210 protein-coding genes, 5 tRNA genes, 3 rRNA genes, 1 pseudogene and 2 riboswitches (2 of these 221 running past the window's edge) are annotated in these 230,686 nt (G+C 49.6%); of the genes and pseudogenes, 91 read left to right on the top strand and 128 right to left on the bottom strand.

What is annotated here, in order from left to right:
* Positions 1–322, bottom strand: partial view of a malate:quinone oxidoreductase gene (locus tag AKG35_RS01350; protein WP_011129634.1) — the beginning only. Its footprint begins 1,169 nt before the window's first position; 322 of the gene's 1,491 nt are visible here — the first part of the coding sequence; the start codon lies at positions 320–322; its stop codon lies off the left edge, out of view.
* Between the two features lie 76 nt (positions 323–398).
* On the opposite strand from AKG35_RS01350, the gene AKG35_RS01345 reads away from it, so the two are divergent.
* Positions 399–644 (top strand): NifU family protein, encoded by a 246-nt coding sequence (locus AKG35_RS01345; protein WP_011129633.1) that lies wholly within the window; start codon positions 399–401, stop codon positions 642–644.
* 52 nt (positions 645–696) lie between these two features.
* Here AKG35_RS01345 and AKG35_RS01340 read toward each other — a convergent pair whose 3' ends face one another.
* Positions 697–1,686: a DUF3137 domain-containing protein gene (locus tag AKG35_RS01340; RefSeq protein WP_011129632.1), complete on the bottom strand. Its 990-nt coding sequence runs from the start codon at positions 1,684–1,686 to the stop codon at positions 697–699.
* On the bottom strand, positions 1,686–2,192 hold the full coding sequence (locus tag AKG35_RS01335) for a LemA family protein (RefSeq protein WP_236069617.1): 507 nt from the start codon (positions 2,190–2,192) through the stop codon (positions 1,686–1,688). Before AKG35_RS01335 ends, AKG35_RS01340 begins: the two co-directional genes overlap by 1 nt.
* Positions 2,193–2,767: 575 nt before the next feature.
* Here AKG35_RS01335 and AKG35_RS01330 point away from each other — a divergent pair.
* From AKG35_RS01330 to AKG35_RS01295, 9 genes are all read left to right on the top strand, one after another.
* Positions 2,768–3,001, top strand: a complete 234-nt coding sequence (locus tag AKG35_RS01330; protein ID WP_041384253.1) for a hypothetical protein — start codon at positions 2,768–2,770, stop codon at positions 2,999–3,001.
* A 293-nt stretch (positions 3,002–3,294) separates the two neighbouring features.
* On the top strand, positions 3,295–3,699 hold the full coding sequence (locus tag AKG35_RS01325; RefSeq protein ID WP_011129630.1) for a hypothetical protein: 405 nt from the start codon (positions 3,295–3,297) through the stop codon (positions 3,697–3,699).
* A gap of 631 nt (positions 3,700–4,330) precedes the next feature.
* The gene (lanM, locus tag AKG35_RS01320) at positions 4,331–7,537 is read left to right on the top strand and encodes a lanthipeptide-modifying enzyme LanM (RefSeq protein ID WP_011129629.1); all 3,207 of its coding nucleotides are present in this window, start codon (positions 4,331–4,333) and stop codon (positions 7,535–7,537) included.
* Positions 7,538–7,988: 451 nt separating this feature from the next.
* Positions 7,989–9,128, top strand: coding sequence for a fatty acid desaturase (locus AKG35_RS01315; RefSeq protein ID WP_011129628.1), 1,140 nt, complete (start codon positions 7,989–7,991; stop codon positions 9,126–9,128).
* 518 nt (positions 9,129–9,646) lie between these two features.
* On the top strand, positions 9,647–9,892 hold the full coding sequence (locus AKG35_RS01310; RefSeq protein WP_052646211.1) for a Nif11-like leader peptide family natural product precursor: 246 nt from the start codon (positions 9,647–9,649) through the stop codon (positions 9,890–9,892).
* A 283-nt stretch (positions 9,893–10,175) separates the two neighbouring features.
* A complete protein-coding gene (locus AKG35_RS01305) occupies positions 10,176–10,367 on the top strand; it encodes a CCRG-2 family RiPP (protein WP_157859774.1) in 192 nt (63 codons plus the stop codon).
* A 50-nt stretch (positions 10,368–10,417) separates the two neighbouring features.
* Positions 10,418–10,645 carry a CCRG-2 family RiPP gene (locus AKG35_RS12665; protein ID WP_157859773.1) on the top strand — a complete coding sequence of 76 codons (228 nt, stop codon included), beginning with the start codon at positions 10,418–10,420 and terminating at the stop codon, positions 10,643–10,645.
* Between the two features lie 103 nt (positions 10,646–10,748).
* Positions 10,749–10,985, top strand: a complete 237-nt coding sequence (locus tag AKG35_RS01300) for a CCRG-2 family RiPP (RefSeq protein WP_041384252.1) — start codon at positions 10,749–10,751, stop codon at positions 10,983–10,985.
* Between the two features lie 239 nt (positions 10,986–11,224).
* Complete coding sequence (locus tag AKG35_RS01295) at positions 11,225–11,512, top strand: Nif11-like leader peptide family natural product precursor (RefSeq protein WP_011129624.1); 288 nt, start codon at positions 11,225–11,227, stop codon at positions 11,510–11,512.
* A 247-nt stretch (positions 11,513–11,759) separates the two neighbouring features.
* Here the strand turns inward: AKG35_RS01295 and AKG35_RS01290 are convergent, their stop codons facing one another.
* A complete protein-coding gene (locus AKG35_RS01290; RefSeq protein WP_236069616.1) occupies positions 11,760–12,035 on the bottom strand; it encodes a hypothetical protein in 276 nt (91 codons plus the stop codon).
* Positions 12,036–12,188: 153 nt separating this feature from the next.
* Between AKG35_RS01290 and AKG35_RS01285 the strand changes: the two genes are divergently transcribed.
* The 4 genes from AKG35_RS01285 to AKG35_RS01270 all read left to right on the top strand — a co-directional run bounded on the left by AKG35_RS01285 (position 12,189) and on the right by AKG35_RS01270 (position 14,316).
* Complete coding sequence (locus AKG35_RS01285; protein WP_011129623.1) at positions 12,189–12,452, top strand: Nif11-like leader peptide family natural product precursor; 264 nt, start codon at positions 12,189–12,191, stop codon at positions 12,450–12,452.
* Positions 12,453–12,675: 223 nt separating this feature from the next.
* Positions 12,676–12,921, top strand: a complete 246-nt coding sequence (locus AKG35_RS01280) for a Nif11-like leader peptide family natural product precursor (RefSeq protein ID WP_011129622.1) — start codon at positions 12,676–12,678, stop codon at positions 12,919–12,921.
* 197 nt (positions 12,922–13,118) lie between these two features.
* Complete coding sequence (locus AKG35_RS01275) at positions 13,119–13,382, top strand: Nif11-like leader peptide family natural product precursor (RefSeq protein ID WP_011129621.1); 264 nt, start codon at positions 13,119–13,121, stop codon at positions 13,380–13,382.
* Between the two features lie 658 nt (positions 13,383–14,040).
* Positions 14,041–14,316, top strand: a complete 276-nt coding sequence (locus AKG35_RS01270) for a Nif11-like leader peptide family natural product precursor (protein WP_011129620.1) — start codon at positions 14,041–14,043, stop codon at positions 14,314–14,316.
* A 232-nt stretch (positions 14,317–14,548) separates the two neighbouring features.
* On the opposite strand, the gene AKG35_RS12175 is transcribed toward AKG35_RS01270, so the two are convergent.
* On the bottom strand, positions 14,549–14,887 hold the full coding sequence (locus AKG35_RS12175) for a hypothetical protein (RefSeq protein ID WP_011129619.1): 339 nt from the start codon (positions 14,885–14,887) through the stop codon (positions 14,549–14,551).
* Positions 14,888–14,980: 93 nt separating this feature from the next.
* On the opposite strand from AKG35_RS12175, the gene AKG35_RS01265 reads away from it, so the two are divergent.
* Complete coding sequence (locus AKG35_RS01265; RefSeq protein ID WP_041384871.1) at positions 14,981–15,253, top strand: Nif11-like leader peptide family natural product precursor; 273 nt, start codon at positions 14,981–14,983, stop codon at positions 15,251–15,253.
* Between the two features lie 213 nt (positions 15,254–15,466).
* Positions 15,467–15,769, top strand: coding sequence for a CCRG-2 family protein (locus tag AKG35_RS01260; RefSeq protein WP_011129617.1), 303 nt, complete (start codon positions 15,467–15,469; stop codon positions 15,767–15,769).
* Between the two features lie 8 nt (positions 15,770–15,777).
* Here AKG35_RS01260 and AKG35_RS01255 read toward each other — a convergent pair whose 3' ends face one another.
* The 5 genes from AKG35_RS01255 to AKG35_RS01240 form a co-directional block, all read right to left on the bottom strand.
* Positions 15,778–16,107 carry a hypothetical protein gene (locus AKG35_RS01255; RefSeq protein ID WP_011129616.1) on the bottom strand — a complete coding sequence of 110 codons (330 nt, stop codon included), beginning with the start codon at positions 16,105–16,107 and terminating at the stop codon, positions 15,778–15,780.
* 138 nt (positions 16,108–16,245) lie between these two features.
* Entirely contained in the window at positions 16,246–16,422 is a 177-nt protein-coding gene (locus AKG35_RS12660; protein WP_157859772.1) for a hypothetical protein, read from the bottom strand.
* Between the two features lie 185 nt (positions 16,423–16,607).
* Positions 16,608–17,165, bottom strand: coding sequence for a hypothetical protein (locus AKG35_RS01250; RefSeq protein WP_157859771.1), 558 nt, complete (start codon positions 17,163–17,165; stop codon positions 16,608–16,610).
* Positions 17,166–17,200: 35 nt separating this feature from the next.
* Positions 17,201–17,404 carry a hypothetical protein gene (locus AKG35_RS12655; RefSeq protein WP_157859770.1) on the bottom strand — a complete coding sequence of 68 codons (204 nt, stop codon included), beginning with the start codon at positions 17,402–17,404 and terminating at the stop codon, positions 17,201–17,203.
* Positions 17,405–17,574: 170 nt separating this feature from the next.
* Complete coding sequence (locus AKG35_RS01240) at positions 17,575–18,798, bottom strand: site-specific integrase (protein WP_157859769.1); 1,224 nt, start codon at positions 18,796–18,798, stop codon at positions 17,575–17,577.
* 34 nt (positions 18,799–18,832) lie between these two features.
* Between AKG35_RS01240 and AKG35_RS01235 the strand changes: the two genes are divergently transcribed.
* The 3 genes from AKG35_RS01235 to AKG35_RS01225 all read left to right on the top strand — a co-directional run bounded on the left by AKG35_RS01235 (position 18,833) and on the right by AKG35_RS01225 (position 22,152).
* Positions 18,833–20,035 (top strand): aminotransferase class V-fold PLP-dependent enzyme, encoded by a 1,203-nt coding sequence (locus tag AKG35_RS01235; RefSeq protein ID WP_011129612.1) that lies wholly within the window; start codon positions 18,833–18,835, stop codon positions 20,033–20,035.
* Positions 20,036–20,314: 279 nt separating this feature from the next.
* A riboswitch (cobalamin riboswitch) is annotated at positions 20,315–20,473 on the top strand.
* 104 nt (positions 20,474–20,577) lie between these two features.
* Positions 20,578–21,141: a HupE/UreJ family protein gene (locus AKG35_RS01230; protein WP_080502875.1), complete on the top strand. Its 564-nt coding sequence runs from the start codon at positions 20,578–20,580 to the stop codon at positions 21,139–21,141.
* Between the two features lie 165 nt (positions 21,142–21,306).
* Positions 21,307–22,152 carry an alpha/beta fold hydrolase gene (locus tag AKG35_RS01225; protein ID WP_011129610.1) on the top strand — a complete coding sequence of 282 codons (846 nt, stop codon included), beginning with the start codon at positions 21,307–21,309 and terminating at the stop codon, positions 22,150–22,152.
* A 120-nt stretch (positions 22,153–22,272) separates the two neighbouring features.
* Here AKG35_RS01225 and AKG35_RS01220 read toward each other — a convergent pair whose 3' ends face one another.
* Genes AKG35_RS01220 through yidD form a run of 3 tightly spaced genes read right to left on the bottom strand, consistent with a single transcriptional unit; the run spans position 22,273 to position 24,402 of the window.
* Positions 22,273–23,796, bottom strand: coding sequence for a UDP-N-acetylmuramoyl-L-alanyl-D-glutamate--2,6-diaminopimelate ligase (locus AKG35_RS01220; RefSeq protein ID WP_011129609.1), 1,524 nt, complete (start codon positions 23,794–23,796; stop codon positions 22,273–22,275).
* 28 nt (positions 23,797–23,824) lie between these two features.
* Positions 23,825–24,136, bottom strand: a complete 312-nt coding sequence (locus AKG35_RS01215; protein ID WP_011129608.1) for a glutaredoxin family protein — start codon at positions 24,134–24,136, stop codon at positions 23,825–23,827.
* On the bottom strand, positions 24,136–24,402 hold the full coding sequence (gene yidD / locus AKG35_RS01210; protein WP_011129607.1) for a membrane protein insertion efficiency factor YidD: 267 nt from the start codon (positions 24,400–24,402) through the stop codon (positions 24,136–24,138). Before yidD ends, AKG35_RS01215 begins: the two co-directional genes overlap by 1 nt.
* Before the next feature lie 79 nt (positions 24,403–24,481).
* Between yidD and rpsD the strand changes: the two genes are divergently transcribed.
* From rpsD to cysK, 4 genes are all read left to right on the top strand, one after another.
* Positions 24,482–25,090 (top strand): 30S ribosomal protein S4, encoded by a 609-nt coding sequence (rpsD, locus tag AKG35_RS01205; RefSeq protein ID WP_011129606.1) that lies wholly within the window; start codon positions 24,482–24,484, stop codon positions 25,088–25,090.
* A gap of 92 nt (positions 25,091–25,182) precedes the next feature.
* A complete protein-coding gene (locus AKG35_RS01200; RefSeq protein WP_011129605.1) occupies positions 25,183–26,352 on the top strand; it encodes a trans-sulfuration enzyme family protein in 1,170 nt (389 codons plus the stop codon).
* Positions 26,352–27,824 (top strand): PLP-dependent transferase, encoded by a 1,473-nt coding sequence (locus tag AKG35_RS01195; protein ID WP_011129604.1) that lies wholly within the window; start codon positions 26,352–26,354, stop codon positions 27,822–27,824. Before AKG35_RS01200 ends, AKG35_RS01195 begins: the two co-directional genes overlap by 1 nt.
* Before the next feature lie 96 nt (positions 27,825–27,920).
* Positions 27,921–28,907, top strand: a complete 987-nt coding sequence (gene cysK / locus AKG35_RS01190; RefSeq protein WP_011129603.1) for a cysteine synthase A — start codon at positions 27,921–27,923, stop codon at positions 28,905–28,907.
* Positions 28,908–28,936: 29 nt separating this feature from the next.
* On the opposite strand, the gene queA is transcribed toward cysK, so the two are convergent.
* A complete protein-coding gene (gene queA, locus AKG35_RS01185; protein WP_011129602.1) occupies positions 28,937–30,052 on the bottom strand; it encodes a tRNA preQ1(34) S-adenosylmethionine ribosyltransferase-isomerase QueA in 1,116 nt (371 codons plus the stop codon).
* Between the two features lie 795 nt (positions 30,053–30,847).
* On the opposite strand from queA, the gene AKG35_RS01175 reads away from it, so the two are divergent.
* Positions 30,848–31,075, top strand: a complete 228-nt coding sequence (locus tag AKG35_RS01175; RefSeq protein WP_157859768.1) for a hypothetical protein — start codon at positions 30,848–30,850, stop codon at positions 31,073–31,075.
* 410 nt (positions 31,076–31,485) lie between these two features.
* Here the strand turns inward: AKG35_RS01175 and AKG35_RS01170 are convergent, their stop codons facing one another.
* Both AKG35_RS01170 and AKG35_RS13425 read right to left on the bottom strand, forming a co-directional pair.
* On the bottom strand, positions 31,486–33,333 hold the full coding sequence (locus AKG35_RS01170; RefSeq protein WP_011129601.1) for an APC family permease: 1,848 nt from the start codon (positions 33,331–33,333) through the stop codon (positions 31,486–31,488).
* A gap of 99 nt (positions 33,334–33,432) precedes the next feature.
* Positions 33,433–33,717 (bottom strand): hypothetical protein, encoded by a 285-nt coding sequence (locus tag AKG35_RS13425; RefSeq protein ID WP_236069615.1) that lies wholly within the window; start codon positions 33,715–33,717, stop codon positions 33,433–33,435.
* Between the two features lie 79 nt (positions 33,718–33,796).
* Here AKG35_RS13425 and AKG35_RS01165 point away from each other — a divergent pair, with 79 nt between their 5' ends.
* On the top strand, positions 33,797–35,476 hold the full coding sequence (locus AKG35_RS01165) for a Vgb family protein (RefSeq protein WP_236069614.1): 1,680 nt from the start codon (positions 33,797–33,799) through the stop codon (positions 35,474–35,476).
* A gap of 69 nt (positions 35,477–35,545) precedes the next feature.
* On the opposite strand, the gene AKG35_RS01160 is transcribed toward AKG35_RS01165, so the two are convergent.
* The gene (locus AKG35_RS01160; protein WP_011129599.1) at positions 35,546–36,865 is read right to left on the bottom strand and encodes a dihydrolipoamide acetyltransferase family protein; all 1,320 of its coding nucleotides are present in this window, start codon (positions 36,863–36,865) and stop codon (positions 35,546–35,548) included.
* Between the two features lie 217 nt (positions 36,866–37,082).
* Between AKG35_RS01160 and AKG35_RS01155 the strand changes: the two genes are divergently transcribed.
* Positions 37,083–37,442 (top strand): hypothetical protein, encoded by a 360-nt coding sequence (locus tag AKG35_RS01155; RefSeq protein ID WP_011129598.1) that lies wholly within the window; start codon positions 37,083–37,085, stop codon positions 37,440–37,442.
* A gap of 1,070 nt (positions 37,443–38,512) precedes the next feature.
* Positions 38,513–38,827 carry a hypothetical protein gene (locus AKG35_RS01145; protein ID WP_011129597.1) on the top strand — a complete coding sequence of 105 codons (315 nt, stop codon included), beginning with the start codon at positions 38,513–38,515 and terminating at the stop codon, positions 38,825–38,827.
* 49 nt (positions 38,828–38,876) lie between these two features.
* On the opposite strand, the gene AKG35_RS01140 is transcribed toward AKG35_RS01145, so the two are convergent.
* From AKG35_RS01140 to lipB, 4 genes are all read right to left on the bottom strand, one after another.
* Positions 38,877–39,665: an ion transporter gene (locus AKG35_RS01140; protein ID WP_011129596.1), complete on the bottom strand. Its 789-nt coding sequence runs from the start codon at positions 39,663–39,665 to the stop codon at positions 38,877–38,879.
* A gap of 518 nt (positions 39,666–40,183) precedes the next feature.
* Positions 40,184–40,627 carry a YlqD family protein gene (locus tag AKG35_RS01135; protein ID WP_011129595.1) on the bottom strand — a complete coding sequence of 148 codons (444 nt, stop codon included), beginning with the start codon at positions 40,625–40,627 and terminating at the stop codon, positions 40,184–40,186.
* A gap of 69 nt (positions 40,628–40,696) precedes the next feature.
* Entirely contained in the window at positions 40,697–42,691 is a 1,995-nt protein-coding gene (locus AKG35_RS01130; RefSeq protein ID WP_011129594.1) for an AMP-binding protein, read from the bottom strand.
* Between the two features lie 26 nt (positions 42,692–42,717).
* Positions 42,718–43,449: a lipoyl(octanoyl) transferase LipB gene (gene lipB / locus AKG35_RS01125; RefSeq protein WP_011129593.1), complete on the bottom strand. Its 732-nt coding sequence runs from the start codon at positions 43,447–43,449 to the stop codon at positions 42,718–42,720.
* Between the two features lie 12 nt (positions 43,450–43,461).
* On the opposite strand from lipB, the gene hpf reads away from it, so the two are divergent.
* The 5 genes from hpf to AKG35_RS01100 are packed head-to-tail and all read left to right on the top strand — an operon-like array spanning position 43,462 to position 48,159.
* A complete protein-coding gene (gene hpf / locus AKG35_RS01120) occupies positions 43,462–44,049 on the top strand; it encodes a ribosome hibernation-promoting factor, HPF/YfiA family (RefSeq protein ID WP_011129592.1) in 588 nt (195 codons plus the stop codon).
* Positions 44,050–44,064: 15 nt separating this feature from the next.
* Positions 44,065–44,748 (top strand): deoxyribose-phosphate aldolase, encoded by a 684-nt coding sequence (deoC, locus tag AKG35_RS01115; protein WP_011129591.1) that lies wholly within the window; start codon positions 44,065–44,067, stop codon positions 44,746–44,748.
* The gene (recO, locus tag AKG35_RS01110; protein WP_011129590.1) at positions 44,745–45,548 is read left to right on the top strand and encodes a DNA repair protein RecO; all 804 of its coding nucleotides are present in this window, start codon (positions 44,745–44,747) and stop codon (positions 45,546–45,548) included. Before deoC ends, recO begins: the two co-directional genes overlap by 4 nt.
* On the top strand, positions 45,535–46,950 hold the full coding sequence (locus tag AKG35_RS01105) for an MFS transporter (protein WP_011129589.1): 1,416 nt from the start codon (positions 45,535–45,537) through the stop codon (positions 46,948–46,950). The genes recO and AKG35_RS01105 overlap by 14 nt, the downstream gene beginning before the upstream one ends.
* 30 nt (positions 46,951–46,980) lie before the next feature.
* Complete coding sequence (locus AKG35_RS01100) at positions 46,981–48,159, top strand: glycosyltransferase family 4 protein (RefSeq protein WP_011129588.1); 1,179 nt, start codon at positions 46,981–46,983, stop codon at positions 48,157–48,159.
* A gap of 1 nt (position 48,160) precedes the next feature.
* Here AKG35_RS01100 and proC read toward each other — a convergent pair whose 3' ends face one another.
* The 7 genes from proC to AKG35_RS01065 all read right to left on the bottom strand — a co-directional run bounded on the left by proC (position 48,161) and on the right by AKG35_RS01065 (position 53,531).
* The gene (gene proC / locus AKG35_RS01095) at positions 48,161–48,985 is read right to left on the bottom strand and encodes a pyrroline-5-carboxylate reductase (protein WP_236069613.1); all 825 of its coding nucleotides are present in this window, start codon (positions 48,983–48,985) and stop codon (positions 48,161–48,163) included.
* Between the two features lie 7 nt (positions 48,986–48,992).
* The gene (locus AKG35_RS01090) at positions 48,993–49,577 is read right to left on the bottom strand and encodes a cell division protein SepF (RefSeq protein WP_011129586.1); all 585 of its coding nucleotides are present in this window, start codon (positions 49,575–49,577) and stop codon (positions 48,993–48,995) included.
* A 127-nt stretch (positions 49,578–49,704) separates the two neighbouring features.
* Positions 49,705–50,382: a YggS family pyridoxal phosphate-dependent enzyme gene (locus tag AKG35_RS01085; RefSeq protein ID WP_011129585.1), complete on the bottom strand. Its 678-nt coding sequence runs from the start codon at positions 50,380–50,382 to the stop codon at positions 49,705–49,707.
* A gap of 7 nt (positions 50,383–50,389) precedes the next feature.
* Positions 50,390–50,656: a PipX family protein gene (locus AKG35_RS01080; protein ID WP_011129584.1), complete on the bottom strand. Its 267-nt coding sequence runs from the start codon at positions 50,654–50,656 to the stop codon at positions 50,390–50,392.
* A 17-nt stretch (positions 50,657–50,673) separates the two neighbouring features.
* The gene (locus AKG35_RS01075; RefSeq protein ID WP_011129583.1) at positions 50,674–51,588 is read right to left on the bottom strand and encodes a CbiQ family ECF transporter T component; all 915 of its coding nucleotides are present in this window, start codon (positions 51,586–51,588) and stop codon (positions 50,674–50,676) included.
* A 3-nt stretch (positions 51,589–51,591) separates the two neighbouring features.
* Entirely contained in the window at positions 51,592–52,959 is a 1,368-nt protein-coding gene (gene der, locus AKG35_RS01070; protein WP_011129582.1) for a ribosome biogenesis GTPase Der, read from the bottom strand.
* Positions 52,960–53,039: 80 nt separating this feature from the next.
* On the bottom strand, positions 53,040–53,531 hold the full coding sequence (locus AKG35_RS01065; RefSeq protein ID WP_011129581.1) for a DUF1823 family protein: 492 nt from the start codon (positions 53,529–53,531) through the stop codon (positions 53,040–53,042).
* A gap of 647 nt (positions 53,532–54,178) precedes the next feature.
* Between AKG35_RS01065 and AKG35_RS01060 the strand changes: the two genes are divergently transcribed.
* Positions 54,179–54,409 carry a Nif11-like leader peptide family natural product precursor gene (locus tag AKG35_RS01060; RefSeq protein ID WP_041384242.1) on the top strand — a complete coding sequence of 77 codons (231 nt, stop codon included), beginning with the start codon at positions 54,179–54,181 and terminating at the stop codon, positions 54,407–54,409.
* Between the two features lie 297 nt (positions 54,410–54,706).
* Here the strand turns inward: AKG35_RS01060 and AKG35_RS01055 are convergent, their stop codons facing one another.
* Positions 54,707–55,111: a DUF1824 family protein gene (locus AKG35_RS01055; RefSeq protein WP_011129580.1), complete on the bottom strand. Its 405-nt coding sequence runs from the start codon at positions 55,109–55,111 to the stop codon at positions 54,707–54,709.
* 302 nt (positions 55,112–55,413) lie between these two features.
* Between AKG35_RS01055 and dusB the strand changes: the two genes are divergently transcribed.
* A complete protein-coding gene (gene dusB / locus AKG35_RS01050) occupies positions 55,414–56,424 on the top strand; it encodes a tRNA dihydrouridine synthase DusB (protein ID WP_011129579.1) in 1,011 nt (336 codons plus the stop codon).
* Positions 56,425–56,544: 120 nt separating this feature from the next.
* Here the strand turns inward: dusB and AKG35_RS01045 are convergent, their stop codons facing one another.
* Together AKG35_RS01045 and cobI are read right to left on the bottom strand one after the other, a co-directional pair.
* Entirely contained in the window at positions 56,545–57,195 is a 651-nt protein-coding gene (locus AKG35_RS01045) for a DUF4079 domain-containing protein (RefSeq protein WP_011129578.1), read from the bottom strand.
* Entirely contained in the window at positions 57,195–57,959 is a 765-nt protein-coding gene (cobI, locus tag AKG35_RS01040; protein ID WP_011129577.1) for a precorrin-2 C(20)-methyltransferase, read from the bottom strand. The genes AKG35_RS01045 and cobI overlap by 1 nt, the downstream gene beginning before the upstream one ends.
* A 62-nt stretch (positions 57,960–58,021) precedes the next feature.
* Between cobI and AKG35_RS01035 the strand changes: the two genes are divergently transcribed.
* Positions 58,022–58,579 carry a 1,2-dihydroxy-3-keto-5-methylthiopentene dioxygenase gene (locus tag AKG35_RS01035; protein WP_011129576.1) on the top strand — a complete coding sequence of 186 codons (558 nt, stop codon included), beginning with the start codon at positions 58,022–58,024 and terminating at the stop codon, positions 58,577–58,579.
* A 14-nt stretch (positions 58,580–58,593) separates the two neighbouring features.
* On the opposite strand, the gene AKG35_RS01030 is transcribed toward AKG35_RS01035, so the two are convergent.
* The gene (locus AKG35_RS01030; RefSeq protein ID WP_011129575.1) at positions 58,594–59,208 is read right to left on the bottom strand and encodes a tRNA-(ms[2]io[6]A)-hydroxylase; all 615 of its coding nucleotides are present in this window, start codon (positions 59,206–59,208) and stop codon (positions 58,594–58,596) included.
* Positions 59,205–59,654, bottom strand: a complete 450-nt coding sequence (aroQ, locus tag AKG35_RS01025; RefSeq protein ID WP_011129574.1) for a type II 3-dehydroquinate dehydratase — start codon at positions 59,652–59,654, stop codon at positions 59,205–59,207. Before aroQ ends, AKG35_RS01030 begins: the two co-directional genes overlap by 4 nt.
* A 24-nt stretch (positions 59,655–59,678) precedes the next feature.
* Here aroQ and AKG35_RS13600 point away from each other — a divergent pair, with 24 nt between their 5' ends.
* From AKG35_RS13600 to AKG35_RS01015, 3 genes are all read left to right on the top strand, one after another.
* Positions 59,679–59,801 carry a hypothetical protein gene (locus AKG35_RS13600; RefSeq protein ID WP_255327626.1) on the top strand — a complete coding sequence of 41 codons (123 nt, stop codon included), beginning with the start codon at positions 59,679–59,681 and terminating at the stop codon, positions 59,799–59,801.
* Positions 59,764–59,845, top strand: a tRNA-Tyr gene (locus tag AKG35_RS01020). The genes AKG35_RS13600 and AKG35_RS01020 overlap by 38 nt, the downstream gene beginning before the upstream one ends.
* Positions 59,846–59,855: 10 nt before the next feature.
* Positions 59,856–59,927 (top strand) — tRNA-Thr (locus AKG35_RS01015).
* Between the two features lie 168 nt (positions 59,928–60,095).
* Here AKG35_RS01015 and AKG35_RS01010 read toward each other — a convergent pair.
* The 3 genes from AKG35_RS01010 to AKG35_RS01000 all read right to left on the bottom strand — a co-directional run bounded on the left by AKG35_RS01010 (position 60,096) and on the right by AKG35_RS01000 (position 61,104).
* The gene (locus AKG35_RS01010; RefSeq protein WP_011129573.1) at positions 60,096–60,365 is read right to left on the bottom strand and encodes a DUF1651 domain-containing protein; all 270 of its coding nucleotides are present in this window, start codon (positions 60,363–60,365) and stop codon (positions 60,096–60,098) included.
* A gap of 48 nt (positions 60,366–60,413) precedes the next feature.
* A complete protein-coding gene (locus tag AKG35_RS01005) occupies positions 60,414–60,593 on the bottom strand; it encodes a hypothetical protein (protein ID WP_041374894.1) in 180 nt (59 codons plus the stop codon).
* 283 nt (positions 60,594–60,876) lie between these two features.
* Positions 60,877–61,104 carry a hypothetical protein gene (locus AKG35_RS01000; protein WP_011826774.1) on the bottom strand — a complete coding sequence of 76 codons (228 nt, stop codon included), beginning with the start codon at positions 61,102–61,104 and terminating at the stop codon, positions 60,877–60,879.
* Positions 61,105–61,517: 413 nt separating this feature from the next.
* On the opposite strand from AKG35_RS01000, the gene AKG35_RS12645 reads away from it, so the two are divergent.
* Both AKG35_RS12645 and AKG35_RS00995 read left to right on the top strand, forming a co-directional pair.
* Positions 61,518–61,682 carry a hypothetical protein gene (locus tag AKG35_RS12645; protein ID WP_157859766.1) on the top strand — a complete coding sequence of 55 codons (165 nt, stop codon included), beginning with the start codon at positions 61,518–61,520 and terminating at the stop codon, positions 61,680–61,682.
* 424 nt (positions 61,683–62,106) lie between these two features.
* On the top strand, positions 62,107–63,501 hold the full coding sequence (locus AKG35_RS00995) for an alanine/glycine:cation symporter family protein (protein ID WP_011129572.1): 1,395 nt from the start codon (positions 62,107–62,109) through the stop codon (positions 63,499–63,501).
* 18 nt (positions 63,502–63,519) lie between these two features.
* On the opposite strand, the gene AKG35_RS00990 is transcribed toward AKG35_RS00995, so the two are convergent.
* A complete protein-coding gene (locus AKG35_RS00990; RefSeq protein WP_011129571.1) occupies positions 63,520–64,971 on the bottom strand; it encodes a glycoside hydrolase family 13 protein in 1,452 nt (483 codons plus the stop codon).
* Between the two features lie 40 nt (positions 64,972–65,011).
* Here AKG35_RS00990 and AKG35_RS12640 point away from each other — a divergent pair, with 40 nt between their 5' ends.
* The 3 genes from AKG35_RS12640 to AKG35_RS00980 all read left to right on the top strand — a co-directional run bounded on the left by AKG35_RS12640 (position 65,012) and on the right by AKG35_RS00980 (position 68,103).
* On the top strand, positions 65,012–65,152 hold the full coding sequence (locus tag AKG35_RS12640) for a hypothetical protein (protein ID WP_157859765.1): 141 nt from the start codon (positions 65,012–65,014) through the stop codon (positions 65,150–65,152).
* A 25-nt stretch (positions 65,153–65,177) separates the two neighbouring features.
* Positions 65,178–66,557, top strand: a complete 1,380-nt coding sequence (locus AKG35_RS00985) for an aldehyde dehydrogenase family protein (protein ID WP_011129570.1) — start codon at positions 65,178–65,180, stop codon at positions 66,555–66,557.
* A 100-nt stretch (positions 66,558–66,657) separates the two neighbouring features.
* Entirely contained in the window at positions 66,658–68,103 is a 1,446-nt protein-coding gene (locus AKG35_RS00980) for a LysM peptidoglycan-binding domain-containing protein (RefSeq protein WP_011129569.1), read from the top strand.
* Between the two features lie 18 nt (positions 68,104–68,121).
* Here AKG35_RS00980 and AKG35_RS00975 read toward each other — a convergent pair whose 3' ends face one another.
* Together AKG35_RS00975 and AKG35_RS00970 are read right to left on the bottom strand one after the other, a co-directional pair.
* Positions 68,122–69,606, bottom strand: coding sequence for a RecQ family ATP-dependent DNA helicase (locus AKG35_RS00975; protein ID WP_011129568.1), 1,485 nt, complete (start codon positions 69,604–69,606; stop codon positions 68,122–68,124).
* 71 nt (positions 69,607–69,677) lie between these two features.
* A complete protein-coding gene (locus AKG35_RS00970; protein WP_011129567.1) occupies positions 69,678–70,718 on the bottom strand; it encodes a hypothetical protein in 1,041 nt (346 codons plus the stop codon).
* A 130-nt stretch (positions 70,719–70,848) separates the two neighbouring features.
* Here AKG35_RS00970 and AKG35_RS00965 point away from each other — a divergent pair, with 130 nt between their 5' ends.
* From AKG35_RS00965 to mtnC, 4 genes are read left to right on the top strand one after another with little or no spacing between them, the layout of a single operon-like run.
* Positions 70,849–71,055 (top strand): photosystem I reaction center subunit IV, encoded by a 207-nt coding sequence (locus AKG35_RS00965; RefSeq protein ID WP_011129566.1) that lies wholly within the window; start codon positions 70,849–70,851, stop codon positions 71,053–71,055.
* Positions 71,056–71,060: 5 nt separating this feature from the next.
* Positions 71,061–71,936: a DNA-formamidopyrimidine glycosylase gene (locus AKG35_RS00960; protein ID WP_011129565.1), complete on the top strand. Its 876-nt coding sequence runs from the start codon at positions 71,061–71,063 to the stop codon at positions 71,934–71,936.
* Positions 71,937–71,948: 12 nt separating this feature from the next.
* Positions 71,949–72,572: a methylthioribulose 1-phosphate dehydratase gene (gene mtnB / locus AKG35_RS00955; protein WP_011129564.1), complete on the top strand. Its 624-nt coding sequence runs from the start codon at positions 71,949–71,951 to the stop codon at positions 72,570–72,572.
* A gap of 11 nt (positions 72,573–72,583) precedes the next feature.
* A complete protein-coding gene (gene mtnC, locus AKG35_RS00950) occupies positions 72,584–73,306 on the top strand; it encodes an acireductone synthase (RefSeq protein WP_236069611.1) in 723 nt (240 codons plus the stop codon).
* A gap of 107 nt (positions 73,307–73,413) precedes the next feature.
* Here mtnC and rrf read toward each other — a convergent pair.
* From rrf to AKG35_RS00900, 9 genes are all read right to left on the bottom strand, one after another.
* Positions 73,414–73,530: ribosomal RNA gene (gene rrf, locus AKG35_RS00945) — 5S ribosomal RNA — on the bottom strand.
* Positions 73,531–73,637: 107 nt separating this feature from the next.
* Positions 73,638–76,514, bottom strand: a 23S ribosomal RNA gene (locus AKG35_RS00940).
* Positions 76,515–77,005: 491 nt separating this feature from the next.
* Positions 77,006–77,078 (bottom strand) — tRNA-Ala (locus tag AKG35_RS00930).
* Between the two features lie 9 nt (positions 77,079–77,087).
* Positions 77,088–77,161: transfer RNA gene (locus AKG35_RS00925), tRNA-Ile, on the bottom strand.
* Between the two features lie 182 nt (positions 77,162–77,343).
* A 16S ribosomal RNA gene (locus AKG35_RS00920) occupies positions 77,344–78,828 on the bottom strand.
* Together the 16S, 23S and 5S rRNA genes with 2 tRNA genes alongside form the textbook arrangement of a ribosomal RNA operon.
* A 624-nt stretch (positions 78,829–79,452) precedes the next feature.
* Positions 79,453–80,265, bottom strand: a complete 813-nt coding sequence (locus AKG35_RS00915; protein ID WP_011129562.1) for an inositol monophosphatase family protein — start codon at positions 80,263–80,265, stop codon at positions 79,453–79,455.
* Complete coding sequence (locus AKG35_RS00910) at positions 80,265–81,749, bottom strand: TolC family protein (protein ID WP_328284562.1); 1,485 nt, start codon at positions 81,747–81,749, stop codon at positions 80,265–80,267. The genes AKG35_RS00915 and AKG35_RS00910 overlap by 1 nt, the downstream gene beginning before the upstream one ends.
* Before the next feature lie 279 nt (positions 81,750–82,028).
* The gene (locus AKG35_RS00905) at positions 82,029–83,426 is read right to left on the bottom strand and encodes a TIGR03279 family radical SAM protein (RefSeq protein WP_041384240.1); all 1,398 of its coding nucleotides are present in this window, start codon (positions 83,424–83,426) and stop codon (positions 82,029–82,031) included.
* A gap of 21 nt (positions 83,427–83,447) precedes the next feature.
* Positions 83,448–84,329 (bottom strand): undecaprenyl-diphosphate phosphatase, encoded by an 882-nt coding sequence (locus AKG35_RS00900; protein ID WP_157859763.1) that lies wholly within the window; start codon positions 84,327–84,329, stop codon positions 83,448–83,450.
* A gap of 95 nt (positions 84,330–84,424) precedes the next feature.
* Here AKG35_RS00900 and AKG35_RS00895 point away from each other — a divergent pair, with 95 nt between their 5' ends.
* The 3 genes from AKG35_RS00895 (at position 84,425) to nadB (ending at position 87,431) form a co-directional block, all read left to right on the top strand.
* Complete coding sequence (locus AKG35_RS00895) at positions 84,425–85,216, top strand: DUF3120 domain-containing protein (RefSeq protein ID WP_011129558.1); 792 nt, start codon at positions 84,425–84,427, stop codon at positions 85,214–85,216.
* Between the two features lie 111 nt (positions 85,217–85,327).
* Complete coding sequence (gene psbU / locus AKG35_RS00890) at positions 85,328–85,690, top strand: photosystem II complex extrinsic protein PsbU (RefSeq protein ID WP_011129557.1); 363 nt, start codon at positions 85,328–85,330, stop codon at positions 85,688–85,690.
* 70 nt (positions 85,691–85,760) lie between these two features.
* Positions 85,761–87,431, top strand: coding sequence for an L-aspartate oxidase (gene nadB, locus AKG35_RS00885; protein WP_011129556.1), 1,671 nt, complete (start codon positions 85,761–85,763; stop codon positions 87,429–87,431).
* Between the two features lie 10 nt (positions 87,432–87,441).
* On the opposite strand, the gene AKG35_RS00880 is transcribed toward nadB, so the two are convergent.
* Positions 87,442–88,383, bottom strand: a complete 942-nt coding sequence (locus AKG35_RS00880) for a vitamin K epoxide reductase family protein (RefSeq protein ID WP_011129555.1) — start codon at positions 88,381–88,383, stop codon at positions 87,442–87,444.
* Positions 88,384–88,491: 108 nt separating this feature from the next.
* On the opposite strand from AKG35_RS00880, the gene rimO reads away from it, so the two are divergent.
* On the top strand, positions 88,492–89,910 hold the full coding sequence (rimO, locus tag AKG35_RS00875) for a 30S ribosomal protein S12 methylthiotransferase RimO (protein ID WP_011129554.1): 1,419 nt from the start codon (positions 88,492–88,494) through the stop codon (positions 89,908–89,910).
* Positions 89,907–91,142 carry an MFS transporter gene (locus AKG35_RS00870; RefSeq protein ID WP_011129553.1) on the top strand — a complete coding sequence of 412 codons (1,236 nt, stop codon included), beginning with the start codon at positions 89,907–89,909 and terminating at the stop codon, positions 91,140–91,142. The genes rimO and AKG35_RS00870 overlap by 4 nt, the downstream gene beginning before the upstream one ends.
* Here the strand turns inward: AKG35_RS00870 and AKG35_RS00865 are convergent.
* On the bottom strand, positions 91,129–91,221 hold the full coding sequence (locus AKG35_RS00865; protein ID WP_041384239.1) for a cytochrome b6-f complex subunit PetL: 93 nt from the start codon (positions 91,219–91,221) through the stop codon (positions 91,129–91,131). The genes AKG35_RS00870 and AKG35_RS00865 overlap by 14 nt on opposite strands.
* A gap of 151 nt (positions 91,222–91,372) precedes the next feature.
* Here AKG35_RS00865 and AKG35_RS00860 point away from each other — a divergent pair, with 151 nt between their 5' ends.
* The gene (locus AKG35_RS00860; RefSeq protein ID WP_011129551.1) at positions 91,373–92,947 is read left to right on the top strand and encodes a B12-binding domain-containing radical SAM protein; all 1,575 of its coding nucleotides are present in this window, start codon (positions 91,373–91,375) and stop codon (positions 92,945–92,947) included.
* A 15-nt stretch (positions 92,948–92,962) separates the two neighbouring features.
* On the opposite strand, the gene AKG35_RS00855 is transcribed toward AKG35_RS00860, so the two are convergent.
* From AKG35_RS00855 to AKG35_RS00825, 8 genes are all read right to left on the bottom strand, one after another.
* Positions 92,963–93,334, bottom strand: coding sequence for a DUF4346 domain-containing protein (locus tag AKG35_RS00855; protein WP_041384238.1), 372 nt, complete (start codon positions 93,332–93,334; stop codon positions 92,963–92,965).
* Positions 93,335–93,703: 369 nt separating this feature from the next.
* Positions 93,704–94,048, bottom strand: a complete 345-nt coding sequence (locus AKG35_RS00850) for a hypothetical protein (RefSeq protein ID WP_011129549.1) — start codon at positions 94,046–94,048, stop codon at positions 93,704–93,706.
* Between the two features lie 114 nt (positions 94,049–94,162).
* Positions 94,163–95,299 carry a GNAT family N-acetyltransferase gene (locus AKG35_RS00845; RefSeq protein ID WP_011129548.1) on the bottom strand — a complete coding sequence of 379 codons (1,137 nt, stop codon included), beginning with the start codon at positions 95,297–95,299 and terminating at the stop codon, positions 94,163–94,165.
* 681 nt (positions 95,300–95,980) lie between these two features.
* Positions 95,981–96,808, bottom strand: coding sequence for a hypothetical protein (locus AKG35_RS00835; protein WP_011129546.1), 828 nt, complete (start codon positions 96,806–96,808; stop codon positions 95,981–95,983).
* Between the two features lie 429 nt (positions 96,809–97,237).
* Entirely contained in the window at positions 97,238–97,378 is a 141-nt protein-coding gene (locus AKG35_RS13730) for a hypothetical protein (protein WP_419177148.1), read from the bottom strand.
* A complete protein-coding gene (locus AKG35_RS13725) occupies positions 97,379–97,528 on the bottom strand; it encodes a peptidogalycan biosysnthesis protein (protein WP_011129544.1) in 150 nt (49 codons plus the stop codon). It abuts the gene before it with no gap.
* 20 nt (positions 97,529–97,548) lie between these two features.
* Positions 97,549–98,265 carry a RibD family protein gene (locus AKG35_RS00830; RefSeq protein WP_011129543.1) on the bottom strand — a complete coding sequence of 239 codons (717 nt, stop codon included), beginning with the start codon at positions 98,263–98,265 and terminating at the stop codon, positions 97,549–97,551.
* Positions 98,266–98,273: 8 nt separating this feature from the next.
* Entirely contained in the window at positions 98,274–99,194 is a 921-nt protein-coding gene (locus AKG35_RS00825) for a 6-carboxytetrahydropterin synthase (protein WP_011129542.1), read from the bottom strand.
* A gap of 52 nt (positions 99,195–99,246) precedes the next feature.
* On the opposite strand from AKG35_RS00825, the gene AKG35_RS00820 reads away from it, so the two are divergent.
* The 3 genes from AKG35_RS00820 (at position 99,247) to AKG35_RS12160 (ending at position 104,592) form a co-directional block, all read left to right on the top strand.
* Positions 99,247–99,825: a shikimate kinase gene (locus AKG35_RS00820; protein ID WP_011129541.1), complete on the top strand. Its 579-nt coding sequence runs from the start codon at positions 99,247–99,249 to the stop codon at positions 99,823–99,825.
* A 2,200-nt stretch (positions 99,826–102,025) separates the two neighbouring features.
* The gene (locus tag AKG35_RS00815) at positions 102,026–102,643 is read left to right on the top strand and encodes a hypothetical protein (protein ID WP_011129540.1); all 618 of its coding nucleotides are present in this window, start codon (positions 102,026–102,028) and stop codon (positions 102,641–102,643) included.
* A 1,622-nt stretch (positions 102,644–104,265) separates the two neighbouring features.
* Complete coding sequence (locus AKG35_RS12160) at positions 104,266–104,592, top strand: DUF1499 domain-containing protein (RefSeq protein ID WP_011129539.1); 327 nt, start codon at positions 104,266–104,268, stop codon at positions 104,590–104,592.
* Positions 104,593–105,372: 780 nt separating this feature from the next.
* On the opposite strand, the gene AKG35_RS00805 is transcribed toward AKG35_RS12160, so the two are convergent.
* The 6 genes from AKG35_RS00805 to ruvB form a co-directional block, all read right to left on the bottom strand.
* Positions 105,373–105,555, bottom strand: coding sequence for a Nif11-like leader peptide family RiPP precursor (locus AKG35_RS00805; protein WP_041384236.1), 183 nt, complete (start codon positions 105,553–105,555; stop codon positions 105,373–105,375).
* 2,233 nt (positions 105,556–107,788) lie between these two features.
* A complete protein-coding gene (thiC, locus tag AKG35_RS00800; protein ID WP_011129538.1) occupies positions 107,789–109,168 on the bottom strand; it encodes a phosphomethylpyrimidine synthase ThiC in 1,380 nt (459 codons plus the stop codon).
* Positions 109,169–109,212: 44 nt separating this feature from the next.
* Positions 109,213–109,316: riboswitch (TPP riboswitch) on the bottom strand.
* 128 nt (positions 109,317–109,444) lie between these two features.
* Positions 109,445–109,669, bottom strand: coding sequence for a DUF3188 domain-containing protein (locus tag AKG35_RS00795; RefSeq protein ID WP_011129537.1), 225 nt, complete (start codon positions 109,667–109,669; stop codon positions 109,445–109,447).
* Complete coding sequence (locus AKG35_RS00790) at positions 109,666–110,862, bottom strand: amidohydrolase (protein WP_011129536.1); 1,197 nt, start codon at positions 110,860–110,862, stop codon at positions 109,666–109,668. Before AKG35_RS00790 ends, AKG35_RS00795 begins: the two co-directional genes overlap by 4 nt.
* Positions 110,859–111,671 carry a tetratricopeptide repeat protein gene (locus tag AKG35_RS00785; RefSeq protein ID WP_011129535.1) on the bottom strand — a complete coding sequence of 271 codons (813 nt, stop codon included), beginning with the start codon at positions 111,669–111,671 and terminating at the stop codon, positions 110,859–110,861. Before AKG35_RS00785 ends, AKG35_RS00790 begins: the two co-directional genes overlap by 4 nt.
* Positions 111,668–112,726: a Holliday junction branch migration DNA helicase RuvB gene (gene ruvB / locus AKG35_RS00780; protein WP_011129534.1), complete on the bottom strand. Its 1,059-nt coding sequence runs from the start codon at positions 112,724–112,726 to the stop codon at positions 111,668–111,670. Before ruvB ends, AKG35_RS00785 begins: the two co-directional genes overlap by 4 nt.
* 51 nt (positions 112,727–112,777) lie before the next feature.
* On the opposite strand from ruvB, the gene smpB reads away from it, so the two are divergent.
* Positions 112,778–113,275 (top strand): SsrA-binding protein SmpB, encoded by a 498-nt coding sequence (smpB, locus tag AKG35_RS00775; protein ID WP_011129533.1) that lies wholly within the window; start codon positions 112,778–112,780, stop codon positions 113,273–113,275.
* A gap of 143 nt (positions 113,276–113,418) precedes the next feature.
* On the opposite strand, the gene AKG35_RS00770 is transcribed toward smpB, so the two are convergent.
* Both AKG35_RS00770 and AKG35_RS13135 read right to left on the bottom strand, forming a co-directional pair.
* Positions 113,419–115,293 carry a protein kinase domain-containing protein gene (locus AKG35_RS00770; protein ID WP_236069609.1) on the bottom strand — a complete coding sequence of 625 codons (1,875 nt, stop codon included), beginning with the start codon at positions 115,291–115,293 and terminating at the stop codon, positions 113,419–113,421.
* 107 nt (positions 115,294–115,400) lie between these two features.
* Complete coding sequence (locus AKG35_RS13135; protein WP_011129531.1) at positions 115,401–115,646, bottom strand: hypothetical protein; 246 nt, start codon at positions 115,644–115,646, stop codon at positions 115,401–115,403.
* A gap of 1,129 nt (positions 115,647–116,775) precedes the next feature.
* Here AKG35_RS13135 and egtB point away from each other — a divergent pair.
* From egtB to AKG35_RS00745, 4 genes are read left to right on the top strand one after another with little or no spacing between them, the layout of a single operon-like run.
* Positions 116,776–117,957: an ergothioneine biosynthesis protein EgtB gene (gene egtB, locus AKG35_RS00760; protein ID WP_011129530.1), complete on the top strand. Its 1,182-nt coding sequence runs from the start codon at positions 116,776–116,778 to the stop codon at positions 117,955–117,957.
* Complete coding sequence (egtD, locus tag AKG35_RS00755) at positions 117,954–118,907, top strand: L-histidine N(alpha)-methyltransferase (protein ID WP_011129529.1); 954 nt, start codon at positions 117,954–117,956, stop codon at positions 118,905–118,907. Before egtB ends, egtD begins: the two co-directional genes overlap by 4 nt.
* A 25-nt stretch (positions 118,908–118,932) precedes the next feature.
* Positions 118,933–119,163 carry a hercynine metabolism small protein gene (locus AKG35_RS00750; RefSeq protein WP_011129528.1) on the top strand — a complete coding sequence of 77 codons (231 nt, stop codon included), beginning with the start codon at positions 118,933–118,935 and terminating at the stop codon, positions 119,161–119,163.
* Positions 119,160–119,642 carry a hercynine metabolism protein gene (locus AKG35_RS00745; RefSeq protein ID WP_011129527.1) on the top strand — a complete coding sequence of 161 codons (483 nt, stop codon included), beginning with the start codon at positions 119,160–119,162 and terminating at the stop codon, positions 119,640–119,642. Before AKG35_RS00750 ends, AKG35_RS00745 begins: the two co-directional genes overlap by 4 nt.
* A 1-nt stretch (position 119,643) precedes the next feature.
* On the opposite strand, the gene AKG35_RS00740 is transcribed toward AKG35_RS00745, so the two are convergent.
* The 7 genes from AKG35_RS00740 to AKG35_RS00710 form a co-directional block, all read right to left on the bottom strand.
* Positions 119,644–119,907, bottom strand: a complete 264-nt coding sequence (locus tag AKG35_RS00740) for a hypothetical protein (protein ID WP_006042532.1) — start codon at positions 119,905–119,907, stop codon at positions 119,644–119,646.
* 59 nt (positions 119,908–119,966) lie between these two features.
* Positions 119,967–121,493, bottom strand: coding sequence for a lysine--tRNA ligase (lysS, locus tag AKG35_RS00735; protein ID WP_011129526.1), 1,527 nt, complete (start codon positions 121,491–121,493; stop codon positions 119,967–119,969).
* Between the two features lie 46 nt (positions 121,494–121,539).
* Positions 121,540–122,412, bottom strand: coding sequence for a response regulator transcription factor RpaB (gene rpaB / locus AKG35_RS00730; protein ID WP_011129525.1), 873 nt, complete (start codon positions 122,410–122,412; stop codon positions 121,540–121,542).
* Positions 122,413–122,558: 146 nt separating this feature from the next.
* Positions 122,559–123,863, bottom strand: a complete 1,305-nt coding sequence (locus AKG35_RS00725) for an ABC transporter substrate-binding protein (RefSeq protein WP_011129524.1) — start codon at positions 123,861–123,863, stop codon at positions 122,559–122,561.
* Between the two features lie 13 nt (positions 123,864–123,876).
* Positions 123,877–124,386: a hypothetical protein gene (locus AKG35_RS00720; RefSeq protein ID WP_011129523.1), complete on the bottom strand. Its 510-nt coding sequence runs from the start codon at positions 124,384–124,386 to the stop codon at positions 123,877–123,879.
* Entirely contained in the window at positions 124,386–125,129 is a 744-nt protein-coding gene (mreC, locus tag AKG35_RS00715; protein ID WP_011129522.1) for a rod shape-determining protein MreC, read from the bottom strand. The genes AKG35_RS00720 and mreC overlap by 1 nt, the downstream gene beginning before the upstream one ends.
* Before the next feature lie 4 nt (positions 125,130–125,133).
* On the bottom strand, positions 125,134–126,186 hold the full coding sequence (locus AKG35_RS00710; RefSeq protein ID WP_011129521.1) for a rod shape-determining protein: 1,053 nt from the start codon (positions 126,184–126,186) through the stop codon (positions 125,134–125,136).
* A 143-nt stretch (positions 126,187–126,329) separates the two neighbouring features.
* On the opposite strand from AKG35_RS00710, the gene AKG35_RS00705 reads away from it, so the two are divergent.
* Positions 126,330–126,716 carry a single-stranded DNA-binding protein gene (locus AKG35_RS00705; RefSeq protein ID WP_011129520.1) on the top strand — a complete coding sequence of 129 codons (387 nt, stop codon included), beginning with the start codon at positions 126,330–126,332 and terminating at the stop codon, positions 126,714–126,716.
* Positions 126,717–126,726: 10 nt separating this feature from the next.
* On the opposite strand, the gene AKG35_RS00700 is transcribed toward AKG35_RS00705, so the two are convergent.
* From AKG35_RS00700 to ahcY, 3 genes are all read right to left on the bottom strand, one after another.
* The gene (locus tag AKG35_RS00700) at positions 126,727–127,386 is read right to left on the bottom strand and encodes a DedA family protein (protein ID WP_011129519.1); all 660 of its coding nucleotides are present in this window, start codon (positions 127,384–127,386) and stop codon (positions 126,727–126,729) included.
* Between the two features lie 39 nt (positions 127,387–127,425).
* A complete protein-coding gene (locus AKG35_RS00695; RefSeq protein ID WP_236069607.1) occupies positions 127,426–128,940 on the bottom strand; it encodes a glucosyltransferase domain-containing protein in 1,515 nt (504 codons plus the stop codon).
* Positions 128,941–129,047: 107 nt separating this feature from the next.
* On the bottom strand, positions 129,048–130,478 hold the full coding sequence (gene ahcY / locus AKG35_RS00690) for an adenosylhomocysteinase (RefSeq protein ID WP_011129517.1): 1,431 nt from the start codon (positions 130,476–130,478) through the stop codon (positions 129,048–129,050).
* 70 nt (positions 130,479–130,548) lie between these two features.
* Here ahcY and tsaE point away from each other — a divergent pair, with 70 nt between their 5' ends.
* A complete protein-coding gene (tsaE, locus tag AKG35_RS00685) occupies positions 130,549–131,022 on the top strand; it encodes a tRNA (adenosine(37)-N6)-threonylcarbamoyltransferase complex ATPase subunit type 1 TsaE (protein ID WP_011129516.1) in 474 nt (157 codons plus the stop codon).
* Here the strand turns inward: tsaE and AKG35_RS00680 are convergent.
* On the bottom strand, positions 130,971–132,011 hold the full coding sequence (locus AKG35_RS00680) for a carbohydrate kinase family protein (protein WP_011129515.1): 1,041 nt from the start codon (positions 132,009–132,011) through the stop codon (positions 130,971–130,973). The genes tsaE and AKG35_RS00680 overlap by 52 nt on opposite strands.
* Positions 132,012–132,035: 24 nt before the next feature.
* The gene (gene mutT / locus AKG35_RS00675; RefSeq protein WP_011129514.1) at positions 132,036–133,148 is read right to left on the bottom strand and encodes an 8-oxo-dGTP diphosphatase MutT; all 1,113 of its coding nucleotides are present in this window, start codon (positions 133,146–133,148) and stop codon (positions 132,036–132,038) included.
* A gap of 174 nt (positions 133,149–133,322) precedes the next feature.
* On the opposite strand from mutT, the gene AKG35_RS00670 reads away from it, so the two are divergent.
* Positions 133,323–134,276 carry an isopenicillin N synthase family dioxygenase gene (locus AKG35_RS00670; protein ID WP_011129513.1) on the top strand — a complete coding sequence of 318 codons (954 nt, stop codon included), beginning with the start codon at positions 133,323–133,325 and terminating at the stop codon, positions 134,274–134,276.
* A gap of 30 nt (positions 134,277–134,306) precedes the next feature.
* Here AKG35_RS00670 and AKG35_RS00665 read toward each other — a convergent pair whose 3' ends face one another.
* Genes AKG35_RS00665 through AKG35_RS00655 form a run of 3 tightly spaced genes read right to left on the bottom strand, consistent with a single transcriptional unit; the run spans position 134,307 to position 137,589 of the window.
* Positions 134,307–135,044, bottom strand: coding sequence for a succinate dehydrogenase/fumarate reductase iron-sulfur subunit (locus AKG35_RS00665; protein ID WP_011129512.1), 738 nt, complete (start codon positions 135,042–135,044; stop codon positions 134,307–134,309).
* A complete protein-coding gene (locus tag AKG35_RS00660; RefSeq protein ID WP_011129511.1) occupies positions 135,041–136,957 on the bottom strand; it encodes a fumarate reductase/succinate dehydrogenase flavoprotein subunit in 1,917 nt (638 codons plus the stop codon). Before AKG35_RS00660 ends, AKG35_RS00665 begins: the two co-directional genes overlap by 4 nt.
* Entirely contained in the window at positions 136,957–137,589 is a 633-nt protein-coding gene (locus AKG35_RS00655; protein ID WP_041384855.1) for a succinate dehydrogenase cytochrome b subunit, read from the bottom strand. The genes AKG35_RS00660 and AKG35_RS00655 overlap by 1 nt, the downstream gene beginning before the upstream one ends.
* Before the next feature lie 141 nt (positions 137,590–137,730).
* Between AKG35_RS00655 and AKG35_RS00650 the strand changes: the two genes are divergently transcribed.
* From AKG35_RS00650 to AKG35_RS00640, 3 genes are read left to right on the top strand one after another with little or no spacing between them, the layout of a single operon-like run.
* A complete protein-coding gene (locus AKG35_RS00650) occupies positions 137,731–138,882 on the top strand; it encodes an efflux RND transporter periplasmic adaptor subunit (protein WP_419177147.1) in 1,152 nt (383 codons plus the stop codon).
* Between the two features lie 7 nt (positions 138,883–138,889).
* A complete protein-coding gene (locus AKG35_RS00645; protein ID WP_011129508.1) occupies positions 138,890–142,150 on the top strand; it encodes an efflux RND transporter permease subunit in 3,261 nt (1,086 codons plus the stop codon).
* Positions 142,147–143,058: an alpha/beta fold hydrolase gene (locus tag AKG35_RS00640; protein WP_011129507.1), complete on the top strand. Its 912-nt coding sequence runs from the start codon at positions 142,147–142,149 to the stop codon at positions 143,056–143,058. Before AKG35_RS00645 ends, AKG35_RS00640 begins: the two co-directional genes overlap by 4 nt.
* On the opposite strand, the gene AKG35_RS00635 is transcribed toward AKG35_RS00640, so the two are convergent.
* Complete coding sequence (locus AKG35_RS00635; protein ID WP_011129506.1) at positions 143,043–144,050, bottom strand: RpoD/SigA family RNA polymerase sigma factor; 1,008 nt, start codon at positions 144,048–144,050, stop codon at positions 143,043–143,045. The genes AKG35_RS00640 and AKG35_RS00635 overlap by 16 nt on opposite strands.
* Before the next feature lie 94 nt (positions 144,051–144,144).
* Positions 144,145–145,566, bottom strand: a complete 1,422-nt coding sequence (mgtE, locus tag AKG35_RS00630; protein ID WP_011129505.1) for a magnesium transporter — start codon at positions 145,564–145,566, stop codon at positions 144,145–144,147.
* Positions 145,567–145,641: 75 nt separating this feature from the next.
* Here mgtE and AKG35_RS00625 point away from each other — a divergent pair, with 75 nt between their 5' ends.
* Positions 145,642–146,121 (top strand): glutathione peroxidase, encoded by a 480-nt coding sequence (locus AKG35_RS00625; protein WP_041384234.1) that lies wholly within the window; start codon positions 145,642–145,644, stop codon positions 146,119–146,121.
* Here AKG35_RS00625 and AKG35_RS00620 read toward each other — a convergent pair.
* From AKG35_RS00620 to gyrB, 4 genes are read right to left on the bottom strand one after another with little or no spacing between them, the layout of a single operon-like run.
* A complete protein-coding gene (locus AKG35_RS00620; protein ID WP_011129503.1) occupies positions 146,096–146,470 on the bottom strand; it encodes a fluoride efflux transporter FluC in 375 nt (124 codons plus the stop codon). The genes AKG35_RS00625 and AKG35_RS00620 overlap by 26 nt on opposite strands.
* Complete coding sequence (locus tag AKG35_RS00615) at positions 146,463–146,849, bottom strand: fluoride efflux transporter FluC (RefSeq protein WP_197524602.1); 387 nt, start codon at positions 146,847–146,849, stop codon at positions 146,463–146,465. Before AKG35_RS00615 ends, AKG35_RS00620 begins: the two co-directional genes overlap by 8 nt.
* Before the next feature lies 1 nt (position 146,850).
* Positions 146,851–147,177, bottom strand: coding sequence for a hypothetical protein (locus AKG35_RS00610; RefSeq protein WP_011129501.1), 327 nt, complete (start codon positions 147,175–147,177; stop codon positions 146,851–146,853).
* Positions 147,177–149,144, bottom strand: coding sequence for a DNA topoisomerase (ATP-hydrolyzing) subunit B (gyrB, locus tag AKG35_RS00605; RefSeq protein WP_011129500.1), 1,968 nt, complete (start codon positions 149,142–149,144; stop codon positions 147,177–147,179). Before gyrB ends, AKG35_RS00610 begins: the two co-directional genes overlap by 1 nt.
* A 178-nt stretch (positions 149,145–149,322) precedes the next feature.
* Between gyrB and miaA the strand changes: the two genes are divergently transcribed.
* From miaA to cysE, 4 genes are all read left to right on the top strand, one after another.
* Entirely contained in the window at positions 149,323–150,222 is a 900-nt protein-coding gene (miaA, locus tag AKG35_RS00600) for a tRNA (adenosine(37)-N6)-dimethylallyltransferase MiaA (protein WP_011129499.1), read from the top strand.
* A gap of 62 nt (positions 150,223–150,284) precedes the next feature.
* Entirely contained in the window at positions 150,285–150,944 is a 660-nt protein-coding gene (gene infC, locus AKG35_RS00595) for a translation initiation factor IF-3 (RefSeq protein ID WP_011129498.1), read from the top strand.
* A gap of 431 nt (positions 150,945–151,375) precedes the next feature.
* Positions 151,376–152,365 carry a GntR family transcriptional regulator gene (locus AKG35_RS00590; protein ID WP_011129497.1) on the top strand — a complete coding sequence of 330 codons (990 nt, stop codon included), beginning with the start codon at positions 151,376–151,378 and terminating at the stop codon, positions 152,363–152,365.
* Positions 152,366–152,579: 214 nt separating this feature from the next.
* Positions 152,580–153,335, top strand: a complete 756-nt coding sequence (gene cysE, locus AKG35_RS00585) for a serine O-acetyltransferase (protein WP_011129496.1) — start codon at positions 152,580–152,582, stop codon at positions 153,333–153,335.
* 715 nt (positions 153,336–154,050) lie between these two features.
* Here cysE and AKG35_RS12630 read toward each other — a convergent pair.
* From AKG35_RS12630 to rfbA, 5 genes are all read right to left on the bottom strand, one after another.
* A complete protein-coding gene (locus AKG35_RS12630) occupies positions 154,051–154,629 on the bottom strand; it encodes a hypothetical protein (RefSeq protein ID WP_157859761.1) in 579 nt (192 codons plus the stop codon).
* Between the two features lie 1,165 nt (positions 154,630–155,794).
* The gene (rfbB, locus tag AKG35_RS00580; protein WP_011129494.1) at positions 155,795–156,907 is read right to left on the bottom strand and encodes a dTDP-glucose 4,6-dehydratase; all 1,113 of its coding nucleotides are present in this window, start codon (positions 156,905–156,907) and stop codon (positions 155,795–155,797) included.
* Between the two features lie 1,480 nt (positions 156,908–158,387).
* Entirely contained in the window at positions 158,388–159,293 is a 906-nt protein-coding gene (rfbD, locus tag AKG35_RS00575; RefSeq protein WP_011129493.1) for a dTDP-4-dehydrorhamnose reductase, read from the bottom strand.
* The gene (gene rfbC, locus AKG35_RS00570) at positions 159,290–159,907 is read right to left on the bottom strand and encodes a dTDP-4-dehydrorhamnose 3,5-epimerase (RefSeq protein ID WP_011129492.1); all 618 of its coding nucleotides are present in this window, start codon (positions 159,905–159,907) and stop codon (positions 159,290–159,292) included. The genes rfbD and rfbC overlap by 4 nt, the downstream gene beginning before the upstream one ends.
* The gene (gene rfbA, locus AKG35_RS00565) at positions 159,897–160,823 is read right to left on the bottom strand and encodes a glucose-1-phosphate thymidylyltransferase RfbA (RefSeq protein WP_011129491.1); all 927 of its coding nucleotides are present in this window, start codon (positions 160,821–160,823) and stop codon (positions 159,897–159,899) included. Before rfbA ends, rfbC begins: the two co-directional genes overlap by 11 nt.
* A 753-nt stretch (positions 160,824–161,576) precedes the next feature.
* On the opposite strand from rfbA, the gene AKG35_RS00560 reads away from it, so the two are divergent.
* Genes AKG35_RS00560 through AKG35_RS00545 form a run of 4 tightly spaced genes read left to right on the top strand, consistent with a single transcriptional unit; the run spans position 161,577 to position 165,478 of the window.
* A complete protein-coding gene (locus AKG35_RS00560; protein WP_162009605.1) occupies positions 161,577–162,332 on the top strand; it encodes a methyltransferase domain-containing protein in 756 nt (251 codons plus the stop codon).
* 31 nt (positions 162,333–162,363) lie between these two features.
* Positions 162,364–163,176: an ABC transporter permease gene (locus AKG35_RS00555; RefSeq protein WP_011129488.1), complete on the top strand. Its 813-nt coding sequence runs from the start codon at positions 162,364–162,366 to the stop codon at positions 163,174–163,176.
* A complete protein-coding gene (locus AKG35_RS00550) occupies positions 163,176–164,609 on the top strand; it encodes an ABC transporter ATP-binding protein (protein WP_011129487.1) in 1,434 nt (477 codons plus the stop codon). Before AKG35_RS00555 ends, AKG35_RS00550 begins: the two co-directional genes overlap by 1 nt.
* Positions 164,606–165,478 (top strand): class I SAM-dependent methyltransferase, encoded by an 873-nt coding sequence (locus tag AKG35_RS00545; RefSeq protein WP_011129486.1) that lies wholly within the window; start codon positions 164,606–164,608, stop codon positions 165,476–165,478. The genes AKG35_RS00550 and AKG35_RS00545 overlap by 4 nt, the downstream gene beginning before the upstream one ends.
* Positions 165,479–165,690: 212 nt before the next feature.
* On the opposite strand, the gene pseI is transcribed toward AKG35_RS00545, so the two are convergent.
* The 19 genes from pseI to AKG35_RS00460 form a co-directional block, all read right to left on the bottom strand.
* Entirely contained in the window at positions 165,691–166,755 is a 1,065-nt protein-coding gene (pseI, locus tag AKG35_RS00540) for a pseudaminic acid synthase (protein ID WP_011129485.1), read from the bottom strand.
* Positions 166,755–168,152, bottom strand: coding sequence for a hypothetical protein (locus tag AKG35_RS12625; RefSeq protein WP_157859760.1), 1,398 nt, complete (start codon positions 168,150–168,152; stop codon positions 166,755–166,757). The genes pseI and AKG35_RS12625 overlap by 1 nt, the downstream gene beginning before the upstream one ends.
* 13 nt (positions 168,153–168,165) lie before the next feature.
* The gene (pseG, locus tag AKG35_RS12150) at positions 168,166–169,764 is read right to left on the bottom strand and encodes a UDP-2,4-diacetamido-2,4,6-trideoxy-beta-L-altropyranose hydrolase (protein WP_011129483.1); all 1,599 of its coding nucleotides are present in this window, start codon (positions 169,762–169,764) and stop codon (positions 168,166–168,168) included.
* Between the two features lie 3 nt (positions 169,765–169,767).
* A complete protein-coding gene (locus tag AKG35_RS00530; RefSeq protein WP_197524590.1) occupies positions 169,768–171,027 on the bottom strand; it encodes an aminotransferase class III-fold pyridoxal phosphate-dependent enzyme in 1,260 nt (419 codons plus the stop codon).
* 149 nt (positions 171,028–171,176) lie between these two features.
* On the bottom strand, positions 171,177–171,995 hold the full coding sequence (locus AKG35_RS00525) for a cytidylyltransferase domain-containing protein (protein WP_011129481.1): 819 nt from the start codon (positions 171,993–171,995) through the stop codon (positions 171,177–171,179).
* A gap of 131 nt (positions 171,996–172,126) precedes the next feature.
* Positions 172,127–172,666 (bottom strand): GNAT family N-acetyltransferase, encoded by a 540-nt coding sequence (locus AKG35_RS12145; protein ID WP_011129480.1) that lies wholly within the window; start codon positions 172,664–172,666, stop codon positions 172,127–172,129.
* Complete coding sequence (locus tag AKG35_RS00520; protein WP_011129479.1) at positions 172,663–173,448, bottom strand: HisA/HisF-related TIM barrel protein; 786 nt, start codon at positions 173,446–173,448, stop codon at positions 172,663–172,665. The genes AKG35_RS12145 and AKG35_RS00520 overlap by 4 nt, the downstream gene beginning before the upstream one ends.
* Positions 173,442–174,092, bottom strand: coding sequence for an imidazole glycerol phosphate synthase subunit HisH (hisH, locus tag AKG35_RS00515; RefSeq protein ID WP_011129478.1), 651 nt, complete (start codon positions 174,090–174,092; stop codon positions 173,442–173,444). The genes AKG35_RS00520 and hisH overlap by 7 nt, the downstream gene beginning before the upstream one ends.
* A gap of 2 nt (positions 174,093–174,094) precedes the next feature.
* A complete protein-coding gene (locus AKG35_RS00510) occupies positions 174,095–175,342 on the bottom strand; it encodes an N-acetyl sugar amidotransferase (RefSeq protein ID WP_011129477.1) in 1,248 nt (415 codons plus the stop codon).
* Between the two features lie 6 nt (positions 175,343–175,348).
* Entirely contained in the window at positions 175,349–176,245 is an 897-nt protein-coding gene (locus AKG35_RS00505) for an aldo/keto reductase (protein WP_011129476.1), read from the bottom strand.
* Positions 176,242–177,408 (bottom strand): UDP-4-amino-4,6-dideoxy-N-acetyl-beta-L-altrosamine transaminase, encoded by a 1,167-nt coding sequence (gene pseC / locus AKG35_RS00500; RefSeq protein ID WP_011129475.1) that lies wholly within the window; start codon positions 177,406–177,408, stop codon positions 176,242–176,244. The genes AKG35_RS00505 and pseC overlap by 4 nt, the downstream gene beginning before the upstream one ends.
* Positions 177,405–178,424 (bottom strand): UDP-N-acetylglucosamine 4,6-dehydratase (inverting), encoded by a 1,020-nt coding sequence (gene pseB, locus AKG35_RS00495; protein ID WP_011129474.1) that lies wholly within the window; start codon positions 178,422–178,424, stop codon positions 177,405–177,407. Before pseB ends, pseC begins: the two co-directional genes overlap by 4 nt.
* A 28-nt stretch (positions 178,425–178,452) precedes the next feature.
* On the bottom strand, positions 178,453–179,838 hold the full coding sequence (locus tag AKG35_RS00490) for an HlyD family efflux transporter periplasmic adaptor subunit (protein WP_011129473.1): 1,386 nt from the start codon (positions 179,836–179,838) through the stop codon (positions 178,453–178,455).
* The gene (locus AKG35_RS00485) at positions 179,835–182,780 is read right to left on the bottom strand and encodes a peptidase domain-containing ABC transporter (RefSeq protein WP_011129472.1); all 2,946 of its coding nucleotides are present in this window, start codon (positions 182,778–182,780) and stop codon (positions 179,835–179,837) included. The genes AKG35_RS00490 and AKG35_RS00485 overlap by 4 nt, the downstream gene beginning before the upstream one ends.
* Complete coding sequence (locus tag AKG35_RS00480; protein WP_157859759.1) at positions 182,780–183,517, bottom strand: peptidylprolyl isomerase; 738 nt, start codon at positions 183,515–183,517, stop codon at positions 182,780–182,782. Before AKG35_RS00480 ends, AKG35_RS00485 begins: the two co-directional genes overlap by 1 nt.
* 14 nt (positions 183,518–183,531) lie before the next feature.
* Positions 183,532–185,613, bottom strand: coding sequence for a motility associated factor glycosyltransferase family protein (locus AKG35_RS00475; protein WP_011129470.1), 2,082 nt, complete (start codon positions 185,611–185,613; stop codon positions 183,532–183,534).
* 127 nt (positions 185,614–185,740) lie between these two features.
* Positions 185,741–188,137, bottom strand: a complete 2,397-nt coding sequence (locus AKG35_RS00470; RefSeq protein ID WP_011129469.1) for a beta strand repeat-containing protein — start codon at positions 188,135–188,137, stop codon at positions 185,741–185,743.
* Positions 188,138–188,455: 318 nt separating this feature from the next.
* The gene (locus AKG35_RS12140; protein ID WP_011129468.1) at positions 188,456–189,661 is read right to left on the bottom strand and encodes an acyltransferase family protein; all 1,206 of its coding nucleotides are present in this window, start codon (positions 189,659–189,661) and stop codon (positions 188,456–188,458) included.
* Positions 189,654–190,706: a reprolysin-like metallopeptidase gene (locus AKG35_RS00460; protein ID WP_157859758.1), complete on the bottom strand. Its 1,053-nt coding sequence runs from the start codon at positions 190,704–190,706 to the stop codon at positions 189,654–189,656. The genes AKG35_RS12140 and AKG35_RS00460 overlap by 8 nt, the downstream gene beginning before the upstream one ends.
* Positions 190,707–190,813: 107 nt before the next feature.
* Here AKG35_RS00460 and AKG35_RS00455 point away from each other — a divergent pair, with 107 nt between their 5' ends.
* Positions 190,814–193,150 carry a rhamnan synthesis F family protein gene (locus AKG35_RS00455; RefSeq protein WP_157859757.1) on the top strand — a complete coding sequence of 779 codons (2,337 nt, stop codon included), beginning with the start codon at positions 190,814–190,816 and terminating at the stop codon, positions 193,148–193,150.
* Here the strand turns inward: AKG35_RS00455 and AKG35_RS00450 are convergent.
* From AKG35_RS00450 to secA, 4 genes are all read right to left on the bottom strand, one after another.
* Entirely contained in the window at positions 193,147–194,073 is a 927-nt protein-coding gene (locus AKG35_RS00450) for an NAD-dependent epimerase/dehydratase family protein (protein ID WP_011129465.1), read from the bottom strand. The genes AKG35_RS00455 and AKG35_RS00450 overlap by 4 nt on opposite strands.
* An 853-nt stretch (positions 194,074–194,926) precedes the next feature.
* Entirely contained in the window at positions 194,927–195,709 is a 783-nt protein-coding gene (locus tag AKG35_RS00445) for a glycosyltransferase family 2 protein (RefSeq protein ID WP_011129464.1), read from the bottom strand.
* Positions 195,710–195,765: 56 nt separating this feature from the next.
* Positions 195,766–195,885: a sugar phosphate nucleotidyltransferase gene (locus AKG35_RS12620; protein WP_157859909.1), complete on the bottom strand. Its 120-nt coding sequence runs from the start codon at positions 195,883–195,885 to the stop codon at positions 195,766–195,768.
* Between the two features lie 314 nt (positions 195,886–196,199).
* The gene (gene secA / locus AKG35_RS00440) at positions 196,200–199,046 is read right to left on the bottom strand and encodes a preprotein translocase subunit SecA (RefSeq protein WP_011129462.1); all 2,847 of its coding nucleotides are present in this window, start codon (positions 199,044–199,046) and stop codon (positions 196,200–196,202) included.
* Positions 199,047–199,300: 254 nt separating this feature from the next.
* Between secA and AKG35_RS00435 the strand changes: the two genes are divergently transcribed.
* Positions 199,301–199,765: a GNAT family N-acetyltransferase gene (locus AKG35_RS00435; RefSeq protein WP_011129461.1), complete on the top strand. Its 465-nt coding sequence runs from the start codon at positions 199,301–199,303 to the stop codon at positions 199,763–199,765.
* A gap of 15 nt (positions 199,766–199,780) precedes the next feature.
* Here the strand turns inward: AKG35_RS00435 and AKG35_RS00430 are convergent.
* The 3 genes from AKG35_RS00430 to psbZ form a co-directional block, all read right to left on the bottom strand.
* Positions 199,781–199,852: transfer RNA gene (locus AKG35_RS00430), tRNA-Gly, on the bottom strand.
* A 78-nt stretch (positions 199,853–199,930) separates the two neighbouring features.
* Positions 199,931–200,425 (bottom strand): 6,7-dimethyl-8-ribityllumazine synthase, encoded by a 495-nt coding sequence (gene ribH, locus AKG35_RS00425; RefSeq protein WP_041384834.1) that lies wholly within the window; start codon positions 200,423–200,425, stop codon positions 199,931–199,933.
* A 55-nt stretch (positions 200,426–200,480) separates the two neighbouring features.
* Positions 200,481–200,681 carry a photosystem II reaction center protein PsbZ gene (gene psbZ, locus AKG35_RS00420; RefSeq protein WP_011129459.1) on the bottom strand — a complete coding sequence of 67 codons (201 nt, stop codon included), beginning with the start codon at positions 200,679–200,681 and terminating at the stop codon, positions 200,481–200,483.
* Between the two features lie 156 nt (positions 200,682–200,837).
* On the opposite strand from psbZ, the gene mutS reads away from it, so the two are divergent.
* From mutS to AKG35_RS00400, 4 genes are read left to right on the top strand one after another with little or no spacing between them, the layout of a single operon-like run.
* Entirely contained in the window at positions 200,838–203,621 is a 2,784-nt protein-coding gene (mutS, locus tag AKG35_RS00415; RefSeq protein WP_011129458.1) for a DNA mismatch repair protein MutS, read from the top strand.
* 53 nt (positions 203,622–203,674) lie between these two features.
* Complete coding sequence (locus tag AKG35_RS00410) at positions 203,675–204,436, top strand: peptidylprolyl isomerase (protein ID WP_011129457.1); 762 nt, start codon at positions 203,675–203,677, stop codon at positions 204,434–204,436.
* On the top strand, positions 204,433–207,360 hold the full coding sequence (locus AKG35_RS00405; RefSeq protein ID WP_011129456.1) for a peptidase domain-containing ABC transporter: 2,928 nt from the start codon (positions 204,433–204,435) through the stop codon (positions 207,358–207,360). Before AKG35_RS00410 ends, AKG35_RS00405 begins: the two co-directional genes overlap by 4 nt.
* 1 nt (position 207,361) lies before the next feature.
* Positions 207,362–208,537 (top strand): HlyD family secretion protein, encoded by a 1,176-nt coding sequence (locus AKG35_RS00400; protein WP_011129455.1) that lies wholly within the window; start codon positions 207,362–207,364, stop codon positions 208,535–208,537.
* Here the strand turns inward: AKG35_RS00400 and AKG35_RS00395 are convergent.
* The gene (locus AKG35_RS00395; protein WP_011129454.1) at positions 208,532–209,155 is read right to left on the bottom strand and encodes a precorrin-8X methylmutase; all 624 of its coding nucleotides are present in this window, start codon (positions 209,153–209,155) and stop codon (positions 208,532–208,534) included. The two genes, AKG35_RS00400 and AKG35_RS00395, sit on opposite strands and share 6 nt — an antisense overlap.
* Positions 209,156–209,220: 65 nt before the next feature.
* On the opposite strand from AKG35_RS00395, the gene holA reads away from it, so the two are divergent.
* Together holA and AKG35_RS00385 are read left to right on the top strand one after the other, a co-directional pair.
* Positions 209,221–210,231: a DNA polymerase III subunit delta gene (gene holA, locus AKG35_RS00390; protein ID WP_011129453.1), complete on the top strand. Its 1,011-nt coding sequence runs from the start codon at positions 209,221–209,223 to the stop codon at positions 210,229–210,231.
* Positions 210,232–210,279: 48 nt separating this feature from the next.
* On the top strand, positions 210,280–212,067 hold the full coding sequence (locus AKG35_RS00385; RefSeq protein ID WP_011129452.1) for an aspartate kinase: 1,788 nt from the start codon (positions 210,280–210,282) through the stop codon (positions 212,065–212,067).
* Positions 212,068–212,095: 28 nt separating this feature from the next.
* Here AKG35_RS00385 and AKG35_RS00380 read toward each other — a convergent pair whose 3' ends face one another.
* The 4 genes from AKG35_RS00380 to AKG35_RS00365 form a co-directional block, all read right to left on the bottom strand.
* Positions 212,096–212,335 (bottom strand): hypothetical protein, encoded by a 240-nt coding sequence (locus AKG35_RS00380; protein WP_011129451.1) that lies wholly within the window; start codon positions 212,333–212,335, stop codon positions 212,096–212,098.
* A 349-nt stretch (positions 212,336–212,684) separates the two neighbouring features.
* Complete coding sequence (gene uvrB / locus AKG35_RS00375; protein WP_011129450.1) at positions 212,685–214,724, bottom strand: excinuclease ABC subunit UvrB; 2,040 nt, start codon at positions 214,722–214,724, stop codon at positions 212,685–212,687.
* Between the two features lie 104 nt (positions 214,725–214,828).
* The gene (locus AKG35_RS00370; protein WP_011129449.1) at positions 214,829–215,248 is read right to left on the bottom strand and encodes a phage holin family protein; all 420 of its coding nucleotides are present in this window, start codon (positions 215,246–215,248) and stop codon (positions 214,829–214,831) included.
* 44 nt (positions 215,249–215,292) lie between these two features.
* Complete coding sequence (locus AKG35_RS00365; protein ID WP_011129448.1) at positions 215,293–216,069, bottom strand: DUF561 domain-containing protein; 777 nt, start codon at positions 216,067–216,069, stop codon at positions 215,293–215,295.
* 83 nt (positions 216,070–216,152) lie between these two features.
* Here AKG35_RS00365 and tilS point away from each other — a divergent pair, with 83 nt between their 5' ends.
* Complete coding sequence (tilS, locus tag AKG35_RS00360; protein ID WP_011129447.1) at positions 216,153–217,184, top strand: tRNA lysidine(34) synthetase TilS; 1,032 nt, start codon at positions 216,153–216,155, stop codon at positions 217,182–217,184.
* Between the two features lie 143 nt (positions 217,185–217,327).
* Positions 217,328–218,254, top strand: coding sequence for a hypothetical protein (locus AKG35_RS00355; protein WP_236069604.1), 927 nt, complete (start codon positions 217,328–217,330; stop codon positions 218,252–218,254).
* Here AKG35_RS00355 and AKG35_RS00350 read toward each other — a convergent pair.
* From AKG35_RS00350 to AKG35_RS00340, 3 genes and pseudogenes are all read right to left on the bottom strand, one after another.
* A complete protein-coding gene (locus tag AKG35_RS00350) occupies positions 218,240–220,243 on the bottom strand; it encodes a ribonuclease J (RefSeq protein ID WP_011129445.1) in 2,004 nt (667 codons plus the stop codon). The genes AKG35_RS00355 and AKG35_RS00350 overlap by 15 nt on opposite strands.
* 100 nt (positions 220,244–220,343) lie before the next feature.
* On the bottom strand, positions 220,344–221,252 hold the full coding sequence (dapA, locus tag AKG35_RS00345; RefSeq protein WP_011129444.1) for a 4-hydroxy-tetrahydrodipicolinate synthase: 909 nt from the start codon (positions 221,250–221,252) through the stop codon (positions 220,344–220,346).
* Positions 221,249–222,281 (bottom strand): annotated as a pseudogene (locus AKG35_RS00340) (aspartate-semialdehyde dehydrogenase). The gene dapA and the pseudogene AKG35_RS00340 overlap by 4 nt, the downstream one beginning before the upstream one ends.
* A gap of 173 nt (positions 222,282–222,454) precedes the next feature.
* Between AKG35_RS00340 and tig the strand changes: the two are divergent.
* The 5 genes from tig to AKG35_RS00315 all read left to right on the top strand — a co-directional run bounded on the left by tig (position 222,455) and on the right by AKG35_RS00315 (position 228,594).
* Complete coding sequence (gene tig, locus AKG35_RS00335; protein ID WP_011129442.1) at positions 222,455–223,894, top strand: trigger factor; 1,440 nt, start codon at positions 222,455–222,457, stop codon at positions 223,892–223,894.
* Between the two features lie 46 nt (positions 223,895–223,940).
* Positions 223,941–224,615 carry an ATP-dependent Clp endopeptidase proteolytic subunit ClpP gene (gene clpP, locus AKG35_RS00330; RefSeq protein ID WP_011129441.1) on the top strand — a complete coding sequence of 225 codons (675 nt, stop codon included), beginning with the start codon at positions 223,941–223,943 and terminating at the stop codon, positions 224,613–224,615.
* Between the two features lie 88 nt (positions 224,616–224,703).
* Complete coding sequence (gene clpX / locus AKG35_RS00325) at positions 224,704–226,062, top strand: ATP-dependent protease ATP-binding subunit ClpX (protein WP_011129440.1); 1,359 nt, start codon at positions 224,704–224,706, stop codon at positions 226,060–226,062.
* Between the two features lie 4 nt (positions 226,063–226,066).
* Complete coding sequence (locus AKG35_RS00320) at positions 226,067–226,750, top strand: lecithin retinol acyltransferase family protein (protein WP_011129439.1); 684 nt, start codon at positions 226,067–226,069, stop codon at positions 226,748–226,750.
* Positions 226,751–226,773: 23 nt separating this feature from the next.
* Entirely contained in the window at positions 226,774–228,594 is a 1,821-nt protein-coding gene (locus tag AKG35_RS00315; protein ID WP_011129438.1) for a DNA polymerase III subunit gamma/tau, read from the top strand.
* Between the two features lie 4 nt (positions 228,595–228,598).
* Here AKG35_RS00315 and AKG35_RS00310 read toward each other — a convergent pair whose 3' ends face one another.
* Positions 228,599–229,930, bottom strand: a complete 1,332-nt coding sequence (locus AKG35_RS00310; RefSeq protein WP_011129437.1) for a glycosyltransferase — start codon at positions 229,928–229,930, stop codon at positions 228,599–228,601.
* Positions 229,931–229,954: 24 nt separating this feature from the next.
* On the bottom strand, positions 229,955–230,686 hold the 3' portion of the coding sequence (locus AKG35_RS00305; protein ID WP_011129436.1) for a SpoIID/LytB domain-containing protein. The gene runs 879 nt beyond the window's last position; only the last 732 of its 1,611 coding nucleotides appear in the window; the start codon falls outside the window, past its right edge — the gene reads right to left on this strand; the stop codon is at positions 229,955–229,957.

The raw sequence follows: 230,686 nt of genomic DNA, 5'->3' as shown, positions 1-230,686 counted from the left end.
TGCCCTTTTCCGTCAACGAAGCCCAGAACTCCAAAGAGCGCTCAAAGGCGGTATTAATGGCCAAAGCCTTAGCAGTAGCCACGCTGCCATCAGGCTGAAGCGGTGTGTAATTCAGTTCGCAATTAGCCGCATGACCAGTGCCTGCATTGTTTTCTGCCGCACTGCTCTCAAGACCCGGCGCCTGCAAACGCTCGACCATCAACAAACTCAGTTCAGGATCGAGCTCATGCAGCAGGGCCGCCAAAGTGGCACTCATAATTCCAGCCCCGACAAGCACCGCGTCGTAGCGAGATTGGGATCCAGCAACATCAGAGACGACCACAACTTGAAAGCACCCCTGCTGGCAAGGTTATGAGCGAACCCCCTAGGCTGGATAGATCCAAACGTGCAGAGCATCCATGAGTACAGAAGCCATGGCCCTCACCAACGAGAACGTGGAAACCGTTCTCGATGAACTAAGGCCCTTTCTTATGGCAGACGGCGGCAATGTAGAAATCGTCGAAATTGATGGTCCTGTGGTGAAAGTGCGTCTTCAAGGAGCCTGTGGCAGCTGCCCTAGTAGCACCATGACCCTAAAAATGGGTATCGAACGCAAGTTGCGCGAAATGATCCCCGAAGTCAGTGAAGTGGTGCAGGTGCTTTAAAGGCTGTAACCAGAACAACTCTTCCGCATGAGAATTTTTAGCATTTAAAAATTCATGGCTTCGTCCAAACACGACGGTTGAGATTGAGCTCTTCAACCACACCTATCGCCATCGCCATGTCGTCCACATAGCTCTTGATCAGTGTCTTGCTCCAAAGGGTGCGAAAAACTCTGGCCTCGAACATGTCATGGTCGCTCGGGATGGCCACATAAACGTTCTCTCCACAAAAAGAAAGACGAAGTTTTTGTCCGGTTCGCTGCCGAAATGAAACAATCCGCTCCATAAGGTTCGGGGTAAGGATATATCTCGCTTCATTTTGATCATCCCCGTAAACAACAAAGTACTTCTCGAAAACAGGATCTTCCAGAGTGATCAGTTCGGGATGTCGGCCAATCTTTTGAATGTTTTGAAAAAATTTTCCAACACCCCCAAAAAGACGTTCGGCTACATCTGGAAGCACAACAGTGGTGCCTTTAATTTGCTTATTGAAGTCTGCGACGAAAAACAAACCCTTGAAAATCGTGTGCCATGAGGTGTGCGTGGCTCCATCAGAATCGGTGCTCTGAGACTGATATTCCGCATGAACCTCGCTAAACTCGATACGGGTCTTTCCCAAAGTACCAAAAACCCGATCCTCGCCACGGTAACGATCAGGAGATGTATTAAATAACCCACTTTGCACAAACTGAGACTTAGACACCCGACCGTGTGGATCATATTGAAGAGTTGAATCAAAGAAGTTGACGATCGCTGTAATAATCTGCAGCTTGAACTGCATCTTATATTGCTTGGTTAGTTGCCTGTAGACGATGCCAAAGACAACCGCCACTACGGGAAGCAAAATAAAAGCTGCGATCTGCGAGATTAACTGAAAAGCTAGCAGAATGACAACAGCAATTATCAACAAGGCGATTAAGAATATAATCTTCAATATTTTCTGCAGAATGAGCTTTCGTTTGCCTTCAAATATCCGTAAAACTGGCATAATCTCCTGGCGGAAATAAGAAGGATGACCAGCAAAAAAGGATCGTTGATTCACCATTAGCCAGCAAATAGTTTAGCCGCGTTAGGGTTCTCTCTTTCGATAGCAGGCATTTCAAAAAGAGGGCGGAGTCGATAGCCGATCAGCCCAGCCAAAAGATTACTAGGAAACATTTCAATGGCATCATTGTAGTCAGTGGTTACGGCATTAAAGGTACGCCGGGCGGCAGAAAGCTGCTCCTCGATCTCATTCAAGGATCCCTGAAGAGCAAGAAAATTTTGGCTAGCCTTAAGATCTGGATAATTCTCAACTGAAACCATGATTGACTCCATGGCCTGGGAGAATTGATTCTCCAACTCAACCCTGCCACGCGTGCCTAGCCTGCCACTCTGAGCCATCCCTCGAAGCTCGGTTAGCTTGGCGAGGGTTCCTTGCTCATGCTGCATATACTGATTAACCGTCGCAATCAGGTTTGGCACGAGGTCATAACGCTTCTTGAGCTGAACATCAACTGATGCAAAAGCATTTTCAACTCGGTTCTTTTTTGCAACTAACGAATTAAACACCACTACAAATGAAACAAATATTAGGAGGATTGCGGTCAGGAAGAAGACAGAGCCAGGTAAAGACAAAAGGAAAAGACAACTTTTTTTGTATTAACATACTTAGTCCAGGAGGGCAAGAAAAAGAAGTGAGAAGTTAGAAGAATTGTAAGAAGTCATCGAGCTCATGCTTGGATTGGCTAAGATAAATGATTAACTGTCAGAGACAAACATTCCATGCCCAGCGAAGAAGAGGATCCCCGTGATCAAATGCCCAACCTCTCTCCTCTACCTACCTCGAAAGAGCTGCTGCAGCTTCCTCTGCAAATCGTAGTTTCTTTTATAATTTTGGCCGCATTATCCTATCTAATTGGCATGGGAGGAATAGTGCCCAAATTCGGTTTATAAAGCAACCGGAGAAGATTTCTGTCTAAATAAAAATTGTTGCTATTCAGCTTTTGACAAGTATATCTATTGTCAGAAGACCTGCTAAAGGTTAAATGGACACTTCTAAACAAGATGCTTGCCTTCAAGCATTTTTCTATTTTTCTCAGGAGATACGTGCGAAGCACTAGAATATCTTCGAAGTACAAGCACCTATGAGCAAGGATCAATCAAGAAGCAAGGTCATTTCCTTGGATTGTGAATCTTGGGTAAAAGTGAAATGTGATGGTGGTTATGAATATCTAAAAGGTGATGAGCTACATCATCTGAGAGATGAACTTAAATTACCCCCACAATCAACACAACATAATTTAATGAACAAAAACCCTCAAGGGTCAGGTTCTGGTTTAACGAAAGAGGATTATGAAAAGTGCTGTGAGGTCAACTAGGATCTATATCCCTGGATGGAAGCATGTAGCCCGATCAGGCTAGCTTTCGATTAGCTTTAGACTGATAACTAACTATAAAGAAACTAACGAAAAGCAATGTATCGAAGATGGCGGGTTGGAGACTATTGCTAGTGGTGACAACCACCCCACCCCTAAGACGAATCACACTCAGCTACACTTGGGTGAATCATTAACTGATGATCTCCTAGAAGGTGTTGGTTATGATGGTCAAAAGGTTGACATCCTGAGAAGCTCCTTAAAACAACCGTTTTTATTCTCCCGCTTAGAGAGTCATGACTAAGGACAAAACTGACTTAGCAATCCTTTTGTCTAAGAATGAAGACATTAAACCTCCTGATGAGGATAATGGTAGCTGGAGATTTGACTATATGGATGATGAGGTTATCGAAGAATTAATGAGGGTTGGTATAACCAAAAACACCTATGAGATTTTTCTGATCGACGTCTTCGAAGACAAACAGACCTTCATAGAGGAACACCTAAATGGTGACACTTCAATCGTAGATATTTATTCAGATCATAACGAAATGTTTAGGAATAACTATCAGATAGGTTGTTACTGGGTGAACAAACACTTGAACGACACTCATTATAAGTTCAATTTTCCCTTTGTTGTTTTCTACCATCAACAACATAGAAAGGAGGAATGGACACGTTACGTTTCTGTAGACGATTGATTACCGCTACATCTGAATACAATCAAATCTTTATGCTGGGAACTACTAATATTTCATCCAGCCATACTCATTACTTGGACTACTGAACCAATCCATAGTCTTAATGTGATGCTTAGAAATCTCTTTCCAGCACTCGCTAACAAGACCTATTTCAACTAGAAAGATGAGATGCGCCGCTCTAATGAAGAGCTTGGCAGCTCTTGGGTTTGTAGATAGGCAACCGAAGGTTCGCTGAAGGGGTATAACAACAACAATGCCAACACTTGCAGGCAGACAAGACATTACAATCCCTTACGAACAAATGCTGAAATAAGCCAGTAAGAATCAGAAATCACACATAGTCTTGTTTTTTCAGGCACTTTCCAGCTTTTCATTCACACCCTTTAGTCTTATCAAAGATATGGCTAGATGTTAGCAAAATACTCAAAAAAGTTTTCTCAAATTTGCGCTAGCTTTTAAAGCAACTCCTTAATCAAGGGCAATGAAAAATGAATCATTGGTTGCTCGTAGTCTTGCCACCTGCTTTAACGAGAGTAAAGCCTTGGACTGAAAACATTATTCTGATTCCCAATTCACTGTTTAATGTGACCATAGTTTTGATTCACAACCATCAATGGGAGCTGCCGAGCCTTTGGAAAGTCCATCATCTTGGAAAACCAGTTGGTTAGCAGCTATTGCTCCCGATGAGCCCCACAAATTCGATCGACGCCTTGAATGGGATGAGCTATCGGAGGAAAACTTCTTTGCTGCACTGAACAGTGAGCCAGCTTCCCTCGAGGAGGATGACCCTTGTTTTGAAGAGGCTCTACAAGATGCTCTTGAAGCTTTAAAGGCCGCCTGGGACTTACCCCTGTTACCAGTCGACAACAATCTTAATAGACCTTTTGTTGATGTTTGGTGGCCGATTCGTTGCCACTCAGCAGAGAGTCTTAGACAAAGCTTCGTTTCTGATAGCGCTGGCCTTGCTGATGAGATTTTTGATCAATTGGCAGACAGTCTGCTTGATCGGCTCTGTGCGCTTGGCGATCAAGTGTTATGGGAAGCCTTCAATAAGGAACGCACACCCGGCACGATGCTGCTTGCACATCTGGGTGCTGCTGGAGATGGATCAGGGCCACCAGTGCGTGAACACTACGAGCGATTCATCCAATCCCATCGCCGCAATGGATTAGCACCATTGCTTAAAGAATTTCCTGTGCTTGGGCGCCTAATCGGCACCGTTCTTTCACTTTGGTTTCAAGGCAGTGTGGAGATGTTGCAACGCATCTGTGCCGATCGCACAGTCCTTCAGCAATGCTTTGCGATTCCCTGCGGCCATCATCTCAAAACCGTCAAGCAGGGCTTGAGTGATCCCCACCGCGGTGGCCGTGCAGTCGCTGTTTTGGAATTTGCTGATCCCAATTCGACTGCCAACTCCTCCATGCATGTGGTCTACAAGCCCAAAGACATGGCTGTAGACGCGGCTTATCAGGCCACCTTGGCTGATCTCAATACCCACAGTGATCTCTCACCGTTGCGCACTCTTGCCATCCACAACGGCAACGGCTATGGCTATATGGAGCATGTCGTCCATCACCTATGCGCTAATGACAAAGAACTAACCAATTTCTATTTCAATGCCGGTCGACTAACAGCCTTATTGCATCTACTCGGTTGCACTGACTGCCATCACGAAAATCTAATTGCCTGCGGTGATCAGTTACTTCTGATCGATACCGAAACATTATTGGAAGCTGATCTTCCTGATCACATCAGCGACGCTTCCTCTACGACAGCTCAACCCAAACCTTCCAGTCTGCAAAAACAGTTTCAGCGTTCTGTTTTGCGTTCCGGTTTACTCCCGCAATGGATGTTTCTTGGAGAATCCAAACTGGCAATTGACATCAGCGCTCTTGGCATGTCGCCACCGAATAAACCCGAAAGAATTGCTCTTGGCTGGCTTGGATTTAACAGTGATGGAATGATGCCAGGTCGTGTTAGCCAGCCTGTTGAAATTCCAACCAGTTTGCCAGTTGGAATTGGTGAGGTTAATCCTTTTGATCGTTTTCTTGAAGACTTCTGCGATGGCTTCTCAATGCAAAGTGAAGCGCTCATCAAGCTCCGCAATCGCTGGTTGGATGTAAATGGAGTATTGGCTCACTTTGCAGGATTGCCACGCCGGATTGTGTTGCGAGCCACGCGTGTGTATTTCACCATTCAACGTCAGCAGTTAGAGCCAACTGCTTTGCGTTCTCCGCTAGCGCAGGCGCTCAAACTCGAGCAGCTAACACGTAGTTTTCTGCTCGCCGAATCCAAACCTCTTCACTGGCCAATTTTTGCAGCAGAAGTCAAGCAGATGCAGCACTTGGATATTCCTTTCTTCACTCATCTCATTGATGCTGATGCCCTCCAGCTCGGCGGATTGGAGCAAGAATTACCAGGCTTTATCCAAACCAGCGGTTTAGCGGCGGCTTATGAGCGATTGCGAAATCTAGATACCGATGAGATTGCTTTTCAACTGCGCCTAATTCGTGGAGCCGTAGAAGCGCGTGAGCTGCACACAACCCCTGAGAGTTCACCAACCCTTCCCCCCCCCGCGACACCAGAAGCGCTGATGTCATCATCGGCTGAGACGAGTCTGGAGGCAGCAAAGCGGATCGCCCATCGCCTTTTGGAATTGGCGATTCGCGACTCGCAGGGGCAGGTGGAGTGGCTGGGTATGGACCTGGGCGCTGATGGCGAGAGCTTTTCCTTTGGGCCCGTTGGTCTATCGCTTTATGGTGGATCCATAGGAATTGCCCACTTGCTGCAGCGCTTGCAAGCACAGCAGGTTTCATTGATGGATGCTGATGCCATTCAGACTGCAATCCTGCAACCCCTGGTTGGTCTTGTTGATCAACCCAGCGACGATGGCCGTCGGCGCTGGTGGCGTGATCAGCCACTGGGATTAAGTGGCTGTGGTGGAACCTTGTTGGCTCTTACTCTGCAAGGCGAGCAGGCGATGGCCAATAGTCTGCTCGCGGCGGCTCTACCGCGTTTCATCGAGGCTGATCAGCAATTGGATTTGATTGGTGGTTGCGCAGGCTTGATCGGATCGCTGGTGCAGCTGGGAACGGAATCAGCTCTGCAGTTGGCTTTGCGTGCTGGTGACCATCTCATTGCTCAACAAAATGAAGAAGGTGCCTGGAGCTCATCATCAAGCCAGCCAGGACTTTTGGGCTTCTCCCATGGAACAGCTGGTTATGCGGCAGCTCTTGCTCACCTACATGCTTTCTCCGCTGACGAGCGCTACCGCACAGCTGCCGCAGCTGCACTGGCTTATGAGCGGGCTCGATTCAATAAAGACGCGGGCAATTGGCCTGATTACCGCAGCATTGGTAGAGACTCAGATTCTGATGAGCCAAGCTTCATGGCTAGCTGGTGCCATGGTGCCCCGGGTATTGCCCTTGGCCGAGCCTGTCTGTGGGGTACGGCTCTTTGGGATGAAGAATGCACCAAGGAGATAGGGATTGGCTTGCAAACCACAGCAGCTGTCAGTTCTGTTTCGACGGATCATCTTTGCTGCGGATCACTGGGTTTGATGGTCTTGCTTGAGATGCTTTCTGCAGGCCCTTGGCCGATTGACAACCAGCTCAGATCTCATTGCCAAGACGTGGCTTTTCAGTACCGCCTGCAAGCTTTACAACGCTGCTCAGCTGAACCGATCAAGCTGCGATGCTTCGGCACAAAAGAAGGATTACTTGTACTGCCTGGCTTCTTCACAGGCTTAAGCGGGATGGGATTAGCGCTGCTCGAGGATGATCCATCAAGAGCTGTCGTATCTCAACTGATCAGCGCTGGTCTCTGGCCTACTGAATAAATCACCAGATTGTGCCCAATTAGCGATGCACTCCAAGTGACTAGCACCCAGCCTTTTTCAAACCATCGACAATACTTAGTGGATGTACCAAGCACTATTCGGACAAAAGCAGAACCGCTACGAAATCACAATGGCTTAACCACATTCTCAAAAGGCTGGTGAAAAGTTCAAAGGCATAAGCAAGAAAAAACAAGATGTCACCATGCCAATAACAACTACTTTGAAATTGGCATGCTCGACTTAACCAAATCCCAGAAGACTAGTATCAAATTGATGCAATATTTAAAAAAGCTAATGGCATTCAAGATGGTTGCATTCTGTTCAGCCTGTACTCAAGGTAGCTCATCTATTATTATATCCAATGAGCCCTTGCCAAGCATAGTCATTGAAAGATCATTCAGAAAGCCATGAAAAAACATTTTTTAGACAAAACCCTGCCAAAGGCATCATCATGTCTGGCCTCAATGGAAAGGCGCTCAAGGTTTCCAAAGCGGATATCCCTGATCTAGCTGCAATCAAGGCTATTTTGCCTCATCAATGCTTGAATTGCAGCACCAACACTTCCCTTGCTTATCTAGCGCAATCTCTGACGATACAGGCCATTGTAATTTCCATAGGGATGCACATCCCTCTAAATCTGGAAATATTACCTGTTTGGGTTTTCTACTGGCTTGTATCTGGCACAACAGCAATGGGCTTATGGGTTATCGCACATGAATGCGGACACGGTGCTTTTTCGAAAAACAGGAAACTAGAAACATTCGTTGGCTATGTATTGCATTCGATGCTTCTTGTTCCATATTTCTCATGGCAGCGTTCACATTTAGTTCACCATACTTATACAAACCATATCGCCAATGGTGAGACTCACGTGCCTTTAGTCATTCGTGGCAACGGAATTGATGAGCAGGCTGGTGGAGAAAAAGATATTGCCATAGCAGGCAGATTAGGAAAAGTTCAATATGGTGTATTTCAGCTTGTGCTTCATCTGGTTTTTGGCTGGCCAGCCTATTTGCTGACTGGGAAGACGGGAGGCCCAAAATATGGCCTATCGAATCACTTCTGGCCGATAGCACCTTTCTCTAAAAAATTGTGGACAGAAAAATGGATAAATAAAGTCTGGCTTTCCGATTGGGGGATATGTCTGGCTCTGTTTGGATTGATTGCCTGGAGCCTACATGATGGCTTTATTACTGTTTTTACAATTTACATAGCCCCTCTGTTAGTAGTCAATATCTGGCTAGTGACCTATACGTGGCTGCATCATACTGATACCGATGTTCCCCACCTTAGCAGTTCAGACTTCTCCCAATTGCGAGGTGCGTTCTTATCGATTGATAGGCCATATGGAAAAGTAATTGATTTCCTCCATCACAAGATAGGCTCTACTCATGCCATTCATCACATAGCACCTTGGATGCCTCATTACCATGCGGGCGAAGCAACTATTGCTCTAAAGAATGCTTTCCCAAAGGTATATCTTTACAGTCAAACACCAATTCTTCAGGCTCTCTGGCTTATTTCTACTAACTGCATAGCTGTCACTCGGGAAGAGAACAGTGGGCGCTATGTCTGGAAAAATCCTTGGTGAGATGACGACTATCGAGGAAGCTATATTAACTGGCTCAATATCTATCTAGTCAATTATTTAATCATCATTTACAACCAATACCTATATTCACTCCATTAAATGCTCTTGGGTTTAAAGCGATCTAAAATAATTTACGCTCTCTACACAAGCCCTTTTACCCACTACAAAAGTCCCCCTATGACGCAAATGTATCAACGGTCAGCTTGGGGAAAAGTTGTGACAGCGATGAATTGGTTGTTTTGACCAGAGTCGTAAGGTTTACCGGCACCAGCATGAAATACATCGAGGATCAGTATTTCCAATACCGAGCTGATCAAGCAACACAAGTTCTAAGTAAAAGTAGGGAAACAATCAAAGCAGCAAAAGATCATCTTTATAAGGCCTATACATTCCTGATCGAGATTTACACGCCACCCTCAATCTGTTGTAGTGGAAGTTTCATACAATTCAATCGATGCTTGAACTCATCAGCATTAGACTAGGCTATACATATGAAAAAGCGACTCAACAATCAATCAATGTCAGAAGAACAACTCAAGGCATTCATTGCCAAAGTTCAAGCCGATACCTCATTGCAGGAACAGCTAAAAGCAGAAGGAGCTGATGTTGTTGCTATTGCCAAAGCTGCTGGGTTCTCGATTACCACAGAAGACTTAGAAAAAGAGCATCGCCAAACCCTGTCTGATGATGATCTGGAAGGTGTGGCTGGGGGTTTTTTCTGTGTGCAGGGTACTGCTAACCGTTTTACTATCAATGTGTGCTGATCCAATTTTAACCTGTGACTGGAAAGGCTGTATTTACACACTCAAAGCCCATAATGGTGCTTTTTATTTCTTCAACGACCTCCCTATTCGCTTAAAACGGCATCCGATACCTGGCACGACCTTAAAGAGTAGAAGCTAGGTAATCTCAGGTAGGTTCCTAAAATATTCTAGTTCTAGTAATTCCTCTCAGGACCTGTGACCAAGATCACAACTAGCAATGATTCGGATCAATGACGTAGTAGAGGAATTGGCAGATGATGTGTTCATTCGACAATCCAAATCAATGTCTAACAACGAACTATCAATTGAACAGCTACAGGCCATCAACGGTGGTGTCACTTCTGGTGGTAACGGGGTCTTGTGTTTCACAGGCACAGAAGAAATCGATGCTATTACTGATGGTAGAAAAAAGACTGATTTTATGAAAGCAAAAAGAATAAGCTTGACTGACGGTAGTTTCTATTATTGGCGATGAAGGGTAAATAGCCCTAGCTAATCCTCACATTATTCAACCAATCCAAACCAATGGCTAACAACGAACTCACTATTGATCAACTCAAAACAATTACTGGTAGCGGGCCCTTGCGTGGTCTTGGAGGTGTTGTTGCAGAAGGCTCGAGAGATAGGTACATGAGGGACACTGTAGACAGCTGCAATGCGGGAAGGGCTTCGTGGAATAATATCTCTAACCCATGGAATCATCGTCGTTACAACATTCGAGGCAGGCTCGATTTCGACGGCCTTTGGATTTAGGAACCATATGCATCTAGGTAAACTCTGGCAAGTTTCTCAAATCATCTATTTCTGGTAATTCCTTCAAAGTTAGCTATACTAACTATTAGAGTATTTATGCCTAATGGCTGACCCAAAAGAAAACGAAGAAATCAACGAGGAACTATCAACTGACGAGTTGAAAAGTGTTAGTGGTGGAACTATGGCTAATCCAGCTTATGAGGGACTTGGGGTCGTCATTCGTGATAACGACACGATGTTGAAAGGAAATGGTCCAGAAGGTTCTGGTTCTGGCAAGACACTCAAAGACTGGAAGAGAGAGAATCTAAACTATGATGGAAATGTAGGCATGAAAGACTGAACTTGGTTTTTCCATAATTCTATTTGTAGTGAGTGACTAACTACTATGGTTATAGTTCTCGTTATGGATTTTAGTAGTTTTGAGATTAGTCATGCCAAGGGTTCTCAAGACCTCAGGATGAGTAATTTAGTGGATATGGTGTAATCTAACTAAATCAGAAACCTTAGCCCGATCTTAAATTATTTTTTCTGGGATTTTCTTCCAGGGATAGCTATACTTAACGAAGAGTATTTACACCAATGTCAGAAGAACAACTGAAGGCATTCATTGCCAAGGTTCAAGCCGATCCTTCACTGCAGGAACAACTCAAAGCAGAAGGAGCTGATGTTGTTTCTATTGCCAAAGCTGCAGGCTTCTCCATCACCACAGAAGACCTGAACTCTCATATTACCACAAAACTCAACCTGTCTGAAGAGGAGCTGGAAGGTGTGGCTGGTGCGATGGACTGTGTATCGAGCACGGCGCAACAAACTGAATGCCGGCCAGGAGGGCCAAGAGCCAGCTATTGCTGGGATGACTTACGGTGACTTACAAAGGACATGCGGGCCGTGCTGCTAGTGCAGCCTAAACACTCAAAGCCCTCAGGGGGCTTTTTATTTCTTCAATGACTTCCCTATTCACTTAAAACGCCATCCGATACCTGGCACCATTGACTTGCAAAAAGTTACCTTGATGTCTTATTCAGCAGGCAACAATCACCAATAGTTTTTCGTATTCATCACAAATTTACCTTCGAACCCTTTTGCACTAAAACTACTTATATTCCTAACTTAATTACCACAGCAACAGACGTGAATCGCCATCACGGATGCCATTGGCTCGTCTAAATCTCACCGCAACTTGATGCCAATCCTCTGGGATTTGATTGAGGCGAATATCAAACGCAAATGGGAGTTGCTGTTGCCCTGGTGAGATCCTCTTCTTCTTGCTTCTAGTTCTTGAATGAATGACTAGCCGTTTAAGCATGCGACTACCCCAGTGGCATTTAGGAGCGCCTTTACTCTTATGGCGATAGTGCTGGCAGAAACGCTCATAGCGCTTGGCACCCATCAAGTGTTGCCGAGAGCTTTAAAAAGGCTGGGCTCCATTCACTGATGCCGTCTGATTGCACCCTGCGGTAGTGGAAGTTTCAAACAATTGAATCGATGCTTGCACTCTTCAAGCTTGGATTGGCTATACATGAAGCATTGACAACTATCTCTCGTGTCAGAAGAACAACTCAAGGGATTCCTCTCCAAGGTTCAATCAGACGCCTCATTGCAGGAACAGCTCAAAGTAGAAGGAGCTGATGTTGTAGCCATTGCCAAAGCTGCTGGGTTCTCGATTACCACAGAAGACCTAAACTCTCATCGCCAAAATCTGTCTGAAGATGAGCTGGAAGGTGTGGCTGGGGGGGGATTATGTACGCTGACGAGCAACCTGGCTGCTGTTTGCTGTGGGGGGTGCCGAAGAGCAACCTCAGAGTAAACCCTGTCTGGTGGATCAACCCAACCTGGAACCTGGTCAAGATCGAAGATCCATAACAACTAACGCTGCAGAGTAAACCCTGAAGGATAACTAAACGGCCACAGCCTACACACTCAAAGCCCTCAGGGGGCTTTTTATTTCATCAACGACTTCAATATTCACTTAAAACGGTATCCAATACCTGGCACCTTAAACTTATAAACAAGAACTAATTTCTAATCCAATGTCAGAAGAACAACTGAAGGCATTCCTCACCAAAGTTCAAGCCGATACTTCACTGCAGGAACAGTTAAAAGCAGAAGGCGCTGACCCTGTTGCTATTGCAAAGGCTGCTGGGTTCGCAATTACCACAGAAGACCTAAACTCTCATCGCCAAAACCTGTCTGATGATGAGCTTGAAGGTGTGGCTGGGGGGGGAAGCTCGTACAGAAACGGCAAATGTACCTTCGGTCCTGCCTGTCCGAGCTAGAGGTAGCTCTGACCTGCCCGATTGGCTGCGGAAAACCAAACCTAAAAACTTGACTTGGACAATCTGCATGAACTAAACACTGAAAGCCCTTTTTATTGCAGAGGCTTTTTATTTCTTCAACGACCTCCCTATTCGCTTAAAACGGCATCCGATACCTGGCACCTTAAACTTATAAACAACACCCAATTTCTAATCCAATGTCAGAAGAACAACTCAAGGCATTCATCGCCAAAGTTCAAGCAGACACTTCACTGCAGGAACAGCTCAAAGTAGAAGGAGCTGATGTTGTTGCTATTGCCAAAGCTGCTGGGTTCTCGATTACCACAGAAGACCTAAACACTCATCGCCAAAATCTGTCTGATGATGAGCTGGAAGGCCTTCATGGTGCGGGCCCTGGGTGTACGGGGGGATGGTGGGCGTTTACGGACTGTACGGCTGGAGGTGGAAGCTGTGAGGGATGATAAGCCAAATACACACTCAAAGCCCTTGCATTAGCAGGGGCTTTTTACTTCTTAGGCCACTCGTCTAATTACGCCTAAATGCCATCCGATACCTGGCACCATTGACTTGCAGAAAGTTACCTTGATGTCTTATTCAGTAGGTGACAATCAGCAATAGTTCTTCGCATTTATGACAAATCTAACGTCAACTTTATCTGCCAGAAAACTACTTATATTGCCCAACTAATCACCACAGTCTGAGAGTTTGATCTCCATCTCTGATTCCATTTGTTTTTCTAAATCTCACCGCAACCTGATGCCAATCCTCAGGGATTTGATTGAGGCGAACATCCCAATCCCATGGCAGTCGTTGTTGACCTGGAGAAACCCTCTTCTTCTTACTTCTAGTTCTTGCACTGCTCACCAGCCGTTTAAGTATGCGACTACCCCAGTGGTATTGGGAGCCGCTTTACTCTTATGGCGGTAGTGCTTACAAAAACGCTCATAGCGCATGGCACAACAATCCGGTGTTGCCGAGAGCTTTAAAAAGGCTTGCGGCCATTCACTGATGCCGTCTGCTTGCACCCTGCTGTAGTGGAAGTTTCATACAATTACATCGATGTTTGCAGTCTTCAAGCTTGGGTTGGGCTACAAATAAGAAAAAGCGACCCTGCAATTAATGTCAGAAGAACAACTCAAGGCATTCATCGCCAAGGTTCAAGCAGACACTTCGCTGCAGGAACAGCTCAAAGTAGAAGGAGCTGATGTTGTAGCCATTGCCAAAGCTGCTGGGTTCTCGATTACCACAGACGATTTCGAGCGAAACACTCATCGCCAAACCCTGTCTGATGATGAGCTGGAAGGTGTAGCTGGCGGTAAATCTACTAATGGATGTGGCTGCAAACCTGGACATACACTCTCCAGTTTTTTGTGTACACTAGAGTGTTGGCTGTGATTGATGAGCTGTGAGTGAAATGGAGGCCACCAGCCTACACACTCAACAACAGGGGCTTTTTCAATCACCTCACTATTCACTTAAAACGGTATCCGATACCTGGCACCATTGACTTGCAAAAGTTGCCTTGATGTCTTCATTGGCAGGTAAAAATCAGCAATAGTTTTTCGCATTCATGACAAATCTAACGTCAACTTTATCTGCTAGAAAACTACTTATATTGCCCAACTAATCACCACATCCTGAGAGATTGATCTCCATCTCTGATTCCATTTGCACGCCTAAATCTCACCGCAACTTGATGCCAATCCTCAGGGATTTGATTAAGCCTTACATCCCAGTCCCATGGCAATCGTTGTTGGCCTGATGAGATCCTCTTCTTCTTGCTTCTAGTTCTTGAATAACTGACTAGCCGTTTAAGCATGCGGCTGCCCCAGTGGCACTTAGGCGCCTCTTTGCTGTGATGGCGATACTTCTGGCAAAACCGCTCATAACGCCTGGCACAACCATCCAGCGTTGCCGAGAGCTTTAAAAAGGCAGGGCTCCATTCACTGATGCCGTCTGCTTGCAACCTGAGGTAGTAGAAATTTCATACAATTCAATCGATGCTTGAACTCAACATCCTTAGATTGGGCTATGCATGAAGCATAGACAACTAAATCTGATGTCAGAAGAACAACTCAAGGCATTCATTGCCAAGGTTCAAGCAGACACTTCACTGCAGGAACAGCTCAAAGTAGAAGGTGCTGATGTTGTTGCTATTGCTAAAGCCTCAGGGTTCGCGATTACCACAGAAGACTTAAAAGCACATCAAGCCAACTCACAAAAGAACCTGTCTGATGCTGAGCTGGAAGGTGTGGCTGGGGGAACCATTGGGGGAACCATTGTGTCGATAACCTGTGAGACTTGCGATCTGCTTGTGGGGAAAATGTGCTGATAACCACGGCCACAGCCTACACACTCAAAGCCCTTGCATTAGCAGGGGCTTTTTATTTCTTCAACGACTGCCCTATTTGCTTAAAACGCCATCCGATACCTGGCACGACCTTAAGGAGTAGAAGCTAGGTAATCTCCGGCAGGTTCTTCCAATATTCCAGTCCTGGCAATTCCCCTGAGGTTAGCTATACTTAGCAAAGAGTATTTACGCCTAATGACTGACCCAAAAGAAAACGAAGAAATCAACGAGGAACTATCAACTGACGAGTTAAAGAGGGTTAGTGGTGGTTTCGGCGAAAATGATCCAGGTGTGGCGGTTGAGCAAACGACTTTCACTAATAATAGAAATAGCAATACGCTGCCAGAAGGCTCTGGTTATGCGGCGGGAGCGAGTAACCCTTACTTGTCACAAGGTTCTGGTTCAGGACTGACAAAAGCTGATTTTGAGAGAGCTAATAAGAGACACGGTGTTGTCGCGGACGAAAACGGCAAGCCCTGCACCGGGTTGGTAACTTAGGCATATGGCTAACCAATCCTCACGTTATTCAACCAGTTCAACATCTCCTGCTTTTGCTTTTTAAGTTCAGCTGGTGATGGCTTACCAGGTTTAGTTGGATTAGCTTTGGCATACGGAGCTTCCAATCGGTTAGCTCCTTTTTTATGTGTTGGTTTAGGACTTGGCTTTACAGTCTTCTTTGATGTCTGTTTGATTGGTTTACTAATGCTAAGTGGTTTTTGGGTATTTAGTTCTTGTTGCTGTAGCTGTTCTATTCCAGGTATGAGTAGTTGATGAACTTTGAGTTGTTGTTTTGCGTTGGGTTGGGCTTGCTTGGGGCGTAATGATTGAGTAGGCATGTATTGATCAGTTTAAGCAGTGAAGGAAGTTGTATTAAAGATGGAGGTTCACTCGCTCGCTTTGCTCGCTCGTTCACCGCACGATCAGCAATAGGGAGCTAAAGAGCGGTTGTTTCTTGCGTAAATAGTGTGTGGTCCTTATGAGCAGAGCAACCTCTCAAGCCTGTTCATTAGATGAGTGTGATGTAGGTAGAGGTGCTTGATTGTCTCTGTGTCTTTCTCTTCTTGTGCTTCTAACAGCATCTTCTCGTAGATGCCGACTTTGCTGAGCATGGAGCGGCAAAGCTTTTCTTTGGCTGTCGTGAGTGTGGTCATGGTGTTGGTATGTCTATGTTTTCTTTCCTCTTAGAGTAGGGGGGTAGGTGTCTTTTTCTAGTGCTTGCAAGGGTTTTCAGTCAAGAGCATCAAAGAAGCGCCTGATGATTAGCTCTTCTGGTGTGAGGCTCTCTCGAGGTTGTTGAGGAATCAGCTGTACGGGAGTAGTCGTTGGTTGATCCTCTCTACCTGCTTTTAATCCCCTTGAGCCATTCATCGAGCATCTCATCTGTCATTTCAGGTTCTAAGGCTTCTGCTTGTTTTCGTTGTTGCTCTTGTTGCCAGATCTCAGTTGCGAGCTGCTCATCCCAAATCTGGTAAGAGATCATGATGCGGAAGATCTCCTCTTCTTTTTGATTGAGAGCTTCTGTGTCTTTGAAGTCATTGATGATCTGATCGATAAGATCGTCTGCGTCTAGCTGCAGCATGGCGTCGATAGTCGTTAGCTGTGCTTGATCGCCAAGCTGCTGCATCATCAAGCCTCGTTGCTCGTAGAGCTGCTTGTCTTTGTCTTGGCCCAATGCTTCTGCTTTTTGGTAAGCAGCTTTGGCTGATGCTTTGAGCCTTGTGAGTTTGGATGGCTCGCCTTTGTGGGTTTGGCTCCATTGCTTAGCCAATGAATCTTGAGAGAGCTTGGGAGTGTCTTGCAGCTTGGTGATGGTTTCATCTTTGATGGCTTTAGCTAGCCAGATGATTGCAAGCCTGATGATTTCTTTGTCTGTAAGTTCGAGTTGATCGGCCAAGCAGATTGCCTGATGCTTTTCTGCTTTAGGAAGACTCACCCAGAGAGGCCTAGAGCGTCCCGCATGGCCCTTGCTTGTTGTTGACGCTCTTGCGATCTAGAGGTGCTTTGTAAAGCCTTAAGACCGCTTCTGGAAGCCTCGTACAAGGCGATGCGAATGGCTTCCCTTTGATTGCATTGAAGAGAATTAGTAAGACCTTCTAGCATTTGCTCTTCTTGCGCAGATAGCATCGTTGTCATGCGTGCTGCACACTTTTGAGTGGATTGAATGATTGGATGCTTTGAAGAGTCAAAGCGATGCTGCTTGATGGGAAAGAAGGACTTGGACTTTGATGTTGTATTGAACTTGTTTCGGTTATTGTTGCCCATAGTTAATCTTTAAATATTTTTAGTAAATCGACTGTCTCTTTTCAAGACAACGAATGAACTGCCTCAACAACCTTTTTCCATACCGAACCTCCATACATTTGTGTCGTAGATCGAGGGCTATGGCCTAGAAGCAAACCTATGACCTTTTCTGAATAGTCCAGCTCAACGAGCTGGGCAGTTACTCGATCTCTGAAATCCTTGGGTGATAGACCTGTTATTTGTTTGCATGGCTTTGAAAGATTATGCCCCCAACGAATTTCATTTGTTTTGCGATCAATCGTTTTTAGACTTGGCCATATCAGACCAGTAATTCTACGCAGTTCCTGCATTAATTCATAGATCTCTGGATGCAAAGGGATTTGACGTTGTGAATAATGGGTCTTTAAACTTCTCTCATCAGACCAAGTCACATTGAAGCGATCATCATTGATATCTTCTCCTTTTAAACCACATACTTCAGAAAGACGGCAACCACTGTAATAAAGGATTTGAAAGATCGGGAGATATTGACTGTTGCTTTGACCCCACTCATTAATGGGCCGACAAATAAACGAGCCTTTCTTTTGCAACTGCCTAGCAACCTCTCCAGGAGTCAATCGCACTGAAGCTGGCAAACCCTTAAAAATATGCGCTACACCTCGTGCTTCACTCAAGCTGGTCCATAGGCCTGAGAGATAAGCCAGCTGCACTTTTACAGTGTTCTTACTTAATCCCCTACCTAACAACTTTTGCTTGTAGGCCTCAGCCATTTCGCGCGTACACGAAAGAGGGCTCGCTACTTTGCAAAAACTCATGAACGCTTCTAGAACCTTGACCCACTGCACGTAGGTTCTTGAGGCAGGTTCTTTTTGTTGACGTCGTAACTCAAGCAAGTCTTCTGGCATCAACAAGCTTTCAGACTTTTCGATGCCTTGGAGCAGATCAAAACCTCTTTTGGCCTGTTCACTAGTTAAGAGGCCTTGAACTCTCAACATCTCAAGGCCGACTGCCATATCACCCTTCTCAACATGAGGAGTCAGCCCAGGCAGAGCCTCTAACAGCTCATCAGTAGTCAGGGCAGCTTGACCCCGTGCCTCCGCAATCAGCGTATCAGTTCTATGCAAGAAAGCCTTCTGGCGGGCTCTTGCCTCATGCAGAGTCTTCCCACCTGGCTCTTTAAACACTGCTTTGCCGATCACGCTCCTCAAATCCATAGGAACTGCCCGTTGCAGCACGTAGCTTTGACGAGCCTTAGTGATGTAGTTCGGGACCTTTCTGAACGGCACCTATACCAACAGCTATACCAACGCTATTCTAGTGATGCTTAGAGATCTCTGCCCAGCACTCGCTAACAAGACCTACTTCAACTACGGCGGCCAAGGCCCCCTGCCAACGCCATCACTAGAAGCAATCACCTGCAGCTGGAAACGTATTCAGGAACTAGGGCCGTTTACCAACGATGTGTGGCCCTATGTGGCCAAAGAAATCCAGGCCACTCGTTCACAATTAGCCAAGCTCTGCGGCGTTACCCCCCATCGCATCGCCCTCACTGAAAATGTCACTACTGGCTGTGTCTTGCCGCTCTGGGGCCTGCCTTTCTCAGAAGGCGATCGCTTGCTCATTAGCGACTGTGAACATCCAGGAGTTGTTGCTGCATGCATTGAACTGACCCGCCGACAACACCTAGCAATAGACACGCTGCCTGTAAAAAACTTGCGTCATGGTGCTAACGATCAAGCGACTAGCGACAGCCTTGTGCTGGAAAGACTTGAGCAACACCTCAAACCAAGCACAAGGCTGGTGGTGCTCTCCCACCTGCTTTGGAATACAGGCCAATTGATGCCGATCTCAGCTGTTGCTAAAGCCCTCAGCCATCATCCACAACAGCCTTTCTTGCTCGTCGATGCGGCACAAAGCTTCGCCCAAGTTCCGGTACAGGAAGCCGCTGTCGCTTCAGATATCTATGCCTTTACGGGGCACAAATGGGCCTGCGGGCCTGAAGGTCTTGGTGGAGTCGCCCTCTCAGAACGGGTGCTAGTCGAAGCGAATCCCACCCTGATTGGCTGGCGCAGCTTGCAGAACGAAGGCCATCTTCAAAACAACCAGGCCGAACTCTTCCATCACGACAGTCGCCGCTTTGAGGTAGCAACCTCCTGCGTGCCACTGATGGCAGGCCTGCGCTGTTCGTTGGAGCTGCTCGAAACCGCAGGCTCGCAACAGGAACGACTGAGCCAGATTCGCCAAGGCAGCCAAAAACTATGGAATCAACTACAACAGCTCACAGGCGTTGAAACTCTGCTCAACAGTGCCCCAGCCGCTGGTCTTGTCAGCTTTGAGTTACCCCAAGGCCCCCCAGCTCCTGATGTGGTTCAACAATTAGGCAACGATCAGCTCTGGATTCGGCATCTCGAAGATCCAATCTGCCTACGTGCCTGCGTGCACATCACCACTGAAGAGCAAGAACTCAACACACTCACAACCGCACTCAAGCAGCTAGCTTGCAAAGGAGAGCCAAGCAATTAACCGTTAGCTGAGTTATCTTATTTGCCAAAAGCAGATATATAATCGATCTCAAAAGTTCCATTATCGACAACAAAGCAAGTCTACGAATCAAAAGCAAAGTCACATCCAGCCTCTAAGAGCATGCCTGATGTGCACCAAATCATAAAGCCCTTAATTAAATAGATTTAAAAGGAAAAACAGCCGATACTTAGACATAAGAGGTGAATTTATTCAGCAATTAATTAGCACTTAGCCAAGCCGGCAAAGTGCTACATCGGCGATGATCTCACAAAATAGCTATGATTGAATCCATCAATCGGTTTCAGCAGGGATCAGCTGCTGAAGGAAACGGGGAAAGTTCGGCGAAAATCCGGCACTGTCCCGCAGCTGTAAAGCGCAACCACCCTTCTTAGAGCACTTGCGCGAGTCAGAATACCCGCCGAATTTCCATCGACGAGGATCGAATCATTCCTACCAAGCTTGCCCATCGGCACCCTTCCACACTATTGCGCAGCTACAGCTGGCTCATTGCAGCCATCATGGCCACTCCAGCATTACTAGCGATGCTGGTGAGGCCAGCTTTCGCCCATCACCCCTTCGCAATGCAAGAGGCGGGAACTCTCAATGCCCTGCAGGGTTTAATCAGTGGGGTTGGCCATCCACTACTGGGGCCAGACCACCTCTTGTTTCTGTTGGCGATTGGTTTCGTGGGCTTGAACAGACCACGCCAATGGCTGGCACCATTACTCGCAGCTGGTCTTCTCGGTAGTGCGATCTCCCAGCTCATCCCCCTGCCAGAAACCCTCTCTGTTTATGCAGAAGCACTCCTCTCACTGAGCCTTGTTGTTACTGGCCTTGTGGCTTTAGGCAAAGCATCTCCCTTGCTTTTACTCCCTTTCATTTCCCTACATGGATATCTATTAGGTGGAGTAATCATAGGAGCAGAGCCAACGCCACTAACAGCTTATTTCCTAGGCTTGATCATTAGTCAAGGAAGTATGCTTTTGATTGTCACAACCTATTCAAAACGTCTTCTTGATAGCATCGGCAACGGCGGGCAACGCATTGCCGCAGGCATTTGGATCGGCATTGGAGCCGCTTTTAGCTGGTCACTATTAATCCCTTAAACAGCAAAATAAACCCGGAGACGATCATTAATATACTGTTAGCTCTTAATTGCAATCATTGACTATTTTAGCCTGCCGCAGAATGAAGCAAGCTTTAAATTAAGACAACCGTAAAAGCCATGAAAAGCATGCTGCAAAAAAGTAATAATTTTATCTTCATCTTGCTTGCCGTTCCATGCTTTTGCTCAAGTTAATTTCACGGAAATCGATGGATCCATTTTACATTCCCAATATTACCCAATCCCTAATGCAAAATTCAAAGGCACTATTATTTTTCAAAATGGGGCAACAACGTCTCTAGAAGAATGGACTGAAAATAAAACCTTCTTTGAGTGTATTAAGCAACACGGCAATTTATTTATGTACGACAGAAGTGGTTTAGGGGAAAGCTCACCAGATTTCAGCATCTCATTGAGAAGGCCCATAACAGCGCAGCTCGTTAATTCAAAATTAATTAGGTTGTTAAAAAGAAACCACATAAAATCGCCATATATTCTAGTTTCACACTCCTATGGTGGAATGCATGCAGGATATTTTGCACGCAAATACCCTGATTTAGTTGTTAGCATACTAATGGTCGATCCTGTGCCTAGCAATTATCAGTACTCAGATAAGTTTCGGAAGCAATTTGAATTCAATATTGCAAAAATGGAAAGAATGTCTAGCCGGGAAGCATATAAGTTATACAGTTTCTCAAGATCAAGCAAAGACAATAAGATGACAGCTGATTCATTTTATCAATTAAAGGGATTTGAAAAAACTATAGAGCAAGTCGCCAAACAGCCCAGCATGAGTAGCAAATTTCCAATCATAATAGCTTCTTCTACTTACATGGATAAAAAAGCTCCAATCAAAGGGAGTTGGTGTAATTTGCAAAAACATTGGTTAAATCAGAATCCTAATAGCATTATTTTTAGAGTTAATAGTGGTCACTTCATGCAGATCGATCGCCCCAAGCTGATTTGTGAACAACTTAATAAACTTGCAAAAATATCAACACAGTCTTCATAACCAAAACTGTAGATTTTTAAAAAAGACTTGAGGATTAAAACTGCTCAACACAGCCATAGCCATGCTGGCAACTGCTAAACAACCAGCCTGATCAAAACCAGCTCTTACCAACACAACTTGTCAGCCATCTAAGCGTTGCTTAAGCGCCCGCTCAGCTTCCTCGCGATCATCAAAATGCACCTTGCTGGTTCCGAGGATCTGGTAATCCTCATGGCCCTTGCCTGCCACCAACACCACATCACCAGGGGCTGCCTCGGCAATCGCAAGCGCAATCGCCACCGCCCTGTCAACCTCCACAGTGCAGGTTGTTCCTTCTGGAATTCCAGCCACCACATCAGCCAGTATTTGCTGGGGATCTTCTGTGCGGGGATTGTCTGAAGTCACCACCACTCGATCGGCCAACCGCGCTGCAATCGCAGCCATCTGAGAGCGCTTGCCACGGTCTCGATCTCCTCCACAACCAAACACGCAACACAAGTTTTTACTAGTGAACGGCCTGGAAGCCTTCAAGGCATTCTCCAGACCATCAGGGGTGTGGGCGTAATCCACCAACACAGTGGGCACCTGAGTGGCATCAGCTGCAGGGATCAACACACGCTCCATCCGCCCAGGTACGCCGCGGAAGTCTGCGATCGCTTTCAACAACAACGGCAAGGGCAAGCCCTGTTGCAACAAGACCCCAACCGCCTGAAGCAGGTTCATCAAGTTGAAGCGGCCCATTAATGGAGAGTCAAACCAGCCCTCACCACAAGGGCTGATCAGGCGACCTTGAACCCCATCCGAGCTCATTGTCAGCTCGGTCATTTTCAGTTCAGCGTCAGCTTGCTGCAAAACACCCTCGGCAAGAGAGCTGCGCCAACAGGTATCGCCGAGACGCTGCGCCAATCTTGCGCCCCAGGGGCTATCAATATTCACCACCGCCTTGGCTGAGCCAGATTCCAGCAACGGTGGTGCAAACAGCTGCGCCTTGGCCTCGAAGTAAGCCTCCATCGAACAGTGATAGTCAAGATGATCTTGAGTGAGGTTGGTAAAAACGGCACCAGCAAAACGACATCCCGCCACCCGTTGTTGTTCAAGGGCATGAGAGCTCACCTCCATCACTCCCAACTCAGCACCGGCCTCAACCGCTTGCGCTAACTGAGCCTGAAGGCGATCAGCAAAGGCCGTGGTATGCGTTGCGGGAACGCTGTAGTTAGGCCAGCGATTCACGAGGGTGCCGAACAAGGCAGTTGATCTGCCCACAGCCACACTGAGATGCTCAATCAGATGGGTGGTGGTGGTTTTGCCATTCGTCCCCGTTACCCCGATCAGAGCAAATCTCGAGGAGGGCTGCTGCCAAAAGGCCGCTGCCAGCTGTCCAACCCATGCTGCAACCGGCTCCGGTACCACCACTACCGCATCTGTAGGCCCAGGCGGCTGCAAGGCTGCTGCTGCGGGTCCAATCACCGCCGCCTCTGCACCAGCGGCCAAAGCCTGACGCCAAAAACTGCCGCCATCAACTTGTTCACCAGGTAAGCCCAGGAATAAACAGCCTTGAGCAACCGAACGGGAATCACAGCTAACCATTGCAAGAGAGGGATTCGCCAATCCCTCCGGAACAGGGAGTCCTACAGCCCGCAACAATGAATGGAGCATCTGGGTCATTCCAGGCCCGCCCATGAATGGAGCCGTTCTAGTCCGATCCAAGCGCCTTGGTGCAGGCCTGTTGCAACCAGCGGAACAGTCCTTCCCCCCCAAGCCGCGGCGACACCCGCGGCAGCTCTAGCGAAAACTGTTGCTCCAGTTCAACCAACACCAAAACAGGAACCTGCAAGTCGTAATGGTCGCGGATAGTGGCGGGTGTCGCACCATCATCGATATCGATCACACGCAGCGTCAAAGGTGGTTGGAGTTGATCCAAAGCCAGCTCGCGCAGGCGTTGTTCAAGCCCCTCACAGAGACAACAACCATTGCGGCTGTAAAGCAATAACTTCAAGGCCTGCATTAATCAGGCACTGGGTCGCAACCACAGGGGGTAAAAGGATGGCAACGAGACAGGCGCCGCAGGGTGAGCCAACCACCGCGCCAGGGTCCATGACGCTGGATCGCTTCAAGCCCGTAAGCACTGCAACTTGGGATGAAGCGGCAATGGGGCCCAAGTAAAGGGGAAAGCCAGGTTCGATAAAAGCCAATCAAGGCCAGCAGCACTGAACCAATGGCTCGGTTAAGCAGTGCAAAGATGCCGCCAGATAGAGTATTTGATTCGCGCATGGCGAGCCGAAGGCTGGGCCTTGAGGTCCAGCATGACGTATCGGGAGCGCGAACTATTCTATCCAACCTGCCTTAACTCATGTCTCGATACCGCGGCCCTCGACTGAGGATCACGCGGCGCTTGGGAGATCTACCAGGTCTCACCCGGAAGGCCGCTAAGCGGTCCCATCCCCCCGGTCAGCACGGCCAAGCCCGTCGCAAGCGCTCCGAATACGCAATCCGCCTCGAAGAGAAACAGAAGCTCCGCTTCAACTACGGGATTTCCGAACGGCAGCTTGTGCGCTACGTGAAGAAAGCCCGTGCCCAAGATGGCTCTACAGGAACCAACCTGCTCAAGCTGTTGGAGAACAGACTCGATAACGTCTGCTTCCGCCTCGGTTTTGGGCCCACAGTTCCAGGTGCTCGTCAACTGGTGAACCATGGCCATGTGACCGTGAACGGCCGTGTTCTCGACATTGCTAGTTACCAATGCAAAGCCGGTGATGTGGTTGCCATTAGAGAGCGCAAAGGCAGCAAAAAGCTGGCCGAAGCGAACCTAGAGTTCCCCGGATTGGCAAATGTGCCGCCACACATTGAGCTCGATAAAGCAAAAATGAGCGCCAAGATCATTAGCAAGTGCGAACGCGAATGGGTCGCACTTGAGATCAACGAACTACTGGTGGTGGAGTACTACTCCAGAAAGGTTTGAATCAAAATCAGCCAAGCGTTCTTCAACAGGCCCCTGCTTTGCAGGGGTTTTTTGTTGCTGTTGCCTACCCTGCTCAAAGCCCTCTCTAGATCGTGGCCCCAGCTCAAAACGATCAACAGCAGGAGGTTGCAGGGATCAGTACCCGCGCCATCCACCACGGCGAAAGCTTTGCAGCAGAGACCGGTGCCGTGATGCCACCGATCTTTACCAGTTCAACCTTTGCCCACGGCAATCCTCAGGGCTTCGACTACACCCGTTCAGGCAATCCCAATTTCCGCATCCTCGAATCAGTGTTGGCAGCCGTAGAAAGCTGTCAATTCGCCACTGTCTTCGCTTCAGGGGTGAGCGCCATCACAGCCATCGCCTCAACACTGCAAGCCGGAGATCTGGTGCTCTGTGAGGAAAATCTTTACGGCTGCACCGTGCGCTTATTCGAGCAGGTTTTTAGTCGTTTTGGTGTACAAACAGCCTGGTTGGATTTCACCAATCCATCAGCGCTTGATGCCATTGCAGTTCAAAAACCCGCAATGATCTGGCTGGAGAGTCCAACCAATCCCCTGCTCAAAGTGATCGATCTAGCAGCCGTCTGTGATGCCGCTGCAGCAGAAAAAATCCCAGTTGTAGTCGACAACACGTTTGCCACAGCCCTACTGCAACAACCACTGCAGCTGGGCGCCACCCTCTCACTCACCAGCACCACCAAATACATCAACGGCCATTCCGATGCCCTTGGCGGTGTGGTCTGCAGCGACGACCCGCAATGGCAGCAAAAGATGGTGTTCGCACAAAAGGCCTTGGGATTACAACCCTCCCCATTTGACGCCTGGTTGATTACGCGCGGCATCAAAACCCTGCCACTCAGGCTGGAACGCCACATCGCTAATGCTGCCGCCATCGCTGATCAACTGGCCAGCCATCCACGCATGCACTGGGTGCGCTATCCATTGCGTTCAGACCATCCCCAGCAGGCTGTAGCCCGCAAGCAGATGAGTGGTGGTGGTGCCATTGTCACGGTCAGTCTCGACGCTGACCAAAGCCAGACTTACGCCTTCTGCAAGAGCCTGCGCTATTTCACCATGGCCGAAAGCCTGGGCGGTGTTGAAAGCCTCGTTTGTCATCCCGCCACCATGACCCATGCCTCAGTCGATCCAGATGTCAAGCGAAAACTTGGCATCGATGATGGTCTGGTGCGCTTCTCCGTGGGCTGCGAAGACCTCGCTGATCTCAGCAGAGATTTAGATCAAGCCCTCAAACAGCTGTAGTGAGCCCACGCGACCTACTGCAGGATCCCTGCTGGCACGCTGATGAGCTCGGCAAAGCTCTACCAGATAGTCCCCATGCCGTTTCGGTAGCCCTACCCCGCTGGCAAGACGTGGTCGCCTATGAGGAGAAAGACCCTGCTTGTCTTAAAGCCCTGCAGGCCATCTACCCCCGTTTCGGCTTCCATCCACTGGTAGCCGAGATCGCCCAAAAAGCACGAAAAGAGCATGGCTGTGCAGATGATGGCAGTGCCTGGCCCTATCCCACTGCTGCTGCCGCTGAGCGAGCCAGATTTCATTGCCAACGCAGTGAGCCGATGGCAAAAACAAGCATCAAAACCGTACTGGGCCTGCCATGTTTGCTCACCGACGCAAAAGGCTGCAGCGCTGCCAAGGCCTTCTGGCAACACAGCGGCCTTGGTGCATCCTCACGTCAGGCTGCTAGCGCACTTGGGCAGGAACCATTCCCCTCACTGCAAGCCAGTGCAGCCGCCCAGACGTTGCTAAAACAACGACTCGCAGAGATCTATGGCTGCGACCCAGAGCTCGTGCAGCTGCATCCCTCCGGGATGGCTGCTCTCACCAAAGCCCTGCAAGCGATTACGGCTCTACGCCCCGGCAAACCCTGCTTGCAGCTTGGCTTCCCCTATGTGGATGTGCTCAAGCTGCCTGAGGTGGTGTTTGGAGGTTGCGACCTTCTACTGACAACAGATCTGAACCGATTGGCCCTGGAACTTGATCGCAGACAACCAGCCGCTGTGATCGTTGAGCTCCCTAGCAACCCCATGCTGCAGTGCGTCGATCTGCCAGCGGTAGCCCGCCTAGCAAAGGCTCGAGGTATCCCCGTGATCGCTGATGACACCATCGGCTCACCACTCAATCTTGATGCGCTGCCCCATGCAGATCTGGTGTTTAGCTCCCTCACCAAAAGCTTCGCCGGCCGTGGTGACATCCTGGCGGGTTCTCTCGTCGTCAGCCCTAGCTCCCCCTGGCGAGAGGAACTCTCCAGAGAGCTCTCGACTGCCCTTGCTCCCCTGGGGGATGCTGATGCCATCGCCTTAGAACAAGCCAGCCGAGATGTGGCCCAGCGGCTGCCGCAGCTCAACAACGCCTGCCAAAGATTGGCAGACAAGCTGGCCTGTCATCCCTCTATTGCTCGAGTACACCACCCAGGCCAATGCACCAACTTCCAAGCCCTGATGCGCCCTGGCGCCGGCCACGGCTGCCTGCTCTCGTTTGAGCTATGGGGGGGGATAGAGCAAGCCAAGCGGGTGTATGACGCCCTGCAGGTCTGCAAAGGTCCAAGCCTCGGCACAAGCTTCACGCTGGTGTGCCCCTATGTACTGCTCGCCCATTACAACGAACTGAGCTGGGCAGAATCCTGTGGAGTACCCAGCCATCTGCTGCGCGTATCCGTAGGGCTTGAAGATCCCGATAATCTTTGGCGCCGCTTTGAGATGGCGTTGAAGGCCTAACCGTAAGCAACCCATCACATGGTCGTCACAACAGATCATCGTCCTCACCAATAGAGCCAAATTCCAGCTAATGATGTGGTCGATTCATATGCACGCATGTCCCGCATTTACGAAGACAACAGCCAGGCAATCGGCAACACTCCACTGGTCAAACTGCACGCCGTCAGCAAAAACGCCAAGGCAACTGTTCTCGCAAAGATTGAAGGCCGCAATCCCGCCTACAGCGTGAAATGCCGCATTGGCGCCAACATGATCTGGGATGCCGAAAAGCGCGGTTTACTGAGCAAAGAGCGCACGATCATTGAGCCCACCTCTGGTAACACCGGCATTGCACTGGCCTACACAGCAGCAGCCCGCGGCTACAAACTGATCCTCACCATGCCCGAATCAATGTCGCTAGAACGGCGGCGGGTGATGGCAGTGCTTGGTGCAGAACTCATTCTCACAGAAGCAGCCAAGGGAATGCCAGGCGCCATTGCCAAGGCAAAAGAGATCGCCGAAAGCGATCCCCAGAAATACTTCATGCCCGGTCAGTTTGAGAATCCGGCCAATCCCGACATCCACAGCAAAACAACCGGTCCAGAAATCTGGAACGACTGTGATGGCGCCATTGATGTGCTCGTGTCTGGCGTAGGCACCGGCGGCACGATCACAGGTGTCTCCCGTTACATCAAGCAGGAGAAAGGCAAAGCCATCATTTCTGTAGCCGTCGAACCAACCCATAGCCCGGTTATCAGCCAAACCCTCAACGGGGAAGAGGTCAAACCTGGTCCTCACAAAATCCAGGGCATTGGAGCCGGCTTCATTCCCAAAAACCTCGATCTTTCTTTAGTGGATCGTGTGGAGCAGGTCAGCAATGATGAATCCATCGCCATGGCCCTGCGCTTGGCAAATGAAGAAGGTCTACTGGTGGGCATCTCCAGTGGTGCGGCAGTTGCAGCGGCTATTCGTCTGGCAGAACAACCCGAATTTGCGGGCAAAACCATCGTGGTCGTGCTGCCAGACATGGCCGAGCGTTATCTCTCTTCAGTGATGTTTGAGAGTGTGCCCACAGGCATCATTCAGGCCCCTGTAGCTGCCTAAATCGCCTCCAGCTAGAAACTGATAACTGATCAACAGGGGCGGGCCGCTGGCAACACCGCCTCTGGATCAATCCACATCGCATCGCCATAAGAGAAAAAGCGATATTGGTGCTCAATGGCCTCGGCATAGAGCGCCAGCAGCCGTTCACGACCAACCATGGCACTCACCAACAGCAATAGAGAGCTTTTGGGCAAATGGAAGTTGGTGAGCAGTCCATCCACCACAGCAAAGCGATAACCCGGCTGAATCACCAAATCCACTGGTCCACAAAACGACTGCAGGAATCCGCCACCTGCCAAAGCAGCACCTTCAAGGGCCCTGACGCTGGTGGTTCCCACAGCAATCACCCGGCCTGCTCGTGCTCGACAAGCCATCACCGCCTCAACAACGTCGTCGCGCACCTCCACCCACTCGCTGTGAAGCTGCAAATGGCTCAGATCCTCAGTTTCAACAGGTCGAAACGTGCCTAAGCCCACATGCAAGGTGACACTGGTCAGCATCACTCCCCGCTGCTTGAGAGCCTCCAATAACTCATCACTGAGATGAAGCCCCGCCGTTGGCGCCGCAACGGCGCCGGGGCGAGATGCATAACGGGTCTGATAACGCTCGCTATCACTTGGATCATGACGTTGGATATAAGGCGGCAATGGCACTTCGCCGTAGCGCTCAAGCAGCAACTCAAGCTGCTCGGCATTGGCGTAATGGCTCGGGAACTGCACAACCCGTCCGCCACTAGCGCTGTCTTTGCTGATCACCTGCAAAGCAATGGGCTCCTCGCCTAGAGCCTCGAGCCAAAGCTGATCACCTGGACGCAAACGTTTAGCAGGCCGGCCCAAACACAGCCAGCAACCCTCACCACGCGGCTCAAGCACCAACAACTCAGCCAATCCACCACCTGATCGCCGCACCCGCAGCCGAGCCTTAAGAACGCGAGTGTCATTGATGACAAGCAGGTCACCAGCGCGCAATTCCTCCTGCCAATCCCAAACCTCGGCATGTCGAGCGATGGGAGGCTTCATCCCCAATGGCTGCACAATCAAAAGCCGCGCCGAATGTCTTGGCTCCACCGGCAGCTGAGCTATGCGCTCAGGATCAAGCGGATAGTCATAAGAACTGAGCAGAGAATCTCTTGGGTCTAGAACCATTCGTGAAGTCTTGCTTTATGAGTGACGTTCAAAAAACCGTTCAGAAAGTTCTGGGTTCACAAACCACCAATTTTTTGGTCCGCTGTTCATTCATATCCATTTTAATGCTCGAGCAGGGAAGAGCATCCACCAGAGCAAAGCGTCAGATCAGCAGCCCTTGCCAAAAGGGTGGGAGGAAACCAAAGCAAATCTCCAGGAAATCAGCATAGGTTTTCAATCTTCTCTGCTGAGAGCGTTCAGCATCATCCTCATCGCACATTGCGGCACCATGCACTTGATGCTGGCAGATTAAAGTGAATAGGGTGAAAACTATTGATTGAAAGCTCGAAGTTTTCTCTCGCAAAAATCATGCAAAAGCCTGCCTCTGTTGGGTTTAAGCAAAAACATGTGCGTCCCAAGACGCAATTCATGGGTGTATTCAACTATTTCTGGAGGACTACATCTGAATATCAATTCAAAATCATGATCTTGATGAAATTAATCTTTACCTATGACCCTGACAGGAAATGACATTTTGTCATTAATTGCATCAGATCGCTTGTAGAAACAAACCGTCAAGTTGAATATTGCACACTCAACTCTTTCCCATCTGCGCTCACTATTGATAGGCAATACAATTGTGGGCGGCAATACAGAGTTTAAAATTTTTGCATAGACATGGGCATTGACAGGATCAATTGCATCGCCTGACTAGTTACACCCTTTAATCTAGTATTTTTTAATAGCACACCATGAAAAATGACTAAAGGCATAAATCTCTTCACTGCTTGTTTTCTTTTCATTCTCGCTGCATCCTTGCCTCAATCAATTAAATCACAGCCCAGCAAAGGTATCACCAATAACTATGATTACTACTCTCCATGGAGTCCTGGGGATGCTGGGGTTTATGTTGACAAGGATGGCTATGCATTTGATCCCTGCATGTCAAGATTCCCTGAAGATTGCGAGAAGAAAACCTACATCAATCTTGGCAAGTGGCAACGGATTAGTGATGAAGTCATGCAAACACCAAAGGGGACTTAGGGGACTTTTTTCTGCAGGAATGAATCTCTCAAGAGAGAAACATCAACCAATGGCCTATTCAGTTGCACAAAAGAGGGATCGTTGAAGAAGAGTTGTATGCAAGGGAGATGTGTAATGGGTCGAATGAGAGATCTTTAATGCTTGCTTGAGTGTGTTGCTCTACGTCAACTCAATTCTGACATTTAGAACACCTCAGTCGCCCATCCAACTCTAGTTGCCTTCTCATGATCCATGGATGGCAAGTGCAATTGTGGTGCCCTCATTTGAGCCTCAGGCCTGCTACAGGAGCGAATAGATAGCAGCAATGTGATGATGTTTTGCCAAAAGAAAAGCCCCCTACGCCCTCTCTCAAGCTGAAACGTCAAAGTGTGTAGAGAAAGGTTGTCAACCCAAACGAAGTCGCTGATCGACTATCCCGCTAGGTAATACCGCACCACGCAAAAGACTCGGCTGTAGTCGCCAGACAGGGCCTTAAACAAATAGACAGCCCTCTGATTGAGAAGCGTCTGATCGAGCCAATCGCGAGTGATCACTAGCGCCATCACCACAGTGGTCGTGCGCTCCGGATGAAGCTCTTCCTGCTCTACGACATAATCACAAAAAGGATCAATCACCGAACTAAAGTGACTCTCCAAAAGGCGGAGCTCGAGTTCACCGGGATGATCGCCAACAAGTCTGTCCCAGGCGGTACGAATTGCGTCTGGATCATCATCATCGCCGAGCACAAAGACAGCCGTCACGGAATCAGCAATGGAACATCCATAACGCAACGCTTCCATGGAGGCACGCCACAAACCCGGAATCCAAACGATGCAGTGATTCCCCAAAGGAGGTTGGCGAGGCTCCACCTGCAATGGGCCAAAGTCAGGCTCCAAAGCGAGCGCTGCATAAGCCTTTCGATAGCGGCGTCGAATCTGCGCCAGACCCCATACCAATGCAGGGATGGCAATCACCACAGTCCAGGCACCCTCCTGGAATTTGCTCACCACGATCACCACAAGCACCACAAAAGTGGTGACTGCACCAAGAGCATTCATCAACAGTCGGCCCTGCCAACCATTCCCCCGCAAACGCCACCAACGACGGACCAATCCCAGCTGAGAAAGTGTGAAGGCAGTGAAGACCCCCAGGGCATAAAGGTTCACAGCAACAGTGGTATCGCCTTTGCAGATCACGATGATCAGCGCCGTGACCAGCAAAAGAACGCCAATACCGTTCTGGTAGACCAAGCGATCACCAATCCAGCTCAACTGCCGTGGCAGGCAATGATCTTCTGCCAACATCGCCGCTAAACGAGGGAAACCTGCAAAGGCGGTGTTGGCCGCCAAAACAAGGATCAAGAGAGTGGAAAGCTGCAGAGCCCAAAGCAGAACACTGCCCGAACCAAAAGCCCGCGAACCGATTTGAGCCAACACAGTGACCCGATCATTCGGAGCGATGCCATACATGTAACCCAGCCCACTAACCGCCAAAAACATGGCTGCGAGCAACACACCCATCACCAACAACGTGCGTCGGGCATTGACCACCGCAGGTTCCTGAAAAACCTTCACGCCATTGGCAATGGACTCAATACCAGTCATCGCTGAACAACCTGAGCTGAAGGCCCGCAGGATCAAAAACCACCCCAACGGCTGAACGGCTTGCACAGCTGGTGGCATATCCGGCACGAAGCCATGCTCAAAAATCAGATCCTTCAAGCCGGCAAGGATCAACAAAGCCACCATCACCACAAAGGCATAGGTGGGCAAAGAAAAAAGACGTCCAGTCTCTTTGAGGCCCCGCAGATTGGCCCAGCCAATCAAAGCCAACAAAAGCAAGGCGAGCGAAACCTCGTGATCGAGCATCGATGGCACTAGGGAGGAGAGAGCCTGAGTGCCAGCCATGAGACTCACCCCCGCGGTAAGGGTGTAATCGATCAGCAATGCCGCCGCGGCAATCAAACCAACGTTGCGGCCAAGGTTGTCGCGTGCCACGACGTAGGAGCCGCCCCCTTTCGGATAAGCCTCAATCGCCTGGCGGTAGGAGAGCACAACGATGGCAACCAGAGCAATAATCGCCAGGGTGATCGGCACAGAAAGGCCAAGGGCACCGCTGCCGCCAAGAATCAGAACACCAAGTGCAGCTTCAGTGGCATAAGCCACTGACGACAAGGCGTCCGAAGAAAGGATCGGCAAAGCCTGAACACTGGGCAGCCGCTCATCGTCAACCTTTTTGCGGAGGAGTGGATGCCCAAGAAGTTTCTGGAAAAAGCTCAAGTCGTCTTGGAATCGTTTTCTTCAGGATGCACGCAAGGAAGCAAACGGCACTTTCACAGGTCTATGACGTAACACCGAGAACTGAAGAGCTTGCACTACTTACGTACTACAACTAGAAGAACCAACAGAACGATCTGTAGCGATGAAACCCATTTCCTTTCCCATCCTTGGAGGTGCATTGCTGGGCTCGCTGTCGGTCTTGCTTGCCTCCTGCGATGTCTCCAGCATCACGGGTAATGCGTCAAGCTTCTCAGGGAGGGTTTCAGTATTAGGAAAGCCCGTCAGTGAAGCCAAGGTTTTGCTCTGGCAGTCTTCCGCCAAGGATGGAGCGAAGAAAATCGTTGAGACCAAAACTTCTAAAGATGGGGCGTTCAAATTGTCCATACCCAGCAATAAGGATAAGGTTAGTTATTTAATTTCCGAAGGAGGAAGTATCGATGGACAAGATACTGACAACTTGAAAATGCTCAGTGTTCTTGACTCCAATTCCAACAAGTCTGTCGTCATCAACGAACTGACATCCGTGGGATCAGTGTGGCCCAATGCTCAACTGATCAACGGAAATAAGATCAGTGGCAGCAAAACAGCTTTAGCCATTGGTTCGGGGCATGTAAGGCACCTAGTCAATACAAGCAATGGCAAATATGGCGAAACACTTCTGAATGGCTTAAACCTGCCCAACTCCGAGACGATGGTTCGTCTCAACGTTCTTTCCAACCTATTGGCCCTTTGTGGCAATAGCAATACAGCCGATGGCTGTAGTCAGTTACTCAATCTAACCAATTCAGATAACAGCCTCAACGCACTGATTTCTATCGCCAAAGAGCCGTGGGCAAAAGCCAGTGAGCTCTACAAACTGTTCACTCACCAATATCCACTCAACAAGGCAGAACAAATTCGAGAAGGCGCAACCCTTCCCTACCTGTTATTTGAACCGGAGAGTTTTTCACTCTCGATCCGTCTAGAGGGTGGCGGCGCCATGGCACTCGGGAAAATGATGTTTGACGACAACGCCAATATGTGGAGTGGTGCCAACTGGATGCCTGGTTCCCAATCTGGTGTCATCAACTCCATTGGAGGAGGGCTCACCAAGTTCAACTCCAGCGGAGAAGCGCTCTCCCCATCACCTCAGGGATATAACGGACAAGGGCTAAATGGCGTGGGCTGGGGAACAGGAGTCTCGAAAAATTATGCCTGGGTAGGCACTTTTAACAACAAGATCGGGGTCTTTGATCTTGAAGATGGCAAACCAGTTGGACCGGCGACTGTTGATGGCGAGATCGGCCAACTGCAAGCAGTAACAACCGCCGCGAATGGAGATGTATGGATTGCAGATAACACCAAGGATCACATGATTCGTTTCCCCGATGGTGACTATAAGAATGGCGAGCGATTAACAATCAAAGGATTACAAGCTCCTTTCGGCATTGCTGTTGACCAGCAAAATAGAGTCTGGGTAACCAGCAGCTACAACAATAAACTCACCATCTTCCCTGGAGAAAACCCTGAGGCAGTGAAAACAATTGATATCGCTTTAGGAGCAAGAGGTGTGGCAATCGATTCCAAAGGCAATGCTTGGGTCGCCCAGCAAACTGATTCAGCAACGCTAGTTTTACCTCCTGGGGTCAGCAAGGCACCTCCACGCCCAACAACAATCATGCAGGAATTCATGCAAGGGCTTGAATATGCAAAAGCAAATCCGCAGCAAACAAGCTCTGGAATGATTGCACTGATCTCACCTGATTTGAAGATGATCAAATCAGACATTGCAAAAGGAGATGTCTATATTCCCTGGGGTGTAAGCATCGATGGCAATGACAATGTATGGGTTGCAAATCTTTTTGGTAGCAGTTTGATGCATATCTGTGGAGCCAATACATCAAATTGCCCTGAAGGTAAAACGACAGGTGATGTGATTCATGATTATCAGAGTGGTGTTATTCAAATGAACACCGATGTAATTATCGATGATGCCGGCAATATCTGGAGTGCGAACAACTGGTACGACGAAAATGCCGTCATCAACAAGAGCTATTTAGGTCGAACATCGACCTTTGCTGGTGGTCAAGGATTCGTGGTGACCTACGGGGTCGCCGGTCCAGTCAAGAACCCTCTACTTGGTGTGGTTAGGCGTCCTGAATGAAATCAAGGCCGCTCGCTATCACTTTTTGGCGAGCGGCAAAAGATTGTCAAACCTGGATCTGAATCCTGTTTAGAGCGCCAAACTCTCTACCCGCGTCTCAATCAGCTCTGCCAGATCCTTGAGGAAGGCGGCCCCATCGGCGCCATAAATCACGCGATGGTCGGCAGTGAGGTTCACCTGCATCTGGCGCTTGACCGCAATCGAGCCATCCTTTCCAGCCACCACAGCAGGCCGCGATGCAGCTACCGCCAAAATTGCGCCAGTGCCAGGGGGCAAGATTGCATCAAAGCGGTCCACGCCAAACATGCCCAGATTGGAAAGGGTGAAAGTACCAGTGCTGTATTCCTCGGGTTGCAACTGCTTGCTGCGTGACCGCTTCACAAGATCTGCCCACTGCCGCGACATCTCATAGAGATCGGTGCGATCAGCATTCTGCAAAACCGGTGTAATCAGACCGCCATCGTCCATCGCCACTGCAACAGCAACATTCACCTGCTCTGGATACACCATCCCAGCGGTGCTGTAAGCAGCATTCACCTGGGGATGACGCACTAGCGTCAAGGCCACGGCTTTGGCCAGAAGGGCTGTCATCGTGACGCCCTTAGGCTTCACCTGCTTGTAAAAAGCATCCAACTGATCAGTCGTGATCGTGTAGCCAACCCTGAAGCAGGGGAAGGCCAAACTGGCCTCCATATTGCGGTTGACCGCTTGTTGGAGGTTGTTGAAGGCTGCGGTTTCTCCCGGGGCCCCAAAGCTCTGACCTACAGGAGATGACACTGCATGAGCAACGCCTGCAGAAGTTGCATGCGTCGTTGCGAAAGAAGCGTTTCCTTCAGCAAGCTGAGGCACACTGATCGGCTGACCTGCAGCCAGCTGCACGTCTTCAGCCTGGATACGGCCATGGGGTCCGCTACCCCTCAACTTGGCCAGATCAACACCCATCTGCGCAGCAAGTTTTTTAGCCCGCGGTGAAGCAACGATGCGTTTGTCAGTGTCTACTGCTTGGCTGGCAACAGGCGGCGGAGCAGCAACGGGGGGACTCTCCACGACGGGCGCTGGAGTAGATGCTGGGGCAGGGTCATCGACAACTTTTGCAGCAGTCTTGAGAGGGGCAGGATCAGACGCTGGCGCAGCAGGGGCATTGGCCTGAACAGCCGCGATTTCGGCCTCACTTTCAACGATCAAACCAATCGTTTCGCCCACTGGAGCCGAACAACCAGCAGGCATCAAGACCGCGGCCAAGTAGCCATCTTGAAATGACTCCACATCCATATCCGCTTTATCTGACTCCACCACAAGCACCGACTCACCACGCCCAACCTTGTCGCCAGGTTGCTTAAGCCACTCAACGATCTTGCCCTCCGTCATCGTTGAGCTCAGAGCAGGCATGAAAATGTCGTGAGTTGCGATAGTCCTGTCCTCGACTTGAATTTTGAGGGGTGCTCAAACCTCGTTGCAACGTTCCTAAGGCAAATATCAGGAGTTGGCTGAGGTTGATCAATCAAAATTTTAAAGCGAAGGATCCCTCGCGGCAGCCTCGCCTATACAAAAGAGCCGCTATGTATAGGCAAGCCTGTTAAATTTGCCCATACAGAGTAAGTCGATCGTGAGAGCAGGGCAATTCTCGGCAAACTTTCATCCCGATTTGCTGGATGCATTCAGATCACGCTGTAAGCAGAAGGGTGAAAAATACACAAAGGTTCTGGAACAATTGGCAACGTTATATCTGCAATCAGATGGATCGATCCTTTTCAATCATGCTGCCTTAGAGCCTGAAGCCAAAAGTCATGGCCTCACTGAAAGCATCAAGGCGCAAAACCCTCTGCTTGAACTAGAGAAAAAAATCAAGAAACTGGAAGAGCAGGGCGAGAAAACTGATTACGCTATCGGTGATGCATTCGACAGAATCATGGATTGCGAACGAGCATTAGGGATAGGCAAATACTCAAAAGCCATGCAAGAATGAACACATCATTCTCCAAAAGCTGATTGATTCAGAAAGGCTGCAGGGATTTCTAGTATTATATTAATGCAATGTTTCAGCGCCACCGCTGGGGGCGAAGTTTTTATTTGTCAACCTAATAGAATTATGCTCCTGGATCGCCGGAGATGTACTGCATAAGTTGACTGCTGGAGATAGCCAACAATCATCATCTCAAGCCAATCGCGCAAGAATCTATGCAATCAGATGTAAAATTAGTGGCCATATGAAAGCTGTCACAAATCTACCTTTTAATGCTACTAGCTATATTTTTAAAAGCTCTAGAACCTGTTTGCTCAGTTAGATTAGACACAAGAATAAGTCGTTAATGCACAGCATGATAGAAATGCTAGAGTGTAACGGCGAGGATCGCAAGAGTCTAGCTTGCTAAGCTCAAAAACAATTGGTCATTCTTGCCAAAGCTTAAATGCTGATAAGACTGATTCGCCACTTAACCAGAAGACACCCCTGGGCACTTAGCTTATGGGAGAAAAAATATAGCTGGAACTCAGTTCTCATCTCAGGCTTTCTGATTGCCGTAATATTAGTTACTTTATTTTTAAATTCAGAAGAACAAGTGATTGGGCAAAGATCAAAGGTGGGGGATCCATTCTAAGCAACTTATGGATATTGCTATTTGAAACTTCTCCGTTTAAGAGGCTATCTATCTCTGATGCACGGTCTTCTTTTAATTGATATTTTCTAGACAATCTCCAGCTGCGGCCTTCTTCGAGATTATTTGTTCTATTCATCACCCACGGAGCTGAAACAACTACGCAGCATAAAAATAGCAAGTAAAGAATAGTCGCCTTCCGATTTTTCAGGAGCATCAGTTTCCTGGCAAGACCAAGCATACTCAATATAAGCTCTCCTATTTAAGAAAAGAGGCTTGATTAAGACAAGCAAAAAAGAACCTATAAAGCCAATACTTAAGCGATAGCAACCTTACCTAAAAGGAAGCTTGGAATTTGATCATAAAGTACATTTAAAATACAGACTTTCAAAAAACACCCCTATCATGCATCTACTGAGCCCAAGGAGTACAAAATGCTTCATTGTGCAAACCAAATCACATAGCTGCATCGCAAATATGCCTGTTATTAGCTGTAGAGTTACAAACCTTCCCCAACTTGTTTATTTTCAACCTTGAAGACAAGTCTCTTCTTTATGAATCTCCTTTTATCGCCATCATAGTTGTTCGCTCAGCAGGGGAATTAGCGGGCTCTATATCCCCTAGAGAGAATAATCAAGCTGTCAATCTTTATAAGCCAAAACAAGCTTATTTTCACAATAAATCCAATGATCTTGCGAGCATTAAGCAAAGAGATAAGGTATTAAATGCTGGCAATGATGAAGTCATATGCAAGTAATTTATGCACATTCTTAGCATCATTGACCTGCGGAATCAACTAAATCCTGTTACTGAACTGTCTGCTCATTCTCAATTCTCTTCTTCCTGAATGATTCGCTAAAACCAGCAGCAAGAATTCCTACTGGTATCGCGATGACACCGATACCCATCAATGCTGTTGCAGACGCAATCACCTTGCCAAGCCCAGTCACAGGGATGGCATCTCCATAACCAACTGTTGTCACTGTCATTATCGCCCACCAGATGCATCGAGGTATTGATCCAAATAATTCAGGCTGTACCTTTGACTCAGTCAGATACATAAAGGTACTACTTAATAGCACCAACATGAGGGTATAGGTTGCTGATATCTGTAGTTCTTGAGTCTTTGACTTGATTGCCTGATTAAAATAATACAAACCTTCTTTAAACCTCCTAGACCTCCCTATCTTGCCAATTCTTACAAGTCGAAAAACTCTTAAGGTATAGAGCTCTGGACTGATTATTCCTAGGAAAGTAGGCAATATAGCGATCACATCAATCATTGCCAATGGCGACAACACATAATTAACAATTCCCCTAATTCCTTTCCCATACCTGCCATCTAGAGGCGAAACCCATAGCCTAATGCAATATTCAATACAGAATAGAATTGCGATTATCCAGTCTAATCGGATCAAATGGTCTCCATACTTTGCCTGAATAGCCTCCTCAGTAGCAACAATGGAAAAGAAGATTGATATTATAATTGCAGCAGCTATAATTCTATTAAACGCAGACGTCCTTTGCTTAGGGCCAGTGTCGACAACCTGTCTGTAAAGCCTCTGACGTATCCTTCTCATGGCATCAACAATCAACTGCTAGTTGCTAACAATAAACTACTCATGCATACATTGAGAACCTAGCCAAGCTGCCGAGCTTGTAAACCACATTGGCTAAGCATTAGCATGTTCTCCAGATCTCTATCTGAGAGTCCTCAGTATTTCCTGCAACATACTTGCACTGTACCCAGACGCCAAATGATATGAAATGTGTAGCCAGCACGGAGCAAAATTCGACGCATTTCCTAAAATATACTTCGCAAAAATAACATCCGCCCATCATCAGATATGCCCGAAGGCATCAATAATTTTATCAGACTTTTAATCCTTAGATTAATATATTGCCGATGCGCATTAGCAATTAATGAACGCCTCTCAATTATGAGGCGTTCATTGAAGTAGCTCTTAGGCATTAAATCATCAGAATTCAGACAAGACGTATCTAAAAAAAATCCAATCCAAAGACCTATGGCCTAAGGCAAAGGGGGCTTGCGTTAACTCCAAAGTTTGTATCTAACATTATTTTCAACACCTAAGCCCAATTTCAAAGGAGGTCAGGCCCCCTCTATCTCCTCCACAACACCGTCGCGTACAACCACAGACACCTGCATCTTCTTCACCAGGTTGTCACCCACGCTCAGGTCACAAAAGCTTTCAATCTGACCCTGCTCAACAATCTGCTCCATCTCTAGTTCGCGCACCTGCGCCTGCTGCTGAAGCAGGTTGCGCTTCTGTTCCTCCAACTCACTGCGCTTGCCAGCTACCTGTTGCTGCACCTGGGCCACCTGCTCCTGCACGCGTGAGTCGAGGGGATTAGCACTCTGGCGACGCACCTCATCAACCACCTGCTGACCTTCCTGCTCCAACTGGGCCAACTGCTGATCGGTGGTGGCAATGGCGTTGCTGAGCTCACGCTCAGCCTCCTCCTTCCAATTTGGTGTAACTACCGCGCGAACGGTAATCGAGCGCTTAATCGACAGGGTCGTGCCTTCGGACATGAAAGTGATGAGTAAGGGCTAAGGGTCTCAGCCTGTGACCATGAGGTCAACTGCCGGCTGAAAACAAAATCAACTGCGACCATAAAGGGCGGCAATCAATGCCCCATCTCGGAGCGTGATCCGATCGCGCCGCTGCTTGAGAGTCTGAGTCAGCAAACCGTTCTCGATCGTGAACGCCTCCACCAGGGCGACACCCGCCAAGCGTTCATCCGCCCGAGACCCTGAGCGCTGAGCCAGCAATCGATTGAGTTCGCCGCGCAGCAAGCGCCGCAACGCCTCATCCCCAGGAGATCCACTCAGGCCAGTCTGCATCAACAATCCCTGATCCTCTGCCCAAGCCAGCATTTCCTCCTCCCTGGGCACCACCAGTGCAGCAAGCTGCCGCTCGTCCTGGCCCACAAGCATCACCTGTTCCAACAGTGGACTCGCCACCAATGCCGCCTCCAACGGACCAGGCTCGATGTTCTCGCCACTACTGAGCACGATCGTGTCTTTAGCGCGACCAGTCAGCACCAAGGAGCCATCGGGCAACAGCATTCCCAAATCACCGGTATCGAACCAACCCTGCCCATCAAGCACCTTGGCTGTGGCCTCTGGTTTCCTCAAGTAACCCGCCATCACTTGAGGCCCCCGTACCAACACACGGCCACGTTGACGGAACATCAAGTCCACGCCGCTTTCAGGGTCCACGATCCGAAACTCAGTCTCAGGAAGAGGCGGTCCTGAACTGCCACGAATGTTGCGCCAAGGCCTTCGGCAACTGACGACTGGGCTTGTCTCAGTGAGGCCGTAGCCCACCAACAGCTCCAGCCCAACCGCCTCAAAGAAGGCATCCACATGGGGGGCAATCGCTCCACCACCATTAATGGGAAAACGTAGCCGCCCCCCACAGAGCTGATTCAGCACCTTGGGCCAGAGCAGAGCACCCGCCAGACCATGCAAAGGCCAGCGCAGCGTTGCCTCCAGCAAAGCCAGCGTACGGGTGGTCAAAGGCAGCGGCTCCAGCAGCAGATTTCGAGACCGACGCCAAGCCTTTCGTTGTGAGCCACTGTTGGCAAGGGCCATCCGCAGCAAGCGTTGCCGTCCTGTTGGCATACCCTTAACCGCTTCATCAAAGCCCGCCTGAATCGCCTCCCAAAGCCGCGGCACCGTCGCCATCACGATCGGTCTAACCCGCGGCAGATCCCGCTTCAATTGCTTGATCGTGGTGTAGCTCTGGGTACATGCACACGAAAAGAAGTAATACTCCGCGCTGCGTTCGTAGGCATGCCAAATCGGCAACACACTCAACACCGGCGCACCCGGAGAGGGGAAAGCGACACAAGCCAAGCACCTCATCTGATGGAGGAGGTTGGCGTGGCTAAGGGGCACACCCTTTGGCTGCCCTGTTGTTCCAGAGGTGTAGAGAATCGTGGCCGTCACTGTTGCCGCTGAGCCGGAATCGCGATCCTTCAACGGATCTGGTGCAGGCTGACCCGCTCCTGCAGCAAGCAGTTCCTGCCACCCCATCACGCCATCAGCGGGCTCACCTTCAAGCTGTAAAACCAAGCGCAAAGGCCTGCGCTGCTCATCGGTAAGGGCAAGCTTGTGCCACAACTCGGCGTTCTGTACAACCAAGGCAACAGCTCTTGAATCCGCGAGGATGTAGCGCAGCTCTTCCAATGGAGCAGTCGCTCCTCGTACCGCATTAGCAGCACCAGTGCGCATCAAACCTTGATCCGCAATCAACCAACGGGGGCTGTTTTCAGCAAAAAACGCCACCACATCTCCAGCGCCGATGCCGAGATGGCTGAACGCAGCAGCAGCCAAAGCGATCTGCTCAGCAAGCTCTCCATAGCGAAAGCGTTCAGGATGAGTCGCATGAGGAGCATCAACCGCCAGGATTTGGCCATGCTTCTGCGCCAACCAAAGCCAGATCTGATCCACGCGGCCCATCTGGGCGACATGACCCTGATGTGCTAATCCATCTTCTTCATGTGGAGAAGGGCGCCAAACCGCCTTAGCGAGAGAACCCTCATGGTTGTGGTCTTTCAACCTTCTACCTGCTGCTACCTCATCTGACATCTTCAATGCAAACAGGGCTAAGAGCGCTATGCATCGGACGCAAATGCCCCTGGCTTGGCTAGAGGCTCTGGGATCTGCCATACCAAACCGAAACGGTCACTCAGGCTCTGACGCATCAGAGGTTGCACCTCCGCCATCGTGAGCCCAGGGATCCATTGATTCAGCCGACCCACCGGGTGACCGACCAGGCCGCAGGGGACAACGGCGGAAAAGCTCTCAAGATCACAATCCACGTTGAGAGCCAATCCATGTTGAGTAATCCAGCGACGACACCCCACGCCAATCGCAGCCACCTTGCGACCTTCCAGCCATAGCCCGGTGAGACCCTGCAAGCGCTCACCTGCCAATCCCAAAACAGCCAAAACATCAATCAATACCTGCTCAAGCTGACGCAGATACCAATGCAGATCCGTTTGATAGCGCCGAAGATCCAACACGGGATAGACCACCAACTGCCCAGGTAAATGGTGAGTCACCTCACCACCCCGATCAATGCGATGCAACGCAGCAGGTGGATTGTTGACATCAAAAAGCAGATTGGCCTCGCTTGCACCGCGACCGAGGGTGTAGCAAGCCTGATGCTGCAACAGCCAAACCGCCTGCGGAGCAAGGGGGTTGGCAAACAACTGTTGCTGCCACTGCTGCTGCCAAAGCCAAGCCATCTCGAAGGGCACTGGCTCACTGCACTCAAACAGAAAAGTCGATTGGGATTGTGCCGATGTAGAGGTAGTACCTAACTTGCCGATATCAATCGGCACCGGAGGGATGCCATGAAGCTGCTGATCCATGGTCGCAATCTTGAACTAACGCCTGCCCTACGCGAATACACACAATCGAAACTGGAACGGGCGATTCAACATTTCGAAGACATGGTGAAGGAAGCTGATGTGCACCTTTCAGTCGCCCGAAACCCGAGCGTGCCTCAACAAACTGCCGAGGTCACCGTTTTTGCTAACGGCACGGTGATCCGCGCTCAAGAACGCAGTGAAAACCTTTACGCCAGCATTGATCTGGTAGCCAGCAAACTCTGCCGTCAACTACGCCGCTACAAGGAACGCCACAGCGATCACCACCACAGCCCCGGGCATCGAGCCTCGTCAACGCCAACCACTGAAGCGGTGATCGATGAAGCCCCGATCGACGGTTCACTACTCGATGGCAAGGAGGCCCACCTCCCCAGCCCAGGCGTTAGGCGCAAATACTTCGCCATGCCGCCAATGAGCGTCGAACAAGCCCGGTATCAACTAGACCTGATCGACCACGACTTCTACCTTTTCCGCGAACAAGAAAGTGGCCAATTGCAGGTGATCTACCGACGTAACCATGGCGGCTACGGGGTTATACAGGCTCGCGATTAAGCGTGGGCAATCTTGATGCCTGGACCCTCCCAGCAGCGTGAATTACCGGATCTAGCACCACTGATCAATCAGGCACTGCTCGATCCTCACCTTGATCAAGACGTCCTGCAGCAGACCTGTGATGCCGCACGCCACTTCGGCTTTGCAGGTGTATGCACCAACCTCAATCGCCTGCAGGCGGCGCGCGAACGACTCGGTCCACCAGGTCCAACGCGGCTGATTGCCGTAATCGCTTTTCCCTTCGGTGCCATACCAAGCACGCTCAAACAAGCCGAAGCGGAATGGGCCGCCGATCATGGAGCTGAAGAGCTCGATGTGGTTCCAGACTTCTGGACCCTCAGCCAAGGAAGAGCAGAACTCTTTGCCGAAGAACTCGCCGAGATCTGTGCACTAGGGCTGCCTGTCCACGTCATCCTCAACATGGCCCGCCTGCCGGCGGATCGCCTGAACTTGGCCGTCGACGCCGCCATCGATGCTGACGTCAGCGGTCTGCAAAGTGGGAATGGTTTCGGCCCAGCAGTAACGGCAGCTGATATTCGTCTGCTAACAAACCTGGCTCGTGGCCGTTGCGGAATCAAAGCAGCCGGGGGGTTACACACTCTCGATCAAGCCCTCGACATGGTGGAAGCAGGCGCAACCCGTCTTGGCACCAGCCAAGGCCCAGCTCTCATGCAGGCACTACGCCGTGGCCAAACGTGAGTGGAGAACGACGCCTCAACGGCCTCTCTTTGAAGGTGGGACCGCTCGGGGAACATGATCGACTTCTCACTCTGCTCAGCGATCAAGAAGGAGTGACCCGTCTTGCCGTACCTGGGGCGCGACGACCACGCAGCAGCCTTGCGGCAGCAGTGCCACTCAGCTTGCTGGAGCTGCAAGTCGCAGGACGCCGAGGTCTAGCAAGGGTGCGGCAACTCAAGGTATTGCGCAGCTTTAACAGTGTGGGGAAGCAGCTAGAGACACTGGCAGCTGCCCAGGCCCTTGCAGAACTCAGCCTGATGTTGGTAGCAGGCAACGATCCTCTACCTGGACTGCTCAACACACTGCTGATGCATCTCGAACGACTCGAGGCCCTCAGCCAAGCCCAGCCAGCGCAGCCAAACACAACCCTGGCCTGCAGCGTGCAGGCGTGCGTGCATTTGCTTGCTCTAGGCGGCTATGGCCTACCAGTACAGGAATGCTGTCGCAACGGCACAGCGCTGGAGCCACCCCTGGGCCAATGGGAATGGCGCTGCAGTTTGATGCCAGAAGAGGGTTTTGCAATCGGCGCCCTACCCGGCGCAGCACTGCAACTGAATCCCTCAGAGCTAGCCCTATTGCAGCGGCTGCTTCGCCCTGACCTGCCCATGCGACGCGATGGAGAGCTGATGGGTCCGCCAGAGGTGTGGCTGCGCTTGCTCGCGGTAGTGGAGTGCTGGACCCGCACCCATCTGCCACATCATATGCGAGCTCTAGGGATGTTGCGCAAGGCCATCATCAGCTCAGGCGATGGGCGAACATAACCGCGGCACCACAAGCATCTTGAGCGGTCCAACTCTAAACAGCCCCGAACCGGCCCTCCCAACCGGCTCGAATCCAGAAGGACGCCGCGGATTGGCAGCGGTGATCAAGCTGGATGGCTTTCGCCGGCTGTGGATCGGTCAGATCTTCTCCCAACTGGCCGACAAGTTCTACATCGTTTTGATGGTGTACCTGATTGCCCAGTACTGGGTGAGCAGTACCCCTCAAAGCAATGAAGCGCTTGCAGAGGTGGCGGCGGCGATTCGGATGGATTTCGAAACCCGCGCCCAAAAGATCACCCTGCTTGCTACAGGCATTTATGTCGCCAACACCATTCCAGCAATGTTGCTGGGAACCGTGGCGGGTGTCTGGGCTGATCGCTGGCCGAAACGTCGCGTGATGGTGGCCTCCAACGCGCTGCGTGCTCTGCTGGTGCTCTTGGCCCCAGTTTGTCTCTTGCCAGGTCCGCATTGGCTGGGTCTGAGCTGGGGGTACTGGGCACTGCTGGTGATGACCTTTCTGGAGTCAGTTCTCACCCAATTCTTCGCGCCAGCCGAGCAAGCAACAATCCCTCAACTGGTGCCAAAGGAACATCTCCTGGCTGCCAATTCCCTGTATCAAGCAACCAGCATGGGCGCCACGATTGTGGGCTTTGCCCTTGGAGATCCAATCCTGCGTCTACTCAAACAAGCCTTCTTCTCCCTAGGACTGAATGGAGGGGAATTTCTGCTCCTACCGTTCTGCTACGGGATGGCAGCGATCAGCCTCAGCACGATCCAGATGCAGGAGCAGCCCCGCGAAAGCTCTAGAGAAAGTGTCTGGCAGGAAATCGGCGATGGTCTGCAGGTGCTTCGTCAACAGGCTGCTGTACGAGGGGCCATGCTCCACCTTGTTGTGATCTATAGCCTGCTAGCCGCCATGTACGTGCTGGCGATCACCTTGGCAGGTTCGATCAAAGGTTTGGGGCCAACTGGTTTCGGCATGATCTTGGCGATGAGTGGGATTGGGATGGCCCTGGGGGCTGTGGTGATGGCCCAAACCGGCCACCGCTTCAACCGCCGCAACTTGTGCGCAACCGGCCTGGGCACAATCGCCTGCACCCTTGTGCTGCTTGGGGGAGTGCTTGGTTCTCTGGGACCAACTCTTTTGCTATGCGGCTTGCTGGGCGTGGGAGCAGCCCTTGTAGCGATTCCAGCCCAGACCACCATCCAGGAAGACACGCCAGAAGCACAGCGCGGCAAGGTGTTTGGTCTACAAAACAACCTCATCAACATCACCCTTAGTCTGCCTCTTGTGCTGGCTGGCGCTCTGGTGAGCAGCTATGGGCTCGTGCCAGTGCTGTGGTTGCTTGCTGCACTGGCCCTAGTAGCAGCTTTATTAGAGCGCCCTTGGCAGCGCTGCTAGCTTTCACATTCGGCAGGAGGATTGCAGCAGGTGGCTCACATTGCCTGGCTAGGCAAAAAAACACCGTTCTGCGGCAACGTCACCTACGGTCTCAATACGACTGAGGCCCTAAGACAACGCGGCCATCAGACCAGTTTTATTCACTTCGACACTCCAGGCGGCCTTAGCAACGGCGAGAGCGCACTGTTGGCCAATGACCCAGAAGTGAGCCTTCCATACCTAGTGAAGTCACAGGTTTACACCATTCCCTTCCCTGGAGCGCAGCGAGAACTCAGAGAATCATTAGAAAGGCTGCAACCCGATCTCGTCCACGCCAGCCTCACCCTTTCCCCCCTCGACTTCCGGCTGCCAGAACTCTGCGAGCAAATCGGTGTGCCATTAGTGGCAACTTTCCACCCACCATTTGATAGCGGCATGCGCCACCTCACGGCTGGCACACAACAGCTCACGTATCAGCTCTACGCCCCTGCCCTGGCTCGCTATGACAAGGTAATCGTCTTCTCCGAGCTGCAAGCTGAGGTTCTTACCAAACTTGGAGTACAGGAACAACGACTCGCCGTGATCCCCAACGGAGTCGATCCTGAATGTTGGGCACCAACAAGTCCCCAATGCAGCAACCCAATGCAGCAAGAGGTGCTTGGACGTGTGGGGAATGAACGAATTTTCCTCTACATGGGACGCATCGCAGCAGAAAAAAATGTGGAGGCACTGCTGCGCGCTTGGCGGCTGGTAGAGACCAAGGGCTGCCGACTGGTCATCGTTGGCGATGGCCCTCTGCGTTCGACCCTGCAAAACAACTCAACCCCAACAAAAGAAAACGACGTGCTCTGGTGGGGCTATGAGTCAGATCTCAATACCAAGGTGGCCCTACTGCAATGCGCTGAAGTCTTCATGCTGCCAAGCCTGGTCGAAGGTCTATCTCTGGCACTACTAGAGGCGATGGCAACAGGTACAGCCTGCGTGGCCACAGACGCCGGGGCTGATGGGGAAGTGTTGGATGGCGGTGCAGGCATCGTCTTAAGCACACAGGGTGTCACCAGCCAATTACGCACCCTGCTGCCGGTGCTCCGCGATCAGCCCGTACTAACAGCCGAACTGGGCCGCCGCGCCCGTATGCGCGTGCTGGAGCGATACACCATCACCCGCAACATCGATGACCTGGAAACGCTCTACCGCGGCTTATTAGGAGCGACAAAGATGGCGGCCTAACTCAAGCCAGTTCACGGCTACGTTGAGCAGCTGCAACAACCGCCTCAATCAAAGCAGAACGAACCCCTGCCCGCTCAAGCTTGCGCAGTGCGGCAATCGTGGTGCCACCCGGAGAGGTCACCATGTCTTTAAGCTCCGCAGGATGCAGTTTCTGCTGCTTAAGCAAGGCGGCTGTGCCAGCAAGGGTGCGATGGGCAAGATGATGGGCCAAGGATCTCGGCAGGCCTGCCGCTACTGCACCATCAGCCATCGCCTCAGCCACCAGTGCCACATAGGCAGGGCCGGATGACGTCAACGCCAAAAAAGCATCCAGCTGCGACTCCGGCAATTCCAGCACCTCGCTCACCGGCAAAAACAATCGCTCAACCGCTAGGCGTTGCTCTGGCGTGACGCCCTCTCCCCAAGACAATCCAGTAAGCCCAGCGCCAACCAAGGCAGGGGTATTTGGAACGGCACGCACACAGGCATGAGCGGGGAAAGCCTGCTGCAAACGCGCCAAGCTCACGCCAGCAAGCACAGAAATCAACAGGTGCGGCCCATCTGCAGTTTTCTTAAGACGAGCTGCTGAAGCCGCTATCTGGTCAAGCTGCTGCGGTTTCACCGCTAGCAATTGAATGGGCGCCATCCATGCCTCTGCCGCAGTGGGATCATCTGCAGCTTTCAAACGCAGACCGATTGGCAACTGATCTGCGAGACGTTCAACACTTGCGCCACAGCCCACAACCGCAACAAGCTGCTGCGGAGCAAGCTCTCCCTGCTTCAACAACGGCAAAACAAGAGCCTGGGCCATTCGACCCAGGCCGATTACCCCCAAAGAGCAGGGCATGGAGTGATTAGAGGCCACCAGCGCTGGTGGCCTCCCAGGCCGGAACAGGCGCCGCACCAGTTTGTTGAGACGATGACGGTACTGAATCGTGATCCTGGCTCACCATCGATGGCGCAGAAGCCTCGTCATAACTGGTATTGGAAACCGTGACACAACTAGGAGCAAAGAGAAAAATGCTCTCTCCTACCCGCTCTTGGTGACCATCAATAGCAAAGGTGCCACCAGCAACAAAATCCACCGCACGCTGCGCCTGATCAGGTTCCATCATCGTGAGATTGAGGATCACAGTCTTGCGTTCTCGCAGGGCCTGAATGGCACGAGGCATTTCATCAAAACTCCTTGGTTCCATCAGGTTCACCTCAGCAGAAGTCGAACCAACCCCTGGCATACCAATCACATTGGAACCGGAGAAACCCCCGCCGAGATCAAAAGGGCTGGAGTCTGATGGCGTCGCCAAAGCACCGCCACTGGCATGATCACTTCTGTGATCAGCATCCATATGGTCATCGGTGTCGTAATCGAGGTCGTCGTAATCGCTGTCGAGATAGTCATCACCAGCGACGACAGCACGAAGACGGGAAATAAGCGACACCGGTGGAATCCTCTCGCGATGATGTGAACGTAAATCGGCTTAAAACCGACTGAAGGCAAGTTCCCCTTAGAGGAAGACTGCTTAACCTGACACCTAAATAGCGCTCTAATCAGGCCGGGGCAAGGGTTTAGACAGCATTAATGTCATCTACGGAAGAAGACTTAGCCATTGAACGCGCGCCAAAGAGAAGTGACCCCAACCGTAACCAGGTAGCCCCTGCATGCATAGCTTCAAGCCAATCACCGCTCATTCCCATCGAGCAATCAGGCAAGCCAAGCTGATCAGCAAGTTCACGACACTGCCCAAAAAGCTCCTGACGTTGCTCGAGTGAAAGCCCTATAGGAGCCATTGTCATCAGACCAATCAACTGCAAATGAGACAACTGGATCAGATCGGGCCAGGCCTGCTTGAGCTGCTCTTGAGAGAAACCACCCTTAGAGGGATCATCGCGAAATTTGACCTGCAACATCACCTGCGGGCAGCACTGCTCTTCAACAGCAATTCTTGAAATGCGTTCTGCTAAAGCCAGAGAATCCACGGAATGGATCACGGCAAAGGATCTCACCACTCCCCGCACCTTGTTCGCCTGTAGACGTCCAATGAAATGCCAACGCAGACCTTTGAGATCAGCCAAGGCCTCCAACTTGGGCAAAGCCTCCTGCAAGCGACTCTCGCCAAAATCCTGCTGACCAAGCTCGGCAAGTTGACGGATCAAAGTTGCGGGATGCCCCTTACTCACAGCCAAAAGATGAACTCCATCAGCAAGCCGATCAACCAGATCGTGCCAACGAGCAGACAACGTCACATCAACCTCAGATAAAGGTCTGAGCAAACAACTGCTGCCAACTCTCGTACTCAGGGGAGCGATCACGCCGACAATGGGTCAGATGAAGTTCGGCGTAATGGCGCGCGTCTTGATAGGGAATCACCTCAAACTGTGCCCCTCGAGGTTGCAGGGTGACGAGAAAAAACATCCTCTGGGCATAGAGCGTGGCGTAAACGTCTCGACCATCGCCGGCGGGGGCCACGAGATAGAGCATTCCGAACGTGGGGTGATTGAGATAGCGCTCGGCGCTCACCTGCAACAGTTCATCATCTACAAAGCACCGTACTTCCCACGCAAGCCAAGCACAAATAGCAGCAACATTGCCGAAGCGATGTTGAGCCAAAGGGACGCTCCAGTCAATAACACCTGAGGGCGGAACTGATCGGGCGGCAACAAAAGACCTCCACGAGCAAGCAAAGCTTCTGCTCCTTGTTCAGCTCGCAAGAGGATGTTGGCTAAAAGGCGTTCGCCCACTGAGAGAATCAAAGCAAAGGAGGCCTTGAAACCCAACTGCCGCAAGTTCACGGCTCGGCTAGCGAGAGACCGTAAAAGGTTCTGTAACTCCTCCTGCACCAGGGGTAGAAAGCGCAAGGCAAGCAGTAACTGAAAGCTAAGCCGATCGACAGGTACACCAATCAAGGCCAGCGGTGCCAGGCACCAGCTCAGAGCCCAAACCAAATCTTCCGGCTGGGTGGTGAGCAACATCAAGTTGACGCTATGCACCACAGTGAAGATGAGAGTGGAGGTGTTTAATCCCAACTCAGCAGAACGACGACTAACCACAAAGGGCCCCAATGCCAAAGGACCAAGGCGCAGGGGGCCAAGCCGCAGCAACTCCCAAGACAGACTGGTCACACTCGCCCCCGGCAGTTCTTGCGGCGAGCGCACAGCAAGGGTGGCAGCGGTTTCCCCCGTCGGCAACATCATGGCGAACAAGCCCACAAGAGCGCCAAGAAACAGCAACAGCAGCAACGATCGCCACCAGATCCGCACCGGCAGACCACTGGCCAAGGTGATCAAGAGAAGCGCAACAACCAAACCAATCCGCCACAACGAGCCAGCCAGTACTGGCGTGAGCAGGAACATCAACACCCAGGCCAGCTTCAAACGGGGATCAAGACGACGCAACCAACCAGAGTTGCCAGCCACGTACTGCCCGATCGGAAGCTGACGCAACCAGTCCATGACCTATCCCAAACGGTTCTGCTGACGAGCTAGCTCGCGTTCGGCAGCCCGTTGCTGTTTACCGCGCCAAAACAGCTTCAAGGGAGTGCCATCAAAACCAAGCCCTTCTCGTAACTGCCGTTCCACATAGCGGCGGTACGTATCGCCAAACAACTTCGGGTCATTGACAAACAAGGTGAAACTAGGCGGCCTGCTCGCCACTTGAGTGCCGTAATAAAGGCGTCCCTGGCGACCCCCACGGGACGTGGGTGGACTACGCCAACTCAAGGCTTCCTTCAACACCTCATTCACCACCGAGGTGCTCACCCGACGACGGTGCTGCTCAACTGCCAAGGAGGCCAAAGCAAAGATACTTTCCACCCGCTGCCCAGTGAGTGCAGAAGTGAACAACATCGTGGCCCAATCGAGAAAGTAAAGCTTGGCGCGCAGCTCTTTTTCAACCATCGGCATGGTGTGACTATCTTTCTCAACCGCATCCCATTTGTTCACCACCAGCACGCATGCGCGGCCATCATCTTCAATCCTGCCGGCCAGGCGCTGATCCTGTTCTGTGACCCCATCAAGGGCATCAATCACCAACACACACACATCGCTGCGTTCAATCGCCTTAAAACTCCGGTTGATGCCAAAAAACTCAGGGCCGTAATTCACACTGCGCCGACGGCGTATGCCAGCTGTATCGATCAGTCTCCAAGGATGGCCTTCACGTTCAAGACGTGTATCGATGGTGTCGCGGGTGGTGCCACGAATCGGGCTAACAATCGCGCGTGGCTCACCACAAATGGCATTGAGCAGGCTTGATTTACCCACATTGGGCCTGCCAATGATGGCCATCTGAATCGGTTCATCCTCTTCTGGCTCCTCATGCTTTGGCGGCAGAAGAGAAAGCACACGATCGAGCAGATCACCTGTGCCAGCCCCATGGATTGCAGAAATCGGGAAAGGCTCTCCCAGGCCAAGACGCCAAAACTCGGCCGCCATCGCCAAACCCTGATCTGGTGATTCGCACTTATTTACTGCTACCAGCGTGGGGCATGGTTGCGTGCGTAACCATTCAGCGATCGACTCATCTGCAGCCGTAACACCCTGCTGGCCATCAACAATCACCAGTGCTACAGAGGCTTCCGCCAGAGCCAAGTTGGCCTGTTCGCGAATCTCGGGCAAAAACTCACTGTCGTCATCGAAGACCAAGCCACCGGTATCGACCACCTTGAACTCACGATCTCCCCAAAAACCATCCTGATAGGTGCGATCGCGGGTGACGCCAGGCTTGTCATCAACAATCGCCTCGCGACTGCGACAAAGTCGATTCACCAGCGTGGACTTACCGACGTTGGGGCGACCGATAATGGCGACAATCGGACGCGCCACTTGGCTGAATCCTTGCAATCATTCTCGACCCTACAGAGGCATCAAACCGAGACGGGGTGATGCAGCTCTGCAATCAGGGTTCACTCAACAATCGGATCGCCAGGATGCCCTTTAACGGGGTCAAGCGGAGGGTCAAGAGGTTGCGGCAAGGGGCCTTCGGCGAGAAGAGCGTCTCCCCGTTGCGCCAACCAGGCCAGCAACCAATTCACAGCCGTGGCACGACGGGTGCGACGAGGGTAGAGCTCATCAATGCGATAGCCAGCGAAATCAAGCTGCTGCTTTAACAGCTGTTTGTGTTCTTTTGCGATCGAGCGGGTGAGCTGTACAGCTGCCGGCCGCTGCGCAATCACAGCCGGGGCAGTGGGGAAAGCATCACGCCAGAGCTGCGGTGTTTGGGGCCCGGCAGACCAAGCAGTCGCTGAATCAGCGCAGGGTTGATAGCCAAGCCGCTCCCAGATCAATTCGGCAACAAACCGATCGCTCAGACGATCTTCGAGAATCTGGATTAATAAAGCCCGGCTAAGAGGCCAAGTCAGAGACGGATACTGCAAAGGAATTTCAGAGCAATTCAAGACTTAAATAAGAAGCAAAGCCAATTTCGCCGCTTACAGTCATTGTATGTGGAACCAGGCCAAGGTTTCTTCTATCAGATGTCGTCAATCACATCAGCAGCGAGGAACTCATCCTTATCCACATCAAGCAATGTGGTGTGAATGTCATCTGCTGTGAGCGATAAATCATCTCCGACTTGCGTCAAGGAAAGCTCAACTCCATCTGCTAAACAGATGCGATCGTATTCAGCGAATGAAAAGCCGATGGTCGCATCATCGCCTTAACAACATCAAAACCAAACAGCCAAGATCCTTATTGCCTCAAATCAAAGCTAGAGATGCTTGTTAAGGAGTGCGCTGGCGTATCTTAAGCAGGATGAAACCGCCATAAAGCAACATCAAGGTTGCCATCCCACCAACGACAAGCAGGGTAGAAGCGTTCAGAGGATCAAGCATAAATTTTATTTTAGGTTTACTGTCAAGAGTAATCGAGATTGAGAGGCAAGCCATCGGCAAAATCGGGAAAACCTACGCGAGAAATAAGGGCTCATTAACCCAATCAATCGCTCGCCACAGCCAACATCAGCAAAGCCAAACACTCCACGATTAGCACTTGATCAATTTAAATTCGTCGATACGATGATGTAGCTTAACTACCAAAAGACGGTATGTCTGAAGCACATCTCAAAGCATTCATGACCATGCTGCGTGCGTGCCCATCTTTAGAGCAGAAGCTAAAAACCGAAGGAACGGATGTATTGATGCTTGCCAAAGCTGCTGGTTATACGGTCACGATGGAAGATTTAGAAAAAGGCATCTTTGAATACTCAGGCACAGAGCTTTCACATGATGAGCGTAGATATTTCAGCAGTGGCTATAGAAAAGAAATGAACGGATGAATGCCAAATCAAGTTTTAGCAGCAGCAAAGAGAAAAGGGCAGTAATCACAACTACAGCGTTCAGGAACGAGTTTGCTTGGCTTTAAAGAAGATAAAAGCAATTAACAAAACCAAGCCCAGCAGCGTACCCGCCAATAGATAGTAAAAATAAGAAACGGGCAGATCGAAAAAGAAGGGAAGAGGCATTACAAAAAACGTTTAGACAGATTATAATGGCTCATTTCTCTAATTTGCTAATCGTGCATCCCTTCTGTTGATCATGAAACCGAAGGAATTTAATTCAACATCAGAACAAGTTCAATCCTTAATTTTAAAAAAGTCTAATGGGAAAGGGCCTAGGGTATCTGCCTCTTTTTCTTCATTGTTATGTTGGCAACTAAGCAAGACACCTTCACCTAAGCCATGCTCGATGCGTACATGGATATCACCGGTCTTTTGATTCGCCTTAAGAAAGACAGGCCCTTCGCCAGCAGGCTTATCAACGACATTCATGGCAGACCAATTAAAACGAGATTCCATCTCTCGTAAAACAAAAATTGCCAAGCTAGAGGAAGGGGCCATGATTCCCACTGTGAACCAATCAGCATCGTCCATAGAGGCACAAAGCTGATCAAGTAAATGCTTCGATTGTGTCGCATCAAGATCAGGAGCCGAACGGAGACCATCGAGATCCTTTAATGACTTAATAACCAGCTCAGACATGTCACAAAGGCTACATATTCTTGTAACAATTATAGCATAGCTCCGCCATCAAGGATGTGGAGACATGATGGTCTTTGACAAGCAAAAATGACTTTCCAGAAAGCCAAAGTTATACTTGCAATCCAATTTTTGTCCCACGATAACAAGCGAAAGCTTCTCCAACTAACTCATTCTCACACCTCATTTAGCCCACCATCAATGATACGAAAACCAAAAATTCTTATTTCTAGAGAACGCTCCCTTGAATGAAGAGAGGCCATTCTCTCTAGGATATTGATCCGATCACTCTGATCATCAACATTGTGCCTGAACTCAGCCTGCCCGGCAGGGGAACAACAAGGGCACTGCGCTGCAGAGTGCTGCAATCGCCCCTTGCAGGCGTGAGTGATCAGATCTTCCGAAGCCTGGTTCGGCGCTGGGCGCCAGATGCATTGTTATTCACGGAAATGGTCAATGCCACCAGCCTGGAGCTGGGCCACGGCCTACAGAAAATCAACGAACTCGCCAATGAAGCCGGGCCCATTGGCGTGCAATTGTTCGATCACCGCCCAGAAGCGATGGCCGATGCTGCACAACGAGCAGAGGCTGCTGGTGCCTTCCTGATCGACATCAACATGGGCTGTCCTGTGCGCAAGATTGCACGCAAGGGCGGCGGCTCTGGTCTGATCCGTGACCCACAACTGGCGGCAAAAATCGTGAGCACTGTTGCTGCAGCGGTCAAAATCCCAGTCACCGTGAAGACAAGGCTGGGCTGGTGTGGCAGCGATGCAAAACCAATTGAATGGTGCCAATCACTCGAGCAGGCCGGCGCCCAGATGTTGACATTGCATGCTCGAACTCGAGAGCAAGGCTTCAAAGGCTCAGCTGATTGGCACGCCATCGCTGCCGTCAAAAGCGCACTGCAAATCCCCGTGATTGCCAATGGCGATGTCAAGAGCGACATAGATGCCAAGCGCTGCCTAGCGATCACTGGAGCCGATGGCGTGATGGTGGGCAGAGGCTCGCTGGGAGCGCCATGGCTTGTGGGCCAAATCGATGCAGCACTATCCGGCCGCCCAGTGCCTGCAACGCCTGGAGCAGCAGAGCGACTCACCATTGCTCGTGAACAACTTGAAGCGCTGGTTCAAGCAAAGGGGGAACATGGCCTCTTGATTGCCCGTAAACACATGGGATGGACTTGTAGCGGCTTCCCCGGCGCATCAAAACTGCGCCATGCCCTGATGCGTGCACCAACGCCAATGGATGCCATATCACTGTTAGAGCAAGCCAGCGCAGAACTACTAACGGCATGGCCAGAAGCGACCAACGCCTAATCCAGCCTCAAGTTGCGATCAAGCCGCTACCAAAGCACATCCAATCACCCAGCCAATATCACGAATCAATCGCCATTATCAACTCAACGGCTCATCATCCAGTTGCGATCAATGGCCTGCTCAAGCTGCTAAGAGATTACGTGTGCCTGTAATCGCCTGAACTGCAAGCAATACAGCAACCAACACGTTGGCGTAAACATGCAGTCGTCGCATCGAGAGATGACGAGCAATCTCAGGTTTGGCTGCCACCGATGCGAGCAACAAACCGCTCAGCAACACACCGCTCCAGTAGTGGGAGCGCCAAAAATCTGCATCGAAAGGGTTGTCTGTGAGGCGATTGATCTCCGGTTGTGCTCCCAGCAGCAGCAATGCCAACCAGCAAGCGAGGCCCAACAGCGCACGCGCAGCAGGGCGCCTCACCTTGAGGAGACGGAGATAGATCACCACAGTGCCTAACTCTGCAAGGGCCAAGGCCACGAGTCGACCAACCCCAGCCAAGCCCCCAGGCGAAGCCTCGAACCAAGCGGCCAAATAGCTATGAAAAAAGGCGATTAACACTGCCACCAACACCCCTCCGGCAACCCAGCGGCCATGCTCGGCATGTTCAACAGGCACCGAGGCAGGCAGCGGATTGATCTGCAAGCGCCGCTCGCGAGCCAAAGTGCCAAGCCGAATCGTGGCACCCACCACTGGATAGACAAACAAAATGATCAGCACGGGGTGCAACAAGCCAAACCACTGCATGGCGGTTAAAGAGAGAGCACTCGACATCAGGGCATCACCTCCGGCCAGCCTTGGCGCACCAACAACAAGGAAAAATAGGGCTTAGCTGTTTCGGGCACCTCGCTGGCCTGCAACACCTGCTGATCGGGCCAGCCCAAATGCTGGGCAAACAGTGCTGATTGCAATAAATTCCGCTCTTCGAGCATGGGCCGCACCCAGGCCCAGCGGTGCGCCAACTTGAGCAACGCCAGCACACGCCCAGAACCAGCAGCATCCTCTAGTAGAACCTCGAGCTCGCTGGATTGATCTGGGGTCGGCAAAAGCAAAAGTTGTTCCTGCTGCATCGCCAAGGGCCAGTTACCTGCAGCAGCGGCGGCGGCAACGGCCGTAACCCCTGGGATCAGCCGAACCTGGCAATCAGGATGATGCTTCTTGAGAGCCAGCAAGATGTAAGAGCTTGTGGCAAACAGAGACACATCACCCTGACAAAGCACCACCACTCGCTCTCCTGCAGCAACGGCAGTTGCCAGTTGATCACTGGCTGCTCGCCAAGCCTGCTGGCGCGGTTCAGCGGCAGCCACCATGGGAAAAAGCAATTGCAGTTGGCGTTGCTCAACACGAATCCATCGCGAGGCAATGCTCGCCGCCATCCCTTTGCCCCCTTGCCGTGCCACGGGATAGGCCACAACAGTGGCCGCTTCAATCGCCTCAATGGCAGCCAGGGTCAACAGGGCAGGATCACCAGGGCCCACCCCGACCAAGGTGAGAGCTGTAGTTGAAACAGCAGGGCTCGACAAAGCCGAACGAAACATTCAGCCGTCGTTCTAAGACGCCACGATCAAGATGGCTGCAAAGACCCCTTCAACCTCTGGGAATGAGTCGCCTCAGCATCCACCCCGAAGGCAGCACCAACGCCACAAGCCCGGCGGAACCCTTATTGGAGAGCGATGATCCTGCAGTGATCAAAGTCGAGCTGGCCAAAAGGGGCATTGCATTCCAGCGTTGGCCAGCCAAAGTCAAGCTCGATCAGAACTCAAGCGAGTCAGACATCCTTGCGGCCTACGCCGTCGAGATCGCCCGAGTGCAGGCAGATGGCCGTTACCCCACGGTGGATGCAATCCGAATCACGCCAGACCACCCCGATCGTGAAGCGCTGCGCCAAAAATTCTTAGACGAACACACCCATGCCGAAGACGAAGTTCGCTTCTTTGTTGAAGGGTGTGGGTTGTTCTGCTTACACATCGGCGCGGAAGTGCTGCAAGTCCTCTGCGAACAAAACGACTGCATCAACGTGCCTGCCGGAACTCGCCATTGGTTCGATATGGGCAGCAAGCCACAGTTTTGTGCTGTGCGCTTCTTCGATAACCCAGAAGGCTGGATTGCAAACTTCACAGGGGATGCGATCGCCGAGAGATTCGCAAAGCTGCCATGAGGCTGAAGTTGGCTTCAGCTATGCATGCGCGGCTGAGGATGCAAGTTGGCGAGGATCCCTGCCTCCACCTCTGCTAACTCCTGCAAACGAGCAATGATCAGCTCACGCTGAAAACGCTGCTCACAGAGCCTCCAATAGAGGCCGAAATGACGCGCCTCACTCGCCAGCAGATCTGCATAGAGCTCACGCAACTCCAGATCAGCTAGGTGGGTGGCAAGCAACGACATGCGTTCATGGCTACGGGCTTCGATCAGCCCTGCCACCAGAAAACTATCGAGCATGCGCTGCGGTTCATCCCTACGGATCTGTTTGGCCAACACTGCGCCATAAGGGGGTGCAGCCAGAGGCTCCAGATACCGCCCTCTGGCCTTCAGCAACGTGAGCACACGCTCAAAATGCTCCAGCTCCTCTCTTGCCAAGGGGCTGAGAACTTCTGCGAGCCCAGGCTCACACAAGTAGCGAAACATCAATTGCACGACGGCACCCGCCGCCTTGCGCTCGCAATGAGCGTGATCAATCAGCAGCTCGAACGGATGAGCAATCGCCTGCTCCAACCAAGCATCACTGGTGGGAGCCGCCAGCCATTTGATCGTGGCCTTTGACGTCTTAGCAGCAGCAAGAGCACTCATAGAACCTGCTGCGGCTGACGCAAGTGAGCCAGCAAGCCTTCCAAAGCAAGGCGATAGCTCAATGCACCAAAACCGCTCACCACACCCACAGCGCGATCTGCAAGATAGGAATGATGCCGGAAGCCCTCACGGGCATGGGTATTGCTGAGATGCAACTCCACGTATGGAATCGCTGCTCCGAGCAGAGCATCCCGCAACGCAATCGAGGTATGGGTATAGGCCCCAGCATTGATCAGGATTCCTTGCACCTGGCCGATGGCTTGATGGATCTGATCCACCAAAGCACCTTCAAAGTTGCTCTGGAAACACTCAAGCTGAACCGCTTCTGCCTCCGCCTGAGCGAGCAGGTCTGCCTCAATCGCTTTCAACGTCATTGCACCATAAAAACCAGGCTCTCGTTGACCGAGAAGGTTGAGATTGGGGCCGTTGAGCAGCAGCAGTCGCATGGCCCTGAAGCATGAAGGGGTTGGATGGATCGTATCGATCCCCACAAGACCTTCCCAGACATTCAGCCACAAAGGTGCGATCTGCTGGTAATGTCTGCAGGTGTGGTTCGGGTCGGTGCCCGAGTGGTTAATGGGGGCGGACTGTAAATCCGCTGGCTCTGCCTACGTTGGTTCAAATCCAACCCGGCCCACCTTCCACATGCCCTTGTAGCTCAGTGGTAGAGCACTCCCTTGGTAAGGGAGAGGTCCCGGGTTCAAATCCCGGCGAGGGCATTGAACCCGGGACCTACGAAAATCCAAGGGCCGTCAAGAGACAGCAAAAGTTTCTTTTGGTGTGCCGATGAGGCGATTGAGAGAAATCAAACCCATCTCCTGTTTTCGGGATCTTTCAACCAAACAGCAGGTTTTTAGGACGAGATGTTCTGGTTTGTTGTTGGTGTGTCAAGGGTCTAAGCCAAGCCCCCATTGCGGCTCCACACGGTGCCATCCATCTGCCCTCAGCTTGTTCCAGATCTCAACGGCATCACGCTTCGGCAAGTGCCTCCTGCTTTTGAGCAAGGCAGGAGAGCCGTCAGGCATTGCTCGCCCTTTATCCATAAACACAAACAGATCGCTGCTCCAAGACTTTTGATCGCGATGAAAGCGAAGGGACCAGTGCTTGTTGGGATCAATCAACCAACCTTCTGGCTCACATGCTGAACTGCCACCCATAACGCCCCTCAGTAGTAAATATGTATTACTGCAGGGATAGGGAGTGCGTCAAGCCCTCTTCGCCAACTCCTTGTAAGCCCAATAGCCACCGGCGGCAATAATCGCCAAAGGCACCAGGGCTCTAAGAACCGAGAGAGCAACAAAGAGAAGCAGAGAGAACGCACCGAATTTCTTGACGATTGTCTTTGTTTCGTCGCTCATCGCATCCCAACGCTCGATCAAAGACATGGTGGCTGGACTGCATGCTGATCTGCTTTCTACCCAATACCTCTTGCGATGCAACCTCAAGAGCAGCAATCAACAGGCGAGCCCAGTCTTGCTAGTTCGCTCAAAAGGCTCTTGATACTCAACCAAGCCAAGTCAAAGCACTGTCTGGTTCACCCCAATGACATCCCAAAAACCTTGGGCTATGGCTAGGGAAAGCCACTAGATCTCTTCTTGCACAAATGGGATACGGGCACGATGGAGACCCGTTGTGGCTCAGGGGGCCTTTCCACAGGCCCCCGCAAAATCAAGTTGGCTGCACTTGATAAACCTTTGAGCGGCCATTGCACTTCCTCACGCCCCAGGAAATAGGAGCCTTCGACTTCGTAATTTCTTGTTCAACACAGATGTTTTGATTATTTGCCCAGTGAGCGACAGGAGCCAAACTGAAGGCAATAAAAGCAAGAGACAAAGCAGCGATTAGCAGAGCAGCTGCCGTAACCACAGGAAGCACAACGCTTTTCAGTGTCTCCATTTCATTGGCTCCTGGGAAGTCAATGCCAGCTTACGAAAGCTAGGAGGCCTTTTTAAGGCGCTTCCAACCCTATGGAAAGCGATCAATATGCAAGCGTTGTCACATTGTTTCATTGCTCAAACTCATCTGAGCGGACGGTCATAGAAGAAGCAAGCAAGACGAGAGGAGCCACCGATCACAACAGCTACCAGAGGACGCACCTAGCGAAGCCTTAAGTGACTTTCAAGAGCAAAGTTGGCGAAAGATGTCACATCTGCCAAACATTGAATCCATCAGCTACAAGCAACATTTCATGCGCAGCCATGACGCATTCACGTCTCTAGCGATAAGACCCTGATCGATCTCCGTCTCCTCAATAAACCTCGACATTCATTTAGATATCACAACCAAGCAAGTAGGCATTGATCATTTCTTTGAAAATTCAATCACACCACTACGCCGATCTAGAAAGACTTGAAGTAGCAACAACGTCTACTGCAATGCCACTAGACAGTCCTGCAACGACAACAACACCTTCAGCAGCAGCAGCAGCAGCAGCAGCAGCAGCAGCGTCTATCGCAGGACCTCTACAGAGTTAAGCCTTCCTGGCTCCAGCTCTGCTGACAAGTCGCTCTATTGAAAATAACTCTGCTGCAAGAAGTCTTGAGCAAGATTCAGACAGCAGCGACAGTTATGACTCCATTACCGGCACACGCTCCTTCGACATCGCCGCAACCGATAGCTGGAACAGTGTGTATCAACCGTCAAACACTGCTCTGTCCTTCAATAGGCATGAGAAAGGATCTAAGTCGATCTTAAAGCTGAAGCGACAAACAGAAAAAACCTGGGATGGACCACAACTAAATACTGTGATCACCACCACCCTCCAAAGCAAGACTAAAAGGACCAACCTTTAAACAAACAACGCTTTCTACTGCTGATGTAACAACCTCAAAGGCAGCCTGATACGAACATTGCCGTCAGCAGGAGCATCTGACAACATCTTTGAACGCCTTTGCAAAAATGGATGTGTTGCCAGCGTCGCTCTTGACGAATTTATCCTTACAACTCGGACAGTTCCCAAGCGGACTGGAAGACGCAGTCGAGGCCATCAATAATCCGATCAACGGCTTTGCCTGGGGTTGGCCCACAGTCATCCTGATTGCAGGCACCGGCATCTTGCTGATGGTTGGGCTGGGCTTTATGCCCTTACTGCGCATCCCCTATGGAGTGCGCATGCTGCTTCGCAATCCAACCTCCTCTAGCGAGGGCGAAATCAGTCCATTCCAGGCACTGATGACCTCGATGGCGGCCACGATCGGCACGGGCAACATCGCCGGTGTCGCTGTTGCGATCGCCATGGGCGGCCCTGGGGCGGTGTTCTGGATGTGGCTAATTGCCATTTTTGGTATTGCCACCAAGTACGCCGAAGCCTTACTTGCAGTTCACTTCCGCGAAGTGGACCCCCTCGGCAATCATGTCGGTGGTCCGATGTACTACATCCGCAATGGCCTAGGTCCAAACTGGGCCTGGCTGGGCGGATTCTTTGCCCTGTTTGGAATGCTGGCGGGCTTTGGCATTGGCAATGGCGTGCAATCGTTTGAGGTCTCCAGTGCCTTAGCCACGATCGGCATCCCTCGGCTTTTAACGGGTGTCGTGCTTGGAGTGCTTGTCTTTGGAGTCATCATTGGCGGCATCAAACGCATCGCCCAGGCTGCATCCGCCATCGTTCCTTTGATGTCGTTGTTTTATGTGATTGCTTGCCTGGTCATCATTCTCAGCAACATCAGCGAAGTGCCAGAAGCGTTCTCAACGATCTTCTCCAATGCCTTCACAGGCGAAGCCGCTGCCAGCGGCACGTTGACCCAAGTGATCCTGATGGGCTTCAAGCGCGGCATCTTCTCCAATGAAGCTGGTCTTGGTAGTGCGCCTATCGCTCACGCTGCCGCCAACACCAATGACCCAGTCCGTCAGGGCACTATCGCCATGCTTGGAACCTTCATCGATACTTTGGTCATCTGCACAATGACGGCTCTGGTGATCATCACCACCGGCGCCTATCAGAGTGGTGAGTCAGGCTCTGATCTATCAATCGCTGCCTTCAACAGTGGCCTTGCAGGCTCAGGTTGGGTCGTGACAGCTGGCCTCGTGGTGTTTGCCCTAACAACAGTTCTTGGCTGGGGCTTTTACAGCGAACGCTGCACTGAATATCTCTTTGGGGTGCAAGCCATTCTTCCCTTCCGCCTGGTGTGGGTCGCTGTGGTTGTCATTGGTGCTGTTGCAGGCAATCGCGGTGTGGTGTGGGACGTAGCTGACACACTTAATGGTCTGATGGCGATTCCTAACTTGATCGCACTGGTGCTGCTCTCAGGCACTGTCTTCCGCCTCTCCAAAAACTACCAATTTGAAGAGGGCTAAACGTAGAGGTGATCTTGATCAGTGAAACAACACTGCTGATTGAGGGCCTAATCCCCGGCCATTGCATTCCAATGCTCCTTCCAGCCAAAGAGGGTCTGTCGATGAGCCTTTCATCCGCAACCATGACCTGCGACTGCGATTGACCCACACCTGAATCGGCGTCTCCTTTTGTGTTGTGCCTGGCTCGGGCTGCATCAGCCAAGCATGAAGTGCATCAGCTCCAATCGGTTGCCATTGCAAACCGCCATCACTCAACGCTGGGCAACGTTGGCGCAGATCACTCAACGACTGAATGAAATCGCGCAGGTCTGCAGGCCAAGGCGTATGCCAAGGGAACCCTTCTCGGCAACCTGGTTCAGGGCCACCCTGCAAACCCGCCTCTGTGCCGTAGTAGATGCAAGGCGCCCCTGGTTGCAAAAACAACAACAGCAAGGCCAACTTCAACGCCGCAAGATCCCCCTGAAGTGTGTGCAAAGCTCTCGGCACATCGTGGCTATCAAGCAAGTTCAACTGGCTGCGGTTCACCTCAGGTCGATACCAACCCAGCGTTGTTGCCAATAGCTCAACAAAAGCCTCCCCACTCAGAGGGTCAAGGGGATAGGCAGGATTGCGATACCGACGGCGTAATCGCTTACCAGCAACCCAGCAAAGGCTGCTCCAACCCATCCGATAATTCATCACCCCATCAAAGTGCTGCCCCTGTAGCCACGGTCTCGCATCACCCCAGATCTCAGCCAAGATCCAAGCGTCTGGATTCACTGCCTTAACCATGTGCCGAAACTCCAGCCAAAACTCAGCAGGCACCTCATCAGCAACGTCAAGTCGCCAACCATCGATTCCCTGCTCGAGCCAATAGCGGGCTACGGCAATCAAATACTCACGCACAGGGGCATGGGCATGATTGAACTTTGGCAAGGCTGGATCGTTCCACCAGCAGCTGTAACCACAATCCTGCCCACGCCGTGGATAGGGATGAAGCGGCCATTGCCGCACCTCAAACCAATCGCGATAGGGCGAAGCCTCACCATTTTCCAAAAGATGATGAAAAGCCCAGAACCCGCGACCACAGTGATTAAACACGCCATCCAAAATGATGCGCATCCCGCGGCGATGCACCGCCTCAATCAAAGCCTCTAGCGCTGCATTGCCACCGAGAAGCGGATCCACCTGCAAGTAGTCATAAGCGTGATAGCGATGATTAGCGGCAGAACTAAAGACGGGTGTCAAGTAAAGGCAGCTGATACCAAGCGCCTGGAGATGATCAAGGGCCTCGATCACCCCGTAGAGATCTCCCCCCTGAAAACCCTGCTCAGAAGGGTCACTGCCCCAGCAGCGCAAAGCCAAATGCTGATGAGCTAAGACACGGCCACTACAACGAAAACGATCAGGGAAGATCTGATACACCACCGCCTGGGCAACCCAGCGGGGAGTGTTGGTCAGCCCATCGATCTGCTGCATGCCCCATTGCATACCAAGATCCCACCGCTAGCACTTGAACAAGAGAACAGCCATGGATGATCAGCTCCTAAGCCTGGCTCTCGCTCAGGGCACCAGTAGCTCCAGGGCCGCCGTCTTCAACCCCGCAGGTCAACTGATCGCCAACGCTTGTGTCCATCCGCCAACAGCGCCGGCACCACTGCTAGACACCTAGACACGAGTAACAATGGTGTCAGACCTTGCTTCCTGAGAACTTTCTGCTGAGTGAACTGCGCAAGCCAGTCATTTCGGGCCTCACAAGACCAGAAGCCTGGCGCAGAAAGCAACTCAAGCAAATTGAGGTCCTCATCGAAAAGCACCAAGACGAGGTGCTTGATGCACTGGCAACGGATCTAGGCAAACCACCAACCGAGGCATTGTTTGAGCTAATCGCTCTGCGTGGGGAGCTCAAACTGGCTCAACGGCAGCTCAGCCGCTGGATGCAACCCAGGCACGTACAAGTGCCTTTAGCCCATCAGCCAGGTCAAGCCGAGGTGATCCTCGACCCCCTGGGTTGTGTTCTGATCATCGGCCCCTGGAATTACCCCTTCTCTCTAACCCTCCAACCACTGATTAGTGCTCTGGCAGCAGGCAATACAGCAGTGCTCAAACCTTCCGAGCATGCCCCTGCCACCTCTCGACTGATCGCCCATGTGATCCCTCAACATTTCTCCAGCGAGGTCATACAGGTGATCGAGGGGGATGGGGCCATTGCAGCGGCACTGATCAAGCAACCCTTTGATCACATCTTCTTTACCGGCAGCGGCGCCATCGGCCAGAAGGTCATGGCTGCTGCCGCCGAACATCTCACTCCGGTGACCCTGGAGCTAGGAGGGAAAAGCCCAGCCATCGTGATTGATGGCGCCGATCTCTCCGTCACGGCTAGGCGATTGGTATGGGGGAAGGGTCTCAATGCTGGTCAAACCTGCATCGCCCCAGACCATCTACTTATCCAAGAACAACTCAAACAGCCTCTATTGCAGGCGATGAAAGGAGCCATTACTGAGCTCTATGGAGGCGATCCGCTGCGATCACCCCACCTCGCCAAGATCATCAACGATCGTCATTTCCAGCGACTACAACACTTGCTTGATCAAGCAAAGCAGCGCGGCAAGGTGCTCTCAGGCGGACAAATTGACCCCGATCAAAGACGCATCGCTCCCACTCTGATTGACGTAGACAAGCGCGACGATCCGCTCATGGAGGAAGAGCTCTTCGGCCCACTGCTGCCTGTCATCAGCGTGCAAAGCCTTCATGAGGCTCTCGCTGAGGTCCGACAACAACCAAAGCCCCTGGCCCTCTATCTCTTTGGCGGAACACATGCCGACCAACAACAGCTCCTCAACACAACCAGTTCAGGCGGAGTGTGTTTCAACGATGTGGTGATGCATGTAGGCATTCCTGAGCTGCCCTTTGGTGGAGTCGGGGCCAGTGGCATGGGGCGTTATCACGGCCTGGCTGGTTTCGAAACCTTTTCCCATCAAAAGTCTGTCTTACGTCGCCCCTTCTGGCTAGATCTCAAATTGCGCTACCCCCCCTACAAGGCCAATCTGGCGTTGCTCAAAAAGGTGCTGGGATAATCAAGCCGCTTTTTGCAAGGGCATCATTTCGGGATGCTTGAAAAGGGCTAGCGCATCTGTGGAGGCAGCTTATCTTTCACCAAACTGTAGAGAGAGATTGATGCGCCGGATCATTGTTAGCGCTCTAGCCCTGACAACACTTCTACCGCTGCCATCCTGGGGTGCCAGCGTCACAGTGAGACCCGGTGACACCCTTTCGGAAATCGCAGCGCGATATCAGGTATCCCTTCGGGCCTTGATGCGGCTGAACGGCCTAGCCAATGCAGACAACCTCTTCATCGGCCAGACCCTCAAACTGCCAGGTAGCGCATCAGGCACAGGCCCGGCTGGAGCAAGCCGTCACACGGTACGAAGTGGCGAGACCCTCAGCACCATTGCTGTTCGCTACCGAGTGCGCCAGCAGGATCTCATCACCCTCAATGGTCTGAGCAATGCCGACAATTTATATATCGGCCAAACGTTGAAATTACCGGGAGGTGCTTCCGGGGCAATCAGAGCTGGCGCCAGTCGTCACACAGTACGCAGTGGCGAAACCCTCAGCATCATTGCTGCCCGCTACCGAGTTCGCCAACAGGATCTCGTCGCCCTCAATGGCCTTGCCAATGCAGACAACCTCTTCATTGGCCAGACCCTCAAACTGCCAGGCAGCGCATCAGGCACAGTCAGAGCTAGCGCCACTCGTCACACAGTTCGCAGTGGCGAAACCCTCAGCACCATTGCTGTTCGCTACCGAGTGCGCCAGCAGGATCTCATCACCCTCAATGGCCTTGCCAATGCCAACCATGTCGAACGTGGCCAAACCCTGAAACTGCCCCAAGGGGCTGTTGTTCCCAAACCCAAAGCAGCAGCAAAGCCCAAACCTGTAGCCATTCAGGCAAATCCAAATGCCACCTCCCATACCGTGGCTCGAGGGCAAACATTGAACCAAATCGCTGGGGCTTATCAAATCCCTGTAGCAACCCTGATCAAGATCAATGGGATCAACAACCCCAACAAGTTATTAGTCGGCAGCAAACTGTCTCTACGGGTCAAACCATCAACAACAACCCAGCCAAAATCCACCACGACAGTTGCCATCAAACCGACTGCAAAAACCACCGTTAAACCAACTGTTAAATCCACCACCAAGCCTGCTGCAAAACCACAACCCAAGCCCAAGTCCACCACGACAGTTGCCATCAAACCGACTGCAAAAACCACCGTTAAACCAACTGTTAAACCAACCGTTAAGTCCACGAGCAAGCCAGCTGCAAAACCACAACCCAAGCCCAAATCCACCCAGCAAGTTGCTGCCAAGCCTTCGCAAACGCAATGGCGCACTTACGGTTCACTGCAAGTGGACTGGGCCAATTGGAAGTTCATGGGAGGAAGCTACGTGGCCCCAACCCTCAACAAAGATGGCAAAGCCCTTTATCTGGCTGTGAACTGCCCAGCGCGCAAGATCAATACCACCGGCACGAATGGATCTTGGAAAACTTGGGGCGCTCCACAGCAGCGCTTTGAGCATGATCTCGTCAAGGATCTCTGCAAAGCCAAAGGCGGCTAAATGCATCGAGGGCTGCACTCAGGCCGCATAGTGCAGCGGCCAGGGTTGGCGTAAAAAGCGCCGACCGCTCTCACGTAAATAGAGCCGCTGTACACCATCATTGCTCTCCGTAATCAGCTCTTCCTGCACCAACCTGCGAGCCAACCAACCCCAACGCTCTTGCTTGCGGCCTGTAGTGGACGAAAGGCTTTCACTGAGACTGCGAAGATTCATGCCCTTGCGATCTTCGAGCACCTCAAGCACAGCAAAGGCTTGCTCAGACCAATCACGGCGGCGGGCAGTCTGCTGACAGCGATCGCAGCGACCACAAGGCGGCACCAATTCACCAACGGCAAGCAAAAGCCCTTGCTCCAGGCAAAACTCCCCTTCTGCTACCGCCTCGATACGCCGCAACTGTTGCTGCGCCAGCTCCAACCGCATCTGAATCTCCTGCGTAGCGTTCTCATCAGCACAACGGCGAGCGGAAGCATGCATCGCCCAACCAAGGCTGGTGCGATCACCAGGAGAAAACAACACCAAGCAATCGGCCGGCAGTCCATCACGCCCGGCCCGGCCAGACTCCTGCAAATAGCCCTCCGGCGTTGCAGGCAGATTCAAATGCAGAACCAATCCCACATCGCTGCGATCTACACCCATGCCAAAGGCCACGGTGGCCACCAGCACAGGCTTCTCTTGATCTAGGAAATCAGCCAGCGCCTGCTGGCGCACCTCCGGGTCAAGCCCGGCGTGATAAGCAGTAGCCGCAACATCCGCCGCCTGCAACCGCTCTGCCCATTGCTCCACAGAGCGACGCGTTCTGGCATAGATCAGCGTGGCACCGCGTGATCCCTTTAAAGCCTCGAGCACATCGGGCAAAGGATCTTTCGAACGCCGCCGCATGGCGTAGTGGAGATTATTGCGCCGGGCCGAGCAAACCTGCACCTGCGGCCGGCGAAGAGCCAAGAGGCGGATGATGTCGGCACGCACCCTTGGAGCCGCAGTAGCACTGAGAGCAACCACAGGCACACCTGGGCAGAGGCGGCGCACCTGCCCCAGGCGACGGTAATCAGGCCGGAAATCATGGCCCCAAGCACTGATGCAATGGGCCTCATCAACAGCTAGTGCCACCAACTTTCCCTGCGCAGCTGTGTCCTCGATCAATTGCCGCGTGGCCTCACCTTGCAAGCGCTCGGGAGCCAGATAAAGCAAACGCAAGCGCTCATCTCGCAAGCGAACCAGTGCATCGCGACGGCGCTCCGGATCCAGGCCAGCATGCAAACAAGCGGCGGCAATCCCCCGCCGTTGCAGCTGCATGACCTGATCCTCCATCAAAGCCACCAAGGGAGAGATCACCACCACCAGACCATCACGCAACAGCGCTGGCAGCTGATAACAAAGCGATTTACCACCACCGGTGGGAAGCACCGCCAGAACATCCTGACCCGCAAGAATCGCTTCCACCACAGGACGTTGACCAGGCCTGAAACCATCCCAGCCATAGTGATGGTGCAGGGCCTCGATCATTGGATCCACTTCACACCACCAATAGCGCCCTCAAGATAACGAGCGCCAAGCCTGATGGCACGATCTCGAACTCAAGGCAGCGGCGGCGGCTCGAGCTGGTCAGGAGCCTCCTCCACCAGCTGCAAGCGAACCCGTTTCCCTCCCGCTAACTCCCCAAGCGACACCCTCAAGGTTGCCCCGCTAAGGCTCTGCAAAGCACCCAAAACATCACGGAGATAAGGGGTACTGCTGCCACTTTCCACCCAAAGGCGTTCCTGCAAGCCACCCAATCGTCGCCAGGCCGTATGCAGCTTCAGAACGGAGGCTTCTAAAGACTGAGCCTGAGAGACAGCATCAGCCAGCAAACCCAAAGCATCGAGACGCTGAGCCTCATGCATGGCCTTCTCCAGGTTGAGTTCACCTTGCTGGAAAGCCCTCACCGCCTCGCTGGCCTCTGTGGTCTTACTGATCCAGCGTGCTGTGCTGGTTACATCCTTAATGCAATCCAGTTCTGGCTCCTCCCGCAAAGCTCGCCTGAGATCTTCCTGCTGAAGCTCCGGCAGTTTTGCCAGCTCTCTTACCAGAGGAGCCACAACCTTGGGAGGCAAAAGATTCTCCTGCGTGCGCTGGCGGATCTCCTCCGGCAACAGGGGGCTTGTGGCAGACGTGAACTCATCTGTCAATCGGCGAACCTGCTTGCGAGTGATCTCTTGACCTTCATTGGCTGCCTCGGAAATCATCATCTGCACTTCTGGAACAGCCTGCGTCGTTTCCATGAAGGCCCTTTTAGAGAATTGATTCACGCTGCTCTCCTCCAGCATTCCTTCTGCCAGCAAGTTCTCAGCCGAATCAGCCAGCTGAATCAGGGCATAAGCACGGGTCTTACTGATCTCCCGTTCACGCAACCACTGCAAAAAGCCAGCACCACGCCCCTCACCACCGCGCTTCTCACGATCCCGAACTGCCCTAAGGATTCGCCCCCGCCAAATCTCAGTTTGCAAATCAAAGCGATCGCACAAGGCCCAGGCTTGCTCGAGTCGAGCAAGAAACTCCATGGTGCTGATGTCGTCCTGCTCCGGATCGGGCAGATCCAACTCAATAGCAGGAGGATCAAGAGCAACGGACGAACTCACCAAAACACACCTGGCTTAAGGCTGGATGCTGCCATGGCCTACACCCCAAGGGGCGACATTCTGTGACGCATGAGTCAACTCACACACTCACGGCGATAGTCTTATGGGTGAATTCAATACCTGCGCAGCGATGGCGATCTCAAAAGGCGACAAAGTTCGCATCAGGCGCGAGGAGAGTTACTGGCACAATGAAGTAGGCACAGTGGCCTCTGTCGACACCACCGGCAAATATGGGGTACTGGTTCGCTTCGAGAAAACGAACTACTTCGGCATGCAAGGTACCGATAACGGCAACCTCACCAACAGCTTTGCTGAATCAGAGCTCGATCGCGCCTAAGGCGCTTGCCGGAATTACCTGAAGTTGAGACGGTCCGCCGCGGATTGGCAGACCGTCTTGTTGATTTTCAGATCGGCCAGGTTGAGGTTTGCCGAGAACGAGCCATAGCAAGCCCTGGCGGTTCTGCCCTATTTATCAAGATGCTCTGCGGCATGCACGTGGGCTCATGGTTAAGACGCGGCAAGTACTTAATGGCGTCTTTACATCATGAAATTGCCCAGTCATCAGCTGATTCAGAACCTGATCCTGATGGTGGATGGTGGGGCGTTCACCTGCGCATGACAGGACAATTTCAATGGCATGAGGCCATCAGTTCACCCTGCCCGCATACACGCGTACGCATCTGGAACAAAAAAAATGAGGAACTGCGCTTCGTTGACACGCGCAGCTTCGGACAAATGTGGTGGGTTCCACCTGGCAACGCCCCGGAAACAATCATCACAGGACTGCAAAAACTTGGGCCAGAACCATTCAGCAGCGCCTTCAATTCCTCATACCTAAGCAAACGCTTGAAGGGTTCGAAACGACCAATCAAGTCAGCACTTTTGGATCAATCCATCGTGGCAGGGGCAGGAAACATCTATACCGATGAAAGCCTTTTTGCAGCCAGAATCCGTCCCCACACTCCATCAGGTCAATTAAAAAAGGTCGAGCTTGAACGCTTATGCAACTGCCTCACGGAGGTCCTCAGAGTGAGCATCGGTGCTGGAGGAACAACCTTCAGCGACTTCAGAGATCTTGAAGGCATTAACGGCAACTACGGTGGTCAAGCCTGGGTGTATCGCAGAGGAGGCCAAGCCTGCCGGATATGCAGCACGCCCATCCGCCGTGAAAGCCTTTGCGGTCGTGGCACCCACTGGTGCCCCAATTGCCAACGATGAATCCTGGCAAAAATGTTCGATTCACAGCAACAGCGGCAAGCTCTAAGCGACACCATTCGCGATCTCCATCAACGTGGTTGGTGTGATGGAACTGGCGGTAATTTCAGCCTTGTTCTACAAAAAATGCCATTGAGATTATTGATGGCACCTAGCGGCATTGAGAAAAGAAAGATCGAGGCAGACGAACTGATTGAAGTCGACAGCTCGGGGAAGGTGATTCAAGGAGAAGGTAGGGCTAGTGCTGAAACAGATATGCATTTAAAAATCATTGAGCAGACCAACGCCAAGGCCGTACTACACACACACTCGATTACAGCAACATGGCTATCCAACCACTATAAAAATACGGGGAAAATAACAATTGAGGGCTGGGAAATGCTCAAAGGGCTGCAAGGGATTAATAGCCATTCCACATCAATCTCTCTGCCAATCCTATTGAACAACCAAAACCTTGCCCAATTGAGCCAAGCAGCAGGCGAGTTGGTCAATGATGCACCCTATGGACTACTGGTTGCAGGGCACGGTTTATACGCTTGGGGGGAGAGCCTCAACGAAGCAAGGCGTCATGTAGAGATCTTGGAGTTCCTACTAGAGCTCTGCTGGCGTGAACAACTTATAGGCAGCCAAAAATCGTGATCACTCACATCTTGCTTGATATTGAAGGCACCACATGCCCTACAAGCTTTGTTAGCGATACCCTCTTTCCTTACGCTGATACCCATCTAGAAGGATTCCTAAATGAACACATCGAAAACAATGAGGTTCAATCTCTCATAGATGAAGCTTGGCATGAATGGCAAGCTGATGAGGATCCGAGCAGTAAAGATCTCCTAAGCAAAGCATTTAGGGAGAACAGCAGCGAAATCGAGAACATCTGCAGTTACCTTCACCATCTCATAACAATTGATCGCAAGTCTAGTGCTTTAAAAGATCTGCAAGGCAGAATCTGGCGAGAGGGTTATGAGAAAGGTGACATCTCCTCTTCACTCTACCCAGAAACGATCGAGGTGCTAAACAAACTAAAACAACAAGATTACATCCTTGCAGTATATTCATCTGGCAGCATATCAGCTCAAAAACTCCTCTACAGACACACGACTAATGGAGATCAAACAGCGCTCTTTAGCCACTGGTTTGATACTCGTACTGGCAACAAGAAAGAAAGCAAAAGCTATAGCGATATCTCCATAGCTATGAACATTCCCGTAGAAAAGGTGATGTTTGTTAGTGATAGCTGCGCAGAATGTAATGCCGCAAAAAAAGCAGGCATGAGTGTTTTATTCAGTCTTAGGGAAGGCAATCCAGAACAAGACCCACATGATCACCAGCCAATCAAAGACCTCAGGTGTCTATTTGATTATCTTCTTTAAAAATCACACTGACTTAGCCATCAAAAAAGCCACCCCTGCGGGTGGCTTTTTCTTGGTAAATCAACAACTCTTTCGCAAGATTGATGATCTACATGTGGAAATGTTTTACCTGGCATTGAGCTATTTTCTCAGAGGGCTACCCCTAAAATATCGTCGCCGCTGATGCGTTTCACAACCGAGTTCGAGATGGATCGGAGTGGTTCCACATCGCCATGAACACCAGGATAAAATCATTCCCAAGGAGTGAACCTTGAGAACTGCATAGGTCATCATCCTTGCGAATGATGCTCTGAATTGAATAAAACTTGTTTCTCGGGCAAGAACCAAATGGATGGTCAAGCCCTCGGTCTATTAGTACTCCTCCGCTGCATCCATTACTGGACTTCCACGTAGAGCCTATCAACGGGTGTTCTTCCCGTGACCTTACTGGCTTATGCCATGGGAACACTCATCTTGAGGTGGGCTTCCCACTTAGATGCTTTCAGCGGTTATCCACTCCGCACATGGCTACCCAGCGTTTACCGTTGGCACGATAACTGGTACACCAGAGGTGCGTTCCTCCCGGTCCTCTCGTACTAGGGAGAAATCCTCTCAATGTTCCTGCGCGTACACCGGATATGGACCGAACTGTCTCACGACGTTCTGAACCCAGCTCGCGTACCGCTTTAATGGGCGAACAGCCCAACCCTTGGGACCGACTTCAGCCCCAGGTTGCGATGAGCCGACATCGAGGTGCCAAACCTCCCCGTCGATGTGAACTCTTGGGGGAGATCAGCCTGTTATCCCTAGAGTAACTTTTATCCGTTGAGCGACGGCCCTTCCACTCAGAACCGTCGGATCACTAAGGCCGACTTTCGTCCCTGTTCGACTTGTAGGTCTCACAGTCAAGCTCCCTTCTGCCTTTGCACTCGTCGACTGATTTCCAACCAGCCTGAGGGAACCTTTGCGCGCCTCCGTTACCTTTTAGGAGGCGACCGCCCCAGTCAAACTGCCCACCTGATACTGTCCGCTCCCCGGATAACGGGTGAACGTTAGAACCCTAGCTCTGAAAGAGTGGTATCTCACCATTGACTCAGTAGCACCCACGAGCACTACTTCAACGTCTCCCACCTATCCTGCGCATTCAGAGCCCGGGCACAATACCAAGCTACAGTAAAGCTTCATAGGGTCTTTCTGTCCGGGTGTACGTAGTCCGCATCTTCACAGACAATTCTATTTCGCCGAGCCTCTCTCCGAGACAGCGCCCAGATCGTTACGCCTTTCGTGCGGGTCGGAACTTACCCGACAAGGAATTTCGCTACCTTAGGACCGTTATAGTTACGGCCGCCGTTCACCGGGGCTTCAGTCGCCAGCTTCGCTTACGCTGACCGGCTTCCTTAACCTTCCGGCACTGGGCAGGCGTCAGCCCCCATACATCGTCTTGCGACTTAGCGGAGACCTGTGTTTTTGGTAAACAGTCGCCTGGGCCTCTTCACTGCGACCAGCTCTCGCTGGCACCCCTTCTCCCGAAGTTACGGGGCCATTTTGCCGAGTTCCTTAGAGAGAGTTATCTCGCGCCCCTCGGTATTCTCTACCACCCTACCTGTGTCGGTTTCGGGTACTGGCAGTTATGCCTTAACGGGTATAGGGCTTTTCTTGGAAGCATGACATCACCAACTTCGCTGCCGTAGCAGCTCGTATTCACGCCTTAGCTCAGAACGTTTTCGCCGCTCCTCAACGCCTCGAACGCTTAAACCAGTAACCAACATCTGGCTTGGCTAGCCTTCTCCGTCCCCCTTCCCAAAACATAACCGGTACAGGAATGTTGACCTGTTATCCATCGACTACGCCTTTCGGCCTCGCCTTAGGTCCAGACTAACCCTCCGCGGACGAGCCTGCCGGAGGAACCCTTAGGGTTTCGGGGCATGGGATTCTCACCCATGTTTTCGCTACTCAAGCCGACATTCTCACTTCTATGCAGTCCACGCCCGCTTACGCTAACGCTTCGCCCCACATAGAACGCTCCCCTACCATTTAACAAGTTAAATCCGCAGCTTCGGTACAACACTTAGCCCCGTTCATTTTCGGCGCAGGATCGCTCGACCAGTGAGCTATTACGCACTCCTTTGAGGATGGCTGCTTCTAGGCAAACCTCCTGGTTGTCTGGGCAATCCCACCTCCTTTATCACTTAGTGTTGATTTGGGGACCTTAGCTGGCGGTCTGGGCTGTTTCCCTTTCGACTATGGAGCTTATCCCCCACAGTCTGACTGCCTAGTTACACACAGGGTATTCAGAGTTCATCTCGATTAGGTACCGCTCTCGCAGCCCGCACCGAAATGGTGGCTTTACCCCCCTGCTGGAGCACTAGACGCTACGCCTCAACGTATTTCGGGGAGAACCAGCTAGCTCCGGGTTCGATTGGCATTTCACCCCTAACCACAGCTCATCCGCTGATTTTTCAACATCAGTCGGTTCGGACCTCCACTTGGTATCACCCAAGCTTCATCCTGGCCATGGTTAGATCACCCGGGTTCGGGTCTATAAACACTGACGATCGCCCTATTCAGACTCGCTTTCGCTATGGCTCCACCATTTCCGGTTTAACCTGCCAGTGCCTATAAGTCGCCGGCTCATTCTTCAACAGGCACACGGTCACCCGATTTAGTCGGGCTCCCATTGCTTGTAGGCTCATGGTTTCATGTTCTATTTCACTCCCCTCCCGGGGTTCTTTTCACCTTTCCCTCGCGGTACTGTTGCGCTATCGGTCACACAGTAGTACTTAGCCTTACGAGGTGGTCCTCGCGGATTCACACGGAATTTCACGTGCTCCGTGCTACTCGGGATACAGCTAGTTCAGTTCAGTTTTCGGTTACGGGACTTTCACCCTCTGTGGTGTGCCATTCAAACACTTCTCCTAACATCCCTGATACACATTGCTGTCCCACAACCCCGATGGTCGAAACCATCGGTTTAGGCTCTTCCCCGTTCGCTCGCCGCTACTTAGGGAGTCGTTTTTACTTTCCTTTCCTCCAGCTACTAAGATGTTTCAGTTCGCTGGGTTGGCTCGCACCAGCCTATGGATTCAGCTGGCCGTACTAGGGGTTGCCCCATTCGGAAATTCCCGGATCAAAGCGTGTGTCCAGCTCCCCGAGACTTATCGCAGGTAACTACGTCCTTCATCGCCTCTGTGTGCCAAGGTATCCACCATGAGCCCTTTGTAGCTTGACCAATTAATCTCTATAACGCTTCACGTAGTTGAATACGTATTCTTAGCAATTTACCTGGCTTCAATCTCAAACTTCTCCAGTTAAACTGAATTGTTTGTCATTGAAGATGGTTTGAATCACCAATCAAACTCTCGATGCCTCGATGACATCGAAAGAACGCTATAGAGTCTCGGCTCTTGACTCAAGAATCAAACATCATTCTCGTTGATCAACCTCAGCTCTCTGCTCGCGCAGATTGCATCAGCTGATTCCCAAGAATCATGCATCCATGAGATGCTTTATTCTTTCCAGACTTACCTATGCAGTTGTCAAGGTTCTGCTGAACATCTCTGCAATTCTTGCGAATTACAGTGAGCCCAGCGTCCTATCAACCTCATCTCAATTGATTGAGTCCTGGAATGATAAGAAGCTAGGGTCTGCCAGCAAACTTAAATTCTAAATCACATCACACAACGGTTCTCACCATTGGCTCGTTGTCAGAAGATTCGTCAGTGGAGGTTAGCGGACTCGAACCGCTGACATCCTGCTTGCAAAGCAGGCGCTCTACCAACTGAGCTAAACCCCCAACACCGAATGGGCCATCCTGGACTTGAACCAGGGACCTCACCCTTATCAGGGGTGCGCTCTAACCACCTGAGCTAATGGCCCAGGAGTAACCCTTGCGGGGTGTGACCTAGACAAGTTTAGGAACTAAAATCAATCATCAATCTCCAAGCTGATTACTCAGCTTTTCTTTGATTCTCAACTTGAGGTACCGATCGACCTAAGGTGACAGGATCATGGCCTAAGTATCAATAACTCAGACATCACGATCAGTTGTTGTCTCCCTGTTAGGAGGTGATCCAGCCGCACCTTCCGGTACGGCTACCTTGTTACGACTTCACCCCAGTCATCAGCCCCACCTTCGGCGTCCTCCTCCACAAGGGTTGGAGTAACGACTTCGGGCGTGGCCAACTTCCATGGTGTGACGGGCGGTGTGTACAAGGCCCGGGAACGTATTCACCGCAGTATGCTGACCTGCGATTACTAGCGATTCCTTCTTCACGTAGGCGAGTTGCAGCCTACGATCTGAACTGAGCCACGGTTTATGGGATTTGCTTGCCCTCGCGAGTTCGCTGCCCTTTGTCCGTAGCATTGTAGTACGTGTGTAGCCCAGGATGTAAGGGGCATGATGACTTGACGTCATCCACACCTTCCTCCGGTTTATCACCGGCGGTCTCTCTAGAGTGCCCAACTGAATGCTGGCAACTAAAAACGTGGGTTGCGCTCGTTGCGGGACTTAACCCAACATCTCACGACACGAGCTGACGACAGCCATGCACCACCTGTCACTGCGTTCCCAAAGGCACCCTCTAATTTCTTAGAGGTTCGCAGGATGTCAAACCCTGGTAAGGTTCTTCGCGTTGCATCGAATTAAACCACATACTCCACCGCTTGTGCGGGCCCCCGTCAATTCCTTTGAGTTTCACACTTGCGTGCGTACTCCCCAGGCGGAACACTTAACGCGTTGGCTACGACACCGAGGGGGTCGATTCCCCCGACACCTAGTGTTCATCGTTTACGGCCAGGACTACAGGGGTATCTAATCCCTTTCGCTCCCCTGGCTTTCGTCCATGAGCGTCAGTTATGGCCCAGCAGAGCGCCTTCGCCACTGGTGTTCTTCCCGATATCTACGCATTTCACCGCTACACCGGGAATTCCCTCTGCCCCTACCACACTCAAGCCAATCAGTTTCCACTGCCTTGATGGAGTTAAGCTCCACGCTTTAACAGCAGACTTGAAAAGCCGCCTGCGGACGCTTTACGCCCAATAATTCCGGATAACGCTTGCCACTCCCGTATTACCGCGGCTGCTGGCACGGAATTAGCCGTGGCTTATTCCTCAAGTACCGTCAGATCTTCTTCCTTGAGAAAAGAGGTTTACAGCCCAGAGGCCTTCATCCCTCACGCGGCGTTGCTCCGTCAGGCTTGCGCCCATTGCGGAAAATTCCCCACTGCTGCCTCCCGTAGGAGTCTGGGCCGTGTCTCAGTCCCAGTGTGGCTGATCATCCTCTCAGACCAGCTACTGATCGATGCCTTGGTGAGCCATTACCTCACCAACTAGCTAATCAGACGCGGGCTCATCCTCAGGCGAAATTCATTTCACCTCTCGGCATATGGGGTATTAGCGGCCGTTTCCAACCGTTATCCCCCTCCTGAGGGCAGATTCCCACGCGTTACTCACCCGTCCGCCACTAACCCGAAGGTTCGTTCGACTTGCATGTGTTAAGCACGCCGCCAGCGTTCATCCTGAGCCAGGATCAAACTCTCCGTAGTAGATCAAACCCTCTCGCAATCAACCCTTACAGGCTCATCACTCAGTCTGATTTGCTTCACCCACTCATTCGCACTGGCGTACGACAAGCAGTTGTTGCCCCCTTCCTCTGACAGAAGGATTACAAGAGTGCACTTCAGAATCTCTTCCTTCTGTGACTTTCCAGGATCTCAGATCCGGTCGTTGCTTTCACCTGTCACACCTTTGACATCAATCCTCGCCCGTGAAAACAAAAATTGATGCTGTAACAGGTTTCTGCAACTCATTTCTTTTGACGGGACCTCACACTCTCGTCGCATATCTGCTCAAACCCTTTGATCAGCTTTTGATCGCTGCTCATCGGGCCTAAACGCGACAAAAGCGTCAGTTCCTAAACTCTTAAGTTGTCCAGGTTCTGCTCCTCCACTCCCTTGTAAGGAGTGTCAGGCGCTGCGATCTTGCGATCGCTTCTAAAACCTACAACACCAGCGGATCGCTCCTCTGGATCTTGTAAGCGCCCGCTGAAACCTCAAGCTTTCGCCATCAGCATCGCGTGGCCTGCGCTACAGGGCTCAGCCCTTCGCGCAGTCCAAAAACATAGCCCATTTCATACCCCTCTAGCAATCTTTTCTCAATCCTGACCTGACTCAGCCATGCAGCAAAGCCTCTCCCCAAGAGCGCAAACGCTGCATTTCTGCATGGGAGCCAGTCGCTAAAACAGGAAAGTCAGCCGCAGTCAAGTCTTGCCCGGGATGCAGCTGAGCAGGATCTGCAGCCAACCATTGAATGGGGCAATTGAGCTCATTGAGGACTAACCAAGCCGCAGCAAGGTCCCAGATCTTCGGCGTGGCTTCCAAAGCAGCAACAGTTTGCCCCATGGCCACACTCACCAGATTAAGACTGGCCACACCAAGGAGTCGAATTTTACCGGGGAACGGTTGATCAGCCCTGCGCTGCAGAACCCGAATGGAACGACTACAAAGTGAGACACAGGCACTCCCAGTCGAACGCGTTTCATTCGTCAGCCGCTTGCCATTACGCCAAACCCCCTCACCTCGAATCGCCACAATTCTCTGGTTCAGGGAAGGAACATCCAGAAAAGCCTCCACTGGTCTTCCTCCCACAAAGCGAGCCATGGAAATAGCCCAATAAGGGATACCGGCTGCAAAATTCGTAGTGCCGTCCAAAGGGTCAACAACCCAATACGCCGGTGAATCAGGCACGCATTTGGAACCTTCCTCACTCAACACACCCTCCTGTTCGGCAATCTGAGCAAGACCAGCGACGATGGCTGCATCACTCCAACGATCACAAGAAGTAATCAATGAACCGTCAGGCTTGAAATCGGAAACGATATTGCCAAAATCTTGACGTTGACGATCTGCAACTCGATCAAGGAGTTGATGAACTGCGCTCAGTTGCAAAGAACCAAGAGATTCAGGCAAAGGCCCACTGCTCATCACTCAGCTTGCAGGATGGAAGCCTTGCAGGCTGGATTGAGCGGAGAAGGTTTAATAGGCACTTCGGCCGAGTCAAAGAGATCATCTTTCGGCTTCTTATTGGAAAGCTCTAAGGAATCACAAGCCGCAATCTGATCCAGACCTGTACGGCGACGAAGCTGGATCATGCTTTGATTGTATTTCAGCATTGCATCTGCATAGAGAGTCTGGGCCTGTTTAAGATCACGCTGATTATTTACAACCTCTCTTTGCGTTGTCACTCCTGCCTGGAATCTCAAACGCGCCAATCGAAGTGATTCTCTTGAAGATAAGACTCCAATACTAGTTGTTTTGATATCTTGGTTAGAGGCACGAAGATTAAAAAAACTTTGCTCAACTTCTAAGCGAACCTGATCACGCTTTGCTGCGAATTCAAACTCACTTTGCTGAGCCTTCTGTTTGTTCTGGCGATATTGAGCCCATGCTCTCCCTCCATCAAAAATATTCCAGGTGAAGCCCAAAGAAACTGTGTTATCAGAGGTCCATGAATGTTGCTTCCAGTCGACAGAGTTATCAATCGTTACGCCAACCTCACCCTCTCTTCGATTGGCTTGAAAAGTGTTAGAGAGATTAATGACTGGCTGCACTGCAGCAAGTGCGGCATTGGCATTACTATTATTAATAGAAATGTCAAGAATTAAACTGTCAAGTTCCTCACGAAAAGCATAAGCTGCAACAATACTCTCCTCTAGTGATGGCTGCCAGATACCAATAATTTGAACTGGATCAGCTGCTGTAGGAGTTATATCTTGGGGTAAGTCTAAGAGTTGAGCAAGCGATCGGCGTGCCGTATTCTGCTGAGCTACAGCAAGAGTTAAAGACTGAGTGTCGCGAGCAAGCTGAGTTTCTGCTTCGAGCACTTCAAGCTTAGTCGCGACACCTGCCTGAAGGCGTGACTGAGCATCCCGCAAACTTACGAGAGAGGAGCGAACGGCACTTTGGCCAATACCCACACCTTCATCAGCTCGCTGCAATGTGAAATAAAGATTTGCAGCATTTAAACGCAAATCACGCAGCGCAATCAGGTAAGCATCTCGCTGCTGTTCAAAGCTATCTCTAGCAGATGCAATTTGAGGAACTCTTGCAGGGTCAATGAGATCCCAGTTCAAAGTGGCTCCAAAATTTGTAATCCATTCTTCCCCAAAAGTATATTCTTCAGTAGTCAACTGATGATTAGCAGGGTTTTGACGACTCTCAGAGCCTTGAAATCTGACAGAAGAAGAAAGATTTAAAGTTGGATACCAGGCTGAAAGAGCAGCTAAAAGATTTGACTTTGCTTGCTCGACCTGGCTAGCTGCAGCTTTAAGTGTGGGACTATTGACTTCAGCTAATTGCTCTACTTCAGACAAGCTGAGAGGACGAAGCTCCCTAATCCTCACCTCTGAAGTTTTATTTGGCAGCGCAAGACTTGGCGTGGCCCCAAGCGAAGAAAGCGGCTCAGGCAAACTAGTTGCTGCAGGCTTCACTGCTGAAGGGTCAACCCTGGGGCGAGATCCCTTGAGCTCAATGGCGCTAGGAAGCGTCGACTGATCGATTAAAGCTGAACCATCACCATCAGCCTCAGCTTCTAGCGAGGCAGGCGCTTGATCAGTTCTGCTGCCATGCTGTTGAACATCAAGCGACTGTTGAGCTCGAACACCAATGCACCCTTGAGCCAATACGCCTGCAAGGAGACACAGTCTTGCGGTAATCAGACGCACAGCAATTTGAAAACTGCGGGGAGCTTAATGAATTTCCTGTCCATCTCCCATCGCAGCGGCCACGATGTCAGCCGCCCCATGCACGATACGTATCGAGATCTGTAGCGCCTCACTTAGCTGTTCCAGAGTCATGTCATCTAGAAACACAAGCTCACCCTGACGCAGCATCACTGAAGGAAGGAGTAACTGATCGCCAAGATCAAGAGCCTTCAATCCCTCAAGCAAGTCATGACCAGTGAGCAAACCGGTTACAACCTGATCCTGCCCCCAATAAGGACTCGGCAGCCCATGTAACTCCACTGCCAAGCCTTCAACCGCATTGAGTCGTTCACAAGCAGGACCCAGAGCCTGTTCGACCAACCGACCTACCACCCAACTGCAGCGCCTGGGCTGCCTTAACCGCTTGGGAAGAATGACCGTGGCCTGGTCAAGAGCTTCCAAAAAGGAGCGGATACTGCCAACGCCATTTTCTTGTTGTGGGAGATCCTCGTAGGTACTACGAGGTGGAAGAGGCGCACCTGCAATCAGATACCACTCATCCGAAAGCCACGCGAAACGGGTTCCCATAACAGCCTGAAACTGATCCTGAAGAAGCTCCACCTGGCTAATTACACGCCTTGCACAAGCAGAGCCAACAGGCAACAATCCATCTTCTTCTGGACGGAAACGGGTCAATCCCACCGGCACCACCGCCACTGAAAGCACAGCAGGCCAATCACCCGTTCCAAAATCAGCAAGCTCACGCAGGGTGCGATCTAGAGCCAAACCATCATTCAAGCCAGGGCAAACCACCACCTGCGCATGGACCTGAAGATCGCGCTCACTGAACCACTTCAACTGCTCAAGCAGAAGTCCCGCGCGGGGATTTTTCAGCAACTGAGCCCTCAAGGATGGCTCAGTTGCATGGACAGAAACAAAAAGAGGTGAAAGGCGCTGTGCCTCGATCCTTTGCCAATCTGCCTCTTTCAGATTGGTAAGAGTCAGATAAGACCCATAGAGAAAACTGAGGCGATAATCATCGTCCTTGAGATAGAGGCTATTGCGTCGGCCAAGTGGCTGCTGATCAATGAAACAGAAAGGACAGCGGTTGTTGCACTGGCGAAGCCCATCAAATAAGGCTTCTGTAAAAGCCAAACCCAAACCATCATCAGAGTCTTTCTCAAGATCCACTTGATGGAATGCCCCGGTTGCATCCCTGACTTCGAGATGAAGCTCCTCCTCAACTATCAGGTAGCGATAATCAATCAGATCCCTTGGTCGCACCCCATTAACACTTAAAAGTTGATCGCCGGGTTCAAAGCCCAATTGCTCTCCGATCGATCCCTGCTCAACCGATGCCACTACGGCAGGTCGTGGTTGGGGCGCCGCAGATTCAGGATCCAATGCTGACACCGCAACACCAGCGGAGGGCTCATTCCACACAAATGAGGAGGGCGGTTTGTTTTAGTTTGATCTGCCGCTCAACCACCAGGCGAGCACTAACACCCCAAACAACAAGCGATAGACCACAAAGATCCAAGTGCTGTGGCTTTGAAGGTATTTGAGCAACCAATCAATCGCCAACCATGACACGAACGCCGCAGAAACGATTCCAACAAGCAGCGGCAAAACTCCTCCTAAGGAGAGCTCAGCAAAGGCATCTTTGAGTTCAACCAGACCGGCCAGAGTGATCGCCGGGATACCAAGTAGAAAACAAAAGCGAGCAGCATCTTGACGCTGCCAGCCATCAAATAGCGAGGCCGTCAGAGTGCTACCTGAGCGCGACACACCCGGAATTAAGGCCAGCGCCTGAGCTAAGCCCACTACAAAGCCATCACGCCCCTTGACTAGATGCATTTGCTTCAGCCGCGGGCCGAAGCTCTCAGCCAATGCCAGCAGCAAAGCCATCACAATCGAAACCACTGCGATTGAAGGCAGACTGCGAATTGAAGAGGCCTCGTAACCAGGCCAGAAAAGCTTGATCGCCATACCCGCCAACAGAATCGGCATCGTCCCAATAGCAATCGCAAGACCGAGACGGGCGTTCGGTTCACGCCACTGACCATGCTTAAACGCTAAAGCGATGCCCTTAAGGACCTCAGCAAGATCCCTCTTGAAATAAGCGATCACCGCCAAGATGCTGCCTAGTTGGATCACGGCTGTCGCAGAGACGCCGGGGTCACCCCAACCAACCAGCATGGGAACGACCTTCAAATGAGCTGTGCTGCTAATCGGCAAAAACTCCGTAAGGCCTTGCACCACTCCCAGCACCAAGTTCCTCCAACAGGCGGCCAGCAGTTCAGAGGTCGCAGCCAGGAGAATCATCAACGAAAACAGGGGACCCATGGAGGCTATTGCCCCCATGGATCCAATGCCAAAGCAGCGTAATTCCAGAGAGTCTTATAAGGTTCAATGTCTTGACTGCATAGTGAGGGGGTGCTTTGTCCAGCGGCTTAATCAAAAAAAAACAGCCCGACAGCAGCACATTTGTACGGAATCAACCCCTGAGCAATCCTGTCGAATCGCAAACATCTGAAAAAGATTTCGACGCCAATTTTTCAGACCTTCAGCAATTGCAACTTTGGGCAGGTGCCCTAGTCGTGCTGCCTGTTTTTGTGCAGGCCCCCTGGGTACGCCTGAATCCATTATCAGCCTGCTTATTCACGCTGTTCCTGCTCGCTCTTGGCATTCCCCTTGCCCTCATCGGCCAACGGGGATGGGCGGTGGCTGGCGAACTTTTGGTCGGGGTTAGCGGCAGCTGGCTCGCGGGATGCCTCTACTGGGGATGGCTGAGAACACAGCCCTTGTGGCACTTACCCGTTGAATCTGTAGTGCTGCCTATTGCCCTGTTGGGGCTTTCAAGCCGCTGGAGATTGAGTTCAAGTTTCTATTTGGCCTCCCTGCTTGGAACAGCTTGCACTGATCTGATGATGGTCATGACCGGCGTCATGAATCAATGGCCTGTTGTGGTGATGGCTCCACTACAGCAAGCACCAAGATTGCTTCACGAAACTGCTCAGCAGCTTCTTCATCCCCTACCCCTTATCGCTCTGGTCTGTGCAGCAACGCTGATCGTGCTGCTGGCGCAAGCTATGCAGCAAAAAACCCGTCTGGCTTCAGAATTTCGCAACACATGGGCTGTAGCCAGTGCAGTACTAGTGACAACGGTAATAATCGATGGACTTTTCCTGATTGCAGCCCTAATCAACCCAGGGTTGAGCGGCTTGATCTGAAACGAACTGCAAAAGCTGATCACAGTCCTGGGTTAAGTTCCTGTTCAAACTTGTAAAGTTGGTAGACCGGCATAGCCGGAAGACCTGTTCCGATCCACTGCGGAGTATTTGATGAAGCGGCTGTTGTCCTTGCTTACTGGGGTTCTGGTGATGACAGGCCTGCTAATGGCCCTGATATTTCCCCAGTCCGCCTACGCCAATGTCTCTGACGACAAACTCGGAGATAGAGGCGAAAAGGTGGACCTAAACAACTCATCAGTACGAGCCTTTAGACAGTTCCCCGGCATGTTCCCAACCATCGCTGGAAAAATTGTTGTAGGCGGTCCTTATGCCAGCGTGAGTGATGCCTCATCAGTTCTTGATGCCTCACAAAAATCTGTTTTCGACAAGTACAAAGACAACTTCACTGTCACAGACCAAGAAATTGCTGTGAATGAAGGTTTCGATCGGATCAACGACGGTCAATACAGATAAACGATTCCTCACTCAAAAATCAGCTCAACCGCAAGCCGTCGGTTCACCCGGCGGCTTTTTTGTAGGTTTCATGAGTATCTCTAACCCATCCACGCCCATTCCTAACGGTCCCTGGGATGTCGTGGTGATCGGCGCAGGGGCAGCAGGGCTGATGACCTGCCTTGAGCTGCCTGCTCAGCTGAAGGTGCTTTTGCTGAACCGCAACACCAGCCGCCACTCCTCCAGCCGCTGGGCTCAAGGTGGCATCGCCGCAGTAACAAGACCTAAAGACAGCGCCGAGAGCCATGCAGAAGACACTCTCAAAGCAGGCGCAGGACTCTGTGATGCTGATGCTGTCAGACAACTTGTAGAAGAAGCTCCCCACTGCGTTCAACGTCTCCAGAAGCTTGGGATGGCCTTTGACCGCGAAGGTGATGCGCTAGCCACCACCTTGGAGGCAGCCCATAGCCATCGAAGAGTGCTGCATGTGCAGGACCAAACTGGCCGCGCCTTGGTTGAAGCACTGCAAGAGCAAGTGGAACGGCGCCCCAACCTCTTGCACCGGCGAGGGGTACGCGCCACCCAGCTTTGGATTGAGCACAATCGCTGCTACGGGGTACAAGTGCTCGACGGAACGCTGCTCCATTGGCTTTCGGCCAGAGCGGTAGTCCTGGCAACTGGTGGCGGTGGTCATTTGTTCGCAAACACCACCAATCCGGCTCAGGCCTGCGGAGAAGGCTTAGCCCTTGCCTGGCAAGCAGGCGCCACGATCGAGGATCTTGAATTCGTGCAGTTTCATCCCACAGCTCTGAAACTGGAAGGAGCTCCATGCTTTCTGATTTCAGAAGCAGTCAGAGGCGAAGGTGCCGTACTGGTTGATGGCCAAGGGCAAAGTCCTGTAAAGGAATTGAGCGCTGGTGATCTTGCTCCCCGCGACCAAGTAAGCCGGTCCCTCATCCAAACCATGCATCACCAAGGGGTCCAGCATCTTGGCCTAGATCTCACACCCATCCCTTCAGGGCAGGCCGAGGTCCGTTTCCCAACCATCCTGGAACGCTGTCGGGAATTAGGTTTAGATCCACTCAACCAACCGATCCCGGTAGCCCCAGCAGCTCACTACTGGATGGGAGGAATCGCCACCAACCTTCAAGCCGCAACCAATCTTCCAGGGCTCTATGCGATTGGGGAAGTGGCCTGCACCGGAGTGCATGGAGCCAACCGACTCGCTGGCAACTCGCTGATGGAATGCATGGTATTTGCCAGACAAATGGCCACAATCGACCTGGGCTCTTTGCCTCGTCTGGGTGTTCATCAAAGAGATTCTTCCCCCGAGCCTTGCTGCCAGCAACTCCATGGCACTGCAACTGCCGAGTCTCTAACTCGCGCCATCGCAGATCTGCGAGAACTTTGCTGGCGAACGGCCGGTGTAGATCGCTCTGCCAAGGGAATGAAACAAAGCCTCGCGAGCATCCGTAAGGATCTACAGCACATTGGTGAACAGCCTTTGCTCAAGCTGGTAAGCCATCAGCCTCAAGACATTTGCCATCACCTCGATGACACAGCCAGAAGGGACCTCAACTTGCTTCTGGACCTCAACCATCGCCAGTTGACCAGCTCCTTAATGCTGGAAGCCTGTTTGTTCCGCCGCGAAAGTCGCGGCGGACATTTCAGAACTGATGCCCCTGCAGAAATGCCTCAATGGCAACGCCACTCACGGCAAAAGCGAGGAGAAGACCTCTCCACACGGCCAGTGAGGTCCTAACTGGGCTGCTTCAGAACTGCCTCGCGCCCTGATAGCCACTCAGATCAGCCAGCTTATTGAGCGGTTTCACTCCGGATTCGAGCTCCCCGTTAATTTCCCAGGTAGGGAAAGCATCAATCCCTTTGCGTTCACAAAGATCTCTTTGACTGTTCTGACCATCTAACGCACACTCAACGACCTGCAGTTGCGCGGCGCCCTCTTCACCAAACATCTCCTTCTGCTCGTGGCAATGAGGACACCAATAAGCGCTATAGAACACTGCACCAGTCTCTTTGAGATGTTCAGCCAAAGCCAGCGCAGATGGAGTACTCGTCGTCTTCACAACTGGAGGGACACCTGCCCCCCCTACACCAACGCCAGGACGGCTCGGATCAACAACCGAAGACCAAATCAAACCTCCGAGCAACACTGCCAAGGCAAGCAGAACACCCCGAAAAACCACCTTTCCAGGATCATCCCAACCGCCTCCAATTAACGACAAGACCAACAGGCAGATTGATAGGGCAGCAGAAAGAACGCAGAAGAAACAAAACGCATCGATCTTGAACACCATCAACCCGATCAAAATCAGGCTGAACACAGCCATACCGCAAGAGATGGCAAACAACCCCCACCATGTGCGGCGGGACAGGTCTGCTCGGTTCTCTGAAAGCCCTGGCAGCAAGGGCAGCACAGCCATCACCAAAATGACGAAATAGGCCAAAAAGCCCAGCAATGAAAGTGGAATCGATACGCCATCTCCCTGAAACAGCGTTCCCCAGGCGCTGTTGAGAACTTTGTCGCAACCTTCATTCCCCCCAGGACAAGAGAGAGATCCAATCCATCCCCAGCGATGCAGAGTGATTGACCCTGTATCGATCAACCCAACGGTGGCAAGCACCGCCATCGCAATCCGAGGCCACTTCAACCCCTGATCCTGACGGCGGCGGCTGGTGAGGCGAGACGAACCCATTTCGGCTACACAGATCTAAGAATTGTGGCAGCTCTGGAAGAAGCCAGCCTCTCTTTAGGGTGGCGCCTAGCGGGAACTGCCTAGGCAGCCCAGAAATCAACCCTTTCAATGACCAAGCCTGCGTTGCGATCCGACATACCAATGAAGCCCACAGTCCACAAACAAGAAAAACCATCGGTGGCCTTTGCCCATTTGGGCTGTGAGAAAAATCGCGTTGACACCGAACACATGCTGGGACTGCTTACAGAAGCGGGCTATAGCGTCAGCAGCGATGAAAACGATGCCGCCGTCGTGGTGGTCAACACCTGCAGCTTCATCCAGGACGCGCGGGAGGAATCGGTGCGGACGTTGATTGGTCTAGCAGAACAGGGCAAGGAACTGATCATCGCCGGATGCCTTGCCCAGCATTTTCAAGAGGAACTGCTCGAGTCAATCCCGGAGGCAAAAGCAATCGTCGGCACCGGTGACTATCAGCACATCGTCGATGTGCTGAAGCGAGTAGAAGCGGGTGAACGGGTGAACCATGTCAGCGAATTCCCCACGTTTGTGGGCGATGAGACTCTCCCCCGGCAGCGCACCACTGACCAGGCTGTGGCTTATCTGAAAGTTGCTGAGGGATGTGATTACCGCTGTGCCTTCTGCATCATCCCAAAGCTGCGTGGCGACCAGCGCAGCCGACCGGTGGAGTCGATTGTGACAGAGGCGCACCAACTGGCTGAGCAGGGGGTGCAGGAACTAATCCTGATCAGCCAAATCACCACCAACTATGGCCTTGACCTCTATGGCAAGCCCAAATTTGCAGAGCTGCTACAGGCGCTGGGGGAGGTAGACATCCCCTGGGTGAGGGTGCATTACGCCTACCCCACTGGCCTCACTCCAGAGGTGCTGGCGGCCTATCGGGAGGTGCCAAATGTGCTTCGCTATCTCGACCTTCCACTGCAACACAGCCATCCAGAGGTGCTACGGGCTATGAACCGTCCCTGGCAAACGGATGTGAACGAACGGCTCTTGGATCGGATTCGTGAGCAGCTACCAGACGCAGTCCTGCGTACCACGCTCATCGTCGGCTTCCCAGGGGAAACTGAAGATCACTTCAATCACCTCGCCGCCTTCATCGAACGGCAGCGTTTTGATCACGTTGGCGTGTTCACCTTTTCTCCAGAAGATGGAACCGCCGCAGCCGATCTACCTGACAGGGTAGACCCGTCAATCGCCGCAGCCCGCAAGGATCGATTGATGGCGCTTCAGCAACCCATCTCAGCGGAAAGGAACCAAAGATGGGTTGGACGCACCATCGATGTGCTGATCGAGCAGCACAACCCCGAAACCGGAGCGATGATTGGCCGCTGCGATCGTTTCGCTCCGGAGGTCGATGGCGAGGTGTTGGTACTGCCTAGTGAGAAAGGTCTGCAGGCCAGTCCAGGAACGATGGTTCCTGTCTTCATTACCGGCTCTGATGTCTATGACCTCACCGGCCAGCTGGTAGACACCAACGCCATGGCGGTCACAGCCCAGACGTCTCAGTGAGTCCATTCCCCTGTTTGCGAGCCCATCAACGCAACATCTTTCTGACAGCCTCTGGCATCAGTACTGCAGGCTCGTTCGCTGGAATGACTGCAAAAGGCTGGATCCTCATGGACGGCACCAACAGTCCAATGTTGCTTGCCGCCCACTTCGCCGCCCTTTCCCTGCCAACTCTGCTGGTCAGTGGAGCAGCAGGTACCTGCACAGACCGATTCGGCTGTGAACGGGTTCTAGTGCAAGCCCAGTGGGGCCTTTTAGCAGCTGCGTTACTGGGAGCACTGGCCATTCCTCTGATGACAGGAACCGCGCTCGTGACAATGCTATTAACCAGCACGTTGCTTGTCGGGATCGCGAGTGCTTACGAACTCACTGCCCGCAATAAATACTGCGCCCTATTGATAGACGAGCCCAATCAACTGGCCCCCTATCTCTCTAGTTTTGCGGTTGTGTTCAACGTAGGCAAACTCCTTGGGCCTCCCATAGGAGGATGGTTACTGGTCATCACAGGACCTGCGGCTGCTCTCAGCATTGATGCCGCAAGTTACTTACTACCGATCGCCAGTCTCCTCTGGTTACTCGATCCAAACCGAAGCCAAGAACAACGCAGCGTTCCGGGTAAGCAATCAACAATGCTCTATGCATGGCACAACAGCAGCTCTTCGCTTCGACATGTGCTGGGCTTCACCGCAACACTCTGCTTGGTAGGTTTTTTCCACCCTGGTCTAGCCCCTCTAATCGCCGACCAGGTATTGGGTTCAGATCCAAGAGATCTTGGCGTGTTCACCAGCGTGCTTGCAGCAGGGAGCATTGCTGGGGGGGTGGTCCTACAACGCAATAGCCAACAATTCTGTAGACGCCCATTTCTCACGCTGAGTGGGTTCGCTCTCATCACTGCCATCGCCCAATTGGGAATGGCTCAAACTGAAAACACGCCACTAGCATTCAGCCTCACAATGACCCTGCTGATTGGAGCTGGTACTGCAGGCCTATTGAGCAGCTGCAACATGATCACCCAAGTGGGGTCCCCTCAGGTCTTGCGTGGGCGCATGGCAGGGCTAAGTCAAATCGCCTTCCTTGGGGGAGGAGGGCTAAGTGGCCTTCTTGCCGCTCAGATGGTGATTTCAACGGGCATATCCACGACCTTCGCCACCGCAGGTGGAATCGGACTTGGCCTAGCCCTCTGGGGGTTCTGGCAAAAAGGCAGAACCGTACTAGAGGAGGTCAGATCAGCTTGATGCCTTTAAGAACCTTGGTTAGTGCGAATGCCGCCACCAGGCCAACTGCGACGAACACCAAATAAAAAACGACGCCCATGTGCAACAAATCAGGTGAACACCATTAGATCAGAAATCGGGCCGGCACTTCCTCAAAGCGCCTAAGGTTTCAGCAATTCCCTATCCAACACTCGGAGAGGTTTCAGCCCCGAGTCGACCTTCCACATCTCTTCTCTGTCGCATAGATCTGCATGCGCACTCTCTTTATCTACCCTAAGTTCCCCAAAACATTCTGGAGCTACGAGAAGATCCTCGAGCTGGTGAACCGCAAGGTGCTGCTTCCACCTCTCGGACTAGTCACCGTGGCAGCCCTGCTGCCTCAAGAATGGGAAATGAAGCTCGTTGATCGCAACGTCCGAGAACTCAGCGAAGCCGAGTGGCAATGGGCCGAGCTTGTTGTGATCTCGGGGATGATCGTTCAAAAAGACGACATGCAGCGGCAAATCGCTGAGGCCAAAAGACGTGGGCTAACGGTTGCTGTTGGAGGTCCATTCGCCAGCTCTACGCCAGAAGCTCCCGAAATCGATCTAGCAGATTTCAAGGTACTGGATGAAGGAGAGATCACCCTGCCAATGTTTGTAGAGGCCATTCAACGCGGTGACACCAGCGGCCGATTCAGTGCTGAAGGGGACAAGCCGGATGTGACCTCAACTCCCATCCCTCGCTTCGACCTTCTCGAGCTGGATGCGTACGACTCCATGTCCGTTCAGTTTTCAAGGGGTTGTCCATTCAATTGCGAGTTCTGCGACATCATCGTGCTATATGGGCGCAAACCACGTACGAAAACACCAGAGCAATTAATTGCCGAGCTTCAGTCGATTTACGACTTGGGCTGGCGACGCTCGATCTTTCTTGTGGATGACAACTTCATCGGCAATAAACGCAATGCCAAGTTGTTGCTACCAGCCATTCGACAATGGCAGGAAGAAAAAGGCTATCCCTTTAGTTTCGCTACTGAAGCTTCTGTAGATCTCGCCGATGACGATGAGATGATGCGAATGATGCACGAAGCGCGTTTCGAAAGTGTTTTCTTGGGGATTGAAACACCTGATGAGGCCAGTCTAGAAACAGCTAGAAAGATTCAAAACACACGCCATCCTCTCGATGAAGCTGTCGACAAAATCACCGCAAATGGGATCCGAGTGATGGCAGGCTTCATCATCGGATTTGATGGTGAAAAAGATGGGGCAGGAGCTCGGATTGTTGATTTCGTAACCCGCACTGGCATCCCCGCCGCAATGATGGGAATGCTCCAGGCCTTGCCAAACACAGCCCTATGGAATCGATTAGAGAAAGAGGGTCGCCTGATTGAGGACAAGGATGCTGCCAAAGGAGTCAATCAAACCAATCTGCTGAACTTCCAGCCCACCAGACCCATCCGAGATATCGCCAACGAATACGTCGAGGCCTTCTGTGCTCTTTATGAGCCCAACGCCTATATGGATCGCGTCTACTCCTACTACCTAAAAATGGGAGCTCCTCGTTGGCAAGGAACGGCAACATTACCCAGCTGGATCGATCTTCGCGCTCTAGCCATTGTCGTCTGGAGACAAGGCATCAAACGCAACACCCGCAGCCGTTTCTGGCGCTACATGCTGGGCATGGCACGAAACAATCCAGCCATGCTTGAACAGTTCTTAGTTGTATTGGCCCACAACGAACATTTCATGGAATACCGATCCGTTGTGCAGCGAGAGATTCGCGAACAACTTGAATCACTTCCACCAGAGGAGCCCTGCCCAAAAAAAACTTTGCAACCTGTCTGAATTGAACCTCAAAGCTCAATCTTGAACATATGGCGTCCCGCTGAGAAGACAGCTCTCAGCGCGCTGAAGTTCCCTGCCCAGATAAAGAGCATGGTCAAGCTTGCTCAAGGGATATGGCCCCTGCCCTTCTGTGAGCTGAATCCCTAGCTGTTTGGCAGTTCTTCCCCTGTAGACAGTTGCAGGGGATCGTATGCCTCCCCGACAAGCAAGAACCTCACCAGTCACAGGATCGGTAGCTCGGCCCAGTTCATCAACATCGTTCAGATAATGCTCCACGACCAGTTCTGCAGCTGAAGCATCCACCTGAATCAAGAAATAGCCACTTGGATCAAGCGCAATAAAACGCTGCGAAAGCTGATCATCTATGGAACTGAGGGCATCAGACATCACAGGGAGGTCAATGGTTCTCTGGACTATTTCTTAAGCCTACAAATCAGAGCCTTGGATTACAAGCTAGAAGCATGGAATCTGCTCCTGACAATCCTTAAGTAGCTAAAGGTAACAATCAATCCACGCTCCTCTTCACCATTGGCCTCCTCATGCGCAAATCGAAATGCAAGCCTTCGAAGATCAGTTAAAATTTCACCGCATAGGTTCATTACTTAACAGCTCCGAAGCAGAGGGAAACTCATCAGGGTCTTAACTTTGTCGGCAAGCTCAAGATCATAATCTTGAAAAATGCAAAAAAAGACATCATCACTCTTCCCAAAATGCAGCACTAGCTATATTTGCGTGAGCATAAAGGCAAACAAACAATCATAAGCCTGGAAGCCCAGGTTTACAGCTTGGATATCTGTTTGCAGTTCGCTCAATAACCCATGCATACATATCAGCTCCATGCTCTTTTTCGATTTCTTCTGTAATAACCGAAATACTTGTCTTCGTATTCTCAAGACTAAGATGCCCCCATCCAAACCAGGAGCAAGTTGCATCTATCCAACCAATATCTCGTCCTAGATTAATCATCTCAGTATCTCTCCTGATCTCAGTTGAGTTTTCTTTATTCTCTTCGACTCGAAGCTCAGGCCTAGCATCCACAGGCAGAGCAATAAGAATCAGTTGCAACAACAGCAGCGAACGTATCATCGAATAGAAGGCCATCGTAGGCGCTCTAAGTATTCTAGCCTAACAACATCTGTGTTAATCGATTAACAAAAATTGGGCTCAAGCAATCTCAATGATGGCTGGGCCAGATGAATGGAGCATGAGTGAAAGTTATTCCACAATTAACTGAGGGGCAGGCTCAACCCGAAACGGCAAATCAGCATTCGCCGACTCAATCTCCTCGAGCATTAGAGGGTTGACCTTCCTCAGCCAGCCACGGATCAAAGCATCCATACGCGGTTCATACCAACGATGCAAGCTGGCATGGGGCTTCGCCACAAAGCCCCTACGGCGCTTGTGTTGACCGCCTGCGCCAGGATCAAAATTCTCTAAACCATTTTCCAACGCCCAGGCAATCGGCGCGTAATAACAAACCTCGAAATGAAGGCAATCGATCTCCTCCTTGCTACCCCAATAACGCCCCCACAACATTTGTCCATCCTGTATACAAAGAGACATCGCTACAGGCTCTCTAGGACTCACACGATGGGCACTAAACAACACCACCTGATCTCTGAGCGACGAATCTGCCAAGGCCTCAAAAAACGCTTCAGAGAGATACTTGCTTCCCCAAGGTCCCCAACGAGCGCAATGCTGCTCATAAAAGCCATGCATGCACCTCAACAGCTGCACATCAAGTTCTACTCCTGTCAACGCTGAAACAGTGAGCCCCGCCTGCTGGACAGCCTTGCGTTCACGCTTGATATTGCGTCGCTGATTGGCATTGAAGCTATTGAGATAGGCAGAGAAATCAGACTGCCCATCTGCCGACCAAAGGCTCTGCTGGTTCAACCAAGTGGCACAGCCCGCAGCTTCCGCCAAAGGCCGCCAATGCGGATCAACATAAAGAAAGTTACAGCTGAGAATCTGGTTGCGACGCGCAAAAGCATCGATGGTTTCCAGCATCAAAACTGTCAACTCTGCCTCGTTCTCCCCTGGCGCCACATAGAAGCGATAGCCCTGCACAGGGCTCACAGGACTCATCCCCAGCAGTTTTGGGTAATACCCCAAACCAAGATCACCTGCCAGGCGAGCAAAGGCCTGATCAAAAACAAATTCGCCATAGCTATGCCCCTTGAGATAAAGAGGGGCAACCGCTACAGGCATGTCGTCTCGCCACAGGGCTAAGTGCAGTGGCTGCCAACCATGTTTGGCGGAAATACTGCTTGAGTCTTCAAGAGCAGCAAGCCACCGCCAGCGAAAGAAAGGAATCGCCTGCTCACCAACCAGGCTTTCCCAGTGATGCAATGGGATCTCGTGAATGGAGCGGTGCCAGCGGGCTGAGAGGTTGGCGATTTGAAGCGCGCCTTAGGCACAGACTCAAAAGACCATAACCAGCGGCCGCAAACAGATGAAGCATGTGGCTTCGGCGTTCTTAACCATTAATGATCGACTCTGTGCCTCCAAAGTTTTTGTTCATAAGACAGAGCAACATGACTACTGCTGTTGTTGCACTGAAATCCACGCTAAAGACATCCCATCGGGAGGATTAAAGCCATTGCAGTAATAAGAGGAAGAACAAGAAGTGAGGGTGTGACATCACCCATCAAGGCAGAGAAACAACCTGGAGCCTGCCCAATAGCTGACAAGATAGGCCGTATGGCATAACCCAGAAATCTAAGCCAGGGTTGATACAAGAGGTGTTTAAAGTATGTGTTATCACAAACAATGCCAAACCGACTCTTCAATAAGACTAAACCGAGAATGAGTTGCCTGACGACATGATTCATCTAATCCTTCCCGCTAAGCTTTTCGCATTGGTTTGAATCATGAGGATAGCTTGACCAATTCTCATGCAATTACTAACTCTGCAAAGGGAAAAAGAATTTATCGACCAGCCGAAGGCTCATAAGCATTGAAGCTACCCAAAACTAAAAGTAGGCATGGGAAAGCCCTGCCGAAGCAAGGCTAAGCATGGATCATGCTCACTCAGAAAAAAGGTGTTGTTGCCTGCTGAACTCCTATGAACATGGGCATTTGATGGGCTAAAACATCAATTTCTTCAATCTTATTGCTAACCAGTTGCTCTGGAACTAGGGGATCAATAAACCAACGGCCACGACTCATTGGGCCTTCTGCTTCAGGTGTAATTTTATTTCCATTTTCATCATCATTATCATCATCACTGGAATTTGAACTTCCCTTGCTAGGGGTATAATATTCGCCATTGTCATCTGCTTTTTTTGCGGCATTATATTCTTCCTCGCTAGTTTCTTCTCCATTATGAGTGTAATAAGTTTCAAAACCATCTCCTTCCCACTTTGACCAACTATCGCCCATCTGAGTCTCACCCGAAAAAGGACCATCCCAAGTCGTGCCGTGATTGCCTTCCCAACCAGCGCCAGCCGAACTCATGGCCATATCTCTAATCTCATTGATCATATTGACCATATCTTTTGCATCAAAAAGCATGTCCTGATTAAATCCAGTCAACAAATCAAGATCATTGATTGGTGATTCAAGATTCTCTAATGGCAAAAGATCAATCATATCAAGTTGATCAAGTCGAACGTTAATGTCATCAGTGTTAAAGGCAGGCCCAACAAACAAACCATCGCTCACTTGATCAATTTGCTGCTCAAGTGATGGCTGATTTTGTTCAAATGCGTTTACGAGTGGCTCCTGGGCGCGGATATCTAAAGGGGCAACTTCAACTTTTGGCAAAATGTCCTGACTCTCAATCCTTGCAGAGTCTAAAAAAGCATTGTTAGACTCATGACGAGTGGCGCGAGTGGTTGCCTGGTTCGCAAGTTTCATTTGAATAATAGTAAAAATGGATAAGCAAAGAGGACAGCCTTGAACTCCTTACCTCCAAATCATGCCCTGCATAAAGGCTCCTAAAAGTGATCTCGGGCAAACCAATCAGTGACTTTGATCACAGGTCTTCAATTAGAAGCAATAGATCGTGAAGAGCCTTAAACTCTAATCAGCTTCATCAAAAATCACGCCAAACTTAAAGCTATATGGTTTGATTCAAATCACAGGCTTTAGTGATCTTCGCTGAAGTGATCAAAAAACAGAGAAAACCAAAAAAGCAGACTCGGCATTCTTCATTCAGACGAAAAAATGCATCTCAAATCATCAATGCAATCAAGGCCAATCAATGCTTTAGTCTTATGCCAATCTTCCTTATGTTTGCGAAAATTTCACGGCTGTTGCACATGCACCTCTGTCTCAGTGACTTCATTAGCCTGCTCCCACCAGCAGACGCCACTGCGGATAAACATCAAGAAAGTTACAGCTGAGAATCTGTTTGCGACGCGCACAAGCATCGATGATCTTCAGTATCAAAACTTTCAACTCTGCCTCGTCCTCCCCTGGCGCCACCTAGAAGCGATAGCCCTGCATAGAGCTCACAGGACTCATCCCCAGCAGTTTGGGGTCATACCCCAAAACAAGATCACCTACTAAACGAACAAAGGGCTGATCAAAAACAAATGCGCCATAGCGCTGCCCCTTGAGATCAAGAGGGGCCACCGCGAGCCAGCTGCACTGAATTAAATAGGCCGGTCCGCTCGGGAACCTTCAACGCGCTTGCGCTCGTAACGCAGTAGTAATTCATTGTTAGTTAAGGGCTCAACGGTTTGCAAATGCCAAGCCTCAGCGTCGCCAAGATCATCTGGCAAATCACCGCCCTGAAAGGGAACCCATGCATGCATGCCACCAAGCAATTTTGGTGTGAGGGTGAGTTGCAACTCATCGACAACATCAGCCTGCAATAGCGATGCGGCCAGCTGAGCTCCACCCAACAAAACAAGTCTAAACAGCCCAAGCTCAGCCAATCGATTGAGTGCCTGAGGCCAATCTTGCTCAAACAACACCTGACGCTCGTAACCAACAGGAAGCAAAGGATCTTTCGATCCCTTTGCTTTAGCTAAATGAGGGCTCAACAGCCAACGCTCAAGCGGCTGTTGAAAGAAAGGCAACTCTGCTGCATACCACTGCTGACGACTCACAACCACCGCTGTGGGCTGCGCACTATGCCCCGCAGACTTGCGCTGGTTCAGCAAGTCCTGATCATGAATCAGACAAGTACTGCGATGGGCACGCAACGTTCCGGCACCGAGCAAGGCCCCATCAGCCCAAGCCAAAGCCTCTTCTAAAACCCGTCGATCACCAACTCCACCCAATTGGGCCGGCCCACCAATCGCAGGTGCCAGCCGGCCATCCAAGCTGATCGCTAGGACAAGACGAAGCCAAAACTGCTTTTGCAAATGCTTGGCTAGTGAGCCGCCATAGCATGCAATACCTCAGGGATGGCTTCAAGCCTTGGGGTTTCCGCATAGACCTCAGCTGCATTATTAGGGCTTTCCTGCAAGCGCACCTTGTGGAGATGGGCTCCGATCGCTCGGATCGGTTTCGCTAAACAATCAGAAATGTACAAGGCAATATTCTCTGCCGTTGGTACACAGTTAGCGAAATGAGGAATGTCTTTATTTAAGAAGGTGTGGTCAAAAGGTTCCACAACAATGTCATTCACAAGGCTTTGCAAAGCACCTAGATCACAGACCATGCCTGTTCGAGAATCAATTTCTCCGCGCACGGTGACATCCACAAAATAATTATGACCATGCCCATGAGGCCGCGCGCATTTGCCATAAATACGTTCGTTTTCCTCCTGACTCAGTTCGACCCTGGCAAGCCGATGGGCAGCCGCAAAATGAGTACGGATCGTTAAATAGGCGTCCATGGCATCTCCGTGATAATCAGCCCAGAGGTTTTCTTGTTCGTAAAGCCGAATGGCCACGATTGGCAGATGAGGCATTAAACGAGTCCAGATGATTCTTAGCAGAGCCTCCGTGGTTGGCAGGCAGCCCTCTGGCCTGGAAAGATCAAATTCCGGCCAAACATCGTTAAGGAAGCGAAAGTCAAGCTGATCAGTTACCTCAGAGCGGATGGCATGCTTCACCTCAGAGAGGTTCAACACCATGCCATCGACATTAAGCCCGCCAGCCATGGCGACGATCAGCTCATAATTGTGTCCATGCCCAGCAGGCAAAGCACAGAGTCCAAAACGAGCTGCATTGTCATCGCTTGACAGTTCCGGTAAGTAATAGCGATGGCTAGCACTGAAAGTAGCTTTGCGAGTGATCACACAGCCGCGGCCATGACCATGGCGTTCCAAATCGGGGACGTCAGTCATCGCTCTCTCTGCCTAGAAGTCATCCTAGAGATCTATAGACATTTGCGAACCAATGAACGAAAGCCCAGCCCCTCACCCCCTCAAGCAAAGGCTTGGTGGTCGCAACCTCTATTTGGTGGGAATGATGGCCAGTGGCAAGAGCAGCACAGGCAGGCCTCTAGCCGAACAACTCAGCTATGGGTTTGTTGATACAGATGCCGTCATCGAACAACTTGCTGGCCAACCAATCCCGAAGATCTTTAGCGAAGAAGGAGAAGCAGGGTTTCGAACAATGGAGTCTCAAGTACTCAATGCCATTGGCCAACGCCATTCACTTGTTGTTGCTACTGGCGGAGGGATAGTGAGTAAGCCAGAAAACTGGGGGGTCTTGCATCAGGGCATCGTGATCTGGCTAAACCCTGGGCGAGAAGAGCTACTCAGACGCTTAAATGCCGACAGCGGCAATAGGCCTTTACTGCAAACAGAAGATCCAGAAGCAGCCTTCGACTGTTTATTTGCCGAGCGCCTACCGCTTTATTGCGAAGCAGACTTGCATGTGGAAGTGGGAGCAGAGGAACCAGACGGGATTGCGCTAAAGATTATTGAGTTCCTGCCCCAGTTATTATCGCCACCTCCACAAATGAATGGTTAAAGCAACTATTTTGACAATACTGAAAGAATAGAATATTTAAGTACGGAGGGTTGGTCTGATAGCTAATCCCAATCAAAACAGACGATCCATCCTCAACTTGACAGTAAACTAAAATCCCAAAGGAATTAAAGACAGTAGTTACCAAGCATCTTAGAAGGATTCATTGTGCTAACACACATTAATCACATAACAATGTAGACATTGCTGTCTTTTCTAGTTGTCAAAAAACTACCACAAAAACAAGCAAGAACGACAACTGGAAGGACATCCCTATCGGAGATCTAATCAATACAAATAGAAAAAACAATGAAATCCAATCAAACAGAATCGGACAGAGCGAAAGACTCAAGCATTGCAGTCAGAAAGAATCATCAAGTAGATAGACATCTCAATATAGATTGAGAATTCTGCTTGAGTTAGCCTCAGGCGCATCAGGGTGAAAATCAACTTCCTTTCTCAAGCTAAATACGCAAGGTGCAATACATACAACCAAACTAAAGGGCGTCTACAATGCAACCAGGAGAAGGAATGAGAAAATCGACCTAACAGATTCGATAAACCACTACTAGTGGCTGATTAGAGGTTATGGCACATCAAGATGTGATAGATAACAAATAGCGTTTTCTAAATGATAAGAATCGGCCAGAAGCAATGCGCTCTCCAAATAGAGGCAACACTGCGACAAATTGAGCCGGTGGCTTGAAACATAGACTGCATTGCAGAGACGAGTATCTGTTACAGGAACAAGCCAAGAAGGCCGCCAAAAGCTTTATCCGATTCTGAACAAATTACATTCAGGCAAGAAAGTAGCAACCTGGAAGACAGTGAATCAGCATCCAGGCCGATGCCGGTAGGGTGCGGCCCTGAGGCCCGCCTCCGACAAGGCAGGCATGTAAGTATATATACCTAGAGGCCTGCCTGCATGGGCTGGGTCTCCAAGAAAGCAACTTGGCGCCAATTAGAGCCAAGCTAAGCAAAATAAAACAGATGTCGACAAGAAATTATATTAGCGTACTGAGCACTGACAATATTTTGAACAAGTAGGTAAAATAAATCAGCAATAATAGAATAAATATCGGCACAAGATCTCATTAAATGATCGCAATAGATTTACAATCTGGTTGATTTCTAGAGCTATTAACTATAGTGAATACAATTTATGATTGCAATGTCATCTGGAGTTGATTCGGAGGCATCATATATGCGCATATTGGAAAAAGGATGGACACTCTTCAAAAGTTATTGGAATCAGTATTAGAATAAAAGCATCCTTTATTAAAGATGTTTGCGTATTATAGATAATATAGGGTGCAAATGATCTGCAAAAAGAGAATTAAATATTCAATTATTAGCTCAAGGCTCTTACTTCTCTTCTAAATTTATCCTAGATAACTTTGATAAAAAATAAAAGCAATCCAGATCTTATAGAGAGATATTCAAACCCAGACAACAGATAAGAACCCTAGAACTCTGCATTAATTACAGTTTATACTACATTTACATCAATTTTAATAAGGATATAAGCATTAAAGCATAATTAAAGTTTTTTGCTGGGCATATAGACAATATATCCAGGACTAAACACATTTACCTAAAGGAATCCCAAAAAGCACTATCTATTGGGATTGCAATGCTCGATCAAGAAATATTTCTACAGCAAAAGGAAGGCAAAGTACTGAGAATAAGAACTATTAGAATAATGTCTAGTAATATTTTATCAAGAAGAAGACCAATAAACTGGATTTCCACCTAAAAAAGGCCTTTAGATGAAATAAATAAGCAGGAATAGAATATGATGACAATAAATAACATTTGTAATGGAAATCAAAATGAGTTTCACATTGAAAATCGATTACTAGAAGTAGTTAAATATAAATAAGATAAGATCTATAGCAGCAGTGGTCTAAATATGAATAGCATGTGGCAAAAGAGATGGGCTTGTCTATGTTGACTTTATTCTAAGATAGCAATATAGCGTGATAGATCAATTATGAAGCACTACTGGGAATCTTAATTGGCAAGGCTAAAGACATACTTTAATAAATTAAACCAAGGCAAGCAAATCGAGGAAGTCTCAAATGTCTCGTCAGGCAAATCAACTCTGGGGGTGGACAAATGATGACCTGGCAAAGTAGTTCAAAAATACTCCATTTGAACGACTCGTTCAAATGCGCTAGGGTGTGGATAGCGGAGTGCCTTAATGACTGATTCAGCGATCGATTTCAAAGCCATCTCGCCAGATAGGCACAGTGCAGGGTCAGAGTCAATCGTACTTCCTGAGGCAATTACGGAAGGGTTGAATGACGTCCAGGTAGGTATCATGAGAGATACGGTTCATGCTGTCAATGTCAATTCAAGGATTGCAGCAGAACTAGTTCGAAGCACTGCTGCTGAGCTCTATCGGCTTAAATGTGTTCTTAAGAAGCAACAACAATGGACAAGGTTCAGAGAATCTGGAGTCATTCCAATGACTGCAGGCCAGATTAGAGACCTAACTTCGGCATGGGAGTCATGGCTCAAGAATACAGATGTGACCGACCAAGAGCTGGTTGGCACTAGCATGCGAACGCTAGCAGCAATTGGGAAAGCTGATCCTGGAACTCGAAGAGATGCCCTAGGTAAAATGAAACGAGGCGAAAAGGTTACAGAGAAAGAGGTCAGCGATAAAGCCATTGAGGAGTTGGTTGAAGGCAATAAGGAGTGGGAAATAACCACATCAATGAAAAGGGCAGACCTAATGAAAGTATGTACAGCTCTAAGAGATGAGAATAAAAAGCTAAAAGCTAAGATTAACGAATTGCAAGACGTTACAATTTAAGAAAAACATGATGCCAAATACTCCTACGATTCAAGCTGCTCTTCACGAGCTAAACAAACAGATGAACGATCATTGCTTAAAGGATATTATAATAAATGGAAACATTGGACTATTGAGAAATGACAATCCAATGGAATATACAGAGAAGGAATGGAATGCAATCATGGACTATCTGAAGGAAAATATCAATATTGAGATTATCGCTCGGGTCAATTAGCAGGAGGCGAATTTAATAATTTTAGGTTATTAGATATATTGCAAGACATTTGATTAATAATGTAGAAATTTATACTTTTAAAGCGTAGAACGGTAACTTTTCTAAAACAGCGCAACCGAATAAGAAATATGGAGGGCACAATGATGAACTCCATGCCAGTATCTGGATATATTTGAAATAATAAATCAAATTAGAAAGCTAATATTAGTCAAATAGTCATTTTTGGTGAAATATATTATTTCATTCTATTTCTCATCTTGGGTAGTCGTTGACGAAATCTCTACTAGATGTTGCATTAGCGAGAATTTATAGTGTTTATATAGCTAAATTCATAGGTGATCTATTATAGTTATTTGAAACATAAGATTAGTATTCAATGAACAACATCTGCGAAGATTAAAATAGATATATTGATTTTATTGATATTAATATGGATAATTATGTTTGAATAAGCAAGTATTGAATATTTTAATGTCTAAAATAATCAATATACAAGAGCTAGGGCCTGGTAGGATTTGAGTATTTTCACAATGCTTTATATATTCGAGCATCATGTTGATAGTTTCAACAATAGTGTGAGCTATATATTATATTTAATGTAATTTTTTGCCTTTATTCCAATAGAATCTACAAATAAAAATTCATTATAGATGAAATAATAGAAATATAGTCATCTAGATTATGAAAAGATATTGGATCTCTCGAAATTTCTCCTGGCTAATGGTGCTATCCTAAATATCTATGAGGCCTGACAACTAAGGCTATAATTCTTAAAAAGTCTAGAGATCATGCTACCACTTCCTATCTTTTTTGATCTTCCCCCTATATATTTTCAATATCTATTGGCAGCCTCAGTTATAGCCTTAGGGATACTAGTTTCGAGTATATTATATGTGAAGACTAAAGATCGGTTATGAGCAGCAATCTGCAAAGAGATAATTCTTTCATAATTAGGTTTTATTATGGATACATATAAAAAACATATATTAATTTGCAAAATAAGTTAGTTGAAAAGTGAATTAGTTTACTTCACTGAAACTATTTATACAGATATCAAAGATTTAGCCCATCTCTATATGTTTCGTATGAGTTTATGGGTAAGAATCGTATTAAGTAAGATTATTAATCAATATTGAGTACTCTCTGCTTTTCATAAAGCTTGAAAAATATATATTCCACTAATATAGTATACAGGATGGAGCATTAATCTGTATTGGTTTTGATAGTAATAATCATTCAATATCATGAAATACATGAACAATCATTTCGATTAAAAGCTTGCCATCGACATTATATCCGAATAAATCGATATGATAAATTTAAAAGTGATGATGTATGAACCAATCTCTATCGGAATAACTCAACCCCTTCGTTCTCATCAACTAAATTCTAACTTTAACAACTAATGGCCTTAACAAAGGATGGTGTTCTATCAAGTTGCCTGATACCTACCAACTGTGTGCTTATCGAATGGAAGTTTGATAATGTAATGAAATCATACGACAAGCTTATTCGCATTGCCGAATCCCTGCCAAGGGTAAGAGTAGTAGAAAGAACAGAAAATTATTGGCATGGTATTGTACGAAGCCTAATTTTTAGGTTTCCAGATGATCTTGAGATCCTAAAAATACCAAATAAAGGAATTATTCAAGTCAGATCTGCTTCTAGACTAGGACTTGGAGATCTAGGTGTTAATAGAAACAGAATTGAAAATCTTTACTCGCAATTATAAATGTATAAAGCCCTGAACTACAACTCAAATTGCCCCTTACACAAAACATCCTAGATCATAACAGCTATATATAATTATCTTAAACATATAGCAGGTCATCTATAGCAGTTGTCACATGCTAATGCTATTATTAGGCTCTAATAATAGCATTACAGGAAGAATCTAACATCTTCTATTTATCGATAAGAAAAATCATTTATGCCAAGCAGATCATTAAACTTAGGTCTAAAGATTCACTAGAGTCTCGTTCTAAATTTACCAATTTCCATGAGCATTTCTTTTCTTACAATAATTCATCGATAATCCTGAACCAGAGCGTTGTGCATCTTTAAGTGATTTCTATCTCTCCTGGCATTAAGACAAAGTCCATTCTCGTATAGCATCTTTTCGATCTTGACTTGACAACTCCTTACACATTTCATCTGAAGACTGCTCAATCTCTGAGTTAGGTTCTTCTGGATTAGGCTTGGTGTAATCCAACTTTTTATAGCCTATTAAGCTATAAAAATTCTGGTCAAGGATTATCTCTTGTCAACTTAAATATTGGCAGCAAAGGCATTATCGGGCGTAAGTAAAATGTAATCAATATACAAATCACTTTCTACATATATTTCTTAAAGTACTCTTCAAGATGCCCAAGCAAACATCCTGATTAGCAGCTCATAAAAAGGAATTTCTAATTCTAAAATATAGTTAAAAGCTAAAATAATGAATAACTTGAAGATTTAATCATTATTCAAGGCATTTTGAATAGCATTTCAGAGATATTTCTTTTTTACTTTAGCTTGCCAGTGAATCCTTCACCCACTCAGTATATGCTATGCGCAGATCATCTGTCGTAATTGAAAAACCAGCTGCCTTAGCGATATAAACTAGGTCAGAATTTTCTTTCTTAACTTGATCTTGCAGAGTTTTATCTTGTTTGACTTTAGTCAAAAATTCCTTTAGTTGCTCATAGGACATTGAATCTGTGCAGGTTTCAATAAACTAGCAGCTCGGCAAGTATGAAGATAAATTCTTAATTAATCAAGATGGTCAGAGAATATGTATTCAAAAACCTAGATTTAGCGAGCATATTTTTATTCCAAAGGTTTAGTACCTTTGTTCCAGTCATAAGCCTTCTCTTGCTATTTCCTTGCTCTTTTTTAAATCCTTCAATCTCATGCCCATGGCTACAGCTTGTTGCTTTGAAGAAAATGCTGACTCTATCAAAATTTGCAATTTAGATCGATTCTCACCAGTTTCTGAAAGTAAGCCTGTCAAAATTCAAATAATTATACTCAATTAGGAATCAGATACTATATAGTTACTGACTTATTCTATTAATTGCAAGATTTCAAGAGCTATTTTTTCTATAGACGACAGATTTATAGTTTCTCTAATCATAGTCTGGCTATTTTTGCTATAAAGTTTTAAATAATAGAAGTAACCATTCAAATCCTTTTGGCATGAGTAGATTGTTCTATTGAATGGTATGCAACCCTTGACTAAGACATAGAATAGATAAGAACAAGCATGCCTACGATGTTCTCAGATTTTTTTAGTCAGACAAATCTTATGACGATGGCTTGCAATGCACTTCTAACGCTCATCATAGGATTTATGATCATCACAGGTCAGCAAAAAGCACACTAGCTATTAAAAACAAAATTTAAAGCTAGGTTGATGATCAGTTTACTCGACTGAACTGATCAAATAAATGCACGCATGGATAGATATCTTAATTATTAACTTGAGAGGTGATCGATAATCTCAGCTACAAGCGGAATGATGGCCAATTTTATAAAAAACTTGCTGAAAAATAACGTGTCCCATTTGAGCCCGATCTAGTTATACGAAGATAAATTATTGCTCTTGAATAACTGCACACCTCAAGATCTCGAATAATAAAGCTAAAACGCTCAGCTTGTAGGCATACGGTTGCCATAGATCATCATTGGCGCATTGTATGTCTCAATCACTAGCAAACTTATTAAGATTTACACTTTTATCCTAAAAGCCAAACCCTAAATTAGTTGTTGAAGGAGAATTTTTAGAAATAAGTGATGGCTTTACTGATTCAGGAAAGCATAAAACTGCTTGTGACCCTGCCAAGCAACCGATCAAAAAGATGCTAAAAACCTGTAAAAGCTTCATAGCTTAAGGATTGAGCTTCCCAATAATAAGCAATATCCAATGCCTTGCCAATATCATCATGCAAAAATGTCTAAATCCAATTATTACTAGGATTTGATACCCGAATCTATCCCTTTAGATTGCCCTAAACTACATATGATTAATCTCAAACTTGATCGTGAATCAGATTAATATCCCATGTTTCTAATTATCTCAGCTCTCACTGTGACTAGATCTCTTATCTTCGGTATTTTTCTAGCAATTAATATTGATTAGAGCTAATTATATACCAGCTCTGACAAAGTTCTAGCCCTTTGATTAAAAAAATTAAAGAGCTTTAAGCCTTCAGTAGATGTCCTAGAGCACTGATGAGTGATTGATTTGATAAAAGCATAATCCAAACAATCAATTCGCTAGCCCAGGCAACAGCCCTGGCGCAAATATTAGGTATAAATACTTGCCGATAGGGCTATCTTGCTGCCATGCTCTAGGCATCGGCGCCCCTCTTCTAGGGTTTTGCGCAAGACATTTCGTGGCTGAGGCAATAGCGATTCAAGCTACTTACTGAGAGGTAGTAGGTCATCAGCAGTCAATTAAGCATCTTCAAATTAAAAAATCAGGCGCGACAAGGGCGCATAGCGCTTCGCCAACATTGAGAACGTTCACAACAGTTAGTGAATGAATTGGCAACGAAAAGATAAGTCTCACATTGATTCCTGCAGCGGGAATCAATACGCCAGATGTGTTGACCAAAAATTCTCAACGACGGTAAAATTACTGGGCTATAGTTGTTTGCAAGAGGCAAATCTAAAGGCCCAATCATGCAAGATGTATAGCACCCAGCGAGAAGCGAGCAGGTCTTAAAGCAGATCGCTATTGCCTTTTTAAGGTTGCCAATAAGAATAACTTTAACGCGCAAATAGCGCGCCATCTATTTATGCTTGCCTATAAAATCTAAACCTTATAACGGCGAATAGTCTAGGATTCTAATTATTTTTTTCATTGCATCATGACCAAATATATTCTCTATGTAAATATCACATAAGAGTCAAGCAAGTGATGATTTAATTGTTTCACACTTCTAAGCTGACAACTTAGCTTTCCCTTTACTTTTTAGAGATTTTTCGAGACCTTCGAGATCCTCATCCGTAATTTTGGTCTGCATTGGGCAATGCTTTGGACCACACATTGAACAAAACTCAGCTTGCTTGTAAATGTCAGCTGGCAAAGTTTCATCGTGATACTGCTTGGCTCGCTCTGGATCAAGTGAAAGCTCAAACTGTTTGTTCCAATCAAAGTTGTACCTTGCTCGGCTTAATTCATCATCGCGATCTCGAGCACCCGGACGGTGACGAGCGATGTCAGCGGCATGTGCTGCAATTTTGTAGGCAATCAAGCCCTCACGAACATCCTCAGGGTTTGGCAGACCCAAATGCTCCTTCGGGGTCACATAACAAAGCATCGCTGTTCCATACCAGCCTGCCATCGCCGCACCGATGGCACTCGTGATGTGGTCATAACCCGGTGCGATGTCTGTCACCAAAGGGCCAAGCACATAAAAGGGTGCCTCATTGCACTCTTCCATCTGCTTGCGCACATTGAATTCGATCTGATCCATTGGTACATGACCAGGACCCTCGACCATCACCTGCACGTCATGTGCCCAAGCTCTCTTAGTCAATTCTCCAAGGGTCTTCAACTCGGCAAGTTGAGCTGCATCAGAAGCATCGTGCTGACAACCAGGGCGGAGAGAATCACCAAGTGAAAAACTGCAGTCGTAGCGCTTAAAGATCTCGCAGATGTCGTCAAAGCGGGTGAAAAGAGGGTTCTGTCTGTGGTGATAAAGCATCCACTGAGCAAGAATTCCACCCCCGCGACTGACGATGCCTGTCAGGCGTCCCTTCACCAGCGGAAGGTGCTCAATCAACAAACCGGCGTGAATGGTTTGATAGTCGACGCCCTGCTGGCAATGCTTCTCAATGATGTGTAGAAAGTCATCTTCGTCGAGCTGCTCAATCGAGCCATGCACGCTTTCCAACGCCTGATAGACAGGCACAGTGCCGATCGGCACGGGTGAAGCATTAATGATCGCCGTACGCACCTCATCAAGATTGACCCCTCCAGTGGACAGATCCATCACGGTGTCTGCGCCATATTTAACTGCCAGCTCGAGCTTCTTGAGCTCTTCAGCTACATCACTGGCGTTAGGTGAAGCGCCAATGTTTGCATTCACCTTGCAGCTGGAGGCGATACCAATCGCCATCGGCTCTAAATTTTCATGATTGATGTTGGCAGGAATAATCATCCTGCCCCGAGCCACCTCCTCCATGACAAGCGATTCAGGCAAGTTTTCACGCTTGGCCACGTAGTCCATTTCTTGAGTGACAACACCCTGTCGAGCGAAATGCAATTGCGAGACATTGGCCTGACCCTTACGGGCAGCCACCCAAGAGGCGCGCATGATCAAAAGGCGAAATGGATACCAGGGGTTGGCGAAAAACCAATGATCACGTCATTTCACTTCCCTGCGCCGGCACAACCCGTATCAGGTTCGGAGGGTGTGATCTCAGCCACTCAGCGATTGCTGAATGGCACCCCTAGTGTTTTGCAAAACCTAGCAGTGGTTTTGGATCCGAGCCGCAATCCATTCCGCTAAACGTGCAAAACCGCATCGATCTTGTCCTGCAGCGCTTAAAGGTCCAACTGTGATAAAGGCATGGCTGTGTTCATAATGAACTCAGTGCTCCTGCTCCTCGGTTTGGGTGCTGTGAAGTGCTGCAAGCAGCTTGCTACGGCGGCGGCGGCGGCCCACAGCCCCGCTGATAATTAGACCAGCACCCACCAAAACTGCTGGTATTGACTGCAATCGATCGCTGCCCTGCCGATGCATCAAACAGAGCATGGCCAAAACGATCAGCAAAGGAGCTGCAAGAGATAACAAGGGATAGCCAAGACGCTTCATGTCCTCTCCAAAGCCAGCCTTGCACGCTCATCCATCCAGGCCAATAGGGTCGCGGTCAGCACCCGAATACCAACTCCAAGACTGCTCTCCTCTAAGCAGAATTGACCATTGTGTAAAGGCGCGCACCCATTAGGACCGCTAACCCCTAATCGGAACATTGTTCCACGAACATTTTGCAGTAGTTCTGCAAAATCTTCAGCACCAAGAGAGGGCTGTTCAAGCCGCAACACACGCTCTTTTCCTATCTGAGTAATAGCACAACTTTCCAATAGGTCTGTGAGTTCAGGATCGTTGTAAACAGGCGGCGTAATGCTGCGATAGCGCACGATCGCCTCTGCCCCAAAACTTCCACAGATGGCCTGAACAATCTGCTCGATCCAAGCTGGGAGCTTGTCAAAAACAGCCCCGTCCAAACAGCGGACCGTACCCAGCAGCCGAACTCGATCTGCAATCACATTGAAAGCCTGACCACCTTCGATCTTCCCGAAACTCACCACCACAGGATTCAAGGCATCCAAGCGACGACTGATCGCCTCCTGCAGTCCACAAACAACTCGAGCGGCAAGCCAAATGGCATCCATAGCTTGATGAGGCCTTGCACCGTGGCCTCCTTCACCGATCACTTCGATATCCAGCTCTCCCGCCGCAGCCGTCAAGCACCCACTGCGTACACCGATACTTCCAGTCGGCAATTCGGGACAAACATGAACCCCAAACAGGGCCTCCAGGCCATCGGTCGCCCCGTCCATACGCATCCAACGAGCCCCTTCGCACAATTCTTCTGCCGGTTGAAACAACAGCCTTACGCCTATTGGCAACGACTCCTCTTTTGCCAAAACCCTTGCAACTCCAAGACCAATGCAGGTATGCAGATCATGGCCACAGGCATGCATCACCCCATCTCGCCGTGAGGCATAAACAAGCCCTGTGCGCTCTTCCACTGGCAGAGCATCCATATCCACCCGCAGGCCCACACACGGGCCACCGGTTGGCCCCAACTCCGCCAACACACCTGTGCGCCCAACCCCCTCAGACACCCGCCAACCATCCCCCCGCAACTGACCTGCTACTAGAACTGCCGTCTGATGCTCCTCACCACTCAGTTCTGGATGAGCATGCAGATGGCGCCGCAACTCAATCAGCTCGGGCAAAGCTTGATCAAGACGCTCGCTCCAATGAAAAAGAAGAGTCATGGAGCCTCCAACAAAGCAAGAAAATCCATCAGATCAGCCGTGGGCTGTGGTGGCCATCGGCGGATCTCCAACAACCAATCCCGTTGGCGATAGCGGTTATCCAGCCCGACTGCGGCATTCCAGTGGCTTTCAGCTTCACCAAATGAGCCGTAATGCCATAAAAGACCGCTAAGAGCCGCACGGGGATCGGCAAACATGGGATACCGGCGAATCAATGCACGCAGTTCCTTCTCCGCCAGATCAAATTCGCCCAGCTGATAAACCGCTAACGCCTTGCTGCAGCTAGCCATAGCAAAGTCTGGGCTGACGTCAGAGGCCTTTCTGTAAAGAGCTTCTGCCTGCAACCAGTCGCCCTGAGAGCCCAAAACATTGCCCAAGTTGTAAAGAGCCGATGCATTGACAGCATCGCGCTCAAGAACCCAGTTGTAATCGTTAGCGGCTTGCTGCCAATGATGCAATACCTCCTCAGCAATACCACGGTTGAGATGAGGGTCAAGCTCTGCTGGGGCCAATTCCATGGCCCTAGTCTGATCAACGATCGCACCCTCGGGATCACCCAAAATCAACCTCACATTGCCGCGATTGCTCCACGCCGCAGGCTGCTCGGGCGCAAGCTCAAGAAACTCATCCCAAAGAGGTAGGGCTGCTTGAAAATCACCCTCACGAGAAGCTTCGAGTGCCTGCTCAAACAGAGGTTGAAGTGCTGGGGTAGCTGCTCCAGTGACGGGATCCATGACCAGCAACAGCGCAACCAAAAGCAACCCTGACCATCTAGGCAGCCAATTTTTCAACCCCTGGAGAACGCTCATGGCAACTCCGGCCAACCAAGATGGCGTCGCCCCGCGCCAGTCACCACGCGCCCACGCGGAGTTCGCTGCAAAAAACCCAGCTGCAGCAGAAATGGTTCTACCACTGCTTCAAGAGTGGCTGGATCCTCTCCCAAAGCGGCAGCCAAAGTCTCCAAACCAACCGGGCCGCCGCCATGAGACTCCAGCAACAAGTCCAACAAGCGCCGATCACTGGCATCAAGACCCCGAGCATCGACTCGATGCAAAGTGAGAGCCTCATCCACCAATGCAGCATCGATCAAGCTCTCCCCGCCACAGACACTCGCTACATCACGAACCCGTCGCAGCAATCTGTTGGCGATCCTCGGGGTACCCCTACAACGACGAGCAATCTCCTGGCAGGCTTGCGCAGTTAACTGCAACCTCAGCAGCCCCGCCGCCCGCTCAACAATCGCTTGCAGATCCTCCAGGCCATAAAACTCCAATCGCTGAATAAGGCCGAAACGATCCCGCAGCGGCGAGCTCAAGGCACCAGCGCGAGTCGTAGCACCCACCAGGGTGAACGGAGGCAGTTCCAATGCCCTGGTGCGAGCGGTACTGCCCTTGCCCACGGTGAGATCGAGACGCCTATCCTCCATTGCTGGATAAAGCAATTCCTCAGCAACCCTTGTGAGCCGGTGAATCTCATCAATGAATAAAACCTCGCGAGGTTGCAGATTCACCAACAAACCAACGATGTCACGAGGGCGCTCGAGAGCAGGCGCACTGGTAACCCGACACTTAACACCCAATTCTTCAGCCAAAACCATGGCCATGGTGGTTTTACCCAAGCCCGGAGGGCCATAGAGCAAAACATGATCCAAAGCATCGCCTCTACCCATGGCCGCCTTGACGGCAATCGCCAACACCTGCTTAAGCTCACGCTGACCGATGTAGTCCTCCAAACGCCTAGGCCTAAGCCCATCTTCTCGAGCTGGACTGGCCTCTTCCGGCAAAGGTGAAGCATCTACCACCCGAGACTTTGCTGCTGGCGGCTGGGAATCAGCTCGGCCAGCACTGGAAGACACAATCGCCATGTTGGAAGAGTACCGATCTCTGGATAGTGTCGAAAGCATCGGTAAACGCAGATGGCCAAGGGAGGAAACAAAAAAGCGACTGCTGCTGCTCGAGCCGCGGCCAACCGTCTACTCGCAGACAACCGACTGGCAAGGCATCAATACGAGATCCTCGACACCCTCGAAACTGGCATTGAGTTGGTGGGAACCGAAGTCAAGTCAATCCGGGCCGGCCAAGCCAATCTCCGCGATGGCTTCTGCCTGATTCGCAAGGGCGAACTCCAGCTCCACAATGTTCATATCTCCCCTCATAGCCATGCCGGCAGCTACTTCAATCACGATCCCCTACGAACACGCAAACTGCTCGCGCACCGCCGTGAGATCGATAAACTTCGCGGCCAACTCGACAGAAAAGGGCTCACACTGATTCCCCTCAACCTTCATCTCAAGGGTTCATGGATCAAACTCACGATTGGGCTGGGCAAAGGTCGCAAACTGCACGACAAACGCCAAGACGAGAAACGCAAACAAGCCGATCGAGAAGTGAAGTCGGCTCTGGCGCGCTACTGATCAGCCAAGGGGGTCAAGGAGGCTGAAAAAGTTTTCTTTCGCCGAAGCACGAGGCGAGGCAATCTCGGTATTCTAAAAAGGTGTTCTGACCGACCAAAGAAGCCATGAGCTTTATCCGGCAACGGATTCGGATGCAAAGCTTCTCAAGACATAGAAGCTTGCTGATCGGCACGACAAGAGAGGGTCACTAGAGCTGTTGCCAAACCCTCGTTGGTCACCAGCACTTGCACAGGCGAGCCTGCTTCTGGCTCAAGGGTCACCACGCGCAACGATCCGCGCTCGGCAATGACATCGCCCTGCGAGCCATAGATAGTCATCTGCATCAACGGCGTGCCCTTGATTTCGAGTACTAGTCGATGCCCAGCAGGCACCTGAATAGAAATCAAGCGCGCAGCCCCAGGAGAAACCCTTGAAGAAAACTCAGTGGGAGTTGAAGGTCTGACCTTGAGGGTTTCGATCTGCACATCAGCCAGGCTGCGCAGAGCTGCCGCATACCAAAACTGCAAATAGGGCTCTGGAGGCTTCTGATCATTGAACGAACCCAAAAGCAATTTCTGTGCTCCTGCTGTAACCAACTGCTCAATCACATGACCATGCACCCCCAATTCGCTCAGACCTTCACGCTGCTCCTGCCAGTCAGTGTTCTTCAACTCACCTAAACGCCTGCGCAGCTGAGGTGATAGCTGTTCGATTCTGACCAACCATTCCTCAGCCAAGTCATTCCAGGCCTGACGCAAGGGAACATCGTCCAGTGCATCGGAGGGAAAGCGACCACCTCTATGAGGGAAACGGGCTAGCACACTGGCATCCACCAACTGCAGAAACCAACTTTGATTGACCTGCAAAGCCCGCAGCCGACTCAATAACTGCTGCCGATGGTCCACCTCTACTGCTGATGGGCTCTCCACTGGGACATTGCCCACGACATCTCTATCCCTGACAGGATCCATCCCTAGCGGGGAACTACGGCTGAGCAAGAACCAGCCAATCGCCGTACCTACCAATGCAGACGCCAACAAGGCACCTACAACAGACCAAAGTCTGCCTTCAGCAGCCTGCTCCCGTTCTTCAGCCCGCCGCCGCCGCGGCTGATGGGCAGAACGATGTTCCTGCAAGAGCGATTGAGACGTACTCGAGGGGTGATCGGATAAAGGCACTGCTTGAGGCGCGAGTGCCAGAGGGCGATCTGCTATGAGCTTAGGGCCGATGCTTTCGGGCATGATCACAGCTTGAAGGGCAGAAATCACATCCGATGCCTTTTCAAAACGCTGGTCAGGAGCCTCACTCAACATTCGCTCCAACACATCGCGAAAAGACCCATCCAGCTCAAAAGACTGTGGCCAGACCCAAGCCCGAACATCACTGTTCCAAAGTTCCTCGGGGCAACGACCAGTCAGCAAAGTAAGTGCTGTAACGCCCAAGCCATGCAAATCCATCCAAGCTTCAGCTGGTTCGGTGCTGCTCTGTGCAATTGAGCGATACGCTGAAGTCACATCACCCCAAGGGGTAGTCCCTTGGGGCTGCAGTAAGCCAAAGTCCAACAAAACCGGCAAGCCGTCCTGCTGACGCCTCAACAGGGCGCTGGGATTGATATCACCATGCACCAACCCCTTGGCATGCAAGGCAATCAAAGGAGGTAGCAGCTGCAAAAGCAACTGCAACACTTCTCCAGCGCCGAAGAGCAACTGACACTCGGCCCGTTGCTGCTGAATCTTTCCGTAAGTCACACCCTCCTGCCAGTAACGCACCGCCCAGAGGCTGACCTCCGCCTCAAACAATTCACCACAACGCGGCAACTGAGGATGAGAAAGAGATTGAAGCTCAGGCCAAAACTTCTGAAAGTGCTGCCTTGTAGGGGCATCGCTGATTTGGTGAAGCACCGCCGATCTCTCACCATCGAGGATGTCGACCCCACGCCAAAGCACACCCTGGAGCGGCTTCGACTTCAGAATGGTCGCATCCAACCGATAACGCTGCGCCAGCACAGTGCCGGCAACCACGGCGCTGGGTTCGCTCACGTGAGGCCGAAGCATTGATGGGCTGATCGTACTAATGGCCCATCCATTGCAAGCGCTTCCGCAAAGCTAAACAGCAGAATCGACTCGTTTCCAGAAGAAAGATTGCCTTAAAAATAATCTTTATCGCTGAAGATTAAATCGACAGCAACCTGCAGAAAAAGATCCACGACTGTCAACAATAATATGGACAAAGTTACATCCGAAGCCCCATGCATGAAAACAGCTGCGATTGACCCAAGAGCAGTCACCGGTCCCCAGCAAAAATTCATCAGCGACTTGGCTGCATGATTCACCTGACAACGCATTAAAAGACCGTCGTCAACGAGTACCAAGCATGGGCCCGCCACCGCCAATATAATTCAGCTGCAATCGCGACTAGAATCAGGCAAGTCAACTTCAAGGAATCAATCACGACAAGAGTCAAAGCAAATGCAGCCGTGAGAAGCGCAAGAAGCGATGGTCTATGCCTGCATGTCCTATCACTCATCCAACAAAAACAGGGTGATGCAAATACATTTGAAATTGCAAACTAGATGATTGCAAGAGCAACTAAGACAAAATCAGCATCTACTCCATAAGCCTACAAGTACCCGACACGGCAAGAACTCCAATCGTAAATCCTGGGAATGAAGCAACTCAAAGCTCTATTGCGACCTTTATGCTAACTATGAAGTGCCTTAACACGAGCCTAGATTGTGCCGCCTTAGACAAGCCCTTGAAAGCATCAAAAGCTCACCAAAGCCAAACTTTGAAAAAGGCAAGATTATTCCAAGCTCAAGCAATAGAGCAGCAATAATTGAACCAAATGCCATACCCGCAGCCGCACGGATATAGATAATTACAATCGCAAAACCGCGCTTGCCAGAACCACAAAAAATTCTGCTCTACTGAACCAACCTAAACAAAAAACTGCACTAGAAACCAGCCCAAATGCCTGACCATGTTAGCCAAAGGAAATCATCAAAAAAATAGACAATGGAAAGTCCTGTTTTCAATAAAAGCTCATTGCAATTAAAGATTTTTCATGCGCACATCTCAGAGAAAACAAGCGCACCCAATCACGGATAATTCAGGGCAGATTAATAGTCAAGGACAGCAAATTATAACGCCACAGCCAGGCAAAAGGTATCCTCAGATCAAGCACTAAGAGCACAAATAACAGCACGAATCCTAGAGACTGAATTACAATTAACGCGGAAAACAATGGATTCAGCCGCCTCCAAACTTTGCACTTTGATTTTCAAGTCGAAACAGAAACTTCAACCGCCCTGACTGATGGCCAATTCAACCCAAGCAGAACACGCAAACCCAACATATTGTGCGACCAGATCGATCGATGCCACTCAGTAGATTACCTGGATCGTTTTTTCAAGGGAACTTTCCCTATCAGTGCCCTTCGGTGACCAAGAGCTTTTCTATGACCAGATCCATTCGGCCGTGGTGCTTGGGCGCACAAGTGGGGATCAGTAAAACCGTTTCCTCATGCTGAACCTGCTCTTGGCAGTGCGTCAACGAAGTGAATCGCTGGTTGCACCCCTCGAACCGGAAGATCTCTGCCTTCAGGGCATGGCCGATGCAAGTCCGCCGAAATGGCACCTTGCTCACACCACCTGGTTCTTCGATACCTTTTTGCTTCAGCCCTATCTCAAAGGCTACGAAGGCTGTGATCCACGCTGGAGTTATCAATTCAACTCCTATTACGAAGCGGCCGGGGCACGCCATCCAAGACCCTCACGGGGTGTCCTGACCCGGCCGACAATCAGGGAGGTCTTGGCGTGGCGGCAACAGGTGGACGCTGCATTAACGCAACTCCTGACCTCCCCGGACGCTGACCAAGAAGACATCCAGCAACTGGCAGAACTGGGTCTACATCACGAACAGCAGCATCAGGAATTGCTGTTGATGGATCTCTTGGATGGCTTTAGCCGACAACCGTTAGAGCCTGCTTATCAAACTGGCGCCGATCATCATCTGGGACCTTTAGAGCCAACCCAAGCCCGCTGGATCTCCTGCGATGGAGGTCTCTATGAAATCGGCCATGCTGGCGCGGGATTCCATTTTGACAACGAGGGGCCGTCGCATCGCATCTGGCTGGAGGACTTTGCCCTGATGGATCATTTGGTGTGCAACGACGACTTCAGGTGCTTTATCGCAGATGGGGGGTATCAGCGCCCAGAACTTTGGATGAGTGAGGGCTGGGCCGTACAACAACAACTGGGATGGCAGGCTCCCCGGTACTGGCGCGGCAACGGGCCTGCAGATCAATGGCAGGAAGAATTCACCCTGGAAGGAAGGCGGCACTTGAATCGAAAAGCACCGGTGCGCCATTTGAGCTGGTTCGAAGCCGATGCCTACGCACGGTGGTGTGGTGCTCGATTGCCCAGCGAAGCGGAATGGGAAGTGGCCCTACAACAGCATCAACCTCTGATCCACGATGCTCACGGCAAGCTGTGGCAATGGACGGCAAGTCCTTATAGGCCCTATCCGGGATTCCTTCCGGCCCCAGGCGCTGTGGGTGAATACAACGGAAAATTCATGAGCTCCCAGTTTGTTCTTCGCGGCAGCAGCTGGCTCACACCGGAAGGCCATGAGCGCGACACCTACCGGAACTTCTTTGCACCAGCAAACCGTTGGATGGCAGCAGGACTGCGCCTGGCCCGATGAGCATCGAGCTGATTGACCTACATCCCGCCCCTGCGGATCTGAAGCAGCTGGTGCAGTCAGGCTTCAAATGCCAGCCGCGGCAACTGCCAGCTTGGGTGTTGTACGACGCGAAAGGATCACGCCTATTTGCCCAGATCTGCGAACAACCTGAATACGGCCTAACCCGCACAGAGATCAAGCTACTGGAGGAGAATGCACCAGCCATTGCCAAAGCCGTAGGAGATGGCGTCATCGTGGAATTCGGCATCGGCAATGCCCGCAAGGTTTCCCCCCTACTCAACGCAATTCGGCCGTCAACCTTTGTGGCCCTGGACATCAGCCAAGCAGCTCTAAAGGATTCGCTAACCAGACTCGCCAGCACCTATCCCATGGTGTCAATACTAGGTATCTGCTGCGACCACAGCAGCATGCAAGCGCTACCGCCCCACCCCCGGCTCGAGGGTGTGCGCTGCATCGGCTTTTTCCCCGGCAGCTCTCTCGGCAACTTCACACCAAAAGAAGCAGTGGCAGTGCTTCGTCGGTTCCGAAAGCTGCTTGGAGGTGGTCCCCTGCTGCTCGGTCTCGACCAACCCCGTGATCCAATCCAGCTCGAGGCTGCCTACAATGATGAAGCAGGCATCTCAGCAGCTTTCGCGCGCAACCTGTTGCATCGTCTCAATCGTGAGCTGGAAGCAGATTTCAGACCGGACCAGTTCTCTTATCGAGCCCGTTGGCAAGAGGAGTTTCATCGCATCGAAATGGCTCTAGTGAGCCGCTGCAGTCAAACAATCGTGATTGACAACAGCACCTGGTCATTCAGCGCCGGAGAACCACTCATCACCGAATACAGCGTCAAATACAACCCACAAGAAGCAGCCAGACTGGCTGAAAAGGCGGGCTGGAGAATCAACCAAAGATGGCACGACTCTGCCGATTCACTCTCGCTGCATCTGCTGGAACCGTCAGACTGAGCTGAGCAGAAAGAAGAAGTGCTAAATGAGCCGAGAGCAGCAACGCCAGAACGTGCGACAAGAACGTGAAAGCCTGATCGTGGAGCTAGAAGCAATCTACCGAAGGGCTTTTGAACGACTGACCGTGCTTGACCTAGGGGAAGGAAGCTTGGCAAGACTCACCCAACTGTTACTGCACTCGCGTGAGGGCGCTATCAAACCCCTGCAAGAAGAGATCGAAGCCCCACTGATCACTCGTGCCCCAGATCAGTCATGAGCGAAACCTGGCTCGACGAACTGGAACGAGTCTTAGAGGAAAGGTTGACCGACTTCCTCCGCGAGAATCCATATCAGGAGTTACTCCTCCACCAACAACACCAAAAAGACCATTACCAAAACCTGACAAGGCAGCGACAGCAACTTCAAAAAGAAGCAGAGGAACTTCGCCGGCAACTCCTCACCCTTGCCGACACAATTCGGGAGTGGAGAACTCGATCGAATCGTGCCAGAAAGGCAGGAGCCTCGGCCCTGGCCGATCGGGCCGATCAACACATAGCCGATTTAATGGAGCAGGGTCGGCAACTATGGTCCGATTTGGATCAACTGGGCAATCGCTTCAAAGACGTCGAGCAGAAATTTTGCTCACTTTCTGAACAGTCAGCAAGAGATAGCTCCACTCTTGAAGAGGACTGGACACGATTCGCAGCCCAACAAGAACTGCAAGAGCTCATGCGAAAACGCGACAAAACTAATTAATTCAGGCTTTTGGGGCCGGAGGTTCAAGACTCACGTTCTCCGGAGGAGGAGTTGGGTCTGGATCAGCAATCAGCATGTGCTGAAGCACAATTTCTGGACGCTCGCTATCACGCCAGCGAATGCGATATGCGGGCATCTTGGTGCCGCGACTGGTGGTCTGCTCAACGGGTTCCATCACCCACCCGCGCCTGGATCGACCCTGGGGATTGCGCTTGACCACCGCATCGGCGTGTTTGAAGCGGAAACCTACGCGCTCGCCACTCATAGAAATAGGACCATGCCATTGAGTTAATTATCCACTGCGACGGTTCCCGACGATGAAGATTAAGTTTTGAGCTCCGGTCGAAGCAGAGGGAAAGCAATCACATCACGTATTGAAGGGCTATCGGTAAACAACATCACTAAGCGATCGATGCCAATACCCAAGCCACCGGTAGGGGGCATGCCCACCTCAAGAGCCTGAAGGAAATCCTCATCAACCCCATGAGCCTCAAGGTCCCCAGCCTGACGGCGTGCTTGCTGAGCCTCAAGCCGCTGACGTTGATCAAGGGGATCGATTAACTCACTAAAAGCATTGGCTGTTTCCCGACCCACAATGAACAATTCAAAGCGCTCGACCAATCCTGGTTTGCTGCGATGTTGTCGGGCAAGAGGCGAGATCTCAATCGGATAGTCGAGCACAAATGTTGGCTGGATCAAACTTACCTCCACTGCTTGTTCAAAGGCCTCATTAAGCAAGCGGCCCACACTATCGGCCTTAGACGGCACCTCTAGACCTACCCGCGCCATAGCCGAAGCCGCTACCGCAAGGTCTTTAAAACCCATGAAATCAAGCCCCGTCGCCTCTTGCACCAGTTCGTGCATGCTGGCTCTCCGCCAAGGGGGCGTTAGGTCGATTTCTATGCCTTGATAAGTGATCCTCGTAGACCCACAGATCTGAGTACAAACTGAGGAAATCAGCTGCTCAGTAAGGACCATCATGTCAATGTAATCCGCATAGGCCTGATAGACCTCTACAGAAGTGAATTCAGGGTTGTGGCGGGTACTCATCCCCTCGTTACGAAAGATGCGCCCAAGCTCATAGACCCGCTCAAATCCACCAACCACAAGCCTCTTGAGATGCAGCTCTGTGGCAATACGCAGATAAAGAGGAAGATCGAGTGTGTTGTGGTGAGTAATGAATGGCCTAGCTTCGGCGCCACCGGCCTCAGCCTGAAGCACCGGTGTTTCGATTTCCAAGAAGGCACGATCATCGAGCCATCGACGGATTGCACTCACCATCAATGCCCGGCGGCGAAAAGTCTCACGCGACTGAGGCGACACGATCAAATCCAGATAGCGTTGCCGATAGCGCTTCTCCACATCAGCTAAACCGTGCCACTTATCTGGCAAGGGTTGCAATGATTTGCTCAAGATCTGCCACTGCTGAACCTTCACCGAAAGCTCACCACGGTCAGTGCGACGAAGCACGCCTGTGACCCCAATCCAGTCGCCCGCGTCAACAAGGGTGGTGAGCTGAACAAAAGTTCCTGAAGCCAGCTCATTTGATGCAGCCGCATCAATGGTGGCCTTCTCCAAATACAACTGAATCGTGCCGGTCTCATCCGCCAAGGTATAGAAAGCCAACTTGCCCATGACACGACGGGTCATCACCCGACCAGCCACAGACACAGTGAGAAGCCTCTCCTCACCCTTGGCCAAATCAGCATGATCCGCCTGCAAGTTAGCGGTGCTATGGCTTGACTCAAAGCGCAGGGCATAGGGCCCATTCCCCAGCTCTTTGAGGGCTTGTGCCTTTTCCAGGCGAGTCTCACGCAGCTCAGACAAGGCACTCAGGACTGACCTCGCCATCTTGCCGGTCGATGGAGTCGCTGCTCTACTCAGCCCATCGACTTAATCAACTCGCAACGGCAACCGAAGCAGAAGCAGGAGCAGGAGCAGGAGCAGGAGCAGGAGCAGGAGCAGGAGCAGGAGCAGGACTATCCCCAACGCGCTGGGAGGAGTAACCAATTCCACGAACCGTAAGGATTAGCTCTGGATTGCGCGGGTCTGGCTCGAGCTTGCCACGCAAACGAGCTACATAAACATCGACCACACGCAAGTCGGCCGCCCGGCGAGGGGGATAACCCCAGAGCTGCTCCAAGATTTCGGCCCTGGGTACCACCCGTCCAGGTTCACGGAACAACAGTTCCAAAAGACTGAATTCGGTGTAAGTGAGGCCAATACGCTCTCCTGCACGACTCACCTGGCGGCGATTGGTGTCAACCACCAAATCACCAACTCGCAGAACACCCTGCCCAACTGGCAGATCTCTGATTTCAGCCGTAGCGGAACCTGGACCAACCCGACGCAGAATCGTGGCAATACGAGCCTCAAGTTCCTTGGGACTAAAGGGCTTTGGAATGTAATCATCTGCCCCAAGATCAAGTCCAGCCACACGTTCAGAAATGGCCTCTAATGCTGAGAGGAAAATAATCGGCACACAAGACTCAGCCCTAAGCCTTCTACAAACAGCAAAACCATCCATCTTGGGCAGCATCACATCGAGAACAAGCAAATCAGGCTGTTCTCGATGAAAAATCTCAAGAGCCTCTTCCCCGTCCTCGGCACAAATCACCCGATAGCCAGCCAGTTGAAGTCGCATGACCAAAATCCGGAGGACTGCTGGCTCATCGTCAACGACAAGGATGGTCGCCTTCGGATTCCCGGGAGCCTGCGTCTCAGACCCATCATTGCTTTGGTACTGAGATAAACCCCCCGGATGTGACATATGAGCATTTCCTCATGAAGAAACACAACCTTAACCTTCCGCCTTGAGCAAAAATCGCTAACGAGCTTGAGAAATAGCAGTTTTTCTATTTATTTAAGAATTAAAAGGTACTTATACTTAGGTATCAATTACTAATTGGCGGCACTTTAGGGCCATCTGGCTTCTGCGTAGCGGTTCCACTGACGAGCAGCCTCTTCCACGGCCTCATCGCTGCTGATCTGATCGAGCATCGCCCGCTGTAACTGGGTATAAATAATGCTCTGCAGACGCTTGATCCCCGGCAAAGCCGGAACCAAAACTTTCGCCCGCTTCAAAGTCTTGGCAGACAATGCTCTAGCAGAGCGGATCTGAGCAGCCTCACGCGACTCGGGACGCTCAGCATTAAGAGCAATCTGAACCTGTCGCAAAGCGTTTCTAGACGATGGCAACACCTTGGCTTGCTGCGCAAAAGTTACCTGATTAACCCCATTGGTTAGAAACAAGGCAAAATCAACCGCTTCCTGCGGGCGCCTGCTCTGACGAGGCACAACCAACGTCATCACAGCGACATTCGCATTGCCATCACTACCGACAAGCGGTGGATAGGAGTGAGTCACCCTGGCCACAGCCGGAGCGTTTGTCTGGATCGTGCGTAGAAATTCAGCCCCGCTCGCCAACATGGCCAACTCACCGCTCTGATAAAGCTCTATCGCTCGCTTCTGACCCTGGCTTATCACCTCTCGAGGCAGGAGACCTTGCCGATAAAGATCGGTCCAGAAAGCAAAAGCACGTTGACCCTTTGGAGTAGCAAAACCAGCCCGCCTCCGAGAATCCAGCAAAGTGACTCCCATCTGAACCATCGACTCAAGCAGTTCAGTCGAATCGTCAGGGACCACAGTGACGAATAGGCCATAACGACCTGTGCGCTCACGCATGCGGCGCGCATAGGAAGGTACATCCTGCCAACGTCGCGGTGGAGCATCAAGTTCGGCTTGTCGCAACAACTGCTGGTTCACCAAACTCAGCCGTACCGTGAGATACCAAGGAATGGCGATCTGTCGCCCCTCAACATCCAGGCCAGACTCCCAAACCGAGGGAAGGTAGCGGTCGGCTGCATCGACTGGAAGCAAAGGCGTCAGATCCCTAATCCCCCCTTTGCTGGCCAGATTTGCAGCAAAGGGGGGATTGAGATTGACCACGTCTGGTGCGGTGCGCGCGAACACCGCAGCCAATAACTTGCGCTCCACTGATCCCCAGGGGAGATCTGTCCAACGCACCAGCGCGCCGGGATGATTCTGCTGCCAGTTTTTGATAACCCCCTCCATATAGGTGTTGAACTTCGGCGCCAGTTGCAACGTCCAGAGCTGCAAATCAGTTGAAGATCCCTGCTTCGGTCGACAACCCCAACCAATCAAGGCTGCACCAACCACCACGAGGCCTGCAACAACAACCTTTCTTCGTGACCGCAGCATTCTCATGACCTGTTCAAGCTCGAGCCAGCCGCCGCCAAATCAACAGCATCCATGACACCAGCAGAGGAGCAACCAAACCAGTAATCAACGACTGTGCCAAAAAGGTATGCAAACCCCAGGAATGAAGCCAAGACACCGAGCTATCGAACTGAATCAAAAGCGTTTGCAGCCAAAGACTCAAGCCAACCAGAGCTGTACCTATCCATGCCAATAATCCGAGATTGAAACTGCCCTGAATCGGTGGAGCACGCCTGCCTAGCCGCCCCCACCACCATCCAAGCGCCATCAACGCCGGCAGTTGACTCGCACCACCAAGGTTAAGGCCATCCAATACCAAGCCAAGACAAAGGCCAGCAGTGAGTCCAGAGACAGGTCCATCAACAAGGGCCCAAGGCAACAACCACAACACCGCCCAGCACGGACCCACCCCAGAAAGACTCACCCAGGTCGGTGAAGCGAGGGTCAGCCAAGGCACGAAGAGGCTTGAAGCCAAGCAAATCGGTTGCTGATGAAGGCGCGCCATCAGCGAATCTGCACCTGCACCCAATCGATGGCTTCTGGTGCAGCGATTAACTGCACAGCTGCACGAGGAGCCGGAACTGCGCGGTCATCCACTTTCTGAATCACCCCTACAGGCAGGCTGGCGGGCAACAATGTGCTGGCAGGCGAGATGCTGACAAGATCACCTGGCACTGCATAGGGATTCTTATCGAGAAACTCCAACTGAGGCCTACTCGTACCCACACCAACCAAGAGTCCATGACGCTTGGTTCGCGGTATCCAAACTCCAACCCGACTACCTGGCGCAGTGAGCAGTTGAACACGTGCAGTGGCAGGGGTGACACTTTGAATTCTCCCCAGTAATCCTCCTGGCCCCATCACAGCATCACCCTGAGCAATGCCATGCAATCGCCCCTTGCCCAGTTCCAGTTGCTGCCACCACCCCTTCGGGGTACGGGAAATCACAGCCGCGGAAATGCGCCCAGATCCTGAGGCCTGACCAAGAGCAAGCAACCCGCGAAGTCGTTGATTGTCCTGCTCAAGCAACCGAAGTTTGCTCTGCTGCTCGAGCTGAATACCAGACTGGATCCATTCTCGCTGGGCTGATCCAGGCCAAAACGGCCGACTAAGAAGGGCATAAGCATCGGCAAAACCGGCGCCTTTACTCCAACGCACCAAACCAAGCGCTGCCACTAACAACAGCCAAGGCAAACCTCCACGCCAACGCCTCCAACGGAAAGATGCCTGCCAAGGGGAAACCCCCATCGATTCAGGCCGTCATTGAAGAGCGAGTGAATTCCGGAGTATCAAGCACCCTGCGAAGTCGCTTGTAATCCTCGAGGACCTGACCACAACCATTGACCACACACAACAAGGGATCCTCTGCAACATGAGTAAAGATGCCTGTCTCATGGCTAATTAAATCGCTTATCCCGCGCACCAAGGCTCCTCCACCCGCAAGCATGATGCCACGGTCAACAATGTCAGCAGCTAATTCTGGTGGTGTGCGCTCAAGGGTCCGCTTCACGGCCTCCACAATCACGTTGAGGGGTTCTGCTATCGCCTCCCGCAAGTCTCCAGCCTGCAAATTGATCGAACGTGGCAGACCGGAGAGCAGATGCAGACCACGCACATCCATGGCCTGCTGATCAAACTCGTGATTGGGGAAAGCCGAGCCAATGCGGATCTTGATCTCCTCGGCCGTGCGCTCGCCGACGACAAGGTTGTGAACCTTCTTCAAATAAACCCCAATGGCATCACTAATTTCATCACCGGCCACTCGAACCGACTCACTCAACACAGTTCCTCCCAAGCTGAGCACCGCCACCTCGGTTGTGCCTCCTCCTATATCAACGATCATCGTTCCAATCGGCTCAGTAACAGGAAGACCAGCTCCAATGGCGGCTGCAACAGGCTCATCAATCAGATGAACTTCCCGAGCTCCTGCCATGCCTGCCTCCCGGACGGCACGCCGTTCGACACCGGTCACTCCACTCGGGATACCCACCACCAAGCGAGGAGCGACAATGCCTCGACCTTCATTACCCTTCTGAATAAAGGTCTTCAGCATCTGCTCAGCTGCATCGAAATCGGCGATCACGCCATCGCGCAGTGGACGCACGGCACGAATATTGCCAGGGGTGCGGCCAAGCATCAACTTGGCATCGTCACCCACCGCCAGAGGCACACCGTTCTCCAAGTCCAGGGCTACGACAGAAGGCTCCTGAAGCACAATCCCTTTGCCTGAAACGTAAATCAGGGTATTGGCAGTACCAAGATCAATGCCGATGTCGCGTGACAATTGAAAGCGACGAAAAAACACAAGCGCTGGACTCAAGTCGGCGAATCATAGGTGGCGTAGCCAATGCAGCTTGTTACACCCAGCGATGAGGGTGGAACTCCTTATAAGCAGCCACTTAAACCGTGGCGCATCATTGACCAAACTCAAACAAATAGGTTTCATTCATGAGCGTAAATTCCGTCACACTCGTCGGCCGAGCAGGCCGTGATCCAGAAGTTCGCTACTTCGAATCGGGAACGGTTGTCGCCAACCTCACCATGGCCGTGAACCGTCGCAGTCGCGACGATGAACCAGACTGGTTCAACCTAGAGATCTGGGGCAAACAGGCTCAAGTCGCCGCGGATTATGTCAAAAAAGGATCTCTGCTGGGTATCATCGGTAGCTTCAAACTGGACCGCTGGACCGATCGCAACACCGGAGAAGAGCGAACCAAGCCTGTTGTGCGGGTGGACCGTCTAGAGCTTCTAGGTTCAAAACGTGATGCAGAAGCGAGCAACTTTGGCGGAGGGGGATTTGGGGACGGCCCAAGTGAAGAGGAAGTCCCCTTTTAAGACTCATTGATCAATGAGTGTGATGACGCCTGCGCCAAATGCGCAGGCCCAGCCACACCACGGCAGCCAACACCGCAATAACCAGGGCCCCCTTTACAACCTTGGAGACAGGATCTATCCACAACTCCACATTGCTGTAACCCTCCCCAAGCCCCAACCCAGCCAGGGTGAGTAGCAAAGTCCAAATCAGGCTGCCTGCTGTTGTCCAGATCAGGAAAGGTGCGAAAGGCATCAATTCAATGCCTGCAGGCACAGAGATCAAGGTACGAATGCCAGGCACTAGCCGTCCCCAAAACACCAACGCCGTGCCATAACGATTAAACCAACGACGGCTGCGCGCAAGTTCTGCCGGACTGATACCGATCCAACGACCATGTCGACTGAGCCAAACCTCAAGCCTTTTCTCATTGATAACCCGCCCAATGCCATACCACGGGAGAGCCCCCAACAAGGTGCCCAACAAACCGGCCAACACGACTGGTAAGAACTGCAGCTGCCCCTGCTGCACGTAGAAACCGCCAAGAGGCATGATCAACTCGGATGGGATCGGTGGAAAGAGATTTTCCAGAAACATGGCTGCAAATATCGCGCCATAACCCATCCACTGGTTGGCCTCCACGGCCTGGCCGATCCAGTCGGGCAACTTGGTGATCAGTTCCGGCAATCCCATCAAAAACCGTAAAAGCGCGTTCAGTGTTTCACAGAACAATTAAGTCCTGGGACGCACAGGCGCCTGATCAGGTGCGAGTTCTAGATACAACGTGTCCGGAGAAAACAGATGCAACGAAAATTCGCTCGTGCAAATCGCCTCAACTGACGGCTGACAGGAAGTAGGCAGAACATTTTCCATTCCATCCAAATTTCGCTTCTCCAAGCCCAAACCATGCAACTCAAGCTGTCGATATGAAAAGGTTTGATCTCCTTCCAGCAATGGGGGAATCAATCGATCGATTAGAGGAAATTTACGCACCGTGTTTCGCAAAACCGGCGAACGCGGCATGGTGCCCTTCACCATTAAATAACGCATAGGCTGATCTGAATCTCTGACCTGGAGAACAGATACAGCACCCACGATGCGAGAAAGACGACCCTGCTCGAAGCGAGCTTGTGCAGCAAAAGAATGGCCATAGGCATAAGACATGACCACCATCAACCAGACCAACGGAAGAGCTCCAAACCGCCAAATTGGTCGCTTGAGACGTCCTGCCAGCGCAAACAATTGCAGCATGACGTTAGTCAGCAGGGGGCCAAAATAAAGCAAAACCCTCGGGTGGCGCACAAAAGAATCTTTGAGCAGCAACATACCGCCTGGAGCCAACAACAAGACCAACAACATCCCTGCTGCTGCAGTCAAGGCCACTGGCCATGGTCGCCACTGAATCACCAAGACTGCATAACTGAAAATAAGCAATAGAAACGGAAGAAGAACAGGCAAATAACTGAAATCTTTGACCAGTAGCTGGAACGGTTCCAAAACCGAAGCAACAAGCCCCAAAGGCAGTGAGCCATCGAAAGGCTTGAGCTGTGAAGCACCAGCAGCATATCCATTCAATTTGTATTCATAAAACAGTGCTAAAATCAGCCGATAGAGGCCATAACCACCGGCATAAATGACGACGCTGACCAATAGACGCCAACGCTGAGAAAGCACCTGCCAATGTCGATCAAGCACCCCTAAGCCTGAGGCCACGCAGAGACAGCCCGTCATCACCAAAAAGCCATTCGCCGCTGGTTGATAGAGGCTGAAAGAAGCCAACTGCAGCGCAAGGGCCACAACAACAGTGCGACAGCTTTTTCTCAGATGCACAAGGATGGCTGCCATGACGGAACAGACCAAAGCCATCGCCATAAACACCGAATCGAAGCCATAAGACATGGACTGCAACGCATATGGCTGTGCCATCAACGGCAGACTTGCAACACCTGTCCAAAAAGGTGAGCGAATGCCGTAAACACGGGCACAAGCCACGCCGAGAGCAGACAGCAGCGCGATAGCCAGAAAAGTGTGGAGAGGGGCGATCGCCGTCGCTGGACGACCAAAGTTCAACCATTCCACTAGGGAATCAGCCAGTGGCCTGCCAACCTTGACCCAGCCACGATTGCCATTCATGGCTCTCTCGATGTCATCGATGTAGAGATCGACTGCGAGAAGCAATGGCAAAAGCGTGAAAAATCCTGCTGCAAAAACAGACTTCCACTGACGCTGAAGTTGTGAATCCTGCACAAGATAAGAGCATGGCTGCCGAATCATGTATGTAACCAATTTCGTCAAACTAAACATAAAAAAGCCAGGCCTGAAAAGGACCTGGCAACACTTCTGAAGTGAGTGGATTAATAGCGATAATGGTCGGGCTTATAAGGGCCTTCAACAGGCACACTGATGTAATCGGCCTGCTGCTTGGTGAGCTCAGTAAGCCTCGCGCCGATCTTCTCCAAGTGAAGGCGAGCCACCATCTCATCGAGGTGCTTCGGCAACACATACACCTGATCGGCATACTGATCACCTTTCGAAAACAACTCAATTTGAGCTAACACCTGATTGGTAAAGGAATTGCTCATCACAAAGCTCGGGTGACCGGTCGCACAGCCAAGGTTCACCAAACGTCCTTCAGCCAGAAGAATGATCTTATTGCCGCTAGGAAGAGTGATGTGATCAACCTGAGGCTTGATATTCTCCCAGGGATAATCCTTCAAAGATGCAACATCAATCTCATTATCAAAGTGACCGATATTGCAAACAATGGCCTCATCCTTCATACGGATCAGATGTTCATGGCGAATCACCTGAAAGTTGCCTGTGGAGGTCACAAAGATATCGACATCCTGAACCACCTCATCCAGGCGCACCACCCGATAGCCCTCCATCGCTGCCTGAAGAGCACAGATGGGGTCAATTTCAGCAATCATCACAGTGGCACCAAGGCCCCGTAGCGATTGGGCTGAACCCTTACCCACATCGCCATAGCCCATCACCAAAGCCACCTTGCCAGCGACCATCACATCAGTGGCCCGCTTGATGCCATCCACCAAGGATTCACGACAACCATAAAGATTGTCGAACTTGCTCTTAGTCACCGAATCATTGACATTGATCGCCGGGAAAGGCAATTCACCGCTTTTTTGCATCTGATAAAGACGCGCGACACCCGTAGTTGTCTCTTCTGTCACCCCCTGAATACTGCTCTTGATGCGAGAATAAAAACTGGAATCCTCGGCCAACTTGGTACGAATCGAGGCAAACAATGCCGTCTCTTCCTCGTTGCCAGGGTTATCCAATACAGAACTATCGCTCTCGGCCTTGCTGCCAAGCATCACCAAGCCAGTTGCATCACCGCCGTCATCCAAGATCATGTTGGGAGTGCCACCATCACCCCACTCGAGGATGCGATGGGTATAGGCCCAATACTCATCCAGAGTCTCGCCTTTGGTTGCAAACACAGGCACGCCGCTAGCGGCAATAGCAGCAGCAGCGTGATCTTGAGTAGAAAAAATATTGCATGAAGCCCAGCGCACATCAGCACCGAGGGCCACCAGCGTCTCAATCAACACACCAGTCTGAATGGTCATGTGCAGACTGCCAGCAATGCGAGCCCCCTTGAGAGGTTTTTCGCTGCCGTACTTGATCCTGAGGGCTATCAAGCCTGGCATCTCAGTTTCCGCAATGCTTAATTCCTTGCGGCCAAAGTCCGCTAGGTCGATGTCTGCTACGACGTACTGAGGAAGGGCCTGCAACGAGGCCGTTGATGTGGGCACTGCCACCATGGTTGAAAGCTCCCTTGGGGGAATCGTGTACGGAAATCTCAGCGAAGTCGCCAAGACTTCGGGATCGCTTATGGGGCAATCTACAGATGACACATGGATTCTTGAAAATCTTGATGCCACTCGATGGCTAGGCATAGCACTTGTCCAGCGGCTACCTGCTTTATCAGTGCTGTTGCTAGAGGGGCCCCTGGGAGCTGGCAAAACCTCTGTGGTGCAAGGCATCGCAACCGCTCTCGGTATCCGTGAGCCGATCACATCACCTACATACGCTCTTGCTCAGCACTACCCGGACGGGAATCCTCCTCTGATCCATCTAGATCTCTATCGCTTGGAGCAACCCAGCACTGCCAATGAGCTATTTCTGCAAGAGGAAGAAGAAGCCCAAGCACTAGGTGCCCTCATGGCCGTGGAATGGCCTGATCGATTAAGCCTTAACTTGCCTGAAGCCTGGAGATTGCAATTGCAGCATCGAGCTCAAGGAGGTCGTATTGCTCAGTTCACCTCACCTTCGAACGACCCCAAAAACTCCTCCACTTGCATCTGAGACGGCTGCGGATCGATACCACCAGCCCCTCCACAAACAAGCGCGCCACAGGCTGCTGCAAAACGAACCATCTCCCGGGCCTTGATCAGATCTCGTTGAGATGAGGCATCCATCAAAAATTGATGCAGCAATCCTGCAGTGAAAGCATCGCCAGCACCGGTGGTGTCGACAACTGAAGGGGGAGAAAGCGCTGCAAGCTCACCAACACAACCCCCTATCCACCAGCGCACCGGACGCGCCCCATCGGTCACAACCACATCTGGCTGCTGCGGAAGGGATCGCGCAATCACTGCAGGGTCGTCAGTGTCAAAGAACCAAACGGCCTCTTCCCTAGCCAGTTTGAGCAGAGAAGCACGCTCAAGAAGAGGCGCAATCGCCTGCAAAGCCTTCTCATCAGGGCCACTATCGGGAGAATGGCCAGGATCCCAGAAGGTTGGACGCCAGTTGACATCCAATGCGATCTCAAGCCCTGCTGTTTGTGCCTGCTCAACGCACCAAAGCAAGGCTTGGGCTGAAGCTGGTGTGGCCAAAGGAATGGAGCCGATCAACAACCAGCTCGCCTTACCTACCAGCAAAGGCCAGCTAGCCGCCAACTCATCTAAAGACAGAGCCGGATCAGCAAAACCGTCTCCGCGGTCGCCTGCAAAACCCTGGAACACCCTCTCCCCATCGAGATCTCGACGCACCAACACAATGCGACTGGGCCGACGCTGATCGATCTGCAGACCAGCAAGGTTCACGCCTCGAGTATTAAACAATTCTCGAAACCTGGCCCCGATGGCATCGTCTCCAAGACGTCCTAAAAAAGCCACCTTGCTACCAAGCCGAGCTAAGCCACAAGCCACGTTGGCAGGGGCTCCCCCTAGGCAATCCTCCACAGGCTGATCCACAGCTGGATCTCCCCCCAGCGGTCCAAGACGATCCACCAGCGCCTCTCCCAAGCAAATCACCTCAGGCTCGTTGCTGTGAACCGGATTGGTCCCCGTCATCAGTTAGCAGCTACTGAGATGAAGCTAGGAACGCTGGCTAAGCATGTCTGCGCGAAGATGATCAATCAACGTGGCAATCATGCGCACATTGGCTGCCGGGAAGGGATAACCAGAAAGATCTTCAGGCTTCACCCAGCAAACCTGCTGACTCGCCAAAGGCTTGGGTTCTCCTGAAATCCAGCGGCAGAGATGAACAACAAAGCGAAGCTTCTTATGGCTGTAGGCATGGTCAAGAGCAATCAGCTGCTCACCCACCTGCACTTCAATCGCCAATTCCTCCCTGAGCTCGCGAGCAATGGTGGCTTCGATTGCTTCACCTGGCTCCTGCTTACCACCAGGGAATTCCCACAAACCACCGAGTAAACCCTCATTCAGCCGTTGATCAATTAAGACCTCACCCACCTCATTCAGCACAACCCCCACACCAATCACCTGGAAGGGAATGGGCTTGCTCGCATCCTGCACGGGGAAGTGGCTTGGCTCTCCAGCAGCGTAGGCAGCACAACTGCTTTGCCAAGGGCATAATTGGCAACTGGGAGTCCTAGGGGTACATACCAAAGCCCCCAAATCCATCAAGGCCTGATTGAAATCTCTTGGCCGCAAAGGATCGAGAAGGGCTTCACTCCACTGCCAAAAACTTGCCTGTGCTCTTTGGGGTGGCTCCAGGCAACCATGAAGTCTGGCCAGCACACGACGCACATTGCCATCAAGGATTGGCACTGGCCTATTCAAGGCACTGGAAAGAATGCTCCCTGCCGTGGTGCGACCAATACCCGGGACAGCCAGCCAAGCTTCAAGAGAAGAGGGCAGAGGGGAAGCGGCCAATTGACGCGCCGCCTGGTGCAACCTGCGGGCACGAGAGTAATAGCCCAGGCCTTGCCACAGCAACAACACTTGGCGCTCTTCAGCAGCAACCAAATGCTGCATCGTTGACAACACCAACATCCACTGCTCCCAGTAAGGACGCATCACCCTCAACTGAGTTTGTTGGAGCATCACCTCAGCAATCCAAATGCCGTATGGCGAGAGATCTTCGTTTGGTTCAGGCCAGCGACCATCGGTCGTAAACATCCACGGCTTGATGGCAATGTCCTTGCGACCATGGACTTCCCACCAAGCCAAAAGCTGCTGACGCATCTCAGGCCAACGTTTATCGAGCAACTCTCGGCACTGTTGACTCGAACCTTCTAACGCTTTAACCCTGGAGCCGGCAAAATGAATCAACAACTGACCACCAACCTCTCAAGGCCTAACTGGGCTGCAACAAGTTTTTAAGGCACCATTGCAGCGTTCGTTCAACCAGGCCATTGCTTGAAGCAAACGATTCTTGATGTTGACCTACTGGCTTTTGAACAGGGCACGAGATTTCAACAAGCCGCTGTTGTTGACGGATTGATGCGCAGCCTCGGAACAGGGTTTGTAGTGACCACCAGTGATCTGCCCTCTGCTCTTCTCGATGAGGCCTACGGGATGCTGAACCGTTTCTTTGCTCTAGAAGCGACAACAAAACGACAATTCAACGTGCCTGAAGCCTTTGGCCAGACTGGCTATACAGACACACTTGTAGAAACAGCCGCAGGCGAAAAGCTGCCCGACTGGAAGGAAATGCTCAACTGGGCATTTCCACTCCCAGATAACCACCCCTTACGCCAACGTTTCCCCACGCTCTATCCAGAACAACTCCTACCAGAAGTAGCCGTGCCAGGCATCACTCGAGTGCTGCAAACCTTCCACCAAACCATCGCCGAATTGCAGTGTCGCGTGCTGCGAATCATCGCTACTGGTCTTGGTTGCCATAATGATTTTTTCACTGATCTGGTACAAGACGCACCAACGCTCACTAGAGCGATCCGCTACCCACCCATGAGCGAAGCCCCTGCTGCAGGGCACATGTGGGCCGCCGCCCATGGCGACATCAACCTGATTACAGCCTTACCGCGAGCCACGGCCCCAGGTCTGCAGGTCTACATCGATGGCTCTTGGGTTGATGCCATCGCACCTGAAGGCCAAGTGATCGTCAACAGTGGCTTGATGCTTGAACGGATCAGCAATGGGCTCATCCCAACAGGCTGGCACCGCGTCTTAGCACCAAGTCAAGCCAATCTTGAGCGACTCAGTGTTGTTCAGTTCTGTCACCCCAAACCATCCACCCTGCTCACACCGCTCAGCAACTGCGTCAATGAAAGCCATCCACAACGGTTCGCCGGCGTGATGGCTGCCGATGCCCTAGAGGAAGTGCTGTACAAAATCAAACTGATGGCTTAATGGCTGCAATCAATAGATGACCACGGGATATCAACGGGCCTCGCGATGCATCCAGCTGATCCAGTCAGCTGAAATTTGCTTCGGACACACCGCCTCACATTCCAAGTTGCTGCTGCAACTACCAAAACCCTCCTCGCTCATCCGCTCTTGCAACCTCTTCGCCCGGCGGTTGCGCTCAGGTTGCCCCTGAGGCAACTGAGCCAGATGGGCCAATTTGGCCGCCACAAACAAACTGGCTGAGGCATTACGACAACTAGCGACACATGCCCCACAACCGATGCAAGTAGCCGTCTCAAAGGAAGAGGCAGCTTGATCCTTCCCTATCAGCAAGTCATTGCCATCCGGAGCCTGGCCCGTATTCACCGAGCAATAGCCACCAGCTGCAATCAACCGATCAAAAGCCGCACGATCCACCACTAAATCTTGAATGAAAGGAAAAGCTCTTGCCCGCCATGGCTCCAGCGTCAATGTGTCGCCATCAGCAAACTGCCGCAGATAGAGCTGACACAAAGTGGTGCCGGTCTGAGGCCCATGGGCCTGACCATTAACAAGAAAGCCACAGCTACCACAAATACCCTCACGACAGTCGTGATCAAAAGACACCGGGCGCTTGGCTTGAGCAATCAGCTGTTCATTGAGACGATCAAGAGCCTCCAATAGCGACATGTCGGCAGAAATCTGCTCAAGCCAGTAGACATGGAAAGCACCGGAACTGTTGCTTGACGCCTGACGCCAAATACGCAGCTTGAGCGACAGTTTACGGCTCATCGATAACTACGTTCACTGGGCTTCAAACTCTTGAAGTTGAGCGGCTCAGCATGGCGAATCGGCTCGGCCATCTCGCGATCTTCCCAAGCAGCAATGTGGGCAAAGTTCTCATCATCACGCCGAGCTTCGCCTTCTTCTGTCTGATGCTCTTCACGGAAGTGGGCTCCACAAGACTCCTCTCTCGCCAAGGCATCGCGCAACATCAACTTGGCCATTCCAAAGAAATCAGCAACCCTCAACCCCTTCTCGAGTTCAGGATTAGGTCCCTGAACCTCTCCAGGGATGCTTACCTCAGCATGAAAACGTTGCTCCAGCAATGCCACATCTGCCAACCCAGCATGCAGCCCTTCGGCATCACGGCTGATACCGCAGCGATCAATCATCACAGCTCCAAGCTCACGATGAAAAGAATCAGCCGATCGTGTGCCCGCCCCCTTGAGCAAAAGCTCAATCCGCCCACTGGCTCGCGCCAGGGCTTCTCGGCAAGCCCCATGATCATCAGCAACAGGCTTGGTGCTATGGCCTGCTACCCAAGCCGTGACGGTAGCCGGCACAATGAAGTAGCCATCAGCCAAACCTTGCATCAGAGCACTAGCGCCGAGACGATTAGCACCATGCTCAGAGAAGTTGGCCTCACCCAGCACAAACAATCCAGGAATCGAACTCATCAGGTAGTAATCAACCCAGAGACCACCCATCGTGTAATGGGGCGCTGGAGAGATGCGCATTGGTGTCATCAACGGATCCTCACCCGTGATTCGCTCATACATCTCCAAAAGGTTGCCGTATCGCTCCACAATTACCTCTCGCCCCTGACTCGAGATCGCATCACTCAGGTCGAGATAAAAGGCTTGGCCACCAGGGCCCACACCATGCCCAGCCTTGCAGAGCTCCCTGGCACGGCGTGAAGCAACATCTCTGGGCACCATGTTGCCGTAGGCCGGGTACTGACGCTCAAGGAAGTAATCCCGCTGGGACTCAGGAATATCAACAGCTGAACGCTGATCTGCAGAATCTGATGGCAGCCAAACACGGCCGTCATTACGCAAGCTCTCGCTCATCAGGGTTCGCTTGCTCTGATAGGGATCACCACTTGGAATGCAGGTTGGGTGGATCTGGGTGAAGCAAGGGTTCGCGAATAAAGCTCCTTGACGATGAGCCCGCCAAATGGCACTTGCATTGGATTTGAGTGCATTTGTCGAAAGAAAGTAGACGTTGCTATAGCCACCACTCGCTAGCAACACAGCCTGAGCGGTATGCACCTCCAATTCACCACTGAGCAGGTCACGGCAGACCACCCCTCGGGCCACACCATCCACCTTGATGAGCTCCAAAACATCGCGTCGACAGAACAACTCCACATGACCAAGAGCCACCTGACGCATCAACGCCTGATAAGCGCCGTAGAGCAATTGCTGGCCAGTCTGTCCGCGAGCGTAAAAGGTGCGACTGACCGAAGCCCCTCCCATTCTTCTGGTCGAAAGTGTTCCCTCGTACTCACGGGCAAAGGGAACCCCCTGAGCAACGCACTGGTCGATGATCGCGCTACTGATCTCAGCCAAACGCTGGCAACCTGCCTCACGCGCACGGAAGTCACCGCCACGCAAGGTATCGGCAAAGAGGCGGCTAACGCTGTCTGCATCCACAGGAAGAGGGCGAGCGGCATTAATACCTCCTTGGGCGGCCACTGAGTGTGCCCGTCGAGGACTGTCGTGAAAGCTGATCACACGCACTTGATAACCCTGCTCGGCCAGGGTTGCCGCCGCCGAAGCCCCAGCCAACCCCGTGCCGACCACCAACAAATGAAGTTCCCGTTTGCGCGATGGGCTGATTAATGGCAGCGATCCTTGCGTGCGGTTCCATGCATCGGCGATCGTGCCTGATGGGAGGCGAGGATCAGGCAAACCATTCATCACTGACCCATCTGCAACGCTGAGGCAGAGACCAGCAACGCCACCACGCTGAAGCCGCCGCCCAAAAGCAACGCCAGCATGCGAAAGACGCGCCGAATGCGAAAACCATTAACTGGATCAAGCAATCCCAAACTGCGATGAGCCGCCTCACCACCGTGGAACACATGCAAGCTGACGGCCACAGCGGCCAATAAATAGAGAGCCACGTTTGCAGGCTGAGCCAACAAAGCCCGCAGCGCTATCAGCTCCTCGCCGGCGGCTGGCCTAGGCCAGCGCAGCTGCAAGAGATGCACCACAAGAAAGCCAAGCAGGATCAAACCACCAATCGCCTGACTACGTGCTGCTAAAACAGCAAGACGATCACCTCGGCGGCTAACAAGAGCAGCACGATTACCAGTTCGTCGATTAACAATCAGCTTGGCCAAGCTCAGGGCCAAGTGAATGAAAGCTGCAGCTAAAAAGGCAAATTCTGCAAACGGCAACCAAGCAGACTGATGCAAGGCCGCTGCATAAATCTCAAAGCTCGCAGGTGCAAAAGGCGCCATCACAACTCCACCCAAATGGAGCATCAGGAAAAGCACCAACAGCAACCCTGTAGCAGCGCTCCAGGCCCTGAACAAATCCACCCCCATAAATGCAGCCCACAAAGGTCAAACAACCCTAAAGAAACTCATGGGTCAGAGAGTAGGCGCACCTAACGTTCATCACGGGTGAACCTTCGCCAGAGCATCTAGATGCAAGGAAGGTTATCGTCCGCAAAAAAGAAAGTTCTGATGGCATCTAGCTCCACCACCTTTGCCCTGCTAGGGGCCGTCTTGATGGTGACGAGCTGCAGCCATAACCATAAGGCTACTCACAAATTCATGACGGTTGAGGCAACCCGAATCACCTCAACCAATTTTGAGCCAATGGTCAGTGCCGTCAGCATGCTGGAGTCGACCAAAAACGTGGCCTTAAAACCACAGACCGACGGCACAGTGGTCAAAATCCTCGCCAAGGATGGGCAACGCGTTAAAGCTGGTCAAACCATCCTGGTGCTCGACAACGAGCAACAAAGTGCTGCCCTGGACTCCGCCCAATCCGAAGCAAAGAAAGACCAACTCAATGCTGAGCGTTATGAATTCCTCTACCAGCAGGGTGCAACATCAGCCAAGACTCGCGACAAATATGCAGTGCAGGCAATCCAGTCGCGAGATCAGGCAAAAGCCGATGCAGCCACCCTCGGCTACAAATTCGTACGCGCACCAATCAATGGCCTAATCGGTGATCTGGACAAAGTGAAACTTGGCGACTACGTGAAGAAAGGGCAAACCATTACAGGCATCGTTGACGATTCGATGCTGTGGACAATGATGCAAATCCCTGCAACGCAAGCCAACCAGGTGCAACTGGGGCAAACAGTGATGGTTGCATCCCAAACCACACCACCTTTAACAGGGCAGGGCTCCGTTGTCTTTATCTCGCCGTATTACGAGCTGAATGGAACAAATAAGTCTCCAAACACACTCATGGTGAAAGCAGCCTTTCCCAACCTCACTGGTAAGTTAAAAACTGGACAATTTGTCAAAAGTCAGATCGTGACGGGGAAATTTACAAGCCTTGCTGTTCCTGTTCAAGCGGTATTTATGGAGGCCCAACAACCATTTGTCTACGTTGTTGTCCCACTAAGCAAAGCACTCCCAAAAATCAAAGCATCAAGCTCATTACCCGAAGCAACCAAAAAGAAGCTCGAATCATTACCTACTAACACACCGATTGTGTTGCAAAAAGCTGTCACCCTGGGCCAACTGCAAAACAACCTCTACCCATTGAAATCAGGCCTGCAAAAAGGCGAGCAAGTTGTTTCAAGCAACACAGCACTACTGCGTAACGGCATGGCCGTGAAGATTGCGCCAACACAAGCCACCAAGAAAAGAAGCAACTGAATAAAGCATGGCGTTCTCCGACAATTTCATCAAAAGACCAGTTCTGACGACAGTCTGCAGCATCCTCATCGTGCTGGTAGGCATTATCGCAATCCCTTCCTTACCAATCGCAAACCTCCCAAATATCGCCAGTCCACTGATCCAAGTCACAGCAAACTATGGCGGCGGAAATTCACTAGTCACCGAACAAGCTGTCACCAATCCGTTAGAGCAACAGATCAACGGTGTTCCTGGCGTTAACTACATCTCGTCCACCAGTGACATGGAGGGGCAAAGCACAATCAATGTCTACTTCGATGAGTCAACTGATATCAATATCGACCAAGTCAATGTGCAAAACCGCGTTTCCCTGGCCATGCCCCAGCTTCCAGAGCAAGTTCAGGCGACGGGTGTTTCCGTTGAACAAAGCAATCCATCCATCCTGCTGGCATATCAAGTTGGGTCAACGCAGGGGCAATTTGACGCTAATTACCTCAATGGCCTTATCTACGAGCAGCTCTATTACCCCCTTAGCAGAGTCCCAGGGGTTGCCAATGTTGCCGTGCTGGGCGGAGCCAACCCGGCCTATTGGCTATTTATCAATCCCGACAAACTGGCAGCCAACAAACTAACTGCCGAAGACATCATCAATGCTATAAAAAGCCAGAACAGCGTAGCGATTGGAGGCCTAGTAGGTGGCCCTCCTGCGACAGGGGACCAAGCCTATACATACCCAATTCTGGTTGAAAATAATGGCAACCTTGTCTCCATCGAAGACTTCAACAACCTCATCGTTAGTCGGACTACAAGTGGCAACCTTTTGCTGCTAAAAGATATTGGCGAAGTGATTTATGGCTCCAATACTTTTACAGCCGATGCAATCGACGTGAATGGGCACCCAGCCATGACACTGGCTGTCTACCAGACACCTGATAGCAACGCATTAGACGTTTCCAATGACGTCGTGAAAGTAATCGATCAGTTCGCCGCCTCAGCTCCACCAGGGGTCAAGGTATCGCAGATCTACAACATTGGTCAATTTATTGAATCCTCTGTTGAAGGAGTCGTTGATGCCCTTGGGCTTGCAATTGTCCTTGTGCTGCTCATTCTCTTTCTTTTCCTGCAGAACTGGCGAGCAACAATCATTCCGAGCTTGGCTATCCCAATCTCTCTAATTGGCACCTTTGCCTTCCTTAAAGTCTTCGATTTCTCTATTAATCAACTCACCCTGCTTGGCCTAGTTCTCGCTACCGGATTGGTTGTGGATGATGCAATTGTGGTGATCGAAGCTGTATCAAAAAACATCGAATCAGGGATGCGTCCTCGCCAGGCAGCACTGGCCTGCATGGGAGAACTATTTGGCGCCTTAGTGGCCACGGCCTTGGCACTGATGGCCGTCTTCGTACCAGTGGCCTTCTACCCAGGTGGCATTGGCATCATCTACAAGCAATTCGCCCTAACCATTGCCTTCTCAATTGCGATCTCAGCATTTAACGCCCTAACTTTCTCACCAATGTTGTCAGGATTGATTCTAGGTAGCGACAAGCCTCGAGAGCCCAAAGGTTGGGGCTGGGTCCTCTCAGGAGTGTTAGTGGGATTGGCCTTTGGTCGCTTCACAGCAACTGCTTTCGGCAGCTGGACCTACGTACTTGGTGTGATGTTGGGTGGCATAGCTAGCAGCAACCTCCCTTTCATTTTTCGTCGTTTCAATAGCTTTTTCGATGATTTGCAAAAGCGTTATGCCCAACTGATCAAATCGTTAATCAGCAAACGCCGCTTAATCCTGGCCAGTCTCGCTGGTGGCATCCTGCTGACTGCCTTCGCCTTCACTGCCATTCCCTCTGCCTTCATCCCGGAAGAAGACCAAGGTTATGGATTGGGTTTTTACCAGCTTCAAAATGGCGCCTCACTCAGCCAAACCCAACAAACAGGACAGCAAATTGCCGAGCTGCTCAAAACCGAAAAGAACATCGATGCAGCGGCAATTGTCAGTGGCTTCGGTTTCAATGGCTCCAGCCCCGATCAGGGTGCATTCTTTTTTGGCCTTAAGCCTCTCAATGAACGCAAAGGCAACAGCAACAGTGCAGCAGCCATCGTCGATCGGCTTAACGCCAAGTTAGAGAAGCTAAGTAGTGCCATGGCGGTTTCTGCCCAACCTCCTGCTGTACCGGGCTTCTCATCCCAGGGAGGTTTTTACTTCCAGTTCAATGATCTCAGCAACGGTGCCTACAACTTCAACCAACTGGATGGGCTTGCCAATGATCTGATCAAAGCCGGTAAAGCGAGCAGCGAATTCTCCAGCCTTTACACCCAGTTCATTCCTAGCGCTCCGGCCTTCGGACTCCAAGTCGACCGAGCTGTGATGGGAGCCTTAAACGTTGACTATCAGGAGGCAATGAACACAATCGCCACCCTGGCTGGCAGCAACTATTCAGGCCTCACATACGAAAACGGTCAAGTCCGCAACATCTATGTGCAATCATCAGCCGAACAACGCAACGACATTAACGACATCCTGAGTTATTACGTGCGCAGTCGTGATGGCGAGCTTGTACAAGTCTCACAGTTCGCCTCCGCAGACCTGAGCAGTGCGCCCCCAGTCATCAGCCATTACAACCTCTACCGCACAGTGCTCATTCAAGGTGCGGAGGCCATCGGCAAAAGTTCAGGCCAAGCCTTACAGGCCATTCAAAACCTCTTCCAAAAACAAGACTTCTCCAACATCGGCTACGCCTTCACCGGCTTGGCTGCACTGCAGTTATCTGCAGGCAGCGCAAGCATCATGGTCTTCGGACTCGGACTGCTCATCGTCTATCTGGTGCTATCTGCCCAATACGAGAGCTATGTCACACCAGTCATCATTCTGATGACAGTGCCATTAGCGATGCTTGGAGCGCTGGCGTTTCTAGCGATCCGCTCGATCGACCTCAACATCTATGCCCAGGTTGGCCTGGTGACCCTCATCGGCCTGGCGGCGAAGAACGGCATCCTGATTGTGGAAGTCGCCGAACAAAATCTGAAAAGCGGCATGACCCCTAGTGATGCTGTGATTGCCTCGGCCGAATCCCGCTTACGGCCAATCCTGATGACTGCTATTGCAGCCTTAGCCGGCTTCCTCCCTCTAGTGGTGGCCAATGGAGCTGGTGCCCATAGCCAACAATCACTGGGCACTGTGATTTTTGGAGGCCTGGTGGTGGCCACAGTGCTGTCTCTAGGAGTGGTACCGCCCTTTTATGTTGTGGTGAAGCATCTAGAGGAGCGCTGGTTCAGCAGCGAACCACAGATTTGACAAACGCCGAAAATCACATTTGGACTTGGCAGGATTGGCAGGTGGCTTGGAGCAGATCAGGCACTGCAGATCATGCCAATTCAGCAACGCTGCTCATCCACGGCTTTGGAGCCTGCAAGGAGCATTGGCGCCATAACCAATCGGTGTTGGCCCAAATAAGCCCCTGCTACGCCATCGATCTCCTCGGCTTTGGTAGCAGCAGCCAACCAAGGGCACGACTGCGGGGTGAAGCCCCCCATCAAGGTGATTTCTGCTACGACTTTGATGGCTGGGGAGCCCAGGTCGCCGCCTTCTGCCGCGAAGTGGTGCAGATACCTGTGCGCATTGTGGGCAATTCAATCGGCGGAGTGATTGCGTTACGTGCCGCCCAGCTCCTCGAAGAGGCTTGCGAAGGCGTCGTTCTGATCAACTGCGCCCAACGCACCTTGGACGACAAGCGATTAGACGAACAGCCCAGCCTGATGCGCTGGACTCGTCCCTGGCTGAAAAGTCTGGTTCAGCAGCGCTGGCTAAGCAACAGCCTCTTCCGCAACGCAGCAAACCCGATGATGATCAAGCGGGTACTGAAGCAGGCCTACCCCAGCGGAAACAATCTCGATCGATCCTTGGTGAGCATGCTGCAAAAACCAGCCGATAGACCAGGTGCTGCAGAAGCCTTCCACGGTTTCATCAACATCTTCGACGACTACCTGGCGCCAGAACTGATGGCTGATCTCAACATGCCAGTGGATCTGATCTGGGGGGCAGCCGATCCATGGGAACCGTTACAGGAAGCCCGTCGCTGGGCTGCGTTGCTGCCTTGTATCCGCTCCATATCAGTAGTCGATGGTGCAGGGCATTGCCCACACGACGAAGCTCCTGAAGAGGTCAATCCGCTACTGCTCAGCATCATTCAGCAAGCCGCATAGGCCTCAACCGTTTCACTCAACTGGCGCAGACCATTGAGTCCATGGCGCTCCAGATTGCGAACACGATCACGACTGATGTCGAGGATGCGGCCAATCCCGGTGAGGTTCATCGGCTCCCCTCCGTCGATTCCATAACGCATCCGCAGCACACGACCCTGCAGCTCGGGCAACTTTTCTAGCAAGGTACGTAAATCGCCTTTCATGCAATCCACTTCCACCTTCTCACTCGGTAACTCCTCTTCCCCGGCAAGCAACTCAAGCAACTCCGTTTCATCCCCATCTCCCACCTTCATCTCCAAACTCATCGGCTGACGGGCACGGCACATCAGATCCTTCACCTCCTCCTCGGGCAACTCCACAAACTCTGCAAGTTCGCTCACTGTTGGCGTGCGCCCCATCTCCTGACTTAATTCTCGCTGGCCTTTCTTGAGCTTGTTCAGCATCTCCGTGATATGGATCGGCAGACGGATCGTCCGGCTCTTCTCCGCAATCGCACGCGTGATCCCCTGACGAATCCACCAATACGCATAGGTCGAAAACTTGTAGCCACGGGTTGGGTCGAACTTCTCTACTCCCCTCACCAAGCCGATCGTTCCCTCTTGGATCAAATCAAGTAGCTCCATATTCCGTTTGGTGTACTTCTTGGCAACACTCACCACTAAGCGCAGGTTCGCAGACACCATCCGCTCCTTCGCACGTCGTCCGCTCTGCAACTTCTTCTTGAGCTGCAACTCACTCAAGCCAGCTGCCTTCGCTAGCTCTTTACGACTCGCTGGCTCACCTGTTTGACCTTCCAGTTCAGACTCAAGCTGCTCTAAAGACATCAACTCCTGCACCTGACGACCCAGCGTGATCTCCTGCTCATGGCTCAGCAGCGGCACTCGACCGATATCGCGCAGGTACGAACGCACCAGGTCGACATCTGCGGGCAACTGACGAGCAGGCACAACCGCTGGTTTAACAAGGGATTTGGAGGCTGCGGAGTCGGCCACGACAACTCTATTGCGTTTTGTAAAGCTTACCCTCCAAGTGGCCCAAAAGACACTACGGGAAACCCACCTCAGCAGAATGCATAGGTAGAACTACCTAGAACGCTATGCCATTTGTTTGCTGAAGCAGCCAAGCCGCTGTCCGCAAATAGATAAAGACCCCAGCCACATCAGTTGCTGTCGTAATAAAGGGAGCCGACATCAGGGCGGGATCCAAACCCATTCGATCGAACAACAAAGGCAAAGCAGCTCCAGCCGTAGCAGCCAGAGTAGTGATCGCCATCAGGCTGATCCCTACTGCTGCACCCACAAGAAGACTTTCACCCCGCCACCAAGCAAAGGGAACAACCACAAGCAACATCAACAAACCCAAAATCCCGCCCGCCATGGCCTCACGCAACACCGCCTTCATGCGACCAAGAGCCTGGATGCGCTGAGTACTAAGACCTCGAATCACCACAGTGGAACTCTGAGCGCCAACGTTGCCGCCCGTACCGATCAACAACGGGATGAACGCCGCCAACAGCACAACATGCTTCAGCACATCGTCGTTCATGGCAATCACTTGACTAGTAAAGCCATTCGCTACCACCAATACAGCCAGCCAAACCACTCGACGACGCGCAACAACCAACAAATTGCTCTGGAAATAGTCGTCTTCATCCCCCGCCTGCACAGCTCCAGCGGCATAAAGATCGCGTGTAGCCTCCTGTTCAATCACGTCAATCACGTCATCGACGGTGACGATCCCTACCAATCGCTGTTCTCGATCCACAACTGGGACAGCCAAAAAATCGTATCTCTGAATCGCTCGGGCCACCTCCTCTTGATCTGTGTCGGTGCGCACATTCACCACATCGCGGGTCATCACATCCCCGATGCGTGCCTCCGGCTCAGCAGTCACGAGATCTCGCAATGAAAGGATCCCGGTCAGGTGGCGCTCGCCATCAGTCACATAGAGGCTATAAATCGTCTCCGTGTCAGGAGCTCGACGCCTCACAATCGTGAGAGCCTGAGCTGCACTGTGAAATTCCTTGAGGTCAATAAACTCGGTCGTCATCAAACGACCAGCGGTTTCAGGCTCGTAACCAAGCAACTGAGCAGTGACCCGTCGCTCTGCTGGACTCAGTTCTGCCAGCAATCGTCGCACCACCTTGGCAGGCAGCTCATCAAACAATCGCACCCGGTCATCGGGGGACATCTCCTCCACCAACTCGAGCACCTCACCAGAGCGAAGGCGTTCCAGCAGACTCTGCTGAACAGCAGGCTCTAGGTATTCGTAAACCTCAATGGCCTCGTCCTTGCTGAGCAAGCGGAAGGCCAGAGCCTGCAGGGTGCGAGGCAAAATGCCAATGGCTTCAGCGATGTCAACCGGTTGCACCGGATGAAGCAGCATCTTCACGGCGTCATAATTGCCTGCTGACAACAGCGCTTGCAGCTGCTGGGCCACCAAGTCCACCAGGTCAGAGCCGCTGACGACGGCCGCCTCCGGACTGGTTGCCCCCGTTGCCTCGTTCATCGGCCAACCGTCAAGGCGAGCACACTGTATGGCGAATGGTCCTCGCTAGGGTCTTGAAGACAAAACCAAATGTCCATGGCCATCAACATCAGCCAGATTGTGGTTCGCACTCCAGAGGGTGCTGAGAAGTCCCTCAGCGAATACAGCGGCACGGTGCTGTTAATCGTGAATGTGGCCAGCCGATGTGGATTTACCAAGCAATACAAAGGCCTGCAGGCGCTGCAAAACACATACGGCCCTCAGGGACTAAAGGTGCTGGGCTTTCCTTGCAACGACTTTGGCGCCCAGGAGCCCGGCACCCTCGAGGAGATCAAGAGCTTCTGTTCCACCACCTACGGCGCCAGCTTCGAATTGTTTGACAAGGTGCACGCCATGGGCAAAACCACCGAGCCCTACACCACCCTCAATCAAACTGAACCAGCAGGAGATGTGGCCTGGAACTTCGAAAAGTTTCTTGTGGGTAAGGACGGCACCGTGCTCAAACGTTTCAAGAGCGGCGTGGAACCTGAAAGCACTGAGCTCAAGGCAGCTATCGACCAAGCCCTGATGGCCTGAACTGCCAACCAATCAAAAAACCAAGGGCTGCAACACCAAGACCTAAGCCCATGGTTAAACCAATCAATCCCAGCGCTGACAACCAAGCCCCCTGAGAGATCAGGGTGCTGCATTCCACCATCCAGCTGCTGAAAGTGGTGAGAGAACCACAGAAACCCACCCCCAGCAACAACTGACGGCTTGGACGGAACGGCAAACCAACCACCAACCCCAAAATGGCAGCTCCAATCACATTCACCAGCAAGTCGTTCTGAACCTGCCAGCGAACTAAAGCCCCAGGCACAGCCCCAAAAGCCACCAGCCACATCTCATTCCATTGATTGGGCAAGGGTTGCGTCGGATTAGCCATTAGCCAGCCCAACCCCTGCAGCTACAGCCAAGAGACCTCCCAAGATCGAGCCCACAGCAAGCACTAGGGCCTCACTCCAGCGATGCTCTCGCAAGGTATTGAGCACCTCTACCGCAAAAGTCGAAAAGGTGCTGAGAGAGCCGAAGAAGCCCACACCAATCAACAAGATCAAAGGCGATGCTCCACTTTCTGGTGCACATTTGGCCTGCAAGGCCAAGACCAAGCCAAGAGCGAAAGCAGCAACCATGTTCACCGCAAAAGTGCCCCAGTGCTTCCTCGGCACCATCGGCTCAAGGTGGTTCACCACTCTGAGGCGCAACCAAGCTCCTGGCACAGCGCCTATGGCTACCAGTGAAGCCTGCCATGCTGGCAACGCCAGATCAGACATTGAGCCAGCCACGCCTCACAACCCCGGCCAAGCACTCCCCGCTACCCGAGGCGATCTGTACTTGCAGCCAGTCCTTACCATCTTCACCATGCCAGCGACGGAGCACATTCAAGGGGGTGCCAACAGCCAATCTTCGCAAGCTGGGAGCCACAGCCAAAGGGCTAACTCGCAATTCACAGCTTGTCCCAGCAAACAAAGGTCCTGAGCTATCAGAACGACGAATTTCTGGCTGCCGACGCTCACCCCCACCAGCCGGCAAGGCTGCAGGAGCTAGCAAGGCCACCCCTAAGACCCACCCCCAACGGAGCACAACACCCATCAGATATCTAAAGCTGCCATATCGAGCTCAGCGCTGTGCGTTTCAATGAACTCCCGGCGGGGAGCAACCTTGTCACCCATCAAAATTGTGAAGATACGATCAGCCTCTAATGCATCCTGAACCTCCACCCGCTTCATCATCCGGGCAGAAGGGTCCATGGTGGTCTCCCACAACTGCTTTGGCATCATTTCGCCGAGACCCTTAAAGCGCTGAATGGTGTAGTTGGCCTTCTCGGGGAAGCCTGAGAGTGTCGTCTGTAAATCAACCTCGTTGTAGCAATAGGTATGGTTCTTACCTCGCTCAACCTTATAAAGAGGAGGGCATGCAATATAGATATAACCACCTTCAACTAATTCTTTCTGGTAGCGGTAGAAAAATGTAAGTATCAGCGTACGAATATGAGCACCATCAACATCAGCATCAGTCATGATCACCACACGGTGATATCTAAGATTTTTTGAATCAAATTCTTCTCCCTTGATACCTAATCCAAGCGCAGTTATCAGCGCCTGGATCTCCGTATTTTTATATATTTTAGCATCATCTGTTTTCTCAATATTTAGGATCTTACCGCGCAAGGGAAGAATTGCTTGAAAGCGACGATCTCGGCCCTGCTTTGCAGAGCCACCAGCAGAGTCTCCCTCCACGATGTAAATCTCTGATTCCGAGGGGTCCCTAGAACTGCAATCAGCCAGTTTTCCTGGCAACGTAGAACTCTCAAGTACGCTTTTGCGGCGCACTAATTCTCGAGCACGACGTGCAGCTTCAGCTGCATTGAATGCCTGGATGGCCTTCTCAAGAATAAGATCAATCACCGCAGGATTAAATTCCAAGTACTGACTCAATGCTTCACCAACCAAGCTGTCGACAATGCCGCGGACTTCGGTATTACCCAACTTGGTTTTTGTCTGCCCTTCGAATTCTGGATCTGGGACCTTTACAGAAAGAACAGCCGTAAGTCCTTCACGAATATTTTCTCCAGCCAGATTAGAATCGGCTTCCTTGCGTTTGCCACGCTTACGGGCAAACGTATTGAGAGTACGGGTAAGAACTGTCTTCAACCCCTCAATATGAGTACCCCCATCTACAGTGCGAATATTATTGGCAAATCCGAGAATGCTGTCTGAATAAGCATCAACACACCATTGCAGTGCTGCTTCAACCTGCACATTATCCTTTTCGGAATTCACATAAATAATTTCGGGATGAAGAGCGTCCTTTTCCGCGTTCATATAGGTGACATATTCTTTGATACCGCCCTCATAAAAATAGACCTCCTCATGAGGAGCCCCTTCAGCATCTAAAACAGGCTGACGCTCATCGCGGAAAACAATCCGCACCCCACCATTGAGATAAGCCAGTTCACGCAAACGAGTAGACAGGGTGGCGTAATCGAAAACAATGCCAACAGTAAATATCTCTTCGTCCGGCTTAAAACAAACGCTCGTGCCAGTGCGCCCCTTCTCTGAAGCAGGCTGGGCTTCGGAACGAAGACTACCGATCGCGGTCCCACGTTCAAAGCGCTGACGGTGCACCTGTCCTTGACGTCGCACCGTCACTTCCACCCATTCACTCAGGGCATTGACGACAGATACCCCAACTCCGTGCAAGCCGCCAGAGACCTTGTAACCGCCACTGCCGAACTTGCCGCCAGCATGAAGCACGGTGAGCACCGTTTCCAAGGCACTCTTGCCTGTCCGGGAATGAACGTCGGTGGGAATGCCACGGCCGTTGTCAGATATTGATGCGGAACCATCTGGTCCAAGCACCACGAGAATCTCATCACAGTGCCCGGCCAAGGCCTCATCAACAGAGTTATCGACAACCTCAAAGACAAGATGATGCAACCCCCTTGGCCCAGTGGAGCCGATGTACATCCCCGGACGCTTCCTAACGGGCTCTAGCCCTTCCAGCACCTGAATTTGTTCGGCGCCATAGGCAGCCTGGACTTTGGAGTCTTCGCTCATTCAATAAATCCGCAGCCAGGAAGGGTTGTTCTAAGAGGCCTCATCGGCGAGAAACCTCGACCTGGCAAGCTCATTTTACCACTGGCTCACCACTGGCGCTTACAACGGTCACTGAAGCGTCATTGCTCAAAAGGGACGGACCTAAACGTTGCTGACATGACACCCATCACAGCTGCTCATGCCCGCCTCTAAGCCGCTTCTGATTGCGCTGCTAGGGCCCACAGCAAGCGGCAAAACATGCCTGGCCTTACAGCTGGCAGAACAGCTGAAGCTGAGCGTGCTCAATGTGGATTCCCGCCAGCTCTACATCGGCATGGACGTTGGCACCGCCAAGCCAACCAAAGAACAGCAGCGGCGTGTGCAGCATCACCTGATTGATCTTCGTCGCCCAGATCAACCAATCACCCTGCAGGAATTTCAGGCAGCCGCGCAACTGATCCTTGCGCAAAAGCTAAGGGAACAAAACATGCCATTTCTAGTTGGCGGCAGTGGTCTTTATCTCAAAGCTCTCACTTGTGGGCTGCGCCCACCCGCAGTGCCACCCCAGCCAGAACTCCGCAAGCAGTTAGGCGAGCTAGGCCAACGCACCTGCCACCACCTACTTCAAGCCGCCGATCCCACCGCTGCCAACCGAATTTCCCCTGCTGATGCCATGCGCACTCAAAGGGGTCTGGAAGTGGTTTATGCCACTGGCAAACCGATCACCACTCAACAAGGCTCAAGCCCACCCCCTTGGCGCGTGCTGGAACTAGGCCTCGACCCACACAACCTCCGCGAACGCATTGGCCATCGCACAACACAGCTCTATGCCAATGGTCTCATCGAAGAAACCGAACACTTGAGTCATTGCTACGACACCGATCTGCCCTTGCTGCAAACGATTGGCTATGGGGAAGCACTAAAGGTGATTCAAGGCCTCCTCAACCGTGAACAGGCCATCGCCCTGACCACACGTCGTACTCAACAGTTCGCCAAGCGTCAGCGCACATGGTTCCGCAGACAACATCACCCCTATTGGCTCAAAGGTGAGGAACCGCTGAGCGAAGCGCTATCACTGATTCAAGCGGGTCTAAGGTGAAGGGTGCAGACATAAAACCTTCTGGTCTCCTTGTCGTCTGCTCTATTCCCTTATCTCACTGAATGCCACCACGTCCTCGTTTTGACCGTCGCGCACCCGTCAGGGAGCTCCCCAACATTAATGACCGCATCAATTATCCCAAGTTGCGGGTCGTTGACGCAGACGGAACTCAGCTCGGGGTGATCAACAGGGAAGAAGCCCTTGATGTAGCAAAAGATAGGGAACTCGATCTGGTCCTTGTCAGCGAGAAAGCGGATCCACCCGTTTGCCGAATCATGGATTACGGCAAATTCAAGTTTGAGCAGGAGAAGAAAGCCAAGGAAGCCAAAAAGAAGTCGCATCAGACCGAAGTCAAAGAAGTAAAAATGCGCTACAAAATCGATCAGCACGACTACAACGTGCGCATCGGCCAAGCCGTGCGATTCCTCAAGGCTGGTGACAAAGTCAAATGCACCGTTATCTTCCGGGGTCGGGAAATTCAGCACACTGCCCTGGCTGAAACGCTGCTACGACGTATGGCAAAAGACCTGGAAGAACAGGCTGAAATTCAGCAAGCTCCTAAGCGTGAAGGTCGGAACATGATCATGTTCCTTACACCGCGCAAAACACCGCTGATCAAAACAGATAAGGAAAACCAAATTCCTACGCGTGCGGTTCGCACCATCACAGCCCCACCTCGAGCCACTGCTGCTGCCAAAACACAGCTCAACAAGGATCAATAAATCCCTAACTTCAGAGAAATCAAGCACCTGCTAGCCCTTGAGAGCAACCTGCTGAACCCCTAAGTGTGTTCTGGTCGATCAATTCAGAAGGGTCGACCCCTCTGAATTCCCTTAGCGACAACGCTTTTTCAAAAACCTGCTGTTTCCAGTACAAGCCTGGACAGCCCGCCTACACATCTCCCCAGGCAGAGATTTGACTGGACCAAAGAGATATTGCCACTATCGCTGCAGCCATTCAAAATATTCGACCTGAGAGCAGCAGGAAGGCGGGCAGTATGCAAATTCTCTAAATGAGCCCAACAAGAAACCACTGTCCAGCTGAGCCATTCCAGGGCCACAGCGAACTGTCACAGCATCACAGGACACACGCGCGATTGTCACGAAGGCCTCCTGCTCTTTAAGGTGGCCGCATTGCGACCTGGCCTACCGGCGTGCGATTCCATATTCAGCAGGAAAGCGACATTCCAGCTTCGACCCAGCTTTACAACCAGATTTGTTTCGCAATCGCCGCACGTCATTACCCACCTGGCCACAGACTGCCCAGCACTCGCCAGTTAGCCATGCAAACTGGCCTTCATCGCAACACGATCAGCAAGGTCTATCGACAGCTTGAAACAGATGGGGTCGTCGAAGCCATGGCTGGTTCCGGTATCTACGTGCGCGACCAGCAAAAGCCGCGTGAAATCAAAACCCCTCCCCATTTTCGCAATCGGGGCACCCCTGACCTTGACCAGGAAGTGCGCAAGTGCGTCGATGGTCTGCTCAATGCTGGTTGCACTCTGCAGCAGACGAGAGAGATGCTAACTCGAGAAATTGACTGGCGACTTCGCTGCGGGGCAAGAGTGTTGGTAAGCACTCCGAGAGAGGATATTGGCGCCTCCATGCTCATTGCAGAAGAGCTGGAACCCCACCTTGATGTTCCAGTTGAGGTGGTACCGATGGAGGAGCTGGAAAGCATTCTTGAAAGCTCAAGCAACGGCACCGTGGTGACCAGCCGCTATTTTCTGCAACCGCTAGAAGAGCTAGCCAAACGCCACGGTGTTCGGGCAGTCGCAGTAGATCTAAATGACTTCCGCCAAGAGCTCGCCATGCTGAAGGAGTTGCGACCCGGCAGCTGCGTGGGGCTGGTAAGCATTAGCCCAGGGATCCTAAGAGCTGCCGAAGTGATCCTGCACAGCATGCGCGGCAATGAACTCCTGCTCATGACAGCTACACCGGATGTAGGCAGCCGCCTACTAGCCCTGCTACGAGCTGCCAGCCACGTGCTCTGCGATCGCCCCAGCCTGCCCCTCGTCGAGCAAAGCCTGCGCCAAAACCGTTCCCAATTGATACGAATGCCCCAACTTCACTGCGCCGACAGCTATCTCAGCACTGATACGATTGATCAGTTACGCAAGGAAATTGGCCTATTGGCTACTTGATTAAGAGCAAAACAATCAACAGTTAGATCTGAAGCAATTGCTTTGAACAGAAAAAGAACTTATCTCATTCAACCACTTTTATCGATTTTAAGCCGCTTCCAAGGCTGTACTGCCTGCAACTAGATTGGGCAGGGAATCTCATGAAGCCATTCAGCAGGCTGTTGACAGGGTCGGCCGACCAAAAACACAATCGAGGTGTTAGCAGTTTGAATCGATGCTGAATAATCTCCGCGCAGACTTTGCGATCATCCGTGAGCGTGATCCAGCGGCCAGAGGCCTCGTTGAGATCCTGCTTTGCTATCCAGGGGTTCACGCGCTGATGATGCATCGGCTCAGCCATCGAATCTGGTCGACCAGATTGCCGCTGATCCCAATGAAATTGCTAGCTCGCCTCATCAGCCACTTCAGCAGAAGTCTTACTGGAGTGGAGATCCACCCAGGAGCGAAAATTGGCAATGGTGTTTTCATTGACCACGGAATGGGCGTGGTGATCGGCGAAACAGCGGAGGTAGGTGATCGTTGCCTGCTTTATCAGGGGGTAACTCTGGGTGGCACAGGCAAAGATCACGGCAAGCGCCACCCCACGCTGGCAAGCAACGTAGTAGTAGGGGCCGGAGCCAAAGTACTTGGAGCACTTCACATAGGCAGCAACACTCGGATTGGTGCGGGATCAGTTGTGGTAAGTGACGTGGAAGCCAACTCCACGGTTGTGGGCATTCCAGGTCGAGTAATACATCAGAGTGGCGCGCGAATAGAGCCTCTTGCACATTCAGCTCTACCAGATGCAGAAGCCAATGTGATAAGAAATCTCATGGGAAGGATTGATCTGCTAGAAGCCAATATGGAAACAATGCGCAGAAAAATGCAAGCAATAAAAGACGGAAACTCTTACAATGAAGAGCTATTTGGCGAATCGCAGAATCTCAAGGATAAGGAGATTATAGAATATATAGGGGACAAAAAAATATAAAATATTTTAGCAGAGGCGAGGCATGCGAGTGGAGTGGCTAACATATAATCAAAAACATTGGCAATCACTATTCAAAATGAAAATTCTCAACGAAGTAGATAAGGGAAGCTAAAAACACAGTTCTAACTTGCCTAGACCTAGGTAACACATAAGAAATAATATATAGCACTCCAAAGACAGGCTGAAATAGACATCTTAGAGGGGTAAGAAATTATTTTCGAGAGACCTGGCCCTCCAAAATATTTCATTTGATGTTCCAAAGGAGAAAATCTTGGGATTTTAGTAAGGACTGGAGAAGGGAAAAGCACTTAATTACAATTAATCTGCGGGACGCTTCCTCCTAATGAGGAAATGGAAATAATGCTGCGCTACTTGCACAAGGCTAGGCAGCGGATTCAATTCTGAATTTAGAGGCTGAGATAGCGTTTACCTTGATGCTTCACTACTAGGCCTCAATAAAGAAGAAACAGATAATAAATGAGATAATATTTTGCCATTTGCGGATATAGAGAATTTCATACATCAACCAGTAAAATCTTACTCTATGGCAAGCGTATATAGGCTTATTAAAATCAGCAGGTCCTAAAATAGCCACTATAAAAATAATGTTAAAAGCATAACCTGAGACATAGGCAATAGATAGAGAATCGGATCAGAGGGGAGGCGAAAAGCTTGAATCTGCTAATTTTAGGAACGCAGTGATTGCTTATCATTCTCAAAGGTTATCGCACGTTGCAATTGGCAGAGTAAAAAGGCGTATATATAAACCAATTGATCGAAGCATGCCATGCTTACAAGGCCAGCGAGAAAATGGAACTTTTAGTAGAGCCTGACATCTTTTAGCTCTCTCGATTGTCAAAAGATTCAAAAAGGTATCACTATTCAGGGAATAACATTTTTGAAATGTCTGATACTGGCGTAAAACTGAGTAAAGAGGTATCTCAGAAGAATTCATATGGGCAAATTTCCAGACATTATTTAACCAGTAATTAACACCAAGTCCTTGAGACCCTATAAAATTAGGGCCATGCTGACGATAAAGCACTAGAGATTCATCTAGAAAGCTAATATAACCAAAGGAACTTGCTACTAGGGCTAACCACCAATCATGCATCATTGCGGTAGAAGGAATTGGTAATGCAATTTGCAGCAAGCATCGATTAAAGAGAGAAGGGCAACCTGTAACAACATTAGTCAAAGCAAGGTCTTTAAAGCAAATTCGCTTAGGGTTAAGGTGCTGACGTTGCAAAAAACTACTTTGCAAGTGAGCACTGTATTGATCGACCACATCCAAGACACAATGCACTAAGAGTGGGGTTGAAGAAGTGTAAATATTTTCCAAGTATTGGATTTGAGCAAAAAAATTTTTTCAAGCTTATGTGGCAACCAAATATCATCTTGATAAGAAAGTGCTATGTAAGAAGCAGAAGGCGATTCCAGTAGCTTGTTGATATTCCCTACACATCCTAAATTCTCATCAGATGGAAATCTTTGAAGCCAATTCCCATATTTATCTTGAAATGAATTTATGAGTTAAATTGTGGAGTCTGCTGAGTAATCAGCACGCAACAAAACTCGTATAGGCCTTAAGGTTTGATTGTAAATAGAATTGAGCTGAGCCTCCAAAAATTGTTCGCCATTATAAGTAGATAAAATTACTTCTATATCCTGGCTTCTTAACATAGAGAACATCCTCATTTTTGGAAATACCTCCATATACTGACTACATTTACACAGATCAGATAAAAGCTTGAGTAATTACCCAGACCCCACCCATGAATAATGGATTCTACGGGTAAATGAACGCACAATCAGTACTGGGCAAGGCTTCGGGTAATGTCAGCATCTTCCAAATAAATGGAATAGCGTTCATCAAATCCTCCAAGCATCTAGAACGCATCAATACTTATGACCATACAACAACCACTTAGGTAAGGCACCTCAAACATCTGATGATAATTTATATCAGTCATTACATACCAAAGATCACAACATTTTAACCAATCAGGCTTAATCTATTCGGAAAGAAAACGATGAGTTAATAAAGTAAGTACAGTTGAATTATTTTTACATAGTTTATGATGATTGCCAGATTCATCGAAAATCTGAGGGCATGCGAGGCTTGCCTCAGGATGAATTTGAAGCGAAGCGATCAACTTTTCTAATGTTCCCAGATACCAGCCAAGATCTGTATGCAGTATTCCTACATAAAAAAAATAAACTTCAATTTATTCAGTAGGTGATTTACAGCTAGGTCATACCCGAGACTATCTAATCGAGTGCAGAAATAATCTGATTTATCTGCCAAAAGGTCAACAGACTCAGCATGAGAATAATCTTTTACTGCAACAGTATAGCCTATATTTAAAGGCAGGAAAGAGAGAAGAATGACCGGAGACCATCGACCACTAACTGAGAAGTATGATAAGCAGAAACTAGCAATAGAAGTTCTCTTTTTACTAAGCATTGGCATCATTAGAGAGCCGGGGAAGGCCGATTCTCTGACCAAGATAGTCAGACTTAGAGCTAACTTTTTGGCACCAATCAAGATTGTCTAAGTACCAAGCCACAGTTGCTTCTAGGCCCTCCTCAAAACTATGTCGAGGTTTCCAACCCAGATCATTTGTAATCTTCTTTGCATCAATAGCATACCGACGGTCATGGCCAGGACGGTCACTAACTCTGGTAATCAAACGCGTATGAGGTGCACCGTAGGGGCGAAGACTATCCATCAAGTTGCAGATAGTCTCCAAAACATCACGATTCGTACGCTCGCTAGGAGAACCATGATCACCAGCACCTCCAACGCAATAACTCTCACCTAACCCACCTCGAGTAGCCGCAAGTAGTAATGCCTCGACATGATCTTCGACATATAACCAATCCCTTATATTCGTGCCATCTCCATACAAGGGAATAGGCTCACCCGCCACGGCCTTGAGTATGGCAATAGGAATCAATTTTTCTGGAAATTGCCAGGGACCGTAGTTATTGGAACAATTCGTAAGTACCACAGGAAGTCCATAGGTGTGATGCCAAGCAGATACCAGATGATCGCTAGCTGCCTTACTCGCGGAATAAGGCGAACGAGGGTCATACGGAGTAATTTCCGAAAACCGCCCAATAGGACCAAGAGAGCCAAACACCTCATCGGTACTGATGTGATGAAAACGAAAGTGCTGATGCCTTTCCTCGGGCAATTTCTCCCAATGAGAGAGAACTGCCTGAAGAAGATTGAAAGTGCCATTCACATTGCTTTCGATAAAAGCTTTAGGTCCATCAATTGATCGATCTACGTGGCTTTCAGCAGCCAAGTGCATCACCAAATCTGGATCAGCGGTTACTACAGCAGCAGAAGTGGCAGCAGAATCTGCGAGATCAACGTGGAGATGTTTATACCGATCATTCTGTCGAATACTTGTTAAGTCACTTGCATAGCCAAGTTTATCAAGGTTAAACACATTCGCCTGGCTTCCCTCAAGAAGGCGACGAACAACAGCCCCACCTATAAATCCAGCACCTCCTGTAATCAAAACACGATGTACTCTTTCCGGCAGAAGCGGAGCAGACATAAGAATCTCCAATTAAAGCAACTATAGACCGCAGCGAACAAGCGATATGCTCACGACAAGTTGTAATCGCATAAAGCCATATTAAAATTGCCAATTTCTATAAATCCAAGGATTCCTGAACATAAAAAAAGAAAAAATGAGAGCATGGACAGCAAGCCCTATCATATATATACTCAATAAAAGCAAGTTGTATTATCTCTAGCATTGACGAATAAATCTAGTGCCTCTTATGGCTGATATTTGCGAAATCAAATATTTAAGAAGCCATCACCTTGAAGTGTTTAAAATATTTCAGTCAACGAGTACAAAAATCAAGCTAATAGCCCAAGCCAATATCCATTCGTGTCAAGAATGAGATCTGTCCTGTTCGCGAAATTCACAGAAGCTTGACGGGGTGGAGAGAAATCGATTAACATAAAGGAAGCTGAAAAAAAATATTACATTTATTGTTGTGCTCCGCAGAGCCGTTATTGCTTACAATTTCTGCAATTAGTTGAAAACTCTATTTTAAATGACCATTATGACGCACACTTATAATAAAAGCTTTAGCTGATCGAGCAATTCAAGGAATTTTTGCACATAATTCATTGAAGCAAATGCAAAATCTGGGCAAACAAAGAAATAAACAGCTCCTGGCTTTAGCTGAGGTTCTATCCGATTGACGCATAGGGCCTTTCCCAAGCTCGACTTAAAACTGACAAAGCATAGTTCTCTCCAATGTAATACATGGATCACCAAATAGGTGAATCACACTAATGGGGAAAGCCCTCAATGTTGCAGTATATTAGCTGTTCAATTCATACAGTTTTGTAGTGCAAGAGGATTTTGAGAATCAATAAAAAATTGAAGAGACCCTTTCTGTTCAAAGTAATGTTGACCGATATCGACTGAAATCAGATAATAATCAATCTAAGGACTCTAACTCTAAATAAATTTGGAGAGTATTTGATATCTCTCCCAAACAAAAGATATCCCTCTTTGCCCAAGCTACTTCGAAGCTTTTCCTTCGATGAAGTATAAATAAATGGACAGGAGCATCAAGAATAACTTTATCATGTCAATCTCCATACTTCTCTCACTTTTGCCTGTCGACATACAACAATATCGCCAATCAAAATTCTGCATCAAAGCAAGTTCTCGATTTTGAGTGTGACTACACTAGGTCTACTCTCTTGTTCGATTATTATACAGATTTCACTAATTTATATGGTTCGATGACCCTTAGGCTCAATCAATCAAAGAATATTCAGCGAATAGTCTTGCTTACAATTAGCTGCTTTCCAATTTTCACCCTTCAAGCTTACAAACAAAAGGCAGGTTTGACGTAACTCATGCATTCCCTGTGTTTACTCGCTTATTTAGCGTAAACACCAAAGAGTTCAATGCCTAAATATATTTGCAATGATTTAAGTTTTGATGGGATTATTCTTTCTACCAAGCAAAATCAAACAAAACCGCCAACACAAGAACTGCTCTAGGGCTAACTCTCTACATCAGCAATCACCTGTTCCAATGCAACTCGCCAATGGCATGCGTGCAAGCCAAGAAGTTGACGAGTCTCTGAGCAGTCAAGAAGGGAGTAGCTGGGACGCTGGGCGGGCGTGGGGTATTCCGCCGTGATTATCGGGTTCACGACGGCTGCCCGCTGCAACAAGCCCTTGGCAACGCCCAATTCACCAATAGCCACTGCGAAGTCATACCAAGATGCCGCTCCAGCATCACACCAGTGCAATACTGGCGGAAGATACGGCTGTTGAGGTTCTTTCATCAACGCCCAACATGCAGTGGCTAGTGTAATTGTGCTTGTGGGGCAACCCACTTGATCGACAACCACATTCAGCTGTTCACGTTCGCGATGCAACCTCAGCATGGTGAGCAAAAAATTCCTACCCACAGGGCCATAAACCCAGCTGGTGCGCAAAGTTACCGCTCGTCCTTGCGCACCGAGAATTTGTTCCACTGCCTCTTCCCCGGCGGCTTTAGTCGCGCCATAGACCCCCAAAGGATCTCGAGGCTGATTAGGACGGTAAGGGTGCCCTTGAGCGCCGTTAAACACAAAATCCGTACTTACCTGCAACATCCGCCCGCCCGTCTCCAATAAACCTTCCGCCAAAGCACGCGGTGCACTTGCATTAACAGCTAATGCCAGATCGGGCTCCTGCTCCGCATGATCGACTGCGGTGTAAGCCCCTGCATTGAGAACCCAGTCAGGACGGTGCTGGAACACTGCTGCCCGACATGCCTGAGCATCGGCCAAATCCAAGGGCTGCAACAAACCATCACCCATTCGACTGGTGGAGACCAACTCAACAGACGACGGACAGGACGCTTGCAAGGCCTGACCAAGCTGACCGGCAGCACCGGTGAGCAAGACCTTGATCGTCATGCGAACAGGTCCCCAGCCGCATCTGCAGCGGCCAAAAGCGGTGCCTTGGCGTCTTTCTCAGCAAGAAGCGGTTGTGCTCCACCAAGACGCTCCAAGGGCCAAGCAATCGCCAACTCAGGATCATCCCAGCGAAGACTGCGTTCACAGTCACGATTCCAGAAACCGCTGGCTTTATAAAGCACTTCAGCCTGATCACTGAGGGTCAGGAAGCCGTGTGCGAAACCAACAGGGACCCAGAGTTGCTTATGATTCTCGGCTGTCAGCTCTACAGCAACGCACTGCCCAAAAGTGGAGGAACCGCGGCGGAGATCCACCGACACATCAAAAATTGCGCCGACGGTGCATCGCACCAATTTCCCTTGGGGTTCTGGCTGCAATTGGTAATGCAAACCACGCAACACACCCAAACTGGAGCGGGAATGGTTGTCCTGCCTGAAGACCACCGCACTGGCGGCTTGTTCGTTCCATCCCCCCTCGATCAGAGCCTGCTGAAAACTACGTTCATTCCAACTTTCAAAAAAGAAGCCACGGTCATCATTAAAAACACTTGGAGTGAGGAGTAATGGCAGGTCCATTAGGTCACCCCGATTCGAGTCCAGCCGTTCAACCTGCATCTGCCACCTCCACAGTGCGTTGCAAAGCGCCATGGTCAGACACCGACTCCTCAACAAGCTGCATTAAGTAATGGCCATAGCCGCTTTTGCGCAATGGCATCGAAAGCTGTTCCAGCTCTTGAAGATTGATCCAGCCCTGACGCCAGGCAACCTCTTCAGGGCAACCGACCTTCAACCCTTGACGATGCTCAAGGGTTCGAATGTAGCTGCAAGCATCATGAAGGGAATCACAGGTCCCTGTATCGAGCCAAGCCATCCCGCGACCCATCTGCTGGACACGCAGCAGACCCTCCTCAAGGTACATCCGATTGACATCGGTTATCTCTAGCTCACCACGATGCGAAGGCTGAACCTGATGCGCCTTCGCTACCACGGAGGCGTCATAGAAATAAAGCCCCGTGACGGCATAGCGGCTCTTCGGCTGTGTTGGCTTCTCCTCCAAGCTGAGAACCCTCCCACTGGCATCAAATTCAGCCACTCCATAGCGCTCCGGATCACGCACCGGATAAACGAAGACCGTGGCCCCAGACCCCTGACGATTGCAGGCCTGCAACTGGGGGACCAATTCGTGGCCGTGAAACAGGTTGTCTCCGAGCACCAGAGCAGCCGGTGCCCCATCAAGAAAATCAGCACCGATGAGAAAAGCCTGGGCAAGCCCATCGGGACTGGGCTGCACGGCATACTGAATGCTCATCCCCCATTGGGACCCATCGCCTAGAAGGCGGTCAAAAGCTGCCTGATCTTGGGGAGTCGTGATGATCAACACCTCACGGATACCCGCCAGCATCAGCGTGCTTAGCGGGTAGTAAATCATCGGCTTGTCATAAACAGGCAACAATTGCTTACTCACTGCCTGCGTGATCGGATTCAGACGGGTACCGCTGCCACCGGCAAGAATGATTCCTTTACGAGCCACAAATGAAATAATTGATGTTAAAAGAAGCCTCGCATGAAAACCATTTCAGGCGCTGGGTGGCTGCTAAGCCGCCGGAGAGGCAGGCTGGAACATGAACATCGAGTCAATAACATTCCTGCGCATATTCGTTATCATTTCAAGAAACAAAGGGGGACGCCTACCGATCCATTACGCATCCCTGCGGGCATGGTAGTCGTTAACAGTGACCAGTTGAACGCCGCTGCATATAACCATTCACTAACTGGTTAATGACCCAACAAGGGTCTTACTGTCACGAGTCTTCATCTAGGCTATCTACCTGTAATGCAGCACCATGCCGCCAATCTGCTGAACATCGAAGAGACGGATAACACGCACACGGTTGCAAGCCTCGCTGACTACTAGACAAGCATGCGGCAAAACTCATCAAGGGTGTAGATCTACTGTAAAGACTGACGGGGTGAGCAAGTCACACCGTAAAGGTGAAAGTATTTTCATGCAGGTTCTCGACGGTGAGGGGTGGGATGTCATCCTCCAGTAGATTAATGTTTAAGACAATAAGCTGGTAGCAGTTTAGCTTGTAGGCTTTAAGGTCACCCAGCAGTGGCTTGAGCATAAAAATTTAATTTTCTTGCACAAAAGAAGCAATGTAAAGAAAGAGGCTCAAGGAGCTTGGGAGAATACAGATGAAAGTAGGAACGAAGCACGTTCGGACTAATATTGGGCTAATTCAGAGCCCATGAACCAGCTATGCACGAAAGCTCAATGAAGCGGATGGAGTGGTTCATACAAACATACTTAGATGGAACAACAAATAGGAATATTCTTGATGTCGGAAGCTACAACGTGAACGGATGCTACAAAAGTCTGTTTCAACACGAAAGATTCAAATATGTGGGTCTGGACATGGAGGCTGGACCAAATGTAGACATCGTGCCTGATTGCACATATCAGTGGAATGAAATAAAAGACGATCAATTCGATGTTGTCATTTCGGGACAAGCATTAGAACATATAGAATTCTTCTGGGTAACCATGGCTGAAATAGTAAGGGTTACAAAAAAGGGAGGATTCATATGTATAATTGCACCAAATGGCTTTGGAGAGCATCGGTATCCAGTAGATTGTTGGAGGTTTTTTACTGATGGCATGGTTGCTCTTGCCAGGTACAATCAACTCGAAGTTCATCACTCTCATACTAATTCCGCACCTACAATTAAGGAAGCTGAATGGTTTAGCGCCGACTGTGCCGATTCGATGCTTGTAGCAAGAAAGCCTTATAGTGGCGAAGCGAAGCCAGTGAATTTGGAAAACTATAAGTGCAGACCAAGTGATCACACAGAGCTAAGCAACGGCATGGCTACATATGGCGAATACCTTGAGAGCAAAAGAAAAGATCAAACATTGGATGAAACAAAAGACAGATCAAGTCAAAAAAGATCGAATCTCAAAAAAGGGAATATGAGTAACAGGCGAAGCAAACTAATAGAATTCATTACTGGGGCTATAAAAGCAGGAAAACGAAACTAATTAACAATCAACTCCCTCACCATATAAGACAATGAAAAAAAAGCTCTCTATCGTAAACTCGTACTATAGAAACAGGGAATTAATTAGACTATTTATAAATAGGGATATTACGAGCAGGTACAAAGGGTCACAACTAGGGCTGGCATGGACTGCGATAAACCCAATAGTGATGCTAAGCATTTACACACTAGTCTTTTCACAAATTTTCAAAGCACGCTGGGGCGTAAGCACAGAGAATCAAGGGCCTGTGTATTTCGCAATAAATTTATTTGCAGGCCTTATTGTTTTTAATATCTTTGCAGAATGCGCAACCAGAGCCCCAACGCTGATCACAGGCAATCCTAACTACGTAAAAAAAATAGTTTTTCCCTTAGAGATCCTAGGGACTATGGTGACAGGTAGTGCTTTATTTCATGCTCTGACGAGCACTAGTATTTTGTTAATTCTAAAAATTATAGTAGATGGAACAATTCCGTTTACAGTGCTTATGCTGCCGATGGTTTGGGGACCACTGATACTGGGCTGTCTAGGGCTCACATGGTTACTAGCTACCATAGGCGTGTTCATACGTGATGTGAACCAATTAATAAATTCAGTGGTTAGTATGTGCATGTTTTTAAGTCCAATATTTTATCCATCAAGTGCAATACCGCAAGACCTAATATGGTTGGCTAGAATTAATCCTCTTGCACAGACGATAGAGCAAACAAGGCAAATACTTATCGAAGGAATAGCACCTTCAGGATTACAGATAGCAGTACAATTTCTAATATCAATTGGCTGGTGTGAAATCACCCTTAGGATTTTAAAAAATGCACAAAGCGAGTTTGGAGATATACTTTAATGTATTCAACAACACAACATCAATCTCCTGAAACTGTTGTTACAGTATCATCCTTGGGTAAAGCATATAAAATTTACAACAGCAAAAGGGATAGAGCAAAGCAACTAATATTTCAAAATAGACGAAAATATTTTCAAGAGCACTGGGCTCTAAGAAATATCAGTTTTGATCTGAGAAGGGGTGAATCAATAGGTATAGTAGGTAAAAATGGAAGCGGTAAAAGTACGTTACTACAACTGATATGCGGAACTTTGAAGCCAAGTCAAGGAGAAGTGATAGTAAACGGGAAGATAGCAGCACTTCTAGAACTAGGTAGTGGGTTTAACCCAGAATTCTCAGGGCGAGAGAATGTGTACCTTAATGCATCGATTCTTGGACTAAATAAACAGGAAATTCAAGAGCGCCTAGATGATATTCTAGCTTTTGCAGATATAGGAAATTATGTAGATCAACCGGTTAGAACCTACTCAAGCGGAATGGTTGTAAGGCTTGCATTCTCAGTGATCGCACACGTCGATGCGGACATATTAATCGTGGATGAAGCATTGTCTGTTGGGGACGCATATTTCACACAAAAGTGTATGCGGTTTATACAAAGGTTTCAAGAGAAGGGAAGTCTGTTATTTGTTAGCCACGATGCAAATGCTATTCTAAGTCTTTGCAACAGAGCACTCTTAATTAATCAAGGAGAGCTAAAGCGAGTCGGAAAACCTAAAGAAGTAATTGAAGACTATACAAGGGATCTACAAAAAAGAAATTTAGCGGATCAGAATAATAAAATAAACAGACCAGAAAGAATGAAAGAACAAGAAAACACCGCGCATATGAAAAGACAAAGCGGGGTTCAATACACTCAAAAAAACATAGAGAATGAGATAATGAAATGGAGTGACTATCGTTGCAAGCTTATAAATTCAAGCAATCTAGCGAATACAATTGTTATAACCAGATTCGATGAAACTTTGACTACACGTGAGACATATGGAGGGGAAAAGGCAGAAATTACTAACGTAGAGTTAGAAAATATAGAGACTAATAAAACTATTCAAAATATTAAGGGTGGTGAGATTGTAAGATTAAGACTTAAATTTGAAGCCCGCACAGCGATTGGTAGGCCCATAATTGGATTCATCCTCAAAAACAGTAAAGGTTTAACAATATTAGGGGATAATACAAATAATTCAATTTCAGAAAATAATGATTTCAATGCATTTGAGGGGGATAAAGTAACAACAGACTTTGTCTTTACCGTTCCTATGTTGCAACAAGGAGAGTATATGATTTCAGTATCAGTGGCAGATGGATGCATAACAGAACACGAGATCCTTCACTGGATGAATGATGCCTTATTACTGAGGTCGCAATGCACTAGCATTGCTGCTGGTTTAGCAGGTGTACCAATGCATTCGATAAGCATCGAAATAGAAAAATGAAAGTACCTGAAAGTCTCAACTTAATTCCAAAGTACTATGCACCATCATCATGGTGGCAACATGTACCAATTGCACACTGGCTGGTAGAGAATCTTAAACCAGAGAAGATTGTAGAGTTGGGATCGCATTACGGCATATCATTCTTCGCCTTCTGTGAAGCTGCGAGCCAATTTTCTGATAATACATATACATATGCGATTGATACTTGGGAAGGAGATGAGCAAGCGGGCTATTATGATGATGATGTCTTTAATAAAGTTACAAAAGAGCAACAAGAATATCATAGGTTACGAAGTACACTTATAAGAGATAGTTTTGACAACGCATTAGAATATTTCCCGAACGATTCAATTGATTTGATTCATATAGATGGTCTTCATACATATGAAGCCGTAAAACACGATTTTTTATCATGGCTACCGAAGGTAAAAGAGGGTGGGACATTAATGTTTCATGATTGGAATGTACGGAGAAGAGATTTTGGCGTATGGAAACTATGGGAAGAAATAAAAGAAGATATTAATTTTAAATGCATTGAGACACCGAATGGACATGGATTAGGGATAGCAACTAAGTCAAGTCGAGAGCCAGAATGGCACAAAGAGCTAATGGCTATTTTACCTGCACTTGCAACCAAAGGTTTTCTCCTTGAAAGTTTAGCTGACAACAAAGATAAGCTCAAAGACTTACTAGAGGAAACCAAAATTAGTCAAAAGCATGCACAAAACTTAGAGCATATTAATCGAGAGCAAAAAGTAGAGATAGGCAAGTTAAAAGAAATGTTTTATGACCAGCAAAAACGTCTGTTTAACATAAGAGCCTTGAAAGAATGCTGGTTGGGCAAAGCACTTCTGGCAACAAGAATCTAATTAGAAGAAAATAGCAGTATAAGGTCAAAGAATATAAAAGCATTGACAGCAAAAGATCGCTGTAATGCAAGAGGATTGATAAAGGCATAAATATAAAGGATAAAAAGTATTATATTAAATCGAGAAGGTTAAATAGGGTATTTGTATTAAAAAAAAGAAGTATGGATGAAAACTAAACTCTGCATTGGTCATGAAATCATGGTCTGAAAGTGTCAGTCGACTACCATATCAAATGAAAGAGGTGTTCCCTTGGACAAAGAACGTGCTGCTCGACGTCCTAAAACGATTTCATAAAAACGTGGGTGCAAACCAGAGTTTGGACGAACTATTTTTAAATTAGATTCGTCTAGGATTTGACCCTGAGACACGTCCTCAGAAATAAATATTGATCGTCGGAAACATAGGGATTTAATTTCACTATCAGTTGGACCATAGTGGATAGAACCGAGTGATTGCCATGCTCGTTCTACATTGTCGACAAGATCTCGGAACTCGGATGGTTCTAAGGAAAAAGCACTGTCAACACCTCCGTCTTCTCGAGATAGACAAAAGTGCTTTTCAATAATGCAAGCACCAAGTGGTACTGAAGCAACAGATACACCTAAGCCAAGGGTATGGTCAGAAAGTCCCGTATGGCACGAAAATAGTGATGCAAGGTGTGGAATCGTACGAATATTAGTGTTATGGGGACTTGCTGGGTAAGAGCTTGTACATTTGAGAAGGGCCAGGTCTTTACATCCAGCTGAACGAGCTGCCTTAACAGCTTCGTCTAACTCTGCAATTGAGGCAAGCCCAGTAGAAATGATCAGTGGTTTACCAGTTTGAGCAACTTTTTTAATAAGAGGTAGGTGACAATTTTCAAAACTAGCAATTTTGTATGCAGGAGTATCCAGGCTCTCTAGAAAATCAACAGCTTTCTCGTCAAAAGGTGAACTAAAACAGATTAATCCACAGTCTTTAGCGTGGTTGAATATTGGTTCATGCCACTCCCAAGGAGTAGAAGCATGACTGTAAAGTTGATGAAGATTATTCCCATACCAGAGGCTACTTTTATCAGTTATTTCAAAATCTCCACCTCTAACATTAAGTGTAATAGAGTCAGCAGTATATGTTTGAAGTTTGATTGCATGAGCACCAGAATGCGCAGCGGCTTCAACAATTGAAAAAGCTCGATCTAAGCTTTGATTATGATTACCACTCATCTCAGCAATAATGAATGGTGGTTTAGTAACGCCTATACTTCGATTAGCGATATTAAAATCAAGAGGATTAGTCATTAACGATCAGTTGAGCACAAAGAAAAGGCAAAAAGTCTAGCGTCTAAAAGACGTATGTGTAATTTTACACTAGATAGACCTGAATCGCCAATTCTGAGAGAAACTCCATTGGAGCTAAGCCACCGTACAGGTTTTGACAACTCATTTCCGATGAGTTCGAGGCATGACGACATATCAAATTGAGAAACCGTGGCATCATTTTCATCCAGAAGTGCTACAAAACAACTGCCAGCTGCAGAGGTTGAAAGGTTTAGGTGCAAATCATCTTGTGAGCTGATTGGGATAGACTTAGTTATCAGCTCACCATAGGAGTCTGAAGCCTCTAAATATCCAAGGCGGTCTAGAGGAAAACTAAACCTACTAAGATAAGCATTAGGCTGTGCATAATTCTTATTCATATAGAATGATATCTCATCCGGCTTAGTATGAATGAATCCAAGAGCAGGAAAATTAGTACGAGATACCCAATTCTCAAGGCCAATGCCTGGCTTAAGAAATGCTTGCCTAACGGCACGATGGTAACGATTTCCGCCACGGCTAGTGATTAAGACGACATCGGAACAATCGCGATAGTAAGATGGATCAACACTAAGTTCTAATGCCTCTTCTGTGGTTATTACTTGACGCTCTGGCATGAAGCGGGCTGCTAAACCTATATAAATCTGTTGAGCTCTAGGGTAAGGTTGAGTCTGATTAGTATAAAGATGCTCAAGTGGAATGCGACCAAAAGACATACGTCTTGGTACAGTCCAAGAAGAGAAGTCAGTTGAAGTTGAACGACTAATCGTTCTAATGCCAGAAAACCCCTCCCCTGTCCATGTACGCATAAAACATACATATTTCTGTTCAGAAGAGGACCAGAATGCTACATTCTGGGAGTCGAACATACCTGTAGTTAGAACAGGTTTACTATAGGGGTTTGTCCAGTTGATCCCATCAGCAGAAAAATAAGCATTCAAGCCAGAAGGAGCTACACCAGCCAATGCCTTGTATCTTTGATGAGAAAGAGTTGTAGGAGAAGAGTCTAGAAAAGGGGTAAAATTATGCGAGTCTGGTGTATTATTTGCAAGGATAATATTAGTAGATTTTCTATTTAACCATTTATGGAGTCCAAGATTGGGGCGAAACCACTCCACGCCATTATGAGATAAGGCCAAACAAGTAACTTCTCCATCAGAACATTCTAAATTACCATCTGATAAACCTCTATAGTAGAGTTTAAAATAACCATCTAAAGGGTCTTCTAAAACAGTGCAATAACCAGACAACAAGCCTTCCCAAGGCTCGCTAAAGTGGAAAACAGGGCCACAATCAAGAGGCTCTTGTAAGCATTGGCGCAATCGCTTTTTTTTCTCAATGAAATAACTATCAACAAACAGCTCTAATAGATGGGGCATTGTAAGAGGCATATTAAATTTGGACAAATTTAGAAAGACAGAGACTGCCAGGTCTCTCGGGGGTAGTTGACACGAATCCAGCTTTATAAAATAAGCGTTGACTAGCATAGTTATTCGATTTGATTTCAGCGATCAGCGTCGGAGAATTACTATATTTGCTTACAAAAAAAGAAATGCCAGAATCTAAGACATCAAAAGCAAGGCCGTGTCCGCGAAAAGCAGTATCTAATGCTATGGATATATAGAATGTGTTATTCGTGTCTAAGCGTTCTTTAGATTCAAATCTAATATAGGCTATCGGCAGGCCGTCTAAAGAATGAGCTACAAAGAGAAAAGAAAAAGGATCTGAGAGTTTATTTTGAAACCAGGATTTATGAGTTTCTAAAGAAATAGTATCACTAGAAAAACTGGCCTGACGAGATGCTAAATCATTTGCCCAGTGAAACCAAAGAAATACATCGGAAGAAAGAGCTGGACGAATATATAGGGGTTTAAGACGCTCAGGGAATAAAGCGCCATGAATTCTAGGTGTTCCCCAGCCATCAGTAAGGGAAGATGCGGCCTCTGAATACTGCTGTAGAAGGTTAGGGTCGGAAAGAAATTTATTTAATATGTCTCTCAACAACTGGGGGTTAAAATTATTAAATTCACCTATTCTAATGGCAGCTCCAGAAGCACTAAGTTGTTGTACAACATAGCTTTGATTAGATGCTATGCAGAAAACTAGTGAAGGAAGAGAGAGGCATGCCCGTTCCCAACTTGTAACACCTCCTGCACCAATAGCTAAATCTGCTTGCGCCATAAGTCCAGATAAACATGGCAAGGGATCATGAATATGAATATGTGGATAATTGGAAACAAAATCGATGATACGGTTACGGTGAGGATTAGAATTGCCAATAACTACATCAATTTTAAAAGAATATTGATGCGGATCTAAAATTGCTTTCAAAGCTAGTTCAGTGAAGTTATGAATGTCAGATGCCCCAAAAAAGATTAGAAGTCGTTGCAAGGGAGACTTACGAGGCGGAAGCAAAGGCTTAAGCTTACGGAACGACTCACCAATGAGAGCGTAGTAAGGACCAAAAAAGAATTTGCAATGAGAAGGGACTAAACTTAGGTAAGGATTATCACTTGAGGTGGATTGGATCCTATTCTGATCAAGTAAAAAATCGGCATAAAGTGGACGATTAGCAAGATCATCAATTATGAGAAAAGGAACATTGAATCCTAATAAAGACAAGTGATGACGAAACAGATCATGCCAGATTTTATCTAGTGAGTAATGATCTATTACAACAAGACGAATGGAAGTAAGATTAGCAACTTTAAATGCATTAATAGTATCAAGTGCATCCTGATCTTGGGAACAACCTAACCAGTCACTGTATGCCGACTCAGCCGAAGAAAAGTGAGATTGATCAGGAATAAGGGATAGTGGGACTAAGTTAACTTGACGTCTGATGTGTGAAAAAAGATCCCCGCGCTGTGTGCGAGTAAAAAAATAACAAGACTCACCATATGCTGTAAACTCGCGCGCAAGAGTCAAGCATCTCATTACATGGCCCGAGCCAATAATAAGACTGGCATCACAGCGAAAAAGTACAGTCAATGTTTATCGGACCCTAAACAGAGGCTCTATTGGTTTGCAACGTAAACTATGACGAACTCCTCCTTTCGTAGTCAAAGAAGACGATAAAAGAGATAATACTTGTGAATAAGTATCCAGAATTTCATCCACAAAGTCCAAATGAGCAAGTGAAATATTATGGGAGCCGATGGTGAACATTCCTCGAGCATAGAGTTCTTGAAAAAGAAATGTTCTAATTTCCCACGCCGTAGCGTCATAATGGTCATTGATGGACCATATTTTCCAACTCGGATGTCCCGACAAACTAAAAACATGAGAAAGGGAGTAGTGATTGATTAAGTGGTTGACTCCATCCGCAATTTGTGAACCAATAGAGGATAGTTTATCCGTGACATTGTTATTAAGCAGTTGCAAAAGAACAGCATTTGCTGCTGCTAGGGAAAGCGTTTCCCCACCAAAGGTCCCGCTAAAAAATATATTGGAGATCTCTTTCATAAACGAAGAACGTCCTACGAGAGCTGAAAGGGGGAAGCCATTTGCAAGGCCCTTTCCAAAAGTTGAAAGATCAGGAATAACACCAAATAGTTCTTGAGCACCGCCGTTGGAGAAACGAAAACCAGTAATGGTTTCGTCGAAAATGAGTAGAGCACCATGTTGATGTGCAATAGATTTTATGGTTTCAAGAAAACCAGGTTCTGGCCATGTAATATTCATAGGCTCTAATATAACAGCGGCAAATTCATCAGGGTAACGATTCAAGAGATTTTTGAGAGAATCTATGTCGTTATATATGAAAGTATGACTGAGATCACTTACACCTTTAGGAACACCTCCATTACGGGAAGTAGTTCCAATGCTCCAATCTTGCCAACCATGATAACCACAAAGCGCGATACGATCACGTTTCGTACAATGTCTTGCCAAACGAATTGCTCCGCTTGTGGCATCAGTACCATTCTTGGCGAAACGAACCATTTCGGCACATGGAACCATTTCTATAATTAATTTTGCAACCTGCAATTCTAATTTGTGAGGCAATGAAAAACTTACGCCGCTTTGTAACTGAGATCTAACAGCTTCATCTACAGCAGGGTGTCGATAGCCTAAAGTGACACAAGCTAAGCCATTTGTTAAATCAATAAAAGAATGGCCATCAACATCCCAAAAACGTGCGCCGTCAGCACGATCGACAAATAAGGGACTGACACCTCTAGGAAGCTGAGAAACACTCTTACTAAAGGTTTGACTAGCCAGTGGAATAAGGTTTAGAGCTTCTTCAAGCAACGCTTCAGAACAAGGGAATTCCCTCAAAGGAGACGAGGTAACGGGGGCCACTTCAAATAATAAAAGGTTTGACATTAATTATGGCAGTTGTAACAATAAAAAAGTTAGGAACAAACAAGAATGGTAATCGTGAAGGGCAGAAGGAGTAGCTAATCGTTGCTTAGTGAACGAACGTAGCCTTCATTACGCAATGTATTAATATTGGTATTGGCAAGAGTTGGGTTCTTGGACAAGAAGTCAATAATAGATTTTAAATCAAAATTAGGGTTAGTTGGATAGAGTTCCGAAATGATCTTGCTGACAAGTTCAAAATCAAGATGATCATCCACTGTAAGTCGGTAAAAAGGAACTGGGTTCTTATGGATGTAATGCTGAGCTTGACAAGGGGTATCGGACCGACGCATCCATGGGGTTACATGTTCTCGCTCAGAAGGCAGGTGAGCATTAATAGAGGCTAGGTTGAGCGATTCTGAATCAAATACTTCCACATCAAATCCATCAGGAACAGACAGATTAGAAGGATCAGAAGAATTACTTAGATAGTTACAAGGTGAAAGGTAATACGCTTCAAGAATTTCATCAATAATAGCAGGATCATGCAATGGGCAATCACCAGTCAAACGAACTATAGTACTGCCACCATATAAAGATATACAATCAGCAAAGCGCTTTAGAACATCATTTAAGTCGCCGCGAAAAACACAAAACCCAGCGGATTGAATAGTATTGGCGAGTTTGTCATCACTTGAATCTACGGATGTGGCTACGACTAATTTATCAATGGAAGAACAGCGAATAACCCGATCAAGTTGATGCAGAATCATAGGCTTGCCGATAATAGGTAGCAAAACCTTGCCGGGCAAACGACTAGAGCTAGTACGAGCCTGCAAAATGGCAATAGTATTAATGTTCAAGTTTAAAGCAAAACTGGATCCTTCAATTCTAACATCTAGAAAAAGAGAAAACAAGAATATTGTCTAGCCACACTATCTACGTTGGCAACCATAAGGAACTATTAGGAAAAATAAAGGAAGAAGTTAGGCGGAAGAATTGAAAAAAGGCAGATGAACAATTAGAAAATAATCGGATGAGAGCGTATTTACATAAACCTTGGGTTAATTAATCCATAACGAAGAACATCTACTCTAAGAGATCCGGAAAGAATGGCTTCGTGCTTAAGAGTAGCTTCGAGGGTAAAGTTACATTTTTCAAAGGCCCTTATGCTAGCGATATTATTTGAATATATTCCAGCAGAAATCTTGTGAATAAGGAGATCATTAAAAGCGTGATCACGAACCAAAGTTATAGCCTGTGTTGCAAAACCAAAACCCCAGGAATTGCGATCGCCAATGAACAAACTGATATCTGCCTTAGAATGAATAGGGTGTATAGGTCCGAGTTTTATATTACCGATATGTCGATGATGCTCATCAACTCTACAAATAGCCCACCATGGACTTAAAGAGTCTCCATTATGCTCAGACCAATATCTTAAAACAGTATCAAGAGTTTGGACAGAAAAGCGCGTCTCAAGAAAACAATTTACATTTGGGTCATTAAGCCATGACACATACTTTTCATTAATATCACTCCTAATAATTGGACGAAGCGTAATTTTGTTTGACCGTAATAATTTCATTGCTCTAGTCTAATTGGAAGGCCCGCATTACGAATATGAGAACGGCACTGCATAGGATTCTGATCACGTTGCGAGAAGAAGGTTCCAGCTGCAACAGCAGAGGCTCCTACCTCATAACCAGCAACAAAATGCTGAGCCAAGCCACATCCTCCAGAAGCAATAAGTGGCAAATTGACTTCGTATCTGAGTTGCCTAATAGAATCTAAATCAAGTCCGGTACCAGTACCATCGTTGTCGATAGAAGTAATCAATAGTTCACCAGCACCTCTGGAAGCGCAATCATTTGCCCATGAAAATAAACTCCAATCAGTAGCTGTAGAGCCACCATCTATATATACGTGTCTACTTAGATCAGACTCCTTGCGAATATCAATACTAATAACTACACATTGGGAGCCATATGAATTAGCTACAAGGTCTATTAGCTGGGGATTATTAACAGCTCCAGAGTTGAGGACAACCTTATCTGCTCCTCGATCTAATAATTGCTGAACTTGCTCGAAAGATGTTATACCACCACCTACAGAAAGTGGAGTTGCAAGTGATTCAGACATATTCGAAAGCGTGTCAAGTAAAATTGGCCAGCTATCAGAAGTTCCTTCTAAATCTACAAGAACGAGTTCGTCGGCGAGCTGAGCTTCATATATCTTGGCCTGCGAGACAGGGTCGCCGATAGCCCTCTTTGAGTCAAATTGACGGGTAATGACTAGGACAGGTTTTGGGCCACGATAACTTGGCTTAATCGAGAACTGAAGCTTTGGTATAAGGCGTTTTTTCAGCATGGATTAAGAGCAATGAAATTTTGAAGGAGACACTTACCCAACTTTTGACTTTTTTCTGGATGAAACTGCATACCCCATACATTACGACTAATGTCTGAAACAACAGCGGAAAATTGTGAACCATAATTAGAGGTAGCAAGGCAGTTTGAATCATCATCACAACGGAATGTGTAACTATGAACAAAATAAAAATCACAGCCAGAATTTATGTCTACTGAAAGTGGGGTTATTGTGTTTGACCAATACACCGAATTCCAGCCAACGTGGGGAAGCGCCAAATTTTGACTAGGGGACATAAGTACGATTTTACCTGAGATAAGATCGAGTCCGGGGATTGAATTACCTGAATCAGAGCCTTCAAAACCTCTAGAGGCAAGAAGTTGCATACCAAGGCAGATGCCAAGTAAGGGACGTCCTGTTGGAAGCCAAACATCTTTCAACCAATCTGACCAACCTAAACTGTTAAGTGAGTCCATTCCAGCAGAGAATGAACCTACACCAGGGAGAATCAAATGGGTGTAGCAAGCAATATCTGAAGGAGGTTTGCGAATACGAAAATTGCGTACACCAAGACGATCGTATGCTGCAACAACGGAACCTATATTCCCTAGGCCTGCATCAACAATAAGTACGCAAGCGGTCATACTTAACCGCCTGAACAACTAGATGATGAAGAACAGCTTGAACATGAATCAGCCCATCGACCAAGTTGGTCTTCAGCATCAACAAGATCTAGTCCGTCACCTCTGAGCCAATCTTCAAAGTCAGGCGTTTTAGGGCCAGACTTAATCGAATCAGGATCAAATTGCCAAGGAGATACTTGGTGACCCATAGCTATTGTATAAAACTGTTCTTCATCTAAACCAACATAGTCAAGGAAAAGGTCAAGACTAGGGGGGCGGCGACCTTCAAATTGAGTAATCATAGCTTTTGCTTCCTCCTTACTAATTCTATTATTACGTAAGTCGATAGCTGCAAGATGGGTAGGTCGAGTATAGCCACGCTTAATATATTTTATATAATCGCGAACACCCTGCATCCAGCATTCAATCTTTTCGTAATTAAAGTCTTCAGGTACATTTTCGACAAGGTCTCCCTTCCATCCCAGCTCTTCACGAATTTTCCCGACTTGCATTTTTACATCCCAAGGGATATAACTACCGAGACATACAGAACGGTAACCTAACTGGCGTAATTCCTTGAGTGGTGGATAACGAAAAGGTTCGACATCACGCTCGTCCAAATAGCCATCCAATCGAACAAGCATATCTTCAGCAGAAATGCCAAGATTTACGTATCGGTTAAAACGCTCTTCGTCAACTTCCTCAGCTTGATCATAATTGTAATATGCAGTGTATTCTGCTGATGGTTCGCCCCAAAAGATAAGAGGTACCTGCTCCTTAATAGCTACTTGCATTGGATAAGCAAATATACCAGTATGGCAATGCCAGCAAAAATCTCCTTTTTCAAGAAAAGATTGGAGCATTAAACGCTGAACAACTTTCCAACTAGGTGAGAAGTCATGTACATCAACACCTAACTTTCGAAAGACCCGATCGCAATTAGCGCGAAGATTCGGTCGTAAAAAACCATGATTAAAACGAACTACCAAAGGCTTAATGCCTGGATAGCGATTCATAAGGTAATAGAGAGTCCAAGTGCTGTCTTTACCACCACTAAAAGGAATTAGACAGTCATATCGATAATTTCCACGATACTCGGCAACTAATTTGTCAAGATGAACTAGGCGCTCTTCCCAGTTAATTTCTGCTTTAACTTCCTGAGCTCTACAAATATTACAAACTCCCTCGGAATCAAGAACAAGGGTCTCATGTGTTTCTGGGAGTAGACAAGTTGTGCAGCGTTTCAGCTGGGTAGAGAAAGGAGCAGTCATAAGAGCTCAGGAAGGCCAAAGACGCGGGTCAAGACTACGACCTTTTGGCCAAGCCCAACAATGTGGATCACCGAACGGATGAGCAGTGGAATATGACATCCATACAGCAAGAAGAGACATTAACTCAGTATACGTTGTTACTCCGACTACAGCTGCCTCTAATTGAGAGCAGCTTTGTACAAAGCCCAGAGATAAACTTAGTAAAGTTAAATTATGCTCAACAGCAAACGCTTCAAGCGATGAATGATGCAAACGAAAGTCAGGATCTATCCAAGCAGGCCATTGTTCAGATGGTGTAAGCAACAACCCCTGTAAAAAGGTACTCCTAGCATGCACAGCGATACCCAGACCATTTAATCTTGAAATGGTTCCATCATGCAAAGCACGCTGATCATATAAAGACAAAGGAAGCTGAACAATCTGTATTTGATCAAGGGGAAGATCATCAAGGTCTGAAGAAGAATAAACAGAGACTCCAACTCTTCGGACAAAAGAGCGTTTGCGAAGACTACTTAACCAACTAAGCAAGAAATGAGAATCAGGACGTAAGAGGTCAGCAGGTTGATGTAATAAAAAACTATCGATTTTGGAACAACCTAAACGAATTAAAGTTTGTTGAAAACTAACTTCCCATGCATCTACAGACACAGAGGTATATGGATCAGATGTCTGAGCAGGTAGTTTAGAAATCAAGCAAAATGAGCTATCAGGGTCTAAACAACGACCAAGAACGGATTCTGAATCACCATAAGCCTGAGCTGTATCTAAAAAACGAACTTCAGAACGTTGAGCTGCTAATAGTATACTTTTGACTTCGTCTTCGGGGACTTGACCTGTTCGATTAGTAACTCCATAGTCAAGACCAAACTGAGCAGTACCTAAAGAAAGTTGTACTGGGGTCATAACAAAGTTCTCAAGGCATCAGCAACTCTTTGCTGATCATCCTCTGTGAGACCTGGGAACAAAGGAAGGCTAATAGCTCTAGATGCATAACTCTCAGCAAAAGGGAAGTCGTCCATTTTCCAGCCAAGACTTCTATAATAAGGCTGCAAATGAACTGGGCTATAATGAAGCTGAACACCTATACTTGCAGAACGGAGTCCCTCAAAAACACGTCTGTGATTAAGGGGATTTATGGTTTCAAGAAGAATCACAGCCAAATGTACACTTGACCTACAAGAAGAAGGTATTTCTAAAAACGTTATGGGAAGGTCTTTTAAGAGACATTTATAGTTATCGAGCAGACGATTGCGTTCATCAACAATTAAATCAAGACGCTTTAATTGACTTAATCCAAGCGCTGCCTGCAATTCCGTTAAACGATAATTAAAACCAAGACCATGCTGCTCATAATACCAAGGACCAGGACTTTGCAGCTCGAACTTTTCAGGATTTCGCTCAATACCATGACTGCGTAAAAGATACATTCGTTCAGCCAATATAGGATCATTCGTTGTAGCCAGACCTCCTTCAGCCGTAGTAATTATTTTCACAGGATGAAAGCTAAATACAGAAATGGAACTAAAACGACAATTTCCAACTGGCATATCCATATAATAAGCACCAATAGCATGACTAGCATCTTCAATAATATGAACGCCAAATAAATCAGCTAATTCACCGATCAAAGCCATATCACAACTAGTTCCAGTGAGATGTACCGGAATAATAACTTTTGGGAGTGCTCCATCTCGATCAGCAGCTATTAATTTCTTCTTTAATAGATCAGTATCGAGAAGAGCAGTACGAGGATCGATATCTACAAATTCAACTTTTGCTCCACAATATCGACCACAATTGGCTGAAGCGACAAATGTAATTGGAGAGGTCCAGATACGATCACCAGGCTCCACACCAAGAGCTAGACAGGCAATGTGAAGTGCACTTGTTGCTGAATTAACAGCTATAGAATATTGCGATTTTGTGTAATTAGATAATGCCTGCTCGAAGACAGGAAGAACTGGTCCTTGCGTTAAAAAAGGGCTTTGAAGAACTTCTGTAACTGCTGCAACATCATCAGGCGTTATTGATTGCTTACCGTAAGGAAGTGGGTCAAGATTACTCATAGAGGTTGAAACGAAGGATTAACGTGAATCTTTATAAGCTCGCGAATTTGCTCAACAGTTAGAAATTCTGTATTAGTACCAGAGTCATAAGCAAAACCCTCAACCACACGCTTTGCACCAGTCCTCTCGCAATATGAATCAGGTGCACAAAGTCCAGAATTAGGTAATATAGCAAAATAATTACCGAGATCTACTGTTGTAAAAGAATCACTAGAGGTAATCATTTCTTCGTGAATTTTTTCGCCTGGGCGTATACCTGTAATAGGCGTAGTGCAACTAGGTCCTATAGCTTTGGCAACATCGACGATACGATAGCTGGGAATACGAGGGACAAGAAGTTCACCACCCAAACAATTTTCTAATGACCACATAACCATATTTACTCCTTCCTGGAGTGAAATATTAAATCTAGTCATACGAGAATCAGTAATTGGTAATACTCCAGATGGAGCTTGTTCCAAGAAAAAAGGAATAACAGATCCTCTGGACCCCATAACATTTCCATAACGTACTACGGAGAAACGCAGCTTTCTACTGCCAACAAAATTATTTGCAGCAATAAACAATTTATCAGAACATAATTTAGTTGCTCCATATAGATTAACCGGTGCTGCTGCCTTGTCAGTAGAAAGAGCTACTACTCTCTCGACATCACTATCAAGGCAAGCCTCTATAAGGTTTTGTGCACCTATGACGTTAGTTCGGATAAATTCGAATGGATTATATTCAGCCGCTGGGACCTGCTTTAAAGCTGCTGCATGTACAACGGTATCAATACCCTCTAGGGCACGACGAAGCCTCGTCTGATCACGTATATCACCAAGGAAAAAGCGTAGCTGAGGGTATTGCTTCTGAGGGTAGAGCTGTTGAAATTCCCACTGCTTAAGCTCATCTCTACTGAAAACGACGGCACGATGAATATGAGGATTTTGAGTCAGAAGTTGAGATATAAAAGCTTTACCGAAACTTCCAGTAGCTCCAGTTATAAATATGCTGGTAGAAGAATTAAAGTTCATTGACTGAATAATTTTTGTATTAAGAGGATTACCTGTTGGGGGGGGGATTCAAGATAGAGCTGGTCGCATCAAACAAGCGCCGGAATACACTAACAGTTCTCAGGTTAAAACTTACACGAGCAGTCATACCCGGTTTCAATGGATAATATTTACCTTTACTCACTAGAGACTGCTTTTGTAGCTGGACATCTACTGGAATGCTGTAGGTAGGCAGCTGTATGGGTGAAGTAGGCTCAATTGAGTCACGTCCGATACTTTTGACAGTGCCCTTAAGGACTCCATAGGTAGAGGAAGGATAACTATCAATGTGTACATCTACTTGCATACCTTTATTGATAAAGCCTATATCTCTTGCGGGAACATCAACGGAAGCTGTAAGAAGTTCACTAGGTATGATTTGAAAAAGCTCTTCACCAGGTCGAACAGGAACTCCAGGAACTTTGACTGCCAAACGAAAGACATAACCTGTAAGAGGTGCACGAAGCAAGGAGTTACGAATAGCGTCTTTAGTGGAGCTTATCTCAGCATATATAGAACTAAGTTCACTAATACGCTGGCTATAAAGAGAATTATTGCGTCCTGTAAATTCACTGCCAGATTCGCGTAAGGCAGCTCTGGTACGAATTTGATCTTGTTGATTTGATTCTAATTCAGATTTAAGATCTTGTAGCTTTTGGCTTTGCTGTAGAACTTGCAGTTCAGCTATGGCGCCAGAATTCAAAAGTCTTTCGTGCTTTTCTACAATAATTGATTGAAGCTTAATGTTTTGCTCAAGTGATTTATGCTTAACCAATAATTGCTCTAAACGTGCCTCTAGTTGTGCAACTTTTTCCTTTTGGGTATTTATAAATTCAAGAGAACTACGTACAACGCTAAGGTCTAGTGAATAAGATAGCTTAGGTTTAGGAAGATCAGATGGAAAGTTCAAGCCGATAAAGCGAGATGTTTCTTGAAGTTCAACGTATATTTTTGAATAGCGATTCTCAAGAGCTAGAAGCTTTGATTTTAGCGACTCATCATCAAGTTGCATTATTGGCTGGCCTTTTTGGACAAAATCACCTTCTTTAACGAAAATTGTTGAAGAAGTAGTCAGACTAAACGCACGACTTGTAGTAGGCGTCTGAGATGGACGAAGACGACCTTGAGTGTCAACAGAAATCTCACTTCGTGCAATTAATGACCAAACCAGTAGAATGCCTACAAATCCACTTAGAGAAGTAAGTAAAATAAGTGGCCAACGACGCGAAGGAAAGTCATTTTCATAAGAAGCGTTAGGTGTTATCTTATCTAGTCTTTTTCGCATCCAAGCTGAGCCAGGAAAGTGACTAAGTGATGAAAGTCGGGTACGGAAGGAACGATAAAGTTTTTCTTTTGAAAACCTATCGACAGACTTACTTTTATTTATGAGGTTCATGAATTTAAAGATCCATCCCGATTCTGACAGCCGACGAAAGAACTAAAAAGTCCTTCAGCGGACAATAGCTCATCATAAGTACCAGATTCAACAACAACTCCTCTATCCATCATGAGGATAACATCTGCGGGACGAATAGTTGCTAGCCTATGAGTAACAAAGAAGACAGTTTTGCCCTCTAAGTACTTAAAAAGATTGCGGCAAACGGCAGCTTCTGTCCTATAATCTAATGCACTGGTAGCTTCATCTAAGACAAGCAAAGATGGATTAGAAAGGAGGGCACGTGCAATAGCTAATCGTTGACGTTGACCACCAGATAGCCGTCCTCCCCGTTCACCAACATCAGTCTCGAAACCATTCGGGAGCTGCATAATGAACTCGTAAGCTTCAGAAGCCCGAACAGCTTTTTCTACTTCTTTTTCTGTAGCTTTCGCATTCCCAACAATTAGGTTATCCCATACAGAACCGGCGAAAAGCAGTGGTTCCTGTGGGACGATGCCAATCTGCTGACGCAAAGAATCTAAATCAACCTTCTGAGTATCATAATCATCAATCAATATCGTACCCCCAGTGGGTCTATAAATAAGGGGAAATAATTTCATTAGTGTACTTTTTCCAGATCCAGAACCTCCAACAACTCCTACAAAACTTCCTGCAGGGACTGTTAGGTTTAATCTCTTTAAAACAACTTCCTCTGTACCAGGGTACCTAAAAGATAGGTTGCACAACTTTACGTTGCCCTTTATTGGGGGAAGTATGAAACGGCTAGTTTGAGTCTGAGGCTCGGTTTTGGACTCAACAACATCAGCAAGCCTTTGAACACTAACAGACAGCTCTTGAAAAGATCTCCAAAGAGTCGATAAACGCATTATTGGAGCAGTAACATAGCCTGAAATAATACGGAAGGCAATTAATTGACCAACTGATAATTTGCCATCGATAACAAGAATTGCTCCTACAAAAATAACTAAAACACTAGAAAGGAGGGTTAAGAAATTGTTGAGTTCTCCAACAATTGTTCCAATTCCTGTTAGACGAAAACCCTTCTGCACAAAGTCAACATAAAGTCTTCTCCATGAGATACGAGTTAGGTCCTCAATATTTTGACTTTTAACTGTCATCATACCGTTAAGGTGTTCGACTAGAAAAGAAGTTGTTTTTGCAGCGGATACAGCACGATCATCAATATTGTTTTTAATAACTGGCGAAAAAACAACAGCAAGAATCACTGAGAACGGAATTGTCGAAAGAGCAGCTATTGTCAAAGGAACGCTATAGATGAGCATAACAACGATATAAATAATGCTAAAAAGAACATCCAGGAAGACAGTTAAAGCTTGACCAGTCAAGAAACTACGTATATTTTCCAACTCACCAACCCTTGTGCTCACTTCACCAACAGGACGCTTGTCAAAATAACTAATAGGCAGATGCAAAAGATGATCAATAATAGATGTGCCAACACGAACATCAATCCTATTGGTAGTTTCAACAAATAGAAGACTGCGCAAACCAGTAAGCAAACTTTGAAAAAAAGCTAAAACTATTAAGAATGAACCATAGCTATAAAGAGTACTTATACTTCTCTGACCTAAGACAAGATCAATGATTTGCTGAATCAGAAGGGGGTTGGCAAGCTGTAGTACTTGAATGAAGAGTGAACTCACTAAGATAATTGATAATGCAAGTTTGTGACGCTTAAGTTCAGGCATGAACCAACGAAAGCCAAAACGTTCAATCCCTGCAGTTGGATCCTGTTCAATTGTAAAAATTGATTGGGGGTTATGAGGAAGATCACCTAAAGAAATAAAAGAAGGCTGAGAATCAGACTGCAATGGATCATAAACAGCAAAGCGCAAGCCTTCTCGTGGCTGCCAGAGACACAAATGATCTTGATCTTCTGCAGAATTATTTATAGGCGCCGCAAAAAAGGGGGTACGTGAAACCAACAAATTTCGATATGTTTGAGAAAGCTCTATTAAACGAAGCTCAGTTAAAGGGGCCAGAATGGAAATAAGGGTTCTTAAAGAAGGTATAGTGGCTTGCTTAAAGAGGACAGAGCTAGTACGTTGTAAACGCTGTAATCTTGGGGTGACTTCAACAGCTTGACAAGCCATAAGCAACAAAGCCACAGCTGTAGGGTTTATATCATCAGCTCGAACTGCATCAATATCTACAGACTCAATTGAAAGTGTAGAAAGCGATCGTAAATCTCGAAACTGATAAGAAAAGTCCTCAGAAATACCAGTAATAATATCAATCTGATTCATTAACCAAGAGTCAAATTCGTGAATGGCTGATGTATCAGGGATCTTGAGGCGATACAGACGGAGAGGAAAGTCATTATTTTGAAGATACAGTCTTTCAAGCTCTTGGTCATTTGCATTCTGGAGACATAAACCATACAGGCCACTTTTCTGACCAGAACCACAGAAAATTGCAGCGTCGCCAGAGTCCTTAACAAATTGAGTTAAGTCTGAAAGATTATCTAATTGAAGCGGAGCAATGAGCTCAAATAATTCAATAAATCTAGAGCCTAATTTAACAAGCTCAAAGGTAAACTTTGGTAATTTATTAAGGCTATCACCAAAGACAGAAATGAGTTCAAAAGGTTGTAATTCAGGCCAATGGTCTGTAGGTGCACTCAGAAACTGTTTTATCCAAACATCCAGATGACACTCTTCTGCATCAAAGACATCAGAAGTAACTAAGCAATGCTCGACTGGTATGCCAGTGACTAGATCCCATGAACCGACTGGTGAATTTGGAGCAATTTGGCTTTGTACTGGAGAAAGAAGACCATTACCGGGATGACGAGAAAGCCATCTGACAGAACCAACTCGTATTTTAGTTAGAGTTGTAGGCCAAATATTTTCGTCAATAAGAATCGACCCCCTTGAATAATTTTTTGAAGTTGAATTAAATGATTTTTTCAATGACATTAGTTTTCGGCTAACTGTTTAATCCAATAGGCAGTGAGGCTCTGCGTTTTTTCCTCTCTCCATGCTTGACAAGCATCTCTAAGAAGAATGGGGGCAAGTTCTTTTAAAGATGGTCTTTCGATTTGTTCAACTTGAAGCAGCAACCAAGAAACACCATTGAAAAAAGGAGGAAGCCAATCTCCTGGAGATGTAGAGGCAAGAATTGAAGGTATGCCATTACTAATATCTGCAAGGGAAATCTTTTCAGTGGCTTGATTAATATCTTGAAGATCTTTATTTATATCACTACCTGATTCAGCAGCAACACTCATCTCCAAAGCCAGACCACGATTGGAGCCAAAATCAAATATTTTACAATGCGCATATTCATAAGAATTACGTTTTTCAATATACAGTGACTCTAATTGTTCCTCATAAATTGCAATTGAAGCAGAATAATAAGCGGAAGAAACAGCAGTACGCCACTTTAGACAATATTGATTAAATGACTGTTCAAGCCATTCACTCATAGCAGAAGTGTCTGATATTGAATTCCACCAATGAAGATGTGCTTCTTGAGGATCGTCCCAATGAAATTGTTGCTCAATGGAGGAGTCGATGACGTAAGAGCACCAATCAGACAAAGTAGCTGCTTGTAAATGATGAAGCACTAAAGAGGATAATATTTTCTCAGAATTATCCTCTATTATTTGATCTAAATAGTCTATTGTTGATTGACCTGGTTGCACAGAGCGCATCGAAGTAGACATGATTAAGCAGCTACTGAAGCACTCATTACTAAAGGTTTAGAATCAGGGTCACTTCTAAATAGTTTGCTCTCCATAGCAAAGTCATCTACAGAATCGATAGTTTCAACATAATCAATCATTTCAAAGGTTAGGTTTTGGAAAGAATCAAGAATATCATTAAGTATTTTCTTGGAAAACTCTTCAAAGGCTTCACGTTCATGGTCTTCACAAACAAGTCTATTATAAACACCTACTAACATTATCCATGTTCGGAACATACTACCACGGTAGAAACGAATAGGGATTTGGTCCTGATAACTTTTGCCAGCAGCATTGGAAAGATCACTAACCTTATAAAGATTATCCATCAGAAAAGGATCATTTTTAATTGTCCTAAGATTCTCAATATACGTAAACGATCTCATTCTGAGGTCAGCCACTTCCCAAGAATTATTGACATGAGTTTCAGAATAAGGAACAAATTTATGGCTAAGACCTGAGAAACTGGGGGCAGATTTTATAATAGAAGGGAACTCCGAGGGTTTAGTAGGAATAGCACCATTAATGTAAACGCCATCGCTATAATTTAAAACCTTTAGGTCTGGGAAATGTCCTTTATACAAAGAAATATTTTGTTCGATGGCTAGTCGATTATCAATAAGTAATTGTCCTGTGAATACTGTTTTTCCTTGATTTCCTCGCGCTGGGATATTGTATACACGGCGATCAATATCTAGAACTCCTGGAAGCCGACATTGTGATCTATCTGCTGTACCAAGGTCAACGCCAAAGAGATGTAGAGTTCTGAAGCCTAGGAAGATTGCGCTAAGAATTGCAAATGTTGCAACATCAGGCCCTTCGTTAGGAATAATATCATTACTCTCAGAGAATATAACAGATGGTGTTAGTGCTCCTCTATTAATTGAAATACATTCTTTGTACATCCCTAGCAGTCTAGGATCACAAGTACTGCTACAACATAAAGTCACATCTTTAAGGGTCTCAGAATCTATCCCTTTATCAAGCAACAGAAGATGATCGTTATGCCTTTCTAAGTCACAATGGTAGTCAGGGACAATACCTGAATCCAATAACTTGGCGATTGTACTATAACAAGAAATAACAGCGTATTTTTCACGATTATTCTTGATCATCTCCAAATCAGATGCTAGAGAAGGTCCACTAGCACAAATGACGGCATGTTTATCGTTGGACTCAACTTTTGTACTATTAAATACTTTTGGTTTAAGGTGTTTATAGTTAACTACAGCATTCATTGTCATATGAAGTTCGTCAATGAAATATCCCAGATAATTAATTGGGTTTAAAGTCTCGCTTGAATGAAGGAGCTTCTTAGTAAGGTTAAAAAATGGTGTGTCGAAAGATTGGAAAGTAAACATCCCATCTATGAGAAAAAGATTTCTCACAGTCAAAAGACTCCTTATCTGGTTAACAGCTGACTGAGGTGTTGGAGCAACTACGAAATCGAATGCTTTTGAAGTACCTGTAAATTGCGGAATAAGCTCTGAGTAATCTAGTGTATCAAGAGAATAAGAAAGAATATCAATGTCAGGTTCAACAATAAATAGCGCACTTGGCTTCAAATATTGAATGAGATGCGGAATACATCTACCTGAACCTAGGCCTAAAATGACAAGAGCACATCCTTCTGAATGAATACCAGCCTGAGAAAGCTGAAGCTTATTCTCTCTTAAATAATTTCCGATTTCAACCATTGCCCAAGAGGGTTCAATATCTTCATTAATATCGTGGATATCTTCTAAATTAAGGGATGCCGGGTTGGATTTACTTAACTTCTCGAGTATCGGGGCTTTAGTGGGAGCATCGTCTTCCAAAAGAAAGCGATAATCATTCATTAAAAGCCTGGATGGGCACCCGATAAAAGCATTTAGTACAGCATTTTCGTGCTCATCTAGGCTGGTTGGATATAATAGACGTCCATCATCTTTATGTTTAAAGTTAATTAAATAACCGGTATCATCAAATACCTGTTCCCAACTTTTGTCTTCGTCTTTAGGAAGACTATCAATAAATTGCTGATTGACATTTTGAATAAAATCAATATTTGTTTCTCTAAGGGTCACGATAGTAGGAATATAGCTTGTAATTATACCAAGCAAGGGGAATGATTAAGTATCGGCAAGGACAAAAAAAAGGGTGGCCTCTGTAGGCCACCCTTTGTATGGATCCAGTGAACTGAAGAGTTAGGTATCAGTTCACAAGGGTCATGGTTCCACCACCAGCGTTCAGGTTCCAACGAGCGAAGTTGGAATAGTCAGCGCCCGCAAGTAGTCCGACGAAGGCGGAGTTCATATCGCCAGCAGCTGATGCTGCTGAATTAGCGAAGACAAGAGTATCGGTACCGTTGAAGAACAGACCAATATCTGAACTCAAAGCGGAGGCCGCACTAACACCTGTCATGGTGACGATCGCCGCCCAGCCAACTGCTGTGAATTGCAAGGTATCGCCGATACCAAAGCCAGAGACGTTGATCTTACTAAAGCTAGATATAGCAGCAAGACCAGCCAGACTGACGACGATGCGGTCAGCACCGCCATCGCTCAGACTGATGTTGTTGTACTGAGCACCATTAGCAGCCATCTGAGTAGCAAGTGCAGCAGCACCTGTCAGGGCGATGTAGTTACGGCTGTTAATAACATCATTACCAGAACCCATATTTAGGGTGTAGCCCTGAACAGTCGCAGCAGTTCTGTTGATCTGAGAGCCAAGGGTCATGTTGGCAATGTTGTCAACCTGGCTAAGCCCGATGGTTGTGAACGAGCTGCCCAAGTCAGCCATTATGGCACCGCTAAACGTAACGGTAGCGACGGCTGTTGTATTCAAGTTCAAGGTAGTCATTCCTGACACACCCAAGATTGGGTTTATCAGAGTGACACCGGCAGAACCGCCGAACACATTGAGATTGACCGTTTCAATTGCCTGCGTGCCAGCGGTACCACCACCAATCCGGATTGCAGCCGATTCAATCGCGAGGGCTGCAGTACTCGCGTTGAAATTGAGGGTGAAGACGTCAGAAGCACCCGATGCGTTTGCAGCAGAGAAGTTAAGTAGCCCGTTAGACATGACACCACTTGCAAATGAAGTGAAGCCAGCTACGACAGCAGTACCACCAAGGCTAACTGCGAAAGCACCATCTTGAAGGTTGAATGAGAAGCTTGCACTAATCAAACCAGCAGAGAAGCCACTACTTGCAGTAAGGGTCTTGAGTCCAAGTGCATCAAGACCACTGAAGTTTGTGAGGTGCTGGGAGACTTGGGCACCACCAACTGCACCATTCAGGGTGTAAGTATTTAAGCCTCCACCTTGGAAGGAATAAACGTTATTAGCACCAGTGTTAGCACTAACTGATGCCAGGGTGTTGAACTGACTGACTGCGTTAACGGTGAAGTTAGCAGCGCTAAATGTGCCTCCACCTGTGAATACACCAGCACCACCAATATTCAAGTTGAGGGTGTTTGCAGAGCCAGCATTAACTTCGATAGAACCAGAAGCTACCAGCGAAGACAGCGTGTAAGAGTTAACAGCTGTCGAAGTGAATGTAGCTGACAGCGCAGTGGTTCTTGCCATAGCAAAAGAACCGCCATCAGTTGCACTGTTAAAGCTCAAGCTGAGCTGCGAAAGTGATCCACCAGCAGTTCCAAGTGCGTTGGCACCGGTGTTGGCTATGAAGTAATTAGCGGTCGAAATGGTCGTGCCAGCACTTAAGAATCCGGCATTATTGAAGTTAACTGTCTGAACACCGGCAAGAGTACCCACCGAGAGGCCAGCGGCTCCATTCAGGTTGATGTTCTCAAACCCCGCAACTGCCAATGCAGTCTGCACTAAACCGGTTTGATCAAGAATCAGTATGTCTTCATCAGTACTGGTGCTGTCCGCAATGGTTGCTCCCCTGAAGACGCTCAGGCGAACTGTGTCATTATTTGCACCAAGGGTGGAGGCGGTAGGAGTGAAGCCGGGGCCAGTACCAGCGTTGTTGGTGTTTGCACCATCTGTAAGGACAGCATTGTTAGCAATCTGGTTAAAAGCCTGACCACCAGTACCAGTACCCGAAGTAGAGGTCATGTCGTCAACTGCCGCAGCCGTGGCTTCGGAAGTTGCAGCGGTAGAGGTCGTAACAGTGGCCAGGAAGCTCATGCCAGATTCAATGGCTGTAGAGCTGGAATATGCTCCCCGTGCGGTGGGGTCGTTATACAGATCTCCAGTCCAGAGCTGAGCGGTATCAAACTTGGCCACCAACACCTGACGCATTTCTGTGGCGGCGGGCAAATTCAGCCCAGCATTCAGGATGGTGATGCCGAGGTAATCGGAGTTGACCGCCCCAGTAGCCAAAGCATTGGTCCAGCCATCGATTTCTGTTATAGATGCGTCGCGCCCAAAAAGCCTGTTGTAGAAGGTGTTGATCAGATTTGTTTCGTTTAGCGTCTTACCTCCACCAGTGGTTTCAACGCTGTTTGGAACAATGGTGTTTGTGTTGTACTCAGCGGTGCCAACAAACTGAAGAACAAGTTCGCCTGGAGTCGTGCCAGACGCTGGCCAGGCTCCTAAAGAAGCCGGATCGGCGGGCCTACCGAAGTAAGCGATGTTCAAATACTGAAACTTCTGTGGGTGTTACAGCTACAGCTGTACTGGTTGTAGTAGAAGTTGATCCCATGTGACGAGAAAAATCGGAGGTAGCCGGGTTGGGTTGATTGTTGTAGGAGAATTGAGGCCCGATGTGGCCCCGAATAGTGATGCCGAAACATCAGACCTCTGTGAGCAACGAACAAGTCCGGCCACAGCGAGCTCACATTATAAGAGAGAGTGCGCAATAAAGCAAGGAAAGCCGTAATTGCTGACAAGGGCTTTTTGCGCTAGCTCGAAAAGTGCTTATAGAGCTTCTTTTTAATATAGCTCATAACATCCCATTCAATTTTTACGGGGTCGAAGCACTCGTTGAAGTGGCTTTTCCAGGCAATAAAAGCTAACCACAGAAACGAGTATACTCCAGGCCACCACTGGGAAAAATGAATCTGGTAGAAGTTGAAATCCCCCTAACACAAATCCGTTAGCTTGAGCTGCTCGTATCATTAAAGGCTGATGGTAGAGGTAGAGCCCAAAACTGATTTCTCCAAGGAAAACGAACGGAGACCAGTTCAAAAACTGGCCCAAAATACCTCTTGATGAAGCGACTACGCAGATCAAGCAGGCAAACGAAAGGCCCGAAAGCCACTGATTTAGTATTATTTGATAATAATTTAGTATTGCAGGAGGGATTGATGCGTGAAAAGAACCCCCCATTAAGCCCAAGCAGATCAGGTAAAGATTAACCTTGAAGCCCAAGAAGACCAGACAAAGGAAAATTGACAACTCAATCGCGCTGTAAATAAATGGATATTTATCAGAAATAGAATGCATTTCGGATGTCTTTTGTTGATAGAATTGAGAGACAAAAACTCTACCCGCCAAAATCCCAAGAATAAATTCTGGCAATCGTGCAATAGGGTTTATATATAAAAGTCCTTGCCAAACTGGTATGTTTAAGGTTTGCGGACTAAAGGATGGGATACTCGAGGACTCAACATAACAAGCCGCAGATAAGCCGCAGATACATACTATTATAAGGCTAGGTAATAATAACCTGAGTTGCATTTTGCTGAAACATGGGAAGAAACCATAAAATGAAGCTTCAACTGAGATGCTCCAAGTAACCGCATTCAACCCAAAAAAAACAGCAGGAATTGGAACCCATGACTGAATTCCAATAAGATTCAGCAAAAAAACACTACCTAAAGACCAATCAGAGTTCAAATCAGGAAGAAAATTGGAACGGGGCAATAGCAACAGCACAAAAAATACTGACGCCACCGTTGCAGGCCATATCCTGGCAAAACGTGCTTGATAAAAATCAGAAAGATAGTAATTGCGGTTAATATACGCATACGTCAGAACAAAGCCAGATAAAACAAAAAAGAAGGAAACGGCCTTAGACAAATCTAATAGTTTAGACCATGAAATATCCAATAAATCATGATTTGTCGAATGAAGTAGAACAATACAAAAGGCAGCAAAAAACCTCAGACTTGTCAATGCATGTATTTGATGCTTAGCTATCGAAAATGATGGCTTAGACATACCAAGCGGTGCCTTCCATGATCCAACTAGGTTGAGTTACTTCAAGAATACGTTGTTCCTCAAGATTAGCTGTATAAAAATGAGTGCCCGCAATTGGGTCATAAAAACGAGTCACAGCTGTACTCGCTTCAGCTGCAGAGGAGGCAGAAAAAACTTTATAAGCAACTCCCTCGTAAATATATCCTGATTGATTTGAATTAATTAGATTATCACGTTCATCGGAATTAGCGCTATAAAAATGAAGTCCCGTAGATGGCTGGAAGAATCTGTAAAGATCTTGGTCTGCTCCTTCTTGGACTTGATAAGCGATACCCTCGTTGAGGTAATCAGACGAATTGCCTCCAGTAAGAATGTCAACCTCAGTCAAATTAGCCGAGAACAAATGCCTTCCTGTGCTTTGCTGATAAAGACGATAAACAACATTCTGCGTCGATTGAGCTTGTGGGCTTCCCCAAATTTGCTCTAAAGCATTGTAATCATTGATTGAAAAATCAGTTGGATATACGCCTGACTCTGGTACTCGATAAGACATTACAGTCTCTTCGGGAGTAGCACTGAGTTGGGGGTCAGTACTTAAGTAGACATCACCATCAGAATTGTCGTGAGGATGCTCTAAACCAAGAGCATGTCCGAGCTCGTGATTAAAGACATAATTACTAAAATCTTCTGATTTTGCCTGTATCTCTGGGCCATTTAGAAAGATCTCCGTCCACTGTCGACCACCATTATTATTAGGAACAGCTACGCCGAAAGTAGTGACGCTTGGATCGCCCAGGTCAATGGTAGTGTCGTAATAGAATGATATGTCTGTATTGGTGCTATCATAAACTCTTTGAAAGTAAACATCCGCCGCATTGCTAATTTTAGCCAACTGATTTGTAGCAAAGAGAAGCCATGCATCGGAAGGTGACAATGCAGTTATAACCTGCGGAGAATTTCCCAACGAGACAGTGACTGGTCCTTCTTGAGTGTGAAAATATACCCTAAAAGTTTTGTCCGCACCTGCTATATTAAGAGCATCAAGGCTAAGAATTGGTGAGATCAAAAAATTAGTGGCTACCATTGCGAAGTCTTGCGTCTACTATTTAGGTAGGCGAACGAAGTTATCCTATTATAGTACATTGGGTTGAACCCTAGAATCAAGTATAGAAATTGTCCCTAACTGCCCTAACTATCCGTATCAGAAGAATTTTATATACTCCTAATTCTAATGGCCAGCTTTTGGCTAAACTATTAAAGCATTTAGTTAAACCAATTTTATTACTGGGCGGGATGCGCAGACGGGCGGGCGAAAAAAAAATCAATCATTTAAAACCAACTGTAGTCGTAGTAAGCCATGATGCATCGGAAACAGGAGCGCCTATTCTTGCATTGAATATTTGTCAAGAGCTGAGTAAAAATGCAAACATAATTATCATATTACCGCGAGGTGGTGCACTATTGAAGGAATTCCTAAAAAATTCATCATGTGTACTTCGGCCGAGATTAGGAGTCATATTTTCAAGCCTTCTGCGACGTGAGTTTAAACGTTTGCCAGGAGAAAAATTGCCTGAATACGCAATTGTAAATTCCGTTGTTTCAGCAGGGTGCATTCAACCTTTAAGAGCATTAGGGATTCCCACAACAACACTAATTCACGAATTTAGTGCTTATATTCGCCCAATCGGCATTCTAGATAATGTAGCTAAATGGTCCAATCGAGTTGTTTTTTCAAGTCCGCTAACGCGTGATGACATTCTAAGCAGCTGTCCACAATTTAACAATGCTTCAATTAAGGTCTTGCCACAGGGGCCTTGCAAAAGACCGGGCAACTCAAATCAGGCTAAGTTAAAGAATAAAAAAATTGACGATGCTTGGAATTTTCTTGAGAATTTAGATAGTAACTCAATTTTGATCCTCGCGGCAGGGGCAATTCAACCTCGCAAAGGTGTTGACTTATTTATTGCGGTTGCAGATGAACTGCGCAAGAAGTGTAAACATATGCCTTTACAATTTGCTTGGATAGGTAGCGGATACGATCCAGTACACGATTTTAATGTGTCTTTATGGGTTGAGGATCAAATACATCGCTCAGGATTAAACGGTGAACTACGCATTCTTGATCACTCTAGTGCTTATAACAGACTGATGAATAGAGCCGATATTTTTTTAGTTACTTCAAGACTGGACCCTCTACCTAATGTGGCCATTGATGCCATGCTGGCTGGCAAACCAATGCTTTGCTTTGAGAAAGCATGTGGAATGGCCAATTTGTTACTTGAAGATCCAATTCTTGGGAATGCTCTAGTAGCTTCTTACCTAAACACTTCGAGCATGGCTGAAAAAGCAGCCAATCTTGTAAACGGGTACGAACAAAGACAATTGATAGCGAAGAGGAGCAAGGAAAAAGCGCAAGAATGGTTTAACATGTCTCACTACATAAAAGAACTGAAATCAATAGCCGAAGAAACAGTAAAAGAAGAAAAAATACTGAAAGAAGAATTTAAAATTCTTGCTTCTAAAAGAATTATAGATCAGGAATTTTGTTTTAAGAATAGTAAGCTCTCAAAGCGATCTGAAATTCTCCATTATTTAGTGTCATGGCGCAATGAAGTTTGGCCAAGAAAGCCTTTCCCAGGTTTTCACCCAGGTATCTACAAAGAACAAATTCTTGAAGATGCTCCTTGTCCAGATCCACTCATCCATTACCTAAAAGAAAATCAACCCAAGGGCGAATGGAATGTGCCTATGATCACTCCTGCCAGTTCTTTGCAGCAACAAGATAGCGAAACAACAATTGCTCTTCATGTGCATGTTCACTATCCAGAACTCCTAGATACAATATTAAATGCGCTGAATTATAACAAAATAAGGCCAGACCTTTTCCTAAGTTGTACCAATCATGAAAATCATTCAGAGATCCAATGCAAATCAGCCGGAGCCAATTGTACATTAAAATCAATCATAACAACACCTAACCGTGGCAGAGATATCGGCCCTCTCTTGACTGAAATTGGGAAAGAATTAGACACAAAGTATGAAATATATGGTCATCTACATACAAAAAAAAGTGCTCTTCTTCCGGGGAAGCAGGGTTGCAGCTGGCGGGATTTTCTTATATCGAACTTAGTTGGAATGCAAGATATTGCTATGGCAGATCGCATTGTCACAGCACTCAAGAAAAATCCTAAATTGGGTCTTGTATTCGCTGATGATCCAACATGTGTTGGCTGGAGTGGCAACAGAAAACACGCAGATATACTTGCCAATAAGCTCAACTTAGGTCCCTTACCAAGATGCTTTGATTTTCCGGTTGGCACAATGTTTTGGGCAAAGAAGGGAGCACTTACTGAACTTTATAACTTAAATCTTGGCTGGGAAGACTATCCTCAAGAACCTCTAGGATATGACGGCACTATCCTTCATGCCATCGAAAGGCTTTTACCAATAATAGCCGCGAAACAAGGTTTCACCTACAATCTTACCAATGTTCCAGGCGTTAACCGCTAATGTCCTAAAATGCTTTGATGAAATCGATGAATCCCATCATTAGCGCAGACCTTCGGACTCCAGCCCAAACAATTTCTCGCTCGTTTAATACTCAAGACATTAGTTGGAACATCAAAAGTACGGCTTTGCTGATAAGAAACTTGAAGTGGACGGCCGAGCTCATTCTCAATCAATTTAACTAGTTCACAAAGACTCAAACCTATACCTGAACCAACATTAAACAAATTCTCGGGCCCTTTATAATGACTTATAGCAAGAAGAGCTTGAACAACATCGGTAATATAAAGAAAATCGCGGATGGTGCTGCCATCTCCCCAAATCTCGAGAGGTTCTGAACGCAAAGCACGATTTAGAAAAACAGGAACCACACCTTGACAAGAATCCAGACGTTGACGCTCACCATAAGGATTCGCTAAGCGGACTACCGTACTATTTAATCCATATAGATGGCGATATAGAGAGACATATTTTTCAATCGCAAGTTTCGTAATCCCGTAAGAGCAAATGGGATCAGTAGGATGATTCTCAGCAATTGGTACCTGTTTAGGAATGCCATAAACGGTTCCTCCTGATGAGACAAATACAAATTTCTGGATACCAACTTCAAGTGAAGCCTCAAGCAAATTAAGAGCACCTAAGACGTTAATATTAATATCTTCGCGAGGATTGCGATTTGAGCTCTGCGGCAAGCTTCCACTAGCGAGATGGAAAATTATCTCGGAACCTACAAGGGCCTTCTCAAGGCCGAGACGATCTGCCATATCAAGTGGATGAAGCACAAGACCAGGGTGATCTTGTGCTTTAGGGGTAATCAGCCCTGGGAGATGACGAGAAAGTGCCCTAACCTGAGATCCCTGAGCCAACAAGGCATCAACGAGATGAGAACCGATGAAGCCACTTGCGCCAACAACAACCGCCTTCATCTTTGACCTTGATTTGTGACAAGCTTAACGCGAAAAAAATCACGTCTCACATTAAGACCTACTTGGCTGCCAAAAGAGCAAAAAAGATAGAAGGCACAAGTTCGCCACCAACCATGTTCTCTTAGAGCTTAACTTCAATGGATAATTGCTTCTAAGCTATACAAGGGAAAGAATAAGCAATAGAGCATCGGCTGGGAAAAGATTGTGACATGCCTGAAGATAGCGCAGACCCAAGCCAATCAATCTATTAACTGATTCGACTTACCAAGAACTCGCATAACCAGCTAGAAATTTGCTCAAATGCGCCACCGGCTCCCACTAAATTTAAATCATGCTGGTGGCAACTAGCACATGATTTAGGCAATTAGTTAACAACACGATTGCGTGCCACAACTACATATAACAAAAAATGATGGAGAATCCCCTCATCCGGAAATTACAAGACCCGCCTCAAACAAGCTCGATTGACAAAGTAGTTACAACCAGTAGCTACATTTAGAAGACAATGTTGATTGTTGGTGTTAAGATCCTGAGATCGAATAAACGATGGAACCAACATACCCTATTTACTTTTAAACATGTGCAAATTAGCGGGAACAGGAGGAGGCACTTAAGTTCCTTATGGCTCCTAAATAGCAACCATCGTATAAGTTAAAAGCTAGGCCTTAGTAGGATCCTAGATATCGTCTTGATCTGCAGGGATAGCATTGGATCCTGATGTAGCTGGAAAAAGTCTTCAAAAGTCCAACAACTATCGAGAAGTTTAGAGAGAGGGTACTACTCAAATTATAAATAAGGTGCGCCTACGCCATGCATGAAACAATTCAAGTTGCAATAACATCCTGATCATTCATCACCATAATTTCCAACCCCACTTGGCAAAGTAGCGCCAGGCGCTGATGATATTGATGATCATTAAACTAAATTTTTGATAATTCCCCTTTCCCCATTGATGAACAACGGAAACTTCAGGAAAATGAAGGCAACGGCCTTGATACGCTAGAGCACGAGTAAGGTCAGCATCCTCTAGATACAGGAAATAACGCTCGTCAAACCCTCCAACCTGCAAAAAAGACTCAGACCTTACAACCATGCAACATCCGCTTAAATAAGGAACCTCGAAAATATTTTGGTAATCAAATTGATCCATCACATACCAACGATCATATCTTTTTAGACAACTGGGCTTCAAAACTTCCGGGACAAAACGACGACTGAACAAACCAAGAACCGTTGGAGATTGTTTGCAGAGCTTTTGTGGCTCTCCCAACGGATCAAGAATCTGTGGTACAGCAAGACTGACATCAGAATTGTTCTGCATCCATAATAAAATTGTTTCGAAGGTGCCCGAGCACCAAGACAGATCAGTATTCAGAATACCCAAATAATCCGGGATCTCATCGAGACTAGAAACAAGCCGATTGACAGCTCGCCCATACCCAGGATTGTCTGAATTGCAGAGAAAATGGTCCGCACCCTTGGTTAACTGTTCTACTGCCTCTCCAGGACAATAATCATTGATAGCCATCGCATAGCCAATCTGAGGTGGAAGACAAGACAAACATGCAGCAAGCTGTTCAACTTCATCTTGAAGAGGGTGAAAAGCAACAAACAAAAGAATGAGATCTCGCTTCATAAATAATCAACAAGCGTTAATTCTAAAAATTCCATTTCAAGCAGATGGGAGATGCATTAGGAAACCATCGGCTTATAATAAACAGGCAATAGCTGCATACTCACCACTTTGGTGATCGGATTGAGCCTTATGCCACTTCCTCCATCGAGGATGATCGCTTTACGTGCCTGATCCAAGGGCTTCGCCAACTCTCACTGGAACGCAATATCAGTGCTTAGGAGCCGCAACCTTAAGCCCTGCAGGATGGGTTAGCAGCCCTGGCAGTCAAGTTTCGTCAAGAGATGGAACGCCGCGAATGAGTAGCAAAAAATCTTGAACGTTGCAATAAACAACGCACCAGTTCAACCGAACAGCTTCAGTTAGCTGTGACTCAAATCCAGAGTTTGTCGGAGCAATTAACAGCTCCTGAGCATGAACTTCATAGCATCAAGAGTTCATTGAGCTGGAAACTCACCAGACCTCTGCGCTGGATAAAAAATTTCAAAAAACCTCATGCCTGCTCTTGCCCTGATGCGGCTGGCTGGAACATGAACATTGAATAGATCACGTTTCGACGCATATTTGCCATCATCTCGAGAAACATATCGTAGCCCTCATTCTTGTATTCAATGAGCGGATCTTTTTGCCCATACCCTCGCAAACCTACAGATTCACGCAGAGCATCCATCGCCTGCAGATGTTCCCGCCAAAGTGTATCGATCTGCTGAAGGATAAAGAAACGTTCTGCCTCCCGCATCAACCCTGGTCGCTGCTGCTCAATCTGACCTTCCTTAATGTCATAAGCATTGCGCAGTTGCTCCTGAAGAAAAGACTTAAGCTCCTCCATACTTAACCCCTGCAACTGCTCAGGCTTTAGATCCTCAAGCAGGTAGACAAATTGCTGAACCTTGCTAACCAGTTGGCCTAAATCCCATTCTTCAGGGGGCAGGTCAGGGTTCACATAAGCCTCAACAATGTCGTCCATTGTTCGCTCTCCATAACCAATCACCTGCTTCTTGAGCCCGCGACCCTCAAGCACACGGCGACGTTCGGCATAAACGGCACGACGTTGATTGTTCATTACCTCGTCGTACTCAAAAACCTGCTTACGAATGTCGTAATAATAGGTTTCTACCTTTTTCTGAGCCCCCTCTAAAGAACGGGTGAGCATGCCCGACTCAATGGGCATGTCCTCCTCCACGCGGAAAGCATTCATCAACGAAGCCACCCGTTCTCCTCCGAAGATGCGCAATAGGTTGTCTTCCAAAGAAAGGAAAAAACGGGTACTACCTAAATCCCCCTGGCGGCCGGCACGACCACGAAGTTGATTGTCAACCCTGCGAGATTCATGACGTTCTGTTCCAATCACATGAAGACCACCTGCTTCCCTCACTCGAACCTCCTCCTGGGTCACTACCACGTCGTATTCAGTCTTTACTCTTGCGATCGACTCTCTTAAGGCAGCAATCTGCGCATCATCGGTAGGTGCTTTTTCAGCAGCAGTGGAGATGCGATCCTCTAATTCAATCACGCTCAGTGCCCTATCTCCCCAAACCTTCACAAGCTCACGAGCTAACTCCGCAAGGAACTGATCAGTGTCATCAGTGAGCGAGCAAGGATAGAGACTCCCGATTGCACGGGCCTCGCTTAAGACATGGCCGTGAGATCCATTCGAAGCAGCGGCCTTGGCAGCGAACCCACCACCTGTCTCGGCAGCCCTCTGCAATGGCACTGGTGGACGATGACCCTCCTCAGGCCGCACCAATCTTGGCAGCAAAACCTCACGCAACTTGAGGCGTGCCATGTAATCGCTATTTCCGCCGAGGATGATGTCTGTCCCACGGCCAGCCATGTTTGTGGCAATCGTCACAGCACCTGCACGGCCAGCCTGGGCCACGATCTCAGCCTCACGTTCCACATTCTCCGGCTTGGCATTCAAAAGATTGTGGGGAATCTCTTGTTCTGAGAGCAGGGAACTCAACAGTTCGCTTTTCTCAACACTGGTCGTGCCAACCAGAACAGGCCTTCCCTGCTTATGAATTTCAGCCGTTTCGTTGGCCACGGCGCGCCACTTGGCTGATTCAGTCTTATAAACCTGATCCACCCAATCCGCACGAGCCCGAGGCTGGTTGGTAGGGATCACTGAAGTCTCAAGCTTGTAGGTCTTCTCAAACTCCACCTCTTCAGTTTTAGCGGTGCCGGTCATTCCAGCCAAGCGGGGATAAAGCAGAAAGAAATTTTGATAAGTAATCGAAGCCAGAGTCTGAGTTTCAGGCTGAATCGCTAGCTGTTCCTTGGCCTCAATCGCCTGATGCTGTCCGTCGCTCCAGCGCCGGCCTGGCATCACACGGCCTGTGAACTCATCAACAATCACAGCTTCACCATCGCGCACGATGTAATTCACATCCCGAACAAACAACTCCTTGGCCTTCAATGCATTGGTGATGTAATGGGCCCAGGGATCAGCGGGGTCAAACAGATCCCTCACTCTGAGGTTCTGCTCAGCCTTGGCAAAGCCTTCATCTGTAAGTGTGCAACTGCGTTGCTTCTCATCAACCTCGTAGTCACCCTCAGGATCAATGCCATCCTTACCCTGTTCGGCAGCCCGCTCAAGAGCAGCAGCCACATCTGCAGCCTGCTGATACTTCTCCTGAGGACGCTCCACCTGTCCGGAAATGATCAAGGGAGTACGCGCCTCATCGATCAGGATCGAATCCACCTCATCGATGACGCAGTACTGAAACTCCCGCTGAACCACCTCACTCAGATCGGTGGCCATGTTGTCACGCAGGTAGTCAAAACCCAACTCTGAATTGGTTGCATAGGTGATATCGCAGGCGTAATTGCGCCGCCGCTCAGCAGGGCTCATGTCCTGCTGGATCAAACCAACACTGAGACCGAGAAAACGATGCACCTGGCCCATCCATTCAGCATCGCGCCGTGCCAGGTAATCATTGACCGTAACCACATGCACCCCACGGCCAGTGAGGGCATTGAGGTAGCTAGGCAGAGTGGCTACAAGAGTCTTCCCTTCACCGGTCTTCATCTCACCAATCTGACCCTCATGCAGGACCATGCCGCCAATCAGCTGCACATCGAAATGACGCATGCCGAGCACCCGTTTAGCAGCCTCACGTACAACAGCAAAGGCTTCTGGGAGCAGCTCATCAAGTAAAGCTCGCTGTTTGGCAAAACTGACGACATTCTCAAACTGCTGGCGAAAATCGGCCGTTTTAGAGCGCAGCTGGTCATCGCTGAGCAAGGCGATGTCCTCTTCGAGGATATTGATGTCAGTGACAATCGGCTGGTAACGCTTCAGCTTGCGGGCATTGGGATCTCCAAGCAGGAGCTTGAGCATGAAACAGATATTATTTCTGCGTGCAGCCTACTGAGCGCTCCTTGCAGGGATGCTGAAAGGAGAAAAGTACTGGCTCTAAAGAACACAACATGAACCACTACTTATGAGAAAACAGATCGAAGACATCACAAGCAAACCGTTCTGAAAACTAAGTGGAGATATCTCTCACGCGCCTACGTTCCAAGCGCCACAAGCGTAGATGAAAGCAATCTCCATTGGCCAGGGACGGATGATACAGAGGTCAGTGATCCGTTATGACCCGCATCCGTCTTGTTGAACACGCCGCCGGAGCTCCGGGCATGCGCTGGTTCGGGATGGGACCTGATCTCAAGCCAAGCCACGGACTTCTTAAACTCCACCGTCTGCTCCACAAACACGCCTTCTGGGCCCAGCAACGCGACACTTCAGAACTAAAAAAAATGCTGGCAGGCAGCAACGTGGTCATTAGCCTTTGGCGTGGCAAGCGCCTGGTGGGCTTCGGACGTGCCACCAGCGACGGGATCTACCGAGCCGTCCTATGGGACGTTGTCGTAGCTGGCGATCTGCAAGGTCATGGCTTAGGCAGACAAGTGATCGAAGCTCTGCTAATTGCTCCTGGCATCCGCAATGTTGAGCGTGTCTACTTGATGACAACAAACAGCAGAGGCTTCTACGAGCAAATGGGCTTCGAAAGGGCCAACAATCAACAGCTGTTGTTGTTGAATCTCAAAAACAACTAATTGTTCAAACTAAAAAGCGGATGAAGAGATTCGAACTCTCGACCCTCTCCTTGGCAAGGAGATGCTCTACCACTGAGCTACATCCGCAAGACGTGCCTTGGGGATGTCTCCCCTTTGACAAAGACAGCATGCACCACCGAAGGGGAACTGGTCAATTCCAATCAATCAGCTGGCGGAAGTGGCTGAGCGAAGCACTGCCATCAGCGAGCCCATTTCTAAAGCCTGTAGCCCATAACTCCAGCCCAAATTGCTCTTGATGCCAGCCCGTTCAAGCGCCTGCTGCATCGTGTCGGTTGTTAAAACGCCAAAAATCACCGGCACACCTGTCTCCCTTGAAACTGATGCAATGCCCTTACTGGCCTCAGCAACCACCACATCAAAATGGGGCGTGTCACCACGAATGACCGCACCAAGAGTGATCACCACTTGATATTGACCACTGAGTGCGAGTGTCTGCGTCACGATCGGCAACTCAAAGGCTCCAGGTACCCATGCCACATCGAGTTGTTCGCTGTTGGAAGATGTGTCGACACCATGGCGAGCCAAACAATCAAGACAGCCACTTAAAAGTTTGCCAGTGACCAAGTCGTTAAACCTGGCAACAACAACAGCTATACGCAGAGCTTGTGCATCGGTATAACACCCTTCATATGTGGCCATCATTCAGTGGCAAAAACTGCCCACATGCTCTCATCACAGCAAGTGAGTGATTGGTTCAAACCACCAAAAAGCTGATTGCTCCGTTGAGCAAAACAAGATGGAACCAAACCCCGCCAATGATTTCGATCTTTTTGATTTCAGGGTTGCGGCGATCGCCAGGATTTTTTTGGGTTGCATAAAGCACCGGAATCCCAACAACCAAAAGCAATGATGCGAACAACAGGGCGTTCACAGCGATGTCGGAAATGATCTGCATAGAGTTGAGGCGGCGGAGCCAATGCTCTGATCTTTGCAAATTCTCCCACGAGGCCGAGGCTTCTCATGAAAAGGCCGCCATGGGTGTCGCGAGGCTTCACATCCTGCCCAGCACACCAGACTTACGATGCCATCTCTTGGCTGGCAGGATGATCCAATGACTGCCAACGCTGAGTTGTTGCAAGGCAGTCTGTTTGGTGATCTGGAACCGCAGGCAAACGCTGAAAGCTGCTCAGAAACCATCGCAAGAGCTCTGCGTAACGATCTCTCTGATCAAGAACTCGTCGACGAATCCCTAAAAAGGCCCCGCAATCGACATAACCCAACATCCGTTCCAAGCATCCCACTTGATTCTGAAAGCCAAGAGCAACTCGAAACAGCCGATAACGACAACGACCTGCCCGCCTGGGCACACCACAACCTTGTTGACCCTGAGCAGCTCACGCCAATGCTGCGTCACTACGTGGAACTCAAGGCCAAACACCCCGAAAGGATCTTGCTCTACAGACTCGGCGATTTTTTTGAATGCTTTTTTGAAGATGCCATTCAGCTCTCAAGGCTGCTGGAGCTGACTCTCACTGGCAAGGAAGGAGGTAAAGGGATCGGCCGTGTACCGATGGCAGGCGTCCCCCACCACGCTGCAGAGCGCTATTGCGCCGAATTGATCCGCCATGGGCTAAGCGTGGCCATTTGTGACCAACTGGAAACAACTGCAAGCAAAGGCGCACTGCTCAAACGTGACATCACCAGGGTGCTCACCCCAGGCACGGTGCTTGCCGAAGGCATGCTGACAGCTCGCCGGAACAATTGGCTAGCAGCAGTTGTGGTTGAGCCAGCACAAGGCAACCAACCGTTTTGCTGGGGTCTAGCAAACGCCGATGTCAGCACAGGCGAATTCCTGATCACGCAACGGGAGGGGAGCGCTGAGCTGCACCAACACCTTGCTCAGCTCGAGGCTTCGGAACTGATCATGGCTCAAAAGATCGGAGAAAGCAGCAGGCCTGAGTGGTGTCCGGAGCAGCTTTTCCTGACAACGATGGCCACTACCCCCTTCAGCCAGCCAGAGGCCGAGCGCACGCTGCTCAATCATTACCGGCTCAGCACCCTTGACGGTCTAGGTCTGCAAGAGGTGCCTTTAGCACTAAGGGCCGCCGGGGGACTGCTGACTTATCTAAGGGACACCCAACCCCTCGCTGAAAACGTCGATGAAGGCATCGCCCCGATGCCCCTGGAACATCCGCTCACAGTGTTCGCCGGCGATGCCTTAGTACTCGACGCCCAAACCCGACGCAACCTAGAACTCACTAGCACCCAAAGGGATGGCCAATTCCAAGGATCCCTTCTTTGGGCCGTAGACCGTACCCTCACTGCCATGGGAGCCCGCTGCCTGCGCCGCTGGATCGAGGCCCCCCTCCTAGACAGCAAAGCCATCCGCGCCCGTCAAGCGGTGGTGAACCATCTCGTGGAGACACGCTCCCTGCGGCATTCACTGCGGCGCTTCCTGCGACCGATGGGAGATCTAGAACGACTGGCCGGCAGGGCAGGCGCCGGTCATGCTGGTGCCCGCGAACTCGTGGCTATCGCCGATGGCATTGAACGATTACCACGGCTAGCAGAGCAACTACACAATGCATTGAGCTCTGCCCCACACTGGCTCGACAACTTGCTGACTCTTGATAAGAGCCTGCCAAAGCTGGCGGCGAGTATTCGCGAGCAATTGATCAATAACCCACCTCTCAGCCTCAGCGAGGGAGGCCTCATGCACGACAACGTCGATCCACTGCTAGATGGCCTGCGCAATCAACTGGATGACCAAGACACCTGGCTTGCAGGCCAGGAAATCCAAGAACGGAAACTCAGTGGCAACCCTAATCTGCGCCTGCAATACCACCGAACCTTCGGCTACTTCCTAGCCGTAAGCAAAGCCAAGGCTTCCATGGTGCCGGACCACTGGATCCGCCGGCAGACCCTGGCCAACGAGGAACGCTTCATCACTCCAGATCTCAAAACCCGGGAAGGGCAGATCTTCCAGCTCAGAGCAAGAGCGTGCCAACGGGAATACGAACTGTTCTGCCAGTTGCGTGAGCAAGTGGGAAAACAGGCAACTTCAATCCGTAAAGCAGCCCGGGCCGTGGCAGGACTCGATGCCCTAGTCGGCCTTGCAGAAGTAGCCGCCACTGGAGACTATTGCTGCCCAGAAATCGATGACAGCAGAGAACTACAGCTCAAAACCTGCAGACACCCAGTGGTGGAACAACTACTGGTAGAGAGATCCTTCATCGCTAACGATGTAGAACTTGGCAAAGACATCGACCTCGTCGTACTCACAGGTCCAAACGCCAGTGGCAAAAGCTGCTACCTGCGTCAAATCGGCCTCATACAGTTGCTAGCCCAGGTGGGTAGTTGGGTGCCTGCAAAGCAGGCCCGTGTTGGCATCGCAGATCGCATCTTCACCCGCGTCGGCGCCGTCGATGACCTAGCGGCAGGACAATCCACCTTCATGGTGGAAATGGCAGAAACGGCCAACATTCTCCATCACGCCAGCGATCGTTCCTTGGTGCTTCTCGATGAGATTGGACGTGGCACCGCCACCTTTGATGGCCTTTCGATTGCCTGGGCGGTGAGCGAACACCTGGCAACAGATCTAAGAAGCCGCACTGTGTTCGCGACCCACTATCACGAACTCAATGGGCTGAGCCAAGAGCTGACCAATGTCGCCAATTTTCAAGTTTTGGTGGAGGAAACAGGCGACGACCTGGTGTTCCTACATCAGGTGGCCGCAGGTGGTGCAAATCGCAGTTACGGCATTGAAGCCGCCCGTCTAGCTGGTGTGCCTAATGACGTGGTGCAACGAGCAAGGCAGGTGTTAGCTCAGCTTCAAGACGATGGCTCATCTCTGCCAGCCCTGCCAAGCGCGAAAACAATCAACAGACCAAGCTGAAAACCTTTCGCCTGTCACCGACCCACTAGCCTCAATTGACGCCCAAGAACATCGTGGACGACCTCCAAGAGACCGTTCGGGAGAGCCTCCACAAGCTCCCTAAAGACATTGTGGTTTTGCTTCGCCGTCAAAACCTGTTGAGGTCACTCGTGCAGAGGATGGTCATTGATCAAGCCTGCACAGCTGTTCAGTTACCCGCAGAAAAACTGGATCAGGCGATTGCGAGTTTCTGCGAGCAGCATGGGCTAAGTGATGAGGAACGTCTCGAGGGATATCTCTCTCATCAAGGTCTGATCAAGCCAGACCTCATTCATCAACTCGAAATCCCTTTGAAAGTTCAATATTTAAGTCTGAAAGAATTCAGCGCCAAAGCCGAAGCACACTTCCTCAAACGTAAGGAAGAGCTCGATCAATTCACCTACAGCTTGCTCCGAGTTGAGGATTCTGATCTGGCCCATGAGCTTTACCTCCAGATCGAAGCCGGAGAAGCCGATTTCACGGTGCTGGCAACCGAGCATTCCCAGGGCAGAGAAAGAGCATCCCACGGCCTGGTAGGGCCAGCAAGCCTCGGTAGAGCCCATCCTCTCCTTCGCCAGCGCTTACGCACAGCAACCCCAGGGGTCTTACTGGAGCCTTTCAAAATCGAGCAATGGTGGGTCGTTACGCGGCTTGAAGAGCGGCAACTCGCCACATTTGACTCCAACATGCAAAAACGCATGGCGATCGAATTATTCGATGGTTGGATTGAACAACAAACCAATCAACTGATCTCAGCTGTTCGCGGCGATCAATTTGAGAATGGTGCCCTCACATGACACTGACGAATCTGAATCACCCCCTTGCTCCACTGCAAAACGCTTTACAGATCAAAGGTGAGCGGCTGAAGTTTCAAATCGGTCAATCCCTATGCGAAGAAAATTATCTCCCTGGTCATGTGTTGCTGATCGAAAGCGGCACCGCCCGACTGCTTGGTAACAGTGATGGTCGCTTGACCACACGCATCAAACTTGAATCCGGCTCCTTAATCGGAGCAGTCTCTCTACTCAGAGGTGAATCTTGCGAAGCCGTACGAGCTGCAACAGAGCTTGTGGCTTGGAGCATCACAGACACAACCTTCCAACAGCTCTACAACTCTGAAAAAGACATTCGAGACTGTTGTGAGGCTTACCTCTGGGACGCTGAAGTCGCTGCCCTTCTCCAGGGGATCCGTGCAAGCACACCCAAGAGTCATCATTCCCTGGAGGCATGGCTGAAGATGCTCGGCCCTCTGGCCACATTGATGCGCGCGAATAATGATGAAGCACAAGCAGCCCTAAACAATGGCAAACGTCTATTCCTCGCCTCGTCGATACCCAGCTGCCCGATCAACACTGAGCTGGACTCAATCGCAGCAATTCGCGAGTTAAGCAAACCCCAATCTGGTTTCTGCCTAAGGCTGATTGCCCTACCAGCCGACTCGCTAGCCACTCTGCTCAGCCCAGCAGTCGATAGCAAGAGCAATGCAGCTCTACAGAACGACGAAGAGACTCCTGAGACAGCACTCTCGCTCGCACCATCAAGACCACCCGTCAGCAGCCTCAATAGCTCCTCAAGCTCCGAAGACTTCTTCGTTGGCGGTCAAGGCCCTCTCCAAGAAACCCTGGCCTGCTTCCAGATGTTGGCCAAGCTGATGAAGCTGCCATTCAGACGCGACTCGATCGAGAAAATGCTGCGTGACAGTCTGCGCCGCGGCCAAACTCCCACCCTGCGAATGTGCGGCCAGATCGCAGCCGGACTTGGCCTACACGTTGCCGGAGCCAAGGTACCAGCCTTGATGGGCACTCGCTTACAGACGCCCACCTTGGTGCCATGGAAGCAAAGCTTTTCTCTAGTAACACGCAGTGATCAACTAGGCCTCACCCTGGCCTCACCAAGCGAGGGTTTTATCAAACTAGATCCGAGTCAGCTGGAGGAAGCCTTCCCTGAAGGCATCGAACTGCTGCTCCTCGACCGTTCCAACACCACTCCTGAGCAAGCCTTTGGTCCGAGTTGGTTCTGGCCAGCACTGCAGCGCTATCGGGGTGTCTTAATCCAAGTTTTGATCGCCGGTTTCGTGGTCCAGCTCTTCACGCTGGCCAACCCCCTGTTGATCCAAGTCATCATCGATAAGGTCATCAATCAGCGCAGCCTCGACACACTGCAGATCCTTGGCTTTGCCCTTGTAATCGTGACTGTGCTTGAAGGCGTGTTGGGCAGTCTCAAAACCTTTCTCTTCGCTGAAACCACCAACCGCATCGACCAACGCCTAGGCGCTGAAGTGATCGACCACCTATTGCGCCTCCCACTGGGCTATTTCGACAAGCGCCCTGTTGGCGAATTGGGCTCAAGGGTCAGCGAACTGGAGAAGATCCGCAACTTCCTCACCGGCCAAGCATTGACCACCCTGCTTGATGCTGCCTTCTCTGTGATCTATGTGGTGGTCATGGTGATCTACAGCTGGCTGCTGACCCTGATTGCCTTGGCTGTATTACCGATTCAGGTCGGACTCACACTGGTGGGAGCACCTCTTTTCCGGCGTCAATTCCGACAAACTGCTGAGGAAAATGCCAAGACTCAAAGCCACCTGGTTGAGGTGCTAACAGGCATCCAAACAGTGAAGGCTCAGAACGTAGAAATGATCAGCCGTTGGAAGTGGCAAGAGCGTTACGGCCGCTACATCAGCCGAAGCTTTGAAAAAACAATTAGTGGCACCGCCCTAAGCCAAACCAGTCAGGTGCTTCAAAAAATCTCCCAATTACTTGTGCTTTGGGTAGGCGCAAACATGGTTTTAGCTGGAGACCTAACCCTTGGACAACTGATCGCCTTTCGCATCATTTCCGGCTATGTCACCCAACCGCTGTTAAGGCTCTCAACCATCTGGCAGAGCATCCAAGAACTGAGGGTGAGTTTTGAGCGTCTTGCGGATGTGATCGACACCCCCCAAGAATCAAATGACCTCGATAAAGGCAAAGTTCCACTGCCACCGCTTGAAGGAGATGTGAGCTTTGAAGATCTCAGCTTCAGCTTCAGCAAATCAACAGCACCAGTTCTGAAAGACATCAGCCTCAACATCAAGGCCGGTACCTTTGTGGGCATCGTGGGTCAGAGCGGAAGCGGCAAGAGCACATTGGTCAAGCTGCTACCTCGTCTCTATTCCCCAGATCAAGGCCGCATCCTCATCGACGGCTATGACATCGACAAAGTGGAGCTCTACTCCTTACGACGTCAGATCGGGATCGTGCCGCAAGATCCTCTGCTGTTCTCAGGCTCGATCAGCGAAAACATAGCCCTCACCCAGCCTGATGCCGATAACGACGAAATCATCATGGCTGCAAAGTTGGCAGTCGCCCACGATTTCATCATGACGCTACCGAGCGGCTACAGCACGCCGGTGGGTGAACGGGGCTCCTCCTTAAGCGGAGGTCAACGTCAACGGATCGCTATCGCTCGAACGCTCTTAGGCAATCCCAAACTTCTGGTGATGGACGAAGCCACCAGCGCCCTTGATTACGAAACCGAACGCAAAGTTTGCGACAACCTCGTCAACGCCATGCATGACTGCACGGTTTTTTTCATCACCCACAGGCTCTCCACTGTTCGTCGAGCCGACCTGATTGTGGTGATGCATCAAGGGGCAATCGTGGAAATGGGCACTCACGAAGCCTTGATGGAAAAACGAGGTCGGTACTACGCCCTCTATCGCCAGCAGGAGTCGAGCTGAAATGAGCAACAAGCCCAACCCCGTCGGCGGACTGATCCGCAGAGCTCAAAACCAACTAGAGCAGAAAGTAAGCTCTGTGTCACACGATGAAAGCGTGCTCCAGCAAAGCCGCTTTTGGATGCGTGCTGTGACTTGGAGCCTGATCGGCACAACAGCCTTTGCAGTGGGCTGGTTGGCCATCGCGCGCACGGAAGAAATCGTTGTCGCACAAGGCAAACTTGAACCATTAGGCGATGTCAAAGAGATTCAAATCCCAGTTGGAGGAGTCGCTAGGGACATCCTTATCAAAGGAGGTGATCGCGTCAGTAAAGGTCAAATTCTGATCCAGCTCGACACTGAAACATCCTCAGAACAAGTGAACTCCTTAGAAGCTCAGTTGACAAAAAAACAGCAACAACTAAAGCTCAAACTTGAAGAACAACAGGGAACGCTACATCTCAGCCAAGAACAAGTCGCCACAACCAGAGATAATCTGGCCCTTGAACAACAAATCCTTAGCCGGTTTGAATTTCTTAGCGCACAGGGCGCTTACTCTGAGCTTCAGTATTTACAGCAACTCAACAAGGTACGAGAACTGCGTGGAAGGGTCACCAAAGAGAAATTGGATGGCGCTCGCCAACAATCAATCCTCAATCAAGAAATTGAACAGCTCAATTCCCAATTAGCCCAGCTTAAGGCTCAACTCACTGAAGCAAAAGTAACACTGAAATACCAGTCTTTGCGTTCTCCAGTGGATGGGGTGGTGTTTGATCTCAAGCCAACCACGCCTGGCTTTGTCGCCCAGTCAAGTGAGCCTGTGCTCAAGATCGTGCCCTTCAAAAACTTGGAAGCCGATGTGGAAATCCCCAGCAACAAAATTGGTTTCGTTCGCGAAGGCATGTCCGTTGACATCAGTATTGATTCCTTCCCAGCTACAGACTTCGGTGTACTGGAAGGTAAGGTGACCTCGATTGGCTCCGACGCACTTCCACCCGATCAACAAGAACAAAGACAGGAATACCGCTTCCCAGCCACCATTCAGCTCGACAGCCAACAACTCAAACTCAAGAACGGCACCACGCTTCCCTTACAAGTAGGAATGTCGCTCACTGCAAATATCAAACTGCGCAGTGTGACCTATTTACAACTACTGCTTGGCCAGTTCCAGAGTAAAACCGATTCACTCAGGCAACTATGACGCCCGCAACAGAGCATTGACCGTCGCTGCAACCAGACCAGCCCCACCACGACTGCCCTCAAGGCGAATCTGAGCCAGCCCACTAGCCAAAAGCCTGCGCTTACTTTCAGCCACACCGACAAACCCCACAGGCATGCCGATAATCAGGCTAGGAGGGGGTGCACCTGTAGACACCAGATCCAACAAAGCTTCCAAAGCCGTTGGAGCACTACCAATCAGCACAATCGGCGCTTGTTGATCCGCATCTTTAGCCGCCAATTCTTGCCATGCAGATCGCAAGCCCTCGGCTGTTCGCGTGGAACCGTTTGGTGCCTCATCCGGCGCCCACTCCAGCACGCAGCGAACTGATGTCTTGAGTGTGCGTCGCGCCATCGGCTGCACTGCTACAGCTGCCATGGCCGTATCGGTGAGAATTGGCGCTCCGGCCTGCAAGGCAGCCAGCCCAAGCTCACAAGCCTCTGGAGTAAAGCGCAGCAAAGGAGTTAGGCCAAAATCCCCACTGCTGTGAATCAAACGCTCCAACACCTGCTGCTGCAAGGGATCCAAACCCGTTACACCCAACTGCTCCCGAATGCGGCGAATGCTTTCCGTGAAGATCGGATGATCAAGCGACTTCACGTTTCTGCCTTAAGCCAGATAGACATCAAGCATCATCAGTTAAAGATCTTCGGTCTGCCGCTGCAATGCCGATCCATCTCATCTGGGGCGATGATGCCGCCGCCCGAGACCACGCCATCGAGACTCTGATCGGCGATGTTGTCGATCAAGCATGGAGCAGCATCAACCTCAGCCGCCTCGATGGAGCTGATGCTGGGCAAGCCAGCCAAGCCTTGGCAGAAGCACGCACACCACCCTTCGGAAGTGGCGGACGACTTGTGCTGTTACAGCGCAGTCCGTTCTGCAACGCTTGCCCTAGCGAACTTGCGAATCGTTTCGAAGACGTGCTGGATCTAATTCCAGAAACCAGCCACCTGGTGCTATGCAACCCCAACAAACCAGACGGCCGACTGCGAACAACGAAGGCCTTACAAAAGCTTGTGAAGTTGAAGCAAGCCAGCGAAAAAAGCTTTCTGCTGCCAGCGATCTGGGATGGTGCCGGTCAGCAGGAGCTGGTGGAACGCACCGCCCGAGACTTAGGTCTACAGCTGGAGCCTGAAGCCACTGCAGCGCTGGTGGAAGCCATCGGCAATGACAGTACGCGACTCACCGCAGAGCTGCAAAAACTGGCTCTCCATGCCGACATTCGCCAAGAAAGCGCAACTGAGAACCAATCACCAACTTTGATTAAAGCCGAAAACGTAGCCGCGCTGATTGAAGGAATGGCCACCAATGCACTACAGGTTGGAGATTCACTCTTGGCAGGCCATGCCGGAGAAGCGATCGCCCGTCTTGATGCACTCCTTGATGCCGGTGAGCCAGCACTTCGCATCGTGGCCACCTTGACAGGCCAAATCAGAGGGTGGCTTTGGGTGAGTTTACTGGAGCAGCAAGGGGAACGAGATGTGAACGTGATTGCCAAAGCAGCAGGCATTGGCAACCCCAAGCGGATCTACGTGATGCGCAAACAGCTACAGGGCCGGCCACCGCAGCGATTCCTCACCCTGCTCAGTCGCTTGCTTGAAGTAGAAGCCGCCCTCAAGCGAGGTGCAATCCCTACTGATGCCTTCCGCGACGGGTTACTCAGCACTCCCTAATCCAGTGACGACACGCTGAAATAATCAGAACGTGTGTCAAAGGCATGGATGGCGTTGCTGGTGCAAAAATTCGGCGGATCATCCGTCGGCAACGTCGAGCGCATCCAAGCCGTCGCTGAGCGGATTGCGACCAGCAAAGATCTCGGCCACGACCTAGTGATTGTGGTATCCGCTATGGGCCAAACCACTGATGAGCTCACAGCCCTAGCGAAAGTGATCAGCAGCAATCCCCCTCAACGGGAAATGGACATGCTGCTAGCCACCGGAGAACAGGTTTCGATCTCCTTGCTTTCAATGGCACTGCATGAACTGGGTATACCAGCCATTTCGATGACTGGAGCCCAAGTGGGCATCGTGACAGAGTCTGCCTATGGCCGCGCTCGAATCCTAGACGTCCGCACTGAGCGCCTGCAATCCCTGTTGAGCACTGGCAAGGTGGTAGTCGTAGCAGGCTTCCAGGGCACAAGCCTGAGCAGCGTTGGCACCGCAGAGATCACCACCCTCGGCCGCGGTGGTTCAGATACATCTGCAGTTGCCATAGCAGCCGCCCTAGGAGCAGATGCCTGCGAGATCTACACCGATGTACCAGGAGTGCTCACAAGTGATCCACGTCAGGTCAGCGATGCCCAACTGATGCAAGAAGTGAGTTGCGACGAGATGCTTGAGCTGGCCAGTCTGGGCGCCTCCGTGTTGCACCCCCGTGCAGTCGAGATCGCCCGCAACTTTGGAGTCGCCCTGGTCGTGCGTTCTAGCTGGAGCAACGAAGCCGGAACCAAGCTCACAAGCAAATCAAAGCGCCCCATCGGTCGAGAAGGTCTAGAGCTTGGTCGGCCTGTGGATGGCGTTGAACTTGCCGAAGGTCAAGCGGTGATCGCCCTCTCTCACGTGCCAGATCAACCGGGTGTCGCAGCCACACTTTTTGAAAACCTCTCTAGCGATGGCGTGAATGTGGACCTAATCATCCAATCAACCCATGAAGGCAACAGCAATGACATTGCCTTCACAGTGGCCGAAGCCGACTTAGCGAAAGCCCACTCACTTTGCGAAGGGCTGCTTAAAAGCGTCGGTGGCCAACTCTCAGCTGAAGCCGGAATGAGCAAACTAAGCATCAGCGGAGCAGGAATCATGGGACGCCCCGGTATCGCCGCAAGCCTTTTCGACACGATCTCACGGGCAGGAATCAACCTACGGCTGATCGCCACCAGTGAGGTGAAAGTCAGCTGCGTCATCGATGCAACGCTGGGAAGCAAAGCCCTGCGTGCAGTCAGCACAGCCTTTGAACTCAGCGACAGCCAAGTACGCATCAATCCTTTGGGCAACGGCAAAGGTGAACCAGAAGTTCGAGGGGTAGCACTCGATCAAGGTCAGGCCCAGCTAAGTGTGCGAGGGGTGCCGAATCGGCCTGGGACAGCAGCAGCTCTTTGTTCAGCGATGGCAGAGGCAGGAATCAGCCTCGATGCGATTGTGCAATCGGAGCGACAACATGACGATGGAAGCCGGGATATCAGCTTCACCCTCAAGCGCGATGAGCGAGAGCAAGCCAATAAGACTCTTGCCCCCCTACTTGCGCAATGGCCAGGAGCCAATCTGGAAGACGGTCCTGCAATCGCCCGGGTGAGCGCAGTGGGTGCAGGCATGCCCGCCACCGCAGGTACAGCAGGGCGGATGTTCCGAGCTCTCGCAGATGCAAAGATCAATATCGCCATGATCGCCACCAGTGAAATCCGCACAAGTTGCGTGGTGGCTGAACCCGATGGGGTCAAGGCGCTGCAATCAGTGCATAAAGGCTTTGGGCTGGGTGAAGAAGCTGATCATCCAGTGCAAAGCAACTCGTAATGGCTGAGAAGTTCAGCTAGGCAATCATTCAGCAGAAAGACAGACAGTTTTGATGGCTTGATTCAGCTCCAAATAAACGTTGCGCCAACCTTCCAGTCTTGTTCTGATGGGTATACGCCTCAGCTGCCTGCAATAAACCAAAACCACTAACAGCCTCAGCAGAGACGAGCCATCCCAGTGGGTCAACACCCTTTAGATCACCCTGCAGAGGCTGAAGCAAATGGATGAATTCATTACTAATCAAGAGGCAGGGCACCTCTGAAGACATCAACCTTCACCGCAATCTAATCGTGCCCAATGAGCCATTTAAAGCCCTATGGCTGGAATGCTTGCGAGCTAATCAGATGCACCGCTAAGCACCCTTACACCAATTCGCGGCCCTGCCTCAATGAACTCATGCACGAACTCAATAGGCTACCGAGCACAAAGTTATTTCGAGCTTATTTCGGCTCCAGAAAAACTCGCTAAAGACTCCTCAAGTCGTTGTCTTGGTTGAAAAAACCGTGCCATTGAGGCGAATGCACAAGGATCAAACTTCCGACAACTACAAGTATCAAATGGACTGCAAACAAAAGGTACTTTCTACATAATTGGATCGCATGAACAATGGCGAATGATCAAGTATTGCGAATCAGCTTCTGCCTGAACTTCTTGATGCGATCGCGCAGGCTTGCTGCTTCCTCAAAATTAAGATTCTTGGCAGCTTCTTTCATCTTTGTTTCGAGCTGATCAATCAACTCAGGTAAAGCATCAAGGGCTAAGCCAGCATCCTGATCTGAATCAAGCGCATCAACAGCCCGCCCAGTAATCTGAACCAAGTCAGCATCTTTACCATCTGTCTGTAAGCGCCTTGATAACTCGAGAAACGAGAGAATCGAATTACTCGCTCTCTTACCCGCTGGCCTTGGCACGATGCCATTCAGTTCGTTGTAAGCCTTTTGAATCTCGCGTCTTCGCTCTGTTTCACTAATCGCTCTTGACATCGAATCTGTCAAGTTATCTGCATAAAGAAGTGCCATCCCATCCACATGCCTTGCCGCACGACCAATGGTCTGAATCAACGACCGCTCCGCTCGCAAGAAACCTTCCTTATCAGCATCAAGAATGACCACTAATGACACCTCCGGAAGATCCAAACCTTCTCGGAGAAGATTGACACCAACAAGAACATCATATTCACCTAATCTCAAATCCTGAATAATCTCAATCCGCTCGATGGAATGGATCTCCGAGTGTAAATAACGAACGCGCACATCATTCTCCGCTAGATAATCTGTAAGGTCTTCCGCCATACGTTTGGTCAGGGTGGTGATTAACACTCTCTCCTGCTTCTCTGCTCTGATACGGATTTCTGCCAACAAGTCATCGACCTGGCCTTGAGTCGGTCGCACTTCCACCAAGGGATCAAGAACCCCTGTGGGCCGAATCACCTGTTCAGCCAAATGACCATCACTCTGCTTAAGCTCCCAATCACCTGGCGTCGCACTAACAAATACAGTTTGCCTCGCCTTACTCCAGAATTCCTCACTCTTGAGAGGGCGATTATCAGCAGCACTAGGCAATCGAAAACCATGCTCAATCAAAACTTTCTTACGAGCTTGATCGCCGTTGTACATCGCCTTAAGCTGAGAACAGGTTACATGACTTTCATCCACAACCAGTAACCAATCCTCAGGGAAATAGTCAATCAAACATTCAGGAGGCGTTCCCGCAGAACGACCAGCCAGATGGCGGGCATAGTTTTCAACACCATTACAATAACCAACCTCCCGTAACATCTCCAAGTCGTAGGTAGTGCGTTGCTCCAAACGCTGCGCTTCCAAAAGCTTGCCTTGTTCATTGAGAAACTGCAAACGCCCACGCAGCTCATCACGAATCGCTTGAACTGCAACATTGAGTCGCTCTTTGGGAGTCACAAAATGCTTGGCCGGATAAATATTAATGGCTTCCAAGCTTTGCAAAATCTCACCTGTTGTTGGGTCCAGATAACGGATTGCCTCTACCTCATCACCAAAAAGCTCAATCCGTACTAGCCGATCTTCATAAGCAGGGCCAATCTCCAAAACATCCCCTCTCACGCGAAAGCGACCCCGCGTAATGTCAATATCATTACGGCTATATTGGTTCTCAACCAACTCCCGTAATGCACTGCGGATATTGAGTGTTTCACCAACTTTAAACTTGACAGCAGCTTTTAGATATTCACTTGGTATTCCTAGGCCATAAATGCAGCTGATTGAAGCTACTACAATGACATCATTTCGCTCAAATAACGAGCGCGTTGCTGAATGACGCAGCATATCAATTTCTTCATTAATTGAAGATGTCTTGGCTATATACGTATCACTAACAGGCACGTAAGCCTCGGGTTGATAATAATCATAGTAAGAAATAAAATATTCAACAGAATTATCAGGAAAGAACTCCCTAAACTCATTGCAAAGTTGGGCAGCAAGCGTCTTGTTATGAGCCAAGACAAGAGCCGGTCGGCCAGTCTGAGCAATCAAATTGGCAATCGTGAATGTCTTACCCGTACCGGTAGCTCCTAAAAGCGTCTGATAACGCTGGCCCTGATTGACCCCCTCCACCAACCGAGCAATCGCAGTGGGCTGATCCCCCTTCGGGCTATAGGGCGCCTTGAGGTGATACTTCGGCATTAGGGCCGTAACGGGCAGCCGCTTAGCTTATGAGCAGATGCCATGAACGGGCTATCCCAGACTTTCTCCAACGCTGATGACCTGCTAAACAATGCCTTGAACTCTCAGGCTGAAAGCAAAGCAGCTCTCGTGAACTCAACATCAGCGATGCCGAGAGATCGCAACACGATCGTGCTCACAACGCTGTAAAAGACAGCGCCGCAGATGGCACTAAGCAAACCGTTCTTGAGCCGAAAACCATTAATCAGCCAGGCTGCCAGAGCAAATAAAAGGACCGTGATCAACCAGTTGAACAAAAACGACACTGGCCAGATCAGCCCCCCCAAGGACGTAATTGCCCAGAATGGACCCAACAGCAACTTGAGAGGCACGATCAACAACGTACCCAATAGGCCAATCATCACCGCCGACCATAAAGCTGTGCTGAAATTGGCCATCTCAATGCCAAGGGGCAACGCAGCAACCAATAACAAAATGAGGGCCCGAATGGGCCATTGCAGCAACCAGCCGAGCGATCCAAACATTTAAAGAAGACTACTCAAAGTAGCTGACTAGACATTAATTAAAGCTAGTGAATTAATGCAAATTTGGGCGCACTGAGAGCTTCACGCAAGCCCCGCACAACAGCAACCATCGCCAGCTCATCATTGAGACGATTCACCGCCGATCCAACACCGACACCAGCAGCACCAGCAGCAATAGCCATGGGCACCGTCACTGCCGATAAACCAGAAGCACAAAGCACAGGAACTACCCGATCAGCAGCCTTCAGTGCGGTAGAAATGCTGTGTGCAGCAGCCAAAGTGGGAGCAGCTTTCTCAATCAAGCCAAGACTTCCAGCACTAAATGGTTTAGCGCTCGTGCCGCCCTCCGTCTGAATCAGATCAGCACCGGCAGCAACCAGATCCACTGCCAGTTGCTCCTGCTGATCCATCGGCAACACATGGGGCACGGTCACACTCAACACCACCCCAGGCAACAACACCCTGGTTAAACGAGTCAGCTCCAAGACTTCGGCGGCACCAAAGATCCGGCCCTGAGGATAAAAAGTATCGAAATTTCCAATTTCCACCATGGCAGCACCAGCTGCAACCGCTGCAGGGAACAGCTCAGGATCCACCGCTGACACACAAACCGGAACTCCAGCGGATTCCCTGATCGCCAGTTGCACTAGCTCTGGATCACAAGCCACATCAATCAGATCAGCGCCACCGTGGCCAGCAGCCCGCGCGACCTGCGCCACCGAGAGGGCCTCAAAATTCATCAAACCAGCGATCACCTTGAGGGCCGAGCGCTGCTCGAGACGCTGACGCAAGTGTGTTGGCAACTGAGCGAGACGGGTCATTTCATCAACGATCTATAGCTCCATACTCCCATTTGCCAGGCTCCTGCACGGCAAACTGGCCTCAGCTGAATGACCACTGCGCCATGGCCTCATCCAGCTCAACGCAACTGCCCTGGAGCGCCTGGCACGCGCGTCTCCATCACAAACTGCTAGCAAATCCAGATCTACTGCCAGCAAAAGCCTCACTCTTGATCGCCGTGTCCGGCGGTCAAGATTCAATGGCCCTGCTTGGTCTATTGATCGATCTGCAACGCAAACATGGCTGGTCTTTAGAGGTATGGCATGGCGACCACAACTGGCATAAACAATCAGCAACGATCGCAACTGAACTCAAAAATTGGTGTGAATCACACAACTTGAGCTTCTGCTCTGATCAAGCCAAACCTGGACAAACCAACAACGAAGCCACAGCGCGACATTGGCGATATGAACAACTGACACTTCACGCAGAACGTTTGTCATCCAACAACCCCAACCATCCATGCCGGTATGTGCTCACAGGCCACACCAGTTCTGATCGAGCTGAAACCTTGCTGCTCAACCTTGCCCGAGGTACCGACCTCGCGGGACTGAGCAGCATGCGCCAATGCAGGCCCATCAGCAAAGACCATCCTCACAAAAACGTGCAGCTCATACGCCCTTTGCTGGGGTTCTCGCGTGAGGACACCGCCTTGATTTGCAGCGAGCTGGGCTTACCTATTTGGCTTGATCCTGCCAATTCCAATCCAGACTTCAGCCGCAACCGAGTCCGCCAAGAAGTACTCCCAGTACTGGAATCTCTCCATCCTGGCTGCAGCTTGCGCATGGCCGCTCTCGCCGAAAGGCTCAACCATCACCATGCGGACCAGCAAGCGATCGCCATGCTGGCTCTAAACAACCTCAGCAAGCAAAACGGCCTTTGTCGTAAGGACCTTGCCCAACTACCGATCACAGCAAGAACAACTCTGTTGGCCTATTGGCTCAAGCGATCAGGAGCACCAAGTCTGCCAGCAGTCCAACTTGAACAGATCAGCCAAAGCATTGCCCCCGGCAAACCACCTGGATCTCTACACCTCGCGCAGGGCTGGAAAGTCCAATGGCAGCGAAACTCGGTACAACTAGAACATCACGACTGACTCCGGTGGACGGTGACTTCCAACAGCAGTACCTGGCCGCCGAGAAGGCCTATGGGGCAGGAAATTACGAAGCAGCTCAATCAATCTGTGAAGGCCTGCTAGGCCAACTAGAGCTGCAGCAGAAAGGACCTGAGCAAGAAGCAATGCTGGCCTGGCAGGCCTTTGTTGCTCTGCTAATGGGCCACGTCCAGCTCTACGGAATAAACGATGTCCAGCAAGCCCAACACCACTACAACCTGGTTCTAGATAGCCAACCACAAGAGACTTTGAAAGAACTCGCCGAACAAGGCTTAGAACGATGCCAAGGCGAATTGCAACGAGAGACTGGAGATAGAGAAGAACATCCTCAAAGCCCGACCCCTAAACAATCCACAAAACACAAGCCAATAGCTCTAAAAGCTGAAGTCACAGAACCACGGCAAAGCCTGATTAATGATCCCTTCCTATCTACAAAGACCCCAAATATTAACGAGGCCAACAAAGCTAAACATCCTCAATCAGATCAACAGGCTAATCAACAAGAGACAAGGACATTGAGCAATGAAACGTCAGAGTCTCTGGCTGATCTGATTCGTGATCCCTTCCTATTTCCAGCCGCCCAAGCTTTAGCGACAGAAGCAGATCATTCTAAATCTACAGCCAAAATGGAATCAACATTCATTGCAGATAGCATGAAGCCTGAACAGATATCTAAGCAAAAAAACTACGCACAAAATACTGATCTTCAACAAAAGGTTCATGCGAAACAAGAACCATCGGCAACAGCGAAAGCCCTAGAAATTAAATCAGATCTCAATACAGAAACCGAAATAAGGCCAACAGCGAAATCAGAAGTAAACCCAATCAAAAAGCCTAAACAGGACACTTTCAAGCAAGCAATAATCCCCCCAGAGGCCATCTCACAAGCAACGAACAATGACCTCCTAAATGATTCATTGTTGCGCGTGACCATGCCCTCTTACGCTGACCTTGCCAAGCAAGAGACCAGTCAATTGCAGTCAAAGAAGCGAACATCAGCAACGCTGACAACTCGCCTCAAAAACTTCTGGATGGTCTTAAGCCGCCGCTGAGCGGCGACGGCGTGTACGACCGGAAGGCACCTCTGCTGACTCAGGTTCAGATTGAGTCTTGACATTGGCTTGATCTGCAACCTTCTTCGTAGTCGACGTTGCTGACACAGCTGCCGCAACCTTGACAGGAGCCGCAGCTGGAGTTCGGCGTCCGTTACTAGCCAGATCACGATCACCACGATTGCGGGTCACTGATCGATCTTCAGGTTCAGCATCAGCCATACCTTTATAAGCAGGTGTTCCGCCTGGTGCAGGCTGAACTAGGCACAGAAGCAAGGGCTCAACTTGCAACTCACGACGCATTCGACGACCCAAACCCACTTCCACTTCTCGCTGCAAACCCATCCAATCGACTTCAGGAGTTTTGCCATCTGTTTGACGAGAAAACTGCTTCCAGCGGTTTTCCAACACCCAGCTTATTTCCCGTTCAGTCCAAATCGACATCTTGCGGGGGTCAGCAGCGGTCACAACACCTCGCAAGTTCACTCTTGGCGGTGCAACCATCACTCCATCGGTACTGATTGCAGCCAACACAGTGACAACACCATCTTCAGCAAGTTGCTGGCGCTCTTTCAAAACACGAGCATCAACAATGCCATTGCGAGAAGCATCAAGAAGTTCAATTCCTGCTTTTACTGAGTCTCCTTTACTAATCGAATCAGCTGAAAGTTGAACAACATCACCATTATCAAGAATCAAAATATTTTCGCTTGCTACGCCCATCGACTGCGCAGTCTTACTGTGGCAAATAAGCATGCGATGCTCACCATGTACAGGCACAAAAAACTTTGGCTTTGTTAAAGCCAGCATCAACTTGTGATCCTCCTGGAAGCCATGCCCAGAAACATGGATACCCTCTCCCTTGCCATAGACCACCTTGGCTCCAAGCATCATCAAGCGGTCGATGGTATTAACAACTGAGATCGTATTACCCGGAATCGGACTCGCCGAAAAGATAATCGTGTCAGAGTTCTTGACCTGCACATGTTGATGCTCACCGCGTGAGATGCGACTTAAAGCAGCCAACGGCTCGCCCTGACTCCCTGTCATCAACAACAGAGTCTCACGATCAGGCATATCACGAATCTGTTTGATCGGTACGAACAGATCATCAGGAGCACGCATATAGCCAAGTTCACGCGCCTTAGCGATCACATTGAGCATCGATCGCCCAAGCAAACCAACTTTTCGTCCATTCTTTAAAGCCAGCTCCAAAATCATTGAAACGCGGTGAATAGAGCTCGCAAAAGTTGTGATAATCACTCGGCCATCAGCTTGAGAAATATGGCGATCTAAAGCAGGAAATACCGATCGCTCAGGTGGACAGAAGCCAGGCACCTCAGCATTGGTTGAATCACTGAACAAACACAAAACACCTTGCTCGCCGTGATGTGCAAGGCGAGCCATATCAAAATTTTCACCATCCACAGGAGTATGGTCAAACTTGAAGTCTCCTGTGAAGATCACCGAGCCAACAGGAGTGGTGATGGCAAGCGAAAAGCTATCTGCCATCGAGTGGGTATTGCGGATAAATTCCACCGAAAAGTGTTGTCCAACCTTGACTACATCCCGTGGACTCACGGTCTGGATCGTGGTGCGGTCTGTAACACCAGCCTCTTCCATCTTTCCCTGGAGCATTGACATGGCCAGACGCGGGCCATAGATCACTGGAATATTGAAGTGCTTGAGGTGATGAGGAATCCCACCAATATGATCTTCATGACCATGGGTCACGATCATGCCGCGGATGCGCTTTTGGTTCTCGCGTAGATAACTGGTGTCTGGCATCACCACATTGACGCCATGCATTCCATCACTGGGAAATGCCAGGCCAGCATCCACCATCATGATGTCGTCGCCGTACTCGAACACGCAGGTGTTCTTGCCAATCTCATGGAGCCCACCAAGGGGAATCACTCGTAAGCAGGGCTCTTTGGCTTTACCGTCTCTAGAAGAGGTGGATCTGGAAATGGTGGAACTAGACGTCATGACAAAAGCGTACGAAAACTATTTGGGGCCTGAAATGAAGCGAGCGCTCATGGCGAAAAGCTAAAGCGTCAAGCAATCAATGTGAGAAACAGCCGTGGCGTCAGGTCTGACACAAGGCAGTCAAGGTGTTTGAAAGAGCATCTCGCATCACGGGATCAAGAGGAAGCAAAGGGAGGCGGGGGGATCCGACCGGCCAACCGCTGAGCTCGAGGGCTGCTTTAACAGGAATCGGATTGGTGGTAACAAATAGAGCCTTGAACAAAGGTTGCAACTGCTCGTGATAACTGAGGGCAAGAGCACCCTGACCATTGAGATAGGCCTCAATCATCGCCTTCAGCCGACGACCTACAAGGTGACTTGCGACACTCACCACCCCAACAGCCCCCACCGACAACATGGGCAAAAGCAAGCCATCGTCGCCGCTGTAAACAGCCAATTTTGAACCACACTGCAACCTCAACTGCGTCACTTCATCCGTGGTGCCACTGGCGGCTTTGAAACTCACCACATTCGGACATTCCATCAACCTTGCAACTGTTGCTGGAGCAAGCGAACAGCCAGTCCGCCCAGGAATGTTGTAAAGCATCAGCGGCAACTCAGGGGCAGCCTGGGCAATAGCCCTGAAATGGGCTTCAAGACCTTCCTGCGGAGGCTTGTTGTAATAAGGAACAACCACCAATGCCCCATCAGCACCCACCGCAGCTGCCTGAGTGGTGGCCTCTATCGCCTCAGCGGTGCTATTGCTACCAGTACCGGCAAGAACCTTCACGCCTGGCCCCACTGCCTGACGGACCACCCCAAGCAATTGATGCTGCTCCTGCCAGCTCAGAGTGGGCGATTCCCCAGTTGTGCCGCAGACAACCAGCCCATCAGATCCCTCATCCACGAGATAGCGAGCAAGACGACCAGCCAAAGCCAGATCAACGCATCCATCAGCGTCAAAAGGTGTGACCATGGCCGTCAGCAAACGGCCAAAAGGAGTTGGAGACAACTCAGCAGCAGAGCTCATGATGACGACAACAACAATTCTGCAATTTGGATCGCATTTAGAGCGGCACCTTTACGAATCTGATCCCCGCATAGCCAAAGCTCGAGAGCATTGGGATCACTGATGTCCTGCCGAATGCGACGCCACCGCAACCGGATCGCGATCAGTGACATCGGTAGGCATGGGAAAGCGATTCTGCTCAAAATCTTCGATTAACTCGAGCCCCGCTGCCACCTTCAGCAATTGGCGAGCTTCTTCCACTGGAAAAGGCTCGTCAAACTCAATATTCACAGCCTCCGAATGGGCTCGAAGTACAGGCACCCGAACACAAGTTGCGGTAAAGCGCAAATCAGGAAGGCCCATAATTTTGCGCGTTTCATTGACCATCTTCATTTCCTCCTCGCAATAGCTATTGGCCATCAATGGAGAGTTGTGCAGGAACAAGTTGAAGGCAAGGGAATGAGGAAGCACTTCACTACAAGGCGTTTCGCCCGCTAAAACAACCTGAGTGAGCTGCTTGAGCTCCTCCATAGCGCGTGCACCTGCACCACTCGCCGACTGATAGGTGCTGACAACAACGCGACGCAAAGCACGTCTTGCAGCCAAAGGGGCCAGCACCAGAGTTAACAAAATCGTGGTGCAATTCGGATTTGCAATCACCCCCTGATGCTCTGCAACCGCCTCAGGATTGACCTCTGGCACCACGAGGGGCACGTCGGCATCCATCCTGAATGCACTGGAGTTGTCAATCATCAGCGCACCGGCTGAGTTGATCACCTGCCGCCACTGACGCGATACGGATCCACCAGCTGAGGCGAGCACCAAATCAACCCCCTCAAAAGCAGCTTCGCTCACCTCCTGAACGACGAGGCTGGAGCCATTCCAAGGTTCAACATGGCCCGCAGAACGTGCAGATGCCAATAAGCGCAACTCACAAATGGGAAACGAGCGTTCCTGCAGCAGCTGCAGCAGCTCCTGACCCACTGCGCCACTGGCACCAAGCACAGCAACTGTGAGGGGACGATCGGGGAAAAACGATATGGGAAGCAAGCGGTGAGATCAGGGTATTGACTGAGTTCAGGGGTTCGATCTCAATAAAAAATTGAACCCAGCTGGGATAAAGCCCTACAGCCTCAATCATGCAAGACGTTGAGACCACAATACGTGTTGAGAGATGAACTGGCGCTTTCTTAGGGTGGTCTTCTGCTCGCAGTCGTCCGTCCATGAGTGCCACAGCACTACAGGTCAAAACCACGCAGAAACCCAATAGTCGGCTTGCTGTCGAAGTAGCGGTACCAGCAGAGCGCTGCCAGGCCAACTATGAGGCCGCTGTCACCCGCTTAAGCCGCACCACCAATCTTCCAGGCTTCCGCAAAGGGAAAGTTCCGCGTGCCGTTCTGCTGCAACAGATCGGCCCGGTAAGAATCCGTGCAACAGCCTTGGAATCGCTCGTTGATGCTGTCTGGCGTGAAGTCCTCGAACAAGAATCAATCGAGCCACTTTGCGAACCCGAACTCAGTGGCGGCTTTGACGCTCTTCTTGAAAGCTTTCAGCCCAGCGAGGCACTGACCCTCACCCTTGAGACAGACGTCACCCCAACCCCAAAACTTAAGGCCACCAAAGGGCTACAAGCCGAAGCAGAAGTGGTGACTTTCGATCCCAGCAAGGTCGATGAATTGATCGAACAATCCCGCAAACAACTAGCCACCCTTGTACCCGTCGAAAGTCGCCCAGCAGCAATCGGCGATATCGCTGTGGTTAGTTTCAGCGGCACCTACGACGACGACGGCAGCGCAATCGAAGGCGGAAGTAGTGACTCCATGGATGTCGATCTTGAAGATGGACAAATGATCCCCGGCTTCGTGGAAGGGATTATCGGTATGAACTTGGGCGATGAGAAAACTGTTGATTGCCACTTCCCAGACGATTACTCGAAAGAAGATGCTCGCGGCCGTAAAGCCAGCTTTGTAATCAACCTCAAAGAGCTCAAAACCCGCGAGTTACCTGATCTTGACGATGCCTTCGCCCAGCAGTCCAGTGACAAAGCAACTCTTGAGGAACTTCGCAACGATCTAGAACAACGTCTTCAGGAAGACGCAAAGCGTCGTGATCGCAGCAATCGTCACGACGCACTGCTGGAAGCATTGACTGAGCAGCTGGAAGTAGATCTACCAAACACCCTTGTGCAGCAAGAGATACGCAACCTTGTTGAACAAACTGCCAGCCAATTCGCTCAACAGGGAATGGACGTGAAATCCATGTTCACCCCAGAGCTTGTGCGTTCCTTGATGGAATCATCACGCCCAGAAGCCGAAGAGCGGCTAAGACGCAGTTTTGCCCTCACTGCACTAGCTGAAAGCGAAGATCTCAAAATAGAAGAGAGTGAAATCAGCGCCAAGGTCAAGGAAGTAAGCCGCGAGCTTTCTGGCGAACGCGATATTGACCCGGCAAGGTTGCGTCAAGCTGTTAGCGACGACTTACTCAAAGACAAATTGCTGGACTGGCTCGAAGACAACAGCACCATTACCGAAAAGGTACTTGAAAGCGAGGCAAAAACCAGTAAGCCCGCTGCAAAATCCAAAGGCAGCAAAACTAAATCCACAAAAACCAAGACCAACAAAGCCAACACTGAAAAACCTGCCTCGGACAAAAGCAAGTCCTGAATGGCACCAATAGATTGATAGAAGTGCTCCCCTAAAGCCCAAGCGAGTGATCGATTCCTACTGCTACCACCCCATCCACAATCGCTGGCAAGGCATTCGTCCTGTCTCATCACCAGGGATCCTGCCCACAGTGGTGGAACAGTCGGGCCGTGGGGAACGGGCATTCGACATTTACTCGCGCTTGCTACGTGAGCGAATCATTTTTCTTGGCACTGGTGTCGACGATCAAGTAGCAGATGCCCTCGTTGCTCAGATGCTCTTCCTTGAAGCCGAAGATCCCGAAAAGGACATCCAGATCTATATCAACTCCCCAGGTGGTTCAGTGACCGCTGGTTTGGCTATCTATGACACCATGCAGCAGGTCGCTCCAGACGTCGTGACCATCTGTTATGGCCTTGCTGCCAGCATGGGGGCTTTCCTTCTCTGCGGAGGTACCAAAGGCAAGCGACTGGCACTACCCAATGCACGGATCATGATTCATCAGCCCCTGGGTGGTGCCCAGGGCCAAGCAGTAGACATCGAAATCCAGGCTAAAGAGATCCTCTTCTTAAAAGAAACCCTCAACGGCCTTCTCGCCGAGCACACTGGCCAACCCCTCAACAAAATCGCTGAAGACACTGACCGCGACCACTTCCTTTCTCCAGCAAAAGCGGTTGAATACGGACTGATCGATCGGGTTGTGGATAGCCTCACAGGCGGTGGAATCGTTAAGGAAGGGTGACGCAACCCTGATCTGACACGATCCTGAGCGTTCAGGCTGGCCAACATTCGTCAGATCCTGTCTGCCCGTTTGAAGTGATCACAGCCCGATGGCCAAATTCGACGCCCATCTAAAGTGCTCTTTCTGCGGCAAGTCTCAGGACCAAGTACGCAAATTGATTGCTGGGCCAGGTGTCTACATCTGCGACGAATGCATCGATCTTTGCACCGAGATCCTGGATGAAGAACTTGTCGATAGCCAAGGCAACCCACGTCATAGCAGCGAGTCAAATCGCAAGTCTGCAACTGCTTCCCATAAAAGTGGAAAGCCAGCACCCACACTCGCCACCATACCCAAACCTCAGCAGATCAAAAGCTTCCTAGATAAGCAAGTGGTGGGGCAAGAAGCTGCCAAAAAAGTCCTTTCAGTCGCCGTCTATAACCACTACAAACGCCTGGCTTGGCAAGGTGACGGCCAAGGCGAAACCGATCTCTCTGCAACCAGGCTCCACAAGTCAAACATCCTGCTCATCGGTCCAACAGGCTGTGGCAAAACCCTATTAGCCCAGACCCTGGCCGAACTCCTGGACGTGCCCTTCGCCGTTGCTGATGCAACCACACTGACCGAAGCCGGCTACGTGGGCGAGGATGTCGAAAACATTTTGCTGCGGCTATTGCAAAAGGCCGACATGGACGTGGAGCATGCCCAGCGGGGCATCATTTACGTCGATGAGATCGATAAGATCGCCCGAAAAAGTGAAAACCCCTCCATTACCCGCGACGTATCCGGTGAAGGAGTACAGCAAGCCCTGCTAAAGATGCTCGAAGGCACAGTCGCCAACGTGCCACCGCAAGGAGGGCGTAAACACCCCTATCAAGACTGCATCCAAATCGACACCAGCCAGATCCTCTTCATCTGCGGTGGTGCCTTCATTGGCCTCGAAGATGTGGTGCAAAAGCGACTAGGCCGTAATGCCATCGGTTTTATGCCCAGCGATGGTCGAGGGCGCAGCCGGGCCAATCGTGATCTACAGGCCTCACAGGTGCTGCACCACCTTGAAGCCGACGACCTCGTGCGTTATGGCTTGATCCCTGAATTCATTGGCCGCATTCCCGTGAGTGCAGTGCTTGAACCACTTGATTCACAAGCACTCGAATCGATACTCACGGAACCTCGTGATGCACTGGTCAAGCAATTCAGCACCCTGCTGAGCATGGACAACGTGCAGCTTGAGTTTGAATCAGATGCCGTAGAAGCTATCGCCCAGGAAGCACATCGGCGCAAGACCGGGGCCCGAGCACTACGAGGCATCATCGAAGAGTTAATGCTGGATTTGATGTACGACCTTCCCTCCAAGAAGAACGTGAAGAAATTCACCGTGACCCGCACGATGGTTGATGAACATACCGGCGGCAAGGTGCTGCCTCTACCAGCCAACGACGAGCGATCGCATCAGGAATCAGCCTGATCCAGTGGCGACGGCTGACCACCTAAAGGTGCCCCGCCAGCACGGACTTTTTTTGCATCACGGAATTGATCTTGGAGATGGCAGCGTGGCCCACTATCTAGAAGGTCGGTCAATCCTGCGCAGCTCCCTTGAAGACTTCTCGCGCGGTGCACCTGTGAACGTGGTGAATCACACCGAGGCCTCTCCCTCAGGAGTGACCCTGAGACGAGCGATGAGGCGCATTGGTGAGCAGCGCTACAACCTACTTTTCAATAATTGTGAGCACTTTGCTAACTGGTGCAAAACCGGGCGACATCGAAGCAGCCAAGTCGAGGACTGGATGCAAACCAGCAGCCTAGGAGCCCTGGCACTGGGGCAAATCATCCCTGCTGCCCTACTGACAGGATTATCACTACTCCTTCGGCGAGGATTGGTGGATGAAACCTCGCGGGAACGTGCAAGGCAAGCAGTAGCTCAACTGAAAAGTCTGCGCGTGAACTTACTCAACAAGCTTGAAGCAACACTGGAGCAAGCAGAGGGATGGCTTCATGGTGAACCAGACAACAACAACTTGATCGATCACCGCAACTCCCGCAGCCGTTCTTTGCTGTTAAAAGGTCAGACCCTTGCCGATGAACTAGCAGCAATAGAAGATCTAGAAGCCCGCATCACTGCATTGCTCGACGAACCAAAAGCCAAGCCTGAGTAACCTCAACATCCCGCCAGCAGCGCATGAGCCAGGCCTACCAGCCGCTGCATCACAAATATCGGCCACAGCGCTTCGATGCCCTGGTAGGGCAGGACGCGATCGCCGCGACCCTCAGTCATGCCTTGCGCAGCAGCCGGATCGCACCGGCCTATCTATTCAGCGGTCCACGAGGCACTGGTAAAACCTCCAGTGCTCGCATCCTGGCCCGATCACTCAACTGCTTGAACTGCGACCAGCCAACACCCGAGCCATGCGGAAACTGTGAGCTCTGCAAAAGCATTGCCGCCGGCACAGCACTAGACGTGATCGAAATCGACGCCGCCTCCAACACCGGCGTAGACAACATTCGCGAACTGATCGAACGCTCCCGCTTTGCCCCGGTACAAGCCCGCTGGAAGGTTTATGTGGTGGACGAATGCCACATGCTCTCAACCGCCGCCTTCAATGCCCTACTGAAGACCCTTGAAGAACCACCACCACGGGTGGTGTTCGTACTAGCAACGACCGATCCACAGCGAGTGCTGCCGACCATCCTCAGCCGTTGTCAGCGTTTTGATTTCAGACGGATTCCACTGGAAGCCCTTGAACAACACCTAGAGATGATCGCCACTCGTGAAGCCATTCCGATTGAGCCCGAAGCCCTGCATGTGGTAGCCCAGCGAGCCCAGGGAGGACTTCGAGATGCGGAAAGCCTGCTTGATCAGCTCAGCCTGCTTCCAGGGCCCATCAAAGCAGAAGCTGTATGGGAGTTGATGGGAGCCGTGCCTGAGCAAGAGCTGCTGAAACTAGCCGAAGCCTTGGCCCAAGCCGATCCACTCAGCTTATTGGAAACCTGCCGAAACCTGCTGAATCGAGGGCGTGATCCAGGTGCACTTCTGCAAGGGCTGGCAGCGGTGTTACGAGATTTGGTGCTCATGACTGCCGCACCCGATCGCCCTGAACTCACAAGTGTTTCTCCACAATTCCGCAATCAATTGCCGCCCCTAGCCAGCCAAATAGGTCGTCATCAGCTTTTGCAATGGCAGGTCCAACTCAAAGGAAGCGAAAATCAGCTGCGTCACAGCGTTCAACCCCGTCTCTGGCTTGAAGTGCTTCTGCTGGGTCTACTGGCCGATCCACCTTCCAGTGAAGCTGTAACCGCAGTGCCAATAGCAAAGACAGCTCAACCAATAACCCCAACTGCGCAGGAGATCACTGCCAAGGCATTGACCCCGACAACACAAATCCAACAACCCCCTTCTGGATCAACGACGACCAACAATCCAGTCTCAGCAATCACCCCAAACGCAGAACCCGATCCATCCCCAGCTCCAGCCCAGAGAACCCCTAACAGCAATCTGCAGGAGTTATGGCAACAAATACTTGGCAGTTTGGAGTTACCGTCCACACGCATGTTGCTCTCTCAGCAAGCCCAGCTAGTGCGCCTTGATGACCATCGCGCCGTGGTTCAAGTCGCCGGCAACTGGATGGGAATGGTGCAAAGCCGTGCAACCCTCCTGGAACAAGCAATTGCAAAAGCCCTGGGAAATTCCAGACAGCTTGTTCTCGAAAGCCAAAGCGGAAGTGCCACACAAACTCCCATCCCACAAAAAACAGGTGCGGCACCAACAACAAACACATCCGCTTCCACTGCTGAACCATCACCACCACCACAAGTTCAATCCAGATCTACAGACGCTTATTCCCCAGATCCTGCAACCAGCGCCGCCATCACAGACCAGCCAAAGCCTCTAGAGGAGGATTCTCCTACGACTCAGCCCACTTCCTCTTTAGAACCCATCGACAGCAAAGCAAAGCGGCTAGCTGACTTCTTCAACGGCAAAGTGCTGGACGTGGACCTTTAAACATTCAAACCTGAACAGGCTGTTGGCCATGATGACTGGTCTTGGCCCACACCAAACTCTTCGGGAACAGTGCCATCCGTACTGTGACCCAAGGGATGACCACAAACCAGTGAGACAAATAAGTAATCGCCACCACAAGATTCCACGGGGTTGGTGATGGCAAAGCAGGCCCATCACTGATGCTCCTACAACCGCGCCAGTAAGCCATCCCTGAAATGCTGAAGGCCACGATCGAAAGGGGCCAATAGGTTGGGATAGTGCGTGTCAACAATGTGGTGAACAAATCAGCAAAAGACACCACTGGGAGGGCGTATTGAAGGAGGAAAAAACAAGCCAAATCACGACGCTGAGCCAGAGTTAACTTGCTGGACATCAAGACTGGCCAGTAGTCAAAAAATCGCTGCAATCCACCCTCGGCCCAACGTTGCCGTTGTCTCCAAAGAGCTGACAAGCTCTCCACTGCCTCCTCCTGCACTGGAGGGTTCCAGACAATCCCGACCAAAGCTCCAGCTGTAAGTAAACGAAAACTCAGATCAAGATCATCTGTGACCGTATTTTCATTGAATCCCCCACAAGCCTCCAGCGTGGAGCGTTGAATCAACTGGCCATTTCCACGCAGCTCAACCACGCCTCCCCCCGCTAAGCGTCCTTGTTGAATCAAGGCATCCATAGCCATCTCCATCGCCTGAACCCTGGTGAGCAGATTGTGCTGAGAGTTGATCACCGCCTTACGCAACTGCACAGCAGACCACCCACCCTGTTGGGCAAATACCACCAGACGCTGGAGCAGGTCATCCTGCAACTGGGCATCAGCATCAAGAATCAAAAGCCATTCCCCCTGAAGCTGCTGGAGTGCTGCATTAAGAGCTCCAGACTTTCCGCCGCCTGCTCCAGAAGGACGATGAATCACGTTTAAAGAAGGAAACTGCTGCTGCAACTCATCCAGTAGAGCTGGCGTTCGGTCCTGACTACCATCATCAATAATCCAAGTAGACAGCTTGCCCTTGGGATAGTTCAGACCGGCAAGACGTTCCACCAACCGATCAACCACAGCTTCCTCATCCCTGGCAGCGACCAAAACATCAACGCTGGGCCAGACATACTCAGCAGAGGGCTCAAGCCCAATTTCATTGGCATTGGCAGACGAGTGCTGCCGATCGCGCAAAACCGTGCGCAGGCCATACCCTCCCAAGACAAAAGCCAGCGTAATTGCAGGCAAAAGACTTCTACCTGCTTCCAACCAAAGGTGGGGTGCGGCACCAGCCCAACCGCAAGCAATCAAAAACAGGGCTGTCTTGCCGCGTCGATAATCCCCAATGACAGCGGCGGCGGCCATGCATAGACCCGAAGTCCAGTGACTCTAAGGGGCATCCTTCATCTCAGGCAAAGGTCCATACGTCGTTCCTGGGTAGTAATGACTAAGAATCTGTTCAGTTGTCCAGCCCCGACGGGCCAGATCAACTGCTCCGGCTTGTGAAAGCCCAGCCCCATGGCCAAAACCACCGCCAGAAAGTTGCCAAACTCCGACACCAACTTCCTCAACCACGAAGAGAGTGCTTGGCAACTGACGCAAATGACGCCGAATACCGTCTAATCGAAGCACCACAGGGGGCTGATGGCCTTCATCACGTATCTCCAAAGACAAGACCCGACCACTTGGACCCCGTTCAAGAACAGTCAATCGCTGGGGCATTGACAAGCTAGGCGCCACCAAACGCAAAGCTTGTTTCAACTGTTCAGCCGTCAAAGTACGGGTCCAACGAAAACGGGGATGACCCAGGCCATAAGCACCATCGGCATTATCCAGCAATGACTTCACGACAACTCGTTCTGTAAGTGGCAAAAGGAATCGATCTACCCATCCAACGGATCCATCCAACTGAGCCCTTAGGTATGGAACAGACTCCATGGACCAAGCTTCAGAACCAGCGGCCATCACACCACCATTGCTGGCGTGATACACAGCATTGATCGGTTGCTCCTTCCAGCTCAACACCTTGCCAGCAGTGCTCACAATCGCCTGGCGGACTCCAAAACTGGCCTGCCTTGGATCGCTGTAAACCTGGCACTGAGTGTCACTGCACAGATGGTA

Origin of the sequence: Prochlorococcus marinus str. MIT 9313, assembly GCF_000011485.1 — a bacterium.
Taxonomy (GTDB): domain Bacteria; phylum Cyanobacteriota; class Cyanobacteriia; order PCC-6307; family Cyanobiaceae; genus Prochlorococcus; species Prochlorococcus marinus_D.
Note: the sequence above shows the minus strand (reverse complement) of the source record. Positions and strands in the feature narration are given on the sequence as shown.

Bases quoted from the DNA above. Each gene is read 5' to 3' on its own strand.
- AKG35_RS01135 (WP_011129595.1), bottom strand. From the start codon at position 40,627: ATGTCCGAAGGCACGACCCTGTCGATTAAGCGCTCGATTACCGTTCGC.
- cysK (WP_011129603.1), top strand. From the start codon at position 27,921: ATGTCCCGCATTTACGAAGACAACAGCCAGGCAATCGGCAACACTCCA.
- AKG35_RS00450 (WP_011129465.1), bottom strand. From the start codon at position 194,073: ATGAAGGCGGTTGTTGTTGGCGCAAGTGGCTTCATCGGTTCTCATCTC.
- pseB (WP_011129474.1), bottom strand. From the start codon at position 178,424: ATGAACTTTAATTCTTCTACCAGCATATTTATAACTGGAGCTACTGGA.
- nadB (WP_011129556.1), top strand. From the start codon at position 85,761: ATGAGTATCTCTAACCCATCCACGCCCATTCCTAACGGTCCCTGGGAT.
- egtB (WP_011129530.1), top strand. From the start codon at position 116,776: ATGCTGAACCTGCTCTTGGCAGTGCGTCAACGAAGTGAATCGCTGGTT.
- rimO (WP_011129554.1), top strand. From the start codon at position 88,492: ATGACCAAGCCTGCGTTGCGATCCGACATACCAATGAAGCCCACAGTC.
- cobI (WP_011129577.1), bottom strand. From the start codon at position 57,959: ATGTTTCGTTCGGCTTTGTCGAGCCCTGCTGTTTCAACTACAGCTCTC.
- AKG35_RS00505 (WP_011129476.1), bottom strand. From the start codon at position 176,245: ATGACCCCAGTACAACTTTCTTTAGGTACTGCTCAGTTTGGTCTTGAC.
- AKG35_RS00315 (WP_011129438.1), top strand. From the start codon at position 226,774: ATGAGCCAGGCCTACCAGCCGCTGCATCACAAATATCGGCCACAGCGC.
- AKG35_RS12145 (WP_011129480.1), bottom strand. From the start codon at position 172,666: ATGAAATTATTACGGTCAAACAAAATTACGCTTCGTCCAATTATTAGG.
- uvrB (WP_011129450.1), bottom strand. From the start codon at position 214,724: ATGCCGAAGTATCACCTCAAGGCGCCCTATAGCCCGAAGGGGGATCAG.
- AKG35_RS00365 (WP_011129448.1), bottom strand. From the start codon at position 216,069: ATGACCCGTCTCGCTCAGTTGCCAACACACTTGCGTCAGCGTCTCGAG.
- AKG35_RS00355 (WP_236069604.1), top strand. From the start codon at position 217,328: ATGCTGGCCTGGCAGGCCTTTGTTGCTCTGCTAATGGGCCACGTCCAG.
- psbZ (WP_011129459.1), bottom strand. From the start codon at position 200,681: ATGCAGATCATTTCCGACATCGCTGTGAACGCCCTGTTGTTCGCATCA.
- AKG35_RS00835 (WP_011129546.1), bottom strand. From the start codon at position 96,808: ATGAAACTTGCGAACCAGGCAACCACTCGCGCCACTCGTCATGAGTCT.
- AKG35_RS00445 (WP_011129464.1), bottom strand. From the start codon at position 195,709: ATGAAGCGAGATCTCATTCTTTTGTTTGTTGCTTTTCACCCTCTTCAA.
- AKG35_RS00385 (WP_011129452.1), top strand. From the start codon at position 210,280: ATGGCGTTGCTGGTGCAAAAATTCGGCGGATCATCCGTCGGCAACGTC.
- AKG35_RS12665 (WP_157859773.1), top strand. From the start codon at position 10,418: ATGGCTAACAACGAACTCACTATTGATCAACTCAAAACAATTACTGGT.
- AKG35_RS00620 (WP_011129503.1), bottom strand. From the start codon at position 146,470: ATGGCTAATCCGACGCAACCCTTGCCCAATCAATGGAATGAGATGTGG.
- AKG35_RS00900 (WP_157859763.1), bottom strand. From the start codon at position 84,329: ATGGGTCCCCTGTTTTCGTTGATGATTCTCCTGGCTGCGACCTCTGAA.
- queA (WP_011129602.1), bottom strand. From the start codon at position 30,052: ATGGTTCTAGACCCAAGAGATTCTCTGCTCAGTTCTTATGACTATCCG.
- AKG35_RS01055 (WP_011129580.1), bottom strand. From the start codon at position 55,111: ATGTCTGAGCTGGTTATTAAGTCATTAAAGGATCTCGATGGTCTCCGT.
- mreC (WP_011129522.1), bottom strand. From the start codon at position 125,129: ATGGGGGTTTCCCCTTGGCAGGCATCTTTCCGTTGGAGGCGTTGGCGT.
- AKG35_RS00705 (WP_011129520.1), top strand. From the start codon at position 126,330: ATGAGCGTAAATTCCGTCACACTCGTCGGCCGAGCAGGCCGTGATCCA.
- AKG35_RS00980 (WP_011129569.1), top strand. From the start codon at position 66,658: ATGCGCCGGATCATTGTTAGCGCTCTAGCCCTGACAACACTTCTACCG.
- AKG35_RS01075 (WP_011129583.1), bottom strand. From the start codon at position 51,588: ATGGACTGGTTGCGTCAGCTTCCGATCGGGCAGTACGTGGCTGGCAAC.
- AKG35_RS01235 (WP_011129612.1), top strand. From the start codon at position 18,833: ATGCTTAGAGATCTCTGCCCAGCACTCGCTAACAAGACCTACTTCAAC.
- mutS (WP_011129458.1), top strand. From the start codon at position 200,838: ATGACTGCCAACGCTGAGTTGTTGCAAGGCAGTCTGTTTGGTGATCTG.
- AKG35_RS00990 (WP_011129571.1), bottom strand. From the start codon at position 64,971: ATGCAATGGGGCATGCAGCAGATCGATGGGCTGACCAACACTCCCCGC.
- AKG35_RS13600 (WP_255327626.1), top strand. From the start codon at position 59,679: ATGGATCGTATCGATCCCCACAAGACCTTCCCAGACATTCAGCCACAA.
- AKG35_RS01030 (WP_011129575.1), bottom strand. From the start codon at position 59,208: ATGAGTGCTCTTGCTGCTGCTAAGACGTCAAAGGCCACGATCAAATGG.
- AKG35_RS12625 (WP_157859760.1), bottom strand. From the start codon at position 168,152: ATGCCCCATCTATTAGAGCTGTTTGTTGATAGTTATTTCATTGAGAAA.
- AKG35_RS00680 (WP_011129515.1), bottom strand. From the start codon at position 132,011: ATGACGGGGACCAATCCGGTTCACAGCAACGAGCCTGAGGTGATTTGC.
- psbU (WP_011129557.1), top strand. From the start codon at position 85,328: ATGAAGCGGCTGTTGTCCTTGCTTACTGGGGTTCTGGTGATGACAGGC.
- AKG35_RS00880 (WP_011129555.1), bottom strand. From the start codon at position 88,383: ATGGGTTCGTCTCGCCTCACCAGCCGCCGCCGTCAGGATCAGGGGTTG.
- AKG35_RS00545 (WP_011129486.1), top strand. From the start codon at position 164,606: ATGAAAGTACCTGAAAGTCTCAACTTAATTCCAAAGTACTATGCACCA.
- thiC (WP_011129538.1), bottom strand. From the start codon at position 109,168: ATGCGCGCCTCTTGGGTGGCTGCCCGTAAGGGTCAGGCCAATGTCTCG.
- smpB (WP_011129533.1), top strand. From the start codon at position 112,778: ATGGCCAAGGGAGGAAACAAAAAAGCGACTGCTGCTGCTCGAGCCGCG.
- AKG35_RS12160 (WP_011129539.1), top strand. From the start codon at position 104,266: ATGGCCTTAACAAAGGATGGTGTTCTATCAAGTTGCCTGATACCTACC.
- AKG35_RS00850 (WP_011129549.1), bottom strand. From the start codon at position 94,048: ATGGCCTTCTATTCGATGATACGTTCGCTGCTGTTGTTGCAACTGATT.
- tilS (WP_011129447.1), top strand. From the start codon at position 216,153: ATGGCCTCATCCAGCTCAACGCAACTGCCCTGGAGCGCCTGGCACGCG.
- AKG35_RS01295 (WP_011129624.1), top strand. From the start codon at position 11,225: ATGTCAGAAGAACAACTGAAGGCATTCATTGCCAAGGTTCAAGCCGAT.
- AKG35_RS00700 (WP_011129519.1), bottom strand. From the start codon at position 127,386: ATGGGATTGCCGGAACTGATCACCAAGTTGCCCGACTGGATCGGCCAG.
- AKG35_RS00725 (WP_011129524.1), bottom strand. From the start codon at position 123,863: ATGCTGCGGTCACGAAGAAAGGTTGTTGTTGCAGGCCTCGTGGTGGTT.
- AKG35_RS00610 (WP_011129501.1), bottom strand. From the start codon at position 147,177: ATGGGTGTTGTGCTCCGTTGGGGGTGGGTCTTAGGGGTGGCCTTGCTA.
- AKG35_RS00660 (WP_011129511.1), bottom strand. From the start codon at position 136,957: ATGAATGGTTTGCCTGATCCTCGCCTCCCATCAGGCACGATCGCCGAT.
- AKG35_RS01325 (WP_011129630.1), top strand. From the start codon at position 3,295: ATGACTAAGGACAAAACTGACTTAGCAATCCTTTTGTCTAAGAATGAA.
- miaA (WP_011129499.1), top strand. From the start codon at position 149,323: ATGCCCGCCTCTAAGCCGCTTCTGATTGCGCTGCTAGGGCCCACAGCA.
- AKG35_RS00720 (WP_011129523.1), bottom strand. From the start codon at position 124,386: ATGGCGCGCCTTCATCAGCAACCGATTTGCTTGGCTTCAAGCCTCTTC.
- AKG35_RS00435 (WP_011129461.1), top strand. From the start codon at position 199,301: ATGACCCGCATCCGTCTTGTTGAACACGCCGCCGGAGCTCCGGGCATG.
- AKG35_RS01315 (WP_011129628.1), top strand. From the start codon at position 7,989: ATGTCTGGCCTCAATGGAAAGGCGCTCAAGGTTTCCAAAGCGGATATC.
- lysS (WP_011129526.1), bottom strand. From the start codon at position 121,493: ATGGCGAGGTCAGTCCTGAGTGCCTTGTCTGAGCTGCGTGAGACTCGC.
- AKG35_RS00480 (WP_157859759.1), bottom strand. From the start codon at position 183,517: ATGCGCTCTGTGCAACCAGGTCAATCAACAATAGACTATTTAGATCAA.
- AKG35_RS01035 (WP_011129576.1), top strand. From the start codon at position 58,022: ATGAGTCGCCTCAGCATCCACCCCGAAGGCAGCACCAACGCCACAAGC.
- AKG35_RS12655 (WP_157859770.1), bottom strand. From the start codon at position 17,404: ATGACAACGATGCTATCTGCGCAAGAAGAGCAAATGCTAGAAGGTCTT.
- rpsD (WP_011129606.1), top strand. From the start codon at position 24,482: ATGTCTCGATACCGCGGCCCTCGACTGAGGATCACGCGGCGCTTGGGA.
- AKG35_RS01005 (WP_041374894.1), bottom strand. From the start codon at position 60,593: ATGTCTTTGATCGAGCGTTGGGATGCGATGAGCGACGAAACAAAGACA.
- ribH (WP_041384834.1), bottom strand. From the start codon at position 200,425: ATGGCCACATATGAAGGGTGTTATACCGATGCACAAGCTCTGCGTATA.
- AKG35_RS12660 (WP_157859772.1), bottom strand. From the start codon at position 16,422: ATGACCACACTCACGACAGCCAAAGAAAAGCTTTGCCGCTCCATGCTC.
- rfbD (WP_011129493.1), bottom strand. From the start codon at position 159,293: ATGACGATCAAGGTCTTGCTCACCGGTGCTGCCGGTCAGCTTGGTCAG.
- AKG35_RS01230 (WP_080502875.1), top strand. From the start codon at position 20,578: ATGCTGGTGAGGCCAGCTTTCGCCCATCACCCCTTCGCAATGCAAGAG.
- AKG35_RS00655 (WP_041384855.1), bottom strand. From the start codon at position 137,589: ATGGGGGTGGATTTGTTCAGGGCCTGGAGCGCTGCTACAGGGTTGCTG.
- AKG35_RS00785 (WP_011129535.1), bottom strand. From the start codon at position 111,671: ATGAGCGTTCTCCAGGGGTTGAAAAATTGGCTGCCTAGATGGTCAGGG.
- AKG35_RS00350 (WP_011129445.1), bottom strand. From the start codon at position 220,243: ATGACGTCTAGTTCCACCATTTCCAGATCCACCTCTTCTAGAGACGGT.
- deoC (WP_011129591.1), top strand. From the start codon at position 44,065: ATGCCTGGACCCTCCCAGCAGCGTGAATTACCGGATCTAGCACCACTG.
- AKG35_RS00520 (WP_011129479.1), bottom strand. From the start codon at position 173,448: ATGCTGAAAAAACGCCTTATACCAAAGCTTCAGTTCTCGATTAAGCCA.
- rpaB (WP_011129525.1), bottom strand. From the start codon at position 122,412: ATGTCACATCCGGGGGGTTTATCTCAGTACCAAAGCAATGATGGGTCT.
- AKG35_RS01260 (WP_011129617.1), top strand. From the start codon at position 15,467: ATGACTGACCCAAAAGAAAACGAAGAAATCAACGAGGAACTATCAACT.
- AKG35_RS00915 (WP_011129562.1), bottom strand. From the start codon at position 80,265: ATGAGCAGTGGGCCTTTGCCTGAATCTCTTGGTTCTTTGCAACTGAGC.
- AKG35_RS01275 (WP_011129621.1), top strand. From the start codon at position 13,119: ATGTCAGAAGAACAACTCAAGGCATTCATCGCCAAAGTTCAAGCAGAC.
- AKG35_RS12640 (WP_157859765.1), top strand. From the start codon at position 65,012: ATGGATGATCAGCTCCTAAGCCTGGCTCTCGCTCAGGGCACCAGTAGC.
- AKG35_RS12140 (WP_011129468.1), bottom strand. From the start codon at position 189,661: ATGTCTAAGCCATCATTTTCGATAGCTAAGCATCAAATACATGCATTG.
- AKG35_RS00855 (WP_041384238.1), bottom strand. From the start codon at position 93,334: ATGTCTGATGCCCTCAGTTCCATAGATGATCAGCTTTCGCAGCGTTTT.
- AKG35_RS00790 (WP_011129536.1), bottom strand. From the start codon at position 110,862: ATGACTCTTCTTTTTCATTGGAGCGAGCGTCTTGATCAAGCTTTGCCC.
- AKG35_RS01000 (WP_011826774.1), bottom strand. From the start codon at position 61,104: ATGGAGACACTGAAAAGCGTTGTGCTTCCTGTGGTTACGGCAGCTGCT.
- clpX (WP_011129440.1), top strand. From the start codon at position 224,704: ATGGCCAAATTCGACGCCCATCTAAAGTGCTCTTTCTGCGGCAAGTCT.
- AKG35_RS00555 (WP_011129488.1), top strand. From the start codon at position 162,364: ATGAAAAAAAAGCTCTCTATCGTAAACTCGTACTATAGAAACAGGGAA.
- gyrB (WP_011129500.1), bottom strand. From the start codon at position 149,144: ATGAGCGAAGACTCCAAAGTCCAGGCTGCCTATGGCGCCGAACAAATT.
- AKG35_RS00805 (WP_041384236.1), bottom strand. From the start codon at position 105,555: ATGTCCTATGAGCAACTAAAGGAATTTTTGACTAAAGTCAAACAAGAT.
- AKG35_RS00965 (WP_011129566.1), top strand. From the start codon at position 70,849: ATGGCGATCTCAAAAGGCGACAAAGTTCGCATCAGGCGCGAGGAGAGT.
- AKG35_RS01310 (WP_052646211.1), top strand. From the start codon at position 9,647: ATGTCAGAAGAACAACTCAAGGCATTCATTGCCAAAGTTCAAGCCGAT.
- AKG35_RS00750 (WP_011129528.1), top strand. From the start codon at position 118,933: ATGAGCCGAGAGCAGCAACGCCAGAACGTGCGACAAGAACGTGAAAGC.
- AKG35_RS01045 (WP_011129578.1), bottom strand. From the start codon at position 57,195: ATGTCGAGTGCTCTCTCTTTAACCGCCATGCAGTGGTTTGGCTTGTTG.
- cysE (WP_011129496.1), top strand. From the start codon at position 152,580: ATGCTGAATAATCTCCGCGCAGACTTTGCGATCATCCGTGAGCGTGAT.
- AKG35_RS01270 (WP_011129620.1), top strand. From the start codon at position 14,041: ATGTCAGAAGAACAACTCAAGGCATTCATCGCCAAGGTTCAAGCAGAC.
- rfbC (WP_011129492.1), bottom strand. From the start codon at position 159,907: ATGCAGGTTGAACGGCTGGACTCGAATCGGGGTGACCTAATGGACCTG.
- AKG35_RS00820 (WP_011129541.1), top strand. From the start codon at position 99,247: ATGAACGAAAGCCCAGCCCCTCACCCCCTCAAGCAAAGGCTTGGTGGT.
- AKG35_RS00815 (WP_011129540.1), top strand. From the start codon at position 102,026: ATGACTGATTCAGCGATCGATTTCAAAGCCATCTCGCCAGATAGGCAC.
- infC (WP_011129498.1), top strand. From the start codon at position 150,285: ATGCCACCACGTCCTCGTTTTGACCGTCGCGCACCCGTCAGGGAGCTC.
- AKG35_RS00380 (WP_011129451.1), bottom strand. From the start codon at position 212,335: ATGTCTTCAGAGGTGCCCTGCCTCTTGATTAGTAATGAATTCATCCAT.
- dapA (WP_011129444.1), bottom strand. From the start codon at position 221,252: ATGAGCTCTGCTGCTGAGTTGTCTCCAACTCCTTTTGGCCGTTTGCTG.
- AKG35_RS01105 (WP_011129589.1), top strand. From the start codon at position 45,535: ATGGGCGAACATAACCGCGGCACCACAAGCATCTTGAGCGGTCCAACT.
- AKG35_RS01280 (WP_011129622.1), top strand. From the start codon at position 12,676: ATGTCAGAAGAACAACTGAAGGCATTCCTCACCAAAGTTCAAGCCGAT.
- AKG35_RS00490 (WP_011129473.1), bottom strand. From the start codon at position 179,838: ATGAACCTCATAAATAAAAGTAAGTCTGTCGATAGGTTTTCAAAAGAA.
- AKG35_RS00550 (WP_011129487.1), top strand. From the start codon at position 163,176: ATGTATTCAACAACACAACATCAATCTCCTGAAACTGTTGTTACAGTA.
- holA (WP_011129453.1), top strand. From the start codon at position 209,221: ATGCCGATCCATCTCATCTGGGGCGATGATGCCGCCGCCCGAGACCAC.
- AKG35_RS00825 (WP_011129542.1), bottom strand. From the start codon at position 99,194: ATGACTGACGTCCCCGATTTGGAACGCCATGGTCATGGCCGCGGCTGT.
- rfbB (WP_011129494.1), bottom strand. From the start codon at position 156,907: ATGTCTGCTCCGCTTCTGCCGGAAAGAGTACATCGTGTTTTGATTACA.
- AKG35_RS00510 (WP_011129477.1), bottom strand. From the start codon at position 175,342: ATGACTGCTCCTTTCTCTACCCAGCTGAAACGCTGCACAACTTGTCTA.
- mutT (WP_011129514.1), bottom strand. From the start codon at position 133,148: ATGCGTCAGCAGCTTTTGGCTTGGTGGGAAGTCCATGGTCGCAAGGAC.
- secA (WP_011129462.1), bottom strand. From the start codon at position 199,046: ATGCTCAAGCTCCTGCTTGGAGATCCCAATGCCCGCAAGCTGAAGCGT.
- mtnB (WP_011129564.1), top strand. From the start codon at position 71,949: ATGTTCGATTCACAGCAACAGCGGCAAGCTCTAAGCGACACCATTCGC.
- AKG35_RS00975 (WP_011129568.1), bottom strand. From the start codon at position 69,606: ATGATCGAGGCCCTGCACCATCACTATGGCTGGGATGGTTTCAGGCCT.
- AKG35_RS01265 (WP_041384871.1), top strand. From the start codon at position 14,981: ATGTCAGAAGAACAACTCAAGGCATTCATTGCCAAGGTTCAAGCAGAC.
- AKG35_RS00310 (WP_011129437.1), bottom strand. From the start codon at position 229,930: ATGGCCGCCGCCGCTGTCATTGGGGATTATCGACGCGGCAAGACAGCC.
- AKG35_RS00560 (WP_162009605.1), top strand. From the start codon at position 161,577: ATGGAGTGGTTCATACAAACATACTTAGATGGAACAACAAATAGGAAT.
- AKG35_RS00665 (WP_011129512.1), bottom strand. From the start codon at position 135,044: ATGAGCCGTAAACTGTCGCTCAAGCTGCGTATTTGGCGTCAGGCGTCA.
- AKG35_RS00625 (WP_041384234.1), top strand. From the start codon at position 145,642: ATGGCCATCAACATCAGCCAGATTGTGGTTCGCACTCCAGAGGGTGCT.
- AKG35_RS00405 (WP_011129456.1), top strand. From the start codon at position 204,433: ATGACACTGACGAATCTGAATCACCCCCTTGCTCCACTGCAAAACGCT.
- yidD (WP_011129607.1), bottom strand. From the start codon at position 24,402: ATGCGCGAATCAAATACTCTATCTGGCGGCATCTTTGCACTGCTTAAC.
- AKG35_RS00740 (WP_006042532.1), bottom strand. From the start codon at position 119,907: ATGAGTGGCGAGCGCGTAGGTTTCCGCTTCAAACACGCCGATGCGGTG.
- AKG35_RS00485 (WP_011129472.1), bottom strand. From the start codon at position 182,780: ATGTCATTGAAAAAATCATTTAATTCAACTTCAAAAAATTATTCAAGG.
- egtD (WP_011129529.1), top strand. From the start codon at position 117,954: ATGAGCATCGAGCTGATTGACCTACATCCCGCCCCTGCGGATCTGAAG.
- AKG35_RS01215 (WP_011129608.1), bottom strand. From the start codon at position 24,136: ATGCAGGCCTTGAAGTTATTGCTTTACAGCCGCAATGGTTGTTGTCTC.
- AKG35_RS00860 (WP_011129551.1), top strand. From the start codon at position 91,373: ATGCGCACTCTCTTTATCTACCCTAAGTTCCCCAAAACATTCTGGAGC.
- AKG35_RS00865 (WP_041384239.1), bottom strand. From the start codon at position 91,221: ATGGGCGTCGTTTTTTATTTGGTGTTCGTCGCAGTTGGCCTGGTGGCG.
- AKG35_RS13425 (WP_236069615.1), bottom strand. From the start codon at position 33,717: ATGGACAATTTGAACGCCCCATCTTTAGAAGTTTTGGTCTCAACGATT.
- tig (WP_011129442.1), top strand. From the start codon at position 222,455: ATGAGTGCCACAGCACTACAGGTCAAAACCACGCAGAAACCCAATAGT.
- proC (WP_236069613.1), bottom strand. From the start codon at position 48,985: ATGCCCTGCTCTTTGGGGGTAATCGGCCTGGGTCGAATGGCCCAGGCT.
- AKG35_RS01300 (WP_041384252.1), top strand. From the start codon at position 10,749: ATGGCTGACCCAAAAGAAAACGAAGAAATCAACGAGGAACTATCAACT.
- AKG35_RS00400 (WP_011129455.1), top strand. From the start codon at position 207,362: ATGAGCAACAAGCCCAACCCCGTCGGCGGACTGATCCGCAGAGCTCAA.
- pseI (WP_011129485.1), bottom strand. From the start codon at position 166,755: ATGACTAATCCTCTTGATTTTAATATCGCTAATCGAAGTATAGGCGTT.
- AKG35_RS00795 (WP_011129537.1), bottom strand. From the start codon at position 109,669: ATGAAGCGTCTTGGCTATCCCTTGTTATCTCTTGCAGCTCCTTTGCTG.
- ahcY (WP_011129517.1), bottom strand. From the start codon at position 130,478: ATGGTGGCAGTGCCCACATCAACGGCCTCGTTGCAGGCCCTTCCTCAG.
- AKG35_RS01220 (WP_011129609.1), bottom strand. From the start codon at position 23,796: ATGACCCAGATGCTCCATTCATTGTTGCGGGCTGTAGGACTCCCTGTT.
- AKG35_RS01305 (WP_157859774.1), top strand. From the start codon at position 10,176: ATGTCTAACAACGAACTATCAATTGAACAGCTACAGGCCATCAACGGT.
- pseC (WP_011129475.1), bottom strand. From the start codon at position 177,408: ATGAGTAATCTTGACCCACTTCCTTACGGTAAGCAATCAATAACGCCT.
- tsaE (WP_011129516.1), top strand. From the start codon at position 130,549: ATGGGGCAATCTACAGATGACACATGGATTCTTGAAAATCTTGATGCC.
- AKG35_RS00370 (WP_011129449.1), bottom strand. From the start codon at position 215,248: ATGTTTGGATCGCTCGGCTGGTTGCTGCAATGGCCCATTCGGGCCCTC.
- AKG35_RS00995 (WP_011129572.1), top strand. From the start codon at position 62,107: ATGGATGTGTTGCCAGCGTCGCTCTTGACGAATTTATCCTTACAACTC.
- AKG35_RS01160 (WP_011129599.1), bottom strand. From the start codon at position 36,865: ATGCCTGCTCTGAGCTCAACGATGACGGAGGGCAAGATCGTTGAGTGG.
- AKG35_RS01165 (WP_236069614.1), top strand. From the start codon at position 33,797: ATGCTCAGTGTTCTTGACTCCAATTCCAACAAGTCTGTCGTCATCAAC.
- AKG35_RS00650 (WP_419177147.1), top strand. From the start codon at position 137,731: ATGGCATCTAGCTCCACCACCTTTGCCCTGCTAGGGGCCGTCTTGATG.
- AKG35_RS01010 (WP_011129573.1), bottom strand. From the start codon at position 60,365: ATGGGTGGCAGTTCAGCATGTGAGCCAGAAGGTTGGTTGATTGATCCC.
- AKG35_RS01330 (WP_041384253.1), top strand. From the start codon at position 2,768: ATGAGCAAGGATCAATCAAGAAGCAAGGTCATTTCCTTGGATTGTGAA.
- aroQ (WP_011129574.1), bottom strand. From the start codon at position 59,654: ATGCGACTGCTGCTGCTCAACGGCCCCAATCTCAACCTTCTCGGTCAA.
- AKG35_RS01130 (WP_011129594.1), bottom strand. From the start codon at position 42,691: ATGTCAGATGAGGTAGCAGCAGGTAGAAGGTTGAAAGACCACAACCAT.
- AKG35_RS01345 (WP_011129633.1), top strand. From the start codon at position 399: ATGAGTACAGAAGCCATGGCCCTCACCAACGAGAACGTGGAAACCGTT.
- AKG35_RS01255 (WP_011129616.1), bottom strand. From the start codon at position 16,107: ATGCCTACTCAATCATTACGCCCCAAGCAAGCCCAACCCAACGCAAAA.
- AKG35_RS01340 (WP_011129632.1), bottom strand. From the start codon at position 1,686: ATGGTGAATCAACGATCCTTTTTTGCTGGTCATCCTTCTTATTTCCGC.
- ruvB (WP_011129534.1), bottom strand. From the start codon at position 112,726: ATGGCGATTGTGTCTTCCAGTGCTGGCCGAGCTGATTCCCAGCCGCCA.
- AKG35_RS01290 (WP_236069616.1), bottom strand. From the start codon at position 12,035: ATGGGTGCCAAGCGCTATGAGCGTTTCTGCCAGCACTATCGCCATAAG.
- AKG35_RS00745 (WP_011129527.1), top strand. From the start codon at position 119,160: ATGAGCGAAACCTGGCTCGACGAACTGGAACGAGTCTTAGAGGAAAGG.
- mgtE (WP_011129505.1), bottom strand. From the start codon at position 145,566: ATGAACGAGGCAACGGGGGCAACCAGTCCGGAGGCGGCCGTCGTCAGC.
- hpf (WP_011129592.1), top strand. From the start codon at position 43,462: ATGAAGCTGCTGATCCATGGTCGCAATCTTGAACTAACGCCTGCCCTA.
- AKG35_RS00645 (WP_011129508.1), top strand. From the start codon at position 138,890: ATGGCGTTCTCCGACAATTTCATCAAAAGACCAGTTCTGACGACAGTC.
- AKG35_RS01060 (WP_041384242.1), top strand. From the start codon at position 54,179: ATGTCTGAAGCACATCTCAAAGCATTCATGACCATGCTGCGTGCGTGC.
- hisH (WP_011129478.1), bottom strand. From the start codon at position 174,092: ATGACCGCTTGCGTACTTATTGTTGATGCAGGCCTAGGGAATATAGGT.